A 230,686-nucleotide genomic window follows, 5' to 3' on the forward strand; every position below is an offset into this window, starting at 1 on the left:
CCAGCACGTCCGGCAGGATATCGGTGTGCGGGTCCTGGGCGAGCATGCCGGCGAGGATGGCGTCGTCGGCGATGATGGCGTCGGCCTGGAACTGCTGGGTGGCCATGAGGCAGTCGGACCAGGAGCGGGTGCGCAACACCGGGGAGTGCGGCGCGAGGGTGCGCACGATGTTGAGCAGCGTCGTGCGGTCGACGACGCACACGGTGCGCTCGGGCAGGTCGTCCATGCTCGTGATGCCGCGATCGATCGGGGCCAGCACCCTGACCTGGGACTTCAGGTAGGGGGTGGAGAACGCTACCTTGGAGGCGCGCTCCGGGGTAATGGACATCGTCCTGATCACAATGTCCACGCGCCCCTCCCGGAGCAGTTCTGCGCGCGAGGCCGAGTCCACGAAGCGGAAGTCCACCGCCTCGGGGTCGTCGAAAAGGTCGCGGGCGATCTCCCGGGCCAGCTCCACCTCGAACCCGCGAAGCTGCCCGCGCACCATATCGCGGTAGGACAGCAGGTACTGGGACTGCTCCACGCCCACGATGAGCCGGCCGCGCTCGCGGATCTGCTCCATGGCGGGGTCATCTTCCGGGGCGGATGGGCGCGGGCGCAGCGAGCCTTCCCAGTCCAGGCCGTGTGGCACAAACTCAATCGACGGCTGCTTGCCCGCTCCGTCCAGCAGCGCGCCGGGCGGCAACGGGATCGCCTCGTGCGCCGTGGACGCCGCCCCCGTCGGCAAGTCTTCCAGTGCGGACCGCGGCGCACACCCCACTGCGCCCGCCGCCACCGCGAGCGCCACCAACAACGAGCCAGCTCTGCGCATCATACGTACTCCCTGAATCGCCGCTGCGCCCCGAACCACATGCTGATGACCGCCAGCAGCGACAGCAGCGCGACCACCGTCGACACCAGCCTTGTCGCGTCCAGGGAGGTGTGGATGTAGTTGCGCATCTCGGCGCGCGCCGACTCAATCAACGTCACCATGTTCGCGTCCAGCTCCGTGTACGCGGTGGACGCGCTCGGGTGGTCCACACTATCGACCATCAGCACGTCGACGGCGCGCTCAAACCGGCCGGCGTCCAGCGTCGAGACGAGTTCGCCGTGCGCCTGCGACCACTGCTCCAGCGCCCGTCTTGCCGACGCCACCTCCGGCGCATCCGACGCCGTATCCAACGCCGCGCTCACCCCCTGGTACGTGGACTCAAAGGACTCCGCCGACTCCGCAACGGACTGGCGGCGCAGCAGCGCCATCGTCTCGTCGGTGCGGGCCTCCTGGGCGCGGAGGCGGGCGTCGGTAAGCTGGCGCAGCGGTGCCGCGGCTTGCTCGAACCCGATGACGCCCGAGCGCCACGAAATGAAGTTCGAGCCCGCGACCCACGCCAGCGCCACCACCATCGCCGCCGTCGCCGCCACGAAGCCCTTATTCCAGCGGCGGCGGAACGTGCGCCACAGCCACCACTGTGCCCCCGCCAGCAGCAACAGCGCCGCAACCAGGCCCGAAAGTGGCACCCACTGCGGCGCGTTGAGGCGCACCATCTCCACCGCCACCTGGCGCTGCGTCAGCGCAAACAACGTGTTCGCCGAGGTGATCATCCGCTCACGCATCATGCTGGACGCCTCCGACATATACGACACGCCCACCGGGTTGCCCAGGCGCTGGTTCACCTTCGCGCGCTCCATGAACGCCACGTACAACGGCAGGTCCCGCTGGATGGAACGCACCAGGTTCTGGATGCGCTCCTGGTCCTCCGGCCGCGTCAACTCCGAGGCGCCCTCGTAGATGTCGCTCGCCGCGATCACCGCCTGATCTATCGACGCCAAATACGCCTTCACCTCATCCGGCGTCATCAAGCCTGCCTGCACGAAGCCCGTCGTGGCCACCGTGTCCGCCTGCGACAGTGAGGTGAGCAGCACGTGCGCGGAGTGGCTCATCGGCTCCGTGGTCTGCACCAACACGTCGAGTGCGTGCTGGCGCTTACTCATCGACTGGCTCTGCGCGAACCCAATCGCGCCCACCGCCACCGTCAACACCAGCATCATCGCCAGCATCTTGCCCGGCGTGGTGATCACGAAGTCCGCCAGGCGCCGCGCCGCGCGAATCGGCCCACTCGACGCGCGCTGCTGCGGATGCAGCGCAAGATCATCCAACCAGGCGTCGCTGGGAGGTGGCGTCGTGACAGTCATTCCTCAACCATAACCACCGGGCCCGACCTATTTCTAGGAAACGACCTACAGTGGAACACATGCAAGGAGACGGCAACGGATGGGTCGAAGGACCCAACGGACAGAAAATGTGGGGCAAACACGGCGCCGCGGGGCTCTTCCTGCAGGCCACACACGGCGGCGAGCCCGTCGTGCTCATGCAACACCGCGCCCCCTGGACCGCCCAAGGCGACACGTGGGGCATCCCCGGCGGCGCCCGCGACTCACACGAAACGGCCTCCCAAGCCGCCCTGCGGGAAACGGAAGAAGAATGCGGTATCGATGGGGGCGAAGTGGACGTCGAAAAGGAATTAGTGACGTCCGGCCCCGCACCCAGTGGCTGGACCTACACCACCGTGCTCGCGCGCGTGCGCTCCGGCGAGCCACTCGAGACCACCGCCAACGAAGAAAGCGTTGAGCTGCGTTGGGTTCCCCTGAAAAAACTCGAAGAACTCGCCCTACACCCGGGGCTGCGTGCCGCGCTGCCGGACATTCTCAGGCATACTGTTTCGCATGATTGAAGTCCAAAACCTGTCAAAGGTCTACGGCCCCGTCCGCGCCGTCGACGACGTGAGCTTCCGCGTCAAACCCGGCATCGTCACCGGGTTCCTCGGCCCCAACGGCGCAGGCAAATCCACCACCATGCGTATGATCGTCGGCCTGGATAAGCCCACGTCAGGCAGCTGTCTTATCGACGGCACCAGCTACCGCAACCTCAAGCGCCCCGCCCAAAAAGTCGGCGCGCTCCTCGACGCCAAAGGTGTACACCCCAACCGCTCCGCCCGCGCGACGCTCCTGTGGCAAGCACAGGCCTCCGGCATTCCCGCCTCCCGCGTCGACGAAGTCCTCTCCCTCGTCGGGCTGACCGACGTAGCGGGCAAGAAGGTCGGCGGGTTCTCCCTCGGCATGGGGCAACGCCTCGGCATCGCAGCGGCCCTGCTCGGCGACCCCGAATACCTCATCCTCGACGAACCCGTCAACGGCCTCGACCCCGAAGGTATCCGCTGGGTCCGCTCCCTGCTGCGCGCGCTCGCCCAGGAAGGCCGCACCATCCTGGTGTCCTCTCACCTCCTCGCCGAGATGGCGCAGACCGCCGACCACCTCATCGTGATCGGCAAGGGCAAACTCGTCGCCGACACCTCCGTCCACGACTTCATCAAGGCCCACTCCGGCTCCCGCGTTGTGGTGCGTGCCGCTGATGCTGGGCTTTCTCGTTTGCAGGTGGCCGTGGAGGCAGGCGCGCCGGGCGCCAGCATCAGCCCAGGCACCGACGCCGACGGCCGACCCAACCTCACCATTAACGACGCCACCCCCGAAACCATCGGGCGCATCGCCTTCGAAGCCGGCGTCATCCTCACCGAACTCAGCGAACACCACGCCTCCCTCGAGGACGCCTACATCCAATCCACCGAAGGCACCGAACAGTTCGCATCCCGCACAGTCCAGGAGGGCAAGTAACCATGAACCTCATACTTTCCGAGTGGACCAAACTCCGCAGCACCCGCTCCTTCTGGTGGACCAGCGCCGCCATGATCATCGTCGCCGGCATCTACGGCGCACTCTTCGGCTGGCTGGCCAACACCTCCGGCATGCCCTACACACCCCTGACCGTCGTCTCGACCGTCTCCATGACCATCGGGATCGTCGTCATCGTGCAAGCCGCCATGACCGTCACCACCGAATACCGATTCGGCATCCCCGCCACCAACTTCCGCCTCACACCGCAGCGCTGGCGAGTCGCCCTGGCCAAAGTCGTAGTGGGCGTCGTCGGCGTTGTGGTTGCGACGCTGCTAGCCGTGGTCGTGGCGTTCATCCTCGCCGACCTCACCACCGCCGTCCCCGCAGGCTGGACCACAAATAGCGCCACCCAGCGCGCCCTGTGGGCAGTACCCCTCGGCATGGCGCTGCTCACCCTGTTCACCCAGGGCGTCGGCTGGATCGTCCGCAACACGTCCGCCGCCATCGTCATCGGCCTGTCCATGATGCTCCTCCTGGAGACCATCGTCGGGTTCATCCCTAAATACGGCCAAGACGTTGCCAAGTTCCTCCCCTTCAACAACCTCATCGCCTTCATGATGAACCAACCCACCCAACACTGGGAGCTCGGCGCCTCCCTCGGCATCTTCGCCGTGTGGGCCGTGGCGTTGTGGGTGATCGGCGTGCTGTTGACTGAGGCGCGGGACGCGTAGTTCGATAGCAGTGCCAGAAGACGCAATCTCCTAAGAGTGCCCCATTAAAACCGCTGGTTATAAAAGGGCTATATCTATAAGGTTGCGTCTTTTGGCACTGTTCACATTCGGTCAAGTAATTCTTCCATTCGTGGGACCACCTCACTAAACGTGGCGGCGGCGAACCTGACCACGGTCCAGCCCTCCAACGCCAGATCCAAGTTGATCCGGGCATCCTTCTGGCGCTGGTCATACTCCCAATGGTGCTGGCCGTCATACATGATCCCGGTTTTAAGCGGTTCGATGGCGAAGTCGAACGTCGTTACGAGGCGGCGGCCCCTATATACAGGGACTTGCTCACTCAGCTTCAGTCGGCGTTGCTTTGTTACGGCGTGGAGCAGCAGGCGCAGCTCGGTTTCGCGCGGCGAGTCGACGAGCTTGCTGGAAAGCTTGAGTACCTTGTTGAGCCATCGCTTCTCCACGCGCCAGTCCGCTGCTTGGCGCAGCGAAGATGTTGAAACGTTGAGGTGCCTGCGAACGCAATCCACCAGCTGCACTGCCCGTACTTGGAGGGGGTCGAGCCCCTCGGGTGTGATGACGGCAGGAGAGTGCTCTCCGCTTTTTAGCATCTGGATCGCCTGAATCGTGGCGTACGCGGGGGCCGCTGCGTAGATCGTGTGTCCGAAGTGGTGCACTGTTGTGAGTGCGATACCGTCGGCTCCGCGGCGTTTGAGTCCGGGCGTTGTTGGGGTAGGGGAGCGGGTCTTACTGGTCGGGCCGATGAATGTGACGGGGGCTGTGTCTGTAAGGTAGGGCAACCTGTAAAGGGTGAGAGCAGAGTAGCCGCTGGCGATGTGGGTCGGCCACTGTTGTGCGTAGTCGAGGATCATCTGTAGTGCCTCCGGTTGCGGTGTTTGTCTGTAATTCATATTTGTTTAGACGCATTGGATGGGCGCCTGGTTTCCTTGTTCTTCCACAATTTCTGTTTACAGTGCCAAAGGACGCAACCAATAAGCTCTAGCACTTTTGTGACCAGGTGTTATGGCGGTGTCTGTTTTGGGAATTGCGTCTCTTGGCACTGGGCAGATTTGGTGGGGAACTTTCTTGACCCACAAACCACACCCGCCACATGAGAAAACATTTAGAAAGTTGCGGAGGTTTAGGCAAAACGAATAATGGGGACTACCCTGGGAGTGTCATTGGCTTTTGCTGCAGAAAGGATTCGTTGTGGCGAATAATCGCGGCCGGGCAGCAGGTGAGGCTCGCCGGGCGGGTTCGCGTGTGCGGACCCGGTTGCGGAGGGGTGTGGTTGTTGCGGCGGCGGCGTTGATCGTGACGCCGTTGGTGCAGGTTGCAGGGCCAACAGAGCTGCAGGTGCAGGCAAATGCGCAGGCGCAGGGCCCGGCGCTGGCCGAGACGAATCCAATCAAATACAAGCTGTTGGAGGTCAGGCCCGGGAAGCTGGGCCGCAGTGAGCTGGAGTCGGGAGACCTGGCGACGATATCCAGGGTGGAGAAGCTTTATAAAAAGATTGATTTTTCAGGAGTGGCGTGGAGGCCTTCGCCCACCAGCGGCGCTGATGCTCCGCGTCGCTACCAGGTGAGCGTGTGGGCCCCGGAGACTGGGGTAATCGCCGGGGTTTATGACAGAGAGGTGCTGTCGGGGAAGGACTCCATTTATAAGTGGAATCCTCAGAAGTTTTTGGATGACCAGTCGAAGATCAACGAACTGGACTTCGACATTAAGTTCACGGATGGCTCGGTGCAGGAGCGCGCGGTGTTGCCGCTGCGTCTCTTGGGTCTCGACGGCCGCCTCGCCAACGATCCGGATGGGGATTTTGATGGCGATGGTGTGTCGAATGGCGAGGAGGCCAGGAAGGGGGCGAACCCGTTCGACGCCAGGGATAGGGGTGTCGCGAAGAATCCGTTGCCGAAGCTTCCGGAGACGACAACGCCGACGCCTACTTCAACTACGACGAGCGCAAAACCGCAGCCAAAGCCGTCGCCGTCGAGCATCACCTCGCAGCCGCAGCCGAAGCCGAAGCCGAGCAGCGCGCAGCAGACGAGTACTGAGGCGAAGCCGACGTCGACAAGTGTGAAGCCGACTACGACGACGCGGAAGCCATACATGGCTGAGCAGTACGACCCGTACCCGGGCGAGCTGCTGGTGCGGCTGAAGCCAGGCCAGGAGTTCCGAAGCGGGACGCCGTTCGGCAATGCTGAGGTGAAGGTGCGCTCGATTCGGTATAAGGGCGAGCAGAACGGCAGGAAGTCGCCGGCGCTGGACCACGCGCTTGTCGACGCCTCCGACGGCAACCGTTTCGTTGTGAAGGCCAAAGGCCTGGAGGCGTTCGCGGAGGCCTACGAGCAGGAGTTTGGGAACTCGAAGCCGGAGTTTGAGCGGGTGTCGAAGTGGTTCATGAACACCTTCATCACGCATGCGCGCGTGGAAGTGGACTACCCGGATAGCTCGTCTGATGCGAAGGATTTCTTGATCGGGTTTGTTGGCGAGGACGAGCGTGTGTTCTCCATCCCAGCCGCGGACTTCGACGGCGATGGCGTGAGCAACGAGGACGAAGTGAGCTTGGGGACGAACCCCTTCTCACCGGACAGCACTCCTCATGAGAAGCCGAAGTTCGCGATTACCTCGAAGAGCGTAAAGCCTGGCGAGGTGTACGAGTTCGTGCCGTCGGCGAAGTTGGACCCGAATACCAAGTTCCTGGGTGCGGAGGGCTACCAGGTGTCGCTGACGCCGGATGGCAACGTGCGTGTTGTCGGCAGTAGTGACAAGTGCAATCACAAGTTCTCCTTCAAGGTGTGGGACCCGCTGTACGAAGAGCTGGCGACGCTTCACGTCGAGTCTGATTTCTCGGAGGATTGGACGCCGATCAACGTGAAGGCGGGGACGACGCTTGAGACGAACGTGATGAGCCCCGATGAAATCGCGAGCGGCATGGAGATCGTCTCGACGAAGGATGAGCTGAAAGCCGGTGGGGTGTCGGATTGGGTCTCCATCGGTAGGGACGGCGAGGTGTTCTTGAAGCCGCCGCGCTCCGAGGGCGGATCGAAGGGTGAGCGCAGGTACTGGGTACGGCTCTCCACCGGCGAGCAGCGTGTAATTAAAGTCAACGTGCTCGACCCAACCCCGTACGCCGAAGAGTACAAGCTGCAGTACCCGGACGTGTTCGTCCGCCTGGGCGAAGAGACCCGCAGCCACGCGCCGCTGGCGACCCTGACGCAGGGCGCCGAGGTGTTCTTCAACCAGCCGATCCCGGAAGAGGCACAGGTCTCCTACTCGATCGAGGGCGAAACTGACGCGAGCGTCGTTGAGCGGGAGGGCACCGCCGAGGACGGCGAGCAGCCAGGCATGGTCACGTTCAAGGCCACAGGCGACGACCTGAAGGCCGGTGACGTCGTGCAAGTGATGGTAAAGGCCAGCTTTAGCGACGGCTCCACCCAGCACGTCCCCGTCTACTTCAACATCCTGCCGCGCCAGATCGCGGGCAGCTACAACCACGCCTATGAAACTGGCCGCGAGGTGCTGCCGGGGACGCCGATCGTCCTGCATAGGACGGATGTTCGCAACGTGCCGGAGGGCACCGACTTCGTGTTCTTCGAGGACGCCGAGGGCAACAAGAACCTCAATGGGTGGAAGGTGTCCGTGAATCGTGACACCGGCAACCTGGTTGTGCGTGCGCCGGAAAATGGTGCCCGGCCGCTGGACGCGGTGGTGACGGTGTCCTACCCGGACGGCAGTTCCACCGATGTGCCATTCCACGTCGGGGTGAAGCACAGCAAACCGGACGCGGAGGCATTTACGCCGAGGTACGCGCCGGAAACGCTGACCGGCGGCACCCGCACGTCCTACGAGATGTTGACCCCGGTGCCGGAAAACACCACGTTCTCGATTGAGGAGAACGCTGGGTTGGATGTGAGCGTCGATACGAAGACGGGCCGCATCACCGCCGTGCTACCGAAAGACGCGCCGGGCGGCGCCAAGTACAACGTGCGCGTGCGTGTGAAGTACCCCGATGGCTCCGAGGAGTTTATCGACGCCGAGCTGCGCAAGAAGGCTATCGCCGACGAAGAGCGCCCGCGCTGGAGCGACATCTACGTCAACGCCGGCGACTTGGCTTCCACGCCGCAGGGCCAGCGCGTCCCGCCTGAGACCACCTTCGGTATCGACGCCAGCTTCGCCGCCAAGGGGTGGCAGGTGCACGTCGATAAGTATTCGGGCAGGTTGCAGGTGCTGCCGGACGCGTCGGTGAAGTCGAAGTCGAAGGTTGAGGTGCCGGTTGTGGTGACCTACCAGGACGGCTCGCAGCGCACCGTGAAGGTGTCGGCGTACGTGCGTGAGCCGCGCCAGACCGCTGCGCCGACACCATCGACAGAGGCACCCACGTCCACGCCGACACCGACCCCGAGTACCCCGGCGCCAACGCCGGAGCCGGACCCAGCCCCCGAGACTGGGAGTTCGGCAGCGGGGTGGATTACTGTAATTCTCGGTGCACTTGGGTTCCTGGTAGGCGCCGGTTTGCTCGCGCTGCAGGAAGTCCCAGTTGTTCAGTCGAATCTCAGACACCTTATGCGTGACCTGGGCTTGAGGAGGTAAAAGGATGCGTTTTCACAAGACAGTGATTGCAGGTGCAGTGACGCTCGCGCTCGGCATGGGCGCAGTGTCGGCCGTGCCTGCGACGGCGTCCCCCGTCAATTCAGATGATGATGCCATCCAGACCCACCTCCACATCCGGAAGAGCTACCACGAGGCAACCCTGACCTACATGAACCCGAAGTCGGTTGCGGGCAAGTTGGAGAACCAGGTCGGTGTGATCGGCTGGGCCGATGGGCGCGTGGTGGCGCCGATCGCGAAGAGTACGACTGAGAGCTCCCCCGAGGACGGCGTCACGGTGCTGGAGCACACCGACCCGCGACGCGAAGTCACCATGAAGCGCACCTTTACGGTCAAAGGCGACGAGATCAACGTGGTCACCGAGCTGACCAACAACGCCGGAACCGCCCGTGAGCTGGCGATCCGCATGTACAACCACGCCAAGCCAATGAAGGGCACCATGACCGCCGCGCAGTTTGGGGACAGCCTGCGCGGGGAGGACAAGTCCGCCTACCGAGTCGACGCGAACTTCCCGGGTGCGACGGCGCTTGCCACCGCTCAGGATCCGGCGACTCTCCCAGAGTGGAACGCGGGCTCTGACAACAAAAACATGGAACGTGGTGAAGTCCTCAGCGGCACCTGGGTCCAGACCGTCGAGTCTGGCGCGACGATGAAGGCCGAGATGACGGTCAAGATCGAAACGCAGCTGGGGGCGCTGGACTCGGATGGTGACGGCCTGCTAGACATCTGGGAAATGCAGGGTGCGAATGTAAATGGCGTCGATATGCCGTTGCACCGCTGGGGCGCCAACCCGTATGAGAAAGACATCTTCCTCCAGATGAACTGGATGAAGTCCGAGTGGGAAACCGAGGGCTGCCAGGAAGCGGCGCGCTTCGCCGTCAACCCCGAAGGCTTCGCCCGCTACGACGCCTGCTCGAAGATGAACACGAACGTCTACCGCCCGTCCGGGCTCATCCTGGACCAGCTGGTGAAGAAGTTCGCCGCACACGGCTACAACCTGCACATCGACGCAGGTAAGGGCTACTCCAAGAACTTCGAAGCCCGCGACGACGAATACCGCGGCGGGCCGATCCTTGGCTACAAGGACCACTACTTCAACTCGCCCGAAACGTCCGGCTCGGAGCTGATCACCACGTCGGTGGACCTGCTCAAAGAGCGCGAAGGCATCTTCCGCTCCGGCGTCATCGGCGACCTTATGGACGCCCCCTCCGCCAACGGCTCCATCAACTACGCCACCGGACGCGCACTGATCGGCGGCACGAGCTTCTACGTGTCCAAGAACGCCCGCATGGGCGCCGAGGACAAAGTACGCAACACCATCATGCACGAGCTCGGCCACAACCTGGGTCTGAACCACAACGGCATGCTGTGGGTCGACGGCAAGCGCCAATCCGTCTACGAATGGACCAAGTACGGAGACTGGCTCAGCGATCGCCCATCCGCCATGAACTACGCCTACCAGTTCGTCACCTTCGACTACCAGGAGGAAGACAAGAGCGGCAACCAGGAGGCCCCGCACCCAGGCTGCGCCGACGCCCCCGACTGCTACGTCGGCGAGTGGTCCGTCCCGTCCGAGTGGAAGAACCTCAACGTCAAGGCCGGCGGCATCGGTGATGTCTCCGTCAAGCCCGCCGAGTCCGACTCCGAGTCGGACAAGGACGCCGAGAAGCGCCGCGGCATCGAACGCGACGCCCGCGAACTCGACGCCGCCGCTGCCCTCAAGAACGACGGCAAGGCCGACTTCTACATGGCCGACGAAAACAGCATCGCCACCGTGCGCGCCGACAACAAGGTTGTGGGCACCATCGGCAACCGCGGCTACCACGACCATGAGTTCACCGTGCGCGCCTTCTACGGCAAGGAACTTTCCCGCATCGCCCCAGTCCAGACCATCAAGGTCAAGGGCATCGGCGACGCCAAGGAAGCCGGGCCGCAGTCCCGCAAGGAAATCCAGATCCCAATCCCGGACACGCAGCGCCTGTACGGCTCCTACGTGCCGGTCTACATCCAGATCGAAAACGAGTCCGGCGAAATCGTCTTCAGCGAGCTTTTCGACATCAGCCTCCTCGACTACGCCGAGGACGAGCTGCGCCAAGTCAGCACCCAGCTCGGTGACTCCGTGCTGGGCCAGCGGGCATCCGCACTGCTCTCCCAAGGTAAGCTCGGCGACTTCCAGGACACCAACCGCCGCAACCTCGCGGACACCAAGGAACTGAAGCAACCTAAGCGGCCATCGACGCCACCAACCACGTCAGCGAAGCCGTCGCCTTCAGCGGCCCCGAGCACCGCGGCGCCAGCTGACCCAACCACGCAGGACGCCAAAGCCACCGACGACAAGGGCGGCGTCGACGAGAAGACCCGCAACACGATCCTGATCGTTGTCGGCGTGCTGCTCGGCATCCTGGGCCTGGGCGGCGCGGCCGCCGCCGTGATGGCGAACAAGTAGGTCGCTTATTCGCCCGACGCACCAAATTCCTTGGTTTTGGCTAGGGTTCCGGCGTTTTCCCAGGTCGCTGGTCGGTTGTGAGGGAATTTGGTGCGCCTGGCTGTGGGGCAGTGCCAAAGGACGCAACCAGTTTTCCGTGACCTGGGCTTTTGCCGGGTTTTTCGGATGTGGTTGCGTCCTTTGGCACTGGCAGCGTGCGGCTACTGCAGCGCCGAGGTCAGCTTCATCACGTTGTCGATGTAGCGGCGGTACCACGGCCGCGTGTTCCAGCGCTCCAGCGTGAGCTCGCGGGTCACCGACAAGTACGTGGTGGCGAGTTGGTTGAGGTTGCGGAGGAGGGGGCCGTCGCAAATTAAGAGTGAGCTTTCGTAGTTGAGTGAGAAACTACGAATGTCCATGTTGGAGGACCCAAGCACGCCGACGGCGGCGCCGGGCTCCTTCGAGGTGGGGTCGACGAGCAGGAACTTGGTGTGCAGGACGTAGGGGGCGGGGAACTCCCAGATGCGCACACCGGCCTCGAGGAGTTGTTGGTAGTAGGAGGACTGGGCGTGCTGCACCATGAACTGGTCTGCCTTCTGGCCAACGAGCAGGTCCACGCGCACGCCGCGGTAGCAGGCGGTGGTGATGGCCTCCAGCAGTGAGTCCTCGGGGACGAAGTAGGGGGAGCACAGCACCAGTTGTTCTTTGGCGTGGTGGATGAGGGTGTTAAACATCCGCAGGTTCGGTTCGGCCTGGTAGCCGGGCCCTGATGGGATGAGCTGGACCAGGTTCGCGTCTGCGGGGGCGCCAAGGTCCAAGGGGGCGGTCAGCTCGATGGGTTCGCCGGATTCGGAGTACCAGTCCACGGCGAACAGCGCCTCGATGGAGGTGACAATGGGCCCTTGGAGTTCCACGAAGGCGTCGACCCATTGGCGTCCGGCGGCGCGGTGTTGGCGGGTGAGGTAGGTGCGGTCGATGAGGTTCATGGAGCCCATCATGGCGGTGTGGCCGTCGATAATGATGAGTTTGCGGTGGTTGCGCAGATCCGGGCGGCGGAAGCGGCCCTTGAGCAGGCTCAGCGGCAACATGAGGTGCCAGTGGATGCCGGCCTTCGTCAGGCGCCGTTTCAGCGCGCGGAAGCCGGGGTATTTCATGGAACCGATGTGGTCGAATAGGAGGCGGACGTGGACGCCGCGGGCCACGGCACGCTCCAACGCCTCAAACACAATGGCGGTGGTGTTGTCCCAGGCCACCGCATAAATCTCGATGTCGACGTATGCTTCCGCCTTATCGACGAGCTCCGCAATCCGCACCATCGTCTTCTCGTAATCCGCCCACATGGCGACCGCGCTGCCGTGCACGGCGGGGAAGCCGGTCAGGGTGCGGTTCAGCGTGATCATCGAGGTCACTTCTGGGTTCGCCTGCTGACCGGCGGGAATGTCGGGGATGTCGGAGTAGACGTCGTTGAGGACGGCGTTCGCTTCCTTCTGGATGCGGTGGCGCCGCTGCGAGACGTACTTGGACCCCATCAGCAGGTACAGCGGCAGGCCCACGAACGGGAGCAGCAGAATGAGTAGCAGCCAAGCGTTCGCGCTCGACGGCTTGCGGTTCGACGGCACCACGCCAATCATGACGAACTTGATGGCGTAGTCGATGCCCATGGCGATGAGCTGCCACAGGGAGAGGCCACTGAACAGAGACAACATGGCTACCGCACCTGGTCGAGTGCGAGGTCGGCGGTGTCGTAATCAGCGATGACGGGCGCGTGATCCGATGCGCCCTTGCCGTCGCGCTCCGCCACGTCCACCCGAGCCTGTTGCAGGCGGCGGGCGAGCGGGGGCGTCGCTAAGTGGAAGTCAATGAGCATGCCTTCGTTCTTGGGGAAGCGCATGGACTTGTAGTCCCAGAACGAGTAGGGGTCCGCGTGGCGGATCTCCTCCAAGCCGGACTCCAGCAGCATCTGGAACGCGGCGCGCTCCGGCTCCGTGACGTGCGTCTTGCCCTCAAACCAGGCGATGTCCCACACGTCCTCGTCGCGCGGCGCAATGTTGAAATCGCCCGTGAACAGCTGCAACGTTTGCGGGTCCACGGTCTCGCGCAGAGAGTAGAGGAACTCGAGTTTGTATTCGTAGTGTGGGTCGCCGATCTCGCGCCCGTTCGGCACGTACAAGCTCCAGATATCGACGCCCCCACAGCTCGCCCCAACCGCCCGGGCCTCCACAACCGGATCTCCCTTCTTCGCGAACGACGGCTGGCGCTCAAAGTGCGTCCGCACGTTCTCCAGCCCCACCCGCGACGCGATGGCCACACCATTCCACTGGTCGTAGCCCACGTGTGCGACCTCGTAGCCCGCCGCCTCGAACGTTGAGTAGGGGAACGTGGCGTCCTTCGTCTTCGTTTCCTGCATGGCCAACACGTCGACGTCGTTGCGGTCGAGGAAAGCGGCGATCCTCTCCGCCCGCGTACGTACAGAGTTCACGTTCCAAGTGGCGATGCGCATGCCAATATCCTAGCGCAGACGCAGGACACGCCGCCGATGATGGTCATCGCCCACGATCTCCTCCGGGCCGACCTCCCACAGCTCCGGGTGTCGCGCCGCGTGCTTCTCCGCCGCCTTGCCGATGCGCTCCGGCACCAACAGGCGCACTGGGAGGGAGTGGGCGTCGTAAAAATCTTTGAGCTCGGTGAGTGGCAGCGGTGCGAGTGCCGCCGACGGGCCCAACGGCACTGCCGTATTATCCTGCGGGTTCGCGGCGCCCGCGCGGGCCAGCCACCCCTCGACCCACTCCTGCACCGGTGCCGGGTTCGCCTCCGCGAGCTCCACCTCTTTTCGACGAATCTCCGAATTCCGAACCGTCTTCGGCGCCAGCGAACGCACCGCCACCGGTTCCGTGATCGTCACCTCGCGCCCATCGCGGCGGCGCACCCGCAGCGGGTCCAACCCCACGACCTCCCCGATCGCCTCATTGACCCCGGACTCCGTGCGGTAGCGAACCGTCACCCTGCCCCCGACAGCGGGCGCTTCTTGGCGGAACATCTTGCTGTTAGTGCCTTAGTGCCCGAACGGGTCTTCGTCCGTGCCCGGCAGCCACGTGTTGCCCGGCTCCGTCCACCCGTTCGCCTTGATCGCGCGCTTCGCCTCGCGCTTGTAGCGGCCGGTGAGCACGTCCGTGTACACGAAGCCGTCCAGGTGGCCGACCTCATGCTGCAGACACCGCGCGAAGAACCCAGTGCCCTCGACCTCAATCTCGTTGCCGTTCTCATCCAGGCCGGTGACCTTGGCCCAGTCCGCGCGGCCGGTAGGGAAGCCCTCGCCCGGGACGGAGAGGCAGCCTTCGTCGTCCTCGCCGTCGTCGCGCGGCATGGTCTTCGGGATCTCGCTCGTCTCCAGCACCGGGTTGATCACGGTGCCGCGACGCATCGTGTCGCCGTCAGGGCAGTGGTACACGAACAGGCGCAGCGGCACACCAATCTGGTTCGCGGCCAGGCCCACGCCGTTGGCGGCGTCCATGGTTTCGTGCATGTCTGCAATGAGTTCCTGCAGCTCCTCGACCGGTTGCTCCACAGGCTTCGTCGGGTTGTGCAGGACAGGGTCGCCATAAATAACGATCGGTCGAATGGTCATGGCTACCATAATAGGCATGCCTGAGCAGCTTTCAGATTCGGACCGCGCCATCCTCACCTTCGAGGCCCACGCCCCGCGCGCCATCGGCGCCAAAGAAGAGGCCATCACCACCCAGCTCGGGCTCACACCGGTTCGCTATTACCAAAAACTCAACCTCCTTCTCGACGACCCCTCCGCCCTTTCCGAATTCCCACAACTCGTACGCCGCCTGCAGCGCCTCCGCGACCGTTGAGCCGCTCCTCTCTTCGAGCTGTGAAAAAGTTCCCGCGCCCGGGAACTATTTTGCGTTTGGGGCCGGCTCCGGTCGACCAACGCTTTCGTTTCCCCAGGTCGCGACGTTTGTTCACGAAGATTGTTCCCCGACCCGGCGTGATCGCGCACCAGATTCCGGGTTTTCCCCTAGCGACCTGGGATTTTCCAAACGTGCCCGCCAAAAACCAGGAATCTGGTGCGCGTCCCTCCCACTCAGACACCACATTCCTGTTTTTCGGCAAGCGGATCTGCGAAAGTCCAGGTCGCATAATTCCATGCAGGAATTTGGTGCGCACCCGGCCCGCTCCTCGCCCCAAACTGCTCGTAGCGTGCGCTTAGAAGCGTGCGATGCAGGTCGCGCATTTGCACCCAGCCCGGTCGATTTCCGGCGACCAGCGTCGCACTCCTTAAACACCTCGACCGGAACGAAAGCGACAGGAGAGAGCACTGTATGTAGCGCTCAACTTGCGGCCGACACGGGCTCGCAACCGCCAGGTTTGATACCTTTTTCGCTCGTAGCGTGCGCTTAGAAGCGTGCGATGCAGGTCGCGCATTTGCACCCAGCCCGGTCGATTTCCGGCGACCAGCGTCGCACTCCTTAAACACCTCGACCGGAATGTACTGACGGTTGGCGAAACCGGGAACGCGGTGCGCGTGGGAAGGTGTAAACGTGTGCAAAAACGTTTAGAGTGGCGCATGTGACTAATGTGAATCCTGAGAACGAGTACCAGGGCGCCCACCGCCGCGCCGAAGAGGACGACTACGACCAAAACTACGAAGCGGCGCCGGCGGCGGCGTTCCCGAAGCGGGGCGTCGCGATGATCCTGCTGGCCGTCGCGGCACTTCTGCTGCTGTGGGGCATCTACGCCATGAACAAGGGCGACGGAAACCAGGACGCGGCCGCGCCGGGCTCCACCGAAGCCACGACCGCCCAAGCCACCCAAGCAACCCAGGCAACGACCGCGATCTCGGCGCCGGCGAACTCGTCGGAGCAGGCGCAACCAAGCGAGCAGGAAAAACCAGCCGAAGAAGCCAAGCCCACCGAAAAGCCAGCCGAGCAGGAACAGCCGGCGCCAGCCCCCGCAGGTCTGGCTCGCGAGCAGGCGCAGGTGTACGTCTACAACAACTCCGGCATCCCGGATCTGGCCAACCGGACCGCCGGTGACCTCGCCGCCCAGTACAACGTGGCGAACCGCTCCAACGACGCCGCCGCGATGAACATGCCGGAGCAGACCTACGGCGCGTTCCCGCAGACCTTCGTGTTCTTCAACCCGAACACCCCTGGCGCTGACGCGGTTGCCGCGGAGCTCGCGCAGCGGATCGGGGGTACGCCTCGGGCGACGACGGATGTGCCGGCGAATACGAGTTTGCCGCGAGAGGCCGTCGAGAAGCCGGAGGCGATCACTGTCGTCCTTGCGGGAGAATAAAACCCCCGCGCGGGCCCAGCGCAGCGTTTAGACTGGCTTGCTATGGATCCATACCGCGAGTTCGCCCGTTCCCCCGAGCCGACACTGGGAGTGGAGTGGGAGATCTGTGTCGTTGATAAGGAGACGCGGGACCTGGTACCCCGCGCCCCCGAAATTATCGACGCCATCTCCGCCACGAACCCCAACGTGCACCTCGAGCGGGAGTTCCTCCAAAACACGGTCGAGCTGGTGACGCCGGTATGTAAGAATACGAAAGAGGCCGTCGATAAGCTGGCGGAGAGCTTGGCCGTCGTGCGCGCCGAAGCTGACGCCCGCGACCTCGACCTGTGGGCCAGCGGCGGCCACCCATTTTCCGACTTCCGCGAGCAAGCCCTCAGCCCCAAAATTTCCTACAAGGAAATGATCAACCGTACTCAGTACTGGGGTCAGCAAATGCTGCTGTGGGGTATTCACTGCCACGTCGGCATCAGTCACGAAGACCGCGTCTGGCCAATCATCAACGCGGTGATGACGCACTACCCGCACCTGCTCGCCATCTCCGCATCCAGCCCCGGCTGGGACGGGCTGGACACCGGGTACGCCTCCAACCGCACCATGCTCTACCAGCAGCTTCCCACCGCCGGGATGCCGTACCAGTTCCAAAGCTGGGCCGAATGGGTCCAATTCATGGACGACCAGCGCACCTCCGGCGTGATCAACCACACCGGCTCCATGCACTTCGACGTCCGCCCCGCGGCCAAGTGGGGCACCATCGAAGTCCGCATCAGCGACGCCACATCCAACCTGCGCGAACTCGCCGCGGTCGTCGCACTGACTCACTGCTTGGTCGTCTACTACGACCAACTTCTCGACGCCGGCGAAGCCCTCCCCACGCTCCAGCCCTGGCACGTCGCCGAAAACAAGTGGCGCGGGGCCCGCTACGGCCTCGACGCGCTGGTGATCACCAGCCGCGACACCGACGAACGCTGGCTCCGCGACGAACTCGTTACGTTGGTGGACACCCTGCAGCCTGTGGCTGCGCAGCTTGGGTGCACGCGCGAGCTGAACCTGGTGCTGGAGATCATGCAACGCGGCGCCGGCTACCAGCGGCAACGCCGCATCTACGAGATGACGGGCTCCTGGCACGACGTCGTCGCCGCCACCTGCGCCGAGATGCAGGAGATGACCTGGGAGTAGCTTGTTTGGGCCTAGTGCACCACATTCCCGCGGGGAGGTTGCGCGACCTGGGGGAATGCGTTGGGGTCTTCGCGGAATCCAGGAATGTGGTGTGCGTGCCAGCTGGGGTGACACCAAAATCCTGGATTTCTGCAGAGCGGGCTGGAATAAGCCCAGGTGGTTGGAAGCTCGTGAGGGAATGTGGTGCGCGTAGGGGCTGGTTGATGCTTGATGGGGTAGGGTTGGCGTCGATAAGTGTTGAGAGGGGAACAGCATGGCAAACGTGAATGATGTGGCGAGATACATTTTGGAGCGTCAGGGGGAAAGCCTGAGTACCATGAAGCTGCAAAAACTCGTTTACTACGCACAGGCTTGGAGCTTGGTCTGGGACGAGAAGCCGCTGTTTAACTCCCGTTTCGAGGCCTGGGCGAACGGCCCAGTGTGCCGTGAACTATACAACCAACACCGTGGGCACTTCACCGCAACTCCCGAAATGTTTCCCGGCGATGCTCACCGGCTCACAAACGATGAGCGGGAGACGATCGACACTGTGCTCGACGCATACGGGCATCTCACTGGCCAACAGTTGAGCGACCTCGCGCATGGCGAGCGGCCCTGGCGGGAAGCCCGTGAAGGCGTTGCAGTGGGGGCGCCTTCCACACATGAGGTGAGTCAGGAAGTCATGCAGGATTTCTACAGTTCGATGCAGTCGGCGTCTGCGGTGTAGTTCGCGTGGGTGGGGGAAAGCGTAGTAGGAAGAAGCTTGCGCGTCAGCAAAACAACTTCGGGGGTAAGCGTGTTCCACACTTGTCGCCGGTGGCAAGCGATAAAAGCGTGCCCAGTGAGGCGACACAAAGTGCCTGGCGGGAAATGCCTGTTCGGTGGACTGTCGCTGAATTGGACATCCCTCCTGGTGAGAGCTTGTGCCGATGGTCGCTGGAGGCCAAAGAGACGAAAGAGCTCTTGACATTTTTGGAGAGCATTTCACGAAAGACATGGAAAGAGTGCCTTGCTGAGACCGTCATGTCCGGCCGGAAGAAACGACCCCGGAACCATGACCAACACGTTTCGACCCTGAGTATCAACGCCCAAAAGCGCATTCAAGCGCTGCCCTCTGCGGAGGAGCGTGTGTTTCGATTCCGTCTATCTGGCGAGCCCCGATTATGGGGCTTCCGATCCGGTGACCTATTCCGAGTATTGTGGTACGACCCTCACCATGCCGTTTGCCCTGTGGAGAAGCAAAGTACCTAGTGGGTCTGGACCTTGAGCACCACATTCCCACGAGGGGTGCGCGCGACCAGGGGAAACACCTTGGGGCGTTCGCGGAATCCAGGAATGTGGTGCGCGCGACTCGCGCGGGAGCGCCAAAAACCTACTTCTTGGTGGGGTCGACGCGCTTGGGGTGGTAGGCGGCGGGGCGGTCGTTGCGGCTGAGGGAGTCGGGGTTGCCGTAGAGGCCTTCGCGGCGGGCGACGCGGCCGAGGCGCTGCGCGGTGACGGGGTTGGTCATCAGGGCGAAGATGAGCAGGATGAGGATGACACCGATGTCGTGAAGTTCGTGGGTGCCGACAGCCTCGCCGGTGCCGGTGGCCCCTCCGGCCTGCCCATTCGAGAGTCGAATAATCGTGCCGATGATCATGAGGACCAGCCCCGTGGTTTGGGGCTTCGTGATGGCGTGGATGCGCGCCATAGTGGACTGGAAGCGCGCGGTGCCGATGGCGGCGGAGAACACCATGAATGCGCCGGGGAGGATGAAGACGAGGGAGGCGGTGTCGAGGAAGAATGCGAGTGTCATTGGTGGGTCCTTCCTAAGAGTTGTCGCGTTTGCGGAAGCGGGCGACGGACAGGGAGGCGATGAAGCCGAGGAGCGCGATCACCATCATGACGTTGACGACGGTGGTGTCGAGCGTCCAGCAGATGTAGAGGGCGAGGACGCATTGCAGTGATGCGGTGATGGCGTCGTTGCCGAGGACGCGGTCCATGGAGTCGGGGCCGACGATGACTCGCCAGGCCAGCACGAGGAAGCCGATGGCGAGGAAGATGCCGGCGACGATGAGGAATGCGTTGTATACCTGGGGGTTCATGGGCTATCGCCTGCTTTCGAAGATGTCGATCATTTGGCGCTCGAGTTTGGCTACGTTGGCGATTTCGCGGTCGATGTCGGTTTGGTTGTCGGCGTGGAGGACGTGGATGGTCCATTCGCGGTTGGCGATGTCGATGTCGGTGACACTGCCGCCGGGTTGCAGGTTGTAGGCGCAGGTGGCGAGGTAGAGGACCAGGTCGTCGGAGACGCGCATGGGCACGCGGAGGATGGCATTTTTGGGCGGGGCGGCGGGCCGCAGCGCGAGCCAGGAGACCTTGGCGGAGGCGACGATGAGGTCGGCGAACCACTGCAGTACGAACAGCAGCAGTTTGCCCCAGTGGATTTTGTTGCCGCTACGGGGGATGTTCGGCAGCGGCAGCACGAGCACGATCAGGACGCCGAGCGCCAGCCCGGCGGCGACGTTGCCCCAGGTGAGGTCGCCTTGCATGAGGACCCACATGAATGCGAGCCAGAGGACGAAGGCGCCGCGGAAGCGGTTTCGGATGCCGGTGAGGAGGTGGTTCATCGGTGTGCTCCTGTCGGTTCGGCGGTTGCGCTGGCGGGGAGGGGGACTCGTTCTGTCGTGACGACGTCCTCTCCGTCAGCGGAGCGCGCTGATTTGCGGGCGAGCGCGTCTTTGCCGCCGCCGGAGTCGGTGGGTTGGCGGAAGGCGTCGAGGTCCCGGGTTGGGTTGGTGGGGTCGCCGGAGAGGACGGCGTGTTGGTAGATGCGTTGGTCGCTGGAGGATTCGGCGGCGCGGTCGGTGATGGCGGAGATCGGGCCGGCGAGGAACGTGATGGACACGGAGGTCGCTACGAGGAGCGCGGTGGACAGCAGCATGCCGACGGGGATGCGGCCGACGTCGGCGCGGTCGTCGACGGCGATGGTGTCGTGGCGCTCGGTAAGCGATGAGGGTCGCGCCATGGCGACGGATTCGGGGGCGTCGGCGCGGTCGCGGAGGAAGCCCTTGGACCAGACGAGGATCATGGCGTAGAGCGTCAATAAGGAGGTGACGACGGCCCCTGCGATGAGCACCCAGGCGAGCCAGGAGCCCTCGGCGGCGCCGGCCTGGATGAGCATGATCTTGCCGAGGAACCCGGAGAACGGCGGGATGCCGCCCAGGTTGAGCGCCGGGATGAAGTAGAGCAGAGCGATGAGCGGCGCGGTGTAGAGCAGGGAGCCGAGGCGGCGCAGCTGCGCGGACCCGGCCTGGCGCTCGATCAGGCCGACGACCAGGAAGAGCGAGGTCTGCACCAGGATGTGGTGGACGGCGTAGAAGATCGCGCCCGACAGGCCGGCGACGGTGCCGAGTGCGATGCCGAAGATCATGTAGCCGATGTGGCTGACCAGAGTGAAGGAGAGGAGACGCTTGATGTCGTTCTGCGCGAGTGCTCCCATCACTCCGATGACCATGGTCAGTAGTGCGACCCACATCAGGAGGGTGTCGAGGGAGCCGTCGATAAATATGGTGGTGCGGACGCGAATGATGGCGTAGACGCCCACCTTGGTGAGCAACCCGGCGAACACCGCGGTGACCAGTGAGGCGGCGGTGGGGTAGGAGTCGGGGAGCCAGGCGTCGAGCGGGAAGACGGCGGCTTTGATGCCGAATGCGACGAGCAGCGTGGCGAAGATCGCGGCGCGCGTGCCGTCCGGGACCTCGGCCATGCGCTGGCCGACCTGCGCCATGCTCACCGTGCCGGTGGAGGAGTAGATCAGCGCGAGCGCGAACAGGAACACCATCGAGGACGCCATGGAGACCATCACGTAGCCGATGCCGGCGCGCACACGCCCCGGCGAGGCGCCGAGAGTGAGCAGCACGTACGAGGCCACGAGGAAGACCTCGAAGCCGACGTACAGGTTGAACAGGTCGCCGGCGAGGAAGGACAGGTTCACGCCCATGCATAGCAGCATGTAGACGGGGAGGAAGACGGCGACTGGGTCGTCCTCGTCGCCGTCGCGAAGCCCTTGGGAGATGCCGTACCACATGACGGCGAACAGCACGATGGAGGAGACGAACACCATGATGGTGGACAGGCGGTCCGCCACCAACGTGATGCCGATGGGTGCTTCCCAGCCGCCCATCTGGACGGTCTGGATGCCGTGGACGTCTGCGATGATGATCATCGCACCCGAGATGACGGCCAGCGCGAACAGAGTCGTCAGCGCGATGGTGCGCTGCAGGGTGACGGCGCGCCCGGTGACCAGGATCAGCGCCGCTGCCAGCGCTGGCAGCAGCAGCGGCATGACGGTGAGGATCGGCATGGCGGGCAGCGCCCAGTGGGCGAACTCGAACAGGTTATTCGTCATCGTCGGCCTCCTTGACGGGGTCTTCAAAGGAGCGTGGGCCGAAGGCGTCGCCCTCGGAGCTCATGCGTCCGGTCTCTGGGTCGTCGGAGGCGTCGTGGTCGGGGGCCGCCGCCGGGGTCTTCGGACGGGCGGCGATCGCGCGGTCTTCCTCGTCGCGCTCGATGATGTCGTCGGTGCGGTAGCGGTACTGGCGGTAGGCCAGGGCCAGCATGAACGCGACCATCGCCATCGAAATGACAATCGCGGTGAGGATCATCGCCTGCGCGAGCGGGTCGGCGGTGCGCTCGCCGAACAAGGTAGACATGCGCCCAATGATCGGCGGGGAGCCGGCCTGCCCGCCGGATTGCAGCAGCAGCAGGTTCGCGCCGTTGCCGAGCAGCAGCACGCCCATGATCATGCGGGTCAGTGCCCTATCGAGCATCAGGTACACGCCGGTGGCCACGAGCACACCCGACCCGATGAGCAGGAACAGGTTCGCTTCCATTACTCGCTCCTTTCGCGGCCACGCGCGGTGGTGTGCACCGGCGCCCCAATTGTCGACGCCCGGCCCCGCCCTGCCGTCGCGTCACCGTCACCAGTGACCGCTTCTCGACGCCTCTTTCGCGCCAACCGTTTCGCCGCCTGGGCTTCGCGGCGTCGTTTATTCTTCTCCTGCAGCTCACGAGCGCGCTGGCGAGCGTACTGCTTGCGGTTGTCTTCCTCTTGGTCGAGGTAGCCGCCCATGGAGGTCAGGATGTGCAGGGTCAGTCCGACCACGATGAGGTACACACCGGCGTCGAACACGAGCGCCGAGGTGACGTCAAACGAGCCGATAAGCGGCAGCGTGACCGTGGTGTAGCCGGACGTGAGCGGCGGGTTGCCGAAGAACATCGGGGTCACCGCCGCGGCGAAGGAGAACAGCATGCCGGTGCCCAGCAGCTTCGCCGGGTCCACAGGCAGGGCCTCCTCGATTTCCTGGCGCCCGCCCGCGAGGTAGCGCAGCGTGAACGCCAGCGCCGCCACCAGGCCGCCGGCGAAGCCGCCGCCGGGCGCATTGTGGCCGCCGAAGAAGAAGTACAGGGACAGCAGAATCATCGACGGGAACAAGATCCTTGTAGCGACGTCCACCATCAGCGAACGGTTCTGCGCCGTCTCCGAATCCACGCCGCTGGCCAACCAGCGCGGCTTGGTGGTGGACAGCGTCGGGCGCCTCGAGGAGCGCCCAAACTTGCCAGTGCCGAAGATCAGGCTGGCCACGCCCGTCGCCACGATCACCAGCACAGTGATCTCGCCGAATGTATCGGCGGCGCGCAGGTCCACGAGCAGCACGTTCACCGTGTTGCGGCCGTGGCCGATGTCGTGCGCCAGCTCCGGCATGAACACCGAGATCGGGTCGGCGGTGCGCGCGCTCATCGCAAACATGGCGATCACCACAACCGACACGCCAGTCAGGATCGACAGCCAGGCACGGGCCCGGTTGTCGTCGCTGCGGGGCTCGACCTCCGTCGGCATCTTGCGAAGGATCAGCATGAACACCACCATCACGATGGTCTCCACGAGCGCCTGCGTCAGCGCCAGATCCGGCGCGCCGTGCAGGGCGAAGATCGTCGCCATGCCGTAGCCGGTCAGCCCCACCATCACCACGGCGGATAGGCGGTTGCGTTGGACCGTCGCAAAGACAGCCATGCAGACCATGATGAACACCACCAGGCCCTGCCACGGCGAATCCCACAACATCATCCGAATATCGTTCGAGCGGCCCAGCACCAGCGCCGCCAGCGGCACCACGGCCAACACCGCGAAAATCACGCCCAGGTTGATCACCAGGGAACCGCGCTGCGTCGACGCCGTCAACCGCAGCGACGCAGTCCGCAGCTGCGTGAGCAGCGCGTCCCACAACGCGTCACCATTGCCGAGCGCAGGCTTGCCCGTCTGCAGCGGTTTCAGCAACGCACGCTGCCAGAACATGACGACGCCACCCAGCACAATCACGGCCGTCAGCACCAGCGGGATCGTAATCCCGTGCCACAGCGCCAACTCCTCCTGCTCGCCGCCGGGGAAGCGCACATCCAGGTACTCGTTGAACGCCGTCGACAGCAGCACCGGGAAGATACCGCACACCACCGTCAACGTGGTCAGCACCGCCGGCGAAATCCACAAGGTCGGGCCGATCGGGTGCATCTCGCGCACCGCCTTCGACTCGCCGTTGTTGTGTGCTGGCTTCGTCGCAAAGGCGGACCACCAGAAGTACAGCGAGTAGGCCATCGTCAGGATGGAACCAGCGACGATCGCCACCAGCGTCATGTAACCCGGCATGCCGTGCAGCATCTCCTCGTTCAGGACCGCCTCCAGCGCCGACTCCTTCGCCACAAAGCCGAAGAACGGCGGAATACCCGCCATCGACGCCGCCGACACCGCCGCCAAAAACGCCACAAACGGCTCCCGCTTCGCCAACCCCGACAGCTCGTGGATGTCGCGGGTGCCCGTCGAGTGGTCAATCGCGCCCACGATCATGAACAGCGTCGCCTTGAACATCGAGTGCCCGAACGTAATTGCCAGGCCAGCCATCGTCGCCTCACGCGACCCAATACCGATCACCGTCGTGATAAAGCCCAGCTGAGACACCGTGCCGTACGCCAGGATCAGCTTCAGGTCACGCTGCTTCAGCGCCAACCAACCACCCAGAATCATGGTGAACACGCCCGTCGAAAGCACCACCAGATGCCACGTACTCACCACCGCCATGTCCGGCGCCAAGCGCGCCACCAGGTAAATGCCAGCCTTCACCATCGCCGCCGAGTGCAAATACGCCGACACCGGCGTCGGCGCCGCCATCGCCCCCGGCAACCAAATATGCCACGGGGCCTGCGCCGACTTCGTCATCGCCCCCAACATAATCAGCACAATCGCCGTCGAAATCGCAGGCGTATTCTCAATATTCGCAAACTGCGACACCTCGCTGAGGCGCCAAATCCCCGTCTTGTAGCCCAGCAGGTTAATGCCGACGAGCATCGCCAGCCCGCCGAACGTCGTAATCATCAGCGCCTGAATCGCCGCCCTTCGCGACGACGCCCGCTCACCGTAGTAGCTGACCAGCATGTACGAGAGTATCGACGTCAACTCCCAAAACACGTACATCAGCAAGAAACTGTCCGAAATCACCAACCCGTACATCACGGAGGCGAACATGGTCAGCTCCCCGCCAAACTTGGCCAACCTGCGCGGATTCGAATCGAAATAGCCCCAGCAGTACAGCAACACCAAGGAGCCGACGCCCAAAATAATCAAACTGAACAAGCCCGCCAGGGCGTCCAACCTGAAATCCAGGTTCAACTCCGCCGACGGCATCCACGGAATCCGCGAAACGATCTCCCCGCCATCCACAAAGACACCCTTTGCGAACAGGTACACCATCCACGCGAACCCGCCCAGCGGCACCAACGCCACCAGCGCAAACGCCGATCTACCGATCGTACGGATCAACAACGGCGCCGCCGACGTCGCGACGAACAGCGCGACAAGTAGCGTCAACACAACCCGGGCCTCCTTGTTCAGCTTCCTTAGCTTCTTCAGCTTCGGCGCGCCACAGCAACGCAGCTGCCCACCATGCACCGTCGAAACTAGAAACAAGGCGCGTCATGATCAGTGGCGCGACCAACACAATCTCACTGTACTCACAGCTCCGACATTTTGCGAACGGCTTTCGCCCTGGCCGCCCCGCCGCTGGCTGGCCCCTCCTGTGCCCGCGCCCCGCGCCTGTGCCCTCTTTGAAAAAGTTCCCGCGTCCGGGAACCATTTTGCGTTTCGGACTGGTTCCGGTCGACCAACGGTTGCGTTTCTGCAGGTCGCGACGGCTGTCCACAAAGAAAGGTCCCGGGTTCACGCTGGGCCGGGGAACTTTTCCGAGGTGACGGGTTCGCGCGCCGTGGCTTTCACGTGATCTTGTTCGTGTCGAGGTGTTAAAGGAGTGCGACGCTGGTCGCCGGAAACCGTCTCTGGCCGGTGGAAATGCGCGACCTGCATCGCACGCTTCTAAGCGCACGCTATGAACTCTCGGAGCTGGGGCGGCGAAGATCCAGGCGAGCAAGACTATGGACAAACCGCACCAAAAACGGTACGGTTTGTCCATGGTTACGTATAGGGAAATGCTGCGACAAATCGCTTTGGAAAACGACGGGTATGTCACTCCGGCCCTCGCCCGTGTGCGGGGCGTGCCTGATGTTGAGTTGCGGAAGCTTGCGGCGCGAGGGGCCGTCGAGAAGCGGGAGCGTGGCGTTTATCGGGATCCGTACTATCCTGCCGCTGACGATTTTGATTTTCTCCGCGAAATTATTCTCACGCTAGGTGCTGGCGTGCATGCATGTGGGGAAACCACATTGCAGGTTACCGGGATCGGTGAGCTCAATCCCAAGAATGTCTATCTAGCTTCGCCACGTCGACACCGCCGGAAGGTGCCTGGAACATGGCGGATTAGGTCCGCTCCACCGGACGCTCAGGTGAAGAAATATCACGGTATTCCGTCACAGCCCGTCGCGGAGGCGCTCGTGGAGGTTCGTCCAGCGGTTATGGCCGACCGTTGGGAGGCGATGGTGGAGGATGCCTACCAGGAAGGGTTTATTCGAGGCAAGCAGTATCGGGAGCTGAAGGGGCTGGTGGGATGAGCCGGCCGGTAAACATTGTGTCCTTACGACAGAAGATCAGAAACATAGAAAACGATCAGGCGCGTGAGACACAGCGAGAGAACGTAATGGCGCTTGTTGTAGTTGCGCAGATGCTTCCACAGGGAGTGGTCAAAGGCGGAAGTGCGATGGCTGTTCGCTACGGCAGTGGAGCTCGTGCCACAAAGGATCTCGATGCCGCGCGACAGCAGGACGAAGACCACTTCTTGGATGAACTGGAGGACAAACTTGAAGCGGGATGGCAAGGCTTTACTGGAAGAGTGAAGCAGGTGAAGAAGCCCAGCCCTGCAGGGGTTCCGCCGCAGTATGTAATGACTCCTTTTGATATCAAGCTCCAGTACGAAGGGAAGGACTGGAAGACCGTGAGGTTTGAGGTGGCGCATAACGAGCTACATGTTGCGGACTCTGTGGACAGGCAGATTTCGGATGAACTCTCATCGTTGTTCATGGACCTGGGGTTTGATGCACCGGACCCTGTACCGGTTGTGAAGCCTGAACACCAAATTGCACAGAAAATACATGCGGCTACATTTCCTGATAGTCAGCGAGCGCATGATCTCGTAGATTTGCAGATACTCGTGGCTAATGAAGATATTGACTATAGCAAGGCGAAAGAGCTGTGCGAGCAAACGTTCAAGTACAGAGGCGATCACTCATGGCCGCCTGAATTTGTTAGGGGCGAGGGCTGGGACGATGTTTATAGGGCCGCGGTGGAGAATATGACGCTTCCTGGAGTCGAAATATTAGGTCTAGAGGACGCCATCCGCTGGAGTAATGACCTGGTCAAAAGGATAGATTTCAGTTAGGGGTACCGAATTGATTGCTTCCAACGTGGATCTCGCGGATCTTGCGGCAAACGCCTCACACCATGTGTTTGGTTTGGGCCTGTATGAGCGCAAGGTGATCATTGACGGTGGCGGGCCGGTGGCCGTCATCATGTCGGCGGGTGAGTTTGAGCGGCTTGAGGCTGAGCGGCAGGACGCCCTGGACCTGGCACTCGCGCTCACGCGAATGCTGACCGACAGTGGCAAGCGCATCAGCCTCCAGGATGTCCTGGCTGAGTTTGGCATCGACCCGTCGGAGCTTTAGATTCACCAGCTTTTCGACGCGCTCTCCGCCCCATTTGAACCAGCCAAATCTGCAAAGTGTAGTAGGTGGATTGTAGTAATCCTCGAAAAGTTGTGCGAAATGGGGATTACTACCATCCTGTTACTACAGTTTGGGTTTCGGCAGCGCCACAGCCAGCAAAAACAAGCCGAAACGCAGCCGAAACCTGGCCGAAACTGGCTACTTCCCGTACTGCTGCAGGAAGAGCGCTTCGGCGACGGCGATGCGTTCGATTTCGGTGGGGTCGACGGATTCGTCGACGCCGTGGATGCCGCACTGCGGTTCCTCGACGCCGTAGAGGGCGATGGCGGCGTCGGGGAAGTGGTTCTGCAGCGTGATGGTGAGTGGGATGGAGCCGCCGGAGCCGATGAGGGCGAGGTCGGCGCCGTCGTAGGCGGTTTGGAGGCAGTCGCCGAACAGGGCGATGGCGGGGTGGTTGGGGTCGGTGGCGAATGGTTCGTTGACGCCGGAGATTTCCACGGTGACGTGGGCGCCGTTGGGGGTGTGGGCGTGGATGTGTTCCTTGACGGCGTTGGCGATGGCGGCGGCGTCGGTACCGGCGGGGACGCGGAGGTTGTATTGGGCTTCGGCGCGGTGGTTGACGGCGTTGACGGCGTTGGCGACGGGGGTGGAGGTGAACCCGATCATGGTGATGGCGGGGCGGGCCCAGACCATGTCGGCGGGGTTGTCGTCGGGGGTGCCGTTGAGGGTCACGCCGTCGAGGACGCCGGCGTCGGTGGCGAAGGTGTCGGCGGGGTAGGGCTGGCCGTTCCAGGTGGCGGTGCAGTCGACGCCGTCGATGGTGGTGCGGCCGGTGTCGTCGAAGAGGGAGTCGGTGATGCGGACCAGGGCCTGGGCGGCATCGGGGGCTGCGCCGCCGAAGGAGCCGGAGTGGATGGCGCCCTGCAGCGTCTCGACGGTCACGTTGATCTGGGCGCCGCCGCGCAGGGAGGTGGTGAGCGTTGGGACGCCGACGGCGGCGTTGCCCGAGTCGGCGATCATGATGGCGTCGGCGCGGAAGAGGTCGGGGTGGGCGTCGATAAGTTTGCCGAGGCCGTCGTCGCCGCCGAGCTCCTCGGAGCCCTCAACGACGACCTTGATGCCGAGGTCGGTGCCGCCGTTGGCCTGGATGAGACGCAGTGCTTCGAGGTGCATGGCGAGGTTGCCTTTGCAGTCGGCGGCGCCGCGGCCGTACCAGCGGCCGTCGCGCTCGGTGAGGGTGAAGGGGTCGCTGGTCCAGGCGTCGGGGTTGTTGGCGGGTACGACGTCGTAGTGGGAGTAGAGGAGGACGGTGGGGGCGTCGCCGACTGGGGCTTTGGTGGCGATGATGGTGTCAGCATTATCGACGGTCGCGTGGCGGGTCACGTCCAGTCCGAGGGCCTCGAGTGCGGAAACTGTCCAGGCGCAGGCGGCTTCGTGCTGGTCGGCAAGCTCAGGCGTGGAGTGTGGGGAGTTGAAGCCTACGAGGGCGGAGAGGTCGTCGAAAATTCGGTCGCGGTTTGGGGTAAAAGCTGTTTGTGTCATGTGGTCGAAAGTACCACCAACCGGAGGAGTACAATCCTTTCCGTTCGTTTTTATGCCTATATATTGAAAGGTCTTGCAATGGCCTCGACGATGCGTGAGTTGACGCTGCGCGGGATCATCATTGGTGGCTTGATCACCTTGGTGTTTACTGCTGCGAATGTGTATTTGGGGTTGAAAGTCGGGTTGACTTTTGCCACGTCCATTCCGGCGGCGGTGATTTCTATGGCGGTGCTGCGGAAGTTCGCCGGGCACAATGTGCGCGAGAACAACATTGTGCAGACGATTGCCTCGGCCGCGGGTACGCTGTCGGCGATCATTTTCGTCCTGCCCGGCCTGGTGATGGTCGGTTACTGGCAGGGTTTCCCCTTCTGGACGACAGCCCTAGTGTGTGCCCTGGGTGGCACGTTGGGCGTGATGTATTCGATTCCGTTGCGTCGCGCGCTGGTGACTGGTTCGGATTTGCCGTACCCGGAGGGTGTCGCGGCGGCGGAGGTGCTGCGCGTTGGCGACGGGGACAATGGTGGCTCGGAGCGTGATCACGCGGAGAACTCTGAGGGGTTGCGTGTGATTATTCTTGGTGCGATTGCGTCGGCGTTCTATTCCTTATTGACGGCCATGAAGGCGGCGGCCAGCGAGGTCGCCGGGTTCTTCCGTGTTGGTGGGGGCGGCACGATGATGGGTGGTTCGCTGTCCTTGGCGCTGCTGGGCGTGGGCCACTTGGTGGGCTTGTCGGTGGGGATTGCGATGCTGGTTGGCGTCGTGATTTCCTTTGCGATCCTGCTGCCGATGAAGTCGGCGGCCCATATGGACGAAGGCTTGGAGCTTGCCGAGGTTGTCTCCACGACGTTCGCGGACGAGATCCGCTTTATCGGTGTGGGCACGATGGCGGTGGCGGCGCTGTGGACGCTGATCAAGATCGCGAAGCCGATTGCGACGGGTATTGCGTCGTCGTTGGCGGCGTCGAAAAAGAGGCACGAGGGCGTGGCCGTCGATGTGACGGAGCGTGACATCCCGTTCCCGATCGTGGCGGGTGTGATTGTGGCGTCGATGCTGCCGATTGGCTTGCTGCTGTGGAACTTCGTGCGTGGCACCGACATTCACGAGCACGCGCTGTCCCTGACCATGATTTCGGTGCTGTTTATCCTGGTCATTGGCCTGATTGTGGCGTCGGTGTGCGGGTATATGGCGGGGTTGATTGGGGCGTCGAACTCCCCGATTTCCTCGATCGGCATCATCGCGGTCCTCTCGTGCGCACTGCTGATTGGCGCGTTCATGGCGGGCACGGACGCGAATGCGAGCTCGCTGGTGGCGTACACGCTGTTTACGGCAGCGATTGTGTTTGGCATCGCCACGATTTCGAACGATAACCTGCAGGACCTCAAGACGGGCCAGCTCGTGGGGGCGACGCCGTGGAAGCAGCAGGTGGCGCTGATTATTGGTGTGCTGTTCGGCTCGGTGGTCATCCCGCCGATCCTGCAGGTGATGCTCACCGGCTTCGGCTTCCAGGGCATGGAGGGCGCAGGCCCGGACGCGCTCGCGGCACCGCAGGCGGCGCTGATGTCATCGGTGGCGAACGGCATTTTCAACAGCTCGCTGGATTGGGGCTTGATTCTGCTGGGTGCGGGCATCGGCGTTGTGCTCATCATTATCGACGAGACCCTCACCCGCACCACGGGCAAGTACAGCTTGCCGCCGCTGGCTGTGGGCATGGGCATGTACCTGCCGGTGTCGGTCACGGTGATCGTGCCGATCGGCGGGCTGGTCGGATACATCTATAACCGTTGGGCGCAGGTGCAGCGCCACCCGGACTTCGCTCGCCGGATGGGCACGCTGGTGGCCACGGGCATGATCGTTGGCGAGTCCCTGTTCGGCGTGCTCAACGCGGCGCTCATTGCGGGCGCGGCGGGGGAGAGCCCGCTGGAGGTGTTCACGGAGCAGTCCTGGACGCCGTGGTTCAGTACGGCCCTGTTCGTTGTGTTGGTGTGGTTCGTGTACTCGAAGACGCGCTCCAAGGTCAGCAAGGTGGCCGAAGATGGTTCCTTGCACTCGGCGGGCGAGGGTGCTAAAACTGTGTCTTAGCACTCGAGGCAATTGAGTGCTAACGCGGGTGAGGTTGGCCGCGCGCTGACCGTGCCGTCGCGGGCGCCTGCATTTTACGACGAATACAAGGAGAAAACTTACATGGCTAAGATGATCGCATTCGACGAGGAAGCACGCCGCAGCCTAGAAAACGGCCTGAACACACTAGCCGACGCCGTCAAGGTCACCCTTGGGCCTAAGGGACGCAACGTCGTCCTGGAGAAGTCCTGGGGCGCACCAACCATTACCAACGACGGCGTCACCATCGCCCGCGAGATTGACCTCGAGGACCCATACGAGAAGATCGGCGCCGAGCTGGTCAAGGAAGTAGCCAAGAAGACTGACGACGTCGCCGGCGACGGCACCACGACCGCAACAGTCCTGGCACAGGCGCTGGTCCGCGAGGGCCTGCGCAACGTCGCAGCTGGCTCCAACCCGATGGGCATTAAGCGCGGCATCCAGGCAGCGACCGAGAAGGTCTCCAAGTACCTGCTGGACAACGCGAAGGAAGTAGAGACCCAGGAGCAGATCGCCTCCACGGCAGGCATTTCGGCCTCCGACCCGGAGATCGGCAAGAAGATCGCTGAGGCGATGTACGCCGTCGGCAACGGTGCGGTGAACAAGGAATCCGTCATTACCGTTGAGGAGTCCAACACCTTCGGCGTTGACCTCGAAGTCACCGAAGGCATGCGCTTCGACAAGGGCTTCATCTCCGCATACTTCGCCACCGACATGGAGCGCGGCGAAGCCGTCCTGGAAGACCCATACATCCTGCTGGTCTCCTCCAAGATCTCCAACGTCAAGGACCTCGTTCCGCTGCTGGAGCAGGTCATGCAGTCCGGCAAGCCACTGCTGATCATCGCCGAGGACGTCGAGGGCGAAGCCCTCTCCACCCTCGTCGTGAACAAGATCCGCGGCACCTTCAAGTCCGTCGCCGTCAAGGCACCAGGCTTCGGCGACCGCCGCAAGGCCATGCTGCAGGACCTCGCCATCCTCACCGGCGGCCAGGTCATCTCCGAAGAGGTCGGCCTCTCCCTGGAGACCGCCACCCCTGAACTGCTCGGCCAGGCACGCAAGGTCGTCGTGACCAAGGATGAGACCACCATCGTCCAGGGCGCCGGCGACCAGGCGCAGATCGACGGCCGCGTCAAGCAGATCCGCGCCGAAATCGAGCACTCCGACTCCGACTACGACCGCGAGAAGCTGCAAGAGCGCCTGGCCAAGCTGGCCGGTGGCGTCGCAGTGATCAAGGTTGGCGCAGCCACCGAGGTTGAGCTCAAGGAGCAGAAGCTGCGCATCGAGGACGCCGTCCGCAACGCGAAGGCAGCCGTCGAGGAAGGCATCGTCGCCGGCGGTGGCGTCGCACTCCTGCAGGCCGCCCGCGAGCTTGTCGACGACCTCGGGTTCGAAGGCGACGAAGCAACCGGTGTGAAGATCGTCCGCGAGGCGCTGTCCGCACCACTGAAGCAGATCGCTCTGAACGCTGGCCTGGAGCCGGGCGTCGTCGCCGACAAGGTTGCCAACCTGCCTGACGGCCAGGGCCTGAACGCCTCCAACGGCGAGTACGTGGACATGATGGAAGCCGGCATCAACGACCCGGCAAAGGTAACGCGCTCTGCACTGCAGAACGCGGCCTCCATCGCGGCCCTGTTCCTGACCACCGAGGCCGTCGTTGCCGACAAGCCTGAGCCAGCCGGTGCTGCCGGTGCAGGCATGGACCCAGACGCCATGGCAGGCATGATGTAAACCGCTAGTTTCTGACTGGCTTTCTCCCGGGCGCCCCGCTTTCGCGGTGGGGTGGCCCGGGATTTTTGCGTGTTGTGGCGTTGTGGTTGGTCGGGCTTCGGGTTGGGGTATGGCTCTTCGGTTTGTTCGAGATTTTGTGAACAGAATTGCGTGTGGCTCGGCATAGGTTTCGCGCTGTTTCCACCTCGATTTCGTTCCCGTCGACCTCTTCCCGTCGACCAACCCAGGTCACGGCAATTTGGGCTGTTTCACGCGATTTTGCTGATTTCGCGCTGATCAGCGTTGGTCGACCGGAGGAGGTCGACCGGAATGATTGTGGCGGCAAAGGGCCTTGCGTCGGCAGCGCTGAAAACTCCCCCATAAGTGGTCAGAAAGTATGAGGAATCTCTAAGAGTTTTGGAGAATCCTGACGGTCAGAATGTCTAGCGTTAACTGACAGCCGGCTACATATGTAATGGTCAACGAATAAAACCGGTTTGCGCTGCATAAATGGGTCAATATGTCGGCTGAGAAACCTTGAGATTTCGTACTAAATGACTTGGACAAAGCGGGGGGGGGGGGTGCTTAAATTCAATGCGTTCCCAAAGTTGGGCCACTGGCGCGTGCGCAAGAAACCTAACTTCTTGAAGTGCGCTGAGGGCCCCAAGAGACCTCTTTTGGAAGGAAACCAAATGACAATTGCCCTCAAGAAAACCGCCGCGATCGCAATCGCAGCAGGCCTGACCTTCGCCGGCTCTGCTGGCATCGCTGCGCAGGACGCGATGGCGCAGGAGAACGGCCCAGCTGTCGCGAAGTCGACGATCGATGTCGCCAAGAAGGGTTCCATCACCCTCTACAAGAAGGCTGACCCAGAAAGCCTTGGTACACCTACGGGCGAGGAAGACACCACGGTCAAGGGAGAAAACCTTAAGGATGCTGGGTTCACCCTGTACCCTGTCACTAATGCTGACCTGACGACAAATGCAGGTTTGGTGGCCGCATCAAAGCTGACCGCGGGTAGCGCGAAGCTTGGAACCCCGTTCGCAGAGGTGAAGACAGATAAAGACGGCAAGATTGTCTGGTCAGACCTCAAGGTTGGCGTCTATCTCGTTAAGGAAACTTCTCCTGTAGCGGGTTACTCCCCGGCAGCTGACTTCCTCGTGTTCGTGCCGATGACGAAGGCCAACGCTCAGGCTGGTGGCACGGAGTGGATGTACGACGTCGTTGCTTACCCGAAGAACTACAAGCAGAAGGAACCGAAAAAGTCTGTCGTTGACTCTGGCAAGAATGTAAGCCAGCAGGTTGAGTACACGATCGATACCTGGGCGCAGACGATCGATACTGATCGTCAAAAGCGCACCATCTACCGGATTGAAGATACTCTCGATCCGAAGGCTTCAACCACGGAGAAGGACGTCCAAGTTCTCGGCAACGACTTCGAGCCATCCGACTACAAGATCAAGGTTGAAGGTCAGAAAGTTGTTGTTACCTTCACTGAAGCTGGCGTAGCAAAGATTAAGAACGGCCAGCAGATCTCCGTCAAGATCACTGCGAAGGTCAACGAGATGCCTGCTAATGGCATCCTGAAGAACACCGCTGTGCAGATCGAGAACAACCCGAACAATGTTCAAGAGGAAAAGAAAAAGCCGACGAACGATGTCGAGACTCGTTACGCTGGCATCCAATTTAAGAAGGTGAGCAAGGAGCGTAAGCCGCTGGAGGGTGCTGAGTTCCAGGTCTACGGTGCCACGGATGGCCAGGACTGCAAGGCAGCGGTCACTAACGATAAGGCGCTTCAGACCACTGAAGGTAAGAGCACGTTCGTTTCTGGCCAGGACGGCATGGTGAAGATTGATGGTCTGCACGTCAACGACGGTGCAAACAACGATCCGAACACCAAGAACCAGTGGACCAAGTACTGCCTCGTTGAGACGAAGTCCCCGAAGGGCTTCGAGCTTTTGTCCCAGCCAATCGAGTTCACCCTGCTTTGGAAGAACGCTGGCACCCTCCAGAACATCAAGGTGGGCGACAACGATGGTGAGGTCGTCAACTTGGAGGACACTACGCCGTTCCTGCCAAACACCGGTGGTATGGGTATTGCCATCCTGATCCTGGCTGGTCTTGGAATCATCGGTGGCGGCGCATACGTCGCTCGCCGTAACTCCCAGGCCGCCTAGGTTCCATGGCCCTGATGTCGCGCTTTCTTAGCGCCACATCACGCCGTCGGCGGAGGGCGTAAAACTCCGCCCAGTTTTCCAAAATATTTCCCAACAAGAAAGACGTTGATTTCTGTGACTGCACCAACGAAGGCGAAGCACAGGCGGCAGCCTGGAGCGAAATCGCTGTTTCAGCGCGTCGGTGTTCCAGCTATCATCATCCTTCTTGGGCTGGCTGTTTTGATGTATCCGGTAGTTGCTACGCAGTGGAACAACCGAATGCAGGAACAGGTGGCAAAGGATTACGAAGCTCTGCTGCATGACCAGCCAGAGCCGCAATTGAATACTGAGATTGAAGCCGCCAGAGCGTACAACCAGGACCACAAAGACGGTCCAATCCTTGATCCATGGTTGGCTCGAGTTTCAAAAGATAATGCGTCGTATCAGGAGTACTTGCGGCAACTCGCAGGGTTTCCTGCGATGTCCCAGATTGTGATCCCAAGTACGAATACCCGCTTGCCGGTCTACCACGGTACTGCGGAGGATACGCTGCAAAAGGGTCTTGGCCACATGTTTGGCACGGCACTTCCGGTCGGTGGTGTGGGCACGCACTCCGTGATTACGGGACACACTGGGATTCCTACTGCCACCCTGTTCGACAACCTTTCCGACATCAAAGTCGGCGACGCCATCTATGTATCCACGTTTGGCGAGCGCATGAAGTACAAGGTGTACGACATCGAAGTTGTCCTGCCGGATGAGACCGACAGCCTGCGCGCCGACCCCGAGCGCGACCTGCTGACGCTGATCACCTGTACGCCGTACGGCATCAATACGCACCGGTTGCTCGTCCACGCGGAGCGAGTACCCATGGACCCAGATGAGGCCAGCGTCCTCGACGACTCCACCTCCACCCTGCAGTGGTGGATGTGGGCACTCGGTGGGGTGTCCCTGCTCATCCTGCTGGCGCTGATCTGGTGGGTGTACCGCGAAAAGAAGAAGAGCGACCGTTCCGGCGCTGTGAACGAGGAGGTTCTGTCCTAATGCGCTTGTCCCAACTATTGGCAGCGTGTGGTGCAGCCACGATGCTTGCCGCGGGTGCGTTTTCGCCCGCGGTGGCTGACGTGCGCCCAATCAGCGGTAATGACGCCAACCTGAATCCGGCGAGCATCGACAAGAATAAGCCGATCCAGTTGCTGCTGAAGAAGCAGGGCACCAACCCGTACGACCAGGTCCCGGCCGGTCAGAAGCCTCCCGCCATCGCCGGCGCCAAGTTCACCTTGTCGAAGGTGCGGGGCATCGACATCACCTCGGAGCAAGGCCGCAACGTGGCAAAGAAAACCACGCTTGACGACGCCCGCTCGCGCGGCCTCGACGTCATCGAAACGAAGGCGACGAACCAGCGCGGCGAGGTCATGTTCGACAACCTCACCCCGGGCCTGTACCTGGTGGAGGAGTCCGCGCCGGACACGAAGTACGAGTACCACCTGAGCAGCCCGAAGCTGCTCATCCTCCCACTTCCTGACGAACGCGGCATCCGCTACGAGTACGAAAACGTCCTGGTGATGAAGTGGGACAAGAGCTACGGCACCCCACCACCGTGGGAGCCTTCCGAGCCACCATCAACGACGCCAACAAAGCCCGGTAACACGGTGACCACGACGAAGACGACGACGTCGACACCTCCTCGAGTGAGCACCACCATCCGGACGACGTACACCACGACCCCTCCGAATGGCACACCGACAACGGTGACGACCACGGTGCCGTCGACAATCGTGACAACGAAACCGAACGGGGTGGTCACGACGGTGACCCACCCCCGCGCCGTCCCCGAGAAAGAGCGCGGGTCGCTGGCGTCCACCGGCGCGAACGTGCTGTGGGCCGCGGGACTTGGCGGACTGTTAATTGTGCTGGGATTGTTCCTGGCGCGGCGAAGCAAGAACGAGACACGGTAAAGCGGAAGTAGGGAAAGAAAAATGCGAAACTTTATCAAACCTGCAGGATCTCCTGCTCGGCACCGTGCCCGTGGACTTGCAGCCGTAGTAGCCTCGGTGGCGTTGGCCGCCGGCCTGGGCGCGTACCCGGCCGTTCAGGCGGAGGAGACCACGACGGTCTCCGACATCACTACCGACGACGCCGGCCTGCCCACCTACTCGTGGATGGACGACGACACACCGTCTTCCTCCGCCACGCCTTCGGCGCCTGCCGCAGCGTCGGCCTCTAATCCGGCCTCTGCATCTGCTTCGAAACCAGCAGAGGCCCCGGCCACCGCGAACCCCGTGACCGTCGAGCGCAAGGGCGTCGTTGACCGCATCGTGGTCAACGACCCCGATGGCGAGGCATGGGAGTTCGGCGGCAAGGCGTCGAAGGAAAACATCTTCGCGCTCAAGCGTGAGGGCAAGGGCGAGATCAAGGAAGTCCTGTCCGTCACTGCTGATGGCCGCAAGCTCGAGCCTTACGACTACGGCTACGTGAACGCTAAGGATGGCGGTTTTGTGGCGTTCAACCTGAACGCCCTGCACACGATTCCGCCGCAGGTCGTTGAGATTGAGGCCCGCACGACCGACGCCGGTGAGTACGCGATCGCCGAGAGCGCCGAAGTGCCGTCCGAGGCACAGCTTGCCGAGTCTGGTTATGGCAAGGGGCGCCCCGCGGAGGAGGTTGCGGATTCACAAGACCGCGCTGCTGCCCCGGGAGATATTCCGGGTGTCCCAGGGCAGCAGGATCAAGAGTTTTCTCTTACCGATGCTAAGCCAGATTTCTTGGGGGACAACCCCCAAATTGAATTTAAGATCAACGAGACTGGTAACTGGCGAGTAACCAGGTTCGCCATCAAGAAAAACCGAAACGATAACAATACGAAGGATATCTCCGGTCCAGTTAGGATCCGCGTCGTTCGTCAGGGGGCGATTGTCGTTGACCGAACCATTGATTTCGCTAACGCGATTTTTTGGAATAAGAACGCCAAGGGAAAGTCTTATGACACGGAGTTTCAGCTCATTCCGAGTATTACTGACCTCTATATCAAGGGTGGCGACTCGGTAATCCTGAATCCCGTGGCACCTCCAAACGGTATTTACCGGGTCCAGATGTGGGGCCAGGACATGGACAATAAGCCTCAGGACCACAAGGTGAATGTCGCAGGTGATGGTATTCCAGTATCCTCGCACACGACTATTGGCGACAATCCGTACGAGACAACATTCGATGTTCAAGCGCGTTCTAATTTCTCAAGTGCAACAGTAACTCTGAGCCCTTCAGTCCGATTAGAAGATGTGTTTTTCTCTATTCCAATTGAGCAAACGGACGGTGTAAGGCTCGAAAATAAAGTTGAGACCTACCCGGATCGTGTGGTTATTACATGGTTCCCGACGAAGGACGGCCGCCGAATCGACTCGGTACCGGTTTCGGCAGACTCGACTGTGACGCTTCGGACTTCCTACAGATCGGCTCCAACCAGACCCGAGGACATCACTTTGCAAGGCTCCCTCGCGGCTCCGGTAGAGAAAGATCTTCCGATTCTTCCTTCAGCCGACGCTGACGTGTTGCCACTTACGCACGGCGATAAATGTGAGCTTCGCGATGTAAAATCTGTTCATCGACAGCCACCTCGCTTACTTTCCATTGCGGAGCAAAAATATGGCTTCCGACGATTTATCGTCGCGAGCCCACAAGCCTCTAGCAATAGAACTTCTTCGCAGCTGTATCTTCAGGTAGAAGACGGACAAGGTGCATTGCAGTCAGAAAAGATCGGACCCGCCAGCGGGTGGGTATATAACGCACTTGCCTACAACGAGAACGATAACTACCTCTATGCTGTTAGTCAGCCCAGGATTTCGGTGAAGACGGGCCACAGGGATGACCCTTGTTTCCCCGCAGGCCACTTACTGCAGATAAATCCTTATACGGGTGAAGTTTTTGATTTGGGCAAGCTTCAAGGACTTGATGGATTTCTTCCCGAGAATCATCCGGACAATACAACATCCAACGACCTCGGTAGCGGCATCAACGCAGGTACCTTCGATGATGACGGCACATACTGGGTCGCAGGTGCGTCTGTATGGGGTAGTGGCCGTCTTTACAGCGTGAATTTAGACACGATTACTGCAACGCTAAAGCCTGCAAAAAACGTGACTCTGCAAGCCAAAACAATCTGGAATCCGGGACAAACATTCCGTACGGTTTCAGAGGACTTTGTTGCCATCCCAGGTGCGAAAGGGTATCTGTGGGGCCTGCAAAGTGGGTGGGCGCAAAGCGATGGAAGGAACAAACAGCGCGTTTTCTTGGAACGTATTAGCACGAGCGGTGGTGCCCCCCTGCGCGTGGATATTACCGATATGAAGATGCCTGATGGGCAGACCGTCGGTCAGTTTCTCAACATTACAGACCAAGCGCCTGTTTGGGGACAAGCATGGGTTGAAGAAGACGGATCGATTGCTTTCGGAAAGGGTGGCCGGTCTTCCGTGGACTCGAACACAACGGAAGTAATCAAAATTAAGGTCGGGAACCCGACGGCGAAGGCTCCAAATCTCCTAAAAGTCGAAGTAGTCGGCGCTCAAACTGCACCGTCCTCATACAATACTGACGGTGCATCGGCAAAGGCTCCTACGACGACACCAGAACCAATTGTTCCAGACGTCACCAAAGAAGCGATTGGACAGTCTGCGAAGAAGCAGGAAGACGGGACCTATATAGTAAAATACCAGGTAAATGTAACAAACCCAGGAAATCGCGAGGCTGCCTATAGTAAGGTAGTCGACACTCCAACGATGCCGACGGGGATTGTTGTGAAAAAGACTTCTTGGTCCTTGGTCGATGAATTCGGGAAATCGTATGCCACGACATTTCAAACTGGCCAAGGTCCGTTTGTGCTATCTGGCGGTGGAACGATACAGCCGAAGGGGCTCAATAGATTTGGTGCTACAAGTAATGGCATCCATCAATTTAATGTTGAAATGACAATCTCTCTCGATGCCTATACAGGAAACGAGACTGGAGATGAATGTGCACCCGGCAAATCGCTTTTCAACTCTGTACAAGTTGGGCCCAAGGAGGCGAAGGCCTGTGTGCCTCCGCCAGAAGTAGAGAAAAAAGCTCGGCTTGTGATTGCAAAGATTTCTTCCGATGCAGTTTCGCACGAGCTATTGAAGCCAGAAAACCGTCTAGACGGTGCTGAGTTTATACTTCAAAAACTGGACGAAAATGGCCAAGTCATCGGTAATGGAATCCCAATGATTTACGATAAGGAGAATCGAATCTTCAAGTCAGAAGAATTGGAGCCGGGTCACTATCAGCTCGTAGAGACTCGGTCGCCTCAAGACAGTCTGGGTGTTTACAATCTTCTTGTGAAGCCGATTGTGTTTTCGTTGTCGGTGGACAACGGGAATGTGACGATCGCGCTAGATGAAGATGCCAAAATTGTCGCGACGCAGGTCGATAAGGCGGTGGCACCGAGCTCCTGGCAGCTTACCTCCCAGGATGCGGTACTGACCGTTGCCAACGTCCGCCAGGGCAACCTGCCCAAGACTGGCGGAAACGGCCTGCAACTGCCGATCCTCCTCGGCGGTGCGCTCATCGCCGCTGGTGCGTTGGTGGGACGACGACGGGTCGTCGCTTAGTGGAGAGTGCGTCCTGAGCGCGTGACGTTACGAACAAGCTGACGGGGCTTGGCGCTGATCAACAGTGATCGGGGCCAAGCCCCTTCGGGACTTTGGAGTGCAATCGACCAATTGCCGACAAGTGGCGCTACGGTGTAATGTCTTCGCTCCCGGTTTGAAAGTGAACCGTCTGACTAGAAAGCAGATTTGGTCACGCGTGAATCGGATTCGACTTTGGGCTTGTGGCAGCTCGGTGAGCGGACAAGGGCAAAGCGACGGGCGAAGCCTTCTATCTGGTACCGTAGAAAACGTTAGCCTCGAGGCTACCGGCTCTAAAAGGATTGCTTTTAGTTGCGTCAAGGTCTCTCGGGGTGCTTGTTTTTAGGGGGGCATCGGGGGAGATTGAACATGCCCCTTTTGAGGCTTATGGGAGGCCGCGCTCAGAGGAGATTGTGTTCTTTGGGTTGGTGGGGCCGTCGTCGATAAGGAGGGTTAAGCGACAAAATGTGTGCTTTTCTCGGCGTGTCGACTTAAGTGACAAAATGTGTGCTTTTTCAGGGGCTGGGATGGGTGGGTTGTGGGGTGTTGTGCTGGGGTTATGAGCGTCCTGCCCAGCCGTGTCGGATGGCCCAGGAGGGGTTGAAGTCGGTGTCGATGCCGGTGTCGTAGACTTTCGGTCGGCCGTCGGGTGAGTTGGCTTGGTCGCGTTCACGCATGTGTGCCTGGCGGGCGTGTGCGTAGCCTGCGTGGCCGAAGTCTTGCTCGATTGCTAGCGCCAGCGGGTCATCGTGGTGTTGGGTGTGTAGGTAGAGCCACCAGTCCATGATGATTCGCTGGTGTTCGTCAAATGTGCCGCGGTGGGCTCGGGCGAGGTGTTTTAGTTGTGCGTTTATGCCGCCTTCCAGGCTGTTTGTGGTGGTCTTCAGCGTGGTCGTGGTGCGGTGTGGTGGGTTGAGCCAGACGAAGAGGTGGCCTTGTTGGTAGAGACGCTCGAATCGGCGGTAGGCTCTGCGGGCTCTGGGATGGGTGTACCACCATTGCTGGTTGTCGCGGATACGTTTTGGGATCTCTTCTGGGGCGACTTGGTTGCGGTAGGTGCGTTGTTTGAGCCAGTCACCGTAGAGGTCCTGGAAGCGGTTGAGGCGAAGTACCCAGGTGATTGCCTGGTCACGGGTGGTGATGTGGGTCAGCTGGTTGCCGAGGCGAAGGAGTGCTTTGTGTGCGGTGATTGTGGGTTGGCGTGTGGTGTCTTTGATGGTGTCGCGGCGTACGTGGACGAGGCAGCGTTGAATGGAGGCGTTTGGCCAGCATTGTTTGATGGCTTTGTGAGCGCCACCGGAGCCGTCTGTGGTCACGACGAGGGGTTCGGCGATCATGTCGAAGAGTTTGGCGTAGTCGTAGGCGGTTTCTCGTGTGCACCAGTGCCAGGCGACGACGTGCTCGCTGGTTGCAGCGACAAGCAGGCATTTTTTGTGGAAGTAGGTGCCGTCAATAAAGAGCTGGTCGTAGACGCGGTACGGGTCCGGTTTGCACGGGACGATGATGAACCAAAAGTAGGTGAACCAGCGGATGAGTGTGCGTCTGGAGACGTTGTGCGCAGCAGCGACAGCGTCGAGCGGATGCTGGTTGGTGATCCAGTCAATGAAGATGGCAAACCGATATGCGCTGGTCTTGGCTGTGTTGGGGTTGGTGAAGGTGTGCCCGCAGTCTGTGCAGCGCCATCGCTGTTTTCCGCTGGATGTGGTGCCCATTTTTGTGGCGGTGTGCTCGCATGCCGTGCATAGGGGCCTGTTGTGTTTTCTCTTTCTGTGTTGAGTTGGCATGCAGCTGGTTTAACAGTCTGCTGTCATAGCACATCCAACGCCTGAAGTGGTGGACCTTCCGGTCTACGGCAGGGAATCCCGATTCAACGAGCACTGTCCCGCCGTAGGCCCAGGCAGGACCTGGAATCCATATCCAAAAAAGCACACATTTTGTCGCTTAACCCGATAAGGAAGACCTGCACCCGTGGCGATGGTGACTCTCAAATTACGAGCCTTGCCCTCGACCTCTTGTGTGTGTACATTGTGAGTACAAGGGTTTTGGGAGGTTGAAATGGCTGTGAAAGATAGACGGCTGAATCTGCGTACATCGTCAGTGCAGGAGGAGTGCCTGCGGCGTGCGGCTGAGGTGACGAATTCCTCGGTATCGCAGTTTGTGCTTGAGAGCGCTGTTGAGCGCGCTGCCAGAGTGCTTGCTGATCAGCGGCTCTTCGTGTTGGGGATGGACGATTTTTCTCGTGTGGAGGAGTTGCTTGCTCAGCCTGCCGACTTTTCACGGCTAGGTACGCTTTTTGCGGAGGAAACTCCTTTTGGCAAGGAGTTCAGCTTTGGAAGCTGATGGGATTCTTCACCCGCCACGTCGGTTGGAGAAGTCGGATAATCGGGCTGAGTTTCGGTGCGGGGAGGCGTCGCTTGATACGTGGTTTCACCGCTACGCGATGCAAAACCAGCGTGCCAACAACTGTGCGGTGTATGTATCAACGTGGAATGAGCGGGTCGTTGGCTACTATGCGGTGTGTACCGGGGGTATCGTCGCTAAGGTGGCGCCGGAGCGTTTTGCGAAGGGGCGGCCGGATCCTATTCCGGTGATCATCCTTGCACGGCTTGCGGTTGACCAGAATGCTCAGGGGAAAGGCGTTGGCAAGGCGCTGCTGCGCGATGCGCTGGAGCGCTGTTTTACCGTTGCCGTTGAAGTCGGTGCCGCGGCGGTAGTTGTGCACGCGCTGGACGAGCGGGCGAAGCAGTTCTACATGCAGCACGCTGGTTTTCAGGAGATGCCGGGGCAGCCGCTGCATCTTCTGCTGTCGGTGAAGGGGATTGAGCGGTACATGGCGTGATGGGGGCTGAGGCAGGTTTTCGCCGACCAGCTGTTAGGACTACGCATTTAGTAACGTGGTGTTCCCCTCACTCGGGCGGGTTGTGCACAACTAGAGCCAAAAACTGCAGATACCAACTACGCTGTTTTGGGAGCCGACTCCCACGTCTTGGACGAACCGAATGCTTTGCCTCGGCCAGCTGCAAGTAGTGGTGTCTGGGTGCTCGCAAAACGGAAAATGTACAAAGGGGAACACACGTCGACTACGCCTGACGTGTTGCTTATTTGGAGTAATAAGCAATAGTGCTAGTGCTAATACTGGGGGTGGCACATGGGCGATCTCAATCAACATAGGAAATTTTTGTCCAAAAGTACTGAAGAGCGGTTGCCTTCTCAGCGGCTTAAGGTCAAGCTTCTAGTTTGTGGATTTCTCCTATTAATCGGTGTAATTGCTGGATACTATATTTGGTGTTCAGACCTATCATGGCCGTTTTATTTGTCAAGGGTATGCAAATATGTTTTTCCTAGCTTGACCCCAATAGTTGCAGCTATAGCGTTGATATCTGGGTTCAAGACTATTGAGCAGAAAAAAGAGTCAGATGATCGCACCGAGTACTACAAACAGCTGCAATGGGCAATTGACAACTCTCTTACCAACAACGCCCTCATGCGATTGCAGTCACCGAGTCTCATTAGGAGCGTTTTGACTTCGCGCAAAATCGCCGAAGAAGAAAAGGAAATCGCACAGGCAGCTGAAGATTACGCCAATGCTCTTGAGGCTCAACTGCGCAAGGAGTCGAGTAGTCCAGGAAACCTTACGCCAGGTGGGGGTCTCGCTTTTGCCGAACCGGAACGAAATAGGAGTGGAACAAACACAACTCTTCGTTCACTTGGGATAATCCCATATTCCGTTGGATTCATTTGTATTTTTGCGATGCTCCTGCCGGTGCTCATTTTGCACTACGATGACGAAGATGAGGGGAAGGAGAAACTCAAATGACGACACGCTATCCGCAGCGACGTAAAGACAAAGCGCACATTTCGTCAGTCGACCCTGAAATTGTTGCTGCCCTTTTGGAAGCTGCCGAAACTTCACGTCACCGCACAGATGAATTCATGGCACGTCGCTACCCTGAGGATCGTTCGAAAAATAGGTTTTGGAAATCGTATTTTCTGAAGAAGCGCGCGTAGCATTTTCGAACAACAACGTAGTGAGGAAGTAGCCACCGCGGGGATGGCGGGTACCCCACGAAACGTCGCGCTGTTTTTGCCGATAACACCCTCCGGGCAGCTCGGATGTAGCCGTTGCGTCTGTCAGTAATCCAGTTCCTTAACGATGTTGCTGCTGGGTGCCGGCCGGTAAAGTGTGCTACCCAGTCGCAGACTTCGGGTGTGGTCATTTCTTCGCGGTGTTTGTCGATCGCGGACTCGCGGATGAAGGCCTTAGGATCTCAACCACTTTGTTTAACAGGTGACCCCAATTTGTGTATCTCCGCGCTGGAGGTTTCTAGGTCGTAGATGGCGTCGTCAATGAGGCGGGCTTATGCGCGGGGTGACTTGCGCTGTATAGCTATGCTTTGTTGCTGTGAAGTTCGGCCTCTAGCTCGGACCGGGAAAACCCTAAATGCTCGATGACTTCGTCGAGGCCCGTGCGGTTGCCTTGTCTCTGGCGACGCGAACCAGCGCCAGCGTTGCGTCCTGAAGCGTTTCTCGGTCGCGGAAAATCGTTCTACCTCGCAAGCGTCAACGACTTCGGAGACGAGTTTTCCGTGATACGACCAGGCAACCTGCGTGTGTTCCTCGGCAGGCGAAACGGTTCCAGTGTTGCCGTGCTGCGACGCTTCAGTAACCGTGCCCAAAAAACTATTTAGAAATCTATGTAGTTGCAACGGGGGTACGTTTGCGTGACAGGGCTTTGGCTGGCCTTCGGACTGAGGCGTGAGGAGACATCAATCTCACGAAAAGACGTCATCCTTAGGCATTAGCTCTAAAAACGGATTCTCTGAGGTCTTAAAAAGCTCTGGAGCCTAGGCGCCTCCAGGCGACAACGCTCCGGTAACCGGCCCGTCGTCACTCCAACATATCCTCTTTTGCCGCCATGAGCCATAGACGTGACCCACTAATAACAGCGTGATAGAGTTCCACATGCGAAACTAGGCAAAAAGAAAACCCGCCTCCGAGGAGAACGGGGAAACTATGTATCGGATTTTACACGATTGAAAAGGTTTGTCGAGACCGAACCAACACGAGGAACGGTTGTATCGACGACAGTGATTAACATCTGCGGCCGGGCGAAAAATCTGGGCTAAAGCGTGCATGCCAGTCAACATGGCTTGGGGTGTTCGGTATTGCCGAACGTTCGCTAATGCCGAACGCTTTTTAGCTGGGGTGAGAGATCGTCGTGGCGGTGGGGTGGAAGCGAAAGCCGTAACGATCCGTGCTCAGCGAACTATCAGAAATAGGGGGCCGTGCAACAATGGTTCGAATGTCGCTTTTACACAGGAAGTTCAAAGAAACGGTGGAAGAATAGTTTGCGGTCACCTGTATGAACGCATTTCAGCAGCTTAAGTAGTATTTTATATTTTGTGGTGATGCGCTGGGGAAACTCGCCTGAACGTTTGCTGTCACGTCATGTATGTAAGGTACACGCGCCGGGTGCCCCTAATGTGAGGTGAATCATTCACGAAGCCTTGACGTGAGTTAAAAATACGTGCAAAATTAACGGCTAAGACACACCATCACGGTGTGCAACCTTAAGAAATGTAGACACACGGGCACCCGCCCACAATGTCAAGACCTGTAAGGGGTAAGTATGGATCTCGCAGTCATCACCGACGCGTTGAAGGACTTCAGCACCTTCTCCAGCAATATCGTCAAGTTGTTCCGCCTCATTCCGGACCTGTTTATCAACTTCGGCAAGCTGGGCGACAAAGCAACTGCCCTGCCGAAATAATCACGGCTTAACTCTCAACATCCCACTGATTTTAAACTCAAAGGAGTAAACTCATGCAGGCACTCGAGAACTGGGCGTTCCTCTCGTCTGACGCACACGTAGCAGGCGCACTTCTGACCATTCTGAAGCAGCTCGGCGAAGGCGCAGACGCCATCGTGAAGCTGATCGGTCTGGTTTCCTAAGACCCCCTGATACAAACCCCGCCACAAAATGTGGCGGGGTTTTCCCTTTTGGGAATGCGTGGGAAAACGGGGGTGGCGTCGATAAATAAAAACCAACAATCAGCGCCGATCCGGGGGCAATGGGGTTAAACTTGATACATGGCTGACCACAAGGATGACGAACTCCCAATGATCGACCTCGCCGCCGTAGAAGGCTGGATCGTCGACGACACCGATGAAGACGACCCGGCGCTGCTCATGCCGGACGGGACACCAATCGAAACCTGGCGCGAAAACTACCCCTACGAAGAACGCCTCAGCCGGAGCGAGTACGAAGAACAAAAGCGTGCCCTCCAGATTGAGCTGCTGAAGTGGCAGAACTGGACTAAAGACACTGGTCAGCGCCACATCATTATTTTTGAGGGTCGTGACGCAGCGGGTAAAGGCGGCACCATCAAACGCTTCAACGAGCACCTCAACCCGCGTGGTGCGCGCACCGTCGCCCTGGAAAAGCCGAGCCCGCGCGAATCCACCTCCTGGTACTTCCAGCGCTACATCCAACACTTCCCGGCAGCAGGCGAAATCGTGTTCTTCGACCGCTCGTGGTACAACCGCTCCGGCGTCGAACGCGTCATGGGCTTCTGCACCGAATCCCAACACGCCGAATTCCTCCGTGAAGTGCCGATGCTTGAGAACATGATCCTTGGCTCCGGCATCTCGCTGACCAAGTTCTGGTTCTCCGTCACCCAGAAAGAGCAGCGCACCCGCTTCGCCATCCGCCAAGTAGACCCGGTGCGCCAATGGAAACTGTCGCCGATGGACCTCGCATCCCTGGACAAGTGGGACGACTACACCAACGCCAAGGAAGAGCAGTTCCGCTACACGGACACTGACGAATCGCCGTGGATCACCATCAAGTCGAACGACAAGAAGCGCGCCCGCCTCAACGCGATGCGCTACATCCTGAGCAAGTTCGAATACACCAACAAGGACCATGATGTGGTGGGGACGCCGGACCCGTTGATCGTGAAGCGTGGGCGTGATCAGATCGGGGACTAGGGAGTAGGCCTATCTGGGAGGCAGCAACGGAAGGGTTGGGACTTTCCCGCTTTTCCGTTGCTGCTTTTGCTGGGGGCTACACGCATGATGTCTCTTCAGCCCCTGATAGGTCCTCGGAGCCGACTTCTTGGGGATAGGTATTTGGGGTGGGATAGTCATCACGAGCGGAGTCGGGATTTTGTGAACAGAATTGCAGATGGGAGTAATGCCCCTTTAGACCCTTAAGCCTGAGACTCGGCTTTCGATGAAGGTGCAACGCTAGTCGGACACTCTAGCATGGGTATGTGATGTCTAGGGACTTTTTGGACACGGAGTCCAGGATGTTTTTGGACGGGATGTCTAGTGGCTTTTTGGACGGTTACGGCGGTGGAATAGCCGGATGGCTATTCCATTGCATAAACGTAGAAAGGTCGCAGATTTCGATCCCGTTCGTGACGGCAAGACGGTCACACAGTTTTGCAAAGAATTGGGGATCTCGCGACAGACGTACCACAACATCAAAAACCGGATAGCGCAGAAAGGCCGAGCAGGTATCGTGCCGGATTCGACTGCCCCGAAGAATCCGATGAAGAAATTTGACGAGGCCGACAAAATCGCAGTCATTCACGCCAGGCAACAGTTGATGGAACAAGGCTTGGATTATGGCCCTTGGTCGATCTACTACTTCTTGTTCGACTCTGTCGGTGCAGATCGCACCCCATCGCGGTCCACAATCGCCTCGTGGCTGTATGAGCTGGGATTTGTTGATGCCAATGCCCGCAAACGGCCGCGGAGTTCCTATAAGCGCTTCGCCCGTGATTTCGTCGGTGAACTCTGGCAAATCGATGGACTGGTCTATCGCCTCTTCGACCATGCCCACACGCATGTCACGATTTACCAGATCATCGATGATGCCAGCAGATTTGATGTCGGAACCACAGCATTCGCTCTACCGGAAAACGGTACTGATGCGCGCGCTACGCTGGCCGCAGCGTTCGCCGCCTACGGCAAACCCCAAGAAATCCTTTCTGACAATGGCGATGCGTTCGCCACCTACCACCGGGGTTTTCTCTCTGCTACTGAAACTTGGCTCGCCAGCCAAGGCGTACTTGCTATTGCTGGTTTCGCACCGACAACCCAGGGAAAAGACGAGCGATCTCACCGTACGTTGACCCAGTTCCTCGATGCACGCCACCCAGCAAGCCTTGCTGAGGTCAACACCTATCTGGCCGAATATCGCCAGGTATACAACGAACAACGACGGCACCAATCACTGCTGGTCGGCAAGATGCATATCACACCACGCCAGGCTTTCGATACCTTCCCCAAGGCACCGTCGCCTACGCATCCACTCGATCCTGATCAAATCTGGGCCCGCGTAGTTGCCTATAACCAAGCACACAATCCTCAAGCTATATCCAAAATGCCAAACGGCCCCGTGGAAGCGGCAACTTCACACGAGGCCAACACCGATGACATGGCAGCTCAGCAAGGCATACCTCCCACCGACACCTCCACACTAACGGCGCCGACGCCACAATCAACAAACCATTGGGGCATCCCAGACCAGCTCTGCGTGAGCAAAGACGGCGTTGTACGCGTATGCGGTTTCGGGCTCTACATTGGTCTGAGGTTTAAAAACCGTCGGCTCTACTCGACAGTCGCAGTCGATAATGTTGCGGAGTTCTACACGGCCCATGATGGTGAATTCCTCTTCAGCGTGCCCCTTCCGATCACGTTGAGCCACAGGCCGCCAGGTGGTCAGATCAACATTAACCTCGTCGAAGGAATGAAACATCGCCAACCACCGCGGATGAACCCGAAATTATCCAAGCCCCGGCCGAAACGCAGGCTGCAACCGTAAGCCGCTAGAAGTGCCCAAGAACACCATGGATTCCGTGTCCAAAAAGACACCGGACTCCGTGTCCAAAAACCCTATGGACATAGCAACTCTAGCATGGGTAGCCCGTCTGTCGTGCAAAGCCACGCTGCTAGCAAAGTGCTGCAGACGGCGGCTTCTACGCGGAGAAACTGTGGGATTAATGGCTGAAACGGACGGACAGGCGGTTAGAGAGTTAATCGTTGAGGCGCCTCAAACCTGCGGGAGGATGCCGGTCTAAGACCACATTCCATATGGACCTCGAGTGTTGTGAGCTGGTGAAACGTCGGGTTTGATGGGGATAAATCGAGGAATTTGGTGCGTGGACGTTGGAGTCTGATGTCGCCTGTACTTACCTGCCAGAAAGGGATGTCGATGGCATAATTGTCATAGTGTAATGGCTATGGGACAATAAACGTTCTTTACCAGGAGATGGAGGTGGGATGGCGAATGAGCACTCGAACGATGCGCAACATGACCCGTGGCAGGGTGATAGCTCGCTCCAGCGACGGTCGGATAATTCGGGAAGCACGTATCCACGATCCAGCGGAAAACCTGGAGAAAGCGTGGAAGCAAACGGGGCAGGCACTGCGGCAGGCGATCGACTCTCAGAACAAGATGATGTTTTAGAAGCCGAGGTGCTAGATCAGGTTAGTAACAGGGTCACGCACGATCTCATGAGCGTGATGCGAGTTGCTCCTTTGCCTCATCCTAGTGAACTTCAAGCTTACGAAGAGGTCGAAGCTGGTTTAGCAAACAGAATTGTCGCAATGGCAGAGGACTCTGCCATTGCGGCGAATGAAGCGACAAGGTCCAACGCCGCAGTCAACTACGCTCTAGCCGAATCAATCCGTGAAGAGGGGAGAGCGGTGAGAAGAGGACAGTGGATGTTTGTCTGCCTAGCGGTTTTGTTTTTGGCTGTGGCGGTAATTCTTGAGCTGCTTGACCGAACTCCATTTGCAACGGGTATGGGGATTCTCGGTTTCTTAAGCCTGTTGGGCAGTATGATTATTCCCAAGAAGAAGCCCCAATGGGGTCCTTCAGGAAAAGGGGAAGAAAGCTCAGCAAGGTAATGCGGAGGGCCCCACAGTGCGCCCACCCAAAAAGCAAACCCCCACCCCCATTTACCTGGGGATTCTTAAGGCTCTGTAAGTATTGCTGTTCTCTCCTCGAGCACGGTACGATTGCGGTGTTTTACACCAATAGAAGCATCCATAGAAGCTGGAGCACAGCAAAAAGGGCGGTTTCATGACAACAGCGGGTTGGCCAGCATTTGGCGAACCGCCTCGGCTGCGACGAGCCGCAGCGGCAGTAGTTGTGTCCATGCTGCTCGCGCTGGTTGCCGTGCTCGGAGGCCTCGGCGGTCAAAGCTCAGCGAGCGCCGCCGACGCTAACGGCCGCGTCAATATTGGGGACTGCTCGTTTCGTAAGGCGGACGGGGACGCCAAGAAGTGGGCGAACCAGATGTGTTGGATTGATGCGTCGGATATTGCGAAGCCGGGGACGCACAATGTGACGAAGCGTTTCGGGGATTACACGCTGACGTACACGGTGACGGTGGAGGCCTCGGATACGGGGACGGGGTCGAATAAGGGCAGCTTGTCGGCGGGGCAGCAGCCGCCGTGGAGCCGGGCTGCGTTCGGGAACCAGATTGCGGGGCAATCGTTCTTCGTTGCGGAGACGGGGGCTACCGCGAATGACATTTTCCAGACGGAGAAGAACCGCTTCGTGCGCCTTTCGTTCCGCAACGTGAAGTTCACGTACCGCGGGCAGCCGCTGCCGTCGTTTCGGATGATGGTTGCGGATGCCGAGTCGACGGGCAGTGTGCTCGGCGGCGAAATGATCAGCGTGGATGTCTCCAACTCGGGCGGCACGGGCACGGTCAATCCGCCGATTAGGCTGACGCCGAACGGCAGTCGTGAGGCGTGCCGGAAGACGTTCGGGGCGGGCGTCGAGAGGAATCAGTGGCAGTGGGCCGACATGGGCGGCAAGAAACGTGACTTCATCTGTGATAATGACTCCGGCGGTACCTACGGCACGTTCCTTGTTGGGTTGGATTCGCCGACGGCGTTTGAGATTGGCATCGCGTCGAACTCGGGCGGTACGGCACGCTTCCCGGACCCGCGCGGCAACCAGGCGTTCGCGATGGCGATCGCGCTTAACCGCATCTCCACTCAGGAAGGCAAGGAGCTGGGCACGGCGGACACGGCGGCGCAGCAGGCGTTCACCGGCCAGGCGGAGCAGCCGGTGACGAGGATTTTCACCCAGGATGGGCAACAGCGTAACTGGATTGAGCCAGTCGGTGGGTCGAGCACTACTCCGGTGCTGCGTCGTCTGAACGCGGACGGTGTGCCGGAGGATACTGTCGGGCTGCAGTCGACGATGGCTGGGAAGGATCTGGCCTTTCGTCGTTACTCCCCGGAGTGGACGTGTAGCGCGATTTCCGCTGACGGCGCCACGGACACCTTCGTGTACGAGCCAGGAGCCAACACTGACCAGGCCCCGGTGCGTTTGACGCACAACGGTGCGCCGCTGAGCCGCGCGGATGCGGAGCGCAGTGGCATTTGGTTCCGGGAAAACCGCGCGGAGGGCGTCTCCGAGGTGCAATTCGCGAACAAGGAAAACCGGGAAATCAACTGTAACGTGCACTGGAAGTCTCGCTTCGCCCCGGCATCGTTGGAGCTGAACAAGCGGGTCACCGGCACGGCGAGCAATTACGCGGAGCTTGCCGGCAAGAAGTTCACCATCGACTACGCGTGCACGGCCCCGGAGGGGTTCCAGGCCGCGTACCCGGATGTGAAGCTCAGCGGGTCCCGCGAGGTGCAGCCGGGTTCTCGCCAGCTTGTCGACGGCCTGCCAGCCGGCGCGACGTGCACCCTCAAGGAAACCGCGCCTGCGGCGGTGTCGGGCGCGGACCTGGATCTGCGGTGGAATGGCGCCACCCACGGCACCCCGAACCAGGGCAGCGCGCAGCATACGTTGACGCTGCAGCCGAATACCGCACCTGCGGCTGTTGAGGCGGAGAACCAGTACTCGGCGCGGACTGCGACGCTGCAGTTGCGTCATGTGGTGCAGGGCCCGGCGGCGACGCCCGTGCTGCAGAATCAGGAATTCACGTTTGAGCTCAGCTGCCCGGCCACCAATGCGCCTGCGCGGCAGATCACGGTCCGCGGGGGCGCCCCGGTGACCGTGGATGGTGTGCCACGCGGGCAGGATTGCGTGTTGCGCCCCGTCGAAGGGCTGACAGCGGAGCAGCAGAAGTACATCAGCCTGACCAGCAGGGACGCCACCGGTGCCGCCCAGCAGCAGGACGGGCTGGCGCTCCGCCTGCCTGCGACCGGGCCTGCGGCCGCCGAGCCGGTGGAAATCCGCAGCACCTACGACTACCGCACCGCCGATGTGCAGGTGCACCAGGTGCTTGCGGGCCCGGCGGGTGCGTTGCCGTCCGTGACGGGCCAGGGCTTCAGCGCGAACTATGCGTGCACGGCCCCGGACGCGACGAAGCGCACCGGCACTGTGACGCTGACTGATGGCCACGCCGTCATCCCGAAGATGCCGGTCGGATCTACGTGTACGTTGAGCTCGCAGGAGCCCACCGCGGCTCCCGGCGAGGGCCCGGTGCGCACGTTCGAGCTGCAGAGCACGACCGTCGCGCCGCAGACGTTGACGGTCGGCGATGGGCAGGCGGACGCATTCACCATCACCCGTACTTACGACTACAAGTACGGCACCGCGCAGCTGGCCAAGGCGGTCACCGCGAACGGTGTGCGCGGCCTGCCGGCGAATTACACGTTCAACTTCGCGTGTGGGAGCCGAAACGTGGTCGCCAATGGGCAGGGCACGGCGGTCAAACTTGAGGGAACCGCAACGGTCGCCCCCGGTGCGCCGGTCACGCTGAAGGTCGGGGACCCGCGTGTCGACGACAGCCCCGGCGGCACCATGCGCGTGCCCTACGGCAACACGTGTACCTTCACCGAGGATCGCCCGCAGCTGCCCGGCGGCGTGAACTGGGACACTGACGTGGACAACGCGACGCTCACCATCACCGCCCCGACCAACACGGCCACGGTGACCAACACGTTTACGCCCGCCGGCAACGGGTTGACCATCACGCAGCGCTACACCGGGGAGCAGGCGCTGTACCCGAAGGTGGGCGTCGATTATCAATTGACGTGCGGCGCGTTCCAGTCAGCCTTCCAGCTTGTCGACGGCGCCCAGCGCTCCTTCACCGCCGCCGAAATCCCGGCGGGCACCCAGTGCACTCTGGAACGACGCACCCCGCTGGACACTGAGCGCACCAACAGCCAGGGCGTGCGCTACCCGATCACGCACACCACCGTGGGCCACTACGCGCCGGGCGGCGAGCAGGCCACCGAGCTGGCGCCGGGCGTGGCATTCACGGTCGGGGAGCGCGCCACCCTGGCGGTGGAGGACGAGTTCGCGTACCAGCGGGCCACCATCACCGGCGTGAAGAACGTCCAGTTCGATCCGGCGACGAAGCACCTCATCGCGCCCGCGAAGCAGGAGGCGTGGCTGCAGAGGGAGTATCCGGCGTCGCTGCGCTGTGTGCTGCCGGACGGCACCCCGGGCGCTTCTTTGCAGGCGACGGTGCGCAACGGCGTGGTGATTACCCAGGATGACCTGGTGGTTGGCAGTAGCTGTACCGTCGCCGAGAACCCGCTGACCCCGGAGCCGGGCATCCATATGACTGCCACCACCACCGTTGATGGCAAGGCGGGCAACACGTTTACTATCGCGAAGGCGGGCAACAAGGTGGAGTTCGTGAATACGTTCTCCCGCCACGTCACTGATGCCACGGTGCAGACGGGGGTCGAGTTTCCGGGCCAGGCGCGTGCGGCGTACGAGGCCGCAGGCAACACGCTCGACGCGGCACTGCAAGCGCACCCGGTGACGGTGGTGTGCCGCGACGGCGACGCCGAGCTGCTGCGTCGCAGCGCCACCGTGGACGGGGAGGGCACGGTTACCGTTCACGGCGTGCCTGTGGGTGTGGCCTGCACCGTGGAGCTCGGAGGGTACGCGCCGCTGCATCTGCAGGCGGATACGCAGGACGGCCCGCTGCAGGCGACGGTGGTGCCGGAGTCGGTGGACTGGTCGGTGAGCAGGGGTGACGCGACGCTCGCCACCGGCAAGCCGCTCGAGCAGGGGAATGAGGCGGCGGTCGCTCCTGCGTTTGTGGTGGAGGAAGACGCCGCCCAGAACGCGGTGCGTGCGACGAGTCGCTACGCCTACCAGACCGCGCCACTGACCCTGCGCAAAGACATCGAGGGCGCACCCGCGGACATGCGGCTGCTCAGCTGGGCGAATACGATGCGCTTCGCGCTGCAGTGCCGGGCGCTTGGCACCGAGCTGACTGACGCCCCCGGCGTGCCCCTGCAGCTGACACCGGGCGACTTCACCGCGGTAGACGGCGGGCTGCGCTACGTCTCTGACGGGGGCGTGGGCGCTGCGGTGCCTGTCGGCGCGCACTGCAGCCTGCGCGAAATCGCGATGGAGAACGTGCCCGCGCAACTGCGCGTGACCACCGCGCAGCCCAGCGCCGAAGCGGACGTCACCGCCAACGGCGCACAGCTGCACCTGGTGAACCAGGTGAGGCGCCGCACCACCAACCTGCAGGTGGCGATGCGCCAAACCGGGTACCTCGACGGCGCGGACCCCGCCGGTTACACCGGCCAGCTGGTGTGCAAGGACGGCGACGCCACCTTGTCCACCGCGCGTGTGCAGTTCGGCCTGACGGACGTGCCTGAGCGGCCCCTGCCGCGCGAGGATGCCGTCCCGGTCACCGGTCTTCGCACCTTCGAGGTGCCTGCGGGTACCTCCTGCACCCTGACTGTGGATTCCGCAGGAGCCTTGAGCGCCCGCGGTGAGGTGGAGGTTGCCGCTGGTGACCGGCGCCCCTACCTGGGCTTTGCTGCCTGGGAGAGCGGCGCCTACGCGGGCCCTGCGACAACAGTCGACGAGGTTGCGCCGCAGGACGTGCGTTCCAAGGAGTACGAGTACTCCGTGGCCGTTCCCGCGGATGCGCCGGATGCCGACGCCGCGGTGGACCCAGCGGTGGTCGTCGGCGTGCAAGCACACCACCCGCGCGCCACGGTGGACGTTGCCTTCACGAAGCGGGCCGCGGGCGCTCCGGAGACTGACGGCGTCTATACGTTCACCGCGAACTGCGGCGACGGCCAGCGCGACCCCTTCGAGCTCCGAAGCGGCCAGACCCACCTGCTGCGTGGGGTGCCCGTCAACAGCGAGTGCACCGTGGAGGAACAACAAGCGGAAGGCACATACACGTTCGCGTTGACCTCGCAGGGCGCCAAGCTAGGGGAGGGCTACCTCACCGAACTGGGTATGCCAGCGGTGGGATTCAAGGTGCTCGCCCCGGAGGCCACCGACACCAGCCGCGCCGGTGACGCCTGGACCGCGACCGCACTGAACAAGTTCGCCAGCGTGGCCCTGAGCAAGCACATCGCGGGCACCCCGCTGTCCAGCGTCACCAGCGTTGCCGACACCGCCCTGCTGCCCGACAACGCGACCACCATGGACATCACCTACGAGCTGACCAACACCGGCCAGTTCGACCTGTCCAACATGGTGCTTCGCGACCCAGCCCTGGCAGGCATGACGGTGCACACCCCCGCGGGCCCGCAGACCATCGGGGAGCAGGGCACCATCCCTGCCGCCGCGTGTGAGGCAACACGCGCCGCGCTGGCCCCGGGCCAGACCGCGACGTGCACCATCACGGTGGACATCCCCGCGGACGGCACGTTCCGTCACCGCGGCACCGCAACGCTGCAGGCGGCCACAGGCACCCTCGGGATGGTCAGCGCCGAATCCACATACGGGGCCCTGCGGTTGCCGTCGACCATCGGTTGGTTGTTGCCCGATACCGGCAGCACTACACTCGTGTGGATTCTGCTCCTTGGCCTGCTGATCTTCGGTTTCAGCGCCCGACGCTTCCTGACACAGACTTCAACCTCAACAACTCCAACAACAGAAAGTTAGACACCATGAAACACATCATTTCCCGTTCCGCACTCGCAATTTCCACCGCGGCGGCCGTCGCGTTTGTCGGCCCGGTGGGCGCTTCCATCGTTGCGACGATGCCAGCCGCCGTCGCCCAGGCGCAGGTCGACGTCAACCACGCCACCAAGCTGACCATCAAGAAGTACAAGGGCGAGCCGATCGGCGAAAACGGCAAACTCGACGACCTGAAGACGATCAAGGACGTCACCTTCAAGGTGGAGCGTATCGCCACCGCGCCGCTGAACACCGCGAAGGGTTGGGAAGACGTCGCCGCAGAAGGCGAGAAGAAGGTTTCCGATGTGCAGGCGGACCCGAACTTCACAGCGAAGGAAGTCGCCACGAACGCTGACGGCGAGGCCGTGTTCACGGACCTCGGCGTGGGCCTCTTCCGCGTCACCGAGCTGCGCGCCGAGGGCGCGAAGCACTCCGTGGCAACCCCGTTTCTGCTCACCCTCCCAGCATTCGAGAACGGCGAGGCGAAGTACGAGCGCACCATCAGCCCGAAGAACCAGATCCTCGAGCCGAAGAAGTCGCTCATCAGCGAAAACACCACCCTTGGTGACAAGGCCCGCTACCGTATCGACGCCCCCATCCCAGCATTCGGCCCGAACCCGGAAGGCGATCAACTGAGGGTCGTCGATACGCTGTCGGCGAACCTCAAGTGGACCCAGGCCGAGCACCCCGTGCTGGTGCAGGTGCTGAAGTCCGCCGACGATAAGGAGCCGGAGACGCTTGCCGTCGATACGCACTACACCGTGCCCGAAGCGGGCGGCAACACCATCAACGTGACGTTCACCAAGGACGGCCTGCAGAAGCTGCGCGAGCTGCGCGCCGCGAACCCGGGCCTGATCGTGCGCACCGAGTTCGACGCGACGCTGGTCGACCTGCCCGAGAACGGCACGATCGACAACACCGCGCAGGTGTACTACTCCAACGACGACAAGCCGCACAACACCACCCCAACCGACGACCCGGACGGTGGCGCCACGACACTGAACTTCGCCAATGTTGAGGTGACCAAGCTGCTGAACAAGCAGGCCAAGGAAGGCGAAAAGAACGGCGCCGGCGCCCAGTTCCAGATCTTTACCTGCACCAAGCAGAACGACGGCTCCTGGAAGGTCGAACAAGGCACCGCCGCGCAGCGCGTCGTCATTGACGGCAAGCCCGGAACGACCCTGACCGCCGATCAGACCGTCGCCGACGGCAAGAAGCACGCCGGTGCCGCCCAGGCGAAGGCCAAGGGCCTGAACCTGACCAAGAAGGACAACAAGTTCGCCGACTACTGCGCAGTAGAAACCAAGGGCGTGTCCGGCTACCTGAACAACCCGGAGCCACAGCCGCTAACCTACGACGAAGCCACGAAGACGCTCACCGGCAGCGTGAACAACGTGAAGGACAACCTGTTCGGCCGCCTGCCAGCAACCGGTGAGCGCACCATGCTCATCATCCTGGCGCTCGGCGTGGTGCTCTTCGGCGGCGGCGCTGTCTACCAGCTGCGCTCCCGCAAGGCATAAGTAGGACAGCAGTGAGCAACCCAGGGGCTGCGATGGCGGTGGCGCTGGCCGTAACGGTCGGCGTTGCCGGCGTCGGCATGCCCGTTTTCGGCCCACCCGCTGCGGTGGCTGCGGCACCGGGCAGCGTCACGGTGGACCTGCGCGCCGCCGCAGGTGTCGACGGCCTGGACACCATCGGGGAGCGCACCGTCACCGTCTCCCGCATCACCACCGTGGATATGAGCACCCAGGCGGGGCGTGAGGCGCTGACCTCTCTCGACGTGCCCCGGCTGCTGCGCACGCAGCCCGACACGTTCGTCGAAGTGGCCACCGCGCGCACCAGCGGCGGCCGCGTCACCCTCGATGGCCTGCAACCCGGCGCGTACCTGTTCACGCTGGGCGACAGTGAGGCGAAGGCGGCGTCACACGTCTTCTTCGCGCCCTTCGTGGTACCCGTGACGGAGGGGTCCGCACGCACCGTGGAGCCGAAAGCCCAGCACCTCAGTGTGGCGCTCGAGGCTAACCGCCAGCGCGTCCACCCAGGCGAGGACGTCACCTTTACCGTCCGCGGGGTGGCGCCCAACCCATCTGACGACGGCACCATCGGCCACTACGAGCTCATCCTCACGCTCGCCGGAAACCTGGAGTTCTCTGGGGAGCCTACGGTGCGCATCAACGGGGTGGCGCTCGGCCCGGGCGATGTCACCTTCCATCGCGAAGGCAACCGCCTGCGCGCAGTCCTGACCAAGTCTGGCCTGGCAAAACTCGCGCGCGCCCGAGCCACTGACGCCAGTACCACCGTCACGCTGGAGCAACACGCACGCGCCACCGCGGCAGGCACCGCAGGTGCCGACGCCACCCTGACCACCAACGGCATGGACCCCGAACGCAACCACGTCACCGTGGAGGCCACCCACGCCTACGTGCTCATCGAGGCACCCGCGCAGCAAGGCTCCTCTAAGGGGGATCGCCGCTGGCTGTGGGGCCTGCTTGGCCTGTTGCCGCTGATACCGCTGCTGCCAGGGTTGCCAGAGCAAGCAGGCTCATCGGGCCCGGCTGGACCGTCGCCTGCGGGCCCGCAGGGGACCTCGCCGAAGACACCAACACCAACAACTGAGGGGCAGCCCTCGCAGGACGGGCCGCGCGGCCGCGTCGACCAAGTCCTCGCCTACACAGGCGCCAACGTCATCTGGCTCGCACTGCTCGCCCTCGCCTTGATCGTTGCGGGATGGTTGCTGGCGCGTCGAAAAGAAGACGAGAACGAACAGTGAGCCAACCCAACCGCAAACGCGCCGGGAACCTCATCTCGCTCATCGGGCTGATCCTCGGCGCGCTCCTGCTGCTCTACCCAATCGTGGCCACACTCGCCACCAACGAACAACTCCGCCGCCAAGCCGACGCCTACAGCGAACACACCACCAACCTCAGCGCCGAAGAACGCGACGCCCAACTCGCCCGCGCCCGCGACTACAACCAACGCCTCCTCGCTACAGGCACGCACGCGCGCCCACCCGCCCCAAACGACCCCGACATGCCCGACTACATGGCACAACTCAACCTGCCAGGCTCCGGGGGCATCATGGCGCGCATCCGCATCCCCGACATCGGCGTCGATCTGCCCGTCTACCACACCACCGCACCCCACGTCCTCTACGACGGCGCAGGCCACATGTTTGGCTCCACCCTCCCCGTCGGCGGCGACGGCACCAACGCCGTCATCACCGCCCACACCGGCATGGTTAACGCCGCCATGTTCGACGCCCTCCCCACCCTCAAAGCAGGCCAAGACATCTACATAGACGTGATGGGGCAGCGACTGCGCTACCAGATGGTCAGCCGCGAAGTGGTGAAACCGGACCAATACCAGGCCGTAGGCTACCAACCAGGGGAGGATCGCCTCACCCTGATCACGTGTACCCCCTACGGGCTCAACACTGACAGGCTGCTCGTCCACGCCATTCGCGTACCTCTTGACCCTGACGCCCCCGAACCGCGCGTCACCGGCCTGGGCATCAGCTGGTGGATGATCCTCGTGGCCCTGATCGTGCTGGTGGTGTTGCTGCTGATTCTGTACCGGCGGTGGAAGCGTCGGCGGGACGCTGTCGAGGAGTAGCTGGGAGTTTGCTGGGCACCACGATCCGCGGCGACGGGCTGGTGAACTGGGGAAACGCTGCGCGGGTCTGCTGAAACCCGGGAATTTGGTGCGCGCCGCGCGAAGTGAGTCAAGCAAAAGCTACAAAATCGCCTGCGACAGCTTCCGCAGGTTCTTGAGTTGCTTGTGGTTGGCGGCGTCAAGGGCGCGTTCCTCGGCGGCGGCCACATCCTCCGCGAGTTTCGCCAGGGCCTTGCCGCCCTTCTTGGTGGCGGTCACGATTTGGCGGCGGCGGTCCTTCGGGTCGCGTTCGCGTTTGACCCACGCGTGCTTCTCCAGGCAGTCGATGAGGCGGACCATGTCGGAGGCGTCGATCGCGAGCAGCTCGGAGAGTTGCGATTGGGAGCGTGCTTGCTCGGAGACGCAGCTGAGCACCCAGAACTCTCGCATGGAGGAGTCGTGCTTCGCCAGGGTGCGCTCCACCTCGTCTTTGGTGTGCCTGCGCACGCGTTCGATCTGGAACGATGGCGAAGTAGTCAGCGCCTCTGGGAGTTCAATCGTGGCCATAAGTCCCAGAGTATCGGGCTGCTGGCCAGGAATGAAACCGTGCTACTCGGTGGGCAGCCCGTTGGCGATCCATTCCATGGTGCCGCCCTCGACGTTGATGGGTTCCCAGCCGTGTACCTGCTCGAGGTATTCGCACGCGCGGGAGGAGCGCCCGCCGGAGCGGCAGATGACGTAGATGTCCTGGTCGGGGTCGATCCGGTCGGTGAGGGTGGTCAGTTCGCTCAGTGGCAGGTTGGTGGCGCCGACGGCGTGGACTTCGGCGTACTCTTCGGGTTCGCGGACGTCGATAAGCTGGGCGTTTTCGGGGACTTTGTTGACGTTGATGGATTGCATGTGCGCGATTGTAGCGGAAGTGTCGGGTGTGTCGGCTACGATTTGCACTATGCGCACGCCTCCTCGAACTCGCCCCCCGCAGTGGGTGTTTTGGGTGCGCCGAATAGTGGCGTTGATGCTGATCGTGGCACTCATCTCGCTGCCAGCAAGGTGCGGCAAAGAGGAGCCTGCGCCTGCGCCCGAGCCTCCAGCAGAGGTTCCTGCAGCGCTTGGTCAGTCGCAGCCGCTCGAGATGTTTATTCCCTCGGTCGGGCTTCGCGCGCACTTCGAGGAGGGCCCGTGCCGCGTGCGCGCGGACGCCTTGGATCCGGCCACATTAGATAAGGCATGTGTGTATACGGCGCCGGAGAAGCCGTATTCGCTGCCGGGGCCGGGTGCTGAGGATCTGGTGGTCGTCGCTGGTCACACGGGTGCAGGGGTGCACGGGGTCTTTGACCAGCTTTTCGACGGCTCCTCCGACCAGCACACCATCCGGGTGGGGGACATGCTGTACCTGCGCACCGCCGACTCCGAGGCAGCTGGTGGGAAGTGGTTGTCGTACCGCGCGACTGACCTGCACGATCCGGTGAAAGAGGTCATGGCCAGCGATGTTGATATTTGGGGTGATGGGCCACGCCCGGGCCGGCTGCTGACGATCTCCTGTATTCAGCCGCGCAATATTTTGGCGGACTCGGTTCGCAACGCGGTCATTGGGTGGCAATTTTCGTCCGTGCTGGATGCGCCACCGACCGATACCGGCGCAAAGTAACTGAAGTTTTTTGTGTAAACACTTGTGACTGGGGTGAAGTGCGTCTACAGTGGGGCTAAACCATGAAGTAAGACTTGAGACTTCATGTTGAGCAAAGGAGCCCCTAATGAAGCGCAACACCGTTTTGGCCGCCGTCATGACCGGCGCGCTCGCAACCGCCATCGTCCCCATGGCCCAGGCGCAGGACATTCCGCTGCCGGCCGTGACCCACGACATCAACGGTGCCGAGTACTTCCTCACCCAGGACGGCACCCACTACGTGCCGGACCGCAACCTGGTCAACATCGCGTTTGACCAGCTCTCGGCGGCTGACCGCGAGCGCGCAGTGGACGTGGCGAAGGCGGCCGTCGCCGGGCTTATCGACGCCCCCGCTGCCGAAACCGCAGCCCCGGCAGCTCCCGCAACCGAAGCGACGACCCCCGTCGAGCAGCCAGACCCGACCGGCGACCACCAGGACGTCCCATTCACCGCCGAAGATGTTGACCCGAACAACCCGGCACCGGCTGCAGCTGGCCTGATCGCGCTTCCGGCAGTGCTCGCGATTGGTGGTCTGACGTACTACCTCAACGCTGACGGCAAGACCTACGTCACCGACCTGGCCCGCATCAACGAGCCTCCAACCGACGCCGAGGTGAAGGACTCCAACGCGCTGCTGGCAGAAAACGCTGCTGAGGTGGCACGCCAGGGCCTGGCAACCTCCAAGGCTGCAGGTCAGGCGCCTGTTGAGGCGCAGCAGCAGGCTGCCCCGGCACAGGCTGCCTCGGCACAGTCCCCGGTGGCAGAGCAGCGCGGTATCGCGGCTGAGACCGGATCCAACACCCTGGTGCGGGCGCTGTTTGCGTTGGTGGTGGCGTCGATAATTGGTGCAGCCGTCTTTGCATACGGGCGCCGATTCCTCATATAGTAAACCTTTGTGAAAACTCGAAATGTCCTTGCTGCAGTCTGTACTTTCTCCCTGGTACTAGGGGGTACAGCGCCCGCGTACGCGCACGTTGATGTTCAGCCGAACGGCAGCGAATGCAAAGCGTTGAAGTCGCAGTTCAAGCGGGGGCAGCAACTGGACATTTCGCGGTTTACGTTCGCGGGTGACCGCAATACGGGCATCCGCAACAACACCCTCTACCTTTACGACACCACCGGCCACCGCGCCGACATCCAGCGCGCCGCCGACCTGTGGGTCAAGGCCGTGCGCGACCGAGGTGGATACCTGGATATCAAGTTCATCGACCACAAGACGCCCGAGGCCGTCAGCGTGATCGTGGACCCAAGCCTGCGGCCGCTGGGGCGCGTGACCGGCGGCGGGCCGACACTGACCGTGCGGATTAGTCCCAGGATGTTTGGGCGCTATGTTGAGGCGAAAAGCCGCATTATGACCATCGCGCACGAAATGGGCCACGCGATGGCACTCGCGCACAGCTGCGACGACCTCCTTATGGTCGTCGGAGGCTCCCGTAAACCCGGCCTGGTACCCCAGCCTCTCGACGCCGAAATCCTCATCCAGCGCAACAACCTGCGCCAGAAGCCGACTCCTACACCGGAGCCTTCGCCTGAGCCTTCGCCTTTGCCACCGGTGGTGACGCCGACGACTTCCGAGCGTCCGAAGCCAAAGCCGACGACATCGTCTTCTTCGTCTTCGTCGTCGAGCCAGCCGTCCCTCCCGGACCTGCCACCGTTGCCGATGCCGACGATCCCGAGCGCCCTACCGCTGCCAACGACCTCGACGAGCTCGACGACTTCTGAAGCGCCCTCCGTCACTGTGACGATCGCTCCGGAGACCACGCCGTCTACCTCGACGACTGCTACCTCTAAGCCTTCTACCTCTAAGCCGTCCTCGACGTCTTCGCAGGTACCGAGCACCGACTACATCGTTGCGCCGGAATACGTCGCCCCGCCAAAGCCTTCCACGGTCGAAGAGGGCGAACGCATCGTCGCCGACGCAGAAGCCACGTTGAAGAAGGCCGAGCAGGCTGAGAAGAACGCTCGGAGTACGAAGGACCGCATCTTGGCGCGCCTGCACGTGGAGAATGCGGAGCGTGCCCTCGCGGAAGCCAAGGCAAACCTCGGGAAGCTGCGCGAGCAGCTCGCCAGCGAGACCTCAACGACCACGTCCACAACGCCTACCACGTCGACCACGTCCGCGCCGCGGACAACCGCGACTACGTCGGTTGCGCCAACTCCGACCACGTCGATTACGTCCGTTACGCCAACTCCGACCACGTCGATTACGTCCGTTACGCCAACTCCGACCACGTCGACTACGTCGGTTACGCCAACTCCGACCACGTCGACCACGTCCGCGCCGCGGACAACCACTTCGGCGGCCCCGAGCGTGTCGGCAACGCCAACTACGTCTACGACTTCCGCTACGCGGACAACGCCGACGGTGGGGCCGTCGACAAGCGGGGAGACCTCCACGTCATCGCCTCGTTGCTGCCCGAACTGTGGAGCCACAACACCGCAGTACGAAGCCCCGAGCTACGCGCCCGCAGTGAAACCAAAGAGCGTTGAGGAAGCCCGCGCGGCGCTGGCGACCGCCAAGCAAGAACACAAAATCGCCGAAGCGCTCATGAAGGTTGTGCGCCGCACCGGTTACGCACCAGAAATCAACAAGGCGCAAGCCGAGCTTGACCGCACGTTCTTCCGCGTCGTCGAGGCGCAGGAAAACCTGGACGAGCTGCTGGCAAAGGAGCCGACGCCAACAACCACGGACGTCACTTCTTCTGCTGCGCCATCGTCGGTGACTACTTCGGTCACACCGTCTCCGACCACGTCAGAGGTTTCGACGACCACATCCTCGTCCGCGACCTCGTCCACGTCTTCGTCCGCGTCCTCGGAAGCACCGAAAGCGTCCGCGCCGCGGACAACCGAAACGACTACGGCGGAGCCTTCCACGGAGCCTTCGACTTCCGAGGCGCCGAAGGTGTCCGCGCCGCGGACAACCGAAACGACTACGGCGGAGCCTTCCACGGAGCCTTCGACCTCGGAGGCGCCGAAAGTGTCCGCCCCGCGGACAACCCAAACCATCGAACCTTCGACCTCGGAGACGTCGAAAGCGTCCGCTCCGCGGACAACTACGCCAACGACTACGCTGGTTGAGCCCGCACCAGAGTCTTCAACAACGCTGACTACGACGGCATCCTCTTCGACGACCGAGTCGACTACCACGTCCGAGTCGACTACCACGTCCGAGTCCGCCGCGCGGACAACTGAGGAAGTCCCAGAGCCGGAGGTGGGGACGTCGACAAGTGAGCCGGCACCCGAGCCGAGCGTTCCGGCGCCTGCGACCTGCGCGAAGGATGGTTCTTCAAGTGGATCCTCCGAGAATTGCGAAGGCAGCTCGAAGGGCGGCATCATCGCGGCGATCCTGGTGCCGCTGCTTGCGCTGCTGGGCGCGGCGGCGTTCTGGGCGAAAGATCACCTCAAGTTCTAGACGCTCGTGGTGTGCAGATTGGGCAGCCAGTGACAAAGGACGCAACCCTGCAAAAGCGCATCCTTATTTCCGCTGGTAGGAAAAGGGCTGGATGTATTGGGTTGCGTGTTTTGTCACTCAGGCCGACTCGGGCCTGCTGAGCCGACGCCAAAACCAGGAATTTGGTAGAGGCCCAAGCAAAAAGCCGCCCAGGTACAACCCAGGCGGCAAACACTTAGAAGCAGCGACCTACTTCTTGTAGTTGTCGATGGAGGCCTGCAGGATCTTCTCAGCCTCTGCCTTGTTGCCCCAGCCGGAGCCGGAAACTTCCTTGTTCGGCTCGAGATCCTTGTAGTGGACGAAGAAGTGCTCGATTTCGTCTTTGAGGAACTGGGAGACGTCGTCGATGTCCTGGTAGTGGTCGTAGCGGACGTCGTCGATGACGCAGAGGAGTTTGTCGTCGCCGCCGGCTTCGTCGGTCATCTTGAAGACGCCGATTGGGCGTGCCTTGACGATGACGCCTGGGAAGACGGACTCAGGGAGGATGACGAGGGCGTCCATTGGGTCGCCGTCGTCGGCGAGGGTTTCGTCGATGAAGCCGTAGTCGAGTGGGTAGGCCATCGGGGTGAACAGGTGGCGGTCGAGGTAGACCTTGCCTGTTTCGTGGTCGAGTTCGTACTTGTTGCGGGAACCCTTGGGGATTTCGATGGTGACTTCGACAGCCATGTGCGCTCCTTTTGTAGTCGCGTTGATAATACCGGTACTTATCATACGGGGCTGCGTCGCCGTGTGGGTTTGGGCTACGCTTATGCGCCGTGAAGCTTTGGACTTGGATTGTTGGCGGGGTTGCGTTGGTCGCGGTGGGTGGCGCGGCTGGCTTCGGTGTGGCGGCGCAGCAGGAGTTGGCGCGCATTGAACACGCCCCGGCGTATCAGTTGCCGCAGGCGGAGCCGGTGTTGGTGCCGGCGGTGCCACGCCCGGTGGATGTCCAGGCGCTGCAGGCGCGTCTGGCGGAGCTTGCGGAGGACCCTGCGTTGGGCACGTTCCACGCGCGCGTGTCGGACGGTTCGACGGGTGAGGTGCTGTTTGATCGGTTGGCGGGGGAGGCGTTGCGCCCGGCGTCGACGACGAAGATTCTGACGGCCGCGGCGGCGGTGTTGGAGTTGGGGGCGGATGACAGGATCGAGACGCAGGTGGTGAGTGGGGAGCAGCCGGGCTCGGTCGTGATCAAGGCGAATGGTGACGTGTGGCTGGACGCGGAGGCCATCGACCAGCTCGCCGAGCAGCTCAAAAACCAGCAGGTTACCGCCGTCTTCATCGACACGAAGGCGTGGGAGGGCCAGCCGACCATGATGCCGGGCTGGGACCCCGTGGACATCGATGGCGGCTTCGTCGCGCCCCTGGAGCCGGCGATGCTCTCGGGCGGTCGCCTGAACGGGGAGACCGAGGGGGACGTGCCGCGCTCGCATACTCCGGCGTTGGATGTGGCGCAGGCGCTCGCGGACCGCGTGGGTGCGCAGACGGTCGGCATTGGTCCGGCGCCCGCGGAGGCGGAGACGCTGGCAAGCGTGGAGTCGCCGGACCTGGTGCAGCGCCTGTACATGATGATGAAGGAGTCCGACAACGTCTACGCGGAGGCGATCGGCAGAGAGGTGGCGGCCCACGTAGGTATCGACGCCCCCTCCGCCACCCTGCACGTCCTGGCTGAGCACGGCTTTGACTCGGGCGGCATCACGCTGGTGGACAGCTCTGGCCTGTCGGTGGACAACCGGATCACCCCGCGCATGTTGGACAGCATTCTCAGCGACGCCACCCAACACGAGCTGCTACGCCCGATGCTGGACGCGCTGCCGATTGCGGCCGGCGACGGCACCCTGGCCACCCGCTACGGGGGCCTGGCCGGGCGCGGCTGGGTCCGCGCGAAGACGGGCACCCTGGACGAGACGTCCGGGCTGGCGGGCACGGTGACTGCGGAAAGCGGCAACGTGTACACCTTCGCGCTGCTCTCGAACGATTCGGACATTCTGGAGGCACGACGGGCGATGGACACGTTCGCTTCGGCGCTGCGGGAGTTCTAGCCATGGAGCCGTTCTGGCCCCGGCGCAGCCCCCACTTTTTGGCGTGTCGGCGCGCAGTGCGCGGGTGGACGGAGCCTGCGGTAATTGGGCTGTCGGGCGGGGCGGACTCGTTGGCGCTGGTAGCGGCGGCCGCAGCGGAACGCTTGGACGTGACGGCGCTGGTGGTGGACCACGGGCTGCAGGAGGGATCGGCGGAGGTGGCCAGGCGCGCGGCGGAGCAGGCGCGGAACTTTGGGGTGCCCGCGGAAATCGCGACCATCCAAATCACACGCACAGGTAAGGGCACGGAGGCCGACGCCCGCCAGGCCCGCTACGCGGCCTTGTTCGAGCACGCCGGCCCCGACCGGGATGTGTGGACGGCCCACACCGCGGACGACCAGGCCGAAACGCTGCTGCTCGGGGCGCTGCGCGGCAACCCGGCGGGGATGGCGCCGCGCGCGGGTCGACTGGTTCGCCCGTTGCTGGGTGTCCGCCGCGCGGACACCGCGGGCGCCTGCGCCGAACTGGGCGTCGCACCCTGGCAGGACCCGATGAACAAGGACGAGCGGTACCGGCGTGTGGCGCTGCGCACCCGGGTGATTCCGCTGCTGGAGGAGATCGTCGGTGGGGAGGTGGTCCCGGCGTTGGCGGGCACGGCGGACCGGATCGCGCAAGCCGCAGCGCAGCTGCAACGCATCACCCCGGCCCCGAACGCCGAAACGCTGGATTGCGCGGAGCTTGCAACACTGCCGCCGGTGGTGAGGAGGGCGGTGTTGGCGGAGTGGGTCGTCGAAAAGCGGGGGGAGGTCAAAGGTGCCCACCTTGCGGCGATTGAAGCCCTGGTGACGAACTGGCGGGGGCAAGGTGCGGTGCAGCTCGGCGGGGGAGTGCGGGTGGAGCGGCGCGACGGAACGCTCGTGTTCGTCTAAATGGTTGTCCAAGGTGACGTGAAAGTGGCAAGATGATGAACTGATGCCAAACCGAGACGGTCTTGAGAAAGGGCACCCGATGACCGAGCTGTATGACAAGAAGGATTTCAACGTTGCGCCACACCGCTACGGAGACGACGTAGAGGCGGTGTTGATCCCCGAGGAAGACCTGCAGCGGCGCATCCAAGAGCTGGCTGACATGGTCTCCGAGAAGTACCGCGACTCCGAGCAGGACCTGGTGCTCGTGTGCGTGCTCAAGGGCGCTGTGTTCTTCTTGACGGACTTCGCCCGCAAGCTCTCCATCCCGTGCGAGATGGAGTTCATGGCGGTGTCCTCCTACGGCAGCTCCACCACGTCGTCGGGCGTGGTCCGCATTCTGAAGGACCTGGACAAGGAGATCGAAGGCCGCGACGTGCTCGTGGTCGAGGACATCATTGACTCCGGCCTGACCCTGTCGTGGCTGCTGAAGAACCTGTCGGGACGTAACCCGAAGAGCCTCGAGGTGATCACGCTGCTGCGTAAGCCTGAGGTGCAGAAGGCCAAGATTGATCTTCTCGACGTCGGCTTCGACATCCCCAACGAGTTCGTCATCGGCTACGGCCTGGACTACGCCGAGCGTTACCGCGACCTGCCGTACGTGGGCACGTTGCACCCTCGCGTCTACTCCGACGCGCCTGAGGACATCTAATACACACAGAAGAGCTGTATGACCAAGAATAAAAACGTGTTGCGGTGGGGCCTGATCGGCGCCACCGTGCTTATTGTTTTGTACCTGCTCACCCTCATCGGGGACGACACCCGCGGCTACCAGCGCGTGGACACGTCGATCGCGATGGAGCAGTTGCAGAACAAGAACGCCAAGGAAGTCCAGATCGACGACCGCGAGCAGCGCGTCCGCATTGACCTGCGGGAGCCGATCAAGGTTGAAGAGCGCGAGGGCGTCGAGCAGATCAGCGCTCAGTACCCGGCCCGTACGACGCCGGAGATCTTCGGCGCGGTGAAGGAAGCCGCGCCAGACAAGTACAAGACGAACGTGACGCAGGAGTCCTTCCTGATGTCGATGCTCGGCTTCATGCTGCCGATGGTGCTGATCTTCGGCCTGCTGTTCTTCTTCATGTACCGCATGCAGGCCGGGGGCGGCATGTTCGGGATTGGGTCGTCGAAGGCGAAGCAGCTGTCGAAGGACAATCCGACGAACACTTTCGCGGACGTCGCGGGTGCGGACGAGGCCGTCGATGAGCTGCAGGAGGTCGTGGACTTCCTCATTGACCCGAAGATTTACGAGTCGCTCGGCGCGAAGATCCCGCGCGGCGTGCTGCTGTACGGCCCGCCCGGCACGGGTAAGACGCTGCTCGCGCGCGCCGTCGCTGGTGAGGCCGGGGTGCCGTTCTACACCATCTCCGGCTCCGACTTCGTGGAGATGTTCGTCGGTGTGGGCGCCTCCCGCGTGCGCGACCTGTTCAAGCAGGCACGCGAGAACTCGCCCTGCATCATCTTTATCGACGAGATTGACGCCGTCGGCCGCCAGCGCGGCTCCGGCATGGGCGGCGGCCACGACGAGCGCGAGCAAACCCTCAACCAGTTGCTGGTTGAGATGGACGGCTTCGGCGACCGCGAAGGCGTGATCCTGATCGCGGCAACGAACCGCCCGGATATCCTGGACCCGGCGCTGCTGCGCCCGGGCCGCTTCGATCGTCAGATCCCGGTGACCAACCCGGACATCGCGGGCCGCGCCCAGATCCTGAAGGTGCACGCGAAGGGCAAGCCGTTGTCCAAGGATGTGGACCTGGATGCGCTGGCGAAGCGCACCGCCGGCATGAGCGGTGCGGACCTGGCCAACGTGCTCAACGAGGCCGCGCTGCTCACCGCCCGTATCGGCGGCAACGTGATCACCCCAGACGCGCTGGAGGAGGCCACGGACCGCGTGATCGGCGGGCCGCGCCGCTCCTCGAAGGTGATTTCGGAGAAGGAGAAGAAGGTCACCGCCTACCACGAGGGCGGGCACACGCTCGCGGCGTGGGCGCTGAAAGACATCGAGCGCGTCTACAAAGTCACGATCCTTGCCCGCGGCCGCACTGGCGGGTTCGCCATGACGGCCGACGAGGACGACAAGGGCATGTACAACCGCGACGAGCTCTTCGCCCAGCTCGTCTTCGCCATGGGTGGGCGCTCCGCGGAGGAGCTCGTCTTTGGCGAGCCGACCACGGGTGCCTCCAACGACATCGAGCAGGCCACCAAGATCGCGCGCGCGATGGTCACCGAGTACGGCATGACCTCGGAGCTCGGCACGGTGAAGTACGGCCAGGCCCAAGGTGACGCGTTCTCCGGCATGGGGGCGGGTGCCAAGATGGAGTCCTCGCCGGAGGTCGCGGCCACGATCGATAGGGAGGTTCACAGGCTTATCGACGCCGCCCACGCCACCGCCTACGGCATCCTGGAGCAGTACCGCGACCAGCTCGACACCATGGTGTCCAAGCTGCTGGAGAAGGAAACGCTGCGCCGCCAAGACCTCGAAGCGCTCCTCGAGGGCGTAGAGCCGCACCGGCCGGAGCTGCCCGCCTACGACATCCGCTTCGGCCGCCAGATCGGCCGCGAGCCCGTCAAGACCCCGGTCGAGCTTGCCGAAGAGCGTGGCGAGGAGCCGCCGAAGCGCTTCTCCATCCTTGAGGCGTCGCGTGAGACGCGGGAGCGGCGTCGAAAAGAACGGGAGAAGGAGCACGGCGCTCCGCTGCCACCGCCGCCTGCGGGAGGTACCCCGACCTACGGCGGGCCGAAGCCGCCGAACGACTGGACGTACCCGGGCGCGCCGAAGGCGAAACCTGAGCCCGCGCCAGCGCCTGAGCCTGCGCCGAAGCCTGAGCCGGATACGCACCCGGGCATGGACAACTACCGCCCGGACGAGGAGATCGGGTTCCGCCTGCCGGAGCACGAGCGGCCCGACCGGCCCGACCGACCGTCAGAGGAAGAAACCAAACAGCTGCCACGACACAGGAGCAACGAGGATGACCAGTAAGTTCGACCGCGCCCGCGCCGAAGCCGCGGTGCGCGAACTCCTCATCGCAGTCGGCGAAGACCCGGACCGCGAGGGGCTGAAGGAAACCCCGGCGCGGGTTGCGAAGGCGTACGAGGAAGTGTTCGCGGGGCTGCACCAGGACCCGACCGCTGTGCTGGAGAAGACGTTCGCGGAGGACTACCGGGAGCTCGTGCTGGTGCGCGACATCCCGGTGTACTCCACGTGTGAGCACCACCTGGTGCCATTCTTTGGCAAGGCGCACGTCGGCTACATCCCGGGCAAGGAAGGCAAGGTCACGGGCCTGTCGAAGCTCGCCCGCCTGGCCGATATGTACGCGAAGCGGCCACAGGTGCAGGAGCGGTTGACGGCGCAGATTGCGGACGCGATCGTCGATAAGCTGGGGGCTTCCGCCGTGATTGTGGTGCTGGAATGTGAGCACCTGTGCATGGCGATGCGGGGCATCCGCAAGCCTGGTGCCGTGACGACGACCTCCGCGGTGCGCGGCGGCTTCCAGAAGAACGCCGCCTCCCGGGCCGAGGTCTTGAGCCTGATAAGGAGCTAACAATGGTCAGTGTGCAGGATCTCACCGCGCCGGGGCGCACGACGGTGATGGGCATCGTCAACGTCACGGAAGATTCGTTTTCGGACGGCGGGAAGTGGCTCGCGGTTGACGACGCCCTCTCGCACGCCCACGAGCTGGTCCGCCTGGGCGCGGACATCATCGACGTGGGTGCGGAGTCGACCAGGCCGGGCGCGACGCGTGTGCCCGCCGAGGTCGAGGTGGCGCGCGTGGCCCCGGTGATCCGGGCCCTTCACGAGGACGGCATCCGCACCTCCGTGGACACGATGCGCGCCGCCACCGCGGAGGCCGCCGCCGAGGCCGGCGTGGACCTCATCAATGACGTTTCCGGCGGGCTCGCGGACCCGGACATGTACGCCACGATGGCGCGCACGGATCTGCCGGTGTGCCTGATGCACTGGCGTGCCCAGCAGTTCGTGAACGCCTCCGGTGCCGCCGACCACGGCGGGGACGTGGTGGCTGACGTGCTCGGCCTCTTCGACGAGCTGGTTGCCAACGCCACGGCCGCCGGGGTGCGCCCCGAGCAGATCACGCTGGACCCGGGCCTCGGCTTTGCCAAGACTCCGCAGGAGAACTGGCAGCTGCTCCAGGCGCTGCCCGCGCTGATGGACTGCGGCTACCCGCTGCTAGTGGGCGCCAGCCGTAAGCGCTTCCTCACCGGGGTGCGCGCCGCCCGCGGGCTCGAGCACGGACCTATTGACGCCGACCCAGCCACCGCCGCCGTCACCGCCCTGTGCGCTCAGGCTGGCGCCTGGTGCGTGCGTGTGCACGAGGTGGCCGTTTCCCGCGACGCCGTGGACGTGGCCGCCGCGTGGAAGGCGGGCAACCTTGGCTGACCGCATTGAGCTCAAGGGCCTGTCCGTCTACGCACACCACGGGGTGCTGCCGCACGAGCGCGAGCACGGGCAGCGCTTCCTGCTGGACATCACCTGCTGGCTCGACTTCGCAGGCGCCGCCGCCACCGACGACCTGACCCAGACGATGAACTACGCGGAGCTAGCCCAGCTGGCCAGCGACATCGCCTCGGGCACGCCGCGCCAGCTCATCGAGACGGTGGCCACCGAGATCGCCGAGGCCGCCATGGAGCGCTTCGACATCCTGCACGCGGTTGAGGTCACGCTGCACAAGCCGCACGCGCCGATCCCGCTTCCCTTCGAGGACGTCGCCGTGGTGGCACGCCGCTCCCGCAAACGGATGGGGGCCCGCTGATGCGCGCGGTGATTTCGGCAGGCTCCAACATGGAGGACTCGCGCGCCCACCTGCAGTCGGTCGCCGACGAGTTCGCCGCCGAGCTCCTCGACGCAAGCTCGATTTACGCCACCGCGCCCTGGGGCGGGGTGGAGCAGCCAGACTTTCTCAACCAGAGCTTTCTTATCGAAACCGACAGCGACGACCCCTACAGCCTCCTTGCCCGCTGCCAGCGCCTGGAGCAGCAGGCGAACCGGGTGCGCGACGTGCGCTGGGGCCCGCGCACGCTGGACGTGGACATCATCGACTTCGAGGGCTACCGCAGCGACGACCCTGAGCTGACGCTGCCGCACCCACGCGCGCACCTGCGCGAGTTCGTGCTGGTTCCCTGGCTGGAGATTGACCCGCACGCCAAGCTGCTCGATCGCCCGGTCAGCGAGATTCTCGCGGAGCTGGAGCCCCAGGGGGTTCGCAAGCTGTGAAACGCACGCCGCTGTCCGGAGTGATCGCCGTGTTCGGGTTTTGTACCGCCGCGGCGTTCATTGTGGTGCGCCGCCTGTTCGGCCTGCTTGAGTCGCTGAACATGGTGGTGCCGCTGAGCCTCTGGATCGTGGCAGCGGTGTGTTTCTACGTTGCGTTCATGGTGCACAAGCGCCGCGATGAGGGCAAGGTTGGCCTGGATCGCAGCCAGCTCAACCCGATGATGGCGGCGAACTTCATGCTGTTTGGCAAGGCCTGCACCTGGGCAGGAGCGGTCAGCGGCGGGCTGTACGCGGGGTGCCTGCTCTTCGTGCTGCCCCGGATGCACGTGCTGATGGCCGCGGCGCAGGACGTGCCGCCCTTGGTCTCCGGGGCGTTGGGCGGAGTCACGCTGGCGGTAGCTGGTGTAGTGCTGGAACGGGTGTGTGAGGTGTCGCCGCCCTCAAGTGGAGAACAGGTTAGCTAAGGTAGTGGGCATGAAAAATACTTGGGTGATTGTTCCATTTGTGGCTGCGCTTGCAGGCACAGTGGTGATGTTGTTTACCAACTCCGCGAACATACTCAAGCTTTCGCTGATCCTGGCGCTGTGGGCCGCCGTCGCGGGCCTCATTGTGATCTACCGCCTGCGCCGCGACAACGAGGAGGCCGTGCGCCTGCAGGAGGAGCGGGAGAAGACGTTCGCCGCAGAGCTCGAGGCCGCGCGCGCTGGCGCACCCTCGGGTGTCGACGCCCCCTCCGAGGAATTGCTGCGCGACATCCAGGAGGAGCTGCGCTCCCTGCGCTCCACGATCGAGGAGATGAGCGGGCACGTCTTCGAGTACGAGCCCGCCGCCGTGCACGCCGCGGCGCGCCGCATCCAGGAGATTGAGTCCTTCACACAGCCCACCTACGAACCGTCCGACGACCGCCCGGCCGGGGCGCCGTCCTCCGACGCGATCGCCGGGCGCATTGGCAGCCAGCCGAGTCGGGAGACGCAGAACCCGCTCACGGCGCTGATTAGCGAGCACCAGGCGAAGCAAGAAGCGCAGGAAGCGCAAGAAGCACAAGAAGCGCAGAAGCCGGCGCCTGAACCGACACCAATCCCGGAGCCTGAGCCCGTACCCGAGCCAGTGCCTGAGTCGGAGCCCGAGCCAGCACCACAACCAGAGCCTGAGCCTGAGCACGGCCGCCACCAGCAGCCAGTCACTGAGGTCATCGAGACCGTGCCGGAACCAGCTCCGCGCGCTGGGGGACGCCGCCGCCGCGACGCGGCCGGTGACAACGCTGTCTCTGTCGCCGAGCTGCTAGCGCGCCGCAACAAATGAGCCCAACGCTGACCATCGCCGCCTGGCGCGGCCCCAGCGCGCTGAGTGATCAGCTTGCGCGCGCCGGGCACTGCGTGACGTACCCGCGCGTGGCCGCGGACATCGCCGCCGCCGACCTGGTGCTCCTCGAGGGCTCCGCTGACGTTATTGAGCGCGCCGCCGCCGAGTGCGCGCCGTTCGTACGCCCGAGGCAGATGTTCTGGCACACCAACCTGGACCACGGCGCCCAGCTCCTCGACGAGGTGGAGGTCGCAGGGGCCGTCGTGATGTGCGCGCACAACATCGTGGACAACGTGTGGGTCACCTCTGCGGCCGACGAGCTGGGGGAGACCGTGATCGCGCTGGTGCTCGGGGAGCTCGGGCAGGTCACCATGCCGATCACGGATGCGGCCCGCCCGCTGGTGGCCACCGCCCAGCACCTGCGCGCCCTGCAGCGCGTCGTCCAGGAGGACGCGCTTGCGCTGCTGCGGCAGGCCAACCCCAACTTCGAGGCGGTCGCGGACGCCCTCGACGGCGCCGAGCTGCCGCCGCTGCGCCCGCTCGACCGAGAGCCGGTTGGGGGAGAAGGGGTGCGTCGATTAGTAGAAGTATTGGAGCGCCGCGCGGCGCAGCAACGAGAGGAAGACCTGTGACTTTTGAACCGGGCAACGCGGTTGTCGTACGTGATGAGCAGCTGTTGGCCACCTACGGGCGCGCATTCCGCAAGATTGGCAAGACGATCGCGGTCGTACCGCTGGGCGCCGACGTCCACGCCGGGCACATCGAGCTGATCCGGGCGGCGAAATCGCTGCTCGGCGCGTACGTGTTTGTCACCTACTCCGGCGAGGAGGTGCCCGAGACCTTCCGCAACGAGGGCGTGGACGTGGTCTTCCACGGCGAGCTGCGCACCGCCGTGAGCGTGCGCACCGGGATGGAGCACCTCGACGACGCCGACGCCGTGTCCCGCGACGTCGCCCGCATCCTGGCGGTACTCAACGCCACGCACGCCACCGACCTGGTGATGGGGGAGAAGGACTTCGAGCTGCTCGTGGCCACCCAGCTGGCCGTGTCTGGGCTGCGCATGGAGGTGAAGCTGCACAGCGTGCCCACCGTGCGCATGCCTGACGGGCTGGCGCTTTCGCTGCGCAACGAGCGCGTCGCTGAAGACGCCCACGACCAGGCGCTTGCGCTGTCCGCCGCCCTGACCGCGGGGGCGCACGCCGCCGAACACGGCGCCGAGACCGTCCTGGACACCGTGCGCGGCGTGCTCGAAGCCGCAGGGGTCACGCCTGCCTACCTCGCCGTGCGCGACCTGGCTATGCGCGAGGCCCCTGCCCAGGGCGACGCCCGGCTGCTCGCCGCGATCGACCTGCCCGCCACCGACGGCGGCACGGTGCGCCTCCACGACAACGTTGGTCTGCCGCTCGGCATCGGCTTCAAACACATCGAGGACTAGGGCGGAAAGACGAGGGCCATAGCGAGAAACGGCGAGTTATTCGCTACACTCTTTGGCATGCCTATAGACCTGATTGCTGGAATCCTGAACGAGCGCTTCGGCATGGACTTCACCCCCGAGCAAGTCCAAGCCACAGGGCGCACCGAAGACTCACAGCTCTTCGTCGCCAGCAATGATGCAGGCCAGGCCGTCGAAGTCGAGCTTTTCGACGCCACCCAGCCCGAGAACCAACGCCGCGACATCGCAGGCCTGAACCGGGCGCTTGCCGCCTCGAACCACCCGGGCGCGTTCCAGCCGCGCAGCGCCGGCTACACCGACGACGGCCACCTCTACGTACTGCGCGAAGCCCCGACCGGCGCTTCGCTCGCCCGCCTGATCGCCGACAAGCACGCCGACGGCGGCGTATTCACCCCCGCCGAGGCCCGCGAGCTGCTCATCGGCGTGGCCGAAGCCATCGATGACTATGACGCCCAGGGCCTCGGCGCGTTCGTGGCCCGCTCCGTGGACGCGTCCCGGATGCTGGTGCAGCCAGCCTGGTCCAGCGTCCCGGTCAAGCTCACCCTGGTCGGCCCGACGGCCACCGCGCCCGAGCACGCCGAGGAGCAACACGCGGCGAACGTCGCAAGCTTTATCGACCTTTTTAACTCCATGACCGGCCTCGACGTTGACGAGGACGCCGCCAACGCCGCCACCGGCTGCGTCGGCTACCTCAACGCCGTCGCCGGTGAACCCCTCGATGAGCCGGAGGTGTCCCCGGTCGCGCCGGGCGCCACCGACGGCTACCGCCAGCCACCGCAGCCCTACCCGTATGGGCCGACCGGCGAGTACGTGCGCCCAGAAGCCGAGAAGAAGTTCAAGCTCTGGCCGTGGATCGCGGCCATCGTGGTGCTGCTGCTCATTGCAGCCGGCGGCATCTGGTACTGGATGCAGCACCGCGGTGAGGAGTGGGTCGGCGTCGAGGCCGAAATCGCCGAGACCTACCCCGGCATCGTGTCCGACAAAGCCGGGCAGAAGGGTTGGCACGGCCTGACCTGTGACTCCGCCACGCCGGACGAGGGTCAAGAGGGCAAGATCAGGTGCTCGGATGAGACGTTGGGAGTTTCCGTCGCAAAGTATGTGTCCTCTGATGCGCTCGATCGCGTCCTGCCGGACCCGAAGGAAGCCGTCGTGCTGGGCTCCGGCGAGTGCCTCATCTACGACTACCAGCTTCCCGACGCCACCCCGCCGGCCTTCGTGCTGACCCCGCGCACCGAGCGCGAGTACATGGTGGTCATCAACGGCGATGATGCCGAGGCACAGCGCCTCGACCTGCCTCTCTGTGCCCCAGTTGCTGACGAGGAGTAGCCTAAGCCGGGCTATGAAATCAACGAACCCAGTACTGCTTATTGGAGTGCTGGTGGTCTCTGCGATGATGATGATCTTCAACGAGACCACCGTCGCTGTTGCCCTGCCCGCAATCATGGCGGACTTCGGCGTACCCGCCGATACGGCCCAGTGGCTGATGACCGGCTTCCTGCTCACCATGTCCGTGGCGATCCCGGCCTCCGGCTTCGTCATCCAGCGCCTCAGCACCCGCGCCGTCTACTTCGCCTCGATGGCGCTGTTCATCATCGGCTGCGTCATGGCGGCCACCGCGCCCTCGTTCGGGGTGTTGTTCGCCGCGCGCGTGGTGCAAGCGCTCGGCACGGCGGCGATGTTGCCGCTGCTCATGACGGTCACCGTGACGGTGGTCGCCCCGCAGCGCCGCGGCACGGTGATGGGACTCAACGCGGTGGTGATGTCGGTCGCGCCCGCCCTCGGGCCCACGCTCGCCGGCTTCGTGCTCGGCGCGTTTACCTGGCACCACATCTTCTGGGTGATGGTGCCTATCCCCGCCGTGGCGGTGCTGCTCGCGGTGTTCGCCCTCCCGAACGTCGGCGAGCGCCACGACGATCCACTCGACATCCTGTCGGTGCTCCTTTCAGCACTCGCGTTCGGCGGCCTCGTCTACGGCTTATCGACGATCACCTCCCTGCTCACCGGCGATTCCTGGAACCCTGCCGCAGCCCTGGTCCTCGGCGCGGTGTTCCTGGTGCTGTTCGTGCGCAGGCAGCTGCGCCTGGCGCCAACCGGGCGCGCGCTGCTTGACCTGAGCGTGTTCGCCCACCGCAACTTCGCTTTCTCTGTTGTGGGCGTGTTCATCGCCTTCGGCATCCTGCTGGGCACCGTGAACATCCTGCCGGTCTACATGCAGGTCGGCCTGGGGATTTCCACGGTGGCCACCGGTCTGATCCTGCTGCCAGGTGGTATTGCACAGGGCGTCGCGTCCCCAATTGCGGGGCGCTGCTACGACGCCTACGGACCACGGCCCCTGGCCATCCCGGGTGCGGTGCTGATGTTGGCCTCCCAGTGGATCCTTGTGGCCATCCTCGCCGATGACACCCCACAGTGGCAGCTCGTTGCCGTGCTGATCCTGGTCAACGTGGCGATGTCCATGATCATGACCCCGCTCATGACCGTGTCACTGTCCTCGCTGCCGTCGCAGCTCTACGCCCACGGCTCCGCGGCGCTCAACACGCTGCAGCAGCTCGGCGGGGCGGCCGGCACCGCCATATTCATCGCAACGATGACCATGGGCACCCAGGCCACCGGCAGCGCCTCCGACGGGACGGCGCGCGCCTTCATCGTTGGAGGCGTCGGCATGCTGCTCGTCGTTGTAGCCGTGTGCTTCGTGGGAGGCAAGCCGAATACACGACTAATTGACCACGGCTGACCCGGACCGACTAGGCTAGGTCAGCGTGAAGAATCAAACAACGCAGGACCTCTCCGAACAGCAACAGTTCCGTCGTGCGAAGCGCGAAAAGCTTCTGAGCGAAGGCCGCGACGCCTACCCAGTCGTCGTCGACCGCACGACCTCCTTGCGCGAGCTGCGCCAGAAGTACCGTGCCGTGCCCGAGGGCGAAGGCGACGGCCAGTTCAACCTCGCGCCGGGCGAAGAGACACAGGACGTCGTCGCCGTCGCGGGCCGCATTATGTTCCAGCGCAACACCGGCAAGCTCTGCTTCGCCACCCTCCAGGAGGGCGACGGCACCCAGCTGCAGGTCATGCTTTCTCTCGCAGAGGTAGGGGAGGGGGCGCTCGCGTCCTGGAAGGCCGACACCGACCTCGGCGACATCGTCTCCGTGCGTGGCCGCGTCATCGCCTCCCGTCGTGGCGAGCTCTCCGTCCAGGCGCAGTCCTGGCACATGGCGTCCAAGGCGCTACGCCCACTTCCTGTCGCGTTCGCTGACATGAACGAGGAGCAGCGCGTCCGCCACCGCTACACCGACCTCATCATGCGCGAGGACGCCCGCAAGAACGCCATGACCCGCATCAAGGTCATCGCAGCTGTGCGTAAGTTCCTCACCGGCCACGACTTCGTCGAGGTCGAGACGCCGATGCTGCAGACCCTGCACGGCGGTGCCGCAGCCCGCCCGTTCATTACCCGCTCCAACGCGCTCGACATGGATCTCTACCTGCGCATTGCGCCGGAGCTCTACCTCAAGCGTTGTGTCGTTGGCGGCATTGAGCGCGTCTTCGAGCTCAACCGCAACTTCCGCAACGAGGGCGTCGACTCTTCCCACTCGCCCGAGTTCACCATGCTCGAGACCTACCAAGCATGGGGCACCTACAAGGACGGCGCGAAGACCATGCAGGAACTCGTGCAGTTCTGTGCGAAGGAAGTCTTCGGCTCCACCACCGTCACCCTTCCAGACGGCACCGAGTACGACCTCGGCGGCGAGTGGAAGGTCATGGAGATGTACCCTTCCCTCAACGAGGCGCTGCAGCGCAAGTTCCCGGGCCAGCCTGAGATCACCATCGAGTCCTCCGTGGAGGAACTGAAGGGCATCGCCGACGTCATCGGTCTGAAGGTGCCGAAGGATGAGGGCTGGCTGCACGGCAAACTCGTCGAGGAGATCTGGGAGCACCTCTGCTCCGACCAGCTGTACGAGCCGACCTTCGTGATCAACTTCCCAGTCGAGACGTCCCCACTGACCCGCGACCACCGCGAGCAGCCTGGCGTCACCGAGAAGTTCGACCTCTACGTCCGCGGCTTCGAGCTGGCCACCGGGTACTCCGAGCTTGTCGACCCAGTCATCCAACGCGAACGCTTCGAAGACCAGGCCCGCCTCGCCGCACACGGCGATGACGAAGCCATGGTCCTCGACGAGGACTTCCTCGCCGCGATGGAGCAGGGCATGCCGCCAACCGCCGGCTGCGGCATGGGCATCGACCGCCTGCTGATGGCCCTGACCGGCCTTGGCATCCGCGAGACCGTACTGTTCCCGCTGGTGAAGCCGGAGGCGTAGGGCTAGTTAGCTTGGGTTTGGTGGCCCGGCGCTTGGGATTTTGTGTTTTCCCAGGCCGCCGGGCTTTTTGCTTTGCTCGTTCGCGTGCTGCTGTGGAAAAGTTCCCCGTGGCTTGGCTGGGCGCGCACCAAATTCCCGCCTATTAAAACGCTAGCCCTTTGTTGACCAGCCGTTATTCTGATAGCACTTTTTAAAATTCGGGGATCTGGTGCGCAGTTCAGCTTGGCGGCCGTGAACTTTCTGCTCGTGTCAATTACTTCAGCGGGATCCCATTGGCGTCGGTGTCGTAGCCTCCGCCGCCGACGAGCACCATGATCATCTCGATGATGCACCACACCCACAGTGCGAAGAAGATCGGAGTGGAAACGATCCAGCCGACGAATGGGATCAGGCTGAAGAAGCTGCCGGTCAGGAAGAGCCCCACTTTGGTGACGCCACGGACGTTCTGCCCTAGGTAGAAGTTACCGATGCCAAACGAGCCAAGGAAGAAGAACAACGCCGCCGCGAGGAACTTGTTCTTTTGGGGTACGGCGTACCCGTATGCTGACTGCATTTGTGCAGGTGCGAACTGTTGCATCTGCGGTTGCCCGTACGGTGAACCCTGCCCAAACTGCCCGGCTTGCCCGTACTGCCCGAACCCTTGGAACTGGCTGGTTGGCTGCGTGATGGGGAGGCCGTCTTTGTCATACATGGGCTGCTGGTTGTTCATGCGCTTCCTTCGTTTAAAGCAGTCGGGAAAGGTGTATTCCGTAGTGTAGTTCATTCGTGTCCCTTTGTATCGGTATGATGCGCAGAGTTAGGCAGCAGAGTTAGTCAATAGTGATGGGCGTAAGGCGATTCGATGGTGAAGCAGGTTTCGTTGTGGGTGTGGGTGCTCGTTGGGGTGCTCGCGGCCGCGAGTGGGCTCAGTGAGGTCTTTGGCAGTGCGGCGCGCGGCGAGTTGTTGGACGTCGGCGTGTTTCGCGACGCCGGCAACGCCCTGATCAGCGGCGCCGACCTGTACGACGACTTCCCGACTCGTAGCGGATTCCGCTTCATCTACCCGCCGTTCGCGGCCTTGCTGTTTGTTCCGCTGACGTGGATGCCTGAGCCGGTGATGGACGTGGTGTGGACGTTGGCGACGATGGCGTGCGTGGCGCTCATTTCGTGGTTGGCGCTGCGCAGGCTGGACGTGAAGGTGACCCCGCTGGTGTTGGTGGGGGTGATTGCGTGGTCCTTGGCGATTGATCCGTTGCAGGCGAATTTCTTCTTCGGCCAGATTAACGTGTTTTTGTTCGCGCTGGTCGTGGTGGATGTGCTGGGCTTGTTGCCGCGGCAGTTGCGCGGTGTAGGTGTGGGTATTGCGGCCGGGATTAAGATCACGCCGGCGGCGTTCGCGATTTTGTTCTTGGTGAAGAAAGATTGGGCGTCGGTGGCGCGTGCGGCCGGGACGTTTGTGGGCACGATTCTGATTGGTGTGCTGATGCGTCCGGCGGAGACCTGGTACTACTTCACCGACGAGTTCTTCAACACCGACCGCGGCGGCAACGCGATGTACCCGCCGAACCAGGCGCTGTCCGGCCTGTTCGCGCGTGCGGGGCTGGAGGCCCCGACCGGCGTTATCTTCCTGGTCTTCGCGCTGCTTACGGGCTTGGGTGCGTGGTACCTGCTGCGTCGCGGCCTGGATGTGCATGCGTTGTTCTTCGTCGCGCTGGGCATTAGCGTGGGTGGGCCGTACGCGGTGTCGCACCACTTCTCCTGCGTGATGTTGGCGGTCCCGCTGATTTTTGCGGCGGTGCCGTCGGTGTGGAAGCTCGCGTACGTGCTCTACGTCGCGGTGCTGTTTGTGCCGTCGTACCAGCTCTACCCAGAGGTTGATGCCTACAGCTTCTCGACGCCCCTTTGGTACATGGGCAACCTGATCGGGTTGGCGTCGTTGGTGATGTGGGCGGCACTGCTGCTGGAGCGTTGGTTCCCAGCTGAGAGCAAGCTTATTGCACACCAAAACGTTCCGGCATATAGTGGAACGTAATACCAACCACAGGGTTGTTACCTGCCGGGTTCGGCGGGGCAAGACCTGGGACGTTTTCGCGTCCCGGGTCTTTTTTCATCCCTGGTTCTATGAAGAAAAGGAGTGAACATGGCAACCAAGCAGGCCGGCTTGCAGGAGCAGGCGGCGGATATCCTTGCGGGGATTGGCGGTGCGGACAACATTGCGTCCTTTACGCACTGCGCGACCCGTTTGCGTTTCGAGCTCAACGACGCCTCCCTGGCTGACAAGGAGCATCTCGAGGCGAACCCGAAGGTGATGGGTGCGGTGCCGCAGGGCGGGTCGCACTACCAGGTGATTGTTGGCGGGGATGTCGCGACGGTGTACAACGCGATGAATAACCTGCCGGAGATGCAGTCGCGTGGCAGCCAGAGCAACGATGACGTGAAGGCGGCCCAGCGCGCGAAGGCGCAGGGCAAGGTGCCGTGGATGGACGCCTTCTTCGAGTACCTCTCGGATTCCTTTAGGCCGATTCTGGGTGTGTTGCTTGGGGCGTCGTTAATTATTGCGTTTGCTGCAGTGATGGACGCGCTGGGATTTGTTGACTTCCGTGCGGAGGTCAAGACGCCGGGTTGGCAGTTCGTCGACGCGATGTGGCGCTCGGTGTTTTACTTCCTGCCGGTGATGGTTGCGTACAACGCGGGCAAGAAGCTCAACATTGAGCCGTGGGTGCCTGCCGCTGTCATCCTGGCGCTGTTCACCCCTGAGTTCATGGGGCTGGCGAGCCACCCGGATGCCGTGGTTGAGACGAATAACCTGCTCGGCACCGAGGTCAGCCGCGTGACGGTGATGGGCCTGCCGATGCTGCTGCCTGACTACGGTGGCAACGTGTTCGTGCCGCTGATCATGGCGGTCGTGGCGGCCCTGGTGTACAAGGGCTTCCAGAAGATCATTCCGTCCGCGGTCCACATGGTGTTCGTGCCGTTCCTCACCTTGCTTGTGATGATCCCGGTTACCGCGATCGTGATTGGCCCGCTCGGCTACGCGCTCGGCGCATGGATTGGTGTTGGCCTCGCATGGCTCAATGGCAATGCGCCATTCGTGTTCGCCATCCTGATCCCAATGCTGTACCCGTTCCTGGTGCCGCTCGGCCTGCACTGGCCGCTCAACGCCCTCATGCTGGTCAACATTCAGACCCTGGGCTACGACTTCATCCAGGGCCCAATGGGTGCTTGGAACTTCGCCTGCTTCGGTGCAACCGCTGCTGTGTTCGCGCTCTCGCTGCGCGATAAGGATCCAGTCATGCGCCAGACCTCCGGGTCGGCGCTGGCAGCTGGTCTGTTCGGTGGTATTTCGGAGCCGTCCCTCTACGGTATTCACCTGCGCTACAAGAGGATCTACCCGCGCATGCTGGTGGGCTGCTTCACCGGTGGCCTGACCATCGCGATCCTGGGCACCCCGTTCGGCGGCGTGCAGACCAACGCGTTCGTGTTCACCTCGCTTTTGACCACCGTGGTCTTCAGCCCGATGTGGGTCTACGTCATCGCGATTGCGGTCGCGTTCTTCACCGCGTTCTTCGTCATCTACTTCACCGACTACCGCACGCCGGAAGAGCGTGAAGAGGCCCTGGCTCGCGCACGTGCAGCGCAGGAGGAAAAAGAGCAGGAGGAAGCTCCGGCAGTTGCGGCAGCGGCTCCGGCGGCGGCCGCTCCAGCCGCTGCAGCAGCAGAGGCCGACGAGCCGGCGGCCCCTGCAGCGGACACACGCGAGGTCACCGCGCCGATCGCAGGCAAGGTTGTCCCGATGGACCAGATCCAGGACGCCGCGTTCGCATCCGGTGCGCTCGGCCAGGCGATTGGTGTGCTGCCGGAAGGCGGCGTCGAGAAGGTTGTGGCGCCGGTTGCTGGCAAGGTGATCTCTGTCGCGAAGACGGGGCACGCCTACGGCATCAAGACTGACGACGGCGTCGAGGTCCTCGTCCACATCGGCATTGACACCGTCAAGCTGAAGGGTGAAGGCTTCACCCCGCTCGTGGAGAAGAAGCAGCGCGTCGAGATTGGCGACGCCCTCGCGGACGTCGACTTCGGCGCAATCGCAGGTCACGGCGTGGACACCACGGTGATTATGACCGTGGTCAACTCCAAGTCGCTGGCCGCTGTGGAAGATATCGCCACTGGTGAGGCCGAGGTCGGCCAGCCACTGTTGGGGGTAACCAAGTAGGGTCGAACACATGCAAATACTGCGCATCTTTAACAACAACGTCGTCCTGGCCCGCCGCGGGTCGGAGGATGTTGTGGTGACCGGTCGGGGCATCGCCTTTGGGGCAAAGAAAGGCGACGTCCTCGACGAGTCGAAGGTGCAGCGAGTATTTGTTCCGGCGGATGGTCGGGACCCGGACCACTCCGGCCAAATGATTGCCGGGCTTCCCGCCGAAGATATACACCGTGTGACCGCAGCGTTGGAGGCCGTGGGTGCAAAGCCCAGCATCACGCTGGTCACCGCGGTGACGGACCACATTATTAATGCACTTGAGCGGGCCTCCCGCGGCGAAGAGATCGCCTACCCGTTGCGCGCCGAGGTCCAGCACTTGTACCCAGCAGAGTATGCACAGGGCGAACGCCTGCTGGAGCACATCAACATTCTTTTCGACGCCACCCTGCCCACCACCGAAGCCACCGCGCTTGCGATGCACCTGGTCAACGCCGGTTTCAACACCGGTGACCTGGCGCATACGTACCGGATGACGGGGTTGATTCAGCAGATGATGCAGATCATTGAGGCTGAGTTTGGGGTGGAGTTCGAAGCGGCGTCGATAAATGTGGCCCGGTTTATTACACACATTCGTTATTTGTTTGTTCGCCTTGAGCAGGGGAAACAACTCGAGCGCGGAAATTCTCCGTTGGCGCGTGAGTTGACGCGCAGTTACCCGCGGGAAGTTGAGTGCGCCCGAAAAGTGGCTGCTGTAGTGGAGCTTCGCTTCGATACGGAGTTGACAGAAGATGAAATTGCGTACCTTGCTCTGCACGTTGCGCGCCTCAGCGCGTACCATCAAATGTAATACCATTAGCTTGATTGCTGAAAGGACACACTCATGACTGACCGCACCGTCTTGTATGGGATCGGGGTTTCCTCAGGTACTGCCTCTGGCCCGGTCGCAGTTGTTACACCCGCCGTTGGTATCGACGAGCACGAACAACCATGCACCGACCCAGACGCTGACGGCGAGCGCGTCGTCGCGGTCCTGGAAGAAGTCTCCGCGTCCTTGACGGCGCGCGCAGAGCACGCAAACTCCGAAACATCCAAGGCTGTCCTTGAGGCAACCGCCGCCTTGGCGAAGGACCGCGGCCTGGTGCGCGGCATTAAGAAGGAACTGAAGAAGGGGACCGGCGTGACCAAGGCGGTCCACGACGCGGTGGAGGCGTACGCGGCGAAGTTCCGCAAGCTCGGCGGCTACATGGCTGAGCGCGTCACCGACCTCTACGACATCCGCGACCGCGCCACCGCGCGCCTGCGCGGGCTGCCGGAGCCGGGCGTTCCAGCGCTGACCGAGCCGTCCGTGCTCGTCGCGAACGACCTTGCACCGGCTGAGACCGCGACGTTGGATCCAGCGTTGGTCGTCGGCATCGTGACGGAGGCCGGTGGCGCGACATCGCATACGGCGATCCTCGCCGCGCAGCTCGGCATCCCCGCAGCGGTGCAGGTCAAAGGCATTAGCGAAGCGCTTGTCGACGCCCCAGCGATCGCCCTCGACGGCGGCGTCGGCGAAGTGATCGTCGCCCCGAACGAGTCGGACGTCGCCGAACTCGAGGAGCGCTCCCGCCGCCGCGCCGCAGCCCTGGCAGGCTCCTCCGGCGAGGGGGCCACCCGCGACGGCTACCGCGTGAAGCTGCTGGCCAACATCGGCACCGCGGACGACGCCGCAAAGGCCTCCGGCTACGACCTGGAAGGTTCCGGCCTGTTCCGCACCGAGTTCCTCTTCCTGGACCGCGACTCTGCCCCGAGCGTCGAGGAGCAGACCGAGACGTACACCAAGGTGCTGCGCGCATTCGGTGACCGCCGCGTCGTCGTGCGCACCCTGGACGCAGGCGCCGACAAGCCGCTATCCTTCGCCGACCTCGGCGAGGAAGAGAACCCGGCACTGGGCCGTCGCGGCCTGCGCCTGTCCATGGCCCGCGAAGACCTCCTCGACGACCAGCTCAAGGCGCTGGCCGCAGCACACAAGGCTGTCCCGGAGGCTGAACTGTGGGTGATGGCCCCAATGGTGGCCACGGTCGAGGAGACCCGCTGGTTCACCGAGCGCGCACGCGCCCACGGCCTGCCGAAGGTCGGCGTGATGGTGGAGACCCCCGCGGCCGCGATCCGCTCCTCCCACATCCTGGACATCGCGGACTTCGCATCCATCGGCACCAATGACCTGTCGCAGTACACCATGGCCGCCGACCGCATGCAGGGCGAGCTCGCAGAGCTGCTCACCCCGTGGCAGCCGGCAACGCTGGCCATGATCCGTGAGACCTGCCGCGGCGGCGAAGCCACCGGCAAGTCCATCGGCGTGTGCGGCGAGGCAGGCGGCGACCCGCTCATGGCGCTTGTTCTCGTGGGCCTGGGCGTGAGCTCCCTGTCCATGGCGCCGGGCAAGGTCAACGCGGTGCGCGCCGCGCTGCGCCTGCACGACCGCGACACTTGTCGCCAGATGGCGAACTTCGCCGTCGACGCCCCGACCGCGAAGGAAGCACGCGAGAACGTGCTCAAGATCGCGGATCCGGTGCTGCGCGACCTGCTCTAAACTGGCCGGTTGGGGCCGGAGGAGGCGTCGAAAAGCCTCTGTTCGCTACGAGCGAACACCCGACCTGAGCTGGTGTAATGGCCCCTGAAGCCATGAAGTGACGCCCTCGGCGGGACGATGTGTCCGCCGGGGGCGTTATGGTTGGTGACAACTCTTTAAAAACCGTTATTAGTAAGGGGTCAGCCAGTTGTTTGAGAGGTTTACCGATAGGGCCCGCCGCGTCATCGTCTTGGCTCAGGAGGAGGCGCGCGAGCTGAACCATAACTTCATGGGTACCGAGCACATCCTGCTCGGGCTTATTAAAGAAGGCGAAGGCGTCGCAGCAAAGGCGCTCGAGTCCATGGGTATCAATCTTGACGACGTCCGCTCCGAAGTCATCGAGATCATCGGGCATGGCACGCAGCCGGTCACTGACCAGATCCCATTTACCCCACGCGCCAAGAAGGTACTGGAGCTCTCCCTGCGCGAAGGCCTGCAGATGGGGCACAAGTACATCGGCACCGAGTTCCTGCTGCTCGGCCTCATCCGCGAGGGTGATGGCGTCGCAGCCCAGGTGCTGATTAAGCTCGGCGCCGACCTGCCTCGCGTGCGCCAGCAGGTCATCCAGCTGCTCTCCGGCTACGAGGGCGGCGAAGCACAGAACCCGGAGACCCCGCAGGGCGGCGGCCCCGGCTTCGCGGGCGCCGGCCAGGGCCCAGGCATCATGGGTGGGCCGCGCCCGGGCCAGCAGGGCGAGCGTTCCAACTCGCTCGTGCTCGACCAGTTCGGCCGCAACCTCACCGCAGCAGCCCGCGAGGGCAAGCTCGACCCGGTGGTCGGACGCGACAAGGAAATCGAGCGCATCATGCAGGTGCTCTCGCGCCGCACCAAGAACAACCCGGTGCTGATTGGTGAGCCGGGCGTCGGCAAGACTGCCGTCGTGGAGGGCCTCGCGCTCGACATCGCGAACGGCAACGTCCCCGAAACGCTGAAGGACAAGCAGGTCTACTCGCTGGACCTGGGCTCTCTGGTTGCAGGCTCGCGCTACCGCGGTGACTTCGAGGAGCGCCTGAAGAAGGTGCTCAAGGAGATCAACCAGCGCGGCGACATCATCCTGTTTATCGACGAGATCCACACCCTCGTCGGCGCCGGCGCTGCCGAAGGCGCCATCGACGCTGCTTCGCTGCTCAAGCCGAAGCTGGCACGTGGCGAACTCCAGACCATCGGCGCGACGACGCTCGACGAGTACCGCAAGCACATTGAGAAGGACGCCGCCCTCGAGCGCCGCTTCCAGCCCGTCCAGGTCGACGAGCCCTCCGTCGAGGACACCGTCACCATCCTGCGTGGCCTGCGCGACCGCTACGAGGCGCACCACCGCGTCTCCTACACCGACGACGCCCTCAAGGCCGCCGCCACCCTCGCGGACCGCTACATCAACGACCGCTTCCTGCCGGATAAGGCCGTCGACCTCCTCGACGAGGCCGGTGCCCGCATGCGCATCAAGCGCATGACCGCGCCTTCCGAGCTGCGCGAAGTCGACGAGCGCATCGCCGACGTCCGCCGCGAGAAGGAAGCCGCCATCGACGCCCAGGACTTCGAGAAGGCGGCTGGCCTGCGCGATACCGAACGCAAGCTCGGCGAGGAGCGCAAGGAAAAGGAAAAGAAGTGGCGCTCTGACGACCTCGAGGAAATCGCCGAGGTCGGTGAAGACCAGATCGCCGATGTGCTCGCGCACTGGACCGGCATCCCAGTCTTCAAACTCACCGAGTCCGAGTCCTCGCGCCTGCTCAACATGGAGTCCGAGCTGCACAAGCGCATCATCGGCCAGGACGAAGCCGTCCGCGCCCTGTCGCGCTCCATCCGACGCACCCGCGCCGGGCTCAAGGACCCGAAGCGCCCATCCGGCTCCTTCATCTTCGCTGGCCCGTCCGGTGTCGGTAAGACGGAGCTGTCCAAGGCGCTTGCCGAGTTCCTCTTCGGCGACGAGGACTCCCTCATCCAGGTCGACATGGGCGAGTTCCACGACCGCTTCACCGCTTCCCGCCTCTTTGGTGCCCCTCCGGGATACGTCGGCTACGAGGAGGGCGGCCAGCTTACCGAGAAGGTCCGCCGCAAGCCGTTCTCCGTGGTGCTCTTCGACGAGATCGAGAAGGCGCACAAGGAGATCTACAACACGCTGCTCCAGGTGCTCGAGGAAGGCCACGTCACTGACGGCCAGGGCCGCATGGTGGACTTCAAGAACACCGTGCTCATCTTCACCTCCAACCTGGGTACCGGCGACATCTCCAAGCCAGTCGGCCTCGGCTTCACCGGCAACACCGCCACCGACGCTGACGCCCAGTACGAGCGCATGAAGAACAAGGTCCACGACGAGCTGAAGAAGCACTTCCGTCCAGAGTTCCTCAACCGCATCGACGAGATTGTGGTCTTCCGCCAGCTGACCCAGGAAGAAATCGTGCAGATGGTGGACCTGCTCATCAGCCGCGTGGACACCAACCTGGCCGCGCAGGACATGGGCATCGAGCTTACCGAGAAGGCCAAGAACCTCCTGGCCATCCGCGGCTTCGACCCAGTGCTCGGTGCGCGCCCGCTGCGTCGCACCATCCAGCGCGAGATCGAGGACCTGCTTTCGGAGAAGATCCTGTTCGGCGAGATCGGCGCCGGCGAGATCATTACCGTCGACGTCGAAGGCTGGGACGGCGACGTCGAAGCCGCCCGCAACACCCGCGGCAAGGCAGCGCCGGACGCGACCTTCACATTCACCCCGCGCCCACGCCCGCTGCCAGCGGAGACGTTCGGTGAGGACGCCGCGTCCGACGAACCTGAGGAGAAAGCCGTGCGTGACATCGCCCCTTCCGAGGGCACCCCGGAGACCGAGGCCTCCCAGTTCCCGGACGAGCGCGCAGAGTCGGGTCCTGAGCCTGACTCCGACTCCGATTCCGACGGTCGGGGACCTGAACCGGTCTAATCAATAGGTTGGAAAGCCGCACCCTGGTGGTGCGGCTTTCTTTTGTCGTGGTGGGATGGGTGTTGGTGCCAATAGACGCAACCTTATACGTCTAGCGCTTTCCTGACCTGCGGGAATGGTGGGGGTGGATTTTAGGATTGCGTCCTTTGGCACTCTATGTATCCAAAGAGGCACCAAATTCCCTCGCGCGGCGGCAGCGACCTGGGGAAACGCAAAAACGCGCTCCCAAATCAGCGAATTTGGTGCGCCCACACCAAAGCCGGGTTCGGCAGGCCGGAGCCAACGAGCCAGGTGCCTAAACCGACAGCGCTGAGAACAGCGAAGATGCCGAAGAGGATGGCGTCGGCGACTGGGCCGGTGTAATGGTAGTTCGAGGCGGTGTTGATGGAAGTGTCGTCGGGGATGTTGCAGTTCGGGGTGAAGGCTGGTGCGTTTGGGTCGAAGCGTGCATCCAGCCAGGTGATCACGTGGGCGGTCTCGAGGACGATTGGCAGGGCGTGGCCAGCACCGGCGAGGTTTGCGAATGGGGTGGTGGAGGACCCGGAGTCGAGTGGCGTGGATCGGGTGCCGGGGATAGAGACGCTGCGGTACTCCACGGGTGAGCCGAGCGCGCAGTAGTCGCGGGCGAGTTGGACGGCTTGTGGGGCGGGGACCATGTCGTCGTCGGGGTTGGTGAGTACCAGGGTCGGGACCTTGGTGGGGACGCGGCCGAGCTTGTTCTGGTCGAGGCGGGCTCGCAGCACGGGGTTGTCGTGGGCGAGTTCGGCCAGGTTGACGCCACGTTTCGTGTAGGCCTTGAATTCCTTGGGCGCGATTCGGACGGCGTCGAGGATGCACGCCTTGGACAGGGCGTCGAGGGTGCGAACGCCTTCCTCGTTGAGTTCGGCGTAGAGGGCTTCGCGGAAGTCGGGGTAGGTGGAGGAGTAGGAGACGGCGGCGAAACCGGCGACTGGGGTGATCAGGGTCCCGCGGGACTGTTCGAGTACGGCCAGTGGGTCGGCGGGTGGGGCGCCGACGAAGGCGGCGACCACGTTGAGTTCGGGGGCGTAGTCGGCGACGAGTTCGGCTGCCGCGCCGGATGCGCCGCCGCCTTGCGAATATCCCCAGAACGCGACTTTTTCGCCGGCGTGGGCGGCGTAGCGGGCGGCGTCGATGACGGCGTGTCCCTGGTCGACGCGGTTGAGGTACGTGTGCGTGCCTGGGGTGCCGAGGCCGACGTAGTCGGTGACGATGACGCGGTAGCCGGCGTCGACAAGCATGTGGGCCATGGGGCGCTCGTAGTCGACGCTGAAGGATGCCCCGGAGTCGGAGGACATGAGCGAGGTGTTCTTGCTGGGTGCGCAGTGGTCGGCCATGCCGCGGGTGCCGGGCGCGATGACGACGAGCCCCTTCGCGTTGTCCCTGTCGTAGAGGGTGGCGGTGACTGGCGCGCGCGTGCCGGACTCAGTGGTGGTTTCGTAGCGCACGACTTTCGGCGCGGGGCGGAAGGCGGATTTGATGGCGGAGGAGCCCACCTCCGCCACGGAGCTCAGCGGGTCGAGCGAGCTAGCGGCGGCGGAGGGGGCGAGGGAAGCGGCGAGCGCGAGGGCGCACACAGCGGAGATCACAGGACGATGCAGCACGATGAAAAATACTAATCGACAACGCTTTGGTTTAGGCGAAAAGATGCGTCAGTCCTGTGCTGGTGAGCCAGGCGCCCATCCCAACGGCACTGAGTACGCCGAGGATGCCGAGGAAGATCGCGGCGATGGTTTCGTTGGTGTACTGCAGGATGAGGTGGTCAGACTGGGTTGGTGGGGTGTTGGGGATGGGGCAGGTGGCTGTGAAGGGGGCGGAGTTGGGGTCGAAGCGCTCGTTGAGCCAGGTGATGGCGTTAGAGGATTCGAGGTAGAGGGGCAGGGTGTGGGCGGAGCCGTCGACGTTGGCGAAGGGGGCTTCGGGGCGCACGCCTTGCATGGCAACTGCTCGGTACTCCACCGGTGCGCCCACGCTGCAGTAGTCGCGGGCGAGCTGGGTCACTTGTGGAGAAGGGACCAGGTCGTCGGCGGGGTTGGTGAGCACGAGGGTCGGCATGCTCGTGGGCACTCGGCCGAGTTTGTTCTGGTCGAGGCGCGCCCGCAGGGTCGCGTTGGCCTGGGCGAGTTCGGCGAGGCTTTCGCCGCTCTTGGTGTACTCGGTGAAGGGTTTCGGCGCGACGCGGGGTGCCTCCGCCATGCAGGCATTGGAGAGCGCCTCGAGCGTATCGACGCCTTCTTCGTTGAGTTCGGCGTAGAGGGCTTCGCGGAAGTCAGGGTAGGTGGACGCGAAGCTGACAGCGGCGAAGCCGGCGACGGCACTGATTTGTTTGCTGGTTGCTTGCTCGAGCACGGCCAGTGGGTCGGCGGGTGGGGCGCCGACGAAGGCGGCGACGACGTTGAGATCGGGGGCGTAGTCAGTGACGAGTTCGGCTGCTGCTGCGGAGGCGCCACCGCCTTGGGAGTAGCCCCAGAACGCGATTTTTTCGTCGTCGTGGGCGGCGTAGCGGGCGGCGTCGATGACGGCGTGGCCTTGGTCGACGCGGTTGAGGTAGGTGTGCGTGCCTGGGGTGCCAAGCCCGACGTAGTCGGTGACGATGACGCGGTAGCCGGCGTCGACAAGCTTGCGCACGATGCCGCGTTCGTAGTCAATATTGACTGATTTTTGGTGGGCCGTGCGCAGAATAGCGGGGCTGTTGCTGGGGGCGCAGTGGTCGCCGAGGCCGCGGGTGCCGGGGGCGAAGGCGACGAGCCCTTTGGCGTCGGGGGTGTCGTAGAGGGTGGCGGTGACTGGGGCACGGGAGCCGTCCTCGGTGGTGGTTTCGTAGCGGACGAGCTGTGGCTTCACACGTTGCGTGAAGCGCTGGGAGGTGGCGCTCTCGGAGGAGAGTGGGGTGGCGTCAACGATGGGCGCTGTCGAGGCGCCGAGGGCCATAGCGCAGGCTATGGTCAGGGAAATTTTTGACCAATGATGTTTCATGGTCGGGAGTTTAACGTACAAATGTCTGTGACGTACAATTGTCAGGGCAGCAGCATGAGGCTCACGGCCATGATCGCCATGCCGCCCATGACGCCGTAGACGCTGTAGTGGTGGTGTCCGGTGGCGATCGCGTTCGGCAGCAGCTTGTCGAAGCTGATGAACACCATGATTCCGGCGATCACCGCGAAGGAGTAGCCCATCGTGGTCGGCCCCATAAAGGGCGCGAGGATGAGGTACCCGACGAGCGCTCCGAGCGGTTCAGCAAGCCCTGAGAGGGTGGCCCACCCGGCGGCCCACCAACGTCGGCCGGTGGCTTCGCGTAGCGGGACTGCCACGGCGACGCCTTCTGGGATGTTGTGCAGCGCGATCGCGACGGCGATCGGGATGGCCAGGTACGGGTCGGCGAGCGCGGACATGAAGGTGGCGAAGCCCTCGGGGAAGTTGTGCAGGGCGATTGCCACGCCGGTGATCACGCCGGCGCGCCGCATCGCTTGGGCGCGTTTGTCCTCGTCGCCCTGGATGCTTTCGTGCGGGTTGATGTCGTGCGGCACCAGCTTGTCGATCACCGCGATCAGCGCCACCCCGCCGAAGAACCCGAGGATCGCGCGGCCCTGGTCGAGGGCGTCAATGCCCGCGGGGAGCAGCTCCGCGAGTGAGATGTAGACCATCACTCCAGCGGAGAACCCGAGGCTGCCGGCGAGGAACCTGTCGCCAATGGTGGACTTGAGCGCCACGACCACCCCGCCGATGCCGGTGGAGATGCCGGCCAACAGGGTCATCGCGAATGCGATCAAAACGCTCGAAGTCATGCGGACAGTCTATGTGTAGTCTGAGCGCATGGGAATTTATTATCGCAAGAAGCACAAGGTGAGTAAGAACTCGTGGCTGAACTTCTCCAAGTCTGGTGCTTCGGCTTCCACGAAGGTCGGCCCTGTCACGTTCAACTCGCGCGGTGGCGTGTGGGTGAAGCTGCCCGGTGGGTTCAATTACCGCGGTAGGTGGAAGTAGCCGGCGTCGTCTTGGACGGCGAGGCCGTCCTCAAGCAGTGAAAATAGCGCGCGGGAGCGTTGCGCTGCATCGGGCCACACCACGTCGATGTCGCGTTGCGGCACGGGTGCCGACGCCCCTCGCAACACCTGCATGATCTTGCCGCGCACCTGCCGGTCGGTGCCGGCGAAGCGCTGCGTCTTCTTCTTGCGCTGCTCCTCCGGGTTCGGCTCCGGCTTGCCCGCTGCCACCCACGCGCAGCGGCTGACCGGGCACGCCCCGCAGTCCGGGTTTGTGGCGGTGCACACGAGGGCACCGAGCTCCATCAAGCCGACCGAAAAGGTTGGGCCGTCCCACTCCGAACCGTCGTCGGGCAGCAGCGCCGCCACCTCCTGGAGCTCCGCCTTGCGCGGGTGCGCGACGGGCCTACCACGCTCGGCGCGCGCGACCACCCGGCGCACGTTCGTGTCCACCACCGGCACGTTTTCCCCATAGGCAAAGCAGGCCACTGCGCGGGCCGTGTAATCGCCGATGCCGGGCAGTGCCAGCAGCTCCTCCACGCTGCGGGGGACGTGGCCGTCATGAAGCTCAGTGATCACTCGCGCGCACTCCAGCAGACGCAGCGCGCGACGCGGGTAGCCGAGGCTGCCCCAGGCGCGCAGCACCTCGCCGGCGCCAGCAGCCGCGAAGGCCTCCGGGGTGGGCCAGCGGCGCATCCATTCCTCCCAGATGGGGGCGACGCGCGCCACCTGCGTCTGGTGGCTCATCACCTCGCTGAGTAGCACGCCCCACGCGCTTGTGCCTGGTGCGCGCCACGGAAGCTCACGCGCGTTGGCGCGGTACCACGGGTTAATCTCGGCGGGTTGGAGGTTTGTTCGAATTTTGGCCACATCCTCAGTCATCTCTGCCAAAATATAGCCTATGAGTACAGAAAAGACGCCTCGTGAGGTGTGGGAACTCCTCAAGGCAGGAAATGAACGATTCGTTGCAAGCCAGGAGACGCACCCGCACCGCGACCCCACATGGCGCGAACAGCTCCGAGACGGCCAGAACCCCATCGCCGCCGTCGTCGCCTGCTCGGATTCGCGTGTCCCAGTTGAGCTGCTTTTCGACGTCGGCTTCGGCGACATCTTCGTCATCCGCACAGCGGGCGGTTGCGTCGACGCCGCGGTGTCCGCCTCCGTCGAGTACGCGGTGGAAGGGCTGAATGTGCCGCTGGTGATGTTCCTGTCGCACGAGTCCTGCGGCGCGGTCGGTACGGCGCTCAACGCGGTGGAGACCGAGGAAGTCCCGGACGGGTTGGTGCGCGTGTTCGTGGAGAAGATCGTGCCGTCGGTGCTTCAGTCGCCCACGCGTGACCCGAAGGATGTTGAGGTCACCCACGCGAACTTGAGTGCGCAGCACCTCATTGAGCGCGTGCCGGTGCTCGCGGAGCGTTTGGCGAACGGCACTGTCGGCGTGGTTGCGGCACGCTACCAACTTGCCGATGGCCAGGTTCACCCGACCATGGAAAACTTCGGTATAGAGTAAGGGGCATGACTAACCAGCATCCGCTTCCTCCCGAGATCTACCGGCGCCGCCGCGTTGCGGCGCTCGTTGCGTTGTTGGTGCTCGTGGTGTTCCTGGTGTGGGGGTTGAGCGCTATGGCGCGCTCAGGCGGCGGCGACGCCGACGTATCGACGTCCACTTCGCCCACCACCACGCCTGTCACGGAGCCGACGGTGCCGGAACCGGGTGCCGCGACGCCGAGTGAGTCCGAAACTGCAAAGGAAAGCGTATCCGGTGAGCCGACCGAGCCGACCTCGTCAGCAGAGCACACGCAGGCTGCGCCTTCGGGCACCTGTGAGCTGAAGGATTTGCGTGTGGTGGCGTCGACAAACCAGCCGTCGTACGCGGTGGGGGAGCAGCCGGTGTTCTACATGGAAGTGCAGAACCCGACGGACGCGGACTGCGTCATCGACCTGGACACCAACATCATGCGTTTTGAGGTCTACGACATGGCTACCAACAACCGCGTGTGGTCCGACGTCGACTGCTTTGACCCTGTCTTTGCTGGTCAGGAGACGTTCCCGCGTGACTCGAAGCGTGGCTTTGAAGCCCGCTGGTCGGGTACCAGCTCGCAGCCGAACGTGTGCACCGACCGCCAGCCAGTACCAGCTGGGTCGTACTACCTGCACACCGTGATCGGCGACAACGCCTCCGACGCAGTCCCGTTCAACCTGACTTAGCTGAGGCGGCGCAACCCCTCGTAGATGTGGCGCGCCCACAGGCTGGTCACGTGGTCTGCGGAGCTCAAGTCTTCCGGCTGCGCCTCCAAAATGGCGGGCAGCGTGCCGAAGACGGCCACGATCTGATCCATCAAGAACTTCTGCACGCGAGGCACGCGCGCAAGCGCCCGGTAGCCACGTGGGATCAGCGCTTGCACGAGGTTCTCCTCGTTCGCGGGCAGCCCCAGCTGGCGCGCCAACGTGGTCGTGTTCAGCAGCTCCGAATCCGGCAGGGTGTCCAAGGCATCGAGGGCCTGGTGGACCTGCTCGTCCGTGGGCACGGTGGTCGTCGCGATGTAGTCGCGCACCAGCATCTCAACGTCGTGGGCGTTGTTGCCCTCCAGCTCGGAAAGCTGCAGGCTGAGCTGGCGGGCGTCGACACCCAACTCCACAATGCTCAGCTCCAGATCGGTGACGGCGCGCTCGAGCATCAGCTGGCGCTGCAGCACGTTGAGCACGTCGGCGACGGTGGCATAGTTGTTCATCTCTGCCACGAACAGGCGGTGGTTCGACATGTCGAGGCGCTGGCGATAGCGCTCCACCGTGGACAGTGCCTGGTTCGCCCGGCCCATCAGGACCGCCGGCTCCTCCAAGCGGTGGCGACGCCCACCCGCGTACACCGTCACCGTATTCATCGACGCCGACACCGAGATGACCGGCCTGCCGGTCTGCAGCGCGGTGCGTTCCGCGGAGCGGTGGCGGGTGCCGGACTCACTGGTGGGGAAGTGCGGGCTGGGCACGAGCTGCACGTTGGCGTGGGTGATGCGGGAGCCGTCGGCGGATAAAACGACGGCGCCGTCCATCTTGCACAGCTCGCGCAGCAGCGGTGGCTGGAAGGCGACGTCGAAGGCGATGCCGCCGTCGCAAATCTCGACGACCTCCGGCCCGTCGCCGAGGACGATGAGGCCACCGGTGTGGCCACGTTGGATTCGCTCGAGGCCGTCGCGAAGTGCGGTGCCGGGGGCGAGGCGCTCGAGGGCGGCGCGCATCGTGTCATCACTCATGCTGTGCAAGTGTAGCGATAGCCTGGCCAACCGTGGCCACCTGCTCAATTCGCAGTCCCGGGACCTGCAGTGACTCGCCCGCGGGCACGATTGCGTGCTCGTATCCCAGGCGTGCTGCCTCTTGCAGGCGACGGCCCAGGTTTGGCACCCGCCGGATCTCGCCGGCCAAGCCGACCTCCCCGATCACCACCGTCTTTGGTGGCAGCGGTGTCTCGTGCAGGCTCGACCAGGTCGCCAGCGCCACCGCTAGGTCGGTCGCGGTCTCCGTGATGCGCACCCCACCCACGGTTGCCACGTAGGCGTCCTTGTCGTTCGTGCGCTGCCCGCAGCGCGCCTGCAGGACCGCCAGCACCATCGGCACGCGGTTGCCGTCCAGGCCCGTGACCACGCGCCGGGGCGACTTGTTCACCGGGTCCACGGTGAGCGCCTGCACCTCCGCGAGCATTGGGCGCACCCCGTCCATCGCCACGGTCACCGCGGAACCATCCGGGGTGCGGCCGCGGTGGGAGAGGAACAGCCCGGACGGGTCCGGTACTTCGCGGATCCCCTCGGCGGTCTGCTCGAAGCAGCCCACCTCATCGGTCGCGCCAAATCGGTTCTTGATGCCGCGCAGCATACGCAGGCTTGATTGCCGGTCGCCCTCGAAGTTCAGCACCACGTCCACCAGGTGCTCGAGCACTCGCGGGCCCGCGACGTTGCCGTCCTTGGTCACGTGCCCTACCAGCAGAATCGGCAGGTGAGTGGTCTTCGCCAGCGTGGTCAGCGCGGCCGTGACCGCGCGGGACTGCGCCACGCCGCCCGGCACGCCCTCCACACCGGGAGCGTGCATCGTCTGTACCGAGTCCACGATGAGCAGCGAGGGCTTGATCTGCTCCACGTGACCAAACACGATGTCCAGGTTGGACTCGGCCGCCAGGTAGAGGCGCTCCCGCAGTGCGCCGGTGCGTTCGGCGCGCCCGCGGACCTGCCCCGCCGACTCCTCGGCGGTGACGTAGAGCGCCTTGCGCCCATCGATCGCCGCCCAGCGCGAGGCCACCTCAAGCAGCAGCGTCGACTTGCCGACGCCCGGCTCGCCCGCCATGAGCACCACCGACCCAGGCACCACGCCGTTGCCCAACACCCGGTCAAGCTCGCCGATGCCGGAGCGCACCGTCTTGGTCGCGGCGGCGTCGATAGTTGTGATTGGGCGCGCAGGCGTTTGCGGCGTGAGTGCAGCGGCACGCGGCGCACTGGAGACCCCCGTCGCGCGGGTGGCGGTAACCACCGGCGCTGATTCTTGCAATGTCCCCCAAGAGCCGCATTCAGGGCAGCGGCCAAGCCACTTAGGAGAGGAGTATCCACACTCGGAACAGGTGTGGATCACCCGAGGCTTCTTCGCCATAGAGCCTTACTTGTTCAGGTCGCGGTGGACCTGGCCGGAAGGCAGCAGCGGAGCGGAAACCGGGGCGTTGACCTCGAGGGTGCCGGTGTCGAACGTGAAGGTCACAGGCACGGTGCCGCCGTACGCGAAGCTGTCGTTCGGCAGGGCGGTGCGGATGTACTCGATGCAGTTCTTGCCGTCATCCTGCGGCATGCGGTCCAAGCCTGCAGCGGAGTCACCAACAAGCACGCAGTTGTAGCCGATTTCCTTCGAGGATTCGATGCTGACCGGGGTGCCGTCAACGGAAACGGAACGCAGCGAGTGCGACGTCATCGACGTGTCCTGGTTCAGCGCGCTGAACTTCAGTGCTGCGGAGCCGGTCTCGTCGAGGACGACGGTGACGTCCTGTACGGCCAGCTCGCCGTTCTCGGTTTCGACGTTGGCGCCGTCAACTGCAGCCACCTGGTCAGAGGTCTGAGTGATTTGGCCTGCGGAGCATCCGGCCATGAGCAGTGCGGTTGCGAGTGCGAAAACCGGCTTCAGGGACTTCACGTGGGTGTCCTCCATCGTTCTTGTTTCACATATATGTTTCTCCGCACAACCCTAGCGCCTGGACCTAGACTTTTCACAGTTTCCTCACGCGTACCAGGCCCAGGCGGCGCGGGTGGGGTTAAACTTTAGTTGAGTTCGGCGCATCGCGGGTGCGCGTCCCCATTACGGCCCGTAATGGTAGGGTGGTGAGGTTACTGAGCCGGTTGTCATCCTCAAGGAGTGTTCATGGAATTCAAAGTCGGAGAAGTGGTTGTCTATCCGCATCATGGTGCGGCACGCATCGCCGACATCGAGCAGCGCGAAATTGGCGGAGAAACGCTCGACTTTCTCGTACTGCAAATCCTCCAGTCGGACCTTGAGGTCCGCGTTCCTGTAAAGAACACCGAGCTTGTCGGTGTGCGCGACGTCGTCGGCAAGGAGGGCCTGGAGAAGGTCTTCTCGGTGCTGCGCGAGACCGACGTCGAGGAGGCCGGCAACTGGTCCCGCCGCTACAAGGCGAACCAGGAGCGCCTCGCGTCCGGTGACATTAATAAGGTGGCGGAGGTTGTCCGCGACCTGTGGCGCCGTGACCAGGGCAAGGGCCTGTCTGCGGGCGAGAAGCGCATGCTGGGCAAGGCGCGCCAGATCCTCGTCGGCGAACTCGCGCTGGCGGAGCCGGTCGACGAGAAGAAGGTCGAGGAGCTGGAAGAGGGCGTCCGCAAGATTATCGAGGAGCAGGTCAAGGCCGGTATTTCCTTCGCGCCTGACGTGGTGGTTGAGGACGAGGATGACATCGACCTGGATGACCTCAGCTTCGACGACGATGAGGACGACGAGAAGTAGCGGGACGTAGCCGAATGTCTCGCAGGGTAGTGGCCGTCGTTGCCGCGGCAGGCAAGGGCACGCGGCTCGGGGCGAGCGTACCGAAGGCGTTTGTGCCGCTGCGCGGTCGCAGCCTGCTGGAGCGCTCGGTGACCGCGATGGAGACCGCTGAGGTCGTGGACTCGATCATCGTGGTGGTCAGCCCCGAGATGGAGGAGATCGCGCGCACCACGCTGCGAGGCCACGACGTCCGCTTCGTGCACGGGGGCGCGGAGCGCGCCGATTCTATCTACGAGGGCCTCAAGGCGATCGAGCACGAGGACGCCTGCGTGCTCATTCACGACGCCGCCCGGGCCCTGACCCCGCCCGGTATGATCGCGCGCGTTGCCCGCGCCGTGCTCGAGGGCGCGGATGCGGTGGTGCCGGTGCTGCCGGTCGTCGACACCATCAAGGAGATCGACGCAGCTGGACGCGTCGTTGGCACCCCTGACCGCTCGACGCTGCGGGCAGTGCAAACGCCACAGGGCTTTGACCTGCGTTCTCTGCTCGCTGCGAACCGCGCGTACTACGAGGGGACACCGGACTTCGTCGCCACGGATGACGCGAGCCTGATGGAGTGGTTTGGCGTGGACGTGCACACGGTGCAGGGGGACCCGATGGCGTTTAAGATCACCACGCCGATTGACATGCGCCTGGCGCAGAGCATTACGGACGAGGCTGAGCCGACAATCTTTGAGGTGCCGTCGGGGAGTACGCGGTAGGCTTGCGCGCATGACGTCGCACACAGATTTTCCACAGTTCAGGGTCGGTACAGCGTTTGACGCGCACCAGATCGAGGCCGGGAAACCGTGCTGGATCGCGGGCATCCTCCACGAGGGCCAAGACGGCTGCGAGGGGCACTCGGACGGCGATGTTGTCAGCCACGCCGTGGTGGATGCGGTGCTTTCGGCGACGGGCCTGGGGGACCTGGGGTCCTTCGTCGGGGTGGGTAGGCCGGAGTATGACGGGGTGCGGGGCACGCAGCTGCTCAAGGAGCTGCGGGAGTTGCTCGAGCAGCATGGGCACCAGGTGATCAACGTGTCGGTGCAGATGATTGGCCAGACCCCGAAGATGGGCCCGGTGCGCGAGGAAGCGCAGCGCGTGCTCTCGGAGGCGCTCGGCGCCCCTGTGTCGGTGACGGCGACTACGACGGACCACATGGGTTTCACCGGTTCGGGTGAGGGGCGCGCTGCCGTCGCTACTGCGCTGGTTGCACTAAGCTAAGGGCCGTGACTGCCGAGACCCAACAGATTTTTGACACCGCGACGCGCACGCTGCGTCCATTCCGCCCGCTGCGTGAGGGCCACGTTTCCATCTACTTGTGCGGGGCCACGCCACAGTCCGCCCCGCATATCGGGCACTTGCGCTCGGGGGTGGCGTTCGACATCGTGCGCCGCTGGTTCGCGGCCAAGGGCTACGACGTCGCGTTCGTGCGCAACGTCACCGACATCGATGACAAGATCTTAAACAAGGCCGCCGAGCACGATCGGCCGTGGTGGGAGTGGGTCAGTACGTACGAGCGCGAGTTCACGCGCGCCTACAACACCCTCGGCGTGTTGCCGCCGTCTGTCGAGCCGCGCGCCACGGGCCACGTCACCCAGATGGTCGACTACATGCAGCGGCTTATCGACGCCGGCTTCGCCTACGCCTCCGAGGGCTCCGTCTACTTCGACGTGGCCGCCTGGACGAAGGCGAGCGACGACTACGGTTCCCTGTCCGGCAACCGTGTCGAGGAGATGAACCAGGGCGAGAGCGACGTGCACGGCAAGCGTGGCAGCCACGACTTTGCACTGTGGAAGGCCGCCAAGCCGGGCGAGCCGAGCTGGCCGACCCCGTGGGGCGACGGCCGCCCCGGCTGGCACCTGGAGTGCTCCGCCATGTCCACTTGGTACCTGGGCGCCGAGTTCGACATTCACGGCGGCGGTCTGGACCTGCAGTTCCCGCATCACGAAAACGAGCAGGCGCAGTCCCACGCCGCGGGTGATGGCTTCGCCCAGTACTGGATGCACAACCACTGGGTGACCATGGCGGGCGAGAAGATGTCGAAGTCGCTGGGTAACGTGCTGAGCATCGACAACATGCTGGACGCCGTGCGCCCGGTGGAGCTGCGCTACTACCTGGGATCCGCGCACTATCGCAGCGTGCTGGAGTATTCGCCGGAGGCGCTGCAGGAGGCCGCGGCGGGCTACCGCCGCATCGAGGACTTCGTGCATCGCGCCGGCACGCCCGAGTCGACCACCTGGACCGAAGGCTTCGCCCAGGCGCTAGACGACGACTTCTCCGTGCCCCGCGCGCTCGCCGAAATCCACAACGTGGTCCGTGAAGGCAACAAGGCGCTCGCCGCGCACGATACCGCCAAGGCAGCCGAGTTGGCTGCTCAGGTGCGTGCGATGGCCGCGGTGTTGGGGGTGGACCCCGGTGTGTGGGACGATGGGGCGTCGAAAAATAATGGAGTAACCGAGGCACTTGATGTGTTGGTTGGTGCCGAGCTTGAGCGCCGGGCCGCCGCGCGTGCCGAGAAGGACTGGGCCGCGGCCGATGCCGTGCGTGACCGCCTTGCCGCCGCAGGCATCGAGGTCACCGACACCGCCGACGGCGCGCAGTGGCAACTGAAGGAGAACTAATGGCCAAGCCATACCACCGCCCCGATAAGCAGAAGAAGAACAAGAAGACCGCCACGAAGGGGTCTGGCGGGCAGCGTCGCCGCGGGCTGCGCGGCAAGGGTGCAACCCCGAAGGCCGAGGACCGCGTCTACCACGCGGCGCACAAGCGCAAGCTGGAGCGCAAGCGCCGCGACCAAGGCCGCCACGAGCGCGAGCTGCCGGACATGGTTGTTGGCCGCAACCCCGTCGTGGAGTGCCTGCACGCCAAGGTGCCAGCCGAGGCGCTGTTCGTGGCGCGCGGCACCGGGCACGACGACCGCCTCAGCGAGGCCGTCACCCTGGCGAACTCCCGCAACATCCCGGTGCAGGAGGTGGACCGCCACGACTTGGACATGATGACCGGAAACGGCATGCACCAGGGCATCGGCCTGAAGATCCAGCCGTACAAGTACGCGGACGTCTTCGACCTGGTCGCTGGTGTGGCGGACCGCGGGGAGACCGGCATGTTTGTCATCCTGGACAACATCACCGACCCGCGTAATCTCGGCGCGGTGATCCGCTCGACGGCCGCGTTCGGCGGCCACGGCGTGATCATCCCGGAGAGACGCTCCGCGCAGGTGACGGGCGTGGCGTGGCGCACCTCGGCGGGCACGGCGGCTCGCCTGCCTGTCGCGCGTGTGACCAACGTGACCCGTACTGTCAAGCAGTTCAAGGACAACGGCTACATGGTCGTGGGCCTCGACGCGGGCGGCGAGCACACACTGGACACTTTCGAGGGCGCCACCGACCCGGTAGTCATCGTCGTCGGCTCGGAGGGCAAGGGTATCTCCAGGCTCGTGCGGGAAAACTGCGACGTGATCATGTCCATCCCTACCACCGAGTGGGTAGAGTCCCTGAACGCCTCCGTCGCGGCCGGCGTGGTGCTCAGCGAGTTCGCACGTCAGCGCCGCGTGAAGTAGCCCACCGCCCGGCACACGAGGTAGATGGCGAAGGACACAAACGCCACCATCACACTCACCGGCAGGCCGGGCGCCAGCGAGAGCAGCATGCCGCCCACGGCGGCGAGCTCCGCGAAGAGCACCGACCACGCCACCGCCGCCGCGGGACGCGCCGTAATGGCCACCGCGGACGCGCCGGGCGTGATCAGCAGCGCCATCACAAGCAGCACGCCCACGATCTGCACGGTCTGGGCGGCCGCCATGCCGAGCAGGATGGCGAACAGCGTGGCCAACACCTTCACGCGCACCCCGCTCGCGGCCGCCATCTCCGGGTCTACAGAGGCGAACAGCAGCGGGCGCCACAGCACCATCACGGCCACCACGACTAGCAGCGTGGTGGCAGTCAGCACCCCGAGGTTCTCCCTGCTCACCCCGACGATCTGGCCGGTGAGCAGCGCCATCGCCGTGGTGGAGTTGCCGGGGTAGAGGTGGATGCACAGCACGGAGATGCCCATGCCGAAGCTCATCACCACGCCCACAGACGAATCCGTGTCGCTGCGAAGCCCCAAAAGGACGAGCACGATCGCCGCCACAATCGAGCCGACGACGGCCCCCAAGCTGAGGTTCAGGCCCGTCACGAGGGCAACCGCGGCACCCATCAGTGCGAGCTCAGAGGTGGCGTGCACCGCGAATGACATTTTCCGCATCACGATCAGCGGCGCAATCACCCCGGAGAGCACGCCCAGCATCGCGCAGGCGATCAGCGCAGTGATCACGAAATCGAACCCGAGCAGGTACTGCGTTTGCTCCAGCATTTACAGGATCACCGTCTTTCCACCCACGCGCACGACCTCCACCGGAGCCCCGTACAGCTCGCTGAGGACCTCGGAGCGCAGCACCTCGTCGGCACTGCCGACCACGTGTCCGTTCGGCCCCAGGTAGAGCACCGTGTCCACGATGTCGATCACCGGATCGATGGAGTGCGTCACCATCACCACCGCGACCTTCGCGGCGTGCAGCCGGGACACGAAGTCGCGCTGCCGTGCCACGTCGAGCGAGAGCAGGGGCTCGTCGGCAAGGATGAGGTCGGGCTGCTTCGCAAAGGCCTGCGCCTGCCGCACCAGCTGCTGCTGACCACCCGACAGGGTGCCCACGCGGGCGTCGGCAAGGTGGAGCGCGCCCACGCTGTCCAGCAGCGTATCGACGTCCCCCTTCCTCGGCCGACGCAGCGGACGGTGCTCAAGCGAGAGCGACACCAGATCGCGAACCCGCACCGGCAGCTCCGGCGGGAACATGCGCTGCTGCGGGATAAACCCGATGTTCTTCGGCGCCGAAATCGTGCCTGAGCTGAGTTTCCGCGTGCCCAGGATCGTACCGAGCAGCGTGGACTTGCCGCTGCCGTTCGGGCCCAGCACAGCGACAAATTCCCCCGCGGCGACATCAAGGTTGATGTCGTGCCACAGGGGATCACAGGAAGCGTTGGTCAGGTGCAGCATTAGAGCTCGTCAAGCGCCTTGGCAAAGTAGTCGAAGAAGTTCTCGCCGTTTGGTGGGGTCTCGTAAATGTCAACGACCTTCACGTTGTTGGCCTTCGCCACCTCAACCAGCTTGTCGGAGACACCGTTCGGGCTCTGCGGGTTGTTAATCAGGATGTCGATTTCGCCGGACTCGAGTGCAGCGATGAACTCCGCGAGCGCCGCCGAGGACGGCTCCGAGTGGTTCAGCGTTGCGTGGCGGAAGGACTCCGGAGTGACGTCCTCGAGCGCGGACTCCTCGATGATCGCGTCCGCGATTGGGTGCGTCTGCGCCACGCGCGCCGCCTTGAGGCTGTCCAGCTTCGCCTGCAGCTGCTCAAGCTTCTCATCGAGCGCGTCCGTGTTGCCATCAGTGCGCTGCGCGAGGTCCGCGCCCACCTTCGCGATCGCCGCGGTGGAGTACCAGATGTGCTCGTTCTCCTCGTGGGCGTGGTCATGGTCGTGGCCCTCATGGTCGTGGTCGTCATGGCCATGCTCACCGTGCTCGTGCTCGTGCTCGTGCGCCTCCGTCAGCGGCAGCGCGGAGACCACGTTCGCGTCCTCCGCCGCGCCGTAGATGCGGGCGTCGTACGCGCCACCGTTAGCCACCACGAGCACCGCCTTCGCCACCTGCGCCAGGTCGGCGGCCGTCGGCTCGTAGTCGTGCGGGTCCACCGACGTATTCGAGATGATCGCGGGGACGTCCTGGCCCGTCACCAGGCTCGCGACGTCCGCCCACACCTGCGTCGTGGCCACGATCTGGCCGTCGGCGGCATCAGCTGCGGTGTCGCCGGTGCTGTCAGTGCTGCTGCAGGCGCTCAGCGCGAGCGTCGATGCAGCAAGGATGCCAATGAAGCGTCGTGAAAACATGGCCGCCATTGTACGCGGTATTGAAAATGAATATCAACAACGAGCGTCGGCGAGCGCCTTCAGGAAGGCCGCCATCTCGTCCACGCCTGCGACGTCGACCCCTACCTTGATCCCCACATCCGCAGGCCCCAGCACCGCTAGCGCTGTGTCGTCCGTGACGTCATCGCCAGCGAAGAGCGTCGCAGCAAAGCGCTGCTTGTGGGCCCGCAGCCACGAACCCTTCGACACATCTACCGCGGAAAACTCCACCACGTTATTGCCTGGCGTGACAGGGCGTGGCGTTTGAATCCGCAGCGCCTCCGCCAGCATGCGCTCGCGCTCCGCCGCGTCCCCCACGGGCGCGACGTGCAGCACCCGCTGGTAGGGCTTGACCTCCACGTACGCCGGCGAGACCGCGATCGCCTCCAGCTGCTTTTCGATTGCGTCCAAATACTCGACATCCTCCGGCGTAAGCTCCGGGCCAGGCTCCGCGCCGTGCGAGCCCACCAACACGACGGGCTCGCGCAGCGGGAACACCCTGCGCAGGCCCTCCAGGTGGCGGCCGGACAGCATCGCCACCTCCGTATTCGGGGCGTGTGCCAGGCGCTCAATCGCCTCCAGAGCCACCGGGTGCGGTTTCACCGCATAAGGGTCCGGGTTCAGCTCGCTGATCGTGCCATCGAAATCGAGGCAGACAAGGAGCGAAGGGGCCGTCGATAAGTACGCGATGGAACTCACAGCATCATCACCCGCATGCTCGGTTCGTTCACGTCGTCACCGTCGAGCGTGAGCACCTTCTCGGTGTCACTGACATTGTTGATCCGGAACGTGGCCTCCGGCACCACCAGCGACGCCAGTTGATCGTGCGTGTAGCGCGCCGCCCCCTCGCAGCCCGCCGTGTCGGCGAAAGAAATCTCGTTGATAGTCAGTGTGTCTTCAGTGACCGTGACGTCGCCTTCAACCTTGCCGCATCCCGTCGAGCCCGTCAGCTTCGAACCGTCGATGCTCACATTCGCCCGATCCGGCACATCCCCCGGCGTGTCCGGAGCCGTGTACACCGCAACGACCTGCCACACCGGCGGCGCCGGCGAACACGCCGCCAGCCCCAGTGCTGCACCTGCAACAACCAGCCGTTTCATCGCGCAACCTCCTGCAAAAACTCCGCGGCCCACCGGTGGACATCGTGCCCCAACACGCGCGCATACATCCGCCGCATCCGCTCCGGATCCGGGACAAGTGCCTCCCGCATCGCCCGAAGTATCGACGCCCCCTCGAACGGATTACACAAATACGCGTCGTGCAGCTCTACGGCCGCGCCGGCGAACTCGGACAGCACCAACGCGCCGTCCCCGTCCGGGTGGCAGGCCACGTACTCCTTTGCCACCAGGTTCATGCCGTCCTTAAACGGCGTCACCAACATCACGTCCGCAGCCGCATAGAACGTGCCCAGCTCCTGCTTGGACACACCGCGATGCATGTAGTGGATCACCGGGCGACCCACCGATCCGAAGCGGCCGTTAATCCTGCCCACTGCCTCTTCGACCTGGCGGCGGGTCTCGCGGTAGTGCTCGATGCGCTCCCGCGACGGGGTGGCCAGCTGGATCAGGGTGGCGCCGACACCTTCCTCGAGCAGTTGCTCAAACGCGAGCAAACGCTGCAGGATGCCCTTCGTGTAATCCATGCGGTCCACCCCCAGCATCAGGGCCGCAGGATTACCTACCGATTCCCGCAGCTTCGCCACCGCCTCCGGCGAGCCAACCTGCACCGCCGCCGGGTCAATCGAGATCGGGAACGTTCCACTGCGCGGGCTGTTGTTATCGTCGCCGACGAGTGCGCGGAAGTTGCGCTCATCCGCCTCGCGCTGAAACCCCACCAGGTCGCAGCCGTTGAGTCCACCGATGAGTTCCTCGCGCCACGGGAGCTGGCGGAACAGGTCGGGGGAGGGGAACGGAATATGCAGGAAGAACCCGATGGTCAGGTCGGGGCGCATCTCGCGCAGCAGGCCCGGCACCAGCTGCAACTGGTAGTCCTGCACCCACACCGTCGCGCCCTGCGCCGCCACCTCGGCGGTCGCGCGCGCGAAGCGGACGTTAACGTCACGGTAGCGCTGCCACCACTGCTCGTTGTACTGCGGGGCCACGATCAAGTCATGGTAAAGCGGCCACAACGTCGAGTTGGAGAAACCCTCGTAGAACTCCTCGTAGTCCTGGGCGTCCAACGTCACCGGGTGCAGGTCAATGCCATCAAAGCGAAACGGCGCGACCGGTTCATCCACCGCGCCGGACCACCCCACCCAGCAACCGGCGCGTGCCCGCAACACGGGTGCGAGCGCAGCTACGAGCCCGCCGGGTGACGCCTTCCACCCGCCCTCGACACGGTCGACGGGCAGGCGGTTAGCCACCACTACGAACTCATTCACAACTACGACTTCTTCTTTACAGTCTTCTTTTTGGTGGCCTTTTTCTTTGTTGCTTTCTTCTTGGTGGCCTTTTTCTTCGTGGCCTTCTTCTTAGAAGCCTTCTTCTTGGTGGCTTTCTTCTTCGTAGCCTTCTTCTTGGTCGCCTTCTTCGGCTCTTCCTCTTCCTCAGCGCCCAGGACTTCCTCCGCGTACTTCTTGTACACGAAGCCCTGTGGCTCGACACCGAGCATGGACATCAAGGTCACGCCATCAAAAAAGTCCTCGGCGTAGGTAGCAACAATCCTGCGAGCACCAGATGCTGTCTGCTCCTCAACGGCGTGGAGCGCCTCAGGCGAGGGGCGAGAGTCGGTGATCTTGGGTGGCACTACGGGTTCCTCCTTGTACGACGCGCATTACTAGCACAACGATTCTACGCCAATATTAGTGACGAAGCCCGCCTGGGGGCCTCCGTCGGCGGATCTGCTGGAACGTGAAGCGCCCGGCCCGCTTGAAGGCCTCGTACGGAATGTAGTGCTGCGGGGCACGCAGACGGCGCGCCACCCACTCGCCAAACACCACACCGCCAGCCAGCGCCATACAGGTGCCGACCGCCATGAACAGGTTGGTCAGGCCCACCACGATCTGCTCGTTCATCATGGCGTACATCCCGCGATACACACCAGAGCCAGGCAGGAACGGGGTCACACCAGTCACCGCGGTGATCACCGGGTTGATCAGGAAACGGCGGGCAATCAAACCACCCGCAAGGCCGACGACGAACGCCAACGCCGCCGTCGCCATCAGGGCGCCGGAGCCGATTGGGATCAAAAACAGGTAATACATACTCGAACCGGCGGCGGCCGTAAACGCCGCCACCACCACCGCGGGGCGCTCCGCGAAGCACGTCACCGCGAATGACGCCGACGCCAACGTACTCCCCGCAATACGCGCCGCCGCACCACTAAATGTTGGGGTCCCCAGCATCGTCTCCAGTGGCGGCAAGCCCAGGCCCATGAGCTCCCACGTGTTCAACCCAATCGCGACACCAGCCACGATGCCGCCGGTAAAGAGCAGTGTCTGGAAGAATCGCGCCGAGGCCGTCACCGGCGAGCCCGTCACCCCGTCAAGCAGCGACTGCACCAAGGTCAGACCCGCCAACAGGACCACAATGCCCACCGCGATCACTTGGCTGGGCACAATCGTCTTGCCGATCATCGGCGCGACCTCGTAGAACAGCGCCGCCGGGATCGTCGTCAAGAAGCCGCCGATGGCGCAGTGGAAGAAGTAAGGCAGGGAGTTGCGGGACAAAATCTTGTTAAATCCCATGATGAGAAACGCTGTGAGCCCGCCAATCGCGGACATGAACAGGTCCCCGCCCAGCAAAATCGCGACGGCCGCGCCCATCACCAGCCAACCCGCCAGGTAGCGCGTGTTGCGCCACGGGATAGGGGAGTTATCAATATCGTCGAGGATTTTCTCCGCAAGCTCCGGTGGCGTGGCGCCCGAACGAATCGAGCGGATCAGCCGGTCCGCCTCCTGCAGCTTGTGGTAGTTCTCGCTCATCATCGTGACCACGCGGAACACGTTGACCGGGGTACGCTTATGCACTCCAATAATCGTGTTAATCATGATCGTGTTCACCGTGATGTCCACATGGCAGTAGTGCAGACCATACGACGAGGTCACCGTGTGAATCTGCGCAATCGCATCCGAAGACGTCGTGCCATTCGCGATCAGGACCTCCCCAATGCGCGCAGCAATATTCATAACCCCGGCTACCTGCGCGGTATCCGTCAGATCAATCGGGGCAAGCACGGACGGCGGCGGCGACGTTCGCGCCGCGTCAATCGTCGCCACGTGCTGGCGTGACCCGCGGACAAACTCCCACAGCGAATTCAAGTTCACGTATTCGACCCTAGCAAGCCACCCCGACACGCCTAGAATGGCCACATGACCTGGCAACTCTACGAGCAACTTATCGACGCCACCCCGACCTCCATCACCGTGACCGACTTCGGCATCGCGCCCCACTGGGCCTGGCTCCGCACCTCCGACGGCCACGTCGGCATCGCCGCCGTCTACCCCGGCGACGGCCGCCCCGTCCTCTCCGAGTCCCCAATCGGACGCCCCCTTCTCGACGCCGCCTCCATGGTCACATCGTGGAACTTCGCCGAAGCCGGCGTTGGCCTCGCCGCCATCAACGCCTGGGTGAACCGCGACGCACCCCACTTCGACGACGCCCCGGACGCATTCGTCGCCTACGCCTCCCACTACGCCGGCAAGCGCGTTGGCGTCGTCGGGCACTTCCCAGGCCTGGAGCGCACCCTCCGCGACGTCGCCGACCTCTACGTCTTCGAGCGAGTCCAACGTCCCGGCGACTATCCGGACTCCGCCTTCGAATACCTCGCCCCAGACCTGGACACAGTTTTCATCACCGCCTCCGCCCTCGTGAACAAAACGATGCCACGCCTCTTGGAACTCGCATCCGGGCTGGACACCATCATTGTCGGTCCATCAACCCCAATGACACCCACGCTTTTCGATGCCGGCGCCACCACCCTTTCCGGGTTCATCCCCACCGACCCTGCCGGGCTCGTCGGCACGCTGAAGGGCATCGGTGGAGGTAGGAAGTGGGATTTCGGTAAACGAGTGAACGTTAGTGTAGACTCTTCAGCGCTGCTAGAGTGGCGCAATCGGTAGCGCAACGCACTTGTAATGCGTAGGTTGCGAGTTCAAGTCTCGTCTCTAGCTCTGAAACCCCCTCCCGGGACGTACCTAACGCCGGGGAGGGGGTGTTTGCGTTGGGGTGCCTGACTATTTTGATGCCCGACGCCCCGCAATCGCCCCGGTGCACCAATTTCCCCATTTTCGCCAAGGCCAAGCGACGTTTCCCCAGTTCAGCGTTTGGTGGCGGTGAGATCTGGTGCCCAGGCAATGCACAGTCATTCCCGACGACCTGCATTGGTCGACGCTAAGAGGTCGACCGGAACGAAATCCAACCGGCCCCAACCCCGCCTCTCCCGGCGGACTATCCCTGTTTTACTCACCCACATGCAGGGGGCGTACAGGAAACGTTCAGAGAAACGGCGTTAGATAGAGGCAGTTATGTTCATGGGCGTGGAAGCCATTCATGGCGGCCGACGCAGTTCCCGAGAGAAATCTAAGGGAAACGCGAAATGCCCTGGTGTATGAAGGAGTGAACTGTACATGTCTGAGGCTACGAAGCCTGTAAAGGTGCTCGTTGTTGACGATGAGCCGAATATCGTTGAGTTGTTGACGGTTTCTTTGAAGTTCCAGGGCTTTGAGGTCGAGAGTGCGGGCTCTGGCCAGGAGGCGCTGGAGAAGGTGAAGGACTTCCGTCCGGACGCGTTCATCCTTGACGTGATGATGCCGGGGATGGATGGCTTTGAGCTGTTGGGCAAGCTGCGCAGTGAGGGCATTGATGGCCCGGTGCTGTTCTTGACGGCGAAGGATGCGGTTGAGGATCGGATCCACGGCCTGACTATTGGCGCCGATGATTATGTGACGAAGCCGTTCTCCTTGGAGGAGGTGATTACTCGTCTGCGTGTGATTCTGCGTCGCGGCAAGGTGACGGAGGATGCGGATGAGGATACGACGCTGCGGTACGCCGATCTGACGTTGAATGATGAGACGCACGAGGTGACGAAGGCTGGCGAGATCATTGAGTTGTCGCCGACGGAGTTCAACCTGCTGCGCTACCTGATGCTGAATGCTGAGGTTGTGCTGTCGAAGGCGAAGATTCTGGATAACGTGTGGCACTACGACTTTGGTGGCGACGGCAACGTGGTTGAGTCGTACATTTCGTATCTGCGACGCAAGGTGGATAACGGTGATGTGCCGTTGATTCATACGGTGCGTGGCGTCGGCTATGTGCTGCGTACACCTCGTAAGTAAGGCGTAGGTGACCGATGAGTAGGCGTCGGCTTCATGCGCTTGCGTACTCGAGGACGAAGCCGCTGCAGAAGCAGCTGGTGGCGTTGGTGTTGGCGATTGCCACGCTGGCGCTGTTGGTGAGTTTCTCGGCGGTGTACATCTTCATGCGCAGCATTTTGTATCAGCGTGTCGACGACCAGCTCAGCGAGGGGTTGGACACGTGGGTTGGTCAGGTGACGTGGGTGCCGTCGTCGGGTGCGCCGAGCGATTTTTATCAGGAGACGTGGTATCCGCAGTTCGGGACGTCGTGGAGCCCGGTGTATGTGGATACACCGCCGGACCTTTCGAGGGTCAAGCGGCAAGATAAGGCGGTGACGGTGCCGTCGACAGGCGTGGCGCCGGGCGTGAAGTGGCGCGCGATGTCACGCGAGATGCCGGACGGCACTGTGAAGTATGTCGCGAAAGAGCTCGACGCAGAGCACCGCGTGCTGCGTTGGCTTGCGATTGTGGAAACGACATTTGGGCTCCTTGCCGTGGTGGGGATTGCGTGCGCGGGGCGCACCTATATTCGTAAGGCGTTGGCCCCGTTGCGTGAGGTAGAGAACACTGCGCTTGCAATTGCCGACGGCGACACGAAGCGCCGGGTGCCGGTGTGGTCGCGGGAGACTGAAGTCGGCAAGTTGTCATATGCGATGAACACGATGGTGCAGCAGCTGCAGGAGTCCGTGGAGGATGCGCAGCTGAAGGAGGAGCAGATGCGTCGCTTTGTGGGTGACGCGTCTCATGAGCTGCGTACTCCGCTGACGAGTGTGCGCGGGTATGCGGAGCTCTACCGGAAGGGTATGGCGCCGGACGCGGACATGGTCATCGGCAAGATTGAGGAGGAGTCTGCCCGCATGCAGTTGCTGGTGGAGGATCTCCTCGCGTTGACTCGTGCGGAGGGCACTCGCCTGGATAAGCGCCAGGTGGATGTGTTGGAGATGGTGACTTCGGCGGTGAGCTCTGCGCAGGCGGCGTTCCCGGAGCGTTCGCTCACGATTGAGAACAACGCCACCTCGGTGCCGACGGTCAACGGTGACCCCTCGCGGCTGCACCAGGTGTTGCTGAACCTGATTGTGAACGCGTTCAAGCACGCGGGCAAGGATGCCTCGGTCACGGTCGCGTTGCGGGAGAACCTGGACCGCATCATCATCGAAGTCATTGACGACGGCTGCGGCATGGAGGAGAAGGACGCGGAGCACATGTTCGAGCGGTTCTACCGCGCGGACAACTCCAGGAACCGCGCTTCTGGTGGCGGTTCGGGGTTGGGGTTGGCGATCGCGAAGTCCCTCATCGAGCAGCACGACGGCACCATCACCGTAAAAAGCGCGCCGGGTGAGGGCTCCACGTTCACCATTTCCCTCCCGATGGAGAAGAGCCCGAAGGTTTAAGCCTCGAGTGCTGCGCGCAGCTTCTCCGCGGCCTCGTCCATCTTGGCCGGGTCGGTTTCGTCCATCTTCATCACGGTGGACAGGTCGTAGCCGGACATGTCGTTGGCGGGGAAGACGTGGATGTGTGCGTGCGGCACTTCGAAGCCGGCGATGAGGTAGCCGGCGCGCTCGCTGCCAAATGCCTCGATGATGGCGTTGCCTACTCGTTGGGCAACGTCATTCATTTTTGCCCACAGCGCTGGCTCGATGTCGGTCCACTTATCGATCTCCTTGACGGGAACGACCAGCGTGTGGCCGTACGCGATCGGCTCGATGGTGAGGAACGCGGCGACGTCCTCGTCCTTGTACACGAAGCGGCCTGGAATTTCACCTTGAATAATCTTTGTAAACACAGTGCTCATAGCGCCTAGGTTACCGGTAAGTTAGTGGGCATGCGCATCCTTGTTATCGGTTCGGGCGGCCGTGAACACGCCCTGTTGAAAGGTCTTGCAGGACACGAGCTCACTGTCGCGCCGGGAAACGCCGGCATGGCATCACTTGCTGAGGTCAGGAGTGTCGACGTCGCTTCGCCTGAGTCGGTCGTCGAGCTGGCGAAGGACGTTGACGCTGAACTTGTCGTGATTGGCCCTGAGGTGCCGTTGGTGGCGGGTGCGGTGGACGCGCTGCAGGCCGCGGGCATTCCAGCGTTTGGCCCGACGAAGGCCGCGGCGCAGCTGGAGGGGTCGAAGGCATTCGCGAAGGACGTCATGGCCGCTGCTGGTGTGGCGACGGCCCGCGCGCAGCGCGTGGAGCGCATCGAGGAGATCGACGATGCTCTTGAGGCGTTCGGCCCGCACTACGTGGTCAAGGATGATGGGCTGGCTGGCGGCAAGGGGGTCGTCGTCACGCTTGATGCTGCCGAGGCCCGCGCGCACGCTCGCGAGGTGATTGAGGCCGGCAACCCGGTGCTGTTCGAGTCCTTCCTCGAGGGCCCGGAGGTGTCGCTGTTCTGCCTGGTGGACGGCGAGACCGTGGTGCCGTTGCTGCCGGCGCAGGATCACAAGCGCGCCTACGACAATGACGAGGGCCCGAACACTGGTGGGATGGGCGCGTACACGCCGCTTCCTTGGCTGCCGGAGGGTGGCGTGGACCGCATCGTGGACGAGATTGCGCGCCCGGTTGCGCGTGAGATGGTCGCCCGCGGCATCCCGTACCAGGGCCTGCTGTACGTCGGCGCCGCGTGGGGTCCGGAGGGCCCGTCGGTGGTGGAGTTCAACGCGCGCTTCGGCGACCCGGAGACTCAGCCGGTGCTTAGCCTGCTGCGTACCCCGCTTGTCGACGTCCTCTACGCCGTAGCAACGGGCAGCCTAGACACGCTGCCGGCGCTGGAGTGGGAGGACGGCTACGCTGCGACGGTAGTGCTGGCGGCCAAGGATTACCCGGAGCACCCCAAGACCGGGGACGTCATTACTGGCGCCGACCTGGACAACCCCGACGTGGTGTTGCACGCAGGTACCGCGACCAAGGATGGGGAGTACGTCTCGGCCGGTGGGCGCGTGCTCAACGTGCTGGGTAAGGGCGTAACGCTGCAGGATGCGGTGGACGCTGCCTACCAGGCGATTGAGCAGATTTCGCTCGAGGGTTCCTTCTACCGCAAGGACATTGGGCGGCGCGCGATTGAGGGAGAAATCCGTATCTAGCGCGCGTGTCGGGACGTTGTGCGATAATCAGCGTCGTGGCTGAGAAACTGTTGAAACCGAACAATAGCAACGTCCTGTCGAACCGCTACGCGTCGCCGGAGATGGCGACGCTGTGGAGCGCAGAACACAAGATCATTCTGGAGCGTCAGCTCTGGATCGCCGTGATGAAGGCGCAGCGTGAGCTGGGAGTCGAGATTCCCGAGGAGGCGATCGCTGCGTACGAGGCGGTCGTCGACAAGGTGGACCTGGCTTCGATTGCTGAGCGTGAGAAGGTCACGCGACATGACGTGAAGGCGCGCATTGAGGAGTTCAACGCGCTGGCCGGGTACGAGCACATCCATAAGGGGATGACCAGCCGTGACCTGACCGAGAATGTCGAACAGCTGCAGATTTATCGCTCGCTGGAGCTGATTCGCGACAAGTCGGTTGCGGTACTCAAGGCGATCGGGAACCGGGCGGATCAGTACTCCACCCTGGTGATGGCGGGGCGTTCGCACAACGTTGCGGCGCAGGCCACGACGCTGGGCAAGCGTTTCGCATCGGCGGCGGATGAGATGCTGGTAGCGGTTGAGCGCATCGAGACGCTGCTGGAGGCATATCCGCTGCGCGGCATCAAGGGCCCGATGGGTACTGCACAGGACATGCTGGACCTGATGGGCGGCGACGAGGCGAAGTTGCGTCAGCTGGAGCAGTCGGTGGCACGCCACCTGGGCTTCGAGCGCACCTTTGACTCGGTCGGCCAGGTCTACCCGCGTTCCTTGGACTTTGACGCGATCTCGGCGATTGTACAGCTGGGAGCGGGTCCGTCATCGCTCGCGACCACGATCCGCCTGATGGCCGGCAACGAAACGGTCACGGAGGGCTTCAAGGAGGGCCAGGTTGGTTCTTCGGCGATGCCGCACAAGATGAACGCGCGTTCCTGTGAGCGCGTCGGTGGCTTCCAGGTGATCCTGCGCGGCTACCTCACCATGGTCGCTGACCTTGCTGGGCAGCAGTGGAACGAGGGCGATGTGTTCTGCTCGGTGGTGCGCCGCGTGGCCCTGCCTGACGCGTTCTTCGCGATCGACGGCCAGTTTGAGACATTTCTCACTGTGCTGGATGAGTTCGGTGCGTTCCCGGCGATGCTCAACCGTGAGCTGGACCGTTACCTGCCGTTCTTGGCCACGACGAGGATCTTGATGGCGTCGGTACGCGCGGGTGTGGGCCGCGAGACGGCGCACGAGATTATCAAGGAGCACGCGGTTGCGATGGCGCTTGATATGCGCGAAAATGGCGCTGAACAAAACCTCATTGAGCGCCTCGCCGCTGATGAGCGCCTCCCGCTCGACAAAGAGCAGCTGCAGGATGCGTTGGCTGACCGCCACGCGTTCATTGGCTCGGCGGAGTCGCAGGTCAGCAACGTGTGCGCTCGTATCCAACAGCTTATCGACGCCCACCCGGACGCCGCTGCGTACAAACCAGGGGAGATTCTGTAACCTTTATGTCCATGCGTCCAGAGCTTTCTGACTATACCCACCTGGCTGGCGGCAAAGTCCGCGAGATTTACGAGGTGGATGACGAAACGTTATTGATGGTGGCGTCCGACCGCATTTCGGCGTTCGACTTCTCGCTGGAGCCGGCGATCCCGGATAAGGGCCGGATTCTGACTGCCACGTCCATGTTCTTCTTCGACCTGCTTTCGGGTGTGCGCAATCACCTGGCGGGCCCGGTTGATGATCCCCGGATTCCGGAGGAGGTCCTCGGCCGCTCGTACGTGGTGAAGAAGCTGAAGATGATTCCGTTCGAGTGTGTCGCTCGCGGTTACCTGACTGGTTCGGGCAAGAAAGAGTACGACCGCACCGGTATGGTCTGCGGCGTGAAGCTGCCCGAGGGCCTGGTTGAGGCCTCGAAGTTACCGGAGCCGATTTTCACCCCGGCGACGAAGGCCGCGCAGGGCGACCACGATGAGAACGTGACGTTCGAGTATGTGGAGGAGAAGGTGGGCGCGAAGCTCGCTGCCCAGCTGCGCGACCTCACCTTGGAGGTGTACACCAAGGCTGCGGAGTACGCGGAGACCAAGGGCATCATCCTCGCGGATACGAAGCTGGAGTTCGGCGTCGACGAGGAAGGCAACCTGGTCCTTGCGGACGAGGTACTCACGCCTGATTCGTCCCGCTACTGGCCAGCCGATACGTACGAGGAAGGCAAGGTACAGCCGAGCTTCGATAAGCAGTACGTGCGCAACTGGCTCACCGGCCCGAAGTCCGGCTGGGACCCTGCGGAGAACACGCAGCCACCGGAGCTGCCTGGTTCCGTGGTGGAGGCGACCCGCGACCGTTACATCGAGGCGTACGAGCGCCTCAGCGGCGAGAAGTTTGGGGACTGGCCGGGGGCGCGTGCCTAAGGCGTGAGGTTGCGCGTAGACTCGTCGCCTATGACGAATTTCAGCGCGCAACCGCCAGTGGCAGCACAACACCCTACGACTCGCGTGTTTCATGGACGCGAGTTCGTCGATAATTATGAGTGGCTCCGGGACAAGCAGTCCCCGGAGACCATTGCCTATTTGGAGGCGGAGAACGCGTATACCGCGGAGGCGACCGCCCCGTTTGCCCCGCTCGCTGAGCAGGTTTACCAGGAGATGAAGTCTCGCATCAAGGAGACTGATATGTCCGTGCCGCAGCGCAACGGCGACTGGTGGTACTACGGCCGCACCATCGAGGGTAAGAGCTACGGCGTGTCCTGCCGCGTGCGGGTCGGCGACGACCCGTGGACGCCGCCGACGCTGCCGGAGGACGGCTCGCCGCTGCCGGGGGAGCAGGTGCTGCTTGACCTCAACGAGATGGCCGAGGGCCATGAGTTCTTCTCACTCGGCGCGTCAGCGGTATCTACGTCGGGGCGCTTGCTCGCCTTTTCGACGGATACCTCCGGCGACGAGCGCTTCGACCTGCGCATCAAGGACCTGGAGACCGGCGAGCTGCTGCCGGATACCATCGAAGGTGCCTTTTACGGCGCGACGTGGGCGGGGGAGCAGTACCTGTTTTACCTGCGCGTTGATGACGCGTGGCGCCCGCACCAGGTGTGGCGCCACGAGGTAGGCACGGCGGCGTCAGAGGACGTGCTGGTCTACCAGGAGGACGACGAGCGCTTCAACCTCGGCGTGGGCGGGGACCGCGCCGAGCAGTTCCTGTACATCGTGGCCAGCTCGAAGCTGACCAGCGAGTGGCGCGCGGTACCCCTGGAGACGCCGACCGCCGAGTTCGAGGTGCTGTGGCCGCGCGAGGAAGGCGTGGAGTACGACCTGGATTACGCGGAGCTCGCCGGGCGCGGGTACTGGGTGGTCACGCACAACGCCACCGGCCCCAACTTTGCAGTGGGGACCTGCCCGGTGGATGCGCGGGTGCCGCTGACTGAGCTGGAGACGTTCGTGGAGCACAGCGCGGACGTGCGCGTAGAGGGCGTCGATACGTACCGGGACTTCCTGTTTTGTGCCTACCGCTCGGGCGGCATTAGCAGGCTTGCGGTAGCGCCTGTGGAGGGGGACAACTTCGGCGCGCTGCGCGAGCTCGAGTTCGACGAGGAGCTCTACACCGTGGGCCTCGGCGGTAACCCTGAGTGGGACGCCCCGGTGGTGCGGCTGACCTACACCTCGTTTACGCAGCCTGCCCAGCTGTTCGACTACCAGGTGGCCACCCGCGGCGTGACGTTGCTGAAGCAGCAGGAGGTGCTCGGGGGCTACGACGCCGCCGACTACGTTGCCAGCCGCATGTGGGCTACGGCCGACGACGGAACCCAGGTGCCGATCTCCGTGGTGCACCGCGCGGACCTGGACATGACCCATCCGCACCCGACGCTGCTCTACGCCTACGGCTCCTACGAGTCCTCCGTGGACCCAGGCTTTTCCGGGGCGCGACTGTCGCTGCTGGACCGCGGCATGGTGTGGGCGTGCGCGCACGTGCGCGGCGGCGGCGAGATGGGCCGCGGCTGGTACGACAATGGCAAGATGCTCACGAAGAAGAACACGTTCACCGACTTCATCGCGTGCGCCGACGAGCTGGTGCGCGCGGGCGTGAGCTCCTACGACACGCTTGTGGCCGAGGGCGGATCGGCGGGCGGGATGCTGATGGGCGCGATTGCGAACATGGCCCCGGAGAAGTTCGCGGGCATCCAGGCGATCGTGCCGTTTGTGGACCCGCTGACCTCAATCCTCATGCCGGAGCTGCCGCTGACCGTGGTGGAGTGGGAGGAGTGGGGCGACCCGTACCATGACCCGGAGGTGTACGACTACATGGCCTCCTACGCCCCGTATGAGAACATCACAGCCCAGCGCTACCCGGACATCCTTGCAGTGACCAGCCTGAACGATACGCGCGTGCTGTACGTGGAGCCCGCGAAGTGGGTGGCGAAGCTGCGTGAGATAGCTACGGGCGGGGAGATTCTGCTTAAGACGGAGATGTCCGCCGGTCACGGCGGTGTGTCCGGCCGCTACGAGAAGTGGAAGCAGACCGCGTTCGAGTACGCCTGGACGCTCGTACACTCGGGGGCGTGCACCGTCTAGCAGCCGCAAAATAAAGGACTCCCGCGGGAGGGATCCGTTCGTTATACTGTCTTCGTCGTAATGACCTCCGAGACACGAAGGATTCTCATGGCAAAAGTCGTGGTAAATGTCATGCCTAAGGCTGAAATTTTGGATCCGCAGGGCCAAGCTGTCCTGCGAGCGCTGGGCAGAATCGGGGTGAACGGTGTCGAGGACGTGCGTCAGGGCAAGCGCTTTGAAATCGAAGTCGACGACACCGTGTCCGACGATGAGCTCAAGCGCGTCGCCGAAACCCTCTTGGCAAATATGGTGATTGAAGACTTCGAGGTTGTTCGATGACGGCAACCATCGGTGTAATCACGTTCCCAGGCACGCTCGACGACGTCGATGCGTTGCGTGCAGTTCGCCTGGCTGGCGCACAGCCGAAGTCGCTGTGGCACGCTGATGAAGATTTGACGGGTGTTGACGCCGTCGTGGTCCCCGGTGGGTTTTCCTACGGGGACTATTTGCGTTCCGGAGCCATCGCCGCGCAAGCCCCAATGATGGGCGCTGTGGTGGAGGCTGCGAAGAAGGGCATGCCGGTGCTGGGCATCTGCAACGGTTTCCAGATCCTCACCGAGGCTGGACTGCTGCCGGGCGCGCTGACCCGCAATCAGCACCTGAACTTCTACTGCGTGGACACCTACCTTGAGGTGGCCAACGCGGAGACCGCGTGGACGAACCGCTTCAACGAGGGGGACAAGATCCTCGTGCCGGCGAAGCACGGCGAGGGCCGCTTCCAGGCGTCCGCCGAGACCATCGAGCAGCTGGAGAAGGAAGGCCGCGTGGTGTTCCGCTACACGGATAACTTCAACGGCTCTATCAACGCGATTGCTGGTGTGACGAGCGAAAACGGCCGCATCGTGGGGTTGATGCCGCACCCGGAGCACGCGATTGAGGCGCTTACGGGGCCGTCGACGGACGGGCTCGGGTTGTTCTTGTCCGCTATTTCTTCGATCGGAGCGTAGGGAAACAATGACTGTACATAATGACACGGTGGAGCACGCCGCGCAGACTCCTGAGCTGGAGCAGCCCTACGCGGAACTCGGCCTGAAGACCGACGAGTACGAAAAGATCAAGCGCATTCTGGGCCGCCGCCCGACGGATGCGGAGCTGACGGTGTACTCCGTCATGTGGTCCGAGCACTGCTCCTACAAGTCCTCCAAGGTGCACCTGCGCTACTTCGGGGAGACGATGACGGAGGAGATGGCGTCGAAAATTCTGGCCGGTATCGGCGAGAACGCGGGCGTCGTCGACATCGGTGACGGCGACGCGGTGACCTTCCGCGTGGAGAGCCACAACCACCCGTCCTTCGTGGAGCCCTACCAGGGTGCCGCGACGGGTGTGGGCGGCATTGTGCGCGACATCATGGCGATGGGCGCGCGCCCAATCGCGGTGATGGACCAGCTGCGCTTCGGCCCTGCTGACGCGCCGGACACCAAGCGAGTCCTGCCTGGCGTGGTGCACGGCGTTGGCGGCTACGGCAACTCGCTGGGCCTGCCGAACATTGGCGGCGAGACCGTCTTCGACGAAGCATATGCGGGTAACCCGCTGGTCAACGCGCTGTGCGTGGGCACGCTCAAGGTCGAGGACCTGAAGCTGGCGTTCGCCTCCGGCACGGGCAACAAGGTGGTCCTCTTCGGCTCCCGCACGGGCCTTGACGGCATCGGCGGCGTGTCGGTGCTGGGCTCTGCGACCTTCGAGGAAGGCGAGGAGCGCAAGCTCCCAGCCGTCCAGGTTGGCGACCCGTTCGCGGAAAAGGTCCTCATCGAGTGCTGCCTGGAGCTGTACAAGGCCGGCGTTGTCGTCGGTATTCAGGACCTCGGTGGCGGCGGCTTGGCGTGTGCTACCTCCGAGCTGGCTGCGGCGGGCGACGGCGGCATGACCGTCAACCTGGACAACGTGCCACTGCGCGCGGCGAATATGAGCGCCGCCGAGATCCTGGCGTCCGAGTCCCAGGAGCGCATGTGCGCCGTGGTCACCCCTGAGAACGTGGATCGCTTCATGGAGATCTGCGCGAAGTGGGAGGTCGGTGCGGCCGTGATTGGTGAGGTCACCGATGAGAAGGACCGCTACCTCGTCTACCACAAGGGCGAGCTGGTACTGGACGCGCCGCCGTCATCGATCGACGAAGGCCCGGTCTACGACCGCCCGTACGCGCGCCCCGAATGGCTTGATGGCGTGCAGGCGAAGGCGGACGTCGATACTTCGGAGGACCTGGAGGCTACCTGGCTGAAGATGGTTGCCTCCCCGGCGCTGTGCTCCCGCGACTTCATCACGCAGCAGTACGACCGCTACGTGCGCGGCAATACCGTGCAGGCCCAGTACTCGGATGCGGGCGTGCTGCGCATCAACGAGGAGACCTCGCGCGGTGTGGCGATTTCCGCTGACGCGTCCGGCCGCTACTCCTACCTGGACCCGAACATGGGTGTGCGCCTCGCGCTTGCGGAGGCCTACCGCAATGTTGTGGTCACCGGCGCGAAGCCGGTCGCGGTGACGAACTGCCTCAACTTCGGTTCCCCTGAGAACCCCGACGTGATGTGGCAGTTCCGCGAAGCCGTCCACGGGCTTGCCGACGGCGCTGCTGAGCTGGAGATTCCGGTTTCCGGCGGCAACGTGTCCTTTTACAACCAGACCGGCGAGACCCCAATCCTGCCGACCCCAGTCGTGGGCGTGCTCGGCGTGATCGAGGACGTCAACGATGCGATCCCGCACCGCCTGCCGAAGGGTGAGGGGCAGCAGACCCTGCTCGTGCTCGGCGACACCAAGGCCGAGTTCGGCGGCTCGGTGTGGCAAGACATCTCCGGCCAGGGCCTGAGCGGCCTGCCGCCGCAGGTAGACCTCGCGAACGAGGAGCGCCTCGGCGAGTTGCTGCACGCGAACAAGGACATCCTCGCCGCGCACGACCTCTCAGAAGGTGGCCTGTCCCAGGCGGTCTTCGAGATGCTGCTTGGCTCCGGCAAGGGCGCCAAGCTGGATCTTTCGGCGGTCCACGAGGACGCGTTCACCGCGCTGTTCTCCGAGTCCGCCTCCCGCGTGCTCGTCGCGGTGGATCCGTCGCTTGTCGACGCCACCATCGAGCGCGCAAACGCCACCGGCGTCCCAGCGCACGTGTTGGGCACCACCACCGACGACGGCCAGATCACCTTCGGTGAGCACTCCGTCGCCGTGGCCGCGCTGGCCGACGCGTGGGCGAATACGTTGCCGGCACTGTTCGGCAACGCGACGGCCCCGAACGCCGCGCTGTAACTAACGCGATTTAGAGGTTATGCCGCCAGGTCATCACGGTGCCTGGCGGCGTTTCCATGCGCAGGCCCGTTGCCTCAACACCTGGCTGGCCTGCGTCGTCGACGGAGAAGCTGACGAAGGTCTGGTTGTAGGTCTGATTGGGAACGAGCGCCTGCGGGTCCCGTGGCAAGACCGGGAGGTCTACGGTGTCGCAGAGCTGGGTGGCAAAGTTGCGCACGCGGTTCGCCGCCACGTTGCCTTCGCCGACGATGGTGATGTCGGGGCTGGCTACGCTTTCGTCGGGGCTGTCGCCTGCGGTGCCGCCGGTGTAGACGTAGCTGATGTCGAAGCAGCGCAGCTGGGTCACGTCGGCGAGCGCGGTGTCGGCGTTGGTGTAGTCGCCGACGCGGCTGCGTGCCTCCTGTCCTGAGATGACGCGGGGGTTCTCTACGCGGGCCCGGAAGTGGTACGCCCCGCCCTTATCGCCGAGGAGCGTGACGGCGGCGGACTGGCGGAACTGCAGCGCGGTCGCCGTCTTCGGCTGGGGCGCCGCGCAGCCCGCCATCGACCCGGCGAGGCAGCCCACAGAGGCCAGCAGCGCAGCGGTTCGCTTCAGCACTGACATAGCCGCCACTAGTCGACGCGCTGCTGCGCATCGTCTGGGCGCACCAGCGGCTCCGGCTCGTACTGTGCCCGCAGGTCCTTGAGCGTCTGCGTGTGCTCCCAGAGGCGCTTGTCCTCGTCCGTGACTGGGGTGAACTTGCGCGCGGCCAGTGGATTGCCGTCGATGTCAATGCCGATGTAGGTCACCGTGGCGTGAATCGCGTTCTGGAGCGACTCGCGTCCGCCGCGCGGGTCCCCCGATCGAACAAAGATGGAGGTATGCATCGAGCGCGCATCCGTCCTGGTCAGGCGCGCTTCTACCTCGATGAGGTCGCCGATGTGGATCGGCTTGTAGAAGCGGATGCCGCCCGCGTACACCGCTGCGGTGCGTTCCCCGGACCACTCCATCGTGCAGGCCATGCCGGCTTCATCGATCCACTCCATGGCGGTGCCGCCGTGCACATCGCCGCCCCAGTTGATGTCGGTCGGCTTCGCCAGGAAGCGGTGGATGGTGCGTGGTGCGGTGGAGTCGTCCGTGTAGGTCTGCTCCAGCATGGACGCCTCGATGGCCTTGCGCAGGTCGATGCGGGAGATCGCGGCGGCTTCCACGCGGCGCTCCTCATCGGTCTCAGGCGTAAATGTCGGCACCGGGGTTGGGCGCCCAGCTGCATCCTTTGCCACGAAAATCACCAGGCAGTCGCACGCGCGGGTGAAAACACCTTCTCGTGGGTCTGCCGAGAGCACCTCGTTGACGATGTGCATGGAGGTGCGGCCAGTCATCGCGATCCGGGAACGGACCTCCACAATGTGACCCGACGGAATCGGTCGGGTGAAGTGGATGTGGCCGACGTAGGCAGTCACGCAGTAGGTCGAAGACCACTGCGCGGCACACGCGTATGCCGCCTTGTCGATCCACTGCAACACACGGCCACCGGAGACGCCCTGGGCGCCCGCGTGGAGAACATCTGTAGGAGCCGCCATGAAACGCAGCGTGATGGAAGGAGACTTCATGGCACCACAGCATAATATGAAATCCATGGCACAGAGGAAGGCACCGAAGAAGACAGAGGTGGACCCGGCAGCGACTCGAGCGGCCGTCTTGGCAATCAAGGACTGGTTGTTGGACGAAGAGGGCGTCGATAAGCCCGGCAGGGCGCTGCTTGCCGACGCCGTGCGACGCACCGCCCGCACCCTCGCCCACGAGATGCCCGGGCACACAGTAGAGCTGCGAGTACCCCCGTTTGTTGCGGTGCAGTGCGTCGAAGGCCCCCGCCACACCCGCGGCACCCCGCCCAACGTTGTGGAAATGGACCCGACCACCTGGCTGCGAATCGCCACAGGTTGTGCCACTTTCGAGGAAGAAGTTCGCGCCGGGCGTATCGACGCCTCCGGCTCCCGAGCCCACGAAGTCCAAAAAGGGCTGCCCGTTCTACCCCTTCACCCCTAGGTGTTCGTTAGAGTAGAGCACGTGCGAACCGAAGAGGAATACATCGGGGATGACACGCCGCGCGAAGAATGCGGTGTGTTCGGCGTCTGGGCGCCCGGTGAAGACGTATCAAAACTGACATATTTCGGACTATTTGCCCTCCAGCACCGCGGCCAAGAAGGCGCAGGTATCGCTGTGGGCGACCACGACCAAGTGGTGGTGTTCAAAGACATCGGGCTGGTCAGCCAAATCTTTGACGAGCCGACGCTCGGCGCGTTGCAAGGCGACGTCGCCATCGGCCACACCCGGTACTCCACGGCGGGCAATAACTCGTGGGACAACGTGCAGCCGATGTACCGCGTCAGCCCCAACGGCACCGACGTCGCGCTGGCACACAACGGCAACCTGACCAACTACGTGGAGCTGCAGCGCGAAGCCGTGGAGCGCAAGCTCATCCCCGCCGACGGGGTAGAGGGCCAGGGCTCCTCCTCCGACACGGCGGTCGTCTCCGCCCTGCTTGCCGACGCCATCCGCGACGACGTCACCCTCCTGGAATCCGCGCGCCAACTCCTGCCGCGCGTCAAGGGTGCGTTCTGCTTCATGGTGACCGACGGTAAAACCCTCTACGCGGCCCGCGACCCACACGGCGTGCGCCCACTGTGCCTCGGCCGCCTGGAACGCGGCTGGGTCGTCGCATCCGAAACGTGTGCGCTGGACATCGTGGGCGCCTCCTTCGTCCGCGACATCGAACCAGGCGAGCTCATCGCCATCGACGAGACCGGCGTCCACTCCGAGCGCTTCGCCGACGCACCGCACGCGCACTGCGTGTTCGAGTACGTCTACGTCGCCCGGCCCGACTCAGTTGTCGACGGCCAATCCGTCAACAGCGCCCGCATCGACATCGGGCGCCGCCTGGCCCGCGTCGCACCCGTCGACGTTGACCTGGTCATGCCGGTCCCAGAGTCCGGCACCCCGGCAGCAATCGGCTACGCCGAGGAGTCCGGCATCCCGTTTAAGCAGGGCATGATGAAGAACGCCTACGTGGGCCGCACCTTCATCCAGCCCTCGGACACGCTGCGCCAGTTGGGCCTGCGACTGAAGCTCAACCCGGTGCGCGAAGTCATCGAGGGTAAGAAGCTCGTCGTCGTGGATGACTCCATCGTGCGCGGCAACACCCAGCGCAAACTGATCCGGATGCTGCGCGAGGCCGGCGCCGCCGAAGTGCACGTGCGCATCGCTTCGCCACCAGTGAAGTGGCCGTGCTTCTACGGCATCGACTTCGCCAGCCCCGGCGAGCTCATCGCCAACCACGGGCGCGGCGGCAACGAAGAAGTCGTCGCCGAGTCCATCAGGACCATGGTGGGTGCGGACTCCCTGGCGTTCGTCACCACCGAGGACATGATCGCCTCCACCAACCAGCCAGCCTCCAACCTCTGCGCGGCCTGCTTTACCGGCGAGTACCCACTCGGGCTCCCGGAGGGCAACCACAACGCAGATCTTGTTCGTCGTCTTCAGAAAGGTGAAAACGCATCATGACCCACCACAACACCCCAGCTGACTCGGGCGTGTCCTACGAGGCCGCAGGTGTCTCCATCGAAGCCGGCGACAAGGCCGTAGAGTTGCTCGCGCCTCTTGCCAAGCGTGCCTCCCGCCCAGAGGTCCAGGGTGGCATCGGCGGCTTCGCCGGCCTGTTCGCCTTGGGCAAGTACAAGGAGCCGCTGCTCGCGGCCGGATCCGACGGCGTCGGCACCAAGCTGGCCGTCGCTCAGGCGATGGACAAGCACGACACCATCGGCATCGACCTGGTCGCCATGTGCGTCGACGACCTCGTCGTCTGCGGTGCCGAACCACTCTTCCTGCAGGACTACATCGCAATCGGCAAGGTCATTCCCGAGAAGGTCGCTGACATCGTTTCCGGCATCGCCGAGGGCTGCGTCCAGGCAGGCTGCGCCCTGCTCGGTGGCGAGACCGCGGAGCACCCAGGCGTCATGGACGTCAACGACTACGACGTCTCCGCCACCGCAATCGGCGTCGTCGAAGCTTCCGAGCTCCTCGGCCCAGACAAGGTCCGCGAGGGCGACACCATCATCGCGATGGCGTCCTCCGGCCTGCACTCCAACGGCTACTCACTCGCACGCTACGTGCTGCTCGAGCGCGCCGGCCTGCCTCTCGACGGCCACGTCGACGCCCTCGGCCGCACCCTCGGCGAGGAGCTCTTGGAACCAACCAAGATCTACGCCCTTGACTGCCTGGCGCTTGCCAAGGAGTGCGACGTGCGTACGTTCTGCCACGTCACCGGAGGTGGCCTGGCCGGCAACATGGAGCGCATCATCCCTGAAGGCCTGGTCGCAGACATGGACCGCTCCACCTGGACCCCCGGTCCGATCTTCCAGACCATCCAATCCGTCGGCGACGTCCCCGTCGAGGAGATGGAGAAGACCTTCAACATGGGTATCGGCATGGTGGCCGTCGTGGCACCAGAAGCGCGTGACCAGGCGTTGGCGCTGCTGAAGGACCGCGGCATCGACAGCTGGGTCCTCGGCGAGGTCCGCACGGCCGAGGCCGGGGAGGATGCCCGCGCGGTACTTCGGGGCCAGCATTCTTAGGAATCACGCACCACATTCCGCAATTTCAATCACCGGACTTCACAAAAGCCCAGGTCGCTGATTGGCTGTGTAGGAATGTGGTGTCTCCTTAGTGGCCTCAGTGCCAAAGGACGCACCCAGTTTTATCTAGCCCTTTTGTGACCTGTGGATATGTAAGTGGCCTGTTTTGGAATTGCGTCCTTTGGCACTCGTGCTCCCGTGCGTGCACCAAATTCTCTCCCGCCCGACCAGCGACCAGGGAAAACGCCAGGCCTCTACCTAAAACCAAGGAATTTGGTGTCTCCTTGGTGCCAGCAGCCTCTGAACGAGTGTTAAGGCACCAAAAGAACACCCGCTGCCCGGATGGGCAGCGGGTGTTCTTTGTAAGCGTTGGACGTTTAGCGGTCTGAGGTGCCGTACGCATCCCAGTCGGCGTAATCGGCGTACTGGTCATCTACCTCGTAGTCGTCGTCCTCTTCCCAGCTCTTCTTCGGAGCTTTGCCTGCGAGCTCGCGTTGGAGCGACTCGAGGTCCATTTCAGGAGAGTTGTACTTGAGTTGGCGAGCAACCTTGGTCTGCTTTGCTTTGGCGCGTCCGCGACCCATTGCGTGACCCCCTTGAGGTGGTTCTTCTGGGCGGCTCCCGGGCAGGGAGCGGCCTCATGCTTTTCGATTCGTTAATTGTCCTGTAGGACATAATAGCGCGAACGTTCCAAAAATTCCCCTCCACGGGGTGACCTGTGTGTTTGCCCAGCGGGCCCCGGCAAGAGCCCACACAGGGGCCAGTCTGAGATCTAGTTGCCGCGCAACCGTTGTTGGGCCTTGCGCCCGGCTTTCTCGCCCTCATCGGTGGGAAGAGAATCAGGGTCGATGCGAGCGGAAACGCCATCGATGTCAAGGTCGACGTCAGTGCCGGCGTTGAGTGCGGACCGTTTCAGGCGGGCCAGTGCGATGGGGCCGTAGTCGGCGTCGTGGACGACGGTGCCGAGTGTGCCAACCGCGCGCCCGCCCGCCCGGATGGTTGCACCGATCTCTGGCTCGGTGGGTGCGGAGCCGTCGAGCTGCAGCATGACCATCAGGCGGGGGGAGCGGCCAATGTTTTCCACGCGCGCGACGGTTTCTTGCCCGCGGTAGCAGCCCTTCTCCAGGTGGACTGCGGCGATGCGGTCGCCGCGGTTGATCAGGCGCGGGGCTTCGTGCGGGATGGTTTTTTCGTCGCAGTCGGCGCCGAGTTCGGGCTCGCCGGCCCGCACGCGCTCGGCGGTGAACGCCATCAGCCCGCCGAGCACGCCGCCGCGTTCCACCAGCGCATCGACGACCTCTTCGAGCCGGTCGCGTTCGACCGCGATGTCGAAGCGCGCGTGCGCGGTCCACGGGGACACCCGCCGGGAAAACGCCACGCCGTCCACCGCCGCGAGGGCTTCCGTGGCGTCGGCTGGGCCGATGAGCGTGAGGATCGCCAGGTCGGTGTCGGTGATGGTGACGTCGGACCAGAACACCATTTTGCGCAGGAACGCGGTGAAGGTTTCGTATTGCGCGGCTGGCAGGTCGAGGTAGAACGTGGTGCCGTCGTAGAAGACGTCGGCGTGGTGGAGGATCCTGCCCTGCGCGTCGAGGTCGAGGGCGGAGGCTGCGAAGCCGGAGGGGGCGTCGTCAAGCTTTTGTGAGAGGAGGTTGTTTAAGAACTCTGGTGCGTCGGGCCCCGCGACCGCGATGATGCGGCGCTGCGAGCGGTCGATGATGACGGGCTGGGTGTCCATGGCGCGTTGTTCGCCGAGCGGCTCCCCGTAGTGCCAGGCGACCCCCTTCGCGTCGAGCGGCGTCGTGCCCGCAAACTCTGCGGCGCCAGGGCGTTGCAAAAGTGGAGAAGAGTTCAACACATCCACCATCGTAGCGGGATACTATGAACGCATGGGTTCGTCGCACTTGTTACCAGCTCCAGTGATCTATCTTGTGGAACCGTTCGGCGGTTCTATTCGACGCCAAAACGCCAGCATGCCGCACGTGTTTTGGGACGACGCCGCCGTCACGCGTGGCGACGGCATCTTCGAAACCATCCTGATCCGGAAGGGGGTGCCCGCCAACCTTGAGGCCCACATTGAGCGTTTCCGGCGAAGCGCCCGCACACTCGACCTGCCGGACCCGGGGGTGGACCACTGGGTGAAGGCGACGAATGAGGCGGTGGCCGACTACGTGCGCGAGCGCGGCAGCGAGCCGGAGGAAGTGGACGCGCGCTGCGTGTGGACGATGACGCGTGGCCGCGAAACCACCGGCGTCCCCACGGCGTGGCTGACGGTGCGCCCCATCGACGAGACTGCCCTGAAGCAGCGCAAGAGCGGGGTATCGGTGATGACGACCTCGCGTGGCTACTCCCTGGACACCGGTGAGCACGCAGTGCCGTGGATGCAGGTAGGCGCGAAGACCTTGAACTATGCGGCGAACATGGCTGCGCTGCGCTGGGCGAAGAGCCACGGGCACGACGACGTCATCTACATCGACCCCACCACCGAGCGCGTGCTGGAGGGCGCGAACTCGACGGTGATCGTGGTGAAGAAGGGCGGGCGGATCCGCACGCCGAAGCCGGGGCCGGGCATCCTGCCGGGCACGACGCAGGCCGCGCTGTTCGAGTACGCATCCGCGCGCGGCTGGAAGTGCAAGCAGAAAGACATCTACCTGAATGAGCTGTTCAAGGCTGAGTCGGTGTGGTTGGTGAGCTCCACGCGGATGGCAACGAGGGTGAAGCGCCTGAATGACAAAAAGCTCCCGGCCCCCGAGAACGCTCGGGAGATCCAGGAGCTAGTGCAGCAGGCGCTCGACGCGAGCATCGGCCTGTAAAAGCCTGTAAACCCTAGTGCTTAGCCGGCGACGCGCTTGAGCTCGGCGGACATGTAGGGGACCATCTCGCCGTCGACGGCGCGCTCGTCAACCCAACCGAGGTTGTTGTTCGGCATCAGGCCGTAGACGCGCTTGCCCGGGCCGTGGTTCTCAGGGCCGGTTTCCGTCACGATGGTCGACGCGCTGGTCAGCTGCCATGCGCGCTCGTTGAGCAGCGTGCCGTACATGATCTCGGTGAGCCCGCGGGAATTGGTCAGGGTGACCTCGATTTCGTCCTTCAGGGAAATACGCCAGAAGCCGACCTCGCGCTGGTCAGCGCCGGTGGGCTTGCCGTCCTCGTCCAGGCGCCAGATGCGGGACTCGAAGCGGAGGTAATTCTCGCCGTCGTGGGAGATGACCAGCTGCTGGCCAAAGGCGTACTCGTCGCCGTTATCGTTGGCCTGGCCCTCGCCGTGCCACACGCCGACCAGCGGCAGAAGTGCTAAGAGGCCGTCGTGGAGGCTAGGGCCCTCGCGAAGGTTGGCCGTGTCCGCTGGCAGCGGCATCTCATCAAACCCAAGCGCTGGGATATTGCGGTGCGCAGTCGCCTTCGACTGCTCCGCGGCGAGGTTGACTGCTTCGTTCCCGTTTAGTTTTTCACTCATGCGTACCAGGCTACAACGTCCTACACCAGCGGCGCGAGGTCGCCGGCCTCCACGACGGTGTTGATGCGGTCGCGGGAAAACTCGATGGAGCCGCCGGAAAGTTGCACGTTGTCGGCCTGGCCGCCTAGCGGCAGGTCGCGGGTGTCCCTGTCCAGGGTGTACGCGTCGATGACGCGGTCGGTGAGGTCGGAGGGGACGTCGATAAGCTGGCTGGGCCGCATGCGGAACGTGGGGCCGTCGAGGCGCAGGGTGACCACGACTGTGGTGGGAATGTCCGTGCCGGGGACGGTGCCGGTCATGCGAGCTTCGCTCGCGGTGCCGCCGGAGGGCGAGATGTCGTAGGGATGCGCGATGTCGAGGTCGGTCATGCCGAGGAGCTGGCCGAACGCGACGCCGTCGAGGCGCACTGTGCGGCGTACAACGTCGGCCTGCGCGCCGGTGAGATCCGCGCGGCGCAGGCGTTGCCCGGCGCTCGCGGGCAGTTCCAGGTTGATCAGCTCCACCCCGGCGTTGCCCACGCCGACGCCCGCCACCGGCACGTCTACGGAGTGCAGGCTCACCCTTGACACAGCTCCGGTCACAGCAGCCAGCGCCACCGGGAACCCGGAGATGTAGGCCTCGGGGGCGACTTCGAGCCCGTTGAGCTGCGCGGCCTGCCTCGACAGCGTGCGCTCCACGCCGGAGGCAAACAGGGTGTCGGCGGCGCCACCGACGCACAGCACCGCAACGAGCCCGAGGGCGATCGACCGTTTCTTCACGTCTCTAGTTGTACACACACGCTAGCCTTGGGGCATGACGAACACTCGCTTTCACCCCCAACCGCTCACGCTGCCGGAACAGCCGGAGACGGCCAAACAGGTCGAGGCGATGCTGCAGCGCGTCGCGGACTACGACGGCATCGCCGCCTTTTCCGAGCAGTTCCTCAACGGGCTTCACGACGCCCGCCTGGGCCACAACCACCTGGTAGTCAGACAGGGCGACGACGTTGTAGGAGTAGTAGGGTTCGCCCCGGACGGTTCGGCGGAGCTCGCGGTGGATCCGCAGTCGCGAGGTCAGGGGATGGGCCGCAGCCTTGTCGACGCCGCCTTCGCCCACAACCCCGCCGCCGGCCTATGGGCCCACGGTAACCTGCCCGACGCCCACGAGGTTGCGCTGCTCCTCGGGCTCCGCCCGGTGCGCGAGCTGCTCGTGATGCGTCTGGACGAGGTGCGCGCTGAACCCGTGCAGCTGCCCGAGGGATACGAGGCGTTCAACCTCGTTGAGGCGAGCGCGAAGTGGGGCAGGGAGCCCGTCGAAAAGTCGTGGCTGGAAGCCAACAACCAGGCGTTTTCCTGGCACCCGGAGCAGGGTGGCTGGGATTTGGAGCGCCTCCACCGCGCGATGGAGGCCGACTGGTTTGACCCGGCGGGTGTGTGGTTCCTGTACCACGGCGAGGAACTCGCGGGCTTCCACTGGACGAAGCGCCACCCGGACGGCACCGGAGAGGTCTACGTTGTCGGCTTGGCGGACGCCTTCCGCGGCCACGGCCTTGGCGGCGTATTGATGGAACTGGGGCTGGTTCACCTCGCGGAGCAGGGAAGCCCGGCCGTGATCCTCTACGTTGAGGCGGACAATGCCCCGGCCGTGAAGCGCTACGAGGAGCTTGGATTCCAGGTCGCGGAGCGCCACGTCGTATATAAAGCGGCGGGGGCAGCGGCGGGTGATTAAACCCAACCGTCACGCAACATTCATGTGAAGTTCACGAATAGGGGCCTTTAGTGTTCACCATCACGCTTTAGCGTTACTCCTCGAACATTAAAGGTCACTATTTCTTGGAAAGGTATTCCACGTGAATTTCAAAAATCAGCGTTCTGCAGCAGTATTCGGTGCATTGGCGGTAGCGTCGGCCGCGTTGGTTGCGTGTGGCAACGGTGCAGACAATGCGGCGGACACCTCCGCAACGGATACCCCCGGTTCCGATGCTGCAGTCGCAGGGGAGTACGAACTTTCCGGCGAAACTGGGCAGCTGTTGGCGGAGGGCGCGTCTTCGCAGCAGAACGCGATGGACTACTTCCGTACCGTGTACGAGGCAGACGTTCCGGGGGCAACGCTTGCGTACAACCCGACCGGCTCCGGCGCTGGCGTGAAGCAGTTCCTGGATAACCAGGTGGTCTTCGCAGGCTCCGACTCGCCACTGAAGGAAGAGGAAGTCGCAAAGGCTGCGGAGCGCTGCGGTGGCAACGAGGCGTGGCACCTGCCGTTCGTGATTGGCCCTGTCGCGGTTGCATACAACCTGGAGGGCGTCGACGAGCTGACGCTGAGCGTCGACAACATCGTGGAGATCTTCCAGGGCGTCATCAAGAACTGGAATGACCCGAAGATTGCGGAGTCCAACCCGGGCGTGGAGTTGCCGGACCAGAAGATCAACGTCGTTTACCGCGCGGACGAGTCGGGTACCTCGGATAACTTCCAAAAGTTCCTGATTGCGGCGTCGGATGGCAAGTGGGAGTCGAAGGGCAAGGCGTTCCCGACGGAGGTCGGCTCCGGTGCGAATGGCTCCACCGGTGTCGCTGACCAGGTGGCAAACACCCCAGGCGCGATCACCTACGTTGAGGCGGGCTTCGCAGACAAGATTGCGAAGGTTGACTTCGGCAACGGCCCGGTTGAGCTGAACTCCACCACCGTGGGCAACGCGCTGGCACACATGAAGTTCTCCACGGAGGGCCACAACATGGTGGTGGACTCGGAAGCGCTGTTCGCGTCGAAGGATGCGGATTCCTACCCGCTGATCCTGACCACCTACGAAATTGTGTGCTCGGCTGGCTACGATGCCGCAACCGCTGGCATGGTGCGTGACTTCCTGAACGTGGCGCTGGACTCGCAGGACAGCGAGCTGGAGTCCGAGGGCTTCATCCCGGTGTCGGGCGCGCACGCTGAGCGTCTCCGCGAGGCCATCAACGCGATTCAGTAACAATGGCTACAGCTCAAGTTGAGGCGCGCCCCCGGCGCCGAGCCGGGGACCGCGTCTTCGAGGGCGTATCGACGTCCTCTTCGGTTTTAATCACGCTCATCATTTCTGCGATTGGCGCATTCCTCCTGCTGGAGGCCCTGCCGCCCCTGCTGCGGAACGAAGGCGGCTTCCTCGGGTTCCTGACGTATTCGGGCCCGTGGGAGACGGCGAACCTGGACGCAATGCGTTTCGGTATCCCGAACTTGTTCTTCTCCACGGTGATGATTTCGCTCATCGCGTTGCTGATCGCGATGCCGGTCGCTCTGGGCGTGGCGCTGTTCCTCTCGAGCTTCGCGCCGAAGCGCATGGTGCGCCCGCTCGCGGTGCTGGTGGACTTGCTGGCGGCGGTGCCGTCGATCGTCTACGGCATCTGGGGCGCGAAAGTGCTGGGACCCGCGCTCGGCAAGTTCTACGAGTGGGTGCATTCCTGGGGAGGCGACTTCTTCCTCTTCGCGCACTACCAAAACTCGCCGTCGTTCGCGACCGGCCGCAACATCCTGACCGGTGGCATCGTGCTGGCCATCATGATCTTGCCGATCATCGCAGCCACCGCCCGCGAGATCTTCACGCAGACGCCGCGCGGTCTCATCGAGTCTGCGATGGCCTTGGGCGCGACGCGCTGGGACGTGGTGCGGATGACGGTGTTGCCGTTCGGCAAGTCTGGCTTCGTGGCGGGATCGATGCTGGGCCTTGGCCGCGCGTTGGGCGAGACGATGGCGCTGTACATGGTGGTATCCCCGGCGCCGCTGTTCCGCGGCTCGCTCTTCGACGGCGGCACCACCTTCGCAACCGCGATCGCGAATGCGTCCGCGGAGTTCAATAACCCGATTAGCGCTGGCGCCTACATTGCGGCGGGCTTGGTCCTGTTTGTGATTACGTTTGCGGTCAACGCTGCAGCGCGCGCGATTGTGAGGAGAAGTAAATGACAACAAAGCCTATGTCGCCATTTACCCCCGTGGCGAAGTCGCGCACGATAAAAAGCGCTGTGATGGGCACGCTCGTGGCTGCCACGATGGTGCTGGCGATGCTGCCGCTGCTGTGGCTGCTGGTCACGGTGGTCGGCCGCGGGTGGGACGCCATCAGCGACGTGTCCTGGTGGACCACCGACATGGTCGGCATCCGCGCCACCAAGGAGGGCGGCGGTGCGCTGCACGCGATTGTAGGAACGCTGGCGCAGACGTTGGTGGCGTCGATAATTGCGATCCCGATTGGCGTGGCCACAGCGATCTACCTGGTGGAGTATGACAAGGGCGGGAAGCTGGGCAAGCTGACCACGTTCATGGTGGACATCCTGTCAGGTGTGCCGTCGATTGTTGCCGCGCTGTTCATCTACGCGCTGTGGATTACGGTGCTGGGGCAGGCGCGCTCCGGTTTCGCGGTCGCGCTGTCGCTGATCCTGCTGATGCTGCCCGTGGTGGTGCGCAATACGGAGGAGATGCTGCGCGTGGTGCCGATGGATCTGCGCGAGGCGTCCTACGCCCTGGGCGTGCCGAAGTGGAAGACCATCGTGCGCGTCGTGGTGCCGACGGCCTTCTCCGGCATCACCACCGGCATCATGCTGGCGATTGCCCGCGTGATGGGCGAGTCCGCGCCGGTGCTGATCCTGGTTGGGTCCACGCCGATCGTGAACTGGGCCGGCATGTTTGGTCAGCCGCAGTCCTCGCTGCCGCTGTTCATGCTGGACATGTGGAAGGCAGGCGGCACGGGTGCGGCCGCCGACAGGCTGTGGGGCTCGGCCCTCACACTGCTCATCATTGTTGTTGTGCTCAACGCCCTCGCGCGGTTGATTGCCGCGAAGTTTTCAGTGAAGAAATAAGGATTACGTGCAATATGTCGAAGCTTCAGATGCGTGACGTCAACATTTACTACGGTGATTTTCACGCGGTGCAGGACGTCACCATGGAGATTCCCGCGCAGGCAGTCACTGCGTTCATCGGCCCTTCGGGCTGTGGCAAGTCAACCGTGCTGCGCACGCTCAACCGCATGCACGAGGTGATCCCGGGCGCCTCCGTGCAGGGCGAGATTATTCTGGACGGCCACAATATTTACGGCAAGGACGTGGACCCGGTGTCGGTGCGAAGCACCGTCGGCATGGTGTTCCAGAAGGCCAACCCGTTCCCGACGATGTCCATCGAGGACAACGTCGTGGCGGGCCTGCGCTTGGCAGGGGTGAAGAACAAGAAGGAGCTCAAGGACGTCGCGGAGCGCTCCCTGCGCGCGGCGAACCTGTGGGACGAGGTCAAGGACCGCCTGGACAAGCCGGGTGGTGGCCTTTCAGGTGGTCAGCAGCAGCGCCTCTGCATCGCGAGAGCCATCGCGGTGCGCCCCGAGGTCTTGCTTATGGACGAGCCCTGCTCCGCCCTCGACCCGATCTCGACCCTGGCCGTGGAGGAACTCATCCACGAGCTGAAGGAGAACTACACCATCGTGATCGTGACACACAACATGCAGCAGGCCGCGCGTGTGTCCGACAAGACGGCGTTCTTCTCCCTGGAAGCAACCGGTAAGCCTGGCCAGCTCATCGAGTTCGACGACACCACCACGATCTTCGAGAACCCGTCACGGCAGGAAACCGAAGACTACATCGCTGGCCGGTTCGGCTAGCCGCTACTTCTTGGCTCTGAACCGCCGCTCGATTGCCGCCAGCTTCGAGTGGCGGTCAAACGCGTCCTCGTCGCGCTGCTTCATGTACTCCTTCGGGTTTAGGCCCGTGACCAGGAAGACGACGCGTCCTGCGACGTTCACGCAGCGGTCCGCGTAGCGCTCGTAGTAGCGGGAGACGAGCGCCACGTCGACGGCCTCCCGCGCAGAGTGTTCCCAGGAGTCAGACGTTGTGATGGCGTTGAGGTAGTCGTGGAGGTCGTCGACACCTTCGTCGATTGCGTTGAGCTCAACGGCGACGTCCGCGTCAGGGTCGAGCAGCAGGTCGTGTGTGATGTTGACCATTTCGTCCACGCGGGCGGCCATCTCAGCGATCGGGGCGTGCTCCGTGTTCGGCAACACGGGGAAGGGGTGGCGCAGCCGCGCCAGCTTCGCAATGTGCTTCGCCATCGCGCCCATCCGCGAGAAGTTCTCCACGATATAGATAGAGGACAGCACCTGGCGCAGGTCTCCCGCCACCGGGTTCTCCAGCGCGAGCAGGCTCATGCTGCGCTCCTCGCAGCGCAGCTTCAACTCCTTGAGCGGGTCAGAGGCGTTGAGGGCATGCTCGGCGTCCTCAAGTGACTGCTCCAGCAGCGCCGTGGACGCCAGCTGCATGACTTCGCGCACGGTGTCGCACATCTGCAGCAGGTCGCGGTTGAAGGCTTCGAGGTGTTCACGGTAGGCGGTACGCATGCCCGCCATAGTAATAGGTACGGCCTTATCAACGAGGCTAGGGCTAGCCGCCGTTGTTCTCGATTTCCGCGCCCTCCGGCACGGTGGCGTCTTCCGGATCGTCGAGCCAGCCCTCAGGCAGCGCAACCTTGGAGGAAGAACCCTGGCGGCCGCGGGCGTCGTCGGCGTGCTCGGCGAGTTCTTCGGAGTCCGCGATGGTCGCCAGCAGCGCCCCGAGCTCATCGAGCGTTTCCACCCGGGCCAGGTCCTTGCGGAATTCGCCGCCAACCGGGAATCCGCGCAGGTACCAGCCGGTGTGCTTGCGGATGTCGCGGCAGGCCTGCTGCTCACCGACGTGCTCCGCGAGCAGTTCCGCGTGGCGGGCGATGATGCCGCTGACGCGCCCGAGCGTCGGCTCCGGCGGAATCGGCTCCCCGCGCAGCTGCGCGCCAATCTGGGCGAACAGCCACGGCCTGCCCAAGCACCCGCGGCCTACCTCCACGCCGTGGCAGCCGGTTTGCTCCATCATGTCGGTCGCATCCTTGGCAGCGAAGATGTCCCCGTTGCCGATCACCGGCAGCCCCGTGCCGCGCATGTGCTCAACCAGCCGGGCGATCTCATCCCAGTGCGCCGCCCCGGAGTAGCGCTCGGCGGCGGTACGCGCGTGCAGCGCCACGGCTGCCGCACCCTCCTCGGCGGCGATCCGGCCCGCGTCCATGTGCGTGTGGTGGTCGTCGTCAATGCCGATGCGGAACTTCACCGTAATTGGCACCCCCGAACCTTCCGCCGCGCGGACAGCCGCGGCCACGATGTTGCCGTACAGCCTGCGCTTATACGGGATGGCCGACCCGCCGCCGCGCCGGGTGACCTTGGGCACTGGGCAACCGAAGTTCATGTCCACATGGTCGGCGATGTTTTCCTCGACGATCATGCGCACCGCCTCGTAGGTGTAGGCGGGGTCCACGGTGTAGAGCTGCATGGAGCGCGGCTGTTCCACATCGGCGAAGCTGATCATCCTGAGCGTCTTTTCGTTGCGCTCGACCATCGCGCGGGCGGTGATCATCTCGCAGACGTACAGCCCGGAGGTGGTGCCGGTGAGCTCCTGCTCAATTTCGCGGCACAGCACGCGGAACGGCATGTTGGTCACGCCGGCCATCGGCGCGAGGAGGACGGGGGAGTTCAGCTCCAGGCCGCCGATGCTCAGATGTGGGTTCATAGTGCCCCCATTGTTCCCGCCACTGCGTGCGCAGTCCAATTCGGATGTCCCTTTTGTTTGTCGACGCCCGCTTCGCTCGGTAGGGGGTATCCAGTGAGGGTGACCTTTCTGGATGTTTGCGTAGTTTTCTGCCGTAAGACCTAAGTCACAATTATGGTGGTGTGATATCTGAATCATCAACACGAAGTGAGGTTTTTAATGAGCGAGCGTATCGCGAGTGACAAGCTGCGCGCCAAGGTCATGACTGCAGAGGAAGCTGCCCAGTTCGTGAACCATGGAGATAAGGTCGGTATCTCGGGATTCACCGGCGCTGGTTACCCGAAGGCAATGCCTGCTGCGATCGCAGCCAAGGCAACCGACGAGCACAACGCTGGCCGGGAGTACGCAATCGACCTGTTCACCGGCGCCTCGACGGCACCGGAGTGCGACGGCGTCCTGGCGGAAGCAAATGCGCTGCGCTACCGAATGCCGTACCAGTCTGACCCGCAGATGCGTAACAAGATCAACGCCGGCGAGATGAAGTTCCAGGACATCCACCTGTCCCACTCCGGCATGATGGTTGAGCAGGGTTTCTTCGGCGACGTGGACGTCGCGATCGTCGAGGCGGTCCGCATTACCGAGGAGGGCAACATCGTGCCTTCCTCGTCTGTCGGCAACTCTGTTGAGTACCTCAACGCGGCGAAGAAGATCATCATCGAGGTAAACGAGTGGCAGTCGCTCGACCTTGAAGGTATGCACGACATCTGGCTCGTGCCACCACTGCCGAACCGCATCCCGATCCCAATTACCAAGGCTGGCGACCGCATCGGTACCACCTACATCGAGATCGACCCGGAGAAGGTCGTCGCCGTCGTTAAGACCAACGCTGAGGACCGCAACGCGCCGTTCAAGGCTCCGGACGAGACCTCTGAGCGCATCGCCGCGAACTTCCTCGACTTCCTCGAGCACGAGGTGCGCCACGGCCGCCTCACCTACGACGGCTACGTTATGCAGTCCGGCGTGGGCAACGTGCCGAACGCCGTGATGGCCGGCCTGATGGACTCGAAGTTTGAGAACATCCAGGCGTACACCGAGGTTATCCAGGACGGCATGGTCGACCTTATCGACGCCGGCAAGATGTCCGTCGCATCCGCAACGTCCTTCTCGCTGTCCCCTGAGTACGCAGACAAGATGAACGCGGAGGCCAAGCGCTACCGCGAGTCCATCATCCTGCGCCCGCAGCAGATCTCGAACCACCCGGAGGTCATCCGCCGCACCGGCCTGATTGCCTCCAACGGCATGATTGAGGCGGACATTTACGGCAACGCGAACTCCACCCACATCAACGGTTCCCGCATCATGAACGCTCTGGGCGGCTCTGGCGACTTCACCCGCAACGCCTACATCTCCTCGTTCATCTCCCCGGCGACCGCGAAGGACGGAGCGATTTCCTCCATCGTCCCGATGGTGTCCCACGTGGACCACACCGAGCACGACGCGATGGTCTTCATCACCGAGTTCGGTGTAGCTGACCTGCGCGGCCTCGCTCCACGTGACCGTGTGGCCAAGATGATCGCGATCGCTCACCCCGACTACCGCCCACTGCTCGAGGAGTACGTGGAGCTGGCGTCGAAGAGCAAGTTCCAGCAGACGCCACACGATCTTCGTCATGCGTTCGACTTCCACACCCGCATTATGGAAACCGGCACGATGAAGAAGTAGCGCCAGCTACGACACCACATCCGGGCCCGTCGGCGAGGCAGCAACCTCGATGCCGACGGGCCCGTCGACGTGTACGACCGCAATCACCGTGCGCTGTGGCAGCGCGCCGGGTAGCGGTTCGTGCAACAGGACGTCGAGGAGGTGCTCCGCGGCGTCGATGGAGAGGTGCTCGGTTGGCTCGTCCAGCAGCAGGATCGGGGCGTCGCTGACCAGCGCGCGGGCCAGCAGCAGTCGGCGGCGCTGCCCGGAGGACAGCGAGTCTGCGCCGTTAGCCAGCATGAAATCCAGGTCGAACTCGAAGCCGGTCGCCTCCAGCGCTTCGGCCATGCGGGCATCGCTGGCGTCGCCGTTGGCAACCAGCAGGTTCTCCCGCACCGTCGTGGCGAACACCCATGCGTCCTCCGCGAACAGGCGCGCACCCTCCGCGATGGCCGCCGTCCCGCCGGCGACGGGCAGCAGCCCAGCGAGCGTTTCCAGCATCGTGGTCTTGCCACAGCCGGAAGGCCCGCGCACCAGCATCCGCTGGCCGGGGGCAAGCTCGAAGTCCCATGCTTGGTCGCCGTAGACGGTGCGCAGCGCCTCCGCCCGCACGGCCACGCCGGTCTCCGGGTGGGGGAGGGGGCCGCCGCTGAGCTTCGTTGTCTCTTCGGCGCGGTCCGCGACCTCGCGCAGGTGGTGGGCACTGCGCTTCGCCTGGTCCGCGTGCACCGCAGCCCCCGCGAGCGGGCCGTGCGCCTCAAAGGCCGCCAGCGGCAGCATTACCAGCATGCCCAGCCACACCGGGTTGCCCGTATACGTCTCGACGGCCAACCACGTAATCAGCAGCGCACAGATGCCCGTGGCCCACGCCTGGATCGCAGACGCGGTGGCCTCCGGGCGCGTGGACTGTGCCCACGCCTTGCTCGCATCCGCCGAGGCCTGCGCGGCCTGCTCGATCAGCGCGTCGCCCTTGCCCGCGACGGCGTACTCCACCCTGTCGTGCAGCACCGAGTCGAGCTGCAGCGTGAAAGCGTTTTCTGCCTCGACCAGGAAGGTATTGCGCGAAGCGCGCGTCGCTAAGTACGGGATGAGCAGGCCCGTGAGCGCGAACCCACCCGCCATGATCACCGCCGCCAGTGGGTGCAGCAGCGCCGCGCCCACGATGGCTACCACCGTGAGCACCACGGCGACGCCACGCGGGACGAGCGTGCGCACGATGTAATCCGTCACTCGCTCCGTATCCGCTACCAGCAGCGCCTGACCCTCACCGCGGCCCACACGACCTGCGGCCACCTGGGCGTCGTACATGGTTGCGCGCAGCGTCGTCAGCGCGCGCAGGCCCAGCTTGTGCGCCACCAACCGGTCAAGGTAGCGGAACACCGCTCGCGAAATACCCAACGCGCGCACAGCCGTCACCGCCACCGAGAGGTCCAACACCGGCGGCATCTCCCACGCGCGCGTAATCAGCCAGCCGGACAGTACCGTCAGGCTCAGCGCCGCCAGCAGCGTAATCGCCCCGGCGATGATTGGGCTGATCAGGTCGCGGGGACGCACCTGTGCGATGCGCAGCAAAAACTTCAAGTCACTCATACCTGCACCACCTGGTCTGCGGCGTCGAGTACCCGCTGGTCATGGGATGCAACCAGCACCGCAGCGCCCCGCTGCGCCAGCCCGCGCATCCTTCGTATCACTTCGTCGACCAATTCGGGGGAGAGGTGCGCGGTCGGCTCGTCCAACACGAACACGTCCGCATCCGCGGCGAACGTGCGCGCAATGCCGACGCGCTGCCGCTGGCCTGCGGAAATGCCGTCCCCATATGGCCCGACAGCGTGCGCCTCAGACACGCCCACCAGGCCGACATCCCCGCGCGCGCCGAACAGGGCCACGTTCGAGCCCACGGTCCCAGGCTCCATCGCCGGGGTCGCAGGCAGATACGCCACCTTCTTCTCGACGCCCACTTCGCCCCCAACCATTGCATCCGGCAACTGGCCCAGCACCGCCAACAGCGTGGTTGACTTACCAGAACCATTCGCGCCGGTCAGCACCGTGACCTGTCCGCGCGGTGCATCAAACGTCAGACCGTCCGGGCGTACGCCGTCGCGCCCACGCACGCTCAGGTTGCGTACCTGCACACCGGGTTCCTCGGCGATGTAGGAGCCGGTGGTGGCGGAGGGGGCGTCGAGAAGCTCGAGGACGCGCTCGGCAGCGCTCAGGCCGTCGGCTGCGGCGTGGTAGCTTGCGCCGACCCTACGGATCGGTGCGAAAACCTCCGGGACGATGATGAGCACCGTCAGCCCGGCCAGCAGCGTGATCGAACCGGTCACCAGCCGCAGGCCGATGCTCACCGCGACCAACGCCACCGACAGCGTCGCGATGAACTCCAATGCGAACGAGGACAGGAATGCCAGTCGTAGCACTCCCATCGTGGAGTCCGCGTGTTTTTGGCCCGTTTGGCGAATCTGCTGCGCCGGCCGCTTCGTGGCGTGCAGAGCGCGCAGTGTCGGAGCACCTGCCAACAGGTCCGACAGTTGAGCACCCAGCCCAGCTGTGACCTCGAGTCGGCGTTTGGTGTGATCCGCCGTCAACTTGCCGATCAGCACCATAAACATCGGAATCAACGGCAGCGTAATCAGGCAAAACACGCCAGAGATCCAGTCGAAGTAGAAGATGACGGCCACCACGATTGGGGTGCCGATGGCCGTCGAAAAGAGGGCAGGGAGGAACTCCGTGAGATACGGGCGGAAGTCCGTAATGCCGCGCGTGAGCACATGGCGCCACGTCGCCGAATCCTGCTCCACCGCGCGCGGGTCCTGCTTCGCCAACGCCCGCAGCGCCTTCGTCCGCAAGTCCTCTACAACGCCGCCGACCGCATCGGCGGACCAGCGCTGCGCTACCCACGACAACACGCCGTGGGCCACAACAACGCCAGCAAGCGCCAACAGCAACGAGGCACGCGGAACCGCGCGCTCCGTCACCGCTGACGCTGCGACAATCCCAATCAAAATACCCCGGGCCACCAGCAGTAACGTGTCTGCAGCTTGCGCAACGCCCGTGCGCACAATGAGTTGGCGCACGGGCGGAACGAGGCGAAGTAGCCGGGGGTCAATCGGCGAGGCCATAGCCTAGACCGACACCCTCTTCCGGAACGCCCAGTAGGTCCAAATCTGACCCGCCAGGACGATCGGGGTGAGGCACACAGCCGCCCACGTCATCACCTTCAAGGTGTACGGCGAAGAGGACGCGTTGCGGATATCCCAACCAGCGAACAGATCGCTTGTCGACGGCATCACGTCCGGGAACAGCGAGCCGAACAGGACAATCGCGCAGCAGATAATGGCAAACGCCGTCATCCAGAACGCCAATCCATCACGGTTGCCAGCGATGCCAACCACCGAAACGATCAGGCCGACCGCCGCGAGTGCCAGCGGGATCCAGGTCCAGCCAGCGCCCAGCGTGAGCTGGATCCACAGCAGGTACGCTGCGCCAACCACAATCGCCGGGCCAGCGATGAACTTCTTTGCAAACGCGTGCATCTCAGCACGCAGCGGATCGTGGGACTTAAACCCAAGGAACGTCGCACCGTGCAGCATGAACAGCAGTACGAACGCCACGCCGCCCAGCAGGCCGAGCGGGTTGAGCAGGCCAAGGAAGCCGTCGTAGAAGGAGTCCAGACGGCCCTGCTCGTTGAGCGGAACGCCCATCACGATGTTCGTGAAGCCAACGCCCCACAGCAGCGTAGGCAGGTAGGAGCCAAACGCCGTGCCGGCGTCGCAAAGCCTGCGCCACTTCAGCGTGTCCACCTTGACTCTCCACTCCAAGCTCACGCCGCGGACAATCAGGCCCATAAGGATGAGCACCAGCGGCAGGTAAAAGCCGGAGAACAGCGTGGCGTACCACTCAGGGAACGCCGCGAAAATCGCCGCGCCGCCCGTAATGAGCCACACCTCGTTACCGTCCCAGATCGGGCCGATTGTCCTGATCGCAGCCGTGCGACGACGGTCGTTCTCGATCTCATCGCCCTTCATGAACGGCAACAACATGCCAACACCGAAGTCAAAGCCCTCCAACACGAAGTAGCCGGTGAAGAACACTCCGATGATCACAAACCAAAGCACTTGCAAGTCCATGATTTATAGCTCCTTGTTGTCCGCAGTGGTTGTGGTTGCGCCGGACTCCTGCGAAGACTTGAAGCTCAACGGCTCCAACTCGGTCTCGGCGTTCGGGCCATAGAGCACATCCTTCAAGCGCTTGGAGTCGCCCTCGTGCAGTCCAGGCTGGTCCATGCCCTTACGGACCTGACGCTGAATGAGCCACACCCACAGCACCGCACCGATGCCGTAGAGCACCGTGAACAGCACCATAGAGAGCAGCACCTGCCACGGCTGGTGGTCAGAAACACCGAAGTCCAGCAGCATGTGAATGTTCTGCTCCATCCCTGGGTGATCCCCACCCTGGAACGCCGGGTTCGGGTGGACGATCCACGGCTGGCGGCCCATCTCGGTGAAGATCCAGCCCGAAATGTTCGACAGCCATGGAGCCGGCAGCGCCACCAGGCACAAGGTGCCCAGCCACTTCGCAGTAGGCACGCGCTTGCCGCGGGTCACCCACAGGCCTACCAGCGCCATCACGACGGAAACGACGATGAAGAAGATCATCATGCGGAAGGACCAGTACGTCACGAACAGGTTCGGGGTGTAGTTGCCCGGGCCGTACAGCGACTCGTAGTACTGCTGCAGATCCAGCACGCCCTGCAGCTCAACGCCAGAAAGCTTGCCCTGTGCCAGGAACGGAAGCACAAATGGCAGGCCGATCAGCTGGGTTGCGGACTCGCAGTCGTTGTACGTCGAGATAGAAAGCACCGAGAAGTGCGGATCCAGCTCAGTGTGGCACAGTGCCTCTGCCGACGCCATCTTCATCGGTTGCTGCGTAAACATCAGCTTGGCCAGCTCGTCACCAGTCAGCGTGATGAGCACCGTCGCAGCGAGGATGACCCACGCACCGAAGCGGGTGCAGGAACGCCACACCGTCGCGGCATCCCCATCCGGATCGCCCTTGCGGGCCTCGCGGATCATCCACCAGCCAGCGACGCCGCACACCAAGGTGCCCGCGAGCATCCAAGCGCCGAACACCGCGTGCGGGAATGCCCACAGCACCGTCGGGTTCGTCAGCAACGCCTTGAAGGAAACCAGCTCAGCGCGGTTCGTTTCCGGGTTGAACACAGCGCCCACCGGGTGCTGCATGAACGAGTTTGCGGTAATAATCCAGAACGCCGAGATGTTCACGGCGATCGAAACAATCCAGATTGACGCAAGGTGTGCCCACTTCGGCAACCTGCCCCAACCGAAAATCCAGACGCCGAGGAAGACGGATTCAAAGAAGAATGCCGTCAGGCCCTCGAAGGCGAGCGGTGCACCAAACACGTCTCCCACGAACGAGGAGTATTCAGACCAGTTCAAGCCGAACTGGAACTCCTGGACGATGCCGGTGACAACGCCCATTGCGAAGTTAATGAGGAAGATGTTTCCGAAGAAACGGGTCGCGCGGTACCAGCGCTCGTCGCCGGTCTTGTGCCAGATGCTTTGCATGATCGCAACCATCGGCGCGAGTCCCATGGTCAGTGGGACGAAAAGGTAGTGATAGACCGTCGTAATGCCGAACTGCCACCTTGACAGATCGACTAAATCTAGCGGCATTGTGACTCCTTCAACGTAAACAACCAATAAAGGTTATGGTCATATATTTACCGTAGCAGGCGCCGAAAACCCCTAACTTCCAGGGAGTATGACCATATATGGGGGTAGCGTCCTGAAGGGTCATTTCGGGGTGGGTTTACGATTTCGGCCCACCCTTGAGTTGTGCTAAGTTGTTGCGCACGGGCCTTTAGCTCAGTTGGTAGAGCTACGGACTTTTAATCCGCAGGTCGCGGGTTCGATCCCCGCAGGGCCCACATTCAGCGCCACACGACTTCGGTCGGTGGCGCTTTTTGTTGGGTGTAGAGTGGCTTGAGTCGGCGCGAAGCTCAAAGTGTAGTAACAGGATTGTAGTAACTCTTGTCCGCGCACTCCCGTTTCGAGGATTACTACAATCCTGTTACTACACTTTGCAAATTTTGGCTAACGAATCACCCTTGAAAACTTGCTATGTACTGGTGATTTGTGATGTTATTCTGCATCGGCTTATGATGGTCGAGCTGTTAACGCAGCGGGCCCCCATCGTCTAGAGGCCTAGGACTCCGCCCTTTCACGGCGGCAACACGGGTTCGAATCCCGTTGGGGGTACTTCAGCCGCAAGGTTGAAACACAAAAACATATGGCCCTGTGGCGCAGTTGGTTAGCGCGCCGCCCTGTCACGGCGGAGGTCGCGGGTTCAAGTCCCGTCAGGGTCGCCATGTTTGAAGAGTCGGAACGGAAACGTTCCGGCTCTTTTTATTTTGTCCAACCTGCCTACATGAAGAGGTGAAGTGGCGTCGAAAAATATGGTTTGTGCTGGCGATTTGCTTGTGTTCGAGAGCTCTGTGTAAAGTATCAACTCGTGCAAGCGACCGTGTAGCGGCCGTGAGTACGAAACTGAATAAGGCCCTGTGGCGCAGTTGGTTAGCGCGCCGCCCTGTCACGGCGGAGGTCGCGGGTTCAAGTCCCGTCAGGGTCGCGAACAGCACTTGTGTTGTTCTGGCCAGATAGCTCAGTCGGTAGAGCACACGCCTGAAAAGTGTGGGGTCGCCAGTTCGATCCTGGCTCTGGCCACACTCCAACCCCTTCACTGCGGTGGAGGGGTTTTGTGTTTCTGTCCCCGAGGATTGGAGCGTTGATTTGTCGCAGCACGACGCAGTACAGCCCGAGCTGAAGAGGAATGACCAGGAGTCCCGCTACGAGATATTTGTCGACGGGCAATTGGCCGGGTTTGCCACGTACGCTGACGTCGACGGTGCGCGGGAGCTGCCACATACGGTGGTGGACCCGAAGTTCCGAGGCCAGGGCCTCTCGAAGCCGCTGATGCAGTTCGCGCTTGACGACGCCCGCTCCGAGGGGCTCAACGTTATTCCGACGTGCCCCGCTGTGGCGCGCTACATTGCGCAGAACCCGGAGTACGCGGACCTCGTCAAGTAGCGCGGATTAGATGACGTAGCTGCCCGGGTCGAAGTACTTGTCGGGGTCGACGAGGTGCTTTGTTTCGCACTCTTGGCGCTCCCTGACCTTGGCAGGAATGCCGACGGCGATAGAGTTCGCTGGAATGGACTTTGTGACGACGGCATTCGCCCCAACCGCTGTGTTGTCTCCGATTGTGATGGGGCCGAGGACCTTCGCCCCGGCACCGATGGTGACGTTGTTGCCGATGGTGGGGTGGCGCTTCGTCTGTGTGAGCACCTGCCCGCCGAGCGTTACGCCGTGGTAGAGCATGACGCCGTCGCCGATTTCGGTGGTCTCACCGATGACGATGCCCATGCCGTGGTCGATGAAGAAGCGTCGGCCGATGGTGGCGCCGGGGTGAATCTCAATACCGGTGAAGAACCGGTTGGCCTGGGCGAGCACGCGCGCTGGCCCCTTGAGGTTGCGCTTCCACATCCAGTGGCACACTCGGTGCGTCCAAATTGCGTGGAGTCCGGAGTAGACGATGGCGTTCTCGAGGTCGCCTCGCGCCGCCGGGTCGTGGTCCCTCGCGTTGGCGAGGTCCTCGCGGATCATGTGAATCACGCGGATGGCCGTTTTGATCATGTGGCGATCCTATCAATGACCATCCGTGTGGGTGACGTCGTGCTGGGTCGGCCTAGTCGCGAATGTCTTCGTAGAGCACGGTGGAGACGTAGCGCTCGCCGAAGTCCGGAATGATCACGACGATCGTTTTGCCTTCGTTCTCGTCGCGGGCGGCGAGTTCGAGCGCCGCCTTGAGGTTTGCGCCCGCCGAGATGCCGCCGAGGACACCGTCCTTCAGCGCAAGTTCGCGTGAGGTGGCGACGGCGTCTTCGTTTGAGACTGTAATAATCTCGTCGATGACGTTGCGGTCGAACGTGCCAGGGATGAAGTTCGCACCGAGGCCCTGAATCTTGTGCGGGCCTGCCTCGCCGGTGGACAGCAGTGGGGAAGCAGCTGGCTCGACTGCGACGGCCTTGACGGATTCCTTCTGCTCTTTGAGGTACTTCGCGGAGCCAGAGATCGTGCCACCTGTGCCGACACCGGCAACCACAATGTCGACCTCCCCATCAGTGTCGTTCCAAATCTCGGGGCCGGTGGTCTCGTAGTGGACCTGCGGGTTGGCTTCATTTTCGAACTGGCTGGCCAGGATTGTGTTTTCCGTCGTCTCGACGATCTCGTTCGCCTTATCGACGGCCCCCTTCATGCCTGCCGCGCCTGGCGTCAATACGATCTCTGCCCCGTACGCGCGAAGGACCACGCGACGCTCCTGCGACATTGTCTCCGGCATGGTCAGGATGACTTTGTAGCCCTTCGCAGCGCCGGTGAGCGCGAGTGCGATGCCGGTGTTGCCCGATGTCGCTTCCACGATGGTGCCGCCTGGCTTCAGTTCGCCGGAGGCTTCCGCCGCGCGGACGATAGCGTCACCAATACGGTCCTTGACGGAATTTGCCGGGTTGTAAAACTCAAGTTTTGCTAGGACGCGTGCCTTGAGCCCGTCAGTGATGCCGTTGAGCTCTACGAGCGGCGTATTGCCGATGAGGTCCAATACTGACTTTGCGATCTTTGCCATGAAAATAACTCCTTTACCTGTATGTTTCGCTTACGTTGCGTTCTTGTTGCGCGATTATACACTCGCGACATGAACCAGCTAGTCTTTGTCAAATAGACCGATTTGTTCACCTACTTCCGGGGTTGTGTTTCTGTGAATGTGTGGCAAGTGCAAAGTTTGGCTACCCCCGAAAACGCGTTATGATGAAAGGGCTTTGAGTCAAGTTCGACAAGCAGTGTCCCTAAACAGGGGACACTCGAACGGGTGGAAAGCGAGAGATCATTGACCGACGCACAGTGCCTTAAGGAAGACGACGACGCCATCCGGGCAGCGTTGACCACGCTGAAAACCGCAACCGGTATCCCCGTAGCCATGTATGGCACCCTCCTGGCGGATAACCGTTTGCAGATCACGCAATGGATCGGACTACGGACTCCAGCCCTGCAGGAGCTTGTCATTGAGTCAGGTGCCGGTGTAGGTGGAAGGGTCGTCGCTACGCGCCGCGCGGTGGGTATTTCCGACTACACACGCGCGAATGTCATCTCCCACGAGTACGACAAGCAGATTCAAGACGAAGGCCTGCACTCCATCGTTGCAGTCCCGGTAATTACCCAGCGCGAGATCCGTGGCATCCTCTACGTGGGTGTGCACTCGCCGGTGCGTTTGGGCGACAAGGTGATTGAAGAGGTTGCTATGACGGCTCGCTGTCTCGAGCAGGACCTCGCGGTCAATACCGCCCTGAGGCAGGGCGACGGCGCGCGCGCCGGACAGAAGACGGGTCGCGTTATGAACAGTGCTGAGTGGGAGCAGGTTCGCTCCACGCACTCGAAGCTGCGCATGCTAGCAAATCGTGTGGGCGATGAAAATCTTCGCAAGGAAATCGAGCAGCTGTGTGACCAGATGGTTTCCCCGGTGCGCGTGAAGCAGACGACGAAGCTTTCCGCTCGTGAACTCGACGTTCTTTCCTGTGTTGCGCTCGGCCATACCAATGTTGAGGCCGCGGCCGAGATGGGGATCGGTGCCGAGACGGTGAAGTCCTACCTCCGCAGCGTGATGCGCAAGCTTGGGGCACACACCCGCTACGAGGCCGTTAACGCAGCTCGTCGCATCGGGGCGTTGCCGTAACCGTTGTTGGGTACGCTGGGTTCCGTGAAAGAACGATTTTTAGTCTCTGGCGGTACCCGGCTTGAAGGCGTCGTAAAGGTAGACGGCGCCAAGAACAGCGTGTTGAAGCTCATGGCGGCAGCGCTGCTCGCCGAAGGTACAACAACGCTATTTAACTGCCCCGAAATTCTCGACGTCCCCCTCATGCGGGACGTCCTCGTCGGACTCGGCTGCTCCGTAGATATCGACGGCACCGTGGTCACCATCCACACTCCTGCTGAGGTTTCTCCCCACGCCGACTTCGAAGCCGTCCGGCAATTCCGCGCCTCCGTTGCGGTGCTTGGCCCGCTCGTCGCCCGCTGCGGCGAGGCGTATGTTGCCCTTCCTGGTGGCGACGCGATTGGGTCCCGACCTCTAGATATGCACCAGTCTGGCCTGGAGAAGCTCGGGGCGACGACACACATCGAGCACGGAGCCGTTGTTGCCCGCGCCCAGCAGCTGCACGGCGCGGACATCGCACTCGACTTCCCCTCGGTTGGTGCGACCGAGAACATCATTACCGCGGCAGTACTTGCTGAGGGGCGTACTACTCTCTCCAACGCGGCACGTGAACCGGAGATCGTCGACCTTTGCGACATGCTCCGGGCCATGGGGGCGAAGATCGAGGGTGCGGGAACGTCGACAATTGTTATCGATGGCGTCCAAAAGCTGGAGCCGACGCAACACACCGTGGTTGGCGACCGGATTGTTGCCGGAACCTGGGCTTACGCAGCTGCAATTACTCAGGGCGATATCACGGTATCCGGCATTGCACCAGGTCACCTGCACCTTCCTTTGCAGAAGATCAAGCTGGCTGGCGCGCAGGTGGAGACTTACGACAACGGTTTCCGCGTACGCATGAACCAACGCCCCAAGGCCGTCGACTACCAGACGCTGCCGTTCCCCGGCTTCCCGACAGACCTGCAACCGATGGCGATTGCACTTTCCGCGGTAGCCGACGGCGTTTCAGTCATTACGGAGAACGTCTTCGAAGCGCGCTTCCGGTTTGTCGACGAAATGATGCGCCTCGGCGCTGACGCCAACATCGATGGCCACCATGTGGCTCTTCGTGGCGTTTCGACGCTCTCCTCCACGGATGTATGGAGCTCTGACATTCGTGCGGGCGCGGGACTCGTCCTCGCTGGCCTTGTCGCGGAAGGGCAGACCACGGTGCACGATGTCTACCACATTGACCGTGGTTACCCGCGATTTGTGGAGCAGCTCAATGAACTCGGTGCGAAGGTGCAACGAGCAAACGATTAGAACGCTTAAAAACCGGTCCCTCCCAGGCGATTTGTGTTGTTTGTTGGTTCGTGGTTAAGTTATCCCTCGTTGCCGACGAGCGGCCTGGCCGCTTGGAGGGAATGATCAAAGTGAATAAAGTTGCTGCTTGTGGGCGGTTTCGGGTCTGGCTGGTTTGGTTGGATTTGACTTTGTGTTTACGGGTGTGTAACTTTGTTTCAGCTGCTTGACGCTGGCTCTGGTTGGGGTTGGTTGTTGGGTGCGCGGTTGTTGTTTGAGAACTCGATAGTGTGCCAATGTACTTTTTATTTTTTTGATTGCATTGACTTTTGGTTGCGTGCTGTGTGCCATGTTTTGGTGTGTGCCGGCGGTGATGCTTGAACCTATGATTGAGTGTCACTGGTGTGGTGCAGATGCATGGTCGCGTTGACTGTATTGGTTGATGTGGTTGTGACTGGTCCTGTTTTACCCCGTCGGGTTGGGACCAGTTTTGTTTGTACTTTACAGTTTTTGTAATTTTAGGATTTTGCCAGACACTGGCGATGACTGTTGTGGTTGTTGTTGGTGGTTGGTTTGTTTTTGGTTAGGTTTTGGGCTTTTCACGGCCTTGTTTCTTTCTGAAATAGTTTTTGTGGAGAGTTTGATCCTGGCTCAGGATGAACGCTGGCGGCGTGCTTAACACATGCAAGTCGAACGGAAAGGCCAGTGCTTGCACTGGTACTCGAGTGGCGAACGGGTGAGTAACACGTGGGTGATCTGCCCTGTACTTCGGGATAAGCTTGGGAAACTGGGTCTAATACCGGATAGGACAACTTTTTGGATATTGTTGTGGAAAGCTTTTGCGGTATGGGATGAGCTCGCGGCCTATCAGCTTGTTGGTGGGGTAATGGCCTACCAAGGCGTCGACGGGTAGCCGGCCTGAGAGGGTGTACGGCCACATTGGGACTGAGATACGGCCCAGACTCCTACGGGAGGCAGCAGTGGGGAATATTGCACAATGGGCGCAAGCCTGATGCAGCGACGCCGCGTGGGGGATGAAGGCCTTCGGGTTGTAAACTCCTTTCGCTAGGGACGAAGCTTTTTTGTGACGGTACCTGGAGAAGAAGCACCGGCTAACTACGTGCCAGCAGCCGCGGTAATACGTAGGGTGCGAGCGTTGTCCGGAATTACTGGGCGTAAAGAGCTCGTAGGTGGTTTGTCGCGTCGTTTGTGTAAGTCCACAGCTTAACTGTGGGACTGCAGGCGATACGGGCATAACTTGAGTGCTGTAGGGGAGACTGGAATTCCTGGTGTAGCGGTGAAATGCGCAGATATCAGGAGGAACACCGATGGCGAAGGCAGGTCTCTGGGCAGTAACTGACGCTGAGGAGCGAAAGCATGGGTAGCGAACAGGATTAGATACCCTGGTAGTCCATGCCGTAAACGGTGGGCGCTAGGTGTGAGTCCCTTCCACGGGATTTGTGCCGTAGCTAACGCATTAAGCGCCCCGCCTGGGGAGTACGGCCGCAAGGCTAAAACTCAAAGGAATTGACGGGGGCCCGCACAAGCGGCGGAGCATGTGGATTAATTCGATGCAACGCGAAGAACCTTACCTGGGCTTGACATGTAGCGGATCGCCGCAGAGATGTGGTTTCCCTTGTGGTCGCTATACAGGTGGTGCATGGTTGTCGTCAGCTCGTGTCGTGAGATGTTGGGTTAAGTCCCGCAACGAGCGCAACCCTTGTCTTATGTTGCCAGCACGTAATGGTGGGGACTCATGAGAGACTGCCGGGGTTAACTCGGAGGAAGGTGGGGATGACGTCAAATCATCATGCCCCTTATGTCCAGGGCTTCACACATGCTACAATGGTCGGTACAGCGCGTTTGCTACCTTGTGAGGGGATGCTAATCGCACAAAGCCGGCCTTAGTTCGGATTGGGGTCTGCAACTCGACCCCATGAAGTCGGAGTCGCTAGTAATCGCAGATCAGCAACGCTGCGGTGAATACGTTCCCGGGCCTTGTACACACCGCCCGTCACGTCATGAAAGTTGGTAACACCCGAAGCCAGTGGCCTGTCATGGGAGCTGTCGAAGGTGGGATCGGCGATTGGGACGAAGTCGTAACAAGGTAGCCGTACCGGAAGGTGCGGCTGGATCACCTCCTTTCTAAGGAGTTTTATTTTGTTGGCTCACAGTTGTGGGCTTTTTTGTTGGTTGAGTCACCGTGGGTGTGGCTGCCAATTTGTTGTTTCCGGGTGGAGACACACCAGTCACGGACTGTCATGCATTCGTGTGGTGGTTGTGGTTGTGGTTGCAGTGTGGCCGGGTTTTTGTAGTCAAAAAGAAGTGTTAATTATTGTGTGTTGGTGCACTGTTGGGTGTCTGAGGCAGCAGTTGTGTTGTCTTGAATGATTCCGCGTGTTGATCACTGACTGGTTTGGTTGGTGGTTGGTGTGTGGGGTGTGTTGTGTGAGAACTGTATAGTGGACGCGAGCATCTTTATTCTTGTGGAAGAATTTTTTGATTGTAAGTTTGCCTAACAACAAGTGATTGTCATGCTGTTTGTGTGTGGTGGTTGTTTGTTGTTTGTTTGTTGTGTGTTTTTGTTTTGTTACAAGGGCGTACGGTGGATGCCTTGGCATGCTTAGCCGATGAAGGACGTGTGAGGCTGCGTTATGCCTCGGGGAGTTGCCAACAAAGCGTTGATCCGAGGATGTCCGAATGGGGAAACCTGGCACTTGTTATGGAGTGTTACCTGCAGATGAATGTATAGTCTGTGTGGGGGTTACGCGGGGAAGTGAAACATCTCAGTACCCGTAGGAGAAGAAAACAATTGTGATTCTGCTAGTAGTGGCGAGCGAACGTGGATGAGGCTAAACCATGCGTGTGTGATACCTGGCAGGGGTTGCGCGTGTGGTGTTGTGGGCGATGATTGTGGGTATGCTGCCATGTACCCTCATGATGCGGCGTGTTAGCGGAAGTCACCTGGGATGGTGTGCCGGAGAGGGTGAGAGCCCCTGTACGTGAAGGCGTGTCGTGTTGTGGTGATTGTTTGCCCGAGTAGCAGTGGGCTCGTGGAATCTGCTGTGAATCTGCCGGGACCACCCGGTAAGCCTAAATACTAAGTGTGACCGATAGTGGATAGTACCGTGAGGGAATGGTGAAAAGTACCCCGGGAGGGGAGTGAAAGAGTTCCTGAAACCGTGCGCTTACAATCCGTCAGAGCACCGCGTGTGTGTGATGGCGTGCCTTTTGAAGAATGAGCCTGCGAGTCAGCGGCATGTCGCGAGGTTAACCCGTGTGGGGTAGTCGTAGCGAAAGCGAATCCTAATTGGGTGTTGTTTAGTGGCATGTCCTGGACCCGAAGCGGGGTGATCTACCCATGGCCAGTGTGAAGCAGCTGTAAGAGGTTGTGGAGGCGCGAACCCACTTAGGTTGAAAACTGAGGGGATGAGTTGTGGGTAGGGGTGAAAGGCCAATCAAACTCCGTGATAGCTGGTTCTCCCCGAAATGCATTTAGGTGCAGCGTTATAGTAGTTTGCCGGAGGTAGAGCTACTGGTTGGTTGAGCGGGACTATCATCTTAGCAACATCAGCCAAACTCCGAATGCCGGTTAAGTGTTCTATAGCAGTGAGACTGTGGGGGATAAGCTTCATAGTCGAGAGGGAAACAGCCCAGATCGCCGGTTAAGGCCCCTAAGGGTGTACTAAGTGGAAAAGGATGTGGGATCGCGAAGACAGCCAGGAGGTTGGCTTAGAAGCAGCCATCCTTGAAAGAGTGCGTAATAGCTCACTGGTCGAGTGGTTCTGCGCCGACAATGTAGTGGGGCTCAAGTACACCGCCGAAGCCGCGGCATAGTTTTTACTATGGGTAGGGGAGCGTCGTGCATGGGGTGAAGCCATACTGTAAGGGGTGGTGGACTGTGTGCGAGTGAGAATGCAGGCATGAGTAACGAGAGATACGTGAGAATCGTATCCGCTGGATGACTAAGGGTTCCTGGGTCAAGTTCGTCTTCCCAGGGTGAGTCGGGTCCTAAGGCGAGGCCGACAGGCGTAGTCGATGGTCAACGGGTTGATATTCCCGTACCCGTATGCATGCGACAAAGAGTGAAGCGGTGATACTAACCACCCTGAACTGGCAACATGCGCATCCTTTTGGGTGTGTGGTTGTTGGTGATGCGTGGGGCCTGATCCGTGGTAGTTCAGTGATGGGGTGACGCAGTCAGGTAGCCGCGCCAAGTGTTGGATATCTTGGTGTAAGCGTGTGGCACGTCGACTTGTGAAATGCGGTCGATATTTTGTGTGAGGCGTGATGCGTAGCCCAATTGTTGGGTGATGGTGGTGATCCTTTGCTGTCGAGAAAAGCCTCTAGCGATGTGTGTGTATGGCCCGTACCCGAAACCGACACAGGTGGTCAGGTAGAGAATACTAAAGCGGTCGGGTGAACTGTGGTTAAGGAATTCGGCAAATTGCCCCCGTAACTTCGGGAGAAGGGGGGCCCTTGCTGGTTGCATGCCTTTTTCGGTGTGTTGCTGGTGGGGGTCGCAGAGAATAGAGGGGAGCGACTGTTTATCAAAAACACAGGTCCGTGCGAAGACGGTTAAGTTGATGTATACGGACTGACGCCTGCCCGGTGCTGGAAGGTTAAGAGGACCTGTTAGGACGTAAGTCCGAAGCGGAGAATTTAAGCCCCAGTAAACGGCGGTGGTAACTATAACCATCCTAAGGTAGCGAAATTCCTTGTCGGGTAAGTTCCGACCTGCACGAATGGCGTAACGACTCCCCTGCTGTCTCAACCACAGGCCCGGTGAAATTGCAGTACGAGTAAAGATGCTCGTTTCGCGCGGCAGGACGAAAAGACCCCGGGACCTTCACTATAGCTTGGTATTGGTATTCGGTGCGGTTTGTGTAGGATAGGTGGGAGACTGTGAAGTGGTCACGCTAGTGATTGTGGAGTCGTTGTTGAAATACCACTCTGACCGTAGTGGATGTCTAACCTTGGCCCATGATCTGGGTTGGGGACAGTGCCTGGTGGGTAGTTTAACTGGGGCGGTTGCCTCCCAAAATGTAACGGAGGCGCCCAAAGGTTCCCTCAGCCTGGTTGGCAATCAGGTGGTGAGTGTAAGTGCACAAGGGAGCTTGACTGTGAGACTTACAAGTCGAGCAGGGACGAAAGTCGGGACTAGTGATCCGGCACCTACTTGTGGATGTGGTGTCGCTCAACGGATAAAAGGTACCCCGGGGATAACAGGCTGATCTTCCCCAAGAGTCCATATCGACGGGATGGTTTGGCACCTCGATGTCGGCTCGTCGCATCCTGGGGCTGGAGTAGGTCCCAAGGGTTGGGCTGTTCGCCCATTAAAGCGGCACGCGAGCTGGGTTCAGAACGTCGTGAGACAGTTCGGTCTCTATCCGCCGCGCGCGTTGAAACTTGAAGAAGGCTGTCCCTAGTACGAGAGGACCGGGACGGACGTACCTCTGGTGTGCCAGTTGTTCCGCCAGGAGCAGGGCTGGTTGGCTACGTACGGGAGGGATAACCGCTGAAAGCATCTAAGCGGGAAGCCTGTTTTGAGATGAGGTTTCGTTTGAGGTTCCCTAGAGATGATGGGGTTGATAGGCCGGATCTGGTAGCACTGTGAGGTGTGTAAGGTGACTGGTACTAATTACACCGAGACTAAAACAAAGCACACACATGTTGGTGTTGTTTATGGTCAAATTAATGAGTGTTCTTCCGCGAAGAAGAGTTAAGTGTTTGCGTCCACTGTGCAGTGTCTGGCATGACATGCCTGTGCTGATATGTGAATATTGTCGTTGTTATCAACAGTATTGTGTTGGCACGATTTTGGTCGTGTCGGTGGTTGATGGCGGCGGGGAAACGCCCGGTCCCTTTCCGAACCCGGTTAGCTAAGCCCGCCCGCGCTGATGGTACTGCACCTGGGAGGGTGTGGGAGAGTAGGTTACCGCCGGCCTATAACTTCATTTTCCTGTGTGTGGTGGGTGTCACTGTTCCCGTTGTGGGGGTGGTGGTACCCACCACACTCTTTTTTGTGCACCCCCACACAACAAACAAACAGGGATGGTTGTGTGTGGCCGGTTACCAATTCTGATCCACAGACAACACACCAAAAGTATTTGCAGCGCTTGGTAGTCGTCTAAAATGCCGCGTTACCGCGCATAGCGCCTAGCCCTGCGAACGCAACGCCGACGGCGAGCGTCCACAACAGATACTTCGCGCATGGTGCGTACCTGCGCTCTTTGAGCAGCATTCCTGCTTCTTTGGCGAGCGTTGACCATGTAGAGAGCGCACCAGCAAATCCCGTTCCAATGAACACTGCCCACATCGGCGCCATCGCGACTGTAAAACCGAGGACCATGGATGCAGCAGCGTTGGCCGTGAAGGTGCCCTTGCGCGGGGGGAGGGCGGAACTAATCCACCACCGTGTGGCGCCGCCTAACGCGCCGCCAAAGATCACTGCAGGGATAGCAATTGGGTCAATAAACACTATCGATCACCTGCCTCCTTGCGATCACGCATGGTGTCGCCAGCCCACCAGCCAGCGATGCAGAGAACAACGCTGGAGAGTACGTAGATGAACGCAGTGATTGCAGTCGTTTGCGCTGCGGCGACGGTGAGAGCGGAGAACGTCGTGAAGCCTCCGAGGAAACCTGTGCCGAGTAATGGGCCTGGTCGGAAGTAACCCATTGCGTAGCTGCCTAAGACGTTGATGCCAAGCGTGACCAGAAAAGCGTAATGCGGTGCTGCAGGCAGCACCGCAAGGAGTCCCGCTGTAAGCACGTAGCGTGTAAGTGCTCCCGTGCCAGCTCCGACGCCTACCGCGAGGGGCTCATTCGACTCAATGTTTTGTAATTGCACACCAGAAGTCTACTAGTGCGCTTACTCCCAATTCATGCCTTGCTGCTTTACAAATACTGCAACCTCATCGGGGCTACGGCGAAGCTTCGGATCGAATTTGAGGTACTCGCGAGTCTCACGGGCGACGAGCCCGGAAAGCAGCAGTAGACCGATGAGATTCGGGATTGCCATGAGGCCGTTCGCCAGGTCGGAGAACGTCCATACGAGTTCGAGGTGCGTGGTGGCGCCGAGGAACGCTACGGCGGTAAAGAACATCTTGTATGGCAATGAAGCCCACTGGCCGAAGAGGGCGGTTGCGGCGCGTTCGCCGTAGTAGGACCAGCCCAGGATCGTAGAGAATGCGAAGAAGATGAGGGAAACGGAGACGATGTCGCCGCCCCAGGTGCCTGGCAGGACCGTCGAGAAGCCGCGTGCGGTCATGACTGCTGCTTCGTCGCGTCCCATGTCCCACGTCCCGGAGGTCACGATGACAAGGCCGGTGATGGTAACAACGATCAGGGTGTCAATGAACGTCTGGGTCATGGATACTAGTGCCTGGCGAGTGGGGTGCTGGGTCTTCGCTGCCGCAGCGGCGATTGCTGCAGAGCCCATGCCGGACTCGTTGGAGAAGATGCCGCGGGCAACACCGAACTGGATTGCCATCATGATGGTGGAGCCGACGAAGCCACCGGTCGCGGCTGAGCCGGTGAACGCGTCGTGGAAGATGAGAGAGATAGCTGCAGGGATCTGGTCTGCCATCAAAGCGAGCGCGACGATGCCGCCACCGACGTAGAGAACAATCATCAGGGGAACGAACGCTGCCGTGATCTTGCCGATGCCTTCAATACCACCCAAGATGGCTGCGCCGACGCCAATGAAGATCAGGATGCCGGAGACAGTAGGTTCGATGCCGAATGCTTCCTGCATGCCTGCAGCGATGGAATTGCCTTGAGTGAGGTTACCGATGCCGAAAGACGCGAAGATAGTAAAGAGCATGAACGCGACCGCGAGCACGGACCCCAGCGGGCCTGGGATTCCGCGGCGGAGGTACTCGTGTGGTCCTCCTTGTTGGCGTCCTTTGTCGTCGGTGGTGCGGAAGCGGACGCCGAGGTAGGCCTCGGAGTATTTCGACGCCATGCCGACGATGCCTGTGACCCAGATCCAGAGCAGGGAGCCCGGGCCACCGATCGAGATCGCGGTGGCTACGCCGACGATGTTGCCGGTGCCGACTGTTGCGGCGAGGGCCGTCGTTAAGGCCTGGTAGTTGCTGATGTCGCCGGAGCCTTCTTCATTCTTATCGACGAACGCGTGGCGGGTCGCGCGGCCGAGCGTGCGGAACTGGATGCCACCCATTCGGACGGTCAGGAAGAGGCCCGTGCCGAGCAGCAGCGGGATGAGCAGGAATGGGCCCCAGACGAACGAGGCGATCGTACCGAGGGTTTCGTTGAGTTGCGCAGCCATCGTGATCCTTTCGCAATAGGGTGTGGGCCAGGTTACCTTTCTCCCGATAACGTGATTGAGATAATAGACACATAACCTCCCGTGTGTACACGGTTTGTACGATTTTTCTGGCGGAAGTTTCCAAAAAAGGGAAAGATGGGTGTGAACGTATTCGAAAGGATGTTGTCGTATGGCTCATGAACGTGCTGGCCAGATTGCCCGCCCGGAAGATTTGATCGATATCGCGTCGTTGGTGACTGCTTACTACACCCGTGATGTAGACCCGCACAATCCCGACCAGCAGGTGGTGTTTGGTACCTCTGGCCACCGTGGTTCTTCGCTTGATAACGCGTTTAATGAGGGGCATATTCTGGCGACCACGCAGGCGATCGTCGACTACCGTCGTGAGCAAAACATTGGCGGTCCGGTCTTCATCGGGCGCGATACGCACGCGTTGTCTGAGCCGGCGATGGTCTCCGCGCTTGAGGTGCTGTTTGGCAATGGGGTTGAGGTGCTTGTTGACGCCGCTGGGCGTTACACACCGACTCCGGCGGTGTCGCACGCAATCTTGTCGCACAACGCGAAGCTTTCTGGCGGGGTCACGGGTACTGATCCGAAGCGTGCGGACGGCATTGTGATTACGCCGTCGCACAATCCCCCGCGTGATGGTGGTTTCAAGTACAACCCGCCGTCGGGTGGTCCGGCTGACACGGACGCGACTGACTGGATTGCGAAGCGGGCGAACGAGTACATCGCAAACGGTTTGGAGGGCGTGAAGCGCTCCGCGGCGTCTGGTGTGCTCGATGAGCGTGCGCAGCGCTATGACTACCTGAATAACTACATCAATGACTTGCCGAACGTCGTCGACATTGCGGCGATTCGTGAATCCGGTCTGAGCATCGGCGCTGATCCGATGGGCGGAGCGAGCGTCGATTATTGGGGTGCAATCGCTGAGAAGCACGGCCTGAATATGACCGTGGTGAACCCGGAGGTCGATCCGACCTGGCGTTTCATGACGCTCGACACTGATGGCAAGATTCGCATGGATTGCTCCTCGCCGGACTCGATGGCGTCGCTGGTGCACAATCGTGACAAGTATGACATCGCTACCGGCAACGACGCTGACTCGGACCGCCACGGGATCGTCACGCCGGACGCCGGCCTGATGAACCCGAACCATTACCTCGCCGTCGCGATTGAGTACCTGTTCTCACATCGCGAGGGCTGGACGGACAACACCGCAGTTGGCAAGACGCTGGTGTCCTCGTCGATGATTGACCGTGTAGTGGCATCGCTCGGGCGCAAGCTTGTCGAGGTTCCAGTCGGCTTCAAGTGGTTCGTACCAGGGCTTATCGACGGCACCGTTGGTTTCGGCGGCGAAGAATCCGCGGGTGCGTCCTTCCTGCGGAAGGATGGCACGGTGTGGTCGACTGATAAGGACGGCCTGATTCTGGATCTGCTCGCGGCGGAGATTACAGCTGTGACGGGGAAGACGCCGTCGCAACGCTACGCTGAGCTCGCTGAGAAGTTCGGCTCCCCGGCATACGCTCGTATCGATGCCCCGGCGAACCGCGAGCAGAAGGCGACGCTGAAGGCGCTCTCCCCGGAGCAAGTCACCGCGACCGAGCTGGCTGGTGAACCAATCACCGCGAAGCTGACCGAGGCACCAGGCAACGGTGCACCGATTGGCGGCCTGAAGGTCACCACGGAAAACGCCTGGTTCGCGGCGCGACCATCGGGCACGGAGGACAAGTACAAGATTTACGCCGAGAGCTTCAAGGGCAAGGAGCATTTGGTGCAGGTGCAGCAGGCTGCGAAAGAGCTTGTTGCGCAGGTGCTCGGATAGAATGGCCAATCGTGACTGAGACACACGAGACCAAACAGGCAAGAGGCAAGCTGCTGGAAATCGCGTCGGCTGCGGCGCGATTTGGGCTGGCGGCTGTGTGGATTGTCGCCGGGTGGACGAAGATTGGCGCCCACATGGAAGTGGCGCAAAATATCATTGCGTACGAGATTTTCACCCATGAGTGGTCGAATATTTTGGCGCAGTGGATCGGACCGTTGGAGCTGGCCGGTGGCCTGCTCCTGCTGGCTGGCATCAAGCTGCGTGAATGCGGCTGGGTCTCGATCGGGGTCCTGGTGCTGTTCATCATCGGGATGTACTCGGCGTGGTCGCGAGGGCTGGTCATCGACTGTGGGTGCTTTGGCCCGCAGCCGTCAGATGAAGGCACGAACCTCATTGAGACGATCCTGCGTGACTTTGTCTTGATCGCGGCGACCTTGTTCATGATTTATGTGCCGTACAAGAAGTTTGCGATTTATCCATAGCCTCATCCAGCGATTAAGCTGTTGGGCAATTTCCAACGTCAAGGAGTAAATACGTGACTACCCGTAAGGTGAAGAACCCGAACGAGAAGAACGGTGCAGGGTTCATCTGGGCAATCGTTGCAGTGATTGCGATCGCGGCGCTTGTGATCGGCCTGATTTTCGTCAACGGCAAGAAGGGCCGCGAGGCAGCCATGGCCGAGAACATGATTGACACTACTGGCATCACTGTGAGCTGGAACGAGGACGACCACTTCATTCGCCTCGCAGCCGAAGATGTCGACGACGCCCCGATGGCAGAGCTCTACGAGGACTTTTCGTGCCCACACTGTGCAGATCTGGCAGTAGCGACGGATGAGCAGATGCTCGAGAAGCTGCGTGAGGGCAAGATCGAGGTCGAGCTGCGCCCGATGGTGACGCTCGATGGCCTGACCAATGGCCACTCCACGATGGGGCTGGCTGCGGAGCTGGCACTCGTCGCTAATGATGAGCCAGCGGCGATGATGAACCTCCGCGACCACCTGATGGTGAACCAGAGGGATGTGTACTCGAAGGTGACCGACGATGACCTTGCTGACCTGGCGCGTGACTACGGCGCGAGCGACAAGGCGGTGCAGGATATCCGTGATAAGACCTATTACGATGCTGCGCGCGCAATGTCGAACGGTAACTTGAAGTTGCAGCAAGAGCGCGGCGGTGAGGCGGGGACTCCGCGCGTCATGGTTGACGGCAAGGACGTTGAAGGCGAGATCAACAACTGGGTCGATACCGTCGCGAACAGCTAACCATATGCCCGTGTGGGGCCTGGCTGCATGATTTGTGGCCAGGCTCTCTTCACGTGTATGGTGATGAAAGCTCGTAAGAGTTCAAGGGGCTATGGCGCAGTTGGTAGCGCACCACACTGGCAGTGTGGGGGTCACGGGTTCGAATCCCGTTAGCTCCACAGAGAGTGCTCTCCACCGGTTAAGAACTGGTGGGGAGCTTTTTGTTGTAGCAATGAGCTGTGTTGAGGGTGAGTCTGCGATCAATTACTCGAACGAGTTTCACGAGAAGTACTTCTACGACGGCGAGCTCGGTGCGATCTATACCCCGGAAAAGACCACGTTTCGGGTCTGGGCGCCGACGGCGAAGTCGGTGGAATTTCTGAACTACTCCGATAACGCTGCCGCGACTCCTCTGGCGAGGGGCGAGCGGGGAATCTGGGAACTCACCCTCGAAGGTGACCGCCACGGGCTGGAGTACCGCTACCGACTGGAGTTCGGGGACGGAACGGTCAACGAAGCCGTCGACCCCTACGCGCGGGCAGTGACTGCCAACGGGGAGCACACCGTGGTCGTTGATGCGGAACATATTGTGCCCGAGGGGTGGTCCGGCAAGCGTATGGCGCCGTTTTCTTCGATGCAGGACGCCATCATTTATGAGGCGCACGTGCGCGACCTAACCATTGGACCGGACAATGGCATCACGCACAAGGGGAAGTTCCTGGGACTCACTGAGGCTGGGACCAAGACACAGGCGGGGAACCCATCGGGTCTGGACTACTTGAAGTCCCTGGGTATCACCCATCTACAGTTGCTGCCGATTTACGATTTTGGCAGCGTGGATGAGACCGGCGACCTGTCGTTTAATGCGCAGTACAACTGGGGCTACGATCCGGAAAACTATAACGTTCCCGAGGGCTCCTATTCGACGCACCCCCAGGACCCAACCGCGCGGATCATGGAACTGAAGTCCATGATTGACGCGCTGCACAACAACGGTATCCGGGTCATCATGGACGTGGTGTACAACCACGTCTACGTCGCGGAGCACTCGCCGTTGCAGCAGACGGTGCCTAACTATTTCTTCCGGACGGACCCGCAAGGCAATTTTCTTGATGGGACGGGCGTCGGCAATGAAACCGCGTCAGAGCGGCCCATGATGCGCAAGTACATCGTTGACTCAGTGACGTACTGGGCCACAACATACAACATCGATGGCTTCCGGTTTGACCTGATGGGGATTCATGACGTCGACACGATGAACGCCGTGCGCGAGGCGCTCAACGAGATTGATCCTTCGATAGTCATCCTCGGGGAGGGGTGGGAGATGGGCAACCACCCCGAAGGCGTGCTCGGCGCGAACCAGAAGAACGCCGACAAGCTGCCGGGTATCGCGTTCTTCAATGATCACTACCGCGACACCGTCAAGGGCTCCAACTTTGAGTTGGAGCATGCTGGCTTTGTAAACGGCGCGGATCAGGAGCATCGTTCTTGGGACCTGCTGAACAACATCAAGGGTGCCCAGCACGTGCGGGACTACCTGGGTCCGGAGCAGTCCGTGGTGTACAACGAGGCCCACGATAACTACACGATGTTCGACAAGCTCAAGGGCAGCATGCCGCACGCGTCTGATGAGGAAATCGCGCGGCGTCATGCACTCGCTACGGCCACGCAGTACTTGGCCAACGGAGCAGTGTTCATTCATGCGGGGCAGGAGTTTCTGCGCACGAAGGCGGGCGACCACAACTCGTACAAGTCGCCAGATGAGGTCAACGCGCTCGACTACGACAGAGCAGCTCAGTTTGCAAAGCACGTGCAGTTCTTCCGCGACCTGAACGCGTTCCGCAAGCGCTACGACTTCATGCGCCTGCCGAGTTATGAGGCGATTAACAGCAAGTACACGCACGGAATCGTTGCTGGTGCTGACAACGTGCACATGAATCATGTTGGCTACACCGTGAAAAATGCATTCCCAGGCAATCGCGACGCCTTCGTGTACGTGAACGCCGCGACGGAACCGTGGCAGGCGCCGCTGCCAACCGGTGAGTACGAAGTGATGATCCAGGCAACGGACGTCTACGAGACGCCACGAGCACTCACTTCACACGGCGACGTTACTGTCCCACCGCTGAGCATCATGGTCCTCCGGGCAGCCCCGGTCGCATTTGCCTCGCATTAAACGCACGGTATAAACTGACTCCTACGCGTGTTTTAGCGTGCGCGGGGCTATGGCGCAGTTGGTAGCGCACCACACTGGCAGTGTGTTCCCGGACCGGCGCCGTCACCACGACGCGCTCGCTGTTACGCAGCGTGAACTCCAGCCGGTAGGCGTGCAGGAACATGCGCTGCGCGCTCGTGCGGGAGCCGTACGCGCGGTCGCCGATGATGGGGTGGCTTTCGTGGGCGGCGTGCACGCGGATTTGGTGGCGTCGTCCAGTAATGAGCTCGGCCTCGACGAGCGTGTTCGGCCCGCGGTTTTCCACGCGGCGGAATCGTGTGTGGGCGTCGTCGCCGTCGGCGCTTACGACCATGGTTTTCGGTGTTCGCGCGATCGGGGCCTTTACGTCGCGCGCGCCCGCCCAGCGTCCCTCCACGACCGCGCGGTAGATGCGGATCACGTTCTGCTCGCGGAAGGCTCGTTGCAGGTGGCGTAGCTCCGCGTGATTCAGCGTAATCAGCAGCGCCCCTGACGTCTCCTTATCGATGCGGTGCGCAAGCTCAGCGTCGGGGTACACGTCACGGATCCGCTCGATGACGCCGCGCCGCGTCCCTGTCCCCGCATGCACCGGCACCCCCGCCGGCTTATTTACTACCAGCGCCGTCGGCCCCTCCCACAGCATCTCAAACCCATGGTTCTTACTTTTCGACGCCCTCTTCGCTTCCTTACAGAACTCACCCGGCAACGTGATCACGTCCCCGCCACGGACGCGGTGATCCTGCTTGATTCGTTTCTGGTTGACCCGCAACGCCCCCTTGCGTGCGAGTTTGAACAGCATGGTCGCGGGGCACGTGGTGTGGCCGGCGAGGAACTTGTGTATCCGCCGCCCATCGTGGTCCTCCGGGACCGTGATCGCCGTGTATCCGGGTGGGGGAATGTAGGTGGTCATGGCTGGCACCATAGCAAGGTGCTAGTACTGGTGCCATGTATGCAACATCGTTCGCTACCGTCGAGACGCAGGTCGGAACACTGACGGTTGTCGTTTCGCCCCGCGGAGTACGCCGGATCGCGTTGCCGACGGACGACCCCGCTGAGGTAATCCACGCCACAGGCGCGCGCCCGGGACCGATTGGTGCCGTCCGCGGGCAGCTCGAGGAGTACTTTGCCGGGACACGAACGTCTTTCGATGTCCCGCTCGACCTTGAAGGCCTCCCGCCGTTTCGGACGAAGGTGCTGGACGCGCTCCAACACGTGCCGTTCGGCGAGGTGACGACGTATAAGGGGCTAGCGGTGGACGTCGATAATCCGGGGGCGGTGCGTGCCGTCGGCACTGCCTGCGCGAAAAATCCGCTGCCGCTGCTCATTCCGTGTCACCGGGTCGTGCGTAGCGATGGCCACCTCGGGCGCTACCGTGGTGGGGAAGATATGAAGCGATTTTTGCTTGCATTGGAGGGCCACCTTGAGTGATTTCAGTAAGCGTTGTATCGCGCCGGGCCAGGCGAGCAGCGAGGCGGCGGGGCTGCGCTGGCTGCGCGAGGGCAGCGACGCAGTCGTGGAGGTCTGCGGCGTGGACGAGGAGCAGCGGACGCTGCGAATAGAACGTGTCGAGACCGTGCGGCCCACTCGTGACGCGGCGCGCCGGGCGGGGGAGGAGCTGGCGAAGATCCACGCGATGGGCGCTGAAGCCTTCAGTGCGCCGCCGACCGGGTGGGATGGCCCGAACTTCATCGGCCGGGTTGAGCAGGACTGCGTGCCGGAGCAGCGGTGGGCGAAGTTTTATACCGAGCAGCGCGTGCTGCCGTTTGCGCGGGCTGCACATGTGGCGGGAAATATTTCGAAGCAGCAGCTAGAGCTCGTGGAACGCGCCTGCGCTGCGCTCGTTGAAGAGGACGAGGACGCCCCGCTGGCGCGTATCCACGGGGATCTTTGGGCGGGCAACCTGCTTTTCGACGAGTCGGGCCCACGGTTCATTGACCCGGCGGCGCACGGTGGACACCCGCTGACGGACATTGCGATGTTGGCGCTGTTCGGCGCACCGTTTTTGGAAGATATCGTTGCGGGCTACGAGTCGCGGGCGAGCCTGGGGGAGGGATGGCGTCGGCGCATCCCGATTCACCAGCTTCACCCGCTGGCTGTGCACGCGCTGACGCACGGGCCGGCGTACGCGGGTGAGCTTGCCAACGCCGCGCAGGCGACATTAGACGTAGCGGTTTAAGCCTTCCACCAGGAGGTATCTGGCCCTGGGGGCAGGTGTCGTTTGTGCTGGCCGATGCGCCACAGGTGCTCGATGCGTTCCGCCGCCGCGGACGGAACGGTGTTGCCTTCGAGGTAATCGTCGATGTGCTGGTAGGTCACGCCGAGTGCTTCCTCGTCGGGCAGCGCCGGGCGGTCCTCTTCCAGGTCGGCGGTGGGGACTTTCTCCCAGAGACGAGAGTCGGCGCCGAGCTCGCGGAGGAGAGCTGCGCCTTGGCGTTTGTTGAGGCCGGCGAGGGGGGTGAGGTCGGCGGCGCCATCGCCGAACTTGGTGAAGAAACCGGTGACGTTTTCCGCCGCGTGGTCAGTGCCGATGACCAGGAGGTTGCGCTCGCCAGCAAGCGCGTACTGCGCCACCATCCGAAGTCGGGCCTTCACGTTGCCCTTGTTGAAGTCGCTGAGGGGCGCCCCCAACGCGTCAGCGGCCTCGTCGCTGAGCGCTTTCGTTGCAGGTGCGATGTCAACGGTCACCGTCTCATCCGGTTCGATGAAGCGGAGCGCCAACTGGGCGTCGTCCTCGTCGACTTGGACACCGTGGGGGAGGCGGACGGCGAGGAAGTGGGCGTCGACACCCGAGTCCCGCAGCCGCTCGACAGCGATCTGTGCGAGGCGACCTGCGAGCGTCGAGTCCTGGCCCCCGGAAATGCCGAGTACGAAACCGGCTGAGGAGGCTGCGCGGGCATAGTCGCAGAGGAATGCGACGCGACGCTCGATTTCTCGCGCGGGATCAATCGAAGGTTGGACCCCGAGCGTGTCGATGATCTCTTGCTGTTTGCTGCTAACTTGCGGTGAATCTGGCCGAGACATAGGAACCAGCGTACCCACGGTGCATATTGGTATGCATGCAACAACTCACCACTGCCCAACGAAGCTACGTCCGGAAAGTTGCGGGCGTCGCCGCGCTGGGCGGGCTGCTCTTCGGCTACGACACCGGCGTGATGAGCGGCGCGCTGCTCTACATCACCCCCGAATTCCAGCTCACCCCAGGGCAAGAAGGGCTTGTGACCTCGATGTTGCTCGTCGGTGCCGCGGTCGGCGCGCTCAGCGGCGGAGCGATCGCGGACAGGCTCGGCCGCAAACGCACCTTAATAATGGGCGGCCTCGTGTTCATCGCGGGCTCGCTGTGGTGCGCGCTTGCGGGGTCGGTGGAAGCACTCGCGGCGGCCCGAACGTTCTTAGGGGTCGGTGTCGGCGGAGTGTCTATCGTGGCGCCGATGTACATCTCGGAGATGGTGCCCGCCCGGGTGCGCGGCAAGATGGTGTCACTGAACACGCTGATGATTGTGGTGGGGCAGCTGCTCGCGTACTCCGTGAACTCCGCACTCGCCTCGACCGGCAGCTGGCAGCTGATGCTCGGACTCGCCGCAGTCCCCGGAGCCGCCCTGGCCGTCGGCATGGCATTCCTGCCTGAAACGCCCCTGTGGCTCGCCCGCCACCAGCGTATCGACGCAGCCCTCACCATCGGCGACCGAGTCGGCATGACGCGTGAAGAACTCACCCTCGAAACCACCGAAGACGCCGAGCTTCGCGCCCAGCGCGGCGGCGAGTGGGCCCGCCTGCGTAACGTTCGATGGCTACGCATGACCGTGCTGATCGCCGCGCTGCTCGGCATCACGCAGCAGGTCACGGGCGTGAACGCCATCGTCTACTTCGCGCCAACGATGATGAACAAAGTCGGCCTCTCCACCGAAAACGCCGTCTACACCTCTATGGTGATTGGGCTCGTCTCCGTCGTCGCGTGCTGGGTCGGACTGCAGGTCATCGACAGGATCGGCCGCAAACGACTACTGCTCATCGGCCTGAGCGGCAACGTCATCTTCCTTTTCGCGCTCACGCTCACGTACCGCGCCGCGGAAAACAACGCCGCACTCGCGTGGGTCTCACTCGCCTGCATGGCGCTGTTCATCGCGTCGCAGCAAGCAGCAGTCTCGCCCACGACCTGGCTGCTTATCTCCGAGCTGGTCCCGCCACAAATCCGCGGCGCCGGCATGGGCCTCGCAGGACTCGCACTGTGGGTCATGAACTGGATCGTCGCCCAGTTCTTCCTCCCACTTGTCGACGCCCTCTCCGCCACCGCCACCTTCTCCATCTTCATCATCTGTGGCATCCTTGCAGCAGGATTCGTCCGCTACTTCGTCCCCGAAACAATGAACCGGAGTCTGGACGAAGTGGCGTCGGAAATGGAGCAACGCTACACCAAGTAGCACCGGCGTTTTGGTTTCCCCACGTGATGGGGTAATATAACGCGACGTGTCGCGACCAGACTGTTTCCAGTGGTCGCACGAAGATGAAGATCCTCGATTAGAAAGGAGCGCCCGATGAAGGTCCGCAAGTCGCTTCGGTCGCTGAAGAACAAGCCGGGCGCCCAGGTTGTGCGCCGCCGTGGCAAGGTTTACGTCCTGAACAAGAAGGAGCCACGCTTCAAGGCTCGTCAGGGCTAATTCAGCACTCGTGAAAACCCGCACCTCGTGTGCGGGTTTTTTCGTGCCCAGGGCACTAGGGTGGTGGAGGTGAAACGAGCATGCTGCGCCCTCCTCGCCGTGACCGCCCTCGGGGCCTGCGGGACACCCACTAACGACGCCCCGCCGACCATCACCGTCACCTCAACGACAACGCACCCGAACGCTCAGCCGCCTGTACCAGTTGACGAGCCGGTGGGCGAAGTGGGCGTCGATAAGCTGCTCTCCACTATCGCCGACGAAGTTGCCAACCAGTTCGGAGGCACCGTCGCCGTCGCCGCGGGCGGCGTAGGAAGCAGCGACGACCCAGCGATGCCAGCCTGGTCCACCATCAAAGTCCCACTCGCAGTCGCCGCGTACCGCGTGGCGCCCGACACCGCGCAGCTCGCAGCACCCGCCGCGATCACCGCCTCAGACAACGACGCCGCGCTACAACTCTGGAACGCCCTGCCACCCGGCGCCGGAGACACCGTCTTGACCGAGGGCGGCGTACCAAAAACCATCAACACCGAACGCATCCGGCCCGAGTTCTCAACCTTCGGCCAAACCATGCTCACCGCCGCCGAGGAATCCACTTTCATGTCCAATCTGAGCTGCCTGAGCGACGCCGACCCCGTCCTTGAGTTGATGGGGCAAATCGTGCCTGGGCAGGACTACGGCCTCGGCCAGCTTCCCAATGCGCGGTTCAAAGGCGGGTGGGGGCCCTCGGAGACTGGTGGATACGAAGTGCGCCAGATGGGACTCGTGTCAAATTCCGCAGAGCAGGACGTTGCTTTGGCTTTGGTCGTTGTCCCCGCCGACGGCAGTTACCAAACCGGCCAAGCCATGGCCAACGCCGTTGCAGAACGGCTCCGGAGCCAGCTGGATCAGCTGCCGGTTGCGGTGTGCTGATCGTTTGATGAGGGTGTCCGCGGGGCGGACAAACAGCTGGCGAAGCTTGGCTCAACCCACCTCTCCATAAGTAAGGTTTCCGCGGGGCGGACACCACTTTGTGAATTGCATCGGCGAAGCATGCGTTCCGCGGGGCGGACTACTCGCCGGTTAGTGCAGGCCAACCTTATTTACTGTCCGCCGCGCGGACACCAACAAAGCTCTAGTCGACTCCAGTAGCATTCCGCGGCGCGGACACTTCGAGCCCTTTGCGACGGCCTTGTTCACAGTCCGCCGCGCGGATACCACTTCGTGATCTCTACCGCCGATTCCCGTATTCCGCCGCGCGGACACCCACTCACACACCCGTGCTCGAAGGTGGGCGTCGAAAAGCCAACCCCCACACTGTCCGCCGCGCGGACACCCACCAACAAATATTTGGATAAACCTCTTGACACTACCATTCGAACACGTATACTAAAAAACAACCAAGACACCAGGGGGAACCATGCACACCACCATCGACGCCGACACCATCATCAACGCCATCGTTGAAAGCGCACGCCTGTTCGCATACTCACACGCGGAAATACTGACCGCGATCGCCGAATTCGACACCCACAACCTTGCCGAAGCCTACGGGTGTGCCTCAACCGGGGCATGGCTTGCCAGAGTGTTAAAAATGAAACGCACCCGCGCCTACGAATACGCCGCCGTCGCACGCAAACTCACAAGCTTTCCCACCATCCTCGACGCGCTGCGACAAGGAAGCATCGACTACACCAGTGTGCGCTACATGCTCGACTACGCCACCGACACAAACCAACACGAACTCGTAGAAATAGCCGCCGAATCCGGCTACCAAGGCCTCGTACACGCCCTGGCAGGCGCAACCCCCACCGACAAACAACCCCAGGATGCTGGTGAACACTGCGGGCTGACCATCCGCGAAGACGGCCAATACCTACGCGGCTGGTTTTGCATGAACGCTACCGACGGTGTGGCCTTTCAAGCAGCCCTGCGCGCAGGCGCACACGCCTATGCGGACGACAACGCGATGGATGAGGCGGATGCGCAGATGATGCGCTCGACCTTCGGGCTGCCACCGGCACGATTAATGCTGCAATCACTGATGGGGATGGTGCACATGGTGCGCACCGGGGCCGCCACACACGCCACGATGGCACCAGCAGCACAAGTGATGGTGCATATGACATCAGATGGGCGAGCATTCTTGCCGAACCATATGGCGGCGCCTGCCGCACGGCTTGCCAATCTGGTAGATCATGCAGATTTGATGGGTGTGCTCTATGACGCCCAGGGGCAGGTGATTAGGTTTGGGCGCAAACGCAGGCTTGCAAGCCCGAAGCAGGTGCAGGTGTTGTTAGGGATGTGGGGGCATAAGTGTGCGGTGCCGGGGTGTGGGCATACCAGGTTCTTGCAGATGCATCATATTCGGGATTGGGCCGAAGGAGGTGCAACCGATATAGAAACTCTTGTGCCGTTGTGCTCGCGGTGTCATTCGTTGGTCACTGATGGGTTTATTCGGGTGGTCAAGCCTGGGCCTGTGTTGTATTTCCGGTTTGTAAGTGGTGAGCAGTGGGTGNGTGAGCCTGNNCGGGTGGGGTATCGCGATGATGCTGCCGAGATTGAGTTGGATGGGTGGGGTGTGGATTCGTTTGCGGATGAAGCCGCACCGACGTGGGATTGGGACACACCCAAGGTTTAACCACGTCGGCGCATCTTCCTACGGCAGCATCGACTGAATCTGCTTCATGATCTGAGGGTTCGTAGCGACGACACCACCAACCAACGCGATGATGCCCAGAATTACCAGTGCGGCGATTCCACCCTTCGAGGAACCGGAAGCGCTGCCGTCCTCTGCAACCTGAGGCTGCGTTGGATCTGAGGCAGGAGGCTCGGATTGTGTAGTAGTTGCCGTAGTTTTCTCAGACGGTGCTGCAGACGATGTTGTCTTGCCTGTTGACTTAGTCGGAACCGGTGTCTGGCGAGGAGGCTCTGCAGCGGGAGTCGTCTCCTTCGGCTTCTGCGGAGCTGACGTAGAAGGCTTCGAAGCGGTTGTTGTCTTGGCTGGGCGAGGCTTCGGCACTGAAAGGGTGATCGTCTCGGAAGCTTGATTGCCGGCTTCATCCGTGGCGGTGATGACTACACGGTGTGTGCCCGAATCTTTGGTCGAACCAACAATCCGGTTCCCTTTATGTCGCAGTCCGGCTGGCAGGCCGGTCACGGACAACGCCGTCTTGGTTGCGTCCTCGACTCGGATCGGCAGGTCGTACTTAGTTGCCGCAGGCGGGTTGTGGTCAACCAAGATGCGAGGCAAGACGGTGTCCACCACGCGGAATTCGATGACACCGTCTCCAGTATTTCCAGCCCTATCAGAAGCTGTGACAAAAGCTTGGAAGTATCCAAGCGATGAAGGAGTACCGCTGATTGTGCGAGAGTTTTCGTCGAAGCGCAGGCCGTGAGGGAGGCCCGAAACGGTAACCCGCTTCAGTCCCACGCTGTCTGTTGCATTAACAACATACGAAAACGGTGAACCGACTTCGGACGAAAACTCAGCGTTTTGCACTGTTGGGGAGGTGGTGTCTTCCACAATCAATTCGAGCCCAGCTTCGGACGTATTGCCGCCGGCATCGGTAGCGATGACGGTGATGGAATGCGTACCAACCGCGTCGGTGACGCCATCGATGGCTCTGTTGCTTTCGTCATAGAAAAGTCCGCGGGGAAGACCCTCGACGCGTACGTCGACAGGTGTTGCGTCGTCAACCTCAATGCTGATGGAGTCATTGAATTCCGAATTGGCTTCCCAGCGAGCGTTGCTCCGCACGTTGATGGTCGGCTTCTTCGTGTCGCGCACCTCGAGCGGGATGGTCGCCGTCGCGCTATTGCCGGCGGGGTCCGTGGCGGTTACGTGGATGTCGTGCGTTCCGACTGCGTTGGTCTGCCCGTGAATGTGTTCCTCATGTGACGTGAGGTCATCGGGGAGAGCGCTGACTGTCACGTTGGGGGAATAGCCGCTGTTGTCGGTTACTGGAATCTCAAGGTCGGCGTACTTGCCGGCCTCCAAGATCAACGGAGTGGTATCGATGACGGGCGCAGTGGCGTCGGCAATCCAGAATTCGAGGTTGCGTGAGGTCTCGTTCCCGAGGGCATCTCGCGCTGTTACATTCGCGTATTGCCAACCAGGCTTCGTCGGTGTCCCTCGAACAGTGACGGTGGCGCGGAGCCGTGGTTCGTCGTACTGAATGTCCGCATACAGACCTTCTGGCAGGTCGGTTACCTCGACGGTCAGCTCGTTGTACTCGTCCGTGATGGTGAATTCGAAGGGTTCAATCTCGGCATCGGAGTCGAATTCTTTCTTTTCGACGTCCTCAACCACGGGAGCGGTCTTGTCAGTTGCCTTCGCGTATTCGTAGAGAAGGTTGTCCTGCCAGCCCTCTGGAAGCTCAATCGGATTAGTCTCGAGAAGGCTTTGAACTTCAATGCCCTTCACGTTGCCGTTCTCGTTGTAGTAGATCCCGGAAACCAGGCCGGCAACGTCGTCGCCGATGGTGACCGGCGTGTTCACCTCCGGCTCAAAATCCCCGTCAGGGAGGAGAAGGATCGCGTCGCCGACTGTGCCTGCCACCGTCATCGAACGCCAGTCGATGCTAGCCGTGTCACTAAGGTGTACCTGGCCGGTCGATAGGAGCTCCCCAGGTGCATCAGGGTTTTCGCCCAACCGCGTGCCATCTGGGGCCTGGATGTAGGGCAGATGTGCGTCGAAAAATGTGCCGATTTCGGCCAGTGCCCAGTGCTTGGGCCACCCGTATGTCGTAGAAACTCCGCGCGCGCCGCCCGGCCCGGTGCACGCGGGGCTGGTGTAGATCCGCTGGTGGACGTGATCGATGTATTTCGCTGTGCACTCCTGGTCGAGGAAGAGGTCGCGATCATTGTCGTCGAGCCCCACGGTGTCGCCTTGGTTGACCGCGACGGGGTTCTCGGCCTCGTCCTGGGCCTTTTGGTATGCGTCCCACTGTTGCATCGCGAGGCCCGAATAGTTCACGTACTCGTTGCTAGTTGGAGTTTCTTCCCATCCGACAGCAATACCGTACTTGTGGGCTTGACCTTCTGGGACATCGTCACTCCCGGAGTTCACCCCGATAAAGTGTTTTTTGCCTTCGTCATCGACGATCCAGTTCGGCCCACCGGAATCTCCCTCATGCATCGGGTTTTGTTGTGTGAGGAGGATGACGTTATTAATCACGCCCATGACGTAGTTCTCCATCACGTGGCCGGTTGTTTGACCGAAGCCGTACACCATCTGTCCGACGCGAAGCATCGACGGTAGGAGGACGCTGTCGGAGGAGTAGCGATTCTCCCCGAGCAATGCCGAGCGGTTTTCGGGGATATCGATATAGCCCCAGTCTTTGCTCATGGTGCTGTTGGTGAGACTTCCCTCGAAGTCGAACTCAGTCACCATCGTGCCGAGGTAATAGTTCCTTTTTTGTGTGTCGGTGAAGTAGAGAGGGCCGCCATCGCTGCAGTGACCAGCTAAGAAAATACGGCTGTTGGGCTTATCGATGTATCCGACGGTGCAACGATGACCGTTGTTAAAAATTTTGTCACCTTGGTTAATCGTGCTTACTTCGCCCGGAGCATATGACAGCATGGATTCACGCTCGAGGAGCAACGCCACTTTGTTCGGTTCGCTTGTCGGAGGAACTTCTGGGTCTGCGAGGAGGACGAGTCCCTGTCTGTGGTCGTCGTTGCTAAAGACGCTCTCATACATCCCGAGGTAGCGGCCGCCGACTGAAACTGGGGCGCCATGTGTCAAATACGCATGGCTCGGAAGTGTAATCGCAAGGAAACCATCGGTGGTGTTCTCAATCGTTGCATCGTAGTCTTCCCGTGGGCCGTGAACGGTCACGGTATTCCCGGCCGAGAGGTACGAACCGAGAATTGGCTCAGCTGACTCACCGACTTGTGGAAGCAGCGAGTCCGGGATCGCGTAGGAAGCGAAGCGATTCAGGAAGAGATCTTTGTTGCGAGAAAAATCGGTCTGCCTGTCCTCGAAGTAGTGTATGGAGCCCTCGGAGTCGCGGTAGTACAGGGAATGCCCTTCGCCGCAAAGCGCGTCGGTATACACACGCCCATCCGCGATGTGGGCAACCTGGCAAAAGTACTCAGCGCCACCCTTTGAGAATGAGAGCTCATCCCGCTGCTCGAACAGCTCCTCATGCTGATCGGGCACCCACTGACTTGTCGTCTGGGCTGTGGCGTCGGGCGGGGAAATGACAGTGGCGCTCATCGCGAAGGCTGTGAAAAGGGCGATAAGCGTCTTACCAGGTCGGAAGCTTCGCATGAATTAAATGTACAGAATCTTCACGAGCTTCTCACAGTTTTGGTATAGGAGATGCGTCACGAAGTCCGAGCATGCGCTTGACCACGTTCTCGGCAGAGATGAGGCACATGGGCACACCGACGCCAGGAACGGTGGTTTGCCCGGCGTAGTACAGGTTGTCCACTTTGGCGGAAATGTTGCGACCGCGGAAGAACGCGGATTGCCGCAGGGTATGTGCAGGCCCGATGGCGCCACCTGCGAAGGAGTAGTAGCGTCCGGCGAAGTCGGCGGGGCCGATAGTTCGCTTCACGACGACCCGTTCCCGCAGGTCAGCGACACCAGTGCGTGCGACGATGAGGTCCAGTGTCGCGTCAACGATGGCGGCGACGCGCGGGGACTCTGCAGCGCCGTACGCGTCCCCGTGACCGATCGACGGGTCAGCCGCAACCGGGATGAGCACGAACAGATTCTCACACCCGGCGGGCGCGACAGTCGGGTCCGTGGCGGAGGGCTTGCACACGTAGATCGAGCGCGATGCGTCGCGCGAGCCGCTGCTGTCAGCAGGGAACACGGCGTCGAAGTCTTCGCCCCACTCCTCGGAAAAGAACAGCGTGTGGTGAAGCAGTTCCGGCAGCGCACCGCGCACACCAATGAGCGCGAGTACGCAGCTCACACCTGGGTTGTGGTGCTTAAAGTGCGCCTCGGAATAGGTGCGAGCAGACGCGGGGAGCAACGAAGTCTCGGTGTGGTGCAGGTCTCCGGCGGCGACGACGACGTCGGCGGGTAGGAAGCGCGTCCCGCTTTCGCTGAGCATGTGGATGCCGGTGGTGGAGCCGTCGATAACTTCGATGCGGGTCGCTTCGTGCTCGAGCAAAAACTCGACGCCGTGCGCGCGGGCGAGTCGCTCGAGCGCCGTGACGATGCCGCTGAATCCGCCTTGCGGGTAGCGCACGCCGAGGGTGAGGTCGGTATGGCTCATTAGGTGGTACAGGCTCGGGGTGTCGCGCGGCTGTGAGGACAGGAACACCGCCGGGTACTGCAGGATCTGGCGCAGGCGAGGGTCGCGGAATCGTTTGTTCACGTAGCGCTGCAGCGGCTGGAGCAGCAACACCGCGAGGGTGAATGCGCGGGAGACGACGTCGCGGTGCAGGAACGGCCTCAGTGAACTGAACGTGGTGTAGAGGAATCGGTCGAGCGCGATGTTGTAGACATCGGCGGCGCTGGCGAGGTAGTCGCGCAGCACGTCGCCCGCGCCGGGCTCGAGGGATTCGAAGAGGTCGGCGACGGCGTCGGTACCGAAGGGAACGTCGAGAAGCGGGTGGTGTTCGGGGTAGATGCGGTAGCCGGGGTCGAGCAGCTGGAGGTCGAGTTCGGCCGCGGTGGAGGTGCCCATGAGCTCGAAGAAGTGGTCGTAGGCCTCGGGCATGAGGTACCAGGAGGGGCCGGTCTCGAAGCGGAAGCCGTCGATGCGCAACTCGTCCGCGCGCCCGCCGAGGTGCCCATTCTTCTCGACGACCACCACCGTCGAACCTCGCTTCGCCAGCAGGCACGCTGTTGCCAGGCCTGCGATTCCCCCGCCGATGATGACAACGCGCTCCGTCACTGCAGCCTCCTTCCCGTCGCCGCTGTCCGCGCGATGATCGCTGCTTTCCGCGGCGCGGACACCCGGACTCGTTCGGTGAGGATGGCTTCTGGTGGCGTGTCCGCGAGCAAGTCGGTGAGCGCTTCGAACAGGTTCGCCGCTACCGCGACGGCGACACCGCAGCGCTTGGGCAGCGCGGGGATGGCGGACCACGCGGCGTCGAAGTCGTGGCGGATGTCCGCGATGATCGCGTCTCGGCCGGCCTTGGTTAGCGGGTAAGAAGCTTGCGGGAAGTAGTTACGGGCGAGCCGGTTGGTGTCGTCGGCGTAGTCGCGCAGGAAGTTCACCTTCTGAAACGCGGCCCCCAGCGCCCGCGCACCTTCCTGCAGCTTGCTGTACTCGGCCTGGGGAGGGCGTCGGCCCCCGAAGAAGACATCCACGCACAGCAAACCGATGACCTCGGCGGAGCCGTAGATGTATCGCTCGACGGACTCCTCCGTGTGCGCCTCGCCGGTTACGTCGTGGCGCATCGAGGTGAAGAACGCGGCGAGGTGGGCGTCGTCGAAGTTGCAGCGGCGCGCGGTATCGGCGAAAGCGTGCAGGATCGGGTCGGTGTGGAACGTGGTTGCTGTGGCGCTGCGGACGCGCTGCTCGTAGTCCTTGAGGGCTGCCGCGCGCTCGGGGGAGGGGGCGGCACCGTCCACAATTTCGTCGGCGATGCGCACCACCGCGTAGAGGTTGCGGATGTCGGTTCGCTGCGGCTCGGGAAGTAGTCGCGTGGCGGCGCCGAAGCTCGTCGAATAGCTGCCAATGACCTCGCTCGCGGCGCGCCGTGCCATGTGGCTGTAGCGTTGCTGCGGGCTGGGGTGGGAGCGAAACATTGGTGGGCTTTCAGGTCATCGGAAGTGATTTTTCATAGTCTAGGCTACATGTGGACCCGCGGTGGGAGCCGTGCTGGGAATACCACGCGTGTAACTACTATATGTAGTATCACTTGCAGAAATATCACCCAAGGTATAGTGTCTTCTCTTGTAGCGCCGATCAAGACGGCGCGGGGAAAACTCCCGAAATAGTCTTCATTTTATGTAGAGAGAGAGCCCACAGGTTATGTCTATTACCGTTTACACCAAGCCGGCGTGCATGCAGTGCAAAGCAACTACCAAAGCACTCGAAAAAGCAGGGCTGGAGTACGACCTCGTAGATATTTCCGTCGACGACGAAGCGCGTGACTACGTCCTCGCGCTCGGCTACCTCCAGGCACCAGTCGTTGAGGTAAACGGCGAGCACTGGTCTGGGTTCCGCCCGGAGCGCATCCGTGGCCTGGCTGCGGCTTAACTCTTCCGACGTCTCACGCCGCTAGTGTTTTACACATTGGCGGCTCTTTTTATGTAGAGGGCATCCAACATGTTGATCGTGTACTTCTCGTCGTTGACAGAGACGACGAAGCGGTTCGTCGATAAGGTGAGGCTTCCGGCGCAGCGTATTCCGTTGCGGCGCACGGACCCAGCACCAATTATCGACGAGCCCTACGTCCTCATCTGCCCGACCTATGGCGGGGGCGTATCGATGACGCACGTGAACACCAAACCTGTCCCGCCGCAGGTCATCAAGTTTTTGAATGACGAACACAACCGCAGCTATATCCGTGGCGTCATCGCGTCTGGCAACTCCAACTTTGGCACGGACTACGGCCTGGCTGGTGACGTAATATCGGAGAAGTGCAACGTCCCGTACCTTTTCCGCTTTGAGCTGCTGGGTACTGATGACGACGTGCTTCGCGTGCGCAACCAGCTGATCGAGCACGCCGACCGCCTCGGTTTGCTGCCGCTGACCCCCGAGCAGGAAGACGCGCTAGAGTCGGTTGGGCAGCTGCCGGGGCAGGAAAACGCACAACGCTTAGCGCAACTGCGCGAGAAATATACAAATAAATACCGTAACGCCGATCGTTAATCAACGCTGAACCATCAAGAGGATATCTGTGTCTACGAACCCTATTCATGGCAAGAATGTGCCGGAGCCAGTCAACGAGGCTGACAAGCTGGACTACCACACGCTCAACGCGCTACTGAACCTGTACGACGAAAACGGCCAGATCCAGTTCGATAAGGACCGCGAGGCTGCGAATCAGTTCTTCCTGCAGCACGTGAACCAGAACACGGTGTACTTCCACGACCTCGAAGAGAAGATGAAGTACCTGGTGGACAACAAGTACTACGAGCCCGAGGTTATTGAGGCATATGACTGGGAGTTCGTGAAGGACACGTTCAAGCGTGCGTATGCCTTTAAGTTCCGCTTCAAGTCCTTCCTGGGCGCGTACAAGTACTACACCTCCTACACGCTGAAGACATTCGACGGTCGCCGTTACCTCGAGCGCTTCGAGGACCGCGTGGCGATGACCGCGCTCTTCCTCGCAGACGGTAGGGAAGAGGTCGCATCCGCGCTCGTCGACGAGATTATGACGGGCCGCTTCCAGCCGGCGACGCCGACATTCCTCAACGCAGGCAAGGCGCAGCGCGGCGAGCTCGTGTCTTGCTTCCTGCTGCGCATCGAGGACAATATGGAGTCCATCGGCCGTGCGATTAACTCCTCGTTGCAGCTGTCGAAGCGCGGCGGCGGCGTAGCGTTGCTGCTGTCGAACATTCGTGAGGCCGGCGCGCCCATTAAGCACATCGAGAACCAGTCGTCTGGTGTGATTCCAGTGATGAAGCTGCTGGAGGACTCCTTCTCCTACGCAAACCAGCTCGGCGCACGCCAGGGCGCAGGTGCTGTGTATCTCAACGCGCACCACCCTGACATCATGAAGTTCCTGGACACCAAGCGCGAAAACGCTGACGAGAAGATTCGTATTAAAACGCTCTCGCTGGGCGTCGTCGTCCCAGACATCACCTTTGAGCTGGCGAAGCGTAACGACGACATGTACCTGTTCTCGCCGTACGACGTCGAGCGCGTCTACGGCGTTCCATTCGCCGACATCTCCGTCACCGAGAAGTACGAAGAGATGGTGGAAGACCCGCGCATCCACAAGTCGAAGATTAATGCGCGTCAGTTCTTCCAGACGCTGGCGGAGATCCAGTTCGAGTCCGGCTACCCGTACATCATGTTCGAGGACACCGCGAACCGAGCGAACCCGGTCAAGACTGGCCGCATTAACATGTCCAACTTGTGCTCCGAGATCCTGCAGGTCAATTCCCCGTCGGAGCTCAACGCTGACCTGACGTACGCGAAGGTCGGCCACGATATTTCCTGCAACCTTGGCTCCTTGAACATTGCGATGGCGATGGATTCCGACGACTTCTCCCGCACCGTCGAGACCGCAATCCGCGGTCTTACGGCGGTGGCGGACAAGACGTCGATTGACTCGGTGCCGTCGATCCGTGAGGGTAACGACGCCTCCCACGCCATCGGCCTGGGCCAGATGAACCTGCACGGATTCCTTGGCCGCGAGCACATCCACTACGGCTCAGAGGAAGGCCTCGACTTCACGAACGCCTACTTCGCGGCCGTGATGTACGAGTGCATCAAGGCATCGCACAAGATCGCAGTGGAGACGGGCAAGAAGTTCGAAGACTTCGAGCGCTCCGAGTACGCCACCGGCGAGTTCTTCGACCGCTACAACCCGGAGGATTTCCAGCCGAAGACGGAGAAGGTCAAGGCGCTGTTCGAAAAGTCGACGATTGCAGTGCCGACGGCCGAAGAATGGGCAGCACTGAAAGAAGCGGTCGCTCGCGACGGCATCTACAACCGCTACCTGCAGGCAATCCCGCCGACCGGCTCGATTTCTTACATCAACAACTCAACCTCCTCGATCCACCCGATCGCGTCGAAGATTGAGATCCGTAAGGAAGGCAAGATCGGTCGCGTCTACTACCCGGCGCCTCACCTGAACAACGACAACACCGAGTACTTCGACGACGCCTACGAGATCGGCTTCGAGAAGATCGTCGACACCTACGCTGTCGCTACGAAATACGTCGACCAGGGCCTGTCGCTGACCCTGTTCTTCAAGGACACGGTGACGACGCGCGACCTGAACCGCGCGCAGATCTACGCATGGCGCAAGGGAATTAAGTCCCTGTACTACATCCGCCTGCGCCAGATGGCCCTGGAGGGCACCGAGATCGAGGGCTGCGTATCCTGCATGCTGTAAGCGCTGGTTGAGAACAGTGCTGGCTTAGAACTCGACGAAGCCGTCCACTCCGCGCAGAAGGCTCCAGGATGCGTTTTCTGCTCCTGTTGAGTCGCCGGATTGGATGGCTTCTGCCACTTTCAGGTGGTATGCCATTGCATCAAGGTGTGGGTCGTTCGGCATGATGCCGTAGCGGGTGCGCCCTTCAAGCACGTACAGAATGGGAAGGGTGAGGGTGCTAAACATCTCGTTGCCGGAGCACTCCAATATTAAGGTGTGAAAACGTTTATCCGCCTCGAGGAACGCGTCCGTGTTGCCCTGTCCAGCTTCGGAGAGCTCCATGAGCTGTTCGGCGAGCGCCTTGAGTTCCTGTGCTTGTTCCTTCGTTGCGTTCGTCGCTGCGAGCGCTGCTGCGACCGGCTCGACTGCCTTGCGCAACTGGTCGAGTGACACGATCTGCTTCGCTCGGTGCGCTTCGCTGCTGAGACGCCAACGGATCACCGCCTGGTCAAAGACAGCCCAGTGTGCTTCCGGCAGCACCTTAATGCCGACTCTGCGAGAGGAGCTCACAAGCCCGAGCTGCTCCAGCGCGCGCATTGCCTCACGCGCGACTGTGCGCGAAATCCCAAACCGGCTGGAAAGATCCTGGAGCGTAAAGCGCTCTCCCGGCGCCATTGTCCCCGATACAATCTCGCCCCCAAGCTCGTCGAGCACCTTGGTCAGAAGAGGTCCTTCGGCGGATTCGGCAGGATCGAGGGTGAGAGGCATGCTATTCATCCTTTTTCTCGTATCGGAGAGTTTGAATTGAGACTATTAATCAGCATAACCCCGGCTGTGAACTACAACGCAACGAGTCGGGCATGGGTGGGGGTAGGAGGGGGTGAATCCTAAGGAGAAAGCGCTGTAGGGAACTGGTCGCGTTTGGCGAAAGTCAAAGTCGGCTGTCCGGAATGTACCCCCGCCAAGTGTCCGCTGCGCGGACAATCGCAACCGGCGCCGCTGCGTAGAGGCGCTTGCGCTAAGATGGGCGCCATGACTGAAGAGTATCTTGGCTACCTGCAGGCTCATAAGGAGCCGATGAAGGCGATTAACTGGAACGAAATCCCTGATGAGAAGGACCTCGAGGTGTGGGACCGCCTCACGGGTAACTTCTGGCTCCCAGAAAAGATTCCTGTTTCGAATGACATTCCGAGCTGGAACACGCTGACTGATGATGAGCAGCTTTCCACGATGCGCGTGTTCGCAAACCTGACGCTACTGGATACGCTGCAGGGCACCGTCGGCGCGGTATCGCTACTGCCGGACGCGAAGACGCTGCACGAAGAGGCCGTCTATACGAATATTGCGTTCATGGAGTCGGTGCACGCGAAGTCCTACTCGAACATTTTCATGACGCTGGCGTCCACCCCGCAGATTAACGAGGCGTTCCGCTGGACAGAAGAAAACAAAGAGGTGCAGCGCAAGGCTAAGATTGTCGAGTCCTACTACCGTGGCGACGACCCAATGAAGAAGAAGGTCGCCTCCGTCATGCTGGAGTCCTTCCTCTTCTACTCGGGCTTCTACCTGCCACTGAACTGGGCTGTGCACTCGAAGCTGACGAACACCGCGGACATTATCCGCCTCATCATTCGCGACGAAGCGGTGCACGGCTACTACATCGGTTACAAGTACCAGGTCGGTCTGCGCGACGAGTCGCCGGAACGTCAGGAGGAGCTCAAGGAGTACGCCTTCGACATTCTCTACGACCTGTACGAGAACGAGATCCAGTACACCGAGGATATCTACGATCCGCTGGGCTGGACCGAGGACGTGAAGCGCTTCCTGCGCTACAACGCGAACAAGGCCCTCAATAACCTGGGCTACGAGGGGCTCTTCCCGGTCGATGAGGCTCGCGTTTCGCCGGCGATCCTGGCGTCGCTATCGCCAAACGCGGATGAGAACCACGACTTCTTCTCTGGCTCGGGTTCCTCGTACGTCATTGGCAAGGCCGAGGAGACCGAGGATGATGACTGGGACTTCTAACCCAGTCAGCTGAGTGCTTTTCGACGCCTCTCCGTGCCACCGCAGCAGACTGCGGTGGCACGTTTTTCGTTTCCGGACGTAAACATGCCCAAACTTTGGGTTGATACTAAACGGGGGACGTGTGTGGGGGAGTTTCGAAACGTTGCGAGCGTACTGGCTTGTGCTATGCGTTTGGTGGCTGCTGTGACTGTTGGTGTTTCGGCAGGTAGCTCATGGTGGCTGTTGTCAGGCCTTGGCTGAGGTGCGAGGTGGATATTGGGGGGAGGCCAAGAAAGGCTGGCAAATGTATGGGCGCGTCACTTAAGATGATGCGGTATCACAATTAGCTTTCGTGTACCCGTTTTGTGTCCGAAAGTTACAGTCAGGAGGAACGAATGACCGCTGTGGCGCCAAGGCTGGAGACTAAAGTCCAGTCGACACGTCCGGAGCCAACTGGCAATGGCCGGATTGGCTCTCAGATTTATAAGCAGCTCACCACGACAGACCACAAAGAGCTGGGCATCATGTACATCATCATGTCCTTCATCTGGTTCTTCGTTGGTGGCTTGATGGCTCTGCTGATCCGTGCTGAGTTGTTCAGCCCGGGCCTGCAGTTCCTGTCCAACGAGCAGTTCAACCAGCTGTTTACCATGCACGGCACCGTGATGCTGCTTGCGTTCGGTACGCCAGTTGTGTGGGGCTTCGCTAACTATGTCCTGCCGCTGCAGATCGGCGCGCCGGATGTGGCGTTCCCACGTCTGAACGCGTTCGGCTTCTGGATTACGTCCGTCGGTGTTTTCGCGATGCTGGCTGGGTTCTTGACCCCGGGTGGTGCGGCTGACTTCGGCTGGACCATGTACATGCCGCTTGCTGACGCAACGCACACCCCATCCGTATCCGCGAACCTGTGGATCGTCGGTGTGGGCGCAACCGGTATCGGTACCGTCGCATCCGCGATCAACATGCTGACCACCGTGCTCACCATGCGTGCGCCAGGCATGACGATGTTCCGTATGCCAGCGTTCACCTGGACCGTGTTCGTCACCTCGATCATCGCGCTGATGATCTTCCCGCTGCTGCTCGCTGCTGCACTGGGCGTGCTGTACGACCGTCTGCTGGGCGGCCACATCTACGACACTGCAAACGGTGGCGCAATCCTGTGGCAGCACCTGTTCTGGTTCTTCGGACACCCTGAGGTGTACGTCCTGGCGTTGCCGTTCTTCGGCATCATCTCTGAGATCATCCCGGTCTTCTCCCGTAAGCCAATGTTCGGCTACATCGGCCTGATCTTCGCAACGCTCGCGATTGCTGGCCTGTCGATGGCTGTGTGGGCGCACCACATGTTTGCAACCGGTGCCGTTCTGCTTCCGTTCTTCTCCTTCATGACCTTCCTGATTTCCGTCCCAACCGGCGTGAAGTTCTTCAACTGGGTGGGCACGATGTGGAACGGACACATCACCTTCGAGACCCCGATGCTGTGGGCGATGGGCTTCCTGTTCACGTTCCTCTTCGGTGGTCTGACCGGTATTATGCTGGCTTCGCCACCGCTGGACTTCCAGCTGCATGACTCCTACTTCGTGGTTGCGCACTTCCACTACACCCTGTTCGGAACCGTGGTGTTCTCCGCAATCGCTGGTGTCTACTTCTGGTTCCCGAAGATGACCGGCCGCATGCTGGACGAGCGCCTGGGCAAGATCCACTTCTGGTTCACGTTCATCGGTTTCAACATGACCTTCCTGGTCCAGCACTGGCTGGGCAACATGGGTATGCCACGCCGCTACGCTGACTACCTGGATACCGACGGCTTCACGCTGCTGAACCAGATCTCCACGGTCGGTTCCTTCATCCTGGGCATCGGTATGCTGCCGTTCATCTGGAACGTCATCAAGTCCTGGCGTTACGGCGAGATTGTCACCGTGGATGACCCATGGGGCTACGGCAACTCGCTCGAGTGGGCAACCTCCTGCCCGCCACCGCGCCACAACTTCACCGCGCTGCCACGTATCCGCTCCGAGCGTCCTGCGTTCGAGCTGCACTACCCGCACATGGTGGAGCAGCTGCGCCGCGAGGCTCACAGCAACCACAAGGCTGATACCCCAGCAACGTGGAAGGGCACGAACTCCGGGAAGTAACCAGATGGTGAACCCCTCATCCTGACAGATCACACCCCTCATCGGTTCTCCGATGAGGGGTTTTGTGTTGTCAAAAGGTGCTACCCTCATCACAGTCAGCCAGTAACACGAAGGAGTACACCACCAATGACGGCGTTTGAGGTAGAGCTGCAAGCAGGTCTCAAGCCTGCGGTTATCACCGCGTCGGGCCCAGACCGCCCGGGCGTTTCGGGTTCGTTTTTCACAACCCTGTCGCGCCACAATGTCCAGCTGCTCGACGTGGAGCAGACGGACTTCCGAGGGCGCCTGATGCTGGCAGCCTTCGTGGGCATGGACCCAAACGACTTGGTGGATATCGAGCGTGAGCTGCGCGTCGCGCTGTGGGACTATGGTCAGCGTGTCACCATCGAGACGGATGTCTCCGCCCGCTCGGACCAGCGCCCGCGTTCCACGCACGTGGTGGTGGTCCTTGGCAACCCGGTTACGGCTGAGGCGGTTTCACGGCTGGGGACGGAGTTGGCGTCGGTAGGTGCAAACATCGACACGATTCGCGGCATTGCGCAGTACCCGGTGACAGGCCTGGAGCTGTGCATTACGATCCCGAATTACTCGCCGGGTGACGGGCAGGAGATCCGTAAGAAGCTCGCGGAGATCTCCGCAGAGCTGGGGATTGATCTCGCGATGGAGCACGCGGGCCTGCACCGCAGGATGAAGCGCCTGGTGTGCTTCGACTGTGATTCCACACTGATTACTGGCGAGGTTATCGAGATGCTGGCTGCGCACGCGGGACGTGAGGCGGAGGTCGCTGCTGTGACTGAGCGCGCGATGCGGGGCGAATTGGACTTTGAGGAGTCGCTGCGCGAGCGAGTGAAGGCACTGGCGGGGCTCGATGCCTCGGTCATTGAGCAGGTGGCGAAGGACATTGTGCTCACGCCTGGAGCGAGGACCACGATCCGCACGTTGAACTCGATGGGGTACCGCACCGCAGTGGTGTCCGGTGGGTTCATTCAGGTGCTGGAGGGGCTGGCTGAGGAACTGGAGCTCGACTACGTGCGTGCGAACACGCTCGAGATTGAAGGCGGCAAGCTGACCGGTCGGGTGATCGGCAAGGTGGTGGACCGCCAGGCGAAGGCGGAGTTCCTGCGCGAGTTTGCGCAGGACAGTGGGCTGCGCATGGACCAGACGATCGCGGTGGGTGACGGCGCAAACGACATCGATATGCTCTCTGTGGCTGGTCTGGGCATTGCGTTTAATGCGAAGCCGGCGTTGAAGGAGATCGCGGACGCGTCGGTGAACCACCCATTCCTGGATGAGGTGCTCTACATGATCGGCATCCCGCGTGACGAGATCGACGACTCGAATGAACGCCAGGGCATCGACGGCCGCGTAGCACTGACAAGCCGCGAAGCATGAGCAGACAGTTAGCTTGGCAGCTCCTGCACGAGCGCACCAGCGCTGACTACCGACAGCGCACAGAGGACCCGCGCGACCCGGAGACGGTGCAGGCGATGCAGCTGGTGATCAACCTGCCGAAGCAGGACCCGCCGGCACGTAACGCCGTGCTAGTCGACGCCGCTCGCGCCACCGTCGCTGTCTGTCTCGCGGAACAAGCGGGCCAGCCCGGGCCGTGGCGGGAGCACCTGCAGCGCTGGTACGACCACCGCATCCGCAAGGTGACTCGCCGTGCGCGAAACAAGGCGTGGTTGGACGCGCAGGAGGTGCCCGGGGTGACGGTCGGGTCGGTGCGAGCGTTCGTGCCATCCGCGGTGTGCGACGTGCCACACGAGGTATCGAAGCTGCAGATCAAGGGGACGGACCTGCCGATGGAGTCGGTGGAGGGGCAGGTGGGGGCGTCGACACCTGTGATTGTGGTGGATGCTGGGCTCGAGATGTCTGCGGGGAAGGCGGCCGCACAGGTGGGGCATGCCTCAATGCTGCTCGCTGCGCAGCGCCCGCTCGAGTGGGTGCAGGCGTGGGCCGAGGACGGCTTCCCGCTGAGTGTCCGCGAGGCGGACAGCGGCGTGTTTGCTGAGTGCTTGGCGTATGCGCGCGAACACGACGGCGTGGTGGTCGCCGACGCAGGGTTCACGGAGGTCGCGCCAGGTTCGGTGACGGCGCTGGCGTTTAGCGCGCTGCCACCAAGCGTTTTAGCGCGCCTCTGACGGTATCGGGGTTGGTGGTTTCCCAGAAGGCTGGGAGGCTGCGGCGCAGGAATGAGCCGTAGCGCTTCGTCACTAAGCGGTTGTCGAGCACGGCGACGACGCCGCGGTCACTGACCGAGCGCAGCAGGCGGCCCGCGCCCTGCGCCATGAGGAGTGCTGCGTGGGTGGCGGAGACCTCCATAAACCCGGAGCGCCCGGCGGCATCCGCGGCGTTGGCACGTGCCTGCAACAGCGGGTCGTCGGGGCGGGGGAACGGGATGCGGTCGATGATGACAAGCGACAGGGAGCGGCCGGGGACGTCGACACCCTGCCAGAGGGTCAGTGTGCCGAACAGACAGCTGTTCTCGTTGCGTGCGAACTTGTCCACGAGCGCGCCGGTGGAGTCTTCGCCTTGCAGCATGATGTCGAAGGGGAGCCGGGTGCGCATCGCCTCCGCGGCCTGCTGGGCGGCGCGGCGCGAAGAGAAGAGACCGAGCGTCCGGCCGCCCGCGGCGGTGATGAGCTCGGCGATCTCGTCGAGCGTCGCGTCCGACAGGCCGTCGCGTCCAGGTGCAGGCAGGTGCTTGGCGGTGTAGAGGATGCCGGACTTCGCCGGGTCGAAGGGGGTGCCGGCGTCGAGGCTGTCCCATGTCTTGTCCGGAAGACCCCAGGAGGCCGCCATGGCGTTGAAGTTCCCGCCGACAGTCAACGTGGCTGAGGTAAGCACCACGGTGTGTTCGCCGAAGAGCTTCTCCCGCAGCAGGGCGGCGACGGAGAGTGGCGCGACGGCCACGGAGTCGTCGTACTTGTCGGAGCGTGTCAGCCACACCACGTCGTAGTGCTTGGCTGGGTCGTCCTCGTCGAAAACTTCGAGGATGCGGACGGTGGCGTCGTGCAAGTCCTCGAGGTGGTTCTTGAGGTTGCCGCGCTCGGCGGCGGTTTCCGGGTCGTTCGCGGCCTCGCCTTCGGGGGCGTCCGCGATGGCGTTGCGCGTGCGCCACAGTGCATCGCGGACACCGGTGAAGGCGCCGCGCGCGGGATCGGAGATGCGTTCCCAGCGGCCGGGCTCCTCCAGGGCGAGTGCCGCGTTGAAGTCGTCGGCGACGTCTTCGAGAATCGCCTTATCCGCACCGAGCTTGCCCGCACGCCGGGCAGCGAGCGTCAGCGCGCGGGCTGAGAGTTCGTTGGTGGCTACGGAGGTGATGCGCCCGTCGAGCTCGTGGGCCTCGTCGATGATGACGACGTCGTGCTCCGGCAGTACGTCAACGTCTGCGAGGGCGTCGATAGCTAGCAGCGCGTGATTCGTTACCACCACGTCGACGGAGCGGGTCTTCTCCCGCGCAAGCTCGGCGAAACATTCGTCGCCGTGCGGGCAGCGGCTCGCTCCCAGGCACTCGTTGGAAGTAACGGACACCTGGCGCCACGCCAAATCGGGTACGCCGGGTTCGAGGTCGTCGCGGTCGCCGGTCTCGGTGTCCTGCGCCCACTCGGCCACCCGCTTGACGTGTTTGCCCAGCCAGGAAATGTCGTCTTCCTCGATGAGCGCCTCCGGCGTCTCCTCGTCTAGCCCGATTTTGTGCAGGCAAACGTAGTTGTTGCGGCCCTTTTGGATGGCAAACGTCGGGCGGCGCTCCAAAAGCGGTTCGAGGGCGTCGGCGAGCCGGGGCAGGTCGCGCTCGACGAGCTGGCGCTGCAGCGCGATGGTGGCCGTCGATACGACGACGGTGCTGTCCGACTGCTGCGCGTGCCGGATTGCGGGGATGAGGTAAGCGAGCGACTTGCCGGTGCCAGTGCCAGCCTGCACGGCGAGGTGGCGTCCGGCGTCGATCGCTTTGGTGACGGCCTTCGCCATCGCGACCTGCCCGGGGCGCTCTGCGCCACCGAGGGCGGCGACGGCGGCCGCGAGCAGGTCTTCGGTCGTTTGGGCGAAAGGCTGGTCACTCACATCGGGAAAGTCTACCTACTCGGTGGGCTCAGGGAAGCCGACGAAGCGCGTCGGGATCGCCGCATCGCCCTTCGCCAGCGCCAGGCCCTCCCACGGCAGGGTGGTGCGAGCGGTATTGTGCAGCTCGCGGGCAGCCTCGAGCTCGTCATGCTTGTCGACGACCTCTCCGTCCCGAATCAGCGGTACCACCAGGTCACGGTACTCGAGGGCTGGCTTCGTATCGATTTCCGCGCGCAGCGGGTAGATGAGCTCTGCCACCGCGACGCCGGAGGCGCGGTAGGCGCGCTTGGCCAGCTTCGCGCCGCCGTAGGTGCGCTTCCCGGAGGAACGCTTGGCCACAGGGTGGCCGTCGACCTCTACAAGCTTGTACACCAGCGTGGCCGTCGGTGCGCCGGAGCCGGTGACCACCGAGGTGCCGACGCCGAAGCCGTCGACAGGGTCGCCGCGCAGGCCCGCGATGGCGAATTCGTCGAGGTCGGAGGAGACGATGATCTTGGTGTTGAATGCGCCGGCCTCGTCGAGTTGGGCGCGCACGCGACGCGACACGATGCCCAGGTCGCCGGAGTCGATGCGGATCGCGCCGAGCTCAGTGCCCGCGACCTCGAGTGCGTGCTCGATGCCTTTGGTGATGTCGTACGTATCGACGAGCAAGGTGGTGTCCTTGCCCAGACTTTCGACCTGTGCCTTAAACGCGGAGACTTCGTCGGGGCGACCTTCCTCGTCGACGTGCAGCAGCGTCCACGCGTGGGCGGCGGTGCCGGAGGCCGGGATGCCGTATCGGTAGGAGGCTTCCATGTTGGAGGTGCCGACGAACCCAGCGATGTAGGAGGCACGCGCAGCAGAGACCGCTGCCTGCTCGTTGGTGCGGCGCGAGCCCATCTCGACGATCGGGCGGCCATCAGCGGCCGTGACCATACGGGATGCGGCGGAGGCCACCGCGGAGTCGCCGTTGAGGATCGACAGGATGACTGTCTCCAGGATCACGCACTCGGCGAAGGTGCCGCGCACCGTCATGATCGGGGAGTAAGGGAAGTAAATGTCGCCCTCGCGGTAGCCATCGACCTGGCCGGAGAACGAGTAGCCCCGCAGGTATTCCTTGGCCTCGTCGGATAGGAAGTCGAGCGCCTCGATTTGCGCGTCGGTGAAACGGAAGTTCTGGATGGCGTCGACAACTCGGGCGGTGCCTGCGACGACGCCGTAGCGGCGGTCATTCGGCAGGCGGCGGGTAAAGACCTCGAAGGCGCACTGCCTGTGTGCGGTGCCGTCTTGAATGGCGGCATCAAGCATGGTCAGCTCGTACATGTCCGTCAGGAAAGCCGTCGAGTAGTTGGGGTGGGCCTGGTTTTCAGTCATGTTCGATGAGTGTAGTGCGTAGACGGGACTGCTGGGTGCATTAGCACACAATGCTTGCGGGCGTCGCGTTTCTGAAGCAGGTAAGGTGGTGCACATGAAAAAGACAGGAATTGTAGCGATGAGTTCGCCGATGGCGTCTCCTGAGCTCGACGAAGCCATCGACGTCGAGGTTGCGACGAGCGAAAACCTGCCGTGGATGTGCATAGTGTGGGACGACCCCGTCAACCTGATGAGCTATGTCACCTACGTTTTCCAAACAGTCCTGGGCTACGACCGCAAGCGCGCCCAGGAGCTCATGATGCAGGTGCACACCGAGGGGAAAGCGGTGGTGTCCTCTGGTGAAAAAGACAAGGTCGAAGGCGACGTGAAGAAGCTGCACACCGCTGGCCTCTGGGCAACAATGCAGCAGGCCGGATAGGCCAGGGCAAGGAGAGAGTAGCGAATGCAAGCTTGGCGGAAGAAGAAGGGCCTGTTGCGCTCAGGCATCAAATTTACGACGCTGTTTGACCCCCTCGAGCGCGAGATCATCGGGGACTTGACGGCGACGGTGTCCGAGGCGTTGATCGCTAGGGCGCAGTCCGCGCCGCGCGACGAGTTCTCGGAGATGATGGGACTGTCTGTGGGTCACTCGGAGGCGCCGACGGACCCGAAGCTGGCCCGCCTGCTGCCGGACTTTGAGCGGGAGCAGGACGAGGAGTTCGAGGGCGACAACGGCCTGCTTCGCAGCTTGCACGAAAACGACATCATCAAGGCGAAGCTGACCAACCTGCAGGTGGTCAACGAGGCGCTGGGCCCAACCGGTGGCGTTGAGGTGACCATCGAAGAAGAGGAGGCACACCAGTTCCTGGCGGCGCTCAACGACATGCGCCTGTATGTCTCGGCCGACGACCGTGGCGGCGAAGCCGCCGAGCAGCAGCGCGCGCAGCTCATCGAGTGGCTGGCGTTCTGCCAGGAGTCGCTGCTGCAGGCGATGATGGGCGAATAGGCATATGACGCAACCTCCAAACGCACCGAGGCCAGGCTGGGGCTACGGCCAGACTGGGCAGCCGGGTTACGGCAAGCCATTCGACCGGCCGTTTTCGCATCCGGACCAGCAGCTTGCCGCGTTCGACGTCGACCCTGCGATGGACCCCGCCGCGCAGCGCAAGAGCAAGTTCAAGCAGCAGCGCAGAACCGGGCTGCTGTTCGCGCTGGGATACATCGCGATTATCTGGGCCGTGCACATCCTGAACATGGCGGTGTTCGGCGGAGGGCTGAATAACTTTGGCGTGCACCCGCTGGACCTGACCAGTATCTGGCACATCTTCACCTCGCCGCTCCTGCACGCTGACCTGGACCACCTGATCGGCAACACCGGATTGGGGGCGCTCTTCGCGTTCTTGGTGGGGTACTCCGGTAAGCGGGTGTTCTGGGAGGTCACGGCCTTTGTGGTGCTGATTGGCGGCATCGGAACCTGGTTGTTCGGTGGCATCGGCACGAACCACATTGGCGCCTCGGGCCTGGTCTACGGGTGGCTGGCGTACCTGCTGGTGCGCGGCTTCTTTAATAGGTCGGCGCGCCAGGTGTTGCTTGGTGTCATCCTCGGGTTTACGTACTCGGGTCTGATGTGGGGCGTGCTGCCGTTCGTCGAGGGCGTCAGCTGGCAGGCGCACCTCTTTGGAGCGATTGGCGGTATGGCGGCGGGCATGATTATCACCTCGGACGACCCGCCGGAGCTCGCGATGAAGAAAGCGCAGAAGAAACAGCGCAAGAATCCGAATCAGCCCTATGGGCTAGGATGATGTGACGTGAAAACGCTCGAGAACAATGCTCCTATCGGTCTTTTCGACTCCGGCGTTGGCGGCCTGACAGTGGCCCGCGCCGTCATCGACCAGTTGCCCAACGAGTCGATGATCTACATCGGCGATACCGCGAACAGCCCGTACGGCCCGCAGCCGATTGCGCAGGTGCGCCAACACGCAATGCGTATCGCCGACGAACTCGTCGCCCGCGGCTGCAAGATGCTGGTCATCGCCTGCAACACGGCCACTTCCGCATTCTTACACGACGCCCGCGAGCGCTACGACATCCCAGTTGTTGAGGTGATTCAACCAGCGGTGCGGCGCGCAATCGCGACGACGCGAAATAACAAGATTGGTGTGATCGGTACGCAGGGCACCATCACCTCCGGGGCCTACCAGGACCTGTTCGCGCTCAACTCAAATTTGGAGGTGACGGCCACTGCGTGCCCGCGGTTTGTCGAGTTCGTGGAACGTGGCGTGACGTCGGGCCCGGAGATCCTCAGCATTGCCAAGGAGTACTTGGCGCCGCAGCGCGAAGCGGGCGTCGATACGCTGGTGCTGGGCTGCACCCACTATCCGCTCCTCTCTGGCATCGTGCAGCTGGCCGTGGGGGACGACGTCACGCTCGTGTCCTCAGCGGAGGAGACTGCGAAGGACGTGCTCCGCATCCTCACTGAGCGCGACTTGCTGGCGGATCCCGAGGTGGAACCAACGCGAACCTTTGAATCCACCGGCGACCCGGCAGTGTTTGACTCCCTCGCGACGCGCTTCCTTGGGCCGATGGTGCACGCCGTAAACCACCCCATGAGCTAGGCCACAGCTGCCAGATTTTACTGACATGGCTACAAAACTGAGCGTTTTTAGTGGAAACGTTAGAAATTACGTAGTTTTCATGGCACAGTAATTCCATGAAGTTGACCATTCTCGGGTGTTCAGGGAGTTTAGGCGCCCCCGGTAATCCCGGCTCGTCCTATGTGATCAGTACTCCGGGCAATCCGGACATACTGATGGACTTTGGGCCAGGCGCATTGGCTGCGATGCAGACGCGCGAGGAAATGGATCCTTCCAACGCGCACCTGATTTTTTCGCACCTGCACGCGGATCACTGCTCTGACGTGCCCTCGCTGCTGGTATGGCGGCGCTACCACCCGGAGAAGCCCGCGGAGTGCGCGCATAAGCTGTACGGCCCAGGCCACGCCGCGACACACTTTGGCCGAATGGCTGCGAACACTGCCGACGAGGTCGACGACATCAGTGACACCTTTGACGTACACACGTGGAGCCCTCGCACCCCGGTTGAGATAGATGGCGTGCAGGTCACTCCGTTCCCGGTGGATCACCCGGCGCAGGAATCGCACGCGCTGCGGGTTACGTGCAAGAAGACCGGCGCGACGCTGGTCTACTCGGGCGATAGCGGGGTCACGCCTAACCTAGTCGAGGCGGCCCGCGACGCGGATCTCTTCCTCTGCGAGGCCGCCTGGGGTCCGACATCCGAGGGGATGGCGCCCGGCATGCACCTTTCTGGTGAAGAGGCGGGGCGGATTGCGCGCGAAGCGGGCGTCAAAAAGCTCGTGGTTGTGCACATCCAGCCGTGGGCGGACCAGCAGGCCACCCTTGAGGCCGCTGCGCGCGAGTTCGGCGGGCCGACGGTGCTCGGCGAGCCCGGCGCCTGCTTCGAGCTGTAGCGCAGTGCGTTACCCTGGAGTGCATGACAACTTCTGATTTTCTGCGCGCAGACGGGCGCGCTCTCGACGAAATGCGACCGGTGCGTATCACCCGCTCGTTTACCTCGAACCCGGCAGGTAGCGTCCTTGTAGAGTTCGGCAACACCCGCGTCATGTGCACCGCCTCCATCGAGGAAGGCGTGCCGCGCTTCAAGAAGGATTCCGGCGAAGGCTGGCTGACCGCCGAATACTCCATGCTCCCGGCCGCAACCCACGAGCGCATGCCACGCGAATCGATGCGCGGCAAGGTGAAGGGCCGCACCCACGAGATCTCCCGCCTGGTCGGGCGTTCGCTGCGCGCTGCGGTGGACCTGCGCCAGCTGGGGGAGAACACAATCCAGCTCGACTGCGACGTCCTCCAAGCCGACGGCGGCACCCGCACCGCCTCCATCACCGGCGCGTACGTCGCGCTTGCGGACGCCATCTCCGTCCTCAAGGAACGCGGCGTCGTACCGGGTGAGCCGCTGCTCGCGCCAGTCGCCGCAGTCTCCGTAGGGATTATCGACGGCCGCGTTTGCCTCGACCTGCCGTACGAGGAAGACTCCCGCGCTGAAGTTGACCTCAACGTAGTCATGCAGGAGGGCGACAACTTCGTCGAAGTCCAGGGCACCGGCGAGCACGGTCTGTTCGGCCGCGAGGAGCTCAACCAGATGCTCGACGTGGCACAAAAGGGCTTGAACGAGCTCATCCAGGCACAGAAAGCCGCGCTGGCATGACGGTAAGGGTGCTGGTTGCGTCCAATAACGCAAAGAAGCTCAAAGAACTCCAGCAGGTACTCGACGACTGCGGCATCGACGGCGTGGAACTCGTCGCCCTCGGCGACGTGGAGCCGTACCCGGAGCCGAAAGAAGACGGGCTGACGTTCGAAGCGAACGCGCTGATCAAGGCGCGCGCCGGGGTAGCAGCCACCGGGCTGCCGTGCGTGGCAGACGATTCCGGCCTGGCCATTGCAGCGCTCAACGGGATGCCGGGCGTGCTCTCCGCCCGCTGGTCTGGGCATGCTGGGCAGCACGGAGCCGAGGACACCGACACCGCGAATAACAATTTGTTGCTCGCCCAGATGGCGGACATCGCTCAGCGTGACGCGGCGTTCGTGTCTTGCTGCGCGCTCGTGACCCCGCAGGGCGAGGAGTTCACCGCCGAGGGCCGCTGGGAGGGTAGCCTGCTCGAAGCGCCGAAGGGCGAGCACGGCTTCGGCTACGACCCGATCTTCCAACCAGCCGACACCCCCGGCCGCTCGTCAGCGCAGCTCACACCGGAAGAGAAAAACGCCCGCTCACACCGTGGGACGGCGTTGCGGGCGCTGGCACCGCGCATCGCGGCGCTTTGTAGCTAGCGTGGGCAGCTAGCGTAGCTGGAACGTGCGCGTGACCTCCTTGCGGCGCTTCGCCTCCACCCAGAAAGACAAGAAGGGGACGACGCCAGAAATCGCGGTCACCGCCCACGTCTGCGCAGCCCAACGGGCCTTCAGCCCCAGGTTCAGCGACGTGACCAGGAACAGGATGTACGCCAGCCCATGCACGCGCGCCACCCACTCCAGCATGGACACGTCCATGTGTAGGAGGTACTGCATGATCATGCGCGCGCATAGGAGCAGCAGCAGGATGCCCGTTGTCCACGCTGCGACAGAGAACGCCGTGAGCGCTTGCTTTACTCGGCGCTGACGCTCCGGGTGAATCTTGGGTGCTGCTGCGTTTGGCTGCGGCTGGGTCATGCTTTCAGGCCTCTCACTTTCTGTTCGGTTCACTCTTCGGCTCGCTGTTTGGTTCGCTGTTTGGATCCGCCGAACCACGACGGCGTGGTGCGAGCATCGAGTTGTATTCTTCCACATCGAGAGTAGGACGCTCCGGCAGGAAATCCTCATCAATCTCCACCGGATCACGGCTGCCGTCCGCACCGTAGCGTGCAAGGTCCGCCTCGTAGAGCTCATCCATCGACCCCGATGCGTTCAGCGCATCAATCTTTTCGTTCTCCATCTTTAACCCCGCCTTGTAGGCGTAGACGAAAAACGCACCGAAGAACGGCCACTGCAACGCATACCCCAGGTTCTGGAACGTCCCCGTCCCGGACTGGTAGCGGGTCCACTGCCAGTACGCCAGCAGACAGCACGTAATCACCGCGGCGATGAGCAACACGACGTGCCACGCGCGAACCCGAACGTGCCGACGCTTCGGCGCGCCCTCTTCACCTGGGAAACTGTTTTGCTCGCTCACAGTGCTTCAGTCTAGCAACAACACTTATCGACGCCCCTCCGACAAGTTTTGCGGCCCCGATACTTGTTCTGCGGTTGCGTGTGTCCGCGCGGCGGACACCCCTGATGCGTTCCCGGAAGGATGGAGCTGGTAGACGTGTTGCCGCGGACAGACAGAGGGGATCCTGTGTCCGCGGGGTGGAAGATGAAAAGGGGGTTGGTTGTCCGCGCGGCGGAAACATTTGATGTCTTGCCGCGGACAGGTGGAGCAGATCGCGTGTCCGCGCAGCGGACACCTCCCCCAACCTGGTAGCAGCAGCCCCGGTCCTTCCTGCTAGTTTGTGCCCACTTGTGCAGTGTGTAGGATGAAAGGCGCTTTATGCGCCCGTGGCGGAATTGGCAGACGCGCTGGATTTAGGTTCCAGTGTCTTTGACGTGTGAGTTCAAGTCTCACCGGGCGCACAAGAGGAAAGAGCCTCCGGGATTGCAAATGACGCAGTGTCGGAGGTTCTTTTGTGCGCGCCGCAAAAGCCAAAAGCTGGGCTTAAGGGACATTTTGTGTGTAACTAACTGCGTCCAGCCCACCCTTTTCTCACGCCTAAGCTGAGGTTCCACTGATGATCAATGCCGGTATCGAATTCTTTCGGTCCGTCGACCTCTTCCCGTTGACCTCTTCCGGTCGACCTACTCCGGTTTACCAACGCAGGTCAGCGCAAAATCGGCAAAATAGCCCCAAACCATCCAAATCGAGCTGACCTGGGTTGGTCGGCGCAATGAGGTCGACCGGAACCCCCGATACCTCGATGCGACCAGAATTGTGCACGTCAAGGGCTTTGCTCGTCCCCCTGGCTATATGTGGCCGCGCAACGCGCAGGCGGCTGGTTCTAGTCCCCTAGAGCCCTCGATGCCGCGGGTCCCTGCGCTACCCGCAGACTCCAGACCACACACCAGACGTCATTCGGTGTTGATTTCTCAAAACGGGCGAATGGAACTGTTTTGAAAACCATATCTGGTTGTTGGCCGAGGTCATCCCGGGAAACCAGATAGATTTATACACACAAAATGTCCCTTAAGCCAAAAGCTGAGTAGCGGAAGCCGCAAAACTACGGCGCGTCGATCGGGAACTGGACGGAGCCGTCCGTCGATTGGGTGGGTGCTTCGTCCTGCTCCGGCCCGTAAATGAGCCAGCCGCCGAGGGCGACCAAGGCCGCGATCGCGATGGTCGCGATTACTGCGCGCTGCTTCTTGGGCTCAGCCGGGCGGTCAGGGTTGTATTCGGCTTTGAGGTAGGGGTCTTGGTTTGGCGTCGTATTCGTATCCACGGCGCCAAAGATATCATCTTATGCGCTGGTGGTTGCATTCAGGTCCCAGTCGCGCAGTATGCGCTCGACGTGGCCGGTTGCGCGAACATTGTACTGCGCCTGCTCAACCTTGCCGTCGGCGCCAACGAGAATGGTGGAGCGGATGACGCCCTGCACGATACGGCCGTAGTTGTTCTTCTCGCCGAATGCGCCGTAGGCGGTCATGGTTTCCTTGGACGGATCGGAAAGAAGGGCGATCTTCAGGTCGTGGTCTTCGCGGAACTTCGCCAGCTTTTCTGGCTTGTCGGGGCTGATGCCGACGACGGCGATGTTGGCGTCGTTAAACACTTCGAGGTGCTCGGTGAAGTCGCAAGCTTCCTTGGTGCAGCCCGGGGTGTTGGCGCGTGGGTAGAAGTAGACAATAACGCGCTTGCCGGCGAAGTCTGCAAGCGAAACGGTCTCGCCTTTGTCGCTGGTCAGGGTGAATGCGGGGGCGGTGTCGCCTTGTTCGAGTCGAATGTTGTCAGTCATAATTCCCCGTTTTACACTAGATTGGTTGGAAGTTCTGTAAATAGTTAACACATCTAGGAGTATGTAGATCGTGGCACGAGATATTCATGACATTGAGCGCAGCCTTGCAGAGACCCGCTCGAAGCTCGCTAGCACCCTCGATGAGCTCGCAGACCGCGCTCAGCCATCCAACCTTGCAGACAGCGCGAAGAGCGAAGCTGCTAACTGGCTGCAGGATGAGACCGTCCAGAAGGTCCTGATTGGTATCGGCGTTGGTGTCGCAGCACTTGTTGGCATCAAGGTGTTTAACAGCCGCAAGCGCAAGAGCGAGCTGAAGAAGCTGCAGGAGCTGCTCTCTCAGCGCTAAAACGCGCAGAAGAGTGCCCCGCCCCTCCACGTTGGAGGAGCGGGGTTTTCTGCTATTTCACGACGACCGTCGCACCTGCCGCTTCCATCTCACGCAGCGCCGCCTGCCCACGCTCCTCGTCGACGGGGGAGCACAGGTCGGCGAGGACGCGGACGTCGAAACCCTCCTTGCGGGCATCAAGCACCGTGGCGCGCACGCAGTGGTCCGTAGCGATGCCGCACACATCAATGGCGGTGACGCCGTGCTCGCGCAGCCAATCGCCGAGCAGTACATCGCCGTCAGTGACGCCCTCAAACCCGGAATAAGCAGCGGTGTAGTGCCCCTTCCGGAAGTACTTGTCAATACTTATCGACGCCAGCGGCGCGCGCAGCTGTGCGCCATCGGTGTCAGCAACGCAGTGGACTGGCCAGGTATCCACAAAATCCGGGTCCTGTGAGAAGTGGGTGCCAGGGTCGATGTGCCAGTCCTGCGTGGCGAGCACGAAGTCGTAGTCGTCTCTGTGTTCTTCGAGCAGTGTGTGCACGCCTTCGGCGACGAGATCACCCTTCGCGGTGCCGAGGGAACCGCCGGGGCAGAAGTCATTTTGGATATCAACAAGGATGCAAGCGACAGTCATGCCGATAGCCTAGCCGGTGGCGCGCCTGCTCGGGGCGTTTCAAAGTATGGGGGAATTTGTGGGGGATTTGGGTTAAGATACGAAAAAGCCCCTGGCCTGCGGTACTGTTCCCGCTGGTCAGGGGGTTAAGGTGGTGCGCCATCAGGGAATCGAACCCCGAACCCACTGATTAAGAGTCAGTTGCTCTGCCAATTGAGCTAATGGCGCTTGTTGTCTTGGAGGCTGTCCTCGTTGGCAACGTTGAATACAGTAACACTAAGGTTTGCAAGGTGTAAAATCGCCTGGTCAGAGTGGTTATTTTCGATCGTTATGGAACGGTTATCGTTTCGGGTCGCTGTAAAGTAGCGTTTCGTTGTGCTGGGGCGATAGTGTTGTTGGTTGCTAAAACTTCGGGTGTTGTGAGGAAGCGAGAAACGTGACAAGCATGCGGCGGTCTCTCATTGGTGTTGGCCTTGTCGCCGTGTTGGCGGCGGGTGTAGATGGGTGCTCGTCGGAGGCGGGCAAAGGCATCAACCAGGTGGCGGAAACCACTGGTCAGACGACCGTCAAACCAGAGCCCCCGGCGTTTTCAGTGAAGGACGAGGCGACAGACGTCGAACCCCTCGACCCGATTACGGTGAAGTCCGAAGCCGGGCTCGAAGAAGTCGAGATGACCAACGAGGCAGGCAAGGTTATCGAATCGTCCTTCAACGATGACCGCACCGAATGGGAGGTCACCGAACCGCTTGGGTACGGCCGCTACTACACCATCGTGGCGAAGGATAAGGCTGGTCAGAAGAAGACCGTGAGCTTTTCCACGGTCGTTCCAGCGGCAACGACGAACGTGTACATGGGCCCGCTTGAGGGCTCGACGGTCGGTGTTGCGCAAGCAATCACGTTCCGTTTCGACGTCCCCATCCAGGACACGAAGGCGCTTGAGGAGCTCATCGACGTTGAGACCTCGAACGACACCGAGGGCGGCTTCTTCTGGCTGGACCCATACGAGCTGCGTTGGCGCCCGAAGGAATTTTGGGAGCCTGGCACCACGGTGAAGGTGACGGCCGACCTGTACGGCAAGGACCTCGGCGGCGGCGTCTACGGCGCGCAGGACAACGAGACCACCTTCGAGATTGGGGACGAGGTGAAGACAGTCATCGACAACAACGAAAAGATGCTGCGCGTCTACCAAAACGGTGAGCAGATCCGTTCGTTCCCGGTATCGCTGGGTACCGACTTCCAGTACGATACCCCGAACGGCACCTACGTCGTTGGTGATGAGCACACCTCGCTCGTCATGGACTCCCGTACGTTCGGGCTTGGACTGGGGCAGGGCGGCTACGTCACCCCCGTGGACTACGCTACCCAGCTGTCCTACTCGGGCATCTACGTGCACTCGGCACCGTGGGCGGTGTGGGCGATGGGTTCCACGAACCAGTCGCACGGCTGCGTCAACGCGACGTACTCGGACGCGCAGTGGTTCCAAGAGACCGTGAAGCGGGGCGACCCGGTCGTTGTGAAGAATACGAACGGTGGCACCCTCAACGGCTACGACGGCCTTGGCTACTGGAACCTGGACTGGGAGCAGCGCTCCGGCGGTTCAAAGGACCCGAACGCTTAAGTCGGTCTGTTAGAAAAAGTTCCCGAGCAGGACTCGAACAAGATGCACCTACCCTACAAGGCAGCGGAATCGCTGGAGGTAATGACTACACTGATGACGTGGTGCTGTCTACTCGGGACAGGTGCGGGACCCCTGTGGTACTACGACGCGGTTGGTACACCCCGGATGCTAAAAGGGGAAAATGGGGCCCTTGGGGCTATGACAAGATCAGGCATAAGCACGGAATTTGGAACCTATATACGATAAACAAGTACTTTAAAGGGCTCTGCGAAGCGAGGATGGAAGGTACCGACCGTATCTATGAAACTCCTATCTATGAGGCTCTCCGTACAAATGACGGAAAGAAGATTGGACCTGGCAGATCGTTCGAACTTCGAGCAGTAATAGAAACTACAGTGTGGGTCCCTGGCGGACTAGAGCCACGTGGGGTGAAGACAATGTTCCCGCTACGTGAGTCCAATGATGGCAGCGACGTGGTTCCCCAGTGGTTCAATATTGAGAAAAACATAGATTAAAACAGGCGCGGTGAGGCAGGGGGTAAATGATTAACCGTGGCCGGTTCGTGGAATATAAAGCTCTGTGCCCATCTTTTTGTCTGCCTTCGCTCTCCTCAATTCTATAAAGCGTTGAGGCGTGTTGTCGTTAACGGTTCCGAGCCATTTTATTTTATCTCCGCAACCGTAGTCTAAATCCCCGGCGAATGGATCACCGGCAAGCTGATCTGCCCAGGCCTTGACAGCAGTATCTTCTTCCGATGAGACTCCCCCAGTACTCGGTATTGGGGGCATTTCCATGCCAACATACGCAAGTCCTTTCGTGGACATTACTGAGAATACACAGTAGACGTACTGAGCCGTTCTCCAAGCTGCCCGTAGCTCGACAGCTCCGGAAGAAATGAGGTTTTCTTGAGCAAAATACCGCTTTAAAAGCGAATTCATGTAATAGGCAAAAGACGTTATGTTCCAATTGTCTACCATGTTTTACTCCTCGTATTCGCGCTACTGACAGTCAATGCAGCTTCCGCAGTCCATACCAACTGCATAGTACCTCTGAGTACTTTAGTGCCCAGAGGCTTATCTACATGGTACGTTCGCTACAGGTTCGTCGTTCTAACAGCCAGTCAGACAAGAAGGAACCGTGGCGTAGTTTCGGGATAGCCACATCGACGGTGCTGACCCGTGTATCCAGTAGTCGGTGGCGGTAGCCGTTGCGGTGGTTGACGCGGTTGTCGCTGGTGGTGCCGTAGTCAGCGCTGCCGACAGTATCGTCTTGGGAAGATAGAATTTGGTTGATGAAATCACCGAGCATCTGACGCGTCAGATCGGGTGATGCTTGAGTGAGTAGCTCTTCGAGGTATGCTTTTGGTTGCCAGTTGTGTCGGCACCGGGGGCTTAACTGTGAGAAGCGGGTCGAATAGCGGAGTTCTCCGCTAGGAGGTGTAAAAATTCCTCTGGGTCTTTAACCGTCAAGCGAATGGGTCTTCCGATATTGCGGTGTAGGAGGATATTTGCAGAACCGGCATGGAATGAAATAGTGCCATCCAGGAAGTGAACCCCAAACGTTTGGGATTCGAGTATGGGGCCCGAGGGAAGGATCTCCGCCCCCTTCAGAGATTCCAAACGAACGTTGCTAACTGGAATGCCAAGAACTGAAATCCGAAGGATTTCATCATTCAGCAACACCCCGACATTAAAGAAAATTGCCAGAGACACTAAAAGACCGCATGTGATAAAGGCGGTTTGATCTCTTCTGGTCAAGAAGTAGACACACAATAAGAGTACTGCGAAGATAAGTACGATCCGACTAAAATTATATCCAAATACTCTTGATCGATAACTTGAACCAGTCATGAATATCACTCAACTTCCTTCCAACTATCTTCATGGGTAGTAAGGCGAAAATCACCACTGAGCCCGGGAACTTTTTTGGGTTTCAGGCCCATTTCGGTCGACTAGCACATGTGTTTTCCCAGTTCTCGACGCCTGTCCATGAAGAACGTTCCCCGCTCATCGAAAGCTCCGGGAACAATTCTTGGCTTAACGTACCTGCCGTCGAAAGCAATGTGCCCCGCAACCTGTTTATACAGGCCACGGGGCACTCTCGGGGTGGCTGACGGGGCTCGAACCCGCGACACCCAGGATCACAACCTGGTGCTCTACCAGCTGAACTACAGCCACCATCGCTGTTTTTCAACAGCGGGAACTACTTTACAATGAAAGCCTAGGATTGCAAAAACAGCTGGTAGTGGGCGTGTGCGGCGGCTGCGGCGTCGGCTGCTTGCTCGGAATCTGGGCCCGGTGCCGGGGTGAATACGCAACGCCGGTAGTAGTCGAGCTCCTGGATGGACTCCACGATGTCTGCGAGCGCACGGTGTGCCAGGCCCTTCTCGGGCTGGTTGTAGTAGGCGCGCGGGAACCAGCGGCGTGAGAGCTCCTTGATGGTGGAGACATCGATCATGCGGTAGTGCAGGGCGGCGTCGAGACGCGGCATCTGCTCCCGGATGAAGGAACGGTCGGTGGCGATGGAGTTGCCCGCAAGCGGCGCCGGGTGCTCCGGGTCGCAGTGCTTTGCAATCAGCGCGAGGACGGCGTCCTCGGCCTCCTTGATGGACACTGAGGAGGAGCGGATCTCGTCGAGAAGCCCGTTCTCGGTGTGCATGTTCAGTACGAAGTCGTCCATTTCGGCGAGCTCATCCTCGGTGGCGTGGACGACCAGGTCCAGGCCTTCGTCGAGAATCTCAAGCTGGGCATCGGTGACGAGCGCTGCGACCTCAACGATGACGTGGCGGGACGTATCCAGGCCCGTCATCTCCAGGTCGACCCACACGATGCGGTCGTTTTTTGCAGGGACATCCATCTATTCTTCTCCCATCTTTGCGTAGAACCGCCCCATGATCGGGGCGAGGGCGCCGCGCGGAGCGTACGTCGATACGAAATCCATCACCTTGGAAAGCGGGCCCGGCACCACGCGGCGCTTGTTGCTGCGCATCGCGCTGATGGTGTCCTTCGCGCAGGACTCGTACGTGGTCCAGAGGAAGTCAGGCACGACCTTGTCCACGATCGACTGCTCCTCCTCAGGAACTTCTGCCTCTCGCACCGGGCCCGGCGCGAGCAGAGTGCAGTGTACGCCGCTGTCCTTGAGCTCGTAGTGCAGGGCCTCCGTAAACGTATTGACGCCCGCCTTTGTAAACACGTACGTTGCGTTGTTCGGGATCGGCGTGTTGCCTGCTGCCGAGCCGACGTTGCACAGTGCACCTTCGCCGCGCGGCACCATTTGGTCCAGTACCGCCTTCGTGATGCGGAACACCGCCGTCGCGTTGAGGTTGAACTGGTCCGTCTCGTAGTTCCAGTCCTGCTTCATAAACGGTCCGAAGGAGGCAATACCGGCGGAGTTCACGCAGATGGTGATCTTCTTCTGCCCGATGTAGTCCAGCAGCGCGGTCACGTCGCGCTCCTTCGACAGGTCGGCCGCGAAGACTTCGGCGTTGACACCGTGCGCTTGTGCCAGCTCGTTGGCAAGCTGCATCAGCACCGCTTCTCGACGCGCCACCAGCAGCACGTTATAGCCAGCAGCGGCAAGTTGGCGGGCAACAGCCTCACCGATGCCCTGCGAAGCGCCGGTAATTAGCGCGAAAGAATCAGTAGTTGGGGAGGGAAATGTCATGCACCTCAGGGTACCCGACTGCCCGACTCCGCAATCGAGCGCAACTCCTCCACACAGTCCTGGTACGCGCGGGCACCGGTAGCGGTCAGAGAGACCCAGTCCACGTTCTTGTCCGGGTTCGCCTTGCGGTCCGTAAAGAGGGACACGTAGCCGACCTCTTTGAGTGCGTCGATGGCCGTGAGGTAGGCGTCGCTATCTAGCTGAGTGAGAGTACGCAGCCGCTTGGGGTGCATCTCCTTGTTCTCCGCGGCGCCGACGTCGCTGGTGGTGGCCTCGGCGGCAAAGAGTGCGGCGCAGATGCTCAAGCACGAGGGTTGCAACAAAATATCAGGCATTGTTCCTCCAGCTCCTCGCGTACGTAACGACGAAAACGACGGTCGCGAACGCGCCGAGCAGACTCGAGAACACCTTGTTCTGAAGCGGGGCGACCTGCAAGAGCGATATGCAGAGGAAGTACACGCCGAAGGGAAGAAACGACATTTTTGGGTCCTCTTTGACCGGCTGCCGGATGCTGGAGCGCACGCCGGTTGACCTGCGTCGCTCGATGACAACGATGCACCCGATGCAAGGCACAAACAGGAGGAACGGCCAAAACTGGTCGAGAACAAAGATCAGCGGCAGGCTCACCCCGAAGCAGACCGCCGCGCACAAGATCCACCCCCAAGGAACGGCCGGTTTCTCCCGGGTGCGTTCCTCGGTTTCATGCGCTGCGGCCAGCAACTCGCGGGCCTGAGCGGAAGAAATAGAGACGGACATGGCGCCATGGTACATCGGGGGCGATGCTATTTTTGTCGGTAGCGCCGCGCTAGACCATCAATATCGGCCCAGCGTTGAAATGCGCGGCTGGTGTGTGCGATGACCGAATCCAAATCCGCGGCATGTGTAACGATGTACTCCATCAGTCGGGCGCCTTCTTCGCCTGCGGCTAAATCAGGTCCCTTGCCCTCTGGCTCTCGGACATGAACCGAAAACAAGCGCAGATAAGTGAGCCCAACGATAAGTGCGGTGCGCTTGTTGCCATCGGCAAACGGATGGTTATTGGCTATATGGACGGTGAGCGCGGCTCCTCTATCAAACACCGAGGCGTACCGGGGCTGGCCACTGAATAACTGGAACGGGGCGTAAACTGCACTTTCCAAAGAAGCCCGGTCCACAGTAAATCCAAGATAACTCTCCGGTTCTCCGTTCGCGTTTACACGATCCCCGCAGCCTTGATTCACTGCGCACGCCAACTCCACGAGCATTTGAGCTAAAAGCTGCTCTCTGGAAGCTTCACTGTGGTCAGACAATTGCGTTGATTACCGGTCCGCGAGGAGTGAAAGGGTGTTGTGCCATTCCGCTTCGACTTCATGTGCAGTGGCAAGCAGATGATCGAAGCTAGGAAGGTGATCCACGTCTGGCAGGGAAGGCGAGTCTGGGACAGAATGTCCTGACTGGAGCAACTCCGTGAACTCTTCGCGCATCGTGGTCATGCTCAAAGCGCTGCTACAATGCGTGCCCCCGACCGCGTTGCTGCGTGCTTCCTGCCAAGCTCGACCGTGGCTCATGTCTGACAACTCCGCGGATGTCAGCGAACCGTAGAAATTCACAACGCTTTCAATCGTTGCTCGGGCAAATGGCGAAAGTGCCGAAGAATTCCCACCAGGAACGTGTGGGACCTCCCATCCACGCGCGACGTTTTCTGTACTGCGGCGGAGGTCATAGGGGACGGGTCCTTTTGCCCAAGCTTGCAGCTCTTCTTCAAATAATGGCATTCCGGTCCAGGCAAGGTGCCAGCCTTGGGAAAAGAAGCAGATTTTATAAAGCTTCATCTTGTCGACGCCGGGGATGAGTTCGGTCACATACTGGCCGGCGTCAAGAATATTGGACATAGTGATCACCAACTTTAGAGAGGCTTCAGGAACCCAACGGTACTCGAACCTAATGGACCGCTATCCTACCAGCACATACGAGTGTGCTACGAGTGAAGTTGTTTTGCTTGAGGGCTGTTCTTTACGGGGCTGCCTGGGCGGCTGGCGCGCCACGTGACAGGGGAGACGCCACAGTGCTCGGCACATTCCGGAACGCGCCATAGGCGCGGCCGGTCTACTCATCGATAATGATGGGCTGCACGGCTATGCCTTCTTTTTGTTCTTGTCGATGCCGTAACCGACGGCAAGGAAGGCGAGACCGAAAAGAGGGTTGGCGCCTGCGAGGGTGGTGATGATGCCGGTTCCGGCTCCAAGGAGTGTGAATCTCATTGTGGGTCCTTTCTTCAAACCCACCATACCAACAAAAACACCCCCACCACCAGGCAAAACGCCAGGCAGCGGGGGTAAACGAAAAGCGCCCCCAGCAGGATTCGAACCCGCGACACACCGGGTAGAAGCCGGTTGCTCTAATCCACTGAGCTATGGAGGCTGAGCTGGGCGTCGACAAATCGGCGCCCAAGCCTTCGATAGTATAGCGCAGTTAGATTCCGCACAGCGCGCGGGTGGCGTCGCTGATGGTGGCCAGGCGGGCATCGGCGGCGGCCCAGTCAGGCGCCTCTCCCGTTTCGACTGGCAGGACCACCTCGAGGTAGCACTTCAGCTTCGGCTCGGTGCCGCTCGGGCGGATGACTACGCGGTCGTTGTCCGCGGTGCGGATCAGGATGCCGTTGGTGCCTGGGGTGGCGCCGTAGCCGTTGTTGAGGTCGACGTACTCGACAACCTCAGAGCCAGCGAGCTCCGTCGGGGTGTGTGCGCGGAGGCGCTGCATGGCGTCGCTGATGAGGGAGAGGTCTTCGACGCGGAAGGTCAGCGGCTGAGTGCGGTACAGTCCGTACTTGCTGGCCAGGGCGTCGAACTGCTCGAGCACACTCATGTTGCGCGCCTTAAGCTGCGCCACGATCGAGCCGACGATCACCGCGGCGGACATGCCGTCCTTGTCTCGGGCGTGCGCTGGGTCGACGCAGTAGCCGATTGCTTCCTCGTAGCCGAACACGAGCTGCGGGGTGCGCCCGATCCACTTGAACCCGGTGAGCGTCGTCGCGTGATCCAGCCCGTGGGCTGCCGCGATTTTGCCGAGCAGCCTGCCCGAAACAATCGAGCACGCCGTCGAGCCGCCCTGCGCACGCGACGCCACGTACTCGCCGATCAGCGCGCCGGTTTCGTCGCCGGAGAGCTTCACCCAACCGTTGCCTAGCGGGGTGCCCGCGCTCGGGGTGGTGCGCGCCGGGACTGCGACTGCGCAGCGGTCGGCGTCGGGGTCGAGGGCGATGATGGCGTCCGCGTTGACCTCGTTCGCCTTCTCGACTGCGAGATCGAGGGCACCGTCTTCTTCAGGGTTGGGGAAGGCGACGGTGGGGAAGTCAGGGTCAGGCTTCCACTGCTTCTCGACGCCCACTACGTCCCCAAAGCCCGCAGCCTCCAGGGTGGTGCGTGCGAGTTCGCCACCGACGCCGTGCATTGGTGTGAGCACGATCGTGATCGGTGGGGTGTCGTCGAGGTCGCTAAGCGCGCTGGTGGCGGCGACGTAGTCCTCGCGGGTGTCCACCTGCTCGATGTTTGTGTCGAGGGGGAGCTCCGTCGCGCCGGGTGCGGCGGCGATGCAGGCGGCGATCTCGGCGTCGGCAGGTGAGATGATCTGGCAGCCGGCAGCGTTGTCTGCGTCGACGATGCGCCCGCCGAGGTAGACCTTGTAGCCGTTGTCCCACTTCGGGTTGTGGGACGCGGTGACCATGATGCCGGCGTCGGCGTTGAGTGCGCGCACGCTGAAGGAGGTCAGCGGGGTCGGCTGGGCCAGCGGCAACAGCATCGCGTGCCCACCCGCACCGGCGACGACCTCGGCTGCGGCCTGCGCGAACTTGGCGGAGCCGTGGCGGGCGTCGCACCCAATGACCACGCGAGGGGTGTCTACCTGCTGCTTGAGCCATTCCATGAGCCCGGCGGTGGCGCGCATGACCACGGCCTGGTTCATGCGGGACTCGCCGAAGCCGATCTCGCCGCGCAGCCCGGCGGTGCCGAACTGGAGCGGGCCTGCGAAGGCTTTTGCAAGCTCGGCCTCGTCGTCGAGTACGGCGGTTAACGCCTCGCGGGTGGCGGGATCGGGATCTTGCGCGATCCAAGCCTCGGCCTGTGCACGAAGATCAGTAGCCATTGTTAGTTCCACCCCTCCAGCACCGCAGCGGAGCTGGACAGACCCAGGCGGGACGCGCCAGCCTCAATCATTTCCTTCGCGGTGGCGGCGTCGCGGATACCGCCGGAGGCCTTCACGCCGAGCTTGTCGCCGACGGTCTCGCGCATCAGCTTCACCGCGTGCGCGGAAGCACCACCGGCGGGGTGGAAGCCTGTCGAGGTTTTCACGAAATCGGCACCGGCCTCCATGGAAGCCTTGCACGCTGCGACGATCTCGTCGTCGGTGAGGACGGCGGACTCGATGATGACCTTGAGCAGCTTGTCGCCGCACGCCTTCTTTACTGCGGCGATGTCGTCGCGTACGACGTCCCACTTGCCTTCCTTGGCGGCACCCAGGTTGATGACCATGTCAACCTCGTCCGCGCCGTTGGCAACGCTGTGCGCGGCGTCAGCGGCCTTTGCCTCAGTTGGGACTGCGCCGGACGGGAAGCCACACACCACTGCGACCTTCAGGTCAGCTGGGGTCTCGATTGGCAGCATGGATGGAGAGACGCAGACGGAGAACGTGCCGAGGTGCGAAGCTTCGTCGATAAGCTTGGTGACGTCCTCGTGGGTGGCCTCCGGCTTGAGCAGCGTGTGGTCGATCATCTGGGCGACATTTTGGCGAGTAAGCATGTTGAAAAACTCCTTGAGTTGTAGAAAGTGTGCAGGTTAAGCCGGTTGCTTCATGCGCGCGGTGAGCGCTGCATAGAGCGCGGTGCCGGCGACTGCGATGACTGCCAGGATGAGCATGACGGTGGGGTAGCTGCCCGAGTTTTGTGGCAGGAAGCCTGGCACCCCAAGGCCGAGATCCACCAGCTTCGCGCTGTACGCGATGCCGAGCGGGACGGCGACGTTGATTGTGAGGTTGTAGAAACCGATTGCGATACCCGACTTCGCAGCGGGGATGTTGCCGATAGCCGTCGCGACCAGTGGCGCGTACAGCAGGGCGAAACCGCAAGCGAAGAGCAGGGAGGAGAGCATGAAGACCCACGGGCTGACTTCCATCCCGACTGCGAGGATCAGCAACGCGATGGTGATGGAGGCGAGTGCGGTGAAGATCGCGGGGCGCGTCGGCAAGAACTTGCCGATCTTGCCTGAGAGCGCGCCGACGATGACGGCGCCGGTGTAGCCCGGGATGAGCAGCAGGGAGGCGTCGTCAGCGCTGAGCCCGTGGACGGCCTTCGCCATTGCGGGGAAGAGCACCAGGTAGCCGAGCTGCACCGAGTAGACAATCGCGACGAGCACGATGGCGGTGACGTAAGCGCGGTTCTGGAAGAACTCCGGGTTGACCAGCGGGCGCTTGCCCTTCTTCACGTGCGCGATGAACGCGACGAGCGCCAGTGCGAGCGGAATGAGCCACAGGAACTGGAAGGCCTGCATGAACATGATGGCGCTCGTGGCCAGAACGGCGATCAGGAAGAGCCCGAGCCAGTCGACGTGGCCCGACTCCAGCGAGGCCTCCTCCGGGACCGTCTTCATGATGACCGGGACGGCGAAGACCAGGATGAGCGGGATCAGGAACATCGCGGTCCACGAGATGTGGGTAGCGATGTAGCCCGAGGTCAGCGCGCCGAAGAGCGTCGCGCCCTGGAAAGCAGACGTGGAAAAGCCCAAGTAAGTCTTCTGATCCTTCTCGCTGAGGTGCTTGGTCACGTAGATGACGTAGAGCGTCTCCGCAGCGGCGAGGCCGGTGGTCTGCACCACGCGACCGGCCAGGACCAGCCCCCACACGTTCTGACCCAGGTAGCCGATGACCGAGCCGACCAGCGTCAGCGTGATACCGACCATCAGTAGCTTGCGGATACTCACCACGTCAGCCAACGCCGCGTAGACAACCGCGCCGATGCCGATGATCACGCCCGCGAGCGAGGCCTGCAAGCTGACCTCATTGAGGGAAAGGTTGAGCGCCTCACCCATCGAGTCGGTCATGAACTTGAAACCGTTATCGATGATCAGCGAGAACACGAAGGTAAACAGGATGATCGGCACGGCCCGCTTCGGGCTGAGCGCCTTTTGAACTGTTTGAGATGTCATGGTGAGTTCCTTCAAACGTGTGGGGACGGGTTGTGGTTTAGACGGCGGCCAGCGGAAGCGCCAGCTCCATCATCTGGGTAAACGCGCTCTGGCGCTCCTCAGCGGTGGCCTTCTCGCCGGAGCCGATGACGTCGGACACGGTGAAGATGCCCATCGCGTCAACGCCTGCCTCGGCAGCGACGGCGTAGAGGCCGGCGGATTCCATCTCGACGCCGAGCACGCCCATCTTGGCCCAGCGGTCGTTGACGTCGTCCTTGAAGTTGTAGAAGACGTCGGAGGACAAGATGTTGCCCACATGGATGTCGACGCCCTGCTTCTGCGACTCCTTGTAGGTTGCCTCGAGCAGCTTCCAGGACGCGGTCGGGGCGTAGGTGCCCGGCAGGTCGTACTGCTCGATGAAGTGCGAGTCCGTGGATGCGGAGGAGGCGACGATGATGTCGAAGAGCTTCATGTCAGGCTGGAAGCATGCGCAGGAGCCGACGCGGATGAGCTTCTTTGCACCGAAGAAGTGAATGAGCTCGTAGGCGTAGAGGCTGATGGACGGAATGCCCATGCCGGAGCCCATCACGGAAACTTCGTGGCCTTGGTAGGTGCCGGTGTAGCCGAGCATGTTGCGCACGGCGTTGAACTGGACTGGGTTTTCCAGATAGGTCTCTGCGATGAACTTCGCGCGCAGTGGGTCGCCCGGCATGAGGACGGTTTCAGCGATAGGTCCGGTTGGGACGATGTGCGGTGTGGAGACGGTCGGGGTGGACATGTGCAACTCCTTTTTCGGTAGCTGGTTGACCTTTCGCTGTCCACTCTAAGACCGTTCGGAACATATGGCAATATCAAAGTTTGCAAATGTTCTGATTGGGGGTGCAATCCACCCCAGATGGGGGAGAAGGGGCGTCAATTAGCGGGTCTTCGCGATCTCCAGCACCCGAACCGCCGTCGGCTGATCAATCACCAAATCACTGGCCAGCCCCATCCACAGCGCCGTCTCAATCGCCTCAGCTTTATACAAACCCCCAGCTACCAGCACTCGACGTGGTCTCGCCCGCAGCTCGTCAAGCTCAATGCCCACCGTCAGATCATCAATTCTTTTCGACGCCACATCCCCCTCCCGCGTGTAGAACCGCGAACAAGCATCCCCCACCGCAACCCCGAGCAGCTCCCGCGACATCTCCTCAGACAGGTACCCCAGGTTCATCAGCAAGCTCTGCTTTCGCACAGAACCCACCGTGAACACCGCCACGTCGGTCTCCCGCCCCTGCTGCAGTACGTCGGCGATGTGGGAATCCTGCTCCACGATCTCCTTAGTTTCCACTCGCTCAAAAATGACAGGCAATGGGAGCGTTAACGCGGGCGCGTTGAACGCGGTGCAGAAACCGGTGATCGTCTCAAAGTCATTCGTTGCCAGGTTGGAACGCGACGACCCACCTTTCAACTGCACAATCTGGCGCGCCCGCATGTTCGTCGATCGTAGATTCCGCGCAATGTTGAGCAGCGTTTTTCCCCAGGACACACCCACCGAAAGGCCATCCAACGGCATCGACTCCAGGTAGCGCGCGCCCGCTACCCCAAGATCCTCCATGATCGCTGCAGATGGGTTCGCCGGGTGAACAATCCGCACACCCTCCAGCGCGTACCGGGAGGTGAGATCCTCGATCAGGATCTCGTCCGCCTCCTGCGGGTCGTGTACCTCAATAGTGACGTAGCCACGGTCCTTCGCGTGCTGCAGAAGCTTCGCCACCGTAGGACGGGAGCAGCCCATCTCCGCAGCAACCTCCGCCTGACTCAGCTCCGAGCGGTAATACAACTTGGCAGCCGTCAGCGCATCCCGATCACGTGTGTCCATGCACTACAGCGTAGCGCCTGGGGGTTTGCCCTTAACTGTGTGGCAGTATCTTGGCTAGACCCCAAGCGAAAGGAAAACCATGAGCAACGACGAAGTAACGATGCCACGCAAAGAATACGAGGCGCTGAAACGAGAAAATGCTCGACTGCGCAAAGAAGTCAAGCTGTGGAAGGACACCAGTGATGTCCTGGGAAAAGCTATGGGGTCTCTGCCAAAGCAACATGGCGGGACCTCCGACGCGGCGGAAAAATCCTAAGCCCCGAGGAAACGAAGCGGTACGAGGAAGGAGTACGTCAAGAAAACGAGTTCCTGGATCTGCTCATGGGCGTCGGCCATTCTATGAGTCGCGCCTGCAAAATTTTGAGGATCTCACGCTCGAGGCGCTATTACCAGACCAACCCGAGGCCCAAAAAGGAAAACCCGATCCCGCACCGCGAGCGAAATATCAAACGTATTCCAGACTCAGACGTACAACAGATTCTCGATCTTTTCGACGCCCACCCCGACCTGAGCGCGGACGCCATTTATCAGAAGGCGCAAGACAGCGGGTTGCAGCTCGCGAGCTTGCGGACTTTCTACCGCATCGCCCGTGCACACGGGAAGCTACAGCGTCAGCGCCGCGCTGCTGAATCGGACTCGTAAATCCGCAGTGGCGTTCTTTCGTGACGGAACCTCTGTGTTGGGTGTCCGCGCGGCGGAAGCCAGTTGCAGCCAGGGTGTCCGCGGGGCGGACACTTTTTGGCGGTGGGTTTTCTGGAACTGCAGGTGAGAAGGGTGCCGCGGACAGAGTGCGGTCAGGGTGTCCGCGGGGTGGACAGCAGAACGCAGTCCGAGTGTCCGCGGGGCGGACAGGGCAAGTGGTTGGTTCTGCCCAATCCGCGAGGTGGGAGAAGTGCCGTGGACATGGTGTGGCATGCCGGTTGTCCGCGGGGTGGACAGCAGAACGCAGTCCGAGTGTCCGCGGGGCGGACAGGTTTTCTGGATTGGGGCATCCCCGGGTGAGTGTCCGTGCGGCGGACAGATTAAGTGGTTGGTTTTCTCAAACGACTGGTGAACGTGTTGCCGCGGACATGGTGTTGCATGCAGGTTGTCCGCGGGGCGGAATCGGCGAACGGTGGATGGCAGCGTTCTTTTAAGTGAACTGTCCTCGACAGGTCCGAGTCCTGGTGGGGCAGAGCAAGAAGCTATTGCTCACACTTGTGACGTGGAGGCGGAGAAGTAGGCGTCGAAAAACTTGGGAACAGGCAGATTTCGAACGTAGGGTAGTGAGCATGTCAAATGCGCAGGTTGCCTCAAAGTCGGCGGTGAAAGCGGCGTTTCCGCTGTATCTTGCGACGGGGCTCGTCGCGGCGCTCATCGCCGGGGTGATTTCGGAGATGTTCGCGGGCGCCTCGCTCGCGGCGTTGGGCATCCCGGATCCGGGGGCGTTGACGACGTTCGGCCTGCCGGCGCTGCGGGGCGCAGCGTGGGTGCTGGCCGCGCTGGCAGCTGGGTCCTTTCTCTTCTCGGCGTGGTTGTTGCCGCCGAAGCAGATCGGCCCTGACCTCAACGGCGCGCGCCTGACCGTTGATGGGGTGATTGCGTCGCGGACGGGGGCGGCATCATCCGCGGGGTTGGCGCTGATCGGAGTGGTGATGGTGCCGCTGGTGCTTTCCGACGTCTCAGGCCAGCCGCTGAGCACCGTGATGTTTGAGGTCGACGCCTGGACCTTGGCGCTGGACAAGGTTGCTGACGCCCGCGTCTGGCTGATTGTCGCGGCAATCGCGGCGTGTGTGGCCGTGGCGGGGTACCGGGTGTCGTGCTGGTGGTCGCAAGTGGCTTTGTTCATCGGCTCGTTGTTGGCGATTATGCCGCTGGCGCTGACTGGTCACTCCGCGACCGGTGGCGATCACGACTTCGGCACGAACTCCTTCATCTGGCACCTGGTATTCCTGCTGGTGTGGGTTGGCGCTCTGATGGCGCTGGTGGCGCACGGTTTCAGGTTGGGGCCGAACTTGGCCCCGGCGGTGCGTCGATACTCGCGCATCGCGTTGTTCGCCTTCGTGGCGATGGCGGTGTCGGGCGTGATTAACGGTGCGATCCGCGTGCACCTGGACGACATCACCCGCTACGCCTACGGCTGGGTGCTGGTGGGCAAGCTGGTTGGCATACTGCTGCTTGGTTTGATGGGGTACGCGCACCGCGAGCGGACGATTCCGGCGCTTGAGGCGGAGGGGCCGTCGCAACGCAGGGCTTTCGTACGGCTCGGCGCGGTGGAAGTGCTGGTGATGGCCGCCGTGACTGGCCTCGCGGTGACGCTCGGACGCACTCCGCCGCCACCGCCACGAGACCCGAACCTCACCCCGATGCAGATCCAGATGGGCTACAATCTTGAGGACCCACTGACCTGGTCGAACTGGGTCGGACTGTGGCGTTTCGAGCTGCTCTACAGCGTGATCGCGATCCTGCTGGCCGTCTACTACCTGCACCTGACGCGCAGGGTGAGTGGGTGGTCGAAGGGGCGCACGGCGTGGTGGCTGCTGGGGTGCGCGACCGTCGTAGTCACGATGTGCTCTGGCATTGGGCTGCACATGCCGGCCTCTTACTCGGCGCACATGACGGTCCACATGATCCTGTCGATGGGTGTGCCGGTGTTCCTCGTGCTGGGCGCGCCGCTGACGCTCATTATCGACGCCTACCCGTCCGGGGAGTTCAACCCCCGGCTGTGGGCGCAGTCCTTCCAGCGCAGTAAGTTCCTGCGCATCGTGACGTACCCGCCGGTGTCCGCGGTGCAGTTCCTGGTGTTCTTCTACGTCATGTACGTGTTCACTGATCTCTACGAACTGATGATTTCGGAGCACGCCGGCCACGTCATCATGAATGCGGTGTTCCTGGTGTCGGGCTACTTCTACTTCTGGGAGCTCATCGGCCCGGACTACATCGAGGGCCGCGTCACCGCGAAGACGCGCCTGCTGTGGCTGTGGATCTCCATGCCAGTGCACCTCTTTATGGGCGTGTACCTCATGCAGCTCAACACCGTGATGGGCGAAGAGTTCTACCGTTCGCTGCTCCTGCCGTGGGACCCGGATCTGCTGGCGGACCAGAAGGTGGGCGGCGGTATCGCCTGGGCGTCGGGCTCGTTCCCGCTGGTTATCGTGTTCGGTGTGCTGTTCATCCTGTGGTGGCGCGAGGACCGCGCAGAAACCGCAGAGGTCGACCGCATCGCGGACGAGACTGACGACGCCGAGTGGCGCGCCTACAACGAAATGCTCGCACAGTACACGTCGGATACCCCGCAGCACAAGGGCTAATCGACGATTCCCTGGGATCTGTGGAATTCCAAAAATCAATCCACAGGCTGCAAGGCCGCATCCTTTCTTTTCTGTTTCTGCACTGGAAAGCTCCGAGTTGTACCAGTTCAGCAAACAATTGAAAGGACACAACAATGAGCCAGATGAACGTCACCGTATGCGGAAACTTGACGGCAGCACCGTACTTTAAGTGGTTCCCGGCGTCGGGAAACTCGGTGTGCAAGATGCGCATCGCGTCCTCCCGCAGGCGGCGCACGGGCGAGCAGGACAACCAGGGCCGCGACATTTGGGAGGACACGGACCAGCTCTACATCGACGTCGAGTGTTGGAACCAGCTCGCCATCAACGCGCGCACCTCACTGTTCCGTGGCGCGCCGGTGATGGTCTCCGGCCGGTTGGTTACGGAGACCTGGGTAGAAACTAACGACGCGGGCGAGAAACTCAACCGGTACCGCACCGTGCTGAAAGCCGACAAGGTCGCGTTCGAGCTCGGCATGCACCAGATCTCCTCCTGGAAGATCACCGAGAACGGCCACATACTCGAGGGTCAGCCTGCGGTGAAGATCAAGACGGCGGTCGACTTCATGACGGAGGAGGAGCGCGAGTTCTACTTCGAGCAACAGAAGATGCAGGCGACGGCGTCGTCGGCGGACTCGGCGTCAGCCACCGACCTGCAATCGCAGTCGCCTGAGCTCGAGCCGGTCGCTGTGGGCGCTAGCAGCACTGAAAGTGACGACGGCCCCGCGCCGTTCTGACGCCCGCGGTTGCGCTCTCGCTCGGCGCCGGGGAAGCGCACGTTCACCTTTCGCTGATGTACCCTGTGAAACGATGTATGTCCGCTTCAGTTAAAGGGGTTTTTACGTGGCTGAGTTCATCTACACGATGAAAAACGTTCGCAGGGCCATCGGTGACAAGGTCATTTTGGACAATGTCACCATGGCCTTTTATCCCGGCGCCAAGATTGGTGTCGTGGGGCCAAACGGCGCGGGTAAGTCCTCGCTGCTCAAGATCATGGCGGGGATTGACCAGCCAAACAACGGCGAAGCATTCCTGGATCCAGGCGCAACGGTTGGCATCCTCCTGCAGGAGCCGCCGCTGAACGAGGAGAAGACGGTTCGCGAGAACGTCGAAGAGGGTCTCGGCGACATCTTCGAGAAGAAGCAGCGCTTCGAAGAAATCGCTGAAGAGATGGCGACGAACTACACCGACGAGCTCATGGAAGAAATGGGCAAGCTCCAGGAGGAGCTCGACGCCGCTGACGCCTGGGAGGTCGATTCCAAGATTGAGCAGGCGATGGAAGCGCTGCGCTGCCCACCATCCGATAGCCCAGTGACCAAGCTTTCCGGTGGTGAGCGCCGCCGCGTCGCGCTGGCGAAGCTGCTGCTGTCCGAACCGGACCTGCTGCTGCTCGACGAGCCAACGAACCACCTGGACGCCGAGTCCGTCCTGTGGCTGGAGAAGCACCTGCAGAACTACCCGGGCGCCGTCCTGGCAATTACCCACGACCGCTACTTCCTGGACAACGTTGCCGAGTGGATCTGTGAGGTCGACCGCGGCAAGCTCTACCCATACGAGGGCAACTACTCCACCTACCTGGAGAAGAAGGCCGAGCGCCTCGAGGTTGCTGGCAAGAAGGATCAGAAGCTGCAGAAGCGCCTGAAGAACGAGCTCGAGTGGGTACGATCCTCGCCGAAGGCGCGCCAGGCGAAGAACAAAGCGCGTCTGGAACGCTACGAGGAAATGGCTGCCGAGGCAGAGCAGTACAAAAAGCTGGACTTCGAAGAAATCCAGATCCCGACGCCTCCACGCCTGGGCAACAAGGTCGTCGAGGTCGAGCACCTGGATAAGGGCTTCGACGGCCGCGTCCTGATCAAGGACCTGTCCTTCACGCTGCCGCGCAACGGCATCGTGGGTGTGATCGGCCCGAACGGCGTGGGTAAGTCCACCCTGTTCAAGACCATCGTTGGGCTAGAAGAGCCAGACGCAGGCACCGTCGTGGTCGGTGAGACCGTGAAGCTGTCCTACGTCGACCAGAACCGTGAAAACATCGACCCGGAAAAGACCGTGTGGGAAGTAGTCTCGGACGGCCTCGACTACATCGTGGTCGGCCAGAACGAAATGCCGTCGCGCGCCTACCTCTCGGCGTTCGGTTTCAAGGGCGCGGACCAGCAGAAGCCATCCAAGGTGCTCTCCGGCGGTGAGCGCAACCGACTGAACCTGGCGCTGACGCTGAAGCAAGGCGGTAACCTGATTCTGCTCGACGAGCCGACCAACGACTTGGACGTCGAAACCCTCGGATCGCTTGAGAATGCGCTGCAGAAGTTCCCAGGTTGCGCTGTTGTGATTTCGCACGACCGCTGGTTCCTGGACCGCACCTGTACCCACATCCTCGCCTGGGAAGGCAACGTTGAGGAAGGCAAGTGGTACTGGTTCGAGGGCAACTTCGGCGACTACGAGAAGAACAAGGTTGAGCGCCTCGGTGAGGAAGCGGCGAAGCCGTCGCGCGTCACCCACCGCAAGCTCAGCCGCTAACAGCGGAAAAGGTAGGAATTGGCTATGTCGGAACAGAATATGCGCGGCAGGATTCACACGCACTCCATCTCGCTGAGGTGGAACGATTTTGACCGGTACGGCCATGTGACAAACTCGGCTTACATCGAGATCGCTCAGCAGGCACGACTCGCGTTTGCCCAGGAGTTCTTCGAGTCTCAGGGGTACGAGTTTGTGGTGTTCGTTCGGCGCATCGAAGCGGACTACGTTCGCCCGGTGCTGCCGAACACGCAGGCAGTGACCGTTGATACGCAGGTGATCCACCTCGGCAACACGTCGTTTACGACGCGTCAGGAGATCAAGGACGCACAAGGCAGCGTCTGTTGCGTGATTGATTGCGTGCAGGTCACCGTGGATAAGCGGACGGCGACCCCGCGAGCAATCACCTCGCAGGAGCTCGGCATCCTTGCCCGCGCCTACACAACGCTCGACGGAGACGACGAGCTGGGGCAGGCATAGGTGGCTACCACCGAAACGCTGACTGTTGAGCAGGGGGAGCGCGGACTGCGCGCCTTGCTGCAGCGCGCCCTCGCACTCCAGGATGACGCCTACGCGCGGTTCCAACGAGTCGGGGAACACGATGTCGACGTCTTCGTCACCACCCCGTTCGACTGCGTCGTCTCGCGCCGGGTCCGGGGTACCGTCTCCCGCGACGGCGCGGTGGTGCCTGCGCGCCGGGTTCTCGAGGCACTCGATACGGCGCCGGGAACACTTGGCGCGGCGCAGGATCAGAACTGGCCCGGGGCACTGCCACCGGCGGAGGGATTTACGCTGCGCGAAGAGGTGCCGATTTCTACAGCGCGCCAGCTTGCCGACGAAGGCCGCAACCTCACGCGTCAGTTCGCGGGCCCGCTCGGCCCGCCGGTTTCACTTCTGGACGCCGTGGTCATCACCGTCGACGCGGACGACCGCGGCCCGAAACTTGAAATACCCATGCGCGCGGTGTTTACCTGCACCTCGCTTGGGCTCATTCCGGGGTTCGAAGCCCCGGTCGAAGTGCCTCGCTACCTGAGGGTTTCGAGCGCAGGCAGGTGGGTGCGTATCGACGCCCCCTTCGGCACCGTTTACCACAGCAAGTCGCTGAGCCTATTCGTATGACCGCGGGCCCTGGTTGATCATCATGTACGCGACTCGCTGCATGTGATTCCACATGGCGTCGCGGTAGGGCTGGGGCAGGGTGGCGTCGTCAAACTCTGCCATTGCCTTGCCCATTAGCTCGAGCCAGCGGTCAGCCTCCGCCTCGCCGATTGCGAACGGGAAGTGGCGGCGGCGCAGCATCGGGTTGCCGCGGCGCTCCTGGTAGGTGCGCGGGCCGCCCCAGTATTGCGTGAGGAACCAGCGCAGGCGTGATTCGGCGCCTTCCCAGTCCTCGTCGGGGTACATGGGGCCGATGAGGTCATCTTCTTTGACCTGGGCGTAGAAGCGGTGCACGAGCGTGTGGAAGAACTCCTCGCCGCCGACGGCTTCGTAGAGCGTTTGCTGCGCTTCGTTGCTATTGCTGATCTGCATCGGTGTTCTCGCCTCCAGGGGTGCGGTCCAGGTGTCGGATGTAGGTCGGCTCCGTGCCGGGTAGTGGTACGCCGTGCGTGTGAAGCGCCTCGAGGATGACCGCGGTCATGAAACGGGAGACGCCCCACTGCTCGCCAGGCAGCGTATTGACCATCACGCGCAGGGTCGCGCACTCTGGGTCGAACTTGGAAATGCCCAGCATGGTGGCCTCGCCGACGAGTTTGTCCTTGATCTCGGGGCGCGTCACTGCGTCCTGCATTGCGGCCTCGACGACGCTGGCTGCCTGCTCCGGATCAGCCTGGATGGAAACAGGGATCTCGAGGCGGGCAACGGAGAAGACGTCGCTCTGGTTGCCAAGCAGATCGATGTTACCGTTTCGGACGTACCAGAGGGTGCCGTCAATATCGCGGACGGTGGTGATGCGCATCGTGACGTGCTCTACAGTGCCCTCAATGTCATTGACCGCGATGACGTCACCGACACCGTACTGGTTTTCCAGCAGCATGAAGATGCCGCTGAGGAAGTCTTTCACAAGGGACTGCGCGCCGAAGCCGAGGGCAACGCCGACGACGCCCGCAGAGGCCACGAGCGGGGCGACGTTGACCCCGAGTTGGTCGAGCACCGCGAGGACCGCCCACACCCAAATCACAATTGCTGCCGCGGAGCGTCCTACGTTCGCCAGCGTGAGGATGCGCTGCTGGCGGCGCTGCTCCCGCGAGCGCGAATGCGCAGTGTCGGGTTTCACGGCGCCAGCGCGGCGGCGGAAGGGGAGAGCCGCGCTGGAGGAGTTGATGGCGTTGTTCGCGGCCTTCGTAATGATTCTGCGCACCACGATGTGCAACACAAGGGCAATGGCCAGGATGACCAGGATCCACAGGGGGCGGGTCACAAAGATGTCCCGCGTGGCGGGGTCATTCCACCACGAGGTGACGGAGTCGACGGCTTCGTCGACATCTGGAACGCTCACGGATTTGGCTAAGACTGATGGAGAAAACTGCGTAAGAGAAAACATTGTGCTCTAGTTTACGCGCTACGTCTCGAGCAGCCGTCGAGCACCCGGGTTACCGCAAATGGGGGTATTGGCCGTGGCTTGGGCGATGTTGTAATTGGCGTTGGAGATTCCTGAATTTGGCACGTCGATAGGGTTCAACTGAAAGTATGACTTTGCAATTTATGGACGTGTCAAGTGTCGCGCACTTTGTTCAAATTTATTGTTAGGTACTTTTATGGTCCAATGAACTATATTAGAAACAACTGAGATTTTGGTGTTGTACCTTTTGGCGTCACACCTGGAGTTATGGGCGGGCGGCAGTGAACCTAAACGCAGCCGCAAAAATAGGAGGAATTTATGGCGAAAAAGCCAGCGTATGTAGCGATTGCTGACGCTCTGCGGAGCCAGATCGAATCGCGCGAGCTCGAACCCGGCGACAAGCTACCCCCAGAACGCGAACTTGTAGACATGTACGGGGTGGCACGCATGACCGTGCGCCATGCACTGGACCTATTGCAACTCGAGGGAATTATTGAGCGTAAGCGTGGCCGCACCGGTGGCACATTCGTTCGCGCGCTACCTCCGATCATCGACTTGACGGGCAAGGTATCGCTGACGGAGCAGCTTATCGCGCATGGTCTGGACGTCTCTTCCGAACTGATTTCGGAGACCGCTGCGCCCGCACCGCAGATCGTCGTCTCTGCATTCGGCGTAGACTCCCGCGATAAGTTGCTCACCAGCGAGCTCGTTCACTTCGCCAACGGTAACCCGGTGTTCGCTGAAACCATCTATGTGCGTCCCGGCTACGAGTCCAAGTACAGCCGTAGCTCCGTCGACTACGCACGTGGCCAGCGTACCGACCTGGGTGGCGTGACTCCTCACCTGCGCCGCGAGGACATCCTGTTCCCGGCCAACCCGACCGATAAGGAGCGCGAGAGCCTCTCCTTGGCGGCGAACACCCCGGTGCACCGCATTACGCGCAAGCTCTTTGAGGGTGGCACGCTGGTCATGTTCGCCTCTATCGTGGCTCGCACGGATGCGGCGCAGATCCGCATCGTCGAGGAGCTCTAGCCTCTAGCGCAGCGTTTTCGCTGCGCCTTCCGCGCCTGCGTCACCAACACGGTTGCGCAGCGCGCGCTCCACGCGGGCCTTACCCTCCGAAACGATGCGGCGCAGGCCCGCCGGAATGTCCTCCCGCGCAAGGAGCGCCTCGGCGCGCTCGACTGTAGCAATCGAAATATCCCACAGCGGGAACAGGCCCTCGAGCGTGTTCTGAGCCATCTCGTTGGTCAGTTTGTCCCACAGCTCTGGCGCGATCTCGAAGTAGCGCTCGGCCAAGCCGTCCATGCCTTCGGAGGTGAAGGTGAGGCCGTCGATAAGGAAGCGCACCTCAAGGTTTGTGCGTGTACCGCTAACGATCTCATCCCACGCCCACTGTTTGTTCGTGACGGCGTCGATGCGCAGGCGCGACAGCGCACCCTCGGAGGACGGATCCTCCTCGTTCTTGGCGGTCTTGGCCAGCATGGCGCCGCCTGCGACAAGGTTCGTGAGCACGAGCCAGCGAATCTCCTGGTTATCCAGCGACTGTAGGAGTTCGTGGAAGTACGTCGTGTTCTGCTTCGAAGGCTGCAGGCGGGCGAGCGCGCGCTGGTAGATACCTGCAGGCTCCTGGCCGCGGAATGCCTCGCTGAGCATGTAGAAGCCGGTGCGCTGCCAGGACCATGCCACGTACTGCTTGACCGCCAGCGTCGCCTGCGCGAGGAGGCGCTCCTGCACACTCGGTTGGTCTTCGAGGCGGCTGAAGTTTGCCACGGCCATCACGAACTTGCGAGCCGGAAGCAGCGTGTCGCGGACGGCCTCCCACAGCGAAGACCAGCACAGGGTGCGCGCAAGCGGGTCCTCGATCTGCCCGATGTGCTCCAGAACGAACCCAGTGTGTTCCGGCGTGAGGCGCATCTTGCAGTAGGTGAGGTCCTCGTCGTTGACCAGCGCGAGGTCGTGGTCGATGCCGGCGAGTTCGGGCACCTCGGTGCGCGCGCCCTCGATGTCGACCTTCACGTGGTGGGTGCGCACGACCTTGTCGCCGTCAAGCTTGTACAGCCCGATGCCGACCCGGTGGGTGCGCAGTACATCGGATTCCTGCACGACTGCGAAGGAATCCTCAGTGATTTCGGGGCGAAGGGTGGACACACCGGTGGTGCGCAGCCACTGCTGGGACCACTCGCTCAAATCGCGGCCCGACGACTTCTCCAACGCGCCCAGAAGATCGTCGAAGGTAGCGTTGCTGAACTTGTGGTTGTTGAAGTGATCGCGCACGCCCGCGAAGAACTCGTCGCGGCCAACGTATGCCTGCAGCTGCTTCAGCACGGATGCGCCCTTGGCGTAGGTGATCCCGTCGAAGTTCTGCTCAGCAGTCTCGATGTCCGGGGCGTCAGCGGCAATTGGGTGGGTCGTCGGCAGCTGATCTTGCTGGTAGGCCCATGCCTTCTCGACGGCGGCGAACGTCGTCCACGCATTCGGGTACTCGCCGATCTCAGTCTGGGCAATGGCCGCGGACCAGGTTGCGAAGGACTCGTTGAGCCACAAGTCGTCCCACCACTGCATCGTGACGAGGTCGCCGAACCACATGTGCGCCATCTCGTGCAGGATCGTGTCGTTGCGGCGCTCGAGGCGGTACGGGGTTGGCTCGGAAGTAAAGACGTACTCATCGCGGAACGTCACCGCGCCGGCGTTCTCCATTGCGCCCATGTTGTACTCGGGGCAGAAAATCTGGTCGTACTTGCCGAACGGGTACGCAATCGCAAAATTCTTGTGGTAGTACGTGAAGCCGTCTTTCGTCTGGCGGAACAAGCGTTCTGCGTCGAGGTGCTCCATGAGTGAGGCGCGGGCAAAGATGCGAAGCGGGATATGCTTCAGATCGTCGACGTACTCGTCTTCGACGAACTCGTACTCGCCGGCGCAGATTGCCACCAGGTACGTCGACAGTGGGTAATCAATGGTGCAGGACCACACGTTGCCCTCACGGGTCGCCTCCTCGTTGAGTACGACCGTGTAGGCCTCTGGCGCGTCGACGGCAATCTTATACGTGGCCTTGATGTCCGGCTGGTCGAAGCAGGCAAACACCTTCATCGCCATCGCGGGTTCGAACTGGGTGTAGAGGTATTCCTTGTTGTCCACCGGGTCGACGAACTTGTGCAGGCCTTCACCAGTGTGGTTGTAGGTAATGGTGGCGTCGACAACTAACGTGTGCTCGCCCTCGGTGAGAGTGAGGGTGCGGCCGTCGACGGGGTGGCCGTCGAGCGTTGCGGAGAACTCGTCGGCGACCAGGTCGAAGAACGTCTCGCCTGCGCCCGAGCGGAACGTGACCGTGGTGGTCGACGTGAACTGCTCTGCTCCGTTGACATCGAGCGCAATATCGTAATGGACATCTGAGATAAGTTGTGCGCGAAGTTGTGCGTCGCTGCGCTTGAGGTTTGTCTTCATGTCCTCCAACATACTCGCCGTACCTGTGTGTTTTTCGCTATGGTGGCTGCATAATTTCCGGAACGAATGGAGGAATGATTCTGTGACTGCACCAGTTACCTTTTGGTTCGACGTAAGCTGCCCATTTTGCTGGCTCACTTCGCGTTGGATGAAGGAAGTAGAAAAGGTCCGCGACATCACGGTCGAGTGGGTGCCGATGTCACTGTCCATTCTTAACGACGGCCGCGACATCCCAGCCGACTACGCTAAGATGATGGAGGCTAACTGGGGTCCCGCGCGCGTGTTCGCAGCGGTGAAGCGCGACCACCCAGAGAAGATCGACGCGCTCTACACCGCGATGGGCACCGCCATTCACGCCGGGGAGCAGGGCGGCAAGAAGGGCTACGGCGCCTACGACGAGATCATCGCGGCAGCACTCGAAGAGGTAGGTCTCGACGCCAGCTACGCCGACCTTGCCAACACGAACGAGATGGACGAGCTGCTTGGCACCTACCACCAGGGTGCGATGGACGCCGTCGGTGACGAGGTGGGCACCCCGGTGGTCAAGCTAGGAGACACCGCATTCTTTGGGCCGGTCATCACCCGCGTCCCAACGGGTGAGGAGGCAGGCAAGCTTTTCGACGCCTCCCTGGCACTGAGCGAATACCCCTACTTCTTCGAACTGAAGCGTTCCCGCACGGAACCGCCGCAGGTGAGCTAGCAGGAAGGTAGGGTAGAGCGCATGCGAATTTACCTTGGGGCAGATCATGCCGGTTTCGAACGAAAGAATCAGATTAAGGCCCACCTGGAAAAGCAGGGCCATGAAGTCATCGACTGTGGTGCGCACGAGTATGACGCCCTCGACGACTACCCAGCGTTCTGCATCGCCGCAGCTGAGCGGACGGTAGCGGACGAAGGCTCCCTCGGCATCGTGCTGGGCGGCTCTGGCAATGGTGAGCAGATCGCCGCGAACAAGGTGAAGGGCGCTCGCTGCGCCTTGGCGTGGTCTGAGGAGACCGCGCGCCTGGCACGCGAGCACAACAACGCGCAGCTCATCGGTATCGGTGGGCGCATGCACACCGAGGAAGAAGCGCTGAAGATCGTCGACGCGTTCATTGGTCAGGAGTGGAGCAACGAGGAGCGCCACCAGCGCCGCATCGACATCCTGTCCAAGTACGAGGAGACGGGCGAAGCCCCGGCTATCTAGCCCAGTTCTTCGTAGTCCGCGGGGTGCGGGCCGTGGCGCCCGAACTCCTCCTCATCGAGCGCGACGATGGCGGACATTTCTTCGGGGCTGAGCGTGAAGTCGAAAATGTCCATGTTTTCACGCATCCGCTCCGCGGACGTGGTCTTGGGGAACACGATCACGTCGTTTTGTAGATGCCAGCGCAGCACCACCTGCGCTGGCGTTTTGCCGTGTGCCTCGGCGGCGTCAGTAATTTCGGGGAAGTCCGTGAGGTCGTAGGCGCCGCCACCGAGCGGAGCCCAGCCCTCGATGGCGATATTGTGCACACGCATCGCGTCGAGCTCTTTCCAGTTCTGGAACAGCGGGTGCAGCTCAACCTGGTTGACCACGGGGGTGACGTCGGTGTGCATCTCAATCTGCTCAATGTGCTCTGGCAGGAAGTTTGAGACGCCGATGGAGGTCGTGAGTTTAGCCTCGCGGAGTCCAATGAGGGATTTCCACGCATCCACGTATGCGCCCTGTCCGGGCAGAGGCCAGTGAATGAGGTAAAGATCCACGTGGTCAAGCCCGAGTTTCTCCAGTGACTCCTCGAGCGCCGCCGGGGCGTCGTGGTGGCGGTTGTTCCACAGCTTCGTGGTGATGTACAGCTCCTCGCGCGGGATCCCCGACTTCGCGATTGCCTTGCCGACGCCCTCTTCGTTCCCATAAATGTGGGCGGTGTCGAAGTGTCTGTAACCTGCCTCCAGCGCTTCGCTGACCAACCGCTCGGCCTCCTGCGGGTCTACGCGGTGGAGGCCGTAGCCGAGTTGAGGGATTGATGTGCCGTCGTGAAGCGCAAACATGGGTACCATGCGCTTTACTTTAGCGGCTTGTCACCTTGCCAGTCGCTTGCGCCACCGGGGCTACCAGTGCGGGGCGTGCCAGCCTGCACACCACCGCGATCACGGCTGCCGCAACGAGGAACAGGATGACGCCAGTCCAGCTCGTGCCGTACACGTCTGGGTCGACGTCGCCGGAGGCAGCGAACATCGCGTTCATGTTTCTGCGCAGACCCGTGGTGAGCACCAGGAAGACGTGTACCACGGTGAACAGGACGAAGAACAGCATGGTGGGGAAGTGAATGGCGCGTGCAGCCTTCAGCGAGAAGAAGGACCAGGACTTCGGCCACCACTCGCTCATGCGAGCGCCGGAGAGGATCGCCAGCGGCGCGGCAAGGAACACCACCGCGAAGTACGACAGCTCCTGCAGCGCGTTGTAGTGCACCCACGGGTTTTCCGTCGGCCAGTCCAGGCTGAGGTACTGGATCCCCGCGGAGACCGCTTGCGGGATGACCTCCCAGCTCGTGGGCACGATTCGCATCCACTGGCCAGTGGCGAACAGGACGATGTAGAACGCCACGCCGAGCGCCACCCACAGCACGTCAATGGTGAGGTGCAGCCACAGGGTAAGAGAAATTTTCTTCTTGGGGTTTGTGCGCGGCGCCCAATACGCTTCGGGTTTGCGCTCGTGGCGCACGGTCATACCAGTCTTGATGATGAGCGCCATGAACAGCATGTTGAAGAAGTGCGACCACCCCAACCATGCGGGCAGCCCAACAGGTGCGCCTTCCGGCAGGGGCTGCTGGCCGGTGTAGCGTTCGATGAAGCTGCTGCCCGTCGGGGTGCCGACGAACCAGCGCGCCACCAGGACCGCGACTACGAACGCAGCGAGCAGCGCGACGCCACCGTACGCCCACCAGCGACGCGATGGAGTTTGAGTCGGCGCAGGCACGGGCTGTGCCGCCAACTTCGGCCGCTCGGGCTGTGCTAGCTGCGGCGAGGACTCGACTGCTGGTACCGGTACCAGTTCCGGTGCCTGTTCTGCAGCCTGCGCCGCTGCGCCGTAGAGCGGAGGAACCGCCACAGCGGGGTCCTCTGGGACGTCGACACTGGCGACAGGCGGGAACGGGCCAGCCCCGGCAGTACGCGGAAGGCCCTGACGCACGGCGACCGTGGTGAGCGGGCCAGCTGGTTGCTCTTCCGCGGGCTGTTCGGCGGCAGCGCGTTCTGCAGCCGCTGGGAACACCTGCTGCACGGCAGGGTCCGCAGCGACTGCGACCGAGTCTGTAGGAGGCCATGGCTGGCCGCTCGGGGTACGAGGCAGGCCGCGACGGAGGGGCGTCGATACGCCTTCGGGTTGCGCTGGGGCCGGAGCCGCTTGAGCTCCGACCAGATCGCCGCTCACGGCCGGGTCGGGTTCGAGCGCGACCTCATCAACTGGTGGCCACGGCTGGCCGCTCGCTACGCGGGGCAGGCCACGACGAAGGTGCACCTGCATTACTCGGACGCCTCCGTGCTGCGGCGAGCTGCGATCTGCTCGATGAGTTCCGGCACCACGTCGAAGAGATCGCCAATGATGCCGAAGTCCGCGATATCGAACAGCGGAGCGTCCTCATCGTTGTTGATCGCGATGATGGTGTCGGCTGTCTGCATGCCCACGAGGTGCTGCACAGCGCCGGAAATACCGATGCCGATGTAGAGCTTCGGGCTGACCACGATGCCGGTCTGCCCAATCTGGGCGTCGTGGCTGATTTGGTCCTCGTCAGCAGCGGAGCGGGTCGCGCCGACTGCGGCGCCGAGCTCGTCGGCAAGCCCGCCCACGAGGTGCTCGAACATGTCCGCGTCGCCCAAAGCAACGCCTCCTGCAACCACGCGATCTGCGGTGAGCAGCTCCGGGCGCGTCGAGGTGCGCACCACCGGCGTCACCGAAGTCACCGTCGCGGCGCGCATCCCGGAGGCGGTGACATCCAACTCGTGGACCTCGGGCGTCGTCGCATCCGCGCGGCGATCGATCGCGCCGATGCGCACCGTAATAATTGGCGCCGAGTGGGTCGCTGCAGCGGTTGCGGTGTAGGCGCCGCCGTAGTTCTCGTGGTCCGTCACAATGCCCTGGTCGTCTCGGCGGACATCAATCGCGTCGGTGAGCAGGGCCTTGCCCTTGCGCACGGCCAGGCGCGACGCGACGTCGCGGCCGCGGACGGAGTGGGCGAGGATCACGGCTGCCGGGTCGGTGGCGTTGAACGCGGCCTCGGCGGCGTCGACAAGTGGGACTGCCTGCTGCTGCGCGTCAACGTTAGTGGTCAGCACCACGGCTGCGCCGAGCTCGCCGAGCGCTTCGGCGTGTGCTGGGTTGGTGGTCAGCACCACCGGGGTACCCAGAGGCGCGGCTGCGCCGATGAGTTCGGCGGCGGTGGAGTCGAGCTGGTCGTCGTGCGTCGCGTCGAGCACGACCAAAACTGTGCGGGGAGAGGTTGCCATGTCAGTATCCTTCGTTCGGCGGGTTAGATGTAGTGCTTCTCTGCAAGGAAGTCGACCAGCTGGCCCACAGCGTTCGGGCCGTAGTCAATGATCTCGCCGCGCTCACGCGCAGGACGCTTTTCGACGTCCACCATGATCGCCCGCGGCCGTGCGAAATCCTCCGCGTCGACGCCGAGCTCCGCCAGCGTCAGCGTGTGCAGTTCCTTCTTCTTCGCCGCCATCAGACCCTTGAAGTTCGGGAAGCGGGCATCCGGGTACTCGTCCGAGACCGCGACCAGCGCCGGGAGCTGCGCCTCCAGGGTGAGCGTGGCGTGATCGCTGACCTGCGTCGCAGTCACCATGTCGTTGTTGAGCGTGACCTCGGTCGCGTTGGCGATGGCGGGCCAGCCGAGCATCTCTGCGAGCAGTCCAGCCATGACGCCGCCACCGCCGTCAGAGGACGCGGTACCGAGCACAACCAGGTCGTAGTCCTTGTTGCGCAGTGCCGCCGCGAGCACTTCTGCCGTCAGCGTCACGTCCGCGCCGAGGAGCGCGTCGTCGGCAATGATGTAGGCATCATCCGCGCCCATCGCGATGCCCTTGCGCACGCTGGCATGCGCTGTTTCTGGCCCTACCGTAATGAGGTCGACGATGGTTTCCTCGTCGCCGCGGGCCTCCTTGAGTCGCATCGCGGCTTCGACGGCGCGTTCGCAGACCTCGTCAGCGACGACATCACCGGAGCGATCGGTCAGGCCGGTTTCCAGATTCAGGTCGCGGTCGCCGTACGTATCCGGGACTTCCTTGAGCAACACTGCAATGTTCACGAAAC

The 230,686-nt window shown here is 62.3% G+C and carries 205 protein-coding genes, 11 tRNA genes, 3 rRNA genes and 2 pseudogenes (1 of these 221 running past the window's edge); 132 read left to right on the forward strand and 89 right to left on the reverse strand.

Going from position 1 to position 230,686, the window contains the following annotated elements:
• Both BJP05_RS01365 and BJP05_RS01370 read right to left on the reverse strand, forming a co-directional pair.
• Window positions 1-814 carry the 5' portion of a transporter substrate-binding domain-containing protein gene (locus BJP05_RS01365; RefSeq protein ID WP_240492782.1) on the reverse strand. 191 nt of this gene lie to the left of the window's left edge, so only the first 814 of its 1,005 coding nucleotides appear in the window; the start codon lies at window positions 812-814; the stop codon falls past the left edge of the window.
• A complete protein-coding gene (locus BJP05_RS01370) occupies window positions 811-2,172 on the reverse strand; it encodes a hypothetical protein (protein WP_070361843.1) in 1,362 nt (453 codons plus the stop codon). The genes BJP05_RS01365 and BJP05_RS01370 overlap by 4 nt, the downstream gene beginning before the upstream one ends.
• A 59-nt stretch (window positions 2,173-2,231) precedes the next feature.
• Between BJP05_RS01370 and BJP05_RS01375 the strand changes: the two genes are divergently transcribed.
• From BJP05_RS01375 to BJP05_RS01385, 3 genes are read left to right on the forward strand one after another with little or no spacing between them, the layout of a single operon-like run.
• Window positions 2,232-2,711, forward strand: coding sequence for an NUDIX domain-containing protein (locus BJP05_RS01375; RefSeq protein WP_070363429.1), 480 nt, complete (start codon window positions 2,232-2,234; stop codon window positions 2,709-2,711).
• Window positions 2,704-3,648: an ABC transporter ATP-binding protein gene (locus tag BJP05_RS01380; RefSeq protein WP_070361844.1), complete on the forward strand. Its 945-nt coding sequence runs from the start codon at window positions 2,704-2,706 to the stop codon at window positions 3,646-3,648. Before BJP05_RS01375 ends, BJP05_RS01380 begins: the two co-directional genes overlap by 8 nt.
• Before the next feature lie 2 nt (window positions 3,649-3,650).
• Window positions 3,651-4,379 carry an ABC transporter permease gene (locus BJP05_RS01385; RefSeq protein ID WP_070361845.1) on the forward strand — a complete coding sequence of 243 codons (729 nt, stop codon included), beginning with the start codon at window positions 3,651-3,653 and terminating at the stop codon, window positions 4,377-4,379.
• Between the two features lie 101 nt (window positions 4,380-4,480).
• Here BJP05_RS01385 and BJP05_RS01390 read toward each other — a convergent pair whose 3' ends face one another.
• Window positions 4,481-5,287, reverse strand: coding sequence for a hypothetical protein (locus tag BJP05_RS01390; RefSeq protein ID WP_070361846.1), 807 nt, complete (start codon window positions 5,285-5,287; stop codon window positions 4,481-4,483).
• Window positions 5,288-5,585: 298 nt separating this feature from the next.
• Here BJP05_RS01390 and BJP05_RS01395 point away from each other — a divergent pair, with 298 nt between their 5' ends.
• Both BJP05_RS01395 and BJP05_RS01400 read left to right on the forward strand, forming a co-directional pair.
• Entirely contained in the window at window positions 5,586-8,969 is a 3,384-nt protein-coding gene (locus BJP05_RS01395; RefSeq protein ID WP_145945226.1) for a Rib/alpha-like domain-containing protein, read from the forward strand.
• A 4-nt stretch (window positions 8,970-8,973) separates the two neighbouring features.
• Complete coding sequence (locus BJP05_RS01400; protein ID WP_070361848.1) at window positions 8,974-11,433, forward strand: hypothetical protein; 2,460 nt, start codon at window positions 8,974-8,976, stop codon at window positions 11,431-11,433.
• A gap of 200 nt (window positions 11,434-11,633) precedes the next feature.
• Here the strand turns inward: BJP05_RS01400 and cls are convergent, their stop codons facing one another.
• The 4 genes from cls to BJP05_RS01420 are packed head-to-tail and all read right to left on the reverse strand — an operon-like array spanning window position 11,634 to window position 15,037.
• A complete protein-coding gene (gene cls, locus BJP05_RS01405) occupies window positions 11,634-13,115 on the reverse strand; it encodes a cardiolipin synthase (protein WP_070363430.1) in 1,482 nt (493 codons plus the stop codon).
• 5 nt (window positions 13,116-13,120) lie between these two features.
• Entirely contained in the window at window positions 13,121-13,912 is a 792-nt protein-coding gene (locus tag BJP05_RS01410; RefSeq protein ID WP_070361849.1) for an exodeoxyribonuclease III, read from the reverse strand.
• A gap of 9 nt (window positions 13,913-13,921) precedes the next feature.
• Window positions 13,922-14,449 (reverse strand): hypothetical protein, encoded by a 528-nt coding sequence (locus BJP05_RS01415; RefSeq protein WP_070361850.1) that lies wholly within the window; start codon window positions 14,447-14,449, stop codon window positions 13,922-13,924.
• Between the two features lie 15 nt (window positions 14,450-14,464).
• A complete protein-coding gene (locus BJP05_RS01420) occupies window positions 14,465-15,037 on the reverse strand; it encodes a peptide deformylase (protein WP_070363431.1) in 573 nt (190 codons plus the stop codon).
• Window positions 15,038-15,053: 16 nt separating this feature from the next.
• Here BJP05_RS01420 and BJP05_RS01425 point away from each other — a divergent pair, with 16 nt between their 5' ends.
• From BJP05_RS01425 to BJP05_RS01440, 4 genes are all read left to right on the forward strand, one after another.
• Window positions 15,054-15,269 carry a DUF3263 domain-containing protein gene (locus BJP05_RS01425; RefSeq protein ID WP_070361851.1) on the forward strand — a complete coding sequence of 72 codons (216 nt, stop codon included), beginning with the start codon at window positions 15,054-15,056 and terminating at the stop codon, window positions 15,267-15,269.
• A 718-nt stretch (window positions 15,270-15,987) separates the two neighbouring features.
• On the forward strand, window positions 15,988-16,716 hold the full coding sequence (locus tag BJP05_RS01430) for a LytR C-terminal domain-containing protein (protein WP_070361852.1): 729 nt from the start codon (window positions 15,988-15,990) through the stop codon (window positions 16,714-16,716).
• Between the two features lie 42 nt (window positions 16,717-16,758).
• Entirely contained in the window at window positions 16,759-17,892 is a 1,134-nt protein-coding gene (locus BJP05_RS01435; RefSeq protein ID WP_070361853.1) for a glutamate--cysteine ligase, read from the forward strand.
• A gap of 253 nt (window positions 17,893-18,145) precedes the next feature.
• Complete coding sequence (locus BJP05_RS01440; RefSeq protein WP_070361854.1) at window positions 18,146-18,598, forward strand: Panacea domain-containing protein; 453 nt, start codon at window positions 18,146-18,148, stop codon at window positions 18,596-18,598.
• A 645-nt stretch (window positions 18,599-19,243) separates the two neighbouring features.
• On the opposite strand, the gene BJP05_RS01445 is transcribed toward BJP05_RS01440, so the two are convergent.
• From BJP05_RS01445 to BJP05_RS01470, 6 genes are read right to left on the reverse strand one after another with little or no spacing between them, the layout of a single operon-like run.
• On the reverse strand, window positions 19,244-19,666 hold the full coding sequence (locus tag BJP05_RS01445; protein WP_070361855.1) for a monovalent cation/H(+) antiporter subunit G: 423 nt from the start codon (window positions 19,664-19,666) through the stop codon (window positions 19,244-19,246).
• 13 nt (window positions 19,667-19,679) lie between these two features.
• Entirely contained in the window at window positions 19,680-19,955 is a 276-nt protein-coding gene (locus BJP05_RS01450) for a monovalent cation/H+ antiporter complex subunit F (RefSeq protein ID WP_070361856.1), read from the reverse strand.
• Window positions 19,956-19,958: 3 nt separating this feature from the next.
• Window positions 19,959-20,480 carry a Na+/H+ antiporter subunit E gene (locus BJP05_RS01455; protein ID WP_070361857.1) on the reverse strand — a complete coding sequence of 174 codons (522 nt, stop codon included), beginning with the start codon at window positions 20,478-20,480 and terminating at the stop codon, window positions 19,959-19,961.
• Entirely contained in the window at window positions 20,477-22,261 is a 1,785-nt protein-coding gene (locus tag BJP05_RS01460) for a Na+/H+ antiporter subunit D (protein ID WP_070361858.1), read from the reverse strand. The genes BJP05_RS01455 and BJP05_RS01460 overlap by 4 nt, the downstream gene beginning before the upstream one ends.
• Window positions 22,251-22,745, reverse strand: a complete 495-nt coding sequence (locus BJP05_RS01465; protein WP_070361859.1) for a Na(+)/H(+) antiporter subunit C — start codon at window positions 22,743-22,745, stop codon at window positions 22,251-22,253. The genes BJP05_RS01460 and BJP05_RS01465 overlap by 11 nt, the downstream gene beginning before the upstream one ends.
• The gene (locus BJP05_RS01470; RefSeq protein ID WP_070361860.1) at window positions 22,745-25,774 is read right to left on the reverse strand and encodes a Na+/H+ antiporter subunit A; all 3,030 of its coding nucleotides are present in this window, start codon (window positions 25,772-25,774) and stop codon (window positions 22,745-22,747) included. The genes BJP05_RS01465 and BJP05_RS01470 overlap by 1 nt, the downstream gene beginning before the upstream one ends.
• Before the next feature lie 611 nt (window positions 25,775-26,385).
• On the opposite strand from BJP05_RS01470, the gene BJP05_RS01475 reads away from it, so the two are divergent.
• Genes BJP05_RS01475 through BJP05_RS01485 form a run of 3 tightly spaced genes read left to right on the forward strand, consistent with a single transcriptional unit; the run spans window position 26,386 to window position 28,008 of the window.
• Window positions 26,386-26,901 carry a type IV toxin-antitoxin system AbiEi family antitoxin domain-containing protein gene (locus BJP05_RS01475; protein WP_145945227.1) on the forward strand — a complete coding sequence of 172 codons (516 nt, stop codon included), beginning with the start codon at window positions 26,386-26,388 and terminating at the stop codon, window positions 26,899-26,901.
• Entirely contained in the window at window positions 26,898-27,725 is an 828-nt protein-coding gene (locus BJP05_RS01480; protein WP_070361862.1) for a nucleotidyl transferase AbiEii/AbiGii toxin family protein, read from the forward strand. The genes BJP05_RS01475 and BJP05_RS01480 overlap by 4 nt, the downstream gene beginning before the upstream one ends.
• Window positions 27,726-27,735: 10 nt before the next feature.
• Window positions 27,736-28,008: a type II toxin-antitoxin system Phd/YefM family antitoxin gene (locus BJP05_RS01485; protein WP_070361863.1), complete on the forward strand. Its 273-nt coding sequence runs from the start codon at window positions 27,736-27,738 to the stop codon at window positions 28,006-28,008.
• A gap of 198 nt (window positions 28,009-28,206) precedes the next feature.
• Here BJP05_RS01485 and BJP05_RS01490 read toward each other — a convergent pair whose 3' ends face one another.
• Complete coding sequence (locus BJP05_RS01490) at window positions 28,207-29,550, reverse strand: dipeptidase (protein ID WP_070361864.1); 1,344 nt, start codon at window positions 29,548-29,550, stop codon at window positions 28,207-28,209.
• Between the two features lie 78 nt (window positions 29,551-29,628).
• Between BJP05_RS01490 and BJP05_RS01495 the strand changes: the two genes are divergently transcribed.
• The 6 genes from BJP05_RS01495 to BJP05_RS01520 all read left to right on the forward strand — a co-directional run bounded on the left by BJP05_RS01495 (window position 29,629) and on the right by BJP05_RS01520 (window position 41,131).
• On the forward strand, window positions 29,629-31,629 hold the full coding sequence (locus BJP05_RS01495; RefSeq protein ID WP_070361865.1) for an OPT family oligopeptide transporter: 2,001 nt from the start codon (window positions 29,629-29,631) through the stop codon (window positions 31,627-31,629).
• A gap of 102 nt (window positions 31,630-31,731) precedes the next feature.
• The gene (gene groL / locus BJP05_RS01500) at window positions 31,732-33,375 is read left to right on the forward strand and encodes a chaperonin GroEL (RefSeq protein ID WP_070363432.1); all 1,644 of its coding nucleotides are present in this window, start codon (window positions 31,732-31,734) and stop codon (window positions 33,373-33,375) included.
• 671 nt (window positions 33,376-34,046) lie between these two features.
• The gene (locus BJP05_RS01505) at window positions 34,047-35,531 is read left to right on the forward strand and encodes a SpaH/EbpB family LPXTG-anchored major pilin (RefSeq protein WP_070361866.1); all 1,485 of its coding nucleotides are present in this window, start codon (window positions 34,047-34,049) and stop codon (window positions 35,529-35,531) included.
• A 114-nt stretch (window positions 35,532-35,645) separates the two neighbouring features.
• Entirely contained in the window at window positions 35,646-36,554 is a 909-nt protein-coding gene (locus BJP05_RS01510) for a class C sortase (protein ID WP_070361867.1), read from the forward strand.
• On the forward strand, window positions 36,554-37,468 hold the full coding sequence (locus BJP05_RS01515) for a SpaA isopeptide-forming pilin-related protein (RefSeq protein ID WP_070361868.1): 915 nt from the start codon (window positions 36,554-36,556) through the stop codon (window positions 37,466-37,468). Before BJP05_RS01510 ends, BJP05_RS01515 begins: the two co-directional genes overlap by 1 nt.
• A 21-nt stretch (window positions 37,469-37,489) precedes the next feature.
• Window positions 37,490-41,131, forward strand: a complete 3,642-nt coding sequence (locus tag BJP05_RS01520; RefSeq protein WP_070361869.1) for an LPXTG cell wall anchor domain-containing protein — start codon at window positions 37,490-37,492, stop codon at window positions 41,129-41,131.
• A gap of 575 nt (window positions 41,132-41,706) precedes the next feature.
• Here the strand turns inward: BJP05_RS01520 and BJP05_RS01525 are convergent.
• Window positions 41,707-42,933 (reverse strand): IS1249 family transposase, encoded by a 1,227-nt coding sequence (locus BJP05_RS01525; protein ID WP_084028535.1) that lies wholly within the window; start codon window positions 42,931-42,933, stop codon window positions 41,707-41,709.
• Window positions 42,934-43,204: 271 nt separating this feature from the next.
• On the opposite strand from BJP05_RS01525, the gene BJP05_RS01530 reads away from it, so the two are divergent.
• The 13 genes from BJP05_RS01530 to BJP05_RS01585 all read left to right on the forward strand — a co-directional run bounded on the left by BJP05_RS01530 (window position 43,205) and on the right by BJP05_RS01585 (window position 60,638).
• Window positions 43,205-43,489 carry a DUF1778 domain-containing protein gene (locus BJP05_RS01530; protein WP_070361871.1) on the forward strand — a complete coding sequence of 95 codons (285 nt, stop codon included), beginning with the start codon at window positions 43,205-43,207 and terminating at the stop codon, window positions 43,487-43,489.
• Window positions 43,479-43,988 carry a GNAT family N-acetyltransferase gene (locus tag BJP05_RS01535; RefSeq protein ID WP_070361872.1) on the forward strand — a complete coding sequence of 170 codons (510 nt, stop codon included), beginning with the start codon at window positions 43,479-43,481 and terminating at the stop codon, window positions 43,986-43,988. The genes BJP05_RS01530 and BJP05_RS01535 overlap by 11 nt, the downstream gene beginning before the upstream one ends.
• A gap of 309 nt (window positions 43,989-44,297) precedes the next feature.
• Window positions 44,298-44,966 carry a hypothetical protein gene (locus BJP05_RS01540; RefSeq protein WP_143000799.1) on the forward strand — a complete coding sequence of 223 codons (669 nt, stop codon included), beginning with the start codon at window positions 44,298-44,300 and terminating at the stop codon, window positions 44,964-44,966.
• Window positions 44,963-45,157, forward strand: coding sequence for a hypothetical protein (locus tag BJP05_RS01545; protein WP_070361874.1), 195 nt, complete (start codon window positions 44,963-44,965; stop codon window positions 45,155-45,157). Before BJP05_RS01540 ends, BJP05_RS01545 begins: the two co-directional genes overlap by 4 nt.
• A gap of 1,621 nt (window positions 45,158-46,778) precedes the next feature.
• The gene (locus BJP05_RS11240) at window positions 46,779-46,919 is read left to right on the forward strand and encodes a hypothetical protein (RefSeq protein ID WP_168156160.1); all 141 of its coding nucleotides are present in this window, start codon (window positions 46,779-46,781) and stop codon (window positions 46,917-46,919) included.
• Window positions 46,920-46,972: 53 nt separating this feature from the next.
• Window positions 46,973-47,101 (forward strand): hypothetical protein, encoded by a 129-nt coding sequence (locus BJP05_RS11515; protein ID WP_255366114.1) that lies wholly within the window; start codon window positions 46,973-46,975, stop codon window positions 47,099-47,101.
• Window positions 47,102-47,239: 138 nt separating this feature from the next.
• Complete coding sequence (gene ppk2, locus BJP05_RS01550) at window positions 47,240-48,139, forward strand: polyphosphate kinase 2 (protein ID WP_070361875.1); 900 nt, start codon at window positions 47,240-47,242, stop codon at window positions 48,137-48,139.
• Between the two features lie 379 nt (window positions 48,140-48,518).
• Window positions 48,519-49,982 carry an integrase core domain-containing protein gene (locus BJP05_RS01555; protein WP_070361651.1) on the forward strand — a complete coding sequence of 488 codons (1,464 nt, stop codon included), beginning with the start codon at window positions 48,519-48,521 and terminating at the stop codon, window positions 49,980-49,982.
• Window positions 49,983-50,440: 458 nt separating this feature from the next.
• Entirely contained in the window at window positions 50,441-51,070 is a 630-nt protein-coding gene (locus BJP05_RS10885) for a DUF2335 domain-containing protein (protein ID WP_084028536.1), read from the forward strand.
• A 175-nt stretch (window positions 51,071-51,245) separates the two neighbouring features.
• A complete protein-coding gene (locus BJP05_RS11245; RefSeq protein WP_168156161.1) occupies window positions 51,246-57,011 on the forward strand; it encodes a CshA/CshB family fibrillar adhesin-related protein in 5,766 nt (1,921 codons plus the stop codon).
• A 5-nt stretch (window positions 57,012-57,016) separates the two neighbouring features.
• Window positions 57,017-58,546, forward strand: coding sequence for a SpaH/EbpB family LPXTG-anchored major pilin (locus tag BJP05_RS01575; protein WP_070361879.1), 1,530 nt, complete (start codon window positions 57,017-57,019; stop codon window positions 58,544-58,546).
• Between the two features lie 11 nt (window positions 58,547-58,557).
• Entirely contained in the window at window positions 58,558-59,796 is a 1,239-nt protein-coding gene (locus BJP05_RS01580; protein WP_145945229.1) for an LPXTG cell wall anchor domain-containing protein, read from the forward strand.
• A complete protein-coding gene (locus tag BJP05_RS01585; protein WP_240492783.1) occupies window positions 59,793-60,638 on the forward strand; it encodes a class C sortase in 846 nt (281 codons plus the stop codon). The genes BJP05_RS01580 and BJP05_RS01585 overlap by 4 nt, the downstream gene beginning before the upstream one ends.
• Before the next feature lie 120 nt (window positions 60,639-60,758).
• Here the strand turns inward: BJP05_RS01585 and BJP05_RS01590 are convergent, their stop codons facing one another.
• Window positions 60,759-61,184: a MarR family winged helix-turn-helix transcriptional regulator gene (locus BJP05_RS01590; RefSeq protein WP_070361882.1), complete on the reverse strand. Its 426-nt coding sequence runs from the start codon at window positions 61,182-61,184 to the stop codon at window positions 60,759-60,761.
• Between the two features lie 42 nt (window positions 61,185-61,226).
• Window positions 61,227-61,517 carry a rhodanese-like domain-containing protein gene (locus BJP05_RS01595; RefSeq protein WP_070363433.1) on the reverse strand — a complete coding sequence of 97 codons (291 nt, stop codon included), beginning with the start codon at window positions 61,515-61,517 and terminating at the stop codon, window positions 61,227-61,229.
• A 49-nt stretch (window positions 61,518-61,566) separates the two neighbouring features.
• On the opposite strand from BJP05_RS01595, the gene BJP05_RS01600 reads away from it, so the two are divergent.
• The 3 genes from BJP05_RS01600 to BJP05_RS11095 all read left to right on the forward strand — a co-directional run bounded on the left by BJP05_RS01600 (window position 61,567) and on the right by BJP05_RS11095 (window position 65,695).
• Window positions 61,567-62,265, forward strand: coding sequence for a sortase (locus BJP05_RS01600; protein WP_240492784.1), 699 nt, complete (start codon window positions 61,567-61,569; stop codon window positions 62,263-62,265).
• Window positions 62,266-62,371: 106 nt separating this feature from the next.
• Complete coding sequence (locus tag BJP05_RS01605) at window positions 62,372-63,169, forward strand: hypothetical protein (RefSeq protein WP_070361883.1); 798 nt, start codon at window positions 62,372-62,374, stop codon at window positions 63,167-63,169.
• A gap of 9 nt (window positions 63,170-63,178) precedes the next feature.
• On the forward strand, window positions 63,179-65,695 hold the full coding sequence (locus BJP05_RS11095) for a hypothetical protein (protein WP_145945230.1): 2,517 nt from the start codon (window positions 63,179-63,181) through the stop codon (window positions 65,693-65,695).
• 228 nt (window positions 65,696-65,923) lie between these two features.
• On the opposite strand, the gene BJP05_RS01630 is transcribed toward BJP05_RS11095, so the two are convergent.
• Entirely contained in the window at window positions 65,924-66,400 is a 477-nt protein-coding gene (locus BJP05_RS01630) for an inorganic diphosphatase (protein WP_070361888.1), read from the reverse strand.
• Between the two features lie 89 nt (window positions 66,401-66,489).
• Between BJP05_RS01630 and dacB the strand changes: the two genes are divergently transcribed.
• The 15 genes from dacB (at window position 66,490) to lysS (ending at window position 80,988) form a co-directional block, all read left to right on the forward strand.
• Window positions 66,490-67,752 (forward strand): D-alanyl-D-alanine carboxypeptidase/D-alanyl-D-alanine-endopeptidase, encoded by a 1,263-nt coding sequence (dacB, locus tag BJP05_RS01635; protein WP_070361889.1) that lies wholly within the window; start codon window positions 66,490-66,492, stop codon window positions 67,750-67,752.
• A gap of 2 nt (window positions 67,753-67,754) precedes the next feature.
• On the forward strand, window positions 67,755-68,660 hold the full coding sequence (gene tilS, locus BJP05_RS01640) for a tRNA lysidine(34) synthetase TilS (RefSeq protein WP_070361890.1): 906 nt from the start codon (window positions 67,755-67,757) through the stop codon (window positions 68,658-68,660).
• Window positions 68,661-68,739: 79 nt separating this feature from the next.
• A complete protein-coding gene (gene hpt, locus BJP05_RS01645; protein ID WP_176754803.1) occupies window positions 68,740-69,348 on the forward strand; it encodes a hypoxanthine phosphoribosyltransferase in 609 nt (202 codons plus the stop codon).
• Between the two features lie 18 nt (window positions 69,349-69,366).
• The gene (ftsH, locus tag BJP05_RS01650; protein WP_070361891.1) at window positions 69,367-71,673 is read left to right on the forward strand and encodes an ATP-dependent zinc metalloprotease FtsH; all 2,307 of its coding nucleotides are present in this window, start codon (window positions 69,367-69,369) and stop codon (window positions 71,671-71,673) included.
• Window positions 71,663-72,235, forward strand: coding sequence for a GTP cyclohydrolase I FolE (folE, locus tag BJP05_RS01655; RefSeq protein WP_070361892.1), 573 nt, complete (start codon window positions 71,663-71,665; stop codon window positions 72,233-72,235). The genes ftsH and folE overlap by 11 nt, the downstream gene beginning before the upstream one ends.
• Window positions 72,236-72,237: 2 nt before the next feature.
• Window positions 72,238-73,089, forward strand: a complete 852-nt coding sequence (gene folP / locus BJP05_RS01660; protein ID WP_070361893.1) for a dihydropteroate synthase — start codon at window positions 72,238-72,240, stop codon at window positions 73,087-73,089.
• Window positions 73,082-73,462: a dihydroneopterin aldolase gene (folB, locus tag BJP05_RS01665; RefSeq protein ID WP_070361894.1), complete on the forward strand. Its 381-nt coding sequence runs from the start codon at window positions 73,082-73,084 to the stop codon at window positions 73,460-73,462. Before folP ends, folB begins: the two co-directional genes overlap by 8 nt.
• Window positions 73,462-73,923, forward strand: a complete 462-nt coding sequence (gene folK / locus BJP05_RS01670) for a 2-amino-4-hydroxy-6-hydroxymethyldihydropteridine diphosphokinase (protein ID WP_070361895.1) — start codon at window positions 73,462-73,464, stop codon at window positions 73,921-73,923. Before folB ends, folK begins: the two co-directional genes overlap by 1 nt.
• Window positions 73,920-74,387 (forward strand): DUF3180 domain-containing protein, encoded by a 468-nt coding sequence (locus BJP05_RS01675; protein WP_070361896.1) that lies wholly within the window; start codon window positions 73,920-73,922, stop codon window positions 74,385-74,387. Before folK ends, BJP05_RS01675 begins: the two co-directional genes overlap by 4 nt.
• A gap of 10 nt (window positions 74,388-74,397) precedes the next feature.
• Entirely contained in the window at window positions 74,398-75,225 is an 828-nt protein-coding gene (locus BJP05_RS11370) for a DUF6779 domain-containing protein (protein WP_205634840.1), read from the forward strand.
• Window positions 75,222-75,857, forward strand: a complete 636-nt coding sequence (locus BJP05_RS01685) for a hypothetical protein (protein WP_070361898.1) — start codon at window positions 75,222-75,224, stop codon at window positions 75,855-75,857. Before BJP05_RS11370 ends, BJP05_RS01685 begins: the two co-directional genes overlap by 4 nt.
• A complete protein-coding gene (locus BJP05_RS01690; RefSeq protein ID WP_070361899.1) occupies window positions 75,854-76,660 on the forward strand; it encodes a pantoate--beta-alanine ligase in 807 nt (268 codons plus the stop codon). Before BJP05_RS01685 ends, BJP05_RS01690 begins: the two co-directional genes overlap by 4 nt.
• A 57-nt stretch (window positions 76,661-76,717) precedes the next feature.
• Complete coding sequence (locus BJP05_RS11250) at window positions 76,718-78,004, forward strand: hypothetical protein (protein WP_070361900.1); 1,287 nt, start codon at window positions 76,718-76,720, stop codon at window positions 78,002-78,004.
• 13 nt (window positions 78,005-78,017) lie between these two features.
• Window positions 78,018-79,412 carry a DHA2 family efflux MFS transporter permease subunit gene (locus BJP05_RS01700; protein WP_070361901.1) on the forward strand — a complete coding sequence of 465 codons (1,395 nt, stop codon included), beginning with the start codon at window positions 78,018-78,020 and terminating at the stop codon, window positions 79,410-79,412.
• Window positions 79,413-79,437: 25 nt separating this feature from the next.
• The gene (lysS, locus tag BJP05_RS01705; protein WP_070361902.1) at window positions 79,438-80,988 is read left to right on the forward strand and encodes a lysine--tRNA ligase; all 1,551 of its coding nucleotides are present in this window, start codon (window positions 79,438-79,440) and stop codon (window positions 80,986-80,988) included.
• Between the two features lie 253 nt (window positions 80,989-81,241).
• On the opposite strand, the gene BJP05_RS01710 is transcribed toward lysS, so the two are convergent.
• Entirely contained in the window at window positions 81,242-81,697 is a 456-nt protein-coding gene (locus BJP05_RS01710) for an NINE protein (protein WP_070361903.1), read from the reverse strand.
• A gap of 132 nt (window positions 81,698-81,829) precedes the next feature.
• Between BJP05_RS01710 and BJP05_RS01715 the strand changes: the two genes are divergently transcribed.
• From BJP05_RS01715 to BJP05_RS01735, 5 genes are all read left to right on the forward strand, one after another.
• On the forward strand, window positions 81,830-82,999 hold the full coding sequence (locus BJP05_RS01715) for a glycosyltransferase 87 family protein (protein WP_070361904.1): 1,170 nt from the start codon (window positions 81,830-81,832) through the stop codon (window positions 82,997-82,999).
• Window positions 83,000-83,107: 108 nt separating this feature from the next.
• A complete protein-coding gene (locus BJP05_RS01720) occupies window positions 83,108-85,177 on the forward strand; it encodes a glucose PTS transporter subunit IIA (protein WP_070361905.1) in 2,070 nt (689 codons plus the stop codon).
• Between the two features lie 10 nt (window positions 85,178-85,187).
• The gene (locus BJP05_RS01725; RefSeq protein WP_070361906.1) at window positions 85,188-86,015 is read left to right on the forward strand and encodes a PRD domain-containing protein; all 828 of its coding nucleotides are present in this window, start codon (window positions 85,188-85,190) and stop codon (window positions 86,013-86,015) included.
• A 33-nt stretch (window positions 86,016-86,048) separates the two neighbouring features.
• Window positions 86,049-87,740 (forward strand): phosphoenolpyruvate--protein phosphotransferase, encoded by a 1,692-nt coding sequence (gene ptsP, locus BJP05_RS01730; protein WP_070361907.1) that lies wholly within the window; start codon window positions 86,049-86,051, stop codon window positions 87,738-87,740.
• Window positions 87,741-87,927: 187 nt separating this feature from the next.
• A complete protein-coding gene (locus BJP05_RS01735; RefSeq protein WP_070361908.1) occupies window positions 87,928-90,687 on the forward strand; it encodes an ATP-dependent Clp protease ATP-binding subunit in 2,760 nt (919 codons plus the stop codon).
• 230 nt (window positions 90,688-90,917) lie between these two features.
• Here BJP05_RS01735 and BJP05_RS01740 read toward each other — a convergent pair whose 3' ends face one another.
• The 3 genes from BJP05_RS01740 to zupT are packed head-to-tail and all read right to left on the reverse strand — an operon-like array spanning window position 90,918 to window position 94,490.
• Entirely contained in the window at window positions 90,918-92,309 is a 1,392-nt protein-coding gene (locus BJP05_RS01740) for a lipase family protein (protein ID WP_070361909.1), read from the reverse strand.
• A gap of 31 nt (window positions 92,310-92,340) precedes the next feature.
• Window positions 92,341-93,681, reverse strand: a complete 1,341-nt coding sequence (locus BJP05_RS01745; RefSeq protein WP_084028539.1) for an alpha/beta fold hydrolase — start codon at window positions 93,679-93,681, stop codon at window positions 92,341-92,343.
• A gap of 41 nt (window positions 93,682-93,722) precedes the next feature.
• Window positions 93,723-94,490 (reverse strand): zinc transporter ZupT, encoded by a 768-nt coding sequence (gene zupT, locus BJP05_RS01750; RefSeq protein WP_070361911.1) that lies wholly within the window; start codon window positions 94,488-94,490, stop codon window positions 93,723-93,725.
• Window positions 94,491-94,518: 28 nt separating this feature from the next.
• On the opposite strand from zupT, the gene BJP05_RS10900 reads away from it, so the two are divergent.
• Window positions 94,519-94,689 carry a DUF4236 domain-containing protein gene (locus BJP05_RS10900; protein ID WP_071565885.1) on the forward strand — a complete coding sequence of 57 codons (171 nt, stop codon included), beginning with the start codon at window positions 94,519-94,521 and terminating at the stop codon, window positions 94,687-94,689.
• On the opposite strand, the gene BJP05_RS01755 is transcribed toward BJP05_RS10900, so the two are convergent.
• Window positions 94,668-95,570 (reverse strand): A/G-specific adenine glycosylase, encoded by a 903-nt coding sequence (locus BJP05_RS01755; protein WP_070361912.1) that lies wholly within the window; start codon window positions 95,568-95,570, stop codon window positions 94,668-94,670. The genes BJP05_RS10900 and BJP05_RS01755 overlap by 22 nt on opposite strands.
• 19 nt (window positions 95,571-95,589) lie before the next feature.
• On the opposite strand from BJP05_RS01755, the gene BJP05_RS01760 reads away from it, so the two are divergent.
• On the forward strand, window positions 95,590-96,198 hold the full coding sequence (locus BJP05_RS01760) for a carbonic anhydrase (RefSeq protein ID WP_070361913.1): 609 nt from the start codon (window positions 95,590-95,592) through the stop codon (window positions 96,196-96,198).
• A gap of 5 nt (window positions 96,199-96,203) precedes the next feature.
• Complete coding sequence (locus BJP05_RS01765; RefSeq protein ID WP_070361914.1) at window positions 96,204-96,896, forward strand: hypothetical protein; 693 nt, start codon at window positions 96,204-96,206, stop codon at window positions 96,894-96,896.
• Here BJP05_RS01765 and disA read toward each other — a convergent pair.
• Genes disA through BJP05_RS01780 form a run of 3 tightly spaced genes read right to left on the reverse strand, consistent with a single transcriptional unit; the run spans window position 96,893 to window position 99,866 of the window.
• Window positions 96,893-97,939, reverse strand: coding sequence for a DNA integrity scanning diadenylate cyclase DisA (disA, locus tag BJP05_RS01770; protein WP_070361915.1), 1,047 nt, complete (start codon window positions 97,937-97,939; stop codon window positions 96,893-96,895). The two genes, BJP05_RS01765 and disA, sit on opposite strands and share 4 nt — an antisense overlap.
• Window positions 97,932-99,320, reverse strand: a complete 1,389-nt coding sequence (gene radA / locus BJP05_RS01775) for a DNA repair protein RadA (RefSeq protein ID WP_071573134.1) — start codon at window positions 99,318-99,320, stop codon at window positions 97,932-97,934. The genes disA and radA overlap by 8 nt, the downstream gene beginning before the upstream one ends.
• Window positions 99,321-99,326: 6 nt before the next feature.
• Window positions 99,327-99,866: a hypothetical protein gene (locus BJP05_RS01780; protein WP_070361917.1), complete on the reverse strand. Its 540-nt coding sequence runs from the start codon at window positions 99,864-99,866 to the stop codon at window positions 99,327-99,329.
• 210 nt (window positions 99,867-100,076) lie between these two features.
• Here BJP05_RS01780 and BJP05_RS01785 point away from each other — a divergent pair, with 210 nt between their 5' ends.
• The 5 genes from BJP05_RS01785 to rlmB are packed head-to-tail and all read left to right on the forward strand — an operon-like array spanning window position 100,077 to window position 104,253.
• The gene (locus BJP05_RS01785; protein ID WP_070361918.1) at window positions 100,077-100,673 is read left to right on the forward strand and encodes a CarD family transcriptional regulator; all 597 of its coding nucleotides are present in this window, start codon (window positions 100,077-100,079) and stop codon (window positions 100,671-100,673) included.
• A 14-nt stretch (window positions 100,674-100,687) separates the two neighbouring features.
• Entirely contained in the window at window positions 100,688-101,413 is a 726-nt protein-coding gene (ispD, locus tag BJP05_RS01790) for a 2-C-methyl-D-erythritol 4-phosphate cytidylyltransferase (protein ID WP_070361919.1), read from the forward strand.
• 10 nt (window positions 101,414-101,423) lie between these two features.
• Complete coding sequence (ispF, locus tag BJP05_RS01795; RefSeq protein WP_070361920.1) at window positions 101,424-101,915, forward strand: 2-C-methyl-D-erythritol 2,4-cyclodiphosphate synthase; 492 nt, start codon at window positions 101,424-101,426, stop codon at window positions 101,913-101,915.
• Between the two features lie 5 nt (window positions 101,916-101,920).
• Window positions 101,921-103,315: a cysteine--tRNA ligase gene (gene cysS / locus BJP05_RS01800; protein WP_070361921.1), complete on the forward strand. Its 1,395-nt coding sequence runs from the start codon at window positions 101,921-101,923 to the stop codon at window positions 103,313-103,315.
• Entirely contained in the window at window positions 103,315-104,253 is a 939-nt protein-coding gene (gene rlmB, locus BJP05_RS01805; protein WP_070361922.1) for a 23S rRNA (guanosine(2251)-2'-O)-methyltransferase RlmB, read from the forward strand. The genes cysS and rlmB overlap by 1 nt, the downstream gene beginning before the upstream one ends.
• Here rlmB and BJP05_RS01810 read toward each other — a convergent pair.
• The 8 genes from BJP05_RS01810 to BJP05_RS01845 are packed head-to-tail and all read right to left on the reverse strand — an operon-like array spanning window position 104,235 to window position 110,759.
• The gene (locus BJP05_RS01810) at window positions 104,235-105,047 is read right to left on the reverse strand and encodes a metal ABC transporter permease (RefSeq protein ID WP_070361923.1); all 813 of its coding nucleotides are present in this window, start codon (window positions 105,045-105,047) and stop codon (window positions 104,235-104,237) included. The two genes, rlmB and BJP05_RS01810, sit on opposite strands and share 19 nt — an antisense overlap.
• Window positions 105,048-105,728, reverse strand: coding sequence for a metal ABC transporter ATP-binding protein (locus BJP05_RS01815; protein WP_070361924.1), 681 nt, complete (start codon window positions 105,726-105,728; stop codon window positions 105,048-105,050).
• A complete protein-coding gene (locus tag BJP05_RS01820; RefSeq protein WP_240492785.1) occupies window positions 105,728-106,615 on the reverse strand; it encodes a metal ABC transporter solute-binding protein, Zn/Mn family in 888 nt (295 codons plus the stop codon). The genes BJP05_RS01815 and BJP05_RS01820 overlap by 1 nt, the downstream gene beginning before the upstream one ends.
• Window positions 106,616-106,648: 33 nt before the next feature.
• Window positions 106,649-107,332: a trehalose-phosphatase gene (locus BJP05_RS01825; protein ID WP_070361926.1), complete on the reverse strand. Its 684-nt coding sequence runs from the start codon at window positions 107,330-107,332 to the stop codon at window positions 106,649-106,651.
• Window positions 107,329-107,733: an META domain-containing protein gene (locus tag BJP05_RS01830; protein ID WP_070361927.1), complete on the reverse strand. Its 405-nt coding sequence runs from the start codon at window positions 107,731-107,733 to the stop codon at window positions 107,329-107,331. The genes BJP05_RS01825 and BJP05_RS01830 overlap by 4 nt, the downstream gene beginning before the upstream one ends.
• Window positions 107,730-109,013, reverse strand: coding sequence for a trehalose-6-phosphate synthase (locus BJP05_RS01835; protein ID WP_070361928.1), 1,284 nt, complete (start codon window positions 109,011-109,013; stop codon window positions 107,730-107,732). The genes BJP05_RS01830 and BJP05_RS01835 overlap by 4 nt, the downstream gene beginning before the upstream one ends.
• Window positions 109,014-109,015: 2 nt before the next feature.
• The gene (locus tag BJP05_RS11255) at window positions 109,016-109,378 is read right to left on the reverse strand and encodes a hypothetical protein (RefSeq protein ID WP_070361929.1); all 363 of its coding nucleotides are present in this window, start codon (window positions 109,376-109,378) and stop codon (window positions 109,016-109,018) included.
• 55 nt (window positions 109,379-109,433) lie between these two features.
• On the reverse strand, window positions 109,434-110,759 hold the full coding sequence (locus tag BJP05_RS01845; protein WP_145945291.1) for a threonine/serine exporter family protein: 1,326 nt from the start codon (window positions 110,757-110,759) through the stop codon (window positions 109,434-109,436).
• Window positions 110,760-110,942: 183 nt separating this feature from the next.
• Between BJP05_RS01845 and BJP05_RS01850 the strand changes: the two genes are divergently transcribed.
• The 4 genes from BJP05_RS01850 (at window position 110,943) to BJP05_RS01865 (ending at window position 114,316) form a co-directional block, all read left to right on the forward strand.
• Window positions 110,943-111,692, forward strand: a complete 750-nt coding sequence (locus tag BJP05_RS01850) for a DUF364 domain-containing protein (RefSeq protein WP_084028540.1) — start codon at window positions 110,943-110,945, stop codon at window positions 111,690-111,692.
• Window positions 111,671-111,743 (forward strand) — tRNA-Thr (locus BJP05_RS01855). Before BJP05_RS01850 ends, BJP05_RS01855 begins: the two co-directional genes overlap by 22 nt.
• A gap of 456 nt (window positions 111,744-112,199) precedes the next feature.
• Window positions 112,200-112,907: a response regulator transcription factor gene (locus BJP05_RS01860; RefSeq protein WP_070361930.1), complete on the forward strand. Its 708-nt coding sequence runs from the start codon at window positions 112,200-112,202 to the stop codon at window positions 112,905-112,907.
• A 14-nt stretch (window positions 112,908-112,921) separates the two neighbouring features.
• On the forward strand, window positions 112,922-114,316 hold the full coding sequence (locus BJP05_RS01865) for a cell wall metabolism sensor histidine kinase WalK (RefSeq protein WP_070361931.1): 1,395 nt from the start codon (window positions 112,922-112,924) through the stop codon (window positions 114,314-114,316).
• Here the strand turns inward: BJP05_RS01865 and BJP05_RS01870 are convergent.
• The gene (locus tag BJP05_RS01870; RefSeq protein ID WP_070361932.1) at window positions 114,313-114,717 is read right to left on the reverse strand and encodes an HIT family protein; all 405 of its coding nucleotides are present in this window, start codon (window positions 114,715-114,717) and stop codon (window positions 114,313-114,315) included. The two genes, BJP05_RS01865 and BJP05_RS01870, sit on opposite strands and share 4 nt — an antisense overlap.
• Window positions 114,718-114,747: 30 nt before the next feature.
• Here BJP05_RS01870 and purD point away from each other — a divergent pair, with 30 nt between their 5' ends.
• From purD to purL, 7 genes are all read left to right on the forward strand, one after another.
• Window positions 114,748-115,995 (forward strand): phosphoribosylamine--glycine ligase, encoded by a 1,248-nt coding sequence (gene purD / locus BJP05_RS01875; protein WP_070363437.1) that lies wholly within the window; start codon window positions 114,748-114,750, stop codon window positions 115,993-115,995.
• Between the two features lie 26 nt (window positions 115,996-116,021).
• Complete coding sequence (gene purB, locus BJP05_RS01880; RefSeq protein ID WP_070363438.1) at window positions 116,022-117,470, forward strand: adenylosuccinate lyase; 1,449 nt, start codon at window positions 116,022-116,024, stop codon at window positions 117,468-117,470.
• 11 nt (window positions 117,471-117,481) lie between these two features.
• Window positions 117,482-118,378: a phosphoribosylaminoimidazolesuccinocarboxamide synthase gene (locus tag BJP05_RS01885; RefSeq protein ID WP_070363439.1), complete on the forward strand. Its 897-nt coding sequence runs from the start codon at window positions 117,482-117,484 to the stop codon at window positions 118,376-118,378.
• A gap of 30 nt (window positions 118,379-118,408) precedes the next feature.
• The gene (locus tag BJP05_RS01890; RefSeq protein WP_070361933.1) at window positions 118,409-120,529 is read left to right on the forward strand and encodes a S9 family peptidase; all 2,121 of its coding nucleotides are present in this window, start codon (window positions 118,409-118,411) and stop codon (window positions 120,527-120,529) included.
• A gap of 87 nt (window positions 120,530-120,616) precedes the next feature.
• Complete coding sequence (gene purS, locus BJP05_RS01895) at window positions 120,617-120,847, forward strand: phosphoribosylformylglycinamidine synthase subunit PurS (RefSeq protein ID WP_070361934.1); 231 nt, start codon at window positions 120,617-120,619, stop codon at window positions 120,845-120,847.
• Window positions 120,844-121,515 (forward strand): phosphoribosylformylglycinamidine synthase subunit PurQ, encoded by a 672-nt coding sequence (gene purQ / locus BJP05_RS01900; RefSeq protein ID WP_070361935.1) that lies wholly within the window; start codon window positions 120,844-120,846, stop codon window positions 121,513-121,515. Before purS ends, purQ begins: the two co-directional genes overlap by 4 nt.
• Before the next feature lie 7 nt (window positions 121,516-121,522).
• Window positions 121,523-123,796, forward strand: a complete 2,274-nt coding sequence (gene purL / locus BJP05_RS01905) for a phosphoribosylformylglycinamidine synthase subunit PurL (protein WP_070361936.1) — start codon at window positions 121,523-121,525, stop codon at window positions 123,794-123,796.
• Window positions 123,797-123,806: 10 nt separating this feature from the next.
• Here purL and BJP05_RS01910 read toward each other — a convergent pair whose 3' ends face one another.
• Together BJP05_RS01910 and BJP05_RS01915 are read right to left on the reverse strand one after the other, a co-directional pair.
• Window positions 123,807-124,400, reverse strand: coding sequence for a hypothetical protein (locus tag BJP05_RS01910; RefSeq protein ID WP_145945231.1), 594 nt, complete (start codon window positions 124,398-124,400; stop codon window positions 123,807-123,809).
• An 8-nt stretch (window positions 124,401-124,408) separates the two neighbouring features.
• Window positions 124,409-125,389, reverse strand: coding sequence for a hotdog domain-containing protein (locus BJP05_RS01915; protein ID WP_336296762.1), 981 nt, complete (start codon window positions 125,387-125,389; stop codon window positions 124,409-124,411).
• On the opposite strand from BJP05_RS01915, the gene BJP05_RS01920 reads away from it, so the two are divergent.
• From BJP05_RS01920 to purM, 3 genes are read left to right on the forward strand one after another with little or no spacing between them, the layout of a single operon-like run.
• Entirely contained in the window at window positions 125,388-125,825 is a 438-nt protein-coding gene (locus BJP05_RS01920) for a sterol carrier family protein (protein WP_168156162.1), read from the forward strand. The genes BJP05_RS01915 and BJP05_RS01920 overlap by 2 nt on opposite strands.
• A 21-nt stretch (window positions 125,826-125,846) precedes the next feature.
• Window positions 125,847-127,340 carry an amidophosphoribosyltransferase gene (gene purF, locus BJP05_RS01925; RefSeq protein WP_240492787.1) on the forward strand — a complete coding sequence of 498 codons (1,494 nt, stop codon included), beginning with the start codon at window positions 125,847-125,849 and terminating at the stop codon, window positions 127,338-127,340.
• Entirely contained in the window at window positions 127,337-128,410 is a 1,074-nt protein-coding gene (gene purM, locus BJP05_RS01930) for a phosphoribosylformylglycinamidine cyclo-ligase (RefSeq protein ID WP_070361941.1), read from the forward strand. The genes purF and purM overlap by 4 nt, the downstream gene beginning before the upstream one ends.
• Before the next feature lie 377 nt (window positions 128,411-128,787).
• On the opposite strand, the gene BJP05_RS01935 is transcribed toward purM, so the two are convergent.
• Together BJP05_RS01935 and BJP05_RS01940 are read right to left on the reverse strand one after the other, a co-directional pair.
• The gene (locus BJP05_RS01935; protein WP_070361942.1) at window positions 128,788-128,994 is read right to left on the reverse strand and encodes a DUF3073 domain-containing protein; all 207 of its coding nucleotides are present in this window, start codon (window positions 128,992-128,994) and stop codon (window positions 128,788-128,790) included.
• Window positions 128,995-129,182: 188 nt separating this feature from the next.
• Complete coding sequence (locus BJP05_RS01940; protein ID WP_145945232.1) at window positions 129,183-130,268, reverse strand: folate-binding protein YgfZ; 1,086 nt, start codon at window positions 130,266-130,268, stop codon at window positions 129,183-129,185.
• 31 nt (window positions 130,269-130,299) lie between these two features.
• Between BJP05_RS01940 and BJP05_RS01945 the strand changes: the two genes are divergently transcribed.
• Window positions 130,300-131,223 carry an aminodeoxychorismate lyase gene (locus tag BJP05_RS01945; RefSeq protein ID WP_070361944.1) on the forward strand — a complete coding sequence of 308 codons (924 nt, stop codon included), beginning with the start codon at window positions 130,300-130,302 and terminating at the stop codon, window positions 131,221-131,223.
• A 20-nt stretch (window positions 131,224-131,243) separates the two neighbouring features.
• Here the strand turns inward: BJP05_RS01945 and BJP05_RS01950 are convergent, their stop codons facing one another.
• Both BJP05_RS01950 and BJP05_RS01955 read right to left on the reverse strand, forming a co-directional pair.
• Window positions 131,244-131,867 (reverse strand): FABP family protein, encoded by a 624-nt coding sequence (locus tag BJP05_RS01950; RefSeq protein ID WP_070361945.1) that lies wholly within the window; start codon window positions 131,865-131,867, stop codon window positions 131,244-131,246.
• Window positions 131,868-131,887: 20 nt separating this feature from the next.
• Entirely contained in the window at window positions 131,888-132,625 is a 738-nt protein-coding gene (locus tag BJP05_RS01955) for a DUF2993 domain-containing protein (RefSeq protein WP_070361946.1), read from the reverse strand.
• A gap of 34 nt (window positions 132,626-132,659) precedes the next feature.
• On the opposite strand from BJP05_RS01955, the gene mshD reads away from it, so the two are divergent.
• The 5 genes from mshD (at window position 132,660) to pstB (ending at window position 137,460) form a co-directional block, all read left to right on the forward strand.
• Window positions 132,660-133,574, forward strand: a complete 915-nt coding sequence (mshD, locus tag BJP05_RS01960; protein ID WP_070361947.1) for a mycothiol synthase — start codon at window positions 132,660-132,662, stop codon at window positions 133,572-133,574.
• A gap of 121 nt (window positions 133,575-133,695) precedes the next feature.
• Window positions 133,696-134,817 (forward strand): phosphate ABC transporter substrate-binding protein PstS, encoded by a 1,122-nt coding sequence (gene pstS, locus BJP05_RS01965; RefSeq protein WP_070361948.1) that lies wholly within the window; start codon window positions 133,696-133,698, stop codon window positions 134,815-134,817.
• Between the two features lie 2 nt (window positions 134,818-134,819).
• The gene (pstC, locus tag BJP05_RS01970; protein WP_070361949.1) at window positions 134,820-135,782 is read left to right on the forward strand and encodes a phosphate ABC transporter permease subunit PstC; all 963 of its coding nucleotides are present in this window, start codon (window positions 134,820-134,822) and stop codon (window positions 135,780-135,782) included.
• A complete protein-coding gene (gene pstA / locus BJP05_RS01975) occupies window positions 135,779-136,672 on the forward strand; it encodes a phosphate ABC transporter permease PstA (RefSeq protein ID WP_070361950.1) in 894 nt (297 codons plus the stop codon). Before pstC ends, pstA begins: the two co-directional genes overlap by 4 nt.
• A gap of 14 nt (window positions 136,673-136,686) precedes the next feature.
• Window positions 136,687-137,460 carry a phosphate ABC transporter ATP-binding protein PstB gene (pstB, locus tag BJP05_RS01980; RefSeq protein WP_070361951.1) on the forward strand — a complete coding sequence of 258 codons (774 nt, stop codon included), beginning with the start codon at window positions 136,687-136,689 and terminating at the stop codon, window positions 137,458-137,460.
• 3 nt (window positions 137,461-137,463) lie between these two features.
• Here pstB and BJP05_RS01985 read toward each other — a convergent pair whose 3' ends face one another.
• Together BJP05_RS01985 and dusB are read right to left on the reverse strand one after the other, a co-directional pair.
• Window positions 137,464-138,192: a PhoU domain-containing protein gene (locus BJP05_RS01985; protein ID WP_070363440.1), complete on the reverse strand. Its 729-nt coding sequence runs from the start codon at window positions 138,190-138,192 to the stop codon at window positions 137,464-137,466.
• 43 nt (window positions 138,193-138,235) lie between these two features.
• Window positions 138,236-139,387, reverse strand: coding sequence for a tRNA dihydrouridine synthase DusB (dusB, locus tag BJP05_RS01990; protein ID WP_070361952.1), 1,152 nt, complete (start codon window positions 139,385-139,387; stop codon window positions 138,236-138,238).
• 198 nt (window positions 139,388-139,585) lie between these two features.
• On the opposite strand from dusB, the gene BJP05_RS01995 reads away from it, so the two are divergent.
• Window positions 139,586-141,088: an acetyl-CoA hydrolase/transferase family protein gene (locus BJP05_RS01995; RefSeq protein ID WP_070361953.1), complete on the forward strand. Its 1,503-nt coding sequence runs from the start codon at window positions 139,586-139,588 to the stop codon at window positions 141,086-141,088.
• Window positions 141,089-141,094: 6 nt separating this feature from the next.
• On the opposite strand, the gene cydC is transcribed toward BJP05_RS01995, so the two are convergent.
• Genes cydC through BJP05_RS02015 form a run of 4 tightly spaced genes read right to left on the reverse strand, consistent with a single transcriptional unit; the run spans window position 141,095 to window position 146,760 of the window.
• Window positions 141,095-142,657, reverse strand: a complete 1,563-nt coding sequence (gene cydC, locus BJP05_RS02000; protein ID WP_070361954.1) for a thiol reductant ABC exporter subunit CydC — start codon at window positions 142,655-142,657, stop codon at window positions 141,095-141,097.
• Window positions 142,654-144,186: an ABC transporter ATP-binding protein/permease gene (locus BJP05_RS02005; RefSeq protein WP_070361955.1), complete on the reverse strand. Its 1,533-nt coding sequence runs from the start codon at window positions 144,184-144,186 to the stop codon at window positions 142,654-142,656. Before BJP05_RS02005 ends, cydC begins: the two co-directional genes overlap by 4 nt.
• A gap of 3 nt (window positions 144,187-144,189) precedes the next feature.
• Window positions 144,190-145,194 carry a cytochrome d ubiquinol oxidase subunit II gene (cydB, locus tag BJP05_RS02010; RefSeq protein WP_070361956.1) on the reverse strand — a complete coding sequence of 335 codons (1,005 nt, stop codon included), beginning with the start codon at window positions 145,192-145,194 and terminating at the stop codon, window positions 144,190-144,192.
• Between the two features lie 3 nt (window positions 145,195-145,197).
• Window positions 145,198-146,760: a cytochrome ubiquinol oxidase subunit I gene (locus BJP05_RS02015; protein ID WP_070361957.1), complete on the reverse strand. Its 1,563-nt coding sequence runs from the start codon at window positions 146,758-146,760 to the stop codon at window positions 145,198-145,200.
• A 181-nt stretch (window positions 146,761-146,941) separates the two neighbouring features.
• On the opposite strand from BJP05_RS02015, the gene BJP05_RS02020 reads away from it, so the two are divergent.
• The 6 genes from BJP05_RS02020 (at window position 146,942) to BJP05_RS02045 (ending at window position 148,173) form a co-directional block, all read left to right on the forward strand.
• Window positions 146,942-147,014, forward strand: a tRNA-Lys gene (locus BJP05_RS02020).
• A gap of 258 nt (window positions 147,015-147,272) precedes the next feature.
• A tRNA-Glu gene (locus tag BJP05_RS02025) sits at window positions 147,273-147,345 on the forward strand.
• Window positions 147,346-147,378: 33 nt separating this feature from the next.
• A tRNA-Asp gene (locus tag BJP05_RS02030) sits at window positions 147,379-147,455 on the forward strand.
• Between the two features lie 186 nt (window positions 147,456-147,641).
• Window positions 147,642-147,715 (forward strand) — tRNA-Asp (locus tag BJP05_RS02035).
• A gap of 22 nt (window positions 147,716-147,737) precedes the next feature.
• A tRNA-Phe gene (locus tag BJP05_RS02040) sits at window positions 147,738-147,810 on the forward strand.
• A gap of 66 nt (window positions 147,811-147,876) precedes the next feature.
• Window positions 147,877-148,173 (forward strand): GNAT family N-acetyltransferase, encoded by a 297-nt coding sequence (locus BJP05_RS02045; RefSeq protein WP_070361958.1) that lies wholly within the window; start codon window positions 147,877-147,879, stop codon window positions 148,171-148,173.
• A 6-nt stretch (window positions 148,174-148,179) separates the two neighbouring features.
• Here BJP05_RS02045 and epsC read toward each other — a convergent pair whose 3' ends face one another.
• Both epsC and cysK read right to left on the reverse strand, forming a co-directional pair.
• Window positions 148,180-148,779 (reverse strand): serine O-acetyltransferase EpsC, encoded by a 600-nt coding sequence (gene epsC, locus BJP05_RS02050; RefSeq protein ID WP_070361959.1) that lies wholly within the window; start codon window positions 148,777-148,779, stop codon window positions 148,180-148,182.
• A gap of 52 nt (window positions 148,780-148,831) precedes the next feature.
• Window positions 148,832-149,767, reverse strand: coding sequence for a cysteine synthase A (cysK, locus tag BJP05_RS02055; protein ID WP_070361960.1), 936 nt, complete (start codon window positions 149,765-149,767; stop codon window positions 148,832-148,834).
• 243 nt (window positions 149,768-150,010) lie between these two features.
• Here cysK and ramA point away from each other — a divergent pair, with 243 nt between their 5' ends.
• The 5 genes from ramA to rrf all read left to right on the forward strand — a co-directional run bounded on the left by ramA (window position 150,011) and on the right by rrf (window position 158,078).
• Entirely contained in the window at window positions 150,011-150,871 is an 861-nt protein-coding gene (gene ramA, locus BJP05_RS02060; protein WP_240492788.1) for an acetate metabolism transcriptional regulator RamA, read from the forward strand.
• A gap of 24 nt (window positions 150,872-150,895) precedes the next feature.
• Window positions 150,896-152,152 carry a UDP-N-acetylglucosamine 1-carboxyvinyltransferase gene (gene murA, locus BJP05_RS02065; RefSeq protein ID WP_070361962.1) on the forward strand — a complete coding sequence of 419 codons (1,257 nt, stop codon included), beginning with the start codon at window positions 150,896-150,898 and terminating at the stop codon, window positions 152,150-152,152.
• A 607-nt stretch (window positions 152,153-152,759) separates the two neighbouring features.
• Window positions 152,760-154,276 (forward strand): 16S ribosomal RNA (locus tag BJP05_RS02070).
• A gap of 437 nt (window positions 154,277-154,713) precedes the next feature.
• Window positions 154,714-157,794, forward strand: a 23S ribosomal RNA gene (locus BJP05_RS02075).
• Window positions 157,795-157,959: 165 nt separating this feature from the next.
• Window positions 157,960-158,078, forward strand: a 5S ribosomal RNA gene (gene rrf / locus BJP05_RS02080).
• The 16S, 23S and 5S rRNA genes sit together here, the layout of an rRNA operon.
• A gap of 183 nt (window positions 158,079-158,261) precedes the next feature.
• Here rrf and BJP05_RS02085 read toward each other — a convergent pair.
• Genes BJP05_RS02085 through BJP05_RS02095 form a run of 3 tightly spaced genes read right to left on the reverse strand, consistent with a single transcriptional unit; the run spans window position 158,262 to window position 160,423 of the window.
• Window positions 158,262-158,612 (reverse strand): CrcB family protein, encoded by a 351-nt coding sequence (locus BJP05_RS02085; protein WP_168156163.1) that lies wholly within the window; start codon window positions 158,610-158,612, stop codon window positions 158,262-158,264.
• The gene (locus BJP05_RS02090) at window positions 158,612-158,983 is read right to left on the reverse strand and encodes a CrcB family protein (protein ID WP_240492789.1); all 372 of its coding nucleotides are present in this window, start codon (window positions 158,981-158,983) and stop codon (window positions 158,612-158,614) included. Before BJP05_RS02090 ends, BJP05_RS02085 begins: the two co-directional genes overlap by 1 nt.
• Before the next feature lie 21 nt (window positions 158,984-159,004).
• Window positions 159,005-160,423, reverse strand: coding sequence for a sodium:alanine symporter family protein (locus BJP05_RS02095; protein WP_070361963.1), 1,419 nt, complete (start codon window positions 160,421-160,423; stop codon window positions 159,005-159,007).
• 169 nt (window positions 160,424-160,592) lie between these two features.
• Between BJP05_RS02095 and pgm the strand changes: the two genes are divergently transcribed.
• The 5 genes from pgm (at window position 160,593) to pulA (ending at window position 165,667) form a co-directional block, all read left to right on the forward strand.
• Window positions 160,593-162,248, forward strand: coding sequence for a phosphoglucomutase (alpha-D-glucose-1,6-bisphosphate-dependent) (gene pgm / locus BJP05_RS02100; protein WP_070361964.1), 1,656 nt, complete (start codon window positions 160,593-160,595; stop codon window positions 162,246-162,248).
• An 11-nt stretch (window positions 162,249-162,259) separates the two neighbouring features.
• Window positions 162,260-162,730, forward strand: a complete 471-nt coding sequence (locus BJP05_RS02105; RefSeq protein WP_070361965.1) for a MauE/DoxX family redox-associated membrane protein — start codon at window positions 162,260-162,262, stop codon at window positions 162,728-162,730.
• Window positions 162,731-162,783: 53 nt separating this feature from the next.
• A complete protein-coding gene (locus BJP05_RS02110) occupies window positions 162,784-163,512 on the forward strand; it encodes a DsbA family protein (RefSeq protein WP_070361966.1) in 729 nt (242 codons plus the stop codon).
• Window positions 163,513-163,597: 85 nt separating this feature from the next.
• Window positions 163,598-163,670 (forward strand) — tRNA-Ala (locus BJP05_RS02115).
• A gap of 53 nt (window positions 163,671-163,723) precedes the next feature.
• Entirely contained in the window at window positions 163,724-165,667 is a 1,944-nt protein-coding gene (gene pulA / locus BJP05_RS02120) for a type I pullulanase (protein WP_084028543.1), read from the forward strand.
• Here pulA and BJP05_RS02125 read toward each other — a convergent pair.
• Entirely contained in the window at window positions 165,624-166,595 is a 972-nt protein-coding gene (locus BJP05_RS02125; protein WP_168156164.1) for an RluA family pseudouridine synthase, read from the reverse strand. The genes pulA and BJP05_RS02125 overlap by 44 nt on opposite strands.
• Before the next feature lie 35 nt (window positions 166,596-166,630).
• Between BJP05_RS02125 and BJP05_RS02130 the strand changes: the two genes are divergently transcribed.
• Entirely contained in the window at window positions 166,631-167,113 is a 483-nt protein-coding gene (locus tag BJP05_RS02130) for a methylated-DNA--[protein]-cysteine S-methyltransferase (RefSeq protein ID WP_070361968.1), read from the forward strand.
• The gene (locus tag BJP05_RS02135; protein ID WP_070361969.1) at window positions 167,106-167,861 is read left to right on the forward strand and encodes a fructosamine kinase family protein; all 756 of its coding nucleotides are present in this window, start codon (window positions 167,106-167,108) and stop codon (window positions 167,859-167,861) included. Before BJP05_RS02130 ends, BJP05_RS02135 begins: the two co-directional genes overlap by 8 nt.
• Here the strand turns inward: BJP05_RS02135 and nadE are convergent.
• The gene (nadE, locus tag BJP05_RS02140; protein WP_070361970.1) at window positions 167,858-168,706 is read right to left on the reverse strand and encodes an ammonia-dependent NAD(+) synthetase; all 849 of its coding nucleotides are present in this window, start codon (window positions 168,704-168,706) and stop codon (window positions 167,858-167,860) included. The genes BJP05_RS02135 and nadE overlap by 4 nt on opposite strands.
• A 35-nt stretch (window positions 168,707-168,741) precedes the next feature.
• Between nadE and BJP05_RS02145 the strand changes: the two genes are divergently transcribed.
• The 4 genes from BJP05_RS02145 to BJP05_RS11575 form a co-directional block, all read left to right on the forward strand.
• On the forward strand, window positions 168,742-170,103 hold the full coding sequence (locus tag BJP05_RS02145) for a sugar porter family MFS transporter (protein ID WP_070361971.1): 1,362 nt from the start codon (window positions 168,742-168,744) through the stop codon (window positions 170,101-170,103).
• A gap of 114 nt (window positions 170,104-170,217) precedes the next feature.
• Window positions 170,218-170,340, forward strand: a complete 123-nt coding sequence (gene ykgO, locus BJP05_RS02150) for a type B 50S ribosomal protein L36 (protein WP_018020497.1) — start codon at window positions 170,218-170,220, stop codon at window positions 170,338-170,340.
• A 69-nt stretch (window positions 170,341-170,409) separates the two neighbouring features.
• Window positions 170,410-171,249 (forward strand): hypothetical protein, encoded by an 840-nt coding sequence (locus tag BJP05_RS02155; RefSeq protein WP_145945233.1) that lies wholly within the window; start codon window positions 170,410-170,412, stop codon window positions 171,247-171,249.
• A gap of 1,369 nt (window positions 171,250-172,618) precedes the next feature.
• The coding region (locus tag BJP05_RS11575) for an HNH endonuclease signature motif containing protein (protein WP_371440798.1) at window positions 172,619-172,844 on the forward strand (226 nt) is incomplete at its 3' end.
• A 131-nt stretch (window positions 172,845-172,975) separates the two neighbouring features.
• On the opposite strand, the gene BJP05_RS02165 is transcribed toward BJP05_RS11575, so the two are convergent.
• Genes BJP05_RS02165 through BJP05_RS02175 form a run of 3 tightly spaced genes read right to left on the reverse strand, consistent with a single transcriptional unit; the run spans window position 172,976 to window position 178,993 of the window.
• Window positions 172,976-176,593 (reverse strand): putative Ig domain-containing protein, encoded by a 3,618-nt coding sequence (locus BJP05_RS02165; RefSeq protein WP_070361973.1) that lies wholly within the window; start codon window positions 176,591-176,593, stop codon window positions 172,976-172,978.
• A gap of 31 nt (window positions 176,594-176,624) precedes the next feature.
• Window positions 176,625-178,175, reverse strand: a complete 1,551-nt coding sequence (gene crtI, locus BJP05_RS02170; protein ID WP_070361974.1) for a phytoene desaturase family protein — start codon at window positions 178,173-178,175, stop codon at window positions 176,625-176,627.
• Window positions 178,172-178,993, reverse strand: coding sequence for a phytoene/squalene synthase family protein (locus tag BJP05_RS02175; RefSeq protein WP_070361975.1), 822 nt, complete (start codon window positions 178,991-178,993; stop codon window positions 178,172-178,174). The genes crtI and BJP05_RS02175 overlap by 4 nt, the downstream gene beginning before the upstream one ends.
• A 268-nt stretch (window positions 178,994-179,261) precedes the next feature.
• Here BJP05_RS02175 and nrdH point away from each other — a divergent pair, with 268 nt between their 5' ends.
• The 3 genes and pseudogenes from nrdH (at window position 179,262) to nrdE (ending at window position 182,301) form a co-directional block, all read left to right on the forward strand.
• On the forward strand, window positions 179,262-179,489 hold the full coding sequence (gene nrdH, locus BJP05_RS02180) for a glutaredoxin-like protein NrdH (RefSeq protein ID WP_070361976.1): 228 nt from the start codon (window positions 179,262-179,264) through the stop codon (window positions 179,487-179,489).
• A 69-nt stretch (window positions 179,490-179,558) separates the two neighbouring features.
• A pseudogene (nrdI, locus tag BJP05_RS02185) lies at window positions 179,559-179,981 on the forward strand (class Ib ribonucleoside-diphosphate reductase assembly flavoprotein NrdI); the annotation flags it as partial.
• Window positions 179,982-180,132: 151 nt separating this feature from the next.
• Complete coding sequence (nrdE, locus tag BJP05_RS02190; protein ID WP_070361978.1) at window positions 180,133-182,301, forward strand: class 1b ribonucleoside-diphosphate reductase subunit alpha; 2,169 nt, start codon at window positions 180,133-180,135, stop codon at window positions 182,299-182,301.
• A gap of 24 nt (window positions 182,302-182,325) precedes the next feature.
• On the opposite strand, the gene BJP05_RS02195 is transcribed toward nrdE, so the two are convergent.
• Entirely contained in the window at window positions 182,326-183,048 is a 723-nt protein-coding gene (locus tag BJP05_RS02195; RefSeq protein WP_070361979.1) for a FadR/GntR family transcriptional regulator, read from the reverse strand.
• Window positions 183,049-183,312: 264 nt separating this feature from the next.
• Here BJP05_RS02195 and nrdF point away from each other — a divergent pair, with 264 nt between their 5' ends.
• The 4 genes from nrdF to BJP05_RS02215 all read left to right on the forward strand — a co-directional run bounded on the left by nrdF (window position 183,313) and on the right by BJP05_RS02215 (window position 188,554).
• Window positions 183,313-184,302 (forward strand): class 1b ribonucleoside-diphosphate reductase subunit beta, encoded by a 990-nt coding sequence (nrdF, locus tag BJP05_RS02200; RefSeq protein WP_070363445.1) that lies wholly within the window; start codon window positions 183,313-183,315, stop codon window positions 184,300-184,302.
• Between the two features lie 374 nt (window positions 184,303-184,676).
• Complete coding sequence (gene ctaD, locus BJP05_RS02205; protein WP_070361980.1) at window positions 184,677-186,413, forward strand: cytochrome c oxidase subunit I; 1,737 nt, start codon at window positions 184,677-184,679, stop codon at window positions 186,411-186,413.
• A 126-nt stretch (window positions 186,414-186,539) separates the two neighbouring features.
• Window positions 186,540-187,805 (forward strand): phosphoserine phosphatase SerB, encoded by a 1,266-nt coding sequence (gene serB / locus BJP05_RS02210; protein WP_070361981.1) that lies wholly within the window; start codon window positions 186,540-186,542, stop codon window positions 187,803-187,805.
• Complete coding sequence (locus BJP05_RS02215; RefSeq protein WP_070361982.1) at window positions 187,802-188,554, forward strand: aminoacyl-tRNA hydrolase; 753 nt, start codon at window positions 187,802-187,804, stop codon at window positions 188,552-188,554. The genes serB and BJP05_RS02215 overlap by 4 nt, the downstream gene beginning before the upstream one ends.
• Here the strand turns inward: BJP05_RS02215 and BJP05_RS02220 are convergent.
• Together BJP05_RS02220 and BJP05_RS02225 are read right to left on the reverse strand one after the other, a co-directional pair.
• Window positions 188,517-190,478 (reverse strand): ATP-dependent DNA helicase, encoded by a 1,962-nt coding sequence (locus tag BJP05_RS02220; protein ID WP_070361983.1) that lies wholly within the window; start codon window positions 190,476-190,478, stop codon window positions 188,517-188,519. The genes BJP05_RS02215 and BJP05_RS02220 overlap by 38 nt on opposite strands.
• A 15-nt stretch (window positions 190,479-190,493) precedes the next feature.
• Window positions 190,494-191,831: a nicotinate phosphoribosyltransferase gene (locus BJP05_RS02225; protein WP_070361984.1), complete on the reverse strand. Its 1,338-nt coding sequence runs from the start codon at window positions 191,829-191,831 to the stop codon at window positions 190,494-190,496.
• A 118-nt stretch (window positions 191,832-191,949) separates the two neighbouring features.
• Between BJP05_RS02225 and clpS the strand changes: the two genes are divergently transcribed.
• From clpS to rdgB, 7 genes are all read left to right on the forward strand, one after another.
• Window positions 191,950-192,249: an ATP-dependent Clp protease adapter ClpS gene (clpS, locus tag BJP05_RS02230; protein ID WP_071565662.1), complete on the forward strand. Its 300-nt coding sequence runs from the start codon at window positions 191,950-191,952 to the stop codon at window positions 192,247-192,249.
• Window positions 192,250-192,273: 24 nt separating this feature from the next.
• Complete coding sequence (locus tag BJP05_RS02235) at window positions 192,274-192,816, forward strand: DUF2017 domain-containing protein (protein WP_070361986.1); 543 nt, start codon at window positions 192,274-192,276, stop codon at window positions 192,814-192,816.
• A 4-nt stretch (window positions 192,817-192,820) separates the two neighbouring features.
• The gene (locus BJP05_RS02240) at window positions 192,821-193,612 is read left to right on the forward strand and encodes a rhomboid family intramembrane serine protease (protein ID WP_070361987.1); all 792 of its coding nucleotides are present in this window, start codon (window positions 192,821-192,823) and stop codon (window positions 193,610-193,612) included.
• 6 nt (window positions 193,613-193,618) lie between these two features.
• Window positions 193,619-194,425: a glutamate racemase gene (gene murI, locus BJP05_RS02245; RefSeq protein WP_070361988.1), complete on the forward strand. Its 807-nt coding sequence runs from the start codon at window positions 193,619-193,621 to the stop codon at window positions 194,423-194,425.
• 95 nt (window positions 194,426-194,520) lie between these two features.
• A complete protein-coding gene (locus tag BJP05_RS02250) occupies window positions 194,521-195,297 on the forward strand; it encodes an MBL fold metallo-hydrolase (RefSeq protein WP_070361989.1) in 777 nt (258 codons plus the stop codon).
• 23 nt (window positions 195,298-195,320) lie between these two features.
• Window positions 195,321-196,052 carry a ribonuclease PH gene (gene rph / locus BJP05_RS02255; protein ID WP_070361990.1) on the forward strand — a complete coding sequence of 244 codons (732 nt, stop codon included), beginning with the start codon at window positions 195,321-195,323 and terminating at the stop codon, window positions 196,050-196,052.
• Window positions 196,049-196,672: an RdgB/HAM1 family non-canonical purine NTP pyrophosphatase gene (gene rdgB / locus BJP05_RS02260; protein ID WP_070361991.1), complete on the forward strand. Its 624-nt coding sequence runs from the start codon at window positions 196,049-196,051 to the stop codon at window positions 196,670-196,672. Before rph ends, rdgB begins: the two co-directional genes overlap by 4 nt.
• A gap of 9 nt (window positions 196,673-196,681) precedes the next feature.
• Here rdgB and BJP05_RS02265 read toward each other — a convergent pair whose 3' ends face one another.
• Both BJP05_RS02265 and BJP05_RS02270 read right to left on the reverse strand, forming a co-directional pair.
• Complete coding sequence (locus BJP05_RS02265) at window positions 196,682-197,050, reverse strand: DUF3817 domain-containing protein (RefSeq protein WP_070361992.1); 369 nt, start codon at window positions 197,048-197,050, stop codon at window positions 196,682-196,684.
• 13 nt (window positions 197,051-197,063) lie between these two features.
• A complete protein-coding gene (locus tag BJP05_RS02270) occupies window positions 197,064-197,549 on the reverse strand; it encodes a hypothetical protein (RefSeq protein ID WP_070361993.1) in 486 nt (161 codons plus the stop codon).
• Between the two features lie 359 nt (window positions 197,550-197,908).
• Here BJP05_RS02270 and BJP05_RS02275 point away from each other — a divergent pair.
• A tRNA-Leu gene (locus BJP05_RS02275) sits at window positions 197,909-197,989 on the forward strand.
• Window positions 197,990-198,630: 641 nt separating this feature from the next.
• Here the strand turns inward: BJP05_RS02275 and BJP05_RS02280 are convergent.
• Together BJP05_RS02280 and bcp are read right to left on the reverse strand one after the other, a co-directional pair.
• Entirely contained in the window at window positions 198,631-198,849 is a 219-nt protein-coding gene (locus BJP05_RS02280) for a hypothetical protein (protein ID WP_070361994.1), read from the reverse strand.
• 18 nt (window positions 198,850-198,867) lie between these two features.
• Window positions 198,868-199,359, reverse strand: a complete 492-nt coding sequence (gene bcp, locus BJP05_RS02285) for a thioredoxin-dependent thiol peroxidase (protein WP_070361995.1) — start codon at window positions 199,357-199,359, stop codon at window positions 198,868-198,870.
• A 70-nt stretch (window positions 199,360-199,429) separates the two neighbouring features.
• Here bcp and BJP05_RS02290 point away from each other — a divergent pair, with 70 nt between their 5' ends.
• Window positions 199,430-199,705, forward strand: a complete 276-nt coding sequence (locus BJP05_RS02290; protein WP_070361996.1) for a DUF3618 domain-containing protein — start codon at window positions 199,430-199,432, stop codon at window positions 199,703-199,705.
• A 52-nt stretch (window positions 199,706-199,757) separates the two neighbouring features.
• Here the strand turns inward: BJP05_RS02290 and BJP05_RS02295 are convergent, their stop codons facing one another.
• Window positions 199,758-200,321 (reverse strand): isochorismatase family protein, encoded by a 564-nt coding sequence (locus BJP05_RS02295; RefSeq protein ID WP_070361997.1) that lies wholly within the window; start codon window positions 200,319-200,321, stop codon window positions 199,758-199,760.
• A 131-nt stretch (window positions 200,322-200,452) separates the two neighbouring features.
• Window positions 200,453-200,528, reverse strand: a tRNA-Lys gene (locus BJP05_RS02300).
• Between the two features lie 217 nt (window positions 200,529-200,745).
• On the opposite strand from BJP05_RS02300, the gene BJP05_RS02305 reads away from it, so the two are divergent.
• Window positions 200,746-201,918, forward strand: a complete 1,173-nt coding sequence (locus BJP05_RS02305; RefSeq protein ID WP_070361998.1) for an Ig-like domain-containing protein — start codon at window positions 200,746-200,748, stop codon at window positions 201,916-201,918.
• 545 nt (window positions 201,919-202,463) lie between these two features.
• Here BJP05_RS02305 and BJP05_RS10905 read toward each other — a convergent pair.
• The 16 genes and pseudogenes from BJP05_RS10905 to BJP05_RS02375 all read right to left on the reverse strand — a co-directional run bounded on the left by BJP05_RS10905 (window position 202,464) and on the right by BJP05_RS02375 (window position 213,594).
• Entirely contained in the window at window positions 202,464-202,895 is a 432-nt protein-coding gene (locus BJP05_RS10905; protein ID WP_083329376.1) for a hypothetical protein, read from the reverse strand.
• A gap of 103 nt (window positions 202,896-202,998) precedes the next feature.
• A pseudogene (locus BJP05_RS10910) lies at window positions 202,999-203,283 on the reverse strand (transposase); the annotation flags it as partial.
• Between the two features lie 739 nt (window positions 203,284-204,022).
• Window positions 204,023-204,095: transfer RNA gene (locus BJP05_RS02315), tRNA-His, on the reverse strand.
• Between the two features lie 43 nt (window positions 204,096-204,138).
• Window positions 204,139-204,774, reverse strand: coding sequence for an oligoribonuclease (orn, locus tag BJP05_RS02320; RefSeq protein ID WP_070362000.1), 636 nt, complete (start codon window positions 204,772-204,774; stop codon window positions 204,139-204,141).
• Complete coding sequence (gene cmrA, locus BJP05_RS02325) at window positions 204,775-205,581, reverse strand: mycolate reductase (protein ID WP_070362001.1); 807 nt, start codon at window positions 205,579-205,581, stop codon at window positions 204,775-204,777. It lies immediately after the preceding gene.
• A 5-nt stretch (window positions 205,582-205,586) separates the two neighbouring features.
• Window positions 205,587-205,916 (reverse strand): hypothetical protein, encoded by a 330-nt coding sequence (locus tag BJP05_RS02330; RefSeq protein ID WP_070362002.1) that lies wholly within the window; start codon window positions 205,914-205,916, stop codon window positions 205,587-205,589.
• Entirely contained in the window at window positions 205,909-206,337 is a 429-nt protein-coding gene (locus BJP05_RS02335) for a hypothetical protein (protein ID WP_145945234.1), read from the reverse strand. The genes BJP05_RS02330 and BJP05_RS02335 overlap by 8 nt, the downstream gene beginning before the upstream one ends.
• Window positions 206,338-206,363: 26 nt before the next feature.
• Window positions 206,364-206,801, reverse strand: coding sequence for a type II toxin-antitoxin system death-on-curing family toxin (locus tag BJP05_RS02340; RefSeq protein WP_205634841.1), 438 nt, complete (start codon window positions 206,799-206,801; stop codon window positions 206,364-206,366).
• Between the two features lie 78 nt (window positions 206,802-206,879).
• Window positions 206,880-207,452, reverse strand: a complete 573-nt coding sequence (locus BJP05_RS02345; protein WP_070362005.1) for a Panacea domain-containing protein — start codon at window positions 207,450-207,452, stop codon at window positions 206,880-206,882.
• Window positions 207,453-207,695: 243 nt separating this feature from the next.
• The gene (locus BJP05_RS11520) at window positions 207,696-207,821 is read right to left on the reverse strand and encodes a hypothetical protein (RefSeq protein ID WP_255365827.1); all 126 of its coding nucleotides are present in this window, start codon (window positions 207,819-207,821) and stop codon (window positions 207,696-207,698) included.
• An 86-nt stretch (window positions 207,822-207,907) separates the two neighbouring features.
• Window positions 207,908-207,981 (reverse strand) — tRNA-Arg (locus BJP05_RS02350).
• A gap of 51 nt (window positions 207,982-208,032) precedes the next feature.
• Complete coding sequence (locus BJP05_RS02355) at window positions 208,033-209,700, reverse strand: phospho-sugar mutase (protein WP_070362006.1); 1,668 nt, start codon at window positions 209,698-209,700, stop codon at window positions 208,033-208,035.
• Between the two features lie 2 nt (window positions 209,701-209,702).
• The gene (deoC, locus tag BJP05_RS02360; protein WP_070362007.1) at window positions 209,703-210,353 is read right to left on the reverse strand and encodes a deoxyribose-phosphate aldolase; all 651 of its coding nucleotides are present in this window, start codon (window positions 210,351-210,353) and stop codon (window positions 209,703-209,705) included.
• 36 nt (window positions 210,354-210,389) lie between these two features.
• Window positions 210,390-211,754, reverse strand: coding sequence for an MFS transporter (locus BJP05_RS02365; RefSeq protein ID WP_070362008.1), 1,365 nt, complete (start codon window positions 211,752-211,754; stop codon window positions 210,390-210,392).
• A 37-nt stretch (window positions 211,755-211,791) separates the two neighbouring features.
• Complete coding sequence (gene deoD / locus BJP05_RS02370; protein WP_070362009.1) at window positions 211,792-212,511, reverse strand: purine-nucleoside phosphorylase; 720 nt, start codon at window positions 212,509-212,511, stop codon at window positions 211,792-211,794.
• A 138-nt stretch (window positions 212,512-212,649) separates the two neighbouring features.
• Window positions 212,650-213,594 carry a sugar-binding transcriptional regulator gene (locus BJP05_RS02375; RefSeq protein ID WP_070362010.1) on the reverse strand — a complete coding sequence of 315 codons (945 nt, stop codon included), beginning with the start codon at window positions 213,592-213,594 and terminating at the stop codon, window positions 212,650-212,652.
• Window positions 213,595-213,673: 79 nt separating this feature from the next.
• Between BJP05_RS02375 and BJP05_RS11260 the strand changes: the two genes are divergently transcribed.
• The 7 genes from BJP05_RS11260 to BJP05_RS02405 all read left to right on the forward strand — a co-directional run bounded on the left by BJP05_RS11260 (window position 213,674) and on the right by BJP05_RS02405 (window position 220,532).
• The gene (locus tag BJP05_RS11260) at window positions 213,674-213,850 is read left to right on the forward strand and encodes a hypothetical protein (protein ID WP_168156165.1); all 177 of its coding nucleotides are present in this window, start codon (window positions 213,674-213,676) and stop codon (window positions 213,848-213,850) included.
• A 65-nt stretch (window positions 213,851-213,915) separates the two neighbouring features.
• Window positions 213,916-214,236 carry a helix-turn-helix domain-containing protein gene (locus tag BJP05_RS02380; RefSeq protein WP_070362011.1) on the forward strand — a complete coding sequence of 107 codons (321 nt, stop codon included), beginning with the start codon at window positions 213,916-213,918 and terminating at the stop codon, window positions 214,234-214,236.
• 629 nt (window positions 214,237-214,865) lie between these two features.
• On the forward strand, window positions 214,866-216,884 hold the full coding sequence (locus tag BJP05_RS02385) for a bifunctional copper resistance protein CopD/cytochrome c oxidase assembly protein (RefSeq protein WP_070362012.1): 2,019 nt from the start codon (window positions 214,866-214,868) through the stop codon (window positions 216,882-216,884).
• A 134-nt stretch (window positions 216,885-217,018) separates the two neighbouring features.
• Window positions 217,019-217,639, forward strand: a complete 621-nt coding sequence (locus BJP05_RS02390; protein WP_070362013.1) for a single-stranded DNA-binding protein — start codon at window positions 217,019-217,021, stop codon at window positions 217,637-217,639.
• A 106-nt stretch (window positions 217,640-217,745) separates the two neighbouring features.
• Complete coding sequence (ettA, locus tag BJP05_RS02395; RefSeq protein WP_070362014.1) at window positions 217,746-219,416, forward strand: energy-dependent translational throttle protein EttA; 1,671 nt, start codon at window positions 217,746-217,748, stop codon at window positions 219,414-219,416.
• 24 nt (window positions 219,417-219,440) lie between these two features.
• Complete coding sequence (locus BJP05_RS02400) at window positions 219,441-219,893, forward strand: thioesterase family protein (RefSeq protein WP_070362015.1); 453 nt, start codon at window positions 219,441-219,443, stop codon at window positions 219,891-219,893.
• Entirely contained in the window at window positions 219,894-220,532 is a 639-nt protein-coding gene (locus tag BJP05_RS02405) for a hypothetical protein (RefSeq protein WP_070362016.1), read from the forward strand. It abuts the gene before it with no gap.
• Here the strand turns inward: BJP05_RS02405 and BJP05_RS02410 are convergent.
• Together BJP05_RS02410 and BJP05_RS02415 are read right to left on the reverse strand one after the other, a co-directional pair.
• Window positions 220,521-220,943 (reverse strand): globin, encoded by a 423-nt coding sequence (locus tag BJP05_RS02410; protein ID WP_070362017.1) that lies wholly within the window; start codon window positions 220,941-220,943, stop codon window positions 220,521-220,523. The genes BJP05_RS02405 and BJP05_RS02410 overlap by 12 nt on opposite strands.
• Window positions 220,927-221,955: a mechanosensitive ion channel family protein gene (locus BJP05_RS02415; RefSeq protein ID WP_084028545.1), complete on the reverse strand. Its 1,029-nt coding sequence runs from the start codon at window positions 221,953-221,955 to the stop codon at window positions 220,927-220,929. Before BJP05_RS02415 ends, BJP05_RS02410 begins: the two co-directional genes overlap by 17 nt.
• A 336-nt stretch (window positions 221,956-222,291) precedes the next feature.
• On the opposite strand from BJP05_RS02415, the gene BJP05_RS11265 reads away from it, so the two are divergent.
• Window positions 222,292-223,005 carry a GntR family transcriptional regulator gene (locus BJP05_RS11265; RefSeq protein WP_070362019.1) on the forward strand — a complete coding sequence of 238 codons (714 nt, stop codon included), beginning with the start codon at window positions 222,292-222,294 and terminating at the stop codon, window positions 223,003-223,005.
• A gap of 3 nt (window positions 223,006-223,008) precedes the next feature.
• Here the strand turns inward: BJP05_RS11265 and pepN are convergent, their stop codons facing one another.
• Entirely contained in the window at window positions 223,009-225,417 is a 2,409-nt protein-coding gene (gene pepN / locus BJP05_RS02425) for an aminopeptidase N (protein ID WP_070363446.1), read from the reverse strand.
• A gap of 82 nt (window positions 225,418-225,499) precedes the next feature.
• Here pepN and BJP05_RS02430 point away from each other — a divergent pair, with 82 nt between their 5' ends.
• Window positions 225,500-226,117, forward strand: a complete 618-nt coding sequence (locus tag BJP05_RS02430) for a DsbA family protein (RefSeq protein WP_070362020.1) — start codon at window positions 225,500-225,502, stop codon at window positions 226,115-226,117.
• A gap of 21 nt (window positions 226,118-226,138) precedes the next feature.
• Window positions 226,139-226,603 carry a ribose-5-phosphate isomerase gene (locus tag BJP05_RS02435; RefSeq protein ID WP_070362021.1) on the forward strand — a complete coding sequence of 155 codons (465 nt, stop codon included), beginning with the start codon at window positions 226,139-226,141 and terminating at the stop codon, window positions 226,601-226,603.
• Here BJP05_RS02435 and BJP05_RS02440 read toward each other — a convergent pair.
• From BJP05_RS02440 to BJP05_RS02455, 4 genes are read right to left on the reverse strand one after another with little or no spacing between them, the layout of a single operon-like run.
• Window positions 226,600-227,433, reverse strand: a complete 834-nt coding sequence (locus BJP05_RS02440; RefSeq protein WP_070362022.1) for an aldo/keto reductase — start codon at window positions 227,431-227,433, stop codon at window positions 226,600-226,602. The two genes, BJP05_RS02435 and BJP05_RS02440, sit on opposite strands and share 4 nt — an antisense overlap.
• 10 nt (window positions 227,434-227,443) lie before the next feature.
• A complete protein-coding gene (locus tag BJP05_RS02445) occupies window positions 227,444-228,898 on the reverse strand; it encodes a cytochrome b/b6 domain-containing protein (RefSeq protein ID WP_084028546.1) in 1,455 nt (484 codons plus the stop codon).
• On the reverse strand, window positions 228,898-229,878 hold the full coding sequence (locus BJP05_RS02450; RefSeq protein WP_070362023.1) for an electron transfer flavoprotein subunit alpha/FixB family protein: 981 nt from the start codon (window positions 229,876-229,878) through the stop codon (window positions 228,898-228,900). The genes BJP05_RS02445 and BJP05_RS02450 overlap by 1 nt, the downstream gene beginning before the upstream one ends.
• 23 nt (window positions 229,879-229,901) lie before the next feature.
• The gene (locus BJP05_RS02455) at window positions 229,902-230,681 is read right to left on the reverse strand and encodes an electron transfer flavoprotein subunit beta/FixA family protein (protein WP_070362024.1); all 780 of its coding nucleotides are present in this window, start codon (window positions 230,679-230,681) and stop codon (window positions 229,902-229,904) included.
• Between the last annotated feature and the right edge of the window lie 5 nt (window positions 230,682-230,686).

The organism is Corynebacterium sp. NML98-0116 (assembly GCF_001767255.1).
GTDB classification, from domain to species: Bacteria; Actinomycetota; Actinomycetes; order Mycobacteriales; family Mycobacteriaceae; genus Corynebacterium; species Corynebacterium pseudogenitalium.

Coding starts and splice junctions, on each gene's coding strand:
- BJP05_RS01370 (WP_070361843.1), bottom strand. CDS start 2,172: ATGACTGTCACGACGCCACCTCCCAGCGACGCCTGGTTGGATGATCTT.
- BJP05_RS01375 (WP_070363429.1), top strand. CDS start 2,232: ATGCAAGGAGACGGCAACGGATGGGTCGAAGGACCCAACGGACAGAAA.
- BJP05_RS01380 (WP_070361844.1), top strand. CDS start 2,704: ATGATTGAAGTCCAAAACCTGTCAAAGGTCTACGGCCCCGTCCGCGCC.
- BJP05_RS01385 (WP_070361845.1), top strand. CDS start 3,651: ATGAACCTCATACTTTCCGAGTGGACCAAACTCCGCAGCACCCGCTCC.
- BJP05_RS01390 (WP_070361846.1), bottom strand. CDS start 5,287: ATGAATTACAGACAAACACCGCAACCGGAGGCACTACAGATGATCCTC.
- BJP05_RS01400 (WP_070361848.1), top strand. CDS start 8,974: ATGCGTTTTCACAAGACAGTGATTGCAGGTGCAGTGACGCTCGCGCTC.
- BJP05_RS01410 (WP_070361849.1), bottom strand. CDS start 13,912: ATGCGCATCGCCACTTGGAACGTGAACTCTGTACGTACGCGGGCGGAG.
- BJP05_RS01415 (WP_070361850.1), bottom strand. CDS start 14,449: ATGTTCCGCCAAGAAGCGCCCGCTGTCGGGGGCAGGGTGACGGTTCGC.
- BJP05_RS01420 (WP_070363431.1), bottom strand. CDS start 15,037: ATGACCATTCGACCGATCGTTATTTATGGCGACCCTGTCCTGCACAAC.
- BJP05_RS01425 (WP_070361851.1), top strand. CDS start 15,054: ATGCCTGAGCAGCTTTCAGATTCGGACCGCGCCATCCTCACCTTCGAG.
- BJP05_RS01435 (WP_070361853.1), top strand. CDS start 16,759: ATGGATCCATACCGCGAGTTCGCCCGTTCCCCCGAGCCGACACTGGGA.
- BJP05_RS01440 (WP_070361854.1), top strand. CDS start 18,146: ATGGCAAACGTGAATGATGTGGCGAGATACATTTTGGAGCGTCAGGGG.
- BJP05_RS01445 (WP_070361855.1), bottom strand. CDS start 19,666: ATGACACTCGCATTCTTCCTCGACACCGCCTCCCTCGTCTTCATCCTC.
- BJP05_RS01450 (WP_070361856.1), bottom strand. CDS start 19,955: ATGAACCCCCAGGTATACAACGCATTCCTCATCGTCGCCGGCATCTTC.
- BJP05_RS01455 (WP_070361857.1), bottom strand. CDS start 20,480: ATGAACCACCTCCTCACCGGCATCCGAAACCGCTTCCGCGGCGCCTTC.
- BJP05_RS01460 (WP_070361858.1), bottom strand. CDS start 22,261: ATGACGAATAACCTGTTCGAGTTCGCCCACTGGGCGCTGCCCGCCATG.
- BJP05_RS01465 (WP_070361859.1), bottom strand. CDS start 22,745: ATGGAAGCGAACCTGTTCCTGCTCATCGGGTCGGGTGTGCTCGTGGCC.
- BJP05_RS01475 (WP_145945227.1), top strand. CDS start 26,386: ATGCTGCGACAAATCGCTTTGGAAAACGACGGGTATGTCACTCCGGCC.
- BJP05_RS01480 (WP_070361862.1), top strand. CDS start 26,898: ATGAGCCGGCCGGTAAACATTGTGTCCTTACGACAGAAGATCAGAAAC.
- BJP05_RS01490 (WP_070361864.1), bottom strand. CDS start 29,550: ATGACACAAACAGCTTTTACCCCAAACCGCGACCGAATTTTCGACGAC.
- BJP05_RS01495 (WP_070361865.1), top strand. CDS start 29,629: ATGGCCTCGACGATGCGTGAGTTGACGCTGCGCGGGATCATCATTGGT.
- groL (WP_070363432.1), top strand. CDS start 31,732: ATGGCTAAGATGATCGCATTCGACGAGGAAGCACGCCGCAGCCTAGAA.
- BJP05_RS01505 (WP_070361866.1), top strand. CDS start 34,047: ATGACAATTGCCCTCAAGAAAACCGCCGCGATCGCAATCGCAGCAGGC.
- BJP05_RS01515 (WP_070361868.1), top strand. CDS start 36,554: ATGCGCTTGTCCCAACTATTGGCAGCGTGTGGTGCAGCCACGATGCTT.
- BJP05_RS01520 (WP_070361869.1), top strand. CDS start 37,490: ATGCGAAACTTTATCAAACCTGCAGGATCTCCTGCTCGGCACCGTGCC.
- BJP05_RS01525 (WP_084028535.1), bottom strand. CDS start 42,933: ATGCCAACTCAACACAGAAAGAGAAAACACAACAGGCCCCTATGCACG.
- BJP05_RS01530 (WP_070361871.1), top strand. CDS start 43,205: ATGGCTGTGAAAGATAGACGGCTGAATCTGCGTACATCGTCAGTGCAG.
- BJP05_RS01540 (WP_143000799.1), top strand. CDS start 44,298: ATGGGCGATCTCAATCAACATAGGAAATTTTTGTCCAAAAGTACTGAA.
- BJP05_RS01545 (WP_070361874.1), top strand. CDS start 44,963: ATGACGACACGCTATCCGCAGCGACGTAAAGACAAAGCGCACATTTCG.
- BJP05_RS11240 (WP_168156160.1), top strand. CDS start 46,779: ATGGATCTCGCAGTCATCACCGACGCGTTGAAGGACTTCAGCACCTTC.
- BJP05_RS11515 (WP_255366114.1), top strand. CDS start 46,973: ATGCAGGCACTCGAGAACTGGGCGTTCCTCTCGTCTGACGCACACGTA.
- ppk2 (WP_070361875.1), top strand. CDS start 47,240: ATGGCTGACCACAAGGATGACGAACTCCCAATGATCGACCTCGCCGCC.
- BJP05_RS01555 (WP_070361651.1), top strand. CDS start 48,519: ATGGCTATTCCATTGCATAAACGTAGAAAGGTCGCAGATTTCGATCCC.
- BJP05_RS10885 (WP_084028536.1), top strand. CDS start 50,441: ATGGCGAATGAGCACTCGAACGATGCGCAACATGACCCGTGGCAGGGT.
- BJP05_RS11245 (WP_168156161.1), top strand. CDS start 51,246: ATGACAACAGCGGGTTGGCCAGCATTTGGCGAACCGCCTCGGCTGCGA.
- BJP05_RS01575 (WP_070361879.1), top strand. CDS start 57,017: ATGAAACACATCATTTCCCGTTCCGCACTCGCAATTTCCACCGCGGCG.
- BJP05_RS01590 (WP_070361882.1), bottom strand. CDS start 61,184: ATGGCCACGATTGAACTCCCAGAGGCGCTGACTACTTCGCCATCGTTC.
- BJP05_RS01595 (WP_070363433.1), bottom strand. CDS start 61,517: ATGCAATCCATCAACGTCAACAAAGTCCCCGAAAACGCCCAGCTTATC.
- BJP05_RS01600 (WP_240492784.1), top strand. CDS start 61,567: ATGCGCACGCCTCCTCGAACTCGCCCCCCGCAGTGGGTGTTTTGGGTG.
- BJP05_RS01605 (WP_070361883.1), top strand. CDS start 62,372: ATGAAGCGCAACACCGTTTTGGCCGCCGTCATGACCGGCGCGCTCGCA.
- BJP05_RS01630 (WP_070361888.1), bottom strand. CDS start 66,400: ATGGCTGTCGAAGTCACCATCGAAATCCCCAAGGGTTCCCGCAACAAG.
- tilS (WP_070361890.1), top strand. CDS start 67,755: ATGGAGCCGTTCTGGCCCCGGCGCAGCCCCCACTTTTTGGCGTGTCGG.
- hpt (WP_176754803.1), top strand. CDS start 68,740: ATGACCGAGCTGTATGACAAGAAGGATTTCAACGTTGCGCCACACCGC.
- ftsH (WP_070361891.1), top strand. CDS start 69,367: ATGACCAAGAATAAAAACGTGTTGCGGTGGGGCCTGATCGGCGCCACC.
- folE (WP_070361892.1), top strand. CDS start 71,663: ATGACCAGTAAGTTCGACCGCGCCCGCGCCGAAGCCGCGGTGCGCGAA.
- folP (WP_070361893.1), top strand. CDS start 72,238: ATGGTCAGTGTGCAGGATCTCACCGCGCCGGGGCGCACGACGGTGATG.
- folK (WP_070361895.1), top strand. CDS start 73,462: ATGCGCGCGGTGATTTCGGCAGGCTCCAACATGGAGGACTCGCGCGCC.
- BJP05_RS11370 (WP_205634840.1), top strand. CDS start 74,398: ATGAAAAATACTTGGGTGATTGTTCCATTTGTGGCTGCGCTTGCAGGC.
- BJP05_RS01685 (WP_070361898.1), top strand. CDS start 75,222: ATGAGCCCAACGCTGACCATCGCCGCCTGGCGCGGCCCCAGCGCGCTG.
- BJP05_RS11250 (WP_070361900.1), top strand. CDS start 76,718: ATGCCTATAGACCTGATTGCTGGAATCCTGAACGAGCGCTTCGGCATG.
- BJP05_RS01700 (WP_070361901.1), top strand. CDS start 78,018: ATGAAATCAACGAACCCAGTACTGCTTATTGGAGTGCTGGTGGTCTCT.
- BJP05_RS01710 (WP_070361903.1), bottom strand. CDS start 81,697: ATGAACAACCAGCAGCCCATGTATGACAAAGACGGCCTCCCCATCACG.
- BJP05_RS01715 (WP_070361904.1), top strand. CDS start 81,830: ATGGTGAAGCAGGTTTCGTTGTGGGTGTGGGTGCTCGTTGGGGTGCTC.
- BJP05_RS01720 (WP_070361905.1), top strand. CDS start 83,108: ATGGCAACCAAGCAGGCCGGCTTGCAGGAGCAGGCGGCGGATATCCTT.
- BJP05_RS01725 (WP_070361906.1), top strand. CDS start 85,188: ATGCAAATACTGCGCATCTTTAACAACAACGTCGTCCTGGCCCGCCGC.
- ptsP (WP_070361907.1), top strand. CDS start 86,049: ATGACTGACCGCACCGTCTTGTATGGGATCGGGGTTTCCTCAGGTACT.
- BJP05_RS01745 (WP_084028539.1), bottom strand. CDS start 93,681: ATGAAACATCATTGGTCAAAAATTTCCCTGACCATAGCCTGCGCTATG.
- zupT (WP_070361911.1), bottom strand. CDS start 94,490: ATGACTTCGAGCGTTTTGATCGCATTCGCGATGACCCTGTTGGCCGGC.
- BJP05_RS10900 (WP_071565885.1), top strand. CDS start 94,519: ATGGGAATTTATTATCGCAAGAAGCACAAGGTGAGTAAGAACTCGTGG.
- BJP05_RS01755 (WP_070361912.1), bottom strand. CDS start 95,570: ATGACTGAGGATGTGGCCAAAATTCGAACAAACCTCCAACCCGCCGAG.
- BJP05_RS01760 (WP_070361913.1), top strand. CDS start 95,590: ATGAGTACAGAAAAGACGCCTCGTGAGGTGTGGGAACTCCTCAAGGCA.
- BJP05_RS01765 (WP_070361914.1), top strand. CDS start 96,204: ATGACTAACCAGCATCCGCTTCCTCCCGAGATCTACCGGCGCCGCCGC.
- disA (WP_070361915.1), bottom strand. CDS start 97,939: ATGAGTGATGACACGATGCGCGCCGCCCTCGAGCGCCTCGCCCCCGGC.
- radA (WP_071573134.1), bottom strand. CDS start 99,320: ATGGCGAAGAAGCCTCGGGTGATCCACACCTGTTCCGAGTGTGGATAC.
- BJP05_RS01780 (WP_070361917.1), bottom strand. CDS start 99,866: ATGGAGGACACCCACGTGAAGTCCCTGAAGCCGGTTTTCGCACTCGCA.
- BJP05_RS01785 (WP_070361918.1), top strand. CDS start 100,077: ATGGAATTCAAAGTCGGAGAAGTGGTTGTCTATCCGCATCATGGTGCG.
- ispD (WP_070361919.1), top strand. CDS start 100,688: ATGTCTCGCAGGGTAGTGGCCGTCGTTGCCGCGGCAGGCAAGGGCACG.
- ispF (WP_070361920.1), top strand. CDS start 101,424: ATGACGTCGCACACAGATTTTCCACAGTTCAGGGTCGGTACAGCGTTT.
- rlmB (WP_070361922.1), top strand. CDS start 103,315: ATGGCCAAGCCATACCACCGCCCCGATAAGCAGAAGAAGAACAAGAAG.
- BJP05_RS01810 (WP_070361923.1), bottom strand. CDS start 105,047: ATGCTGGAGCAAACGCAGTACCTGCTCGGGTTCGATTTCGTGATCACT.
- BJP05_RS01815 (WP_070361924.1), bottom strand. CDS start 105,728: ATGCTGCACCTGACCAACGCTTCCTGTGATCCCCTGTGGCACGACATC.
- BJP05_RS01820 (WP_240492785.1), bottom strand. CDS start 106,615: ATGTTTTCACGACGCTTCATTGGCATCCTTGCTGCATCGACGCTCGCG.
- BJP05_RS01830 (WP_070361927.1), bottom strand. CDS start 107,733: ATGAAACGGCTGGTTGTTGCAGGTGCAGCACTGGGGCTGGCGGCGTGT.
- BJP05_RS01845 (WP_145945291.1), bottom strand. CDS start 110,759: ATGAATATTGCTGCGCGCATTGGGGAGGTCCTGATCGCGAATGGCACG.
- BJP05_RS01850 (WP_084028540.1), top strand. CDS start 110,943: ATGACCTGGCAACTCTACGAGCAACTTATCGACGCCACCCCGACCTCC.
- BJP05_RS01860 (WP_070361930.1), top strand. CDS start 112,200: ATGTCTGAGGCTACGAAGCCTGTAAAGGTGCTCGTTGTTGACGATGAG.
- BJP05_RS01865 (WP_070361931.1), top strand. CDS start 112,922: ATGAGTAGGCGTCGGCTTCATGCGCTTGCGTACTCGAGGACGAAGCCG.
- BJP05_RS01870 (WP_070361932.1), bottom strand. CDS start 114,717: ATGAGCACTGTGTTTACAAAGATTATTCAAGGTGAAATTCCAGGCCGC.
- purD (WP_070363437.1), top strand. CDS start 114,748: ATGCGCATCCTTGTTATCGGTTCGGGCGGCCGTGAACACGCCCTGTTG.
- BJP05_RS01885 (WP_070363439.1), top strand. CDS start 117,482: ATGCGTCCAGAGCTTTCTGACTATACCCACCTGGCTGGCGGCAAAGTC.
- BJP05_RS01890 (WP_070361933.1), top strand. CDS start 118,409: ATGACGAATTTCAGCGCGCAACCGCCAGTGGCAGCACAACACCCTACG.
- purS (WP_070361934.1), top strand. CDS start 120,617: ATGGCAAAAGTCGTGGTAAATGTCATGCCTAAGGCTGAAATTTTGGAT.
- purQ (WP_070361935.1), top strand. CDS start 120,844: ATGACGGCAACCATCGGTGTAATCACGTTCCCAGGCACGCTCGACGAC.
- purL (WP_070361936.1), top strand. CDS start 121,523: ATGACTGTACATAATGACACGGTGGAGCACGCCGCGCAGACTCCTGAG.
- BJP05_RS01910 (WP_145945231.1), bottom strand. CDS start 124,400: ATGTCAGTGCTGAAGCGAACCGCTGCGCTGCTGGCCTCTGTGGGCTGC.
- BJP05_RS01920 (WP_168156162.1), top strand. CDS start 125,388: ATGGCACCACAGCATAATATGAAATCCATGGCACAGAGGAAGGCACCG.
- BJP05_RS01915 (WP_336296762.1), bottom strand. CDS start 125,389: ATGAAGTCTCCTTCCATCACGCTGCGTTTCATGGCGGCTCCTACAGAT.
- purM (WP_070361941.1), top strand. CDS start 127,337: ATGACCCACCACAACACCCCAGCTGACTCGGGCGTGTCCTACGAGGCC.
- BJP05_RS01935 (WP_070361942.1), bottom strand. CDS start 128,994: ATGGGTCGCGGACGCGCCAAAGCAAAGCAGACCAAGGTTGCTCGCCAA.
- BJP05_RS01945 (WP_070361944.1), top strand. CDS start 130,300: ATGGGTTCGTCGCACTTGTTACCAGCTCCAGTGATCTATCTTGTGGAA.
- BJP05_RS01950 (WP_070361945.1), bottom strand. CDS start 131,867: ATGAGTGAAAAACTAAACGGGAACGAAGCAGTCAACCTCGCCGCGGAG.
- mshD (WP_070361947.1), top strand. CDS start 132,660: ATGACGAACACTCGCTTTCACCCCCAACCGCTCACGCTGCCGGAACAG.
- pstC (WP_070361949.1), top strand. CDS start 134,820: ATGGCTACAGCTCAAGTTGAGGCGCGCCCCCGGCGCCGAGCCGGGGAC.
- pstA (WP_070361950.1), top strand. CDS start 135,779: ATGACAACAAAGCCTATGTCGCCATTTACCCCCGTGGCGAAGTCGCGC.
- pstB (WP_070361951.1), top strand. CDS start 136,687: ATGTCGAAGCTTCAGATGCGTGACGTCAACATTTACTACGGTGATTTT.
- BJP05_RS01985 (WP_070363440.1), bottom strand. CDS start 138,192: ATGCGTACCGCCTACCGTGAACACCTCGAAGCCTTCAACCGCGACCTG.
- dusB (WP_070361952.1), bottom strand. CDS start 139,387: ATGAACCCACATCTGAGCATCGGCGGCCTGGAGCTGAACTCCCCCGTC.
- BJP05_RS01995 (WP_070361953.1), top strand. CDS start 139,586: ATGAGCGAGCGTATCGCGAGTGACAAGCTGCGCGCCAAGGTCATGACT.
- cydC (WP_070361954.1), bottom strand. CDS start 142,657: ATGAGTGACTTGAAGTTTTTGCTGCGCATCGCACAGGTGCGTCCCCGC.
- BJP05_RS02005 (WP_070361955.1), bottom strand. CDS start 144,186: ATGGCCTCGCCGATTGACCCCCGGCTACTTCGCCTCGTTCCGCCCGTG.
- cydB (WP_070361956.1), bottom strand. CDS start 145,194: ATGGACTTGCAAGTGCTTTGGTTTGTGATCATCGGAGTGTTCTTCACC.
- BJP05_RS02015 (WP_070361957.1), bottom strand. CDS start 146,760: ATGCCGCTAGATTTAGTCGATCTGTCAAGGTGGCAGTTCGGCATTACG.
- epsC (WP_070361959.1), bottom strand. CDS start 148,779: ATGATCAAAACGGCCATCCGCGTGATTCACATGATCCGCGAGGACCTC.
- cysK (WP_070361960.1), bottom strand. CDS start 149,767: ATGGCAAAGATCGCAAAGTCAGTATTGGACCTCATCGGCAATACGCCG.
- BJP05_RS02095 (WP_070361963.1), bottom strand. CDS start 160,423: ATGGCTGCGCAACTCAACGAAACCCTCGGTACGATCGCCTCGTTCGTC.
- pgm (WP_070361964.1), top strand. CDS start 160,593: ATGGCTCATGAACGTGCTGGCCAGATTGCCCGCCCGGAAGATTTGATC.
- pulA (WP_084028543.1), top strand. CDS start 163,724: ATGAGCTGTGTTGAGGGTGAGTCTGCGATCAATTACTCGAACGAGTTT.
- BJP05_RS02125 (WP_168156164.1), bottom strand. CDS start 166,595: ATGACCACCTACATTCCCCCACCCGGATACACGGCGATCACGGTCCCG.
- BJP05_RS02130 (WP_070361968.1), top strand. CDS start 166,631: ATGTATGCAACATCGTTCGCTACCGTCGAGACGCAGGTCGGAACACTG.
- nadE (WP_070361970.1), bottom strand. CDS start 168,706: ATGTCTCGGCCAGATTCACCGCAAGTTAGCAGCAAACAGCAAGAGATC.
- BJP05_RS02145 (WP_070361971.1), top strand. CDS start 168,742: ATGCAACAACTCACCACTGCCCAACGAAGCTACGTCCGGAAAGTTGCG.
- ykgO (WP_018020497.1), top strand. CDS start 170,218: ATGAAGGTCCGCAAGTCGCTTCGGTCGCTGAAGAACAAGCCGGGCGCC.
- BJP05_RS02165 (WP_070361973.1), bottom strand. CDS start 176,593: ATGCGAAGCTTCCGACCTGGTAAGACGCTTATCGCCCTTTTCACAGCC.
- BJP05_RS02175 (WP_070361975.1), bottom strand. CDS start 178,993: ATGGCACGGCGCGCCGCGAGCGAGGTCATTGGCAGCTATTCGACGAGC.
- nrdH (WP_070361976.1), top strand. CDS start 179,262: ATGTCTATTACCGTTTACACCAAGCCGGCGTGCATGCAGTGCAAAGCA.
- BJP05_RS02195 (WP_070361979.1), bottom strand. CDS start 183,048: ATGCCTCTCACCCTCGATCCTGCCGAATCCGCCGAAGGACCTCTTCTG.
- nrdF (WP_070363445.1), top strand. CDS start 183,313: ATGACTGAAGAGTATCTTGGCTACCTGCAGGCTCATAAGGAGCCGATG.
- ctaD (WP_070361980.1), top strand. CDS start 184,677: ATGACCGCTGTGGCGCCAAGGCTGGAGACTAAAGTCCAGTCGACACGT.
- serB (WP_070361981.1), top strand. CDS start 186,540: ATGACGGCGTTTGAGGTAGAGCTGCAAGCAGGTCTCAAGCCTGCGGTT.
- BJP05_RS02215 (WP_070361982.1), top strand. CDS start 187,802: ATGAGCAGACAGTTAGCTTGGCAGCTCCTGCACGAGCGCACCAGCGCT.
- BJP05_RS02225 (WP_070361984.1), bottom strand. CDS start 191,831: ATGACTGAAAACCAGGCCCACCCCAACTACTCGACGGCTTTCCTGACG.
- clpS (WP_071565662.1), top strand. CDS start 191,950: ATGAGTTCGCCGATGGCGTCTCCTGAGCTCGACGAAGCCATCGACGTC.
- BJP05_RS02235 (WP_070361986.1), top strand. CDS start 192,274: ATGCAAGCTTGGCGGAAGAAGAAGGGCCTGTTGCGCTCAGGCATCAAA.
- BJP05_RS02240 (WP_070361987.1), top strand. CDS start 192,821: ATGACGCAACCTCCAAACGCACCGAGGCCAGGCTGGGGCTACGGCCAG.
- BJP05_RS02250 (WP_070361989.1), top strand. CDS start 194,521: ATGAAGTTGACCATTCTCGGGTGTTCAGGGAGTTTAGGCGCCCCCGGT.
- rph (WP_070361990.1), top strand. CDS start 195,321: ATGACAACTTCTGATTTTCTGCGCGCAGACGGGCGCGCTCTCGACGAA.
- rdgB (WP_070361991.1), top strand. CDS start 196,049: ATGACGGTAAGGGTGCTGGTTGCGTCCAATAACGCAAAGAAGCTCAAA.
- BJP05_RS02265 (WP_070361992.1), bottom strand. CDS start 197,050: ATGACCCAGCCGCAGCCAAACGCAGCAGCACCCAAGATTCACCCGGAG.
- bcp (WP_070361995.1), bottom strand. CDS start 199,359: ATGACTGACAACATTCGACTCGAACAAGGCGACACCGCCCCCGCATTC.
- BJP05_RS02295 (WP_070361997.1), bottom strand. CDS start 200,321: ATGACTGTCGCTTGCATCCTTGTTGATATCCAAAATGACTTCTGCCCC.
- BJP05_RS02305 (WP_070361998.1), top strand. CDS start 200,746: ATGCGGCGGTCTCTCATTGGTGTTGGCCTTGTCGCCGTGTTGGCGGCG.
- BJP05_RS10905 (WP_083329376.1), bottom strand. CDS start 202,895: ATGGTAGACAATTGGAACATAACGTCTTTTGCCTATTACATGAATTCG.
- orn (WP_070362000.1), bottom strand. CDS start 204,774: ATGGATGTCCCTGCAAAAAACGACCGCATCGTGTGGGTCGACCTGGAG.
- cmrA (WP_070362001.1), bottom strand. CDS start 205,581: ATGACATTTCCCTCCCCAACTACTGATTCTTTCGCGCTAATTACCGGC.
- BJP05_RS02330 (WP_070362002.1), bottom strand. CDS start 205,916: ATGCCTGATATTTTGTTGCAACCCTCGTGCTTGAGCATCTGCGCCGCA.
- BJP05_RS02335 (WP_145945234.1), bottom strand. CDS start 206,337: ATGTCCGTCTCTATTTCTTCCGCTCAGGCCCGCGAGTTGCTGGCCGCA.
- BJP05_RS02345 (WP_070362005.1), bottom strand. CDS start 207,452: ATGTCCAATATTCTTGACGCCGGCCAGTATGTGACCGAACTCATCCCC.
- BJP05_RS11520 (WP_255365827.1), bottom strand. CDS start 207,821: ATGAGATTCACACTCCTTGGAGCCGGAACCGGCATCATCACCACCCTC.
- BJP05_RS02355 (WP_070362006.1), bottom strand. CDS start 209,700: ATGGCTACTGATCTTCGTGCACAGGCCGAGGCTTGGATCGCGCAAGAT.
- deoC (WP_070362007.1), bottom strand. CDS start 210,353: ATGCTTACTCGCCAAAATGTCGCCCAGATGATCGACCACACGCTGCTC.
- BJP05_RS02365 (WP_070362008.1), bottom strand. CDS start 211,754: ATGACATCTCAAACAGTTCAAAAGGCGCTCAGCCCGAAGCGGGCCGTG.
- deoD (WP_070362009.1), bottom strand. CDS start 212,511: ATGTCCACCCCGACCGTCTCCACACCGCACATCGTCCCAACCGGACCT.
- BJP05_RS02375 (WP_070362010.1), bottom strand. CDS start 213,594: ATGGACACACGTGATCGGGATGCGCTGACGGCTGCCAAGTTGTATTAC.
- BJP05_RS11260 (WP_168156165.1), top strand. CDS start 213,674: ATGAGCAACGACGAAGTAACGATGCCACGCAAAGAATACGAGGCGCTG.
- BJP05_RS02380 (WP_070362011.1), top strand. CDS start 213,916: ATGGGCGTCGGCCATTCTATGAGTCGCGCCTGCAAAATTTTGAGGATC.
- BJP05_RS02385 (WP_070362012.1), top strand. CDS start 214,866: ATGTCAAATGCGCAGGTTGCCTCAAAGTCGGCGGTGAAAGCGGCGTTT.
- BJP05_RS02390 (WP_070362013.1), top strand. CDS start 217,019: ATGAGCCAGATGAACGTCACCGTATGCGGAAACTTGACGGCAGCACCG.
- BJP05_RS02400 (WP_070362015.1), top strand. CDS start 219,441: ATGTCGGAACAGAATATGCGCGGCAGGATTCACACGCACTCCATCTCG.
- BJP05_RS02410 (WP_070362017.1), bottom strand. CDS start 220,943: ATGCAGATCAGCAATAGCAACGAAGCGCAGCAAACGCTCTACGAAGCC.
- BJP05_RS02415 (WP_084028545.1), bottom strand. CDS start 221,955: ATGTTTTCTCTTACGCAGTTTTCTCCATCAGTCTTAGCCAAATCCGTG.
- BJP05_RS11265 (WP_070362019.1), top strand. CDS start 222,292: ATGGCGAAAAAGCCAGCGTATGTAGCGATTGCTGACGCTCTGCGGAGC.
- pepN (WP_070363446.1), bottom strand. CDS start 225,417: ATGAAGACAAACCTCAAGCGCAGCGACGCACAACTTCGCGCACAACTT.
- BJP05_RS02435 (WP_070362021.1), top strand. CDS start 226,139: ATGCGAATTTACCTTGGGGCAGATCATGCCGGTTTCGAACGAAAGAAT.
- BJP05_RS02440 (WP_070362022.1), bottom strand. CDS start 227,433: ATGGTACCCATGTTTGCGCTTCACGACGGCACATCAATCCCTCAACTC.
- BJP05_RS02445 (WP_084028546.1), bottom strand. CDS start 228,898: ATGCAGGTGCACCTTCGTCGTGGCCTGCCCCGCGTAGCGAGCGGCCAG.
- BJP05_RS02450 (WP_070362023.1), bottom strand. CDS start 229,878: ATGGCAACCTCTCCCCGCACAGTTTTGGTCGTGCTCGACGCGACGCAC.